This window comes from Methylomagnum ishizawai (assembly GCF_019670005.1).
Lineage (GTDB): Bacteria > Pseudomonadota > Gammaproteobacteria > Methylococcales > Methylococcaceae > Methylomagnum > Methylomagnum ishizawai.
In genome coordinates this window covers 55,936-286,621 of the sequence record NZ_AP019783.1, presented here as the reverse complement: position 1 = coordinate 286,621, position 230,686 = coordinate 55,936, and the positions used below count along the sequence as shown (strand labels likewise).

The 230,686-nt window shown below is 63.9% G+C and carries 176 protein-coding genes, 1 tRNA gene, 3 pseudogenes and 1 riboswitch (3 of these 181 only partly in view); of the genes and pseudogenes, 86 read left to right on the top strand and 94 right to left on the bottom strand.

Features of this window, described 5'->3' with window-relative positions:
* Position 1, bottom strand: partial view of a group III truncated hemoglobin gene (locus tag K5658_RS01170; protein ID WP_221065180.1) — a 1-nt sliver only. 410 nt of this gene lie to the left of the window's left edge; only 1 of the gene's 411 nt is visible here; only part of the start codon is in view: it crosses the left edge, with 1 base visible at position 1; its stop codon lies beyond the left edge, outside the window.
* On the bottom strand, positions 1-1,350 hold the 5' portion of the coding sequence (locus K5658_RS01165; protein WP_221065179.1) for a hypothetical protein. The gene continues 3 nt to the left of window position 1, outside the view; 1,350 of the gene's 1,353 nt are visible here — the first part of the coding sequence; it begins with the start codon at positions 1,348-1,350; the stop codon falls past the left edge of the window. The genes K5658_RS01170 and K5658_RS01165 overlap by 4 nt, the downstream gene beginning before the upstream one ends.
* Before the next feature lie 53 nt (positions 1,351-1,403).
* Positions 1,404-1,955: a molybdopterin-binding protein gene (locus K5658_RS01160; RefSeq protein ID WP_221065178.1), complete on the bottom strand. Its 552-nt coding sequence runs from the start codon at positions 1,953-1,955 to the stop codon at positions 1,404-1,406.
* A gap of 516 nt (positions 1,956-2,471) precedes the next feature.
* Here K5658_RS01160 and K5658_RS01155 point away from each other — a divergent pair.
* The 5 genes from K5658_RS01155 (at position 2,472) to K5658_RS01135 (ending at position 12,677) form a co-directional block, all read left to right on the top strand.
* Positions 2,472-4,016 carry a hypothetical protein gene (locus K5658_RS01155; RefSeq protein WP_221065177.1) on the top strand — a complete coding sequence of 515 codons (1,545 nt, stop codon included), beginning with the start codon at positions 2,472-2,474 and terminating at the stop codon, positions 4,014-4,016.
* Positions 4,017-4,038: 22 nt separating this feature from the next.
* Positions 4,039-5,439, top strand: coding sequence for a PKD domain-containing protein (locus K5658_RS01150; RefSeq protein ID WP_221065176.1), 1,401 nt, complete (start codon positions 4,039-4,041; stop codon positions 5,437-5,439).
* Positions 5,440-5,517: 78 nt separating this feature from the next.
* Complete coding sequence (locus K5658_RS01145; protein WP_221065175.1) at positions 5,518-7,518, top strand: hypothetical protein; 2,001 nt, start codon at positions 5,518-5,520, stop codon at positions 7,516-7,518.
* 156 nt (positions 7,519-7,674) lie between these two features.
* Positions 7,675-11,631: a beta strand repeat-containing protein gene (locus K5658_RS01140; protein ID WP_221065174.1), complete on the top strand. Its 3,957-nt coding sequence runs from the start codon at positions 7,675-7,677 to the stop codon at positions 11,629-11,631.
* A 128-nt stretch (positions 11,632-11,759) separates the two neighbouring features.
* A complete protein-coding gene (locus K5658_RS01135; RefSeq protein WP_221065173.1) occupies positions 11,760-12,677 on the top strand; it encodes a transporter in 918 nt (305 codons plus the stop codon).
* 68 nt (positions 12,678-12,745) lie between these two features.
* Here the strand turns inward: K5658_RS01135 and kefC are convergent, their stop codons facing one another.
* Complete coding sequence (gene kefC, locus K5658_RS01130) at positions 12,746-14,548, bottom strand: glutathione-regulated potassium-efflux system protein KefC (protein ID WP_221065172.1); 1,803 nt, start codon at positions 14,546-14,548, stop codon at positions 12,746-12,748.
* A gap of 364 nt (positions 14,549-14,912) precedes the next feature.
* A complete protein-coding gene (locus K5658_RS01125) occupies positions 14,913-15,731 on the bottom strand; it encodes an inositol monophosphatase family protein (RefSeq protein WP_221065171.1) in 819 nt (272 codons plus the stop codon).
* Between the two features lie 156 nt (positions 15,732-15,887).
* Here K5658_RS01125 and K5658_RS01120 point away from each other — a divergent pair, with 156 nt between their 5' ends.
* Together K5658_RS01120 and cysE are read left to right on the top strand one after the other, a co-directional pair.
* On the top strand, positions 15,888-16,637 hold the full coding sequence (locus K5658_RS01120) for an RNA methyltransferase (RefSeq protein WP_221065170.1): 750 nt from the start codon (positions 15,888-15,890) through the stop codon (positions 16,635-16,637).
* Positions 16,622-17,386, top strand: coding sequence for a serine O-acetyltransferase (gene cysE / locus K5658_RS01115; RefSeq protein WP_221065169.1), 765 nt, complete (start codon positions 16,622-16,624; stop codon positions 17,384-17,386). The genes K5658_RS01120 and cysE overlap by 16 nt, the downstream gene beginning before the upstream one ends.
* 7 nt (positions 17,387-17,393) lie before the next feature.
* Here the strand turns inward: cysE and K5658_RS01110 are convergent, their stop codons facing one another.
* The 13 genes from K5658_RS01110 to smc all read right to left on the bottom strand — a co-directional run bounded on the left by K5658_RS01110 (position 17,394) and on the right by smc (position 37,330).
* Positions 17,394-18,047: a hypothetical protein gene (locus K5658_RS01110; RefSeq protein ID WP_221065168.1), complete on the bottom strand. Its 654-nt coding sequence runs from the start codon at positions 18,045-18,047 to the stop codon at positions 17,394-17,396.
* 97 nt (positions 18,048-18,144) lie between these two features.
* Positions 18,145-20,127 (bottom strand): transglutaminase TgpA family protein, encoded by a 1,983-nt coding sequence (locus K5658_RS01105; RefSeq protein WP_221065167.1) that lies wholly within the window; start codon positions 20,125-20,127, stop codon positions 18,145-18,147.
* Positions 20,124-21,077, bottom strand: a complete 954-nt coding sequence (locus tag K5658_RS01100; protein WP_221065166.1) for a DUF58 domain-containing protein — start codon at positions 21,075-21,077, stop codon at positions 20,124-20,126. Before K5658_RS01100 ends, K5658_RS01105 begins: the two co-directional genes overlap by 4 nt.
* 69 nt (positions 21,078-21,146) lie before the next feature.
* Positions 21,147-22,061, bottom strand: coding sequence for an AAA family ATPase (locus K5658_RS01095; protein WP_221065165.1), 915 nt, complete (start codon positions 22,059-22,061; stop codon positions 21,147-21,149).
* Between the two features lie 255 nt (positions 22,062-22,316).
* The gene (locus K5658_RS01090; RefSeq protein WP_221065164.1) at positions 22,317-24,734 is read right to left on the bottom strand and encodes a DUF3772 domain-containing protein; all 2,418 of its coding nucleotides are present in this window, start codon (positions 24,732-24,734) and stop codon (positions 22,317-22,319) included.
* 352 nt (positions 24,735-25,086) lie between these two features.
* On the bottom strand, positions 25,087-25,857 hold the full coding sequence (locus tag K5658_RS01085) for a ribulose-phosphate 3-epimerase (RefSeq protein WP_221065163.1): 771 nt from the start codon (positions 25,855-25,857) through the stop codon (positions 25,087-25,089).
* Entirely contained in the window at positions 25,811-27,385 is a 1,575-nt protein-coding gene (locus tag K5658_RS01080; protein ID WP_221065162.1) for a radical SAM protein, read from the bottom strand. The genes K5658_RS01085 and K5658_RS01080 overlap by 47 nt, the downstream gene beginning before the upstream one ends.
* Positions 27,386-27,409: 24 nt before the next feature.
* Complete coding sequence (gene ubiD, locus K5658_RS01075) at positions 27,410-28,876, bottom strand: 4-hydroxy-3-polyprenylbenzoate decarboxylase (RefSeq protein WP_221065161.1); 1,467 nt, start codon at positions 28,874-28,876, stop codon at positions 27,410-27,412.
* 116 nt (positions 28,877-28,992) lie between these two features.
* Complete coding sequence (ligA, locus tag K5658_RS01070; protein ID WP_221065160.1) at positions 28,993-31,017, bottom strand: NAD-dependent DNA ligase LigA; 2,025 nt, start codon at positions 31,015-31,017, stop codon at positions 28,993-28,995.
* On the bottom strand, positions 31,014-31,823 hold the full coding sequence (locus K5658_RS01065) for a cell division protein ZipA (protein WP_221065159.1): 810 nt from the start codon (positions 31,821-31,823) through the stop codon (positions 31,014-31,016). Before K5658_RS01065 ends, ligA begins: the two co-directional genes overlap by 4 nt.
* A gap of 73 nt (positions 31,824-31,896) precedes the next feature.
* Positions 31,897-32,856 carry a hypothetical protein gene (locus tag K5658_RS01060; protein ID WP_221065158.1) on the bottom strand — a complete coding sequence of 320 codons (960 nt, stop codon included), beginning with the start codon at positions 32,854-32,856 and terminating at the stop codon, positions 31,897-31,899.
* Positions 32,853-33,824 (bottom strand): DNA-methyltransferase, encoded by a 972-nt coding sequence (locus K5658_RS01055; RefSeq protein WP_221065157.1) that lies wholly within the window; start codon positions 33,822-33,824, stop codon positions 32,853-32,855. The genes K5658_RS01060 and K5658_RS01055 overlap by 4 nt, the downstream gene beginning before the upstream one ends.
* Complete coding sequence (gene smc / locus K5658_RS01050) at positions 33,821-37,330, bottom strand: chromosome segregation protein SMC (RefSeq protein ID WP_221065156.1); 3,510 nt, start codon at positions 37,328-37,330, stop codon at positions 33,821-33,823. Before smc ends, K5658_RS01055 begins: the two co-directional genes overlap by 4 nt.
* A gap of 172 nt (positions 37,331-37,502) precedes the next feature.
* Here smc and queF point away from each other — a divergent pair, with 172 nt between their 5' ends.
* Entirely contained in the window at positions 37,503-37,892 is a 390-nt protein-coding gene (queF, locus tag K5658_RS01045) for a preQ(1) synthase (protein WP_221065154.1), read from the top strand.
* 156 nt (positions 37,893-38,048) lie between these two features.
* Here queF and K5658_RS01040 read toward each other — a convergent pair whose 3' ends face one another.
* The 4 genes from K5658_RS01040 to K5658_RS01025 are packed head-to-tail and all read right to left on the bottom strand — an operon-like array spanning position 38,049 to position 43,668.
* Complete coding sequence (locus K5658_RS01040; RefSeq protein ID WP_221065152.1) at positions 38,049-38,891, bottom strand: SWIM zinc finger family protein; 843 nt, start codon at positions 38,889-38,891, stop codon at positions 38,049-38,051.
* 3 nt (positions 38,892-38,894) lie between these two features.
* Positions 38,895-39,884 carry a dihydroxyacetone kinase subunit DhaK gene (gene dhaK, locus K5658_RS01035; protein ID WP_221065150.1) on the bottom strand — a complete coding sequence of 330 codons (990 nt, stop codon included), beginning with the start codon at positions 39,882-39,884 and terminating at the stop codon, positions 38,895-38,897.
* 32 nt (positions 39,885-39,916) lie between these two features.
* Positions 39,917-40,543, bottom strand: a complete 627-nt coding sequence (gene dhaL / locus K5658_RS01030) for a dihydroxyacetone kinase subunit DhaL (RefSeq protein ID WP_221065148.1) — start codon at positions 40,541-40,543, stop codon at positions 39,917-39,919.
* A gap of 53 nt (positions 40,544-40,596) precedes the next feature.
* On the bottom strand, positions 40,597-43,668 hold the full coding sequence (locus K5658_RS01025; RefSeq protein ID WP_221065146.1) for a DEAD/DEAH box helicase: 3,072 nt from the start codon (positions 43,666-43,668) through the stop codon (positions 40,597-40,599).
* 150 nt (positions 43,669-43,818) lie between these two features.
* Here K5658_RS01025 and K5658_RS01020 point away from each other — a divergent pair, with 150 nt between their 5' ends.
* From K5658_RS01020 to K5658_RS00990, 7 genes are all read left to right on the top strand, one after another.
* Entirely contained in the window at positions 43,819-44,067 is a 249-nt protein-coding gene (locus K5658_RS01020; protein ID WP_221065145.1) for a HypC/HybG/HupF family hydrogenase formation chaperone, read from the top strand.
* Positions 44,064-45,158 carry a hydrogenase formation protein HypD gene (gene hypD, locus K5658_RS01015; protein WP_221065143.1) on the top strand — a complete coding sequence of 365 codons (1,095 nt, stop codon included), beginning with the start codon at positions 44,064-44,066 and terminating at the stop codon, positions 45,156-45,158. The genes K5658_RS01020 and hypD overlap by 4 nt, the downstream gene beginning before the upstream one ends.
* Before the next feature lie 133 nt (positions 45,159-45,291).
* Positions 45,292-45,747, top strand: coding sequence for a hypothetical protein (locus K5658_RS01010; protein WP_221065142.1), 456 nt, complete (start codon positions 45,292-45,294; stop codon positions 45,745-45,747).
* Between the two features lie 16 nt (positions 45,748-45,763).
* The gene (gene hypE, locus K5658_RS01005) at positions 45,764-46,813 is read left to right on the top strand and encodes a hydrogenase expression/formation protein HypE (RefSeq protein WP_221065141.1); all 1,050 of its coding nucleotides are present in this window, start codon (positions 45,764-45,766) and stop codon (positions 46,811-46,813) included.
* 28 nt (positions 46,814-46,841) lie between these two features.
* Positions 46,842-47,048: a hypothetical protein gene (locus tag K5658_RS01000; RefSeq protein ID WP_221065140.1), complete on the top strand. Its 207-nt coding sequence runs from the start codon at positions 46,842-46,844 to the stop codon at positions 47,046-47,048.
* 180 nt (positions 47,049-47,228) lie between these two features.
* Complete coding sequence (locus K5658_RS00995; protein ID WP_221065139.1) at positions 47,229-48,572, top strand: adenosylmethionine--8-amino-7-oxononanoate transaminase; 1,344 nt, start codon at positions 47,229-47,231, stop codon at positions 48,570-48,572.
* Positions 48,573-48,574: 2 nt separating this feature from the next.
* Positions 48,575-49,354, top strand: coding sequence for a 16S rRNA (uracil(1498)-N(3))-methyltransferase (locus K5658_RS00990; protein WP_221065138.1), 780 nt, complete (start codon positions 48,575-48,577; stop codon positions 49,352-49,354).
* On the opposite strand, the gene K5658_RS00985 is transcribed toward K5658_RS00990, so the two are convergent.
* Positions 49,301-49,783: a YajQ family cyclic di-GMP-binding protein gene (locus K5658_RS00985; RefSeq protein WP_221065137.1), complete on the bottom strand. Its 483-nt coding sequence runs from the start codon at positions 49,781-49,783 to the stop codon at positions 49,301-49,303. The genes K5658_RS00990 and K5658_RS00985 overlap by 54 nt on opposite strands.
* A gap of 17 nt (positions 49,784-49,800) precedes the next feature.
* Positions 49,801-50,628, bottom strand: a complete 828-nt coding sequence (djlA, locus tag K5658_RS00980) for a co-chaperone DjlA (RefSeq protein ID WP_221065136.1) — start codon at positions 50,626-50,628, stop codon at positions 49,801-49,803.
* 78 nt (positions 50,629-50,706) lie between these two features.
* On the opposite strand from djlA, the gene K5658_RS00975 reads away from it, so the two are divergent.
* Entirely contained in the window at positions 50,707-51,600 is an 894-nt protein-coding gene (locus K5658_RS00975; protein WP_221065135.1) for a phosphoribosylaminoimidazolesuccinocarboxamide synthase, read from the top strand.
* 41 nt (positions 51,601-51,641) lie between these two features.
* Here K5658_RS00975 and K5658_RS00970 read toward each other — a convergent pair whose 3' ends face one another.
* A complete protein-coding gene (locus tag K5658_RS00970; protein WP_246628537.1) occupies positions 51,642-51,827 on the bottom strand; it encodes a hypothetical protein in 186 nt (61 codons plus the stop codon).
* Between the two features lie 338 nt (positions 51,828-52,165).
* Between K5658_RS00970 and K5658_RS00965 the strand changes: the two genes are divergently transcribed.
* The 6 genes from K5658_RS00965 to K5658_RS00940 are packed head-to-tail and all read left to right on the top strand — an operon-like array spanning position 52,166 to position 59,402.
* Positions 52,166-52,639, top strand: coding sequence for a GspH/FimT family protein (locus K5658_RS00965; RefSeq protein ID WP_221065133.1), 474 nt, complete (start codon positions 52,166-52,168; stop codon positions 52,637-52,639).
* Positions 52,630-53,130: a type IV pilus modification protein PilV gene (gene pilV, locus K5658_RS00960; protein ID WP_221065132.1), complete on the top strand. Its 501-nt coding sequence runs from the start codon at positions 52,630-52,632 to the stop codon at positions 53,128-53,130. The genes K5658_RS00965 and pilV overlap by 10 nt, the downstream gene beginning before the upstream one ends.
* A complete protein-coding gene (locus K5658_RS00955; protein WP_221065131.1) occupies positions 53,127-54,248 on the top strand; it encodes a PilW family protein in 1,122 nt (373 codons plus the stop codon). Before pilV ends, K5658_RS00955 begins: the two co-directional genes overlap by 4 nt.
* Positions 54,249-54,267: 19 nt before the next feature.
* Positions 54,268-54,828 (top strand): pilus assembly PilX family protein, encoded by a 561-nt coding sequence (locus K5658_RS00950; protein ID WP_221065130.1) that lies wholly within the window; start codon positions 54,268-54,270, stop codon positions 54,826-54,828.
* 10 nt (positions 54,829-54,838) lie between these two features.
* Positions 54,839-58,939 carry a pilus assembly protein gene (locus tag K5658_RS00945; protein ID WP_221065129.1) on the top strand — a complete coding sequence of 1,367 codons (4,101 nt, stop codon included), beginning with the start codon at positions 54,839-54,841 and terminating at the stop codon, positions 58,937-58,939.
* Positions 58,940-58,961: 22 nt separating this feature from the next.
* On the top strand, positions 58,962-59,402 hold the full coding sequence (locus tag K5658_RS00940; protein ID WP_221065128.1) for a type IV pilin protein: 441 nt from the start codon (positions 58,962-58,964) through the stop codon (positions 59,400-59,402).
* Here the strand turns inward: K5658_RS00940 and K5658_RS00935 are convergent.
* A complete protein-coding gene (locus K5658_RS00935) occupies positions 59,399-59,677 on the bottom strand; it encodes an Rdx family protein (protein ID WP_221065127.1) in 279 nt (92 codons plus the stop codon). The two genes, K5658_RS00940 and K5658_RS00935, sit on opposite strands and share 4 nt — an antisense overlap.
* A 67-nt stretch (positions 59,678-59,744) precedes the next feature.
* Here K5658_RS00935 and K5658_RS00930 point away from each other — a divergent pair, with 67 nt between their 5' ends.
* Positions 59,745-60,998, top strand: coding sequence for a multifunctional CCA addition/repair protein (locus tag K5658_RS00930; protein WP_221065126.1), 1,254 nt, complete (start codon positions 59,745-59,747; stop codon positions 60,996-60,998).
* Here K5658_RS00930 and K5658_RS00925 read toward each other — a convergent pair.
* The 4 genes and pseudogenes from K5658_RS00925 to K5658_RS23875 form a co-directional block, all read right to left on the bottom strand.
* Positions 60,967-62,409 carry a sensor histidine kinase gene (locus K5658_RS00925; protein WP_246628536.1) on the bottom strand — a complete coding sequence of 481 codons (1,443 nt, stop codon included), beginning with the start codon at positions 62,407-62,409 and terminating at the stop codon, positions 60,967-60,969. The two genes, K5658_RS00930 and K5658_RS00925, sit on opposite strands and share 32 nt — an antisense overlap.
* A gap of 218 nt (positions 62,410-62,627) precedes the next feature.
* Positions 62,628-64,300 (bottom strand): annotated as a pseudogene (locus tag K5658_RS00920) (SulP family inorganic anion transporter).
* A 198-nt stretch (positions 64,301-64,498) separates the two neighbouring features.
* A complete protein-coding gene (gene pbpC / locus K5658_RS00915; RefSeq protein WP_221065125.1) occupies positions 64,499-66,643 on the bottom strand; it encodes a penicillin-binding protein 1C in 2,145 nt (714 codons plus the stop codon).
* A gap of 64 nt (positions 66,644-66,707) precedes the next feature.
* On the bottom strand, positions 66,708-72,506 hold the full coding sequence (locus K5658_RS23875) for an alpha-2-macroglobulin family protein (protein ID WP_221065124.1): 5,799 nt from the start codon (positions 72,504-72,506) through the stop codon (positions 66,708-66,710).
* A gap of 240 nt (positions 72,507-72,746) precedes the next feature.
* On the opposite strand from K5658_RS23875, the gene K5658_RS00905 reads away from it, so the two are divergent.
* The gene (locus K5658_RS00905) at positions 72,747-73,187 is read left to right on the top strand and encodes a hypothetical protein (protein WP_221065123.1); all 441 of its coding nucleotides are present in this window, start codon (positions 72,747-72,749) and stop codon (positions 73,185-73,187) included.
* Positions 73,188-73,354: 167 nt separating this feature from the next.
* A complete protein-coding gene (locus K5658_RS00900; protein ID WP_221065122.1) occupies positions 73,355-78,763 on the top strand; it encodes an O-linked N-acetylglucosamine transferase family protein in 5,409 nt (1,802 codons plus the stop codon).
* Between the two features lie 45 nt (positions 78,764-78,808).
* Here the strand turns inward: K5658_RS00900 and K5658_RS00895 are convergent, their stop codons facing one another.
* Complete coding sequence (locus tag K5658_RS00895) at positions 78,809-81,022, bottom strand: primosomal protein N' (RefSeq protein ID WP_221065121.1); 2,214 nt, start codon at positions 81,020-81,022, stop codon at positions 78,809-78,811.
* A gap of 358 nt (positions 81,023-81,380) precedes the next feature.
* Here K5658_RS00895 and K5658_RS00890 point away from each other — a divergent pair, with 358 nt between their 5' ends.
* On the top strand, positions 81,381-81,971 hold the full coding sequence (locus K5658_RS00890) for an HNH endonuclease (RefSeq protein ID WP_221065120.1): 591 nt from the start codon (positions 81,381-81,383) through the stop codon (positions 81,969-81,971).
* A 132-nt stretch (positions 81,972-82,103) separates the two neighbouring features.
* Here the strand turns inward: K5658_RS00890 and K5658_RS00885 are convergent, their stop codons facing one another.
* From K5658_RS00885 to K5658_RS00850, 8 genes are all read right to left on the bottom strand, one after another.
* Positions 82,104-82,424 (bottom strand): DUF5132 domain-containing protein, encoded by a 321-nt coding sequence (locus K5658_RS00885; protein WP_221065119.1) that lies wholly within the window; start codon positions 82,422-82,424, stop codon positions 82,104-82,106.
* 269 nt (positions 82,425-82,693) lie between these two features.
* Complete coding sequence (locus tag K5658_RS00880) at positions 82,694-83,410, bottom strand: RDD family protein (protein WP_221065118.1); 717 nt, start codon at positions 83,408-83,410, stop codon at positions 82,694-82,696.
* Between the two features lie 3 nt (positions 83,411-83,413).
* Positions 83,414-84,241 carry a BPSS1780 family membrane protein gene (locus K5658_RS00875; protein ID WP_221065117.1) on the bottom strand — a complete coding sequence of 276 codons (828 nt, stop codon included), beginning with the start codon at positions 84,239-84,241 and terminating at the stop codon, positions 83,414-83,416.
* Between the two features lie 49 nt (positions 84,242-84,290).
* Positions 84,291-85,601, bottom strand: a complete 1,311-nt coding sequence (locus tag K5658_RS00870) for a DUF58 domain-containing protein (RefSeq protein WP_221065116.1) — start codon at positions 85,599-85,601, stop codon at positions 84,291-84,293.
* 1 nt (position 85,602) lies between these two features.
* Positions 85,603-86,580: an AAA family ATPase gene (locus tag K5658_RS00865; RefSeq protein ID WP_221065115.1), complete on the bottom strand. Its 978-nt coding sequence runs from the start codon at positions 86,578-86,580 to the stop codon at positions 85,603-85,605.
* Between the two features lie 126 nt (positions 86,581-86,706).
* Positions 86,707-90,432, bottom strand: a complete 3,726-nt coding sequence (locus K5658_RS00860; RefSeq protein WP_221065114.1) for a PKD domain-containing protein — start codon at positions 90,430-90,432, stop codon at positions 86,707-86,709.
* 220 nt (positions 90,433-90,652) lie between these two features.
* Positions 90,653-93,739 carry a Cache 3/Cache 2 fusion domain-containing protein gene (locus K5658_RS00855; protein WP_221065113.1) on the bottom strand — a complete coding sequence of 1,029 codons (3,087 nt, stop codon included), beginning with the start codon at positions 93,737-93,739 and terminating at the stop codon, positions 90,653-90,655.
* Positions 93,740-93,914: 175 nt separating this feature from the next.
* Positions 93,915-94,682: a flagellar regulator YcgR PilZN domain-containing protein gene (locus K5658_RS00850; protein ID WP_221065112.1), complete on the bottom strand. Its 768-nt coding sequence runs from the start codon at positions 94,680-94,682 to the stop codon at positions 93,915-93,917.
* Positions 94,683-94,788: 106 nt separating this feature from the next.
* Between K5658_RS00850 and K5658_RS00845 the strand changes: the two genes are divergently transcribed.
* The 8 genes from K5658_RS00845 (at position 94,789) to thrC (ending at position 105,041) form a co-directional block, all read left to right on the top strand.
* Positions 94,789-95,313, top strand: coding sequence for an O-acetyl-ADP-ribose deacetylase (locus tag K5658_RS00845; protein WP_221065111.1), 525 nt, complete (start codon positions 94,789-94,791; stop codon positions 95,311-95,313).
* 48 nt (positions 95,314-95,361) lie between these two features.
* Positions 95,362-96,138: a bifunctional hydroxymethylpyrimidine kinase/phosphomethylpyrimidine kinase gene (thiD, locus tag K5658_RS00840; RefSeq protein WP_221065110.1), complete on the top strand. Its 777-nt coding sequence runs from the start codon at positions 95,362-95,364 to the stop codon at positions 96,136-96,138.
* 172 nt (positions 96,139-96,310) lie between these two features.
* Positions 96,311-97,348, top strand: a complete 1,038-nt coding sequence (locus K5658_RS00835) for a toll/interleukin-1 receptor domain-containing protein (RefSeq protein ID WP_221065109.1) — start codon at positions 96,311-96,313, stop codon at positions 97,346-97,348.
* Positions 97,341-101,195, top strand: a complete 3,855-nt coding sequence (locus K5658_RS00830; RefSeq protein ID WP_221065108.1) for a WD40 repeat domain-containing protein — start codon at positions 97,341-97,343, stop codon at positions 101,193-101,195. Before K5658_RS00835 ends, K5658_RS00830 begins: the two co-directional genes overlap by 8 nt.
* Before the next feature lie 104 nt (positions 101,196-101,299).
* Entirely contained in the window at positions 101,300-102,100 is an 801-nt protein-coding gene (gene lgt / locus K5658_RS00825) for a prolipoprotein diacylglyceryl transferase (RefSeq protein WP_221065107.1), read from the top strand.
* Complete coding sequence (locus tag K5658_RS00820; RefSeq protein ID WP_221065106.1) at positions 102,097-102,891, top strand: thymidylate synthase; 795 nt, start codon at positions 102,097-102,099, stop codon at positions 102,889-102,891. The genes lgt and K5658_RS00820 overlap by 4 nt, the downstream gene beginning before the upstream one ends.
* 138 nt (positions 102,892-103,029) lie before the next feature.
* Positions 103,030-103,845, top strand: coding sequence for a hypothetical protein (locus K5658_RS00815; RefSeq protein WP_221065105.1), 816 nt, complete (start codon positions 103,030-103,032; stop codon positions 103,843-103,845).
* 104 nt (positions 103,846-103,949) lie between these two features.
* Positions 103,950-105,041, top strand: coding sequence for a threonine synthase (gene thrC, locus K5658_RS00810; RefSeq protein ID WP_221065104.1), 1,092 nt, complete (start codon positions 103,950-103,952; stop codon positions 105,039-105,041).
* A gap of 183 nt (positions 105,042-105,224) precedes the next feature.
* Here the strand turns inward: thrC and K5658_RS00805 are convergent, their stop codons facing one another.
* A complete protein-coding gene (locus K5658_RS00805; RefSeq protein ID WP_221065103.1) occupies positions 105,225-105,518 on the bottom strand; it encodes a transposase in 294 nt (97 codons plus the stop codon).
* Between the two features lie 144 nt (positions 105,519-105,662).
* Between K5658_RS00805 and K5658_RS00800 the strand changes: the two genes are divergently transcribed.
* A complete protein-coding gene (locus tag K5658_RS00800; protein ID WP_221065102.1) occupies positions 105,663-106,058 on the top strand; it encodes a hypothetical protein in 396 nt (131 codons plus the stop codon).
* Positions 106,059-106,232: 174 nt separating this feature from the next.
* Here the strand turns inward: K5658_RS00800 and K5658_RS00795 are convergent, their stop codons facing one another.
* From K5658_RS00795 to metK (K5658_RS00765), 7 genes are all read right to left on the bottom strand, one after another.
* Complete coding sequence (locus K5658_RS00795) at positions 106,233-106,784, bottom strand: flavodoxin domain-containing protein (protein WP_221065101.1); 552 nt, start codon at positions 106,782-106,784, stop codon at positions 106,233-106,235.
* Positions 106,785-106,849: 65 nt separating this feature from the next.
* Complete coding sequence (locus tag K5658_RS00790) at positions 106,850-107,323, bottom strand: LysM peptidoglycan-binding domain-containing protein (protein WP_221065100.1); 474 nt, start codon at positions 107,321-107,323, stop codon at positions 106,850-106,852.
* A gap of 87 nt (positions 107,324-107,410) precedes the next feature.
* The gene (gene metF, locus K5658_RS00785) at positions 107,411-108,268 is read right to left on the bottom strand and encodes a methylenetetrahydrofolate reductase [NAD(P)H] (RefSeq protein WP_221065099.1); all 858 of its coding nucleotides are present in this window, start codon (positions 108,266-108,268) and stop codon (positions 107,411-107,413) included.
* Positions 108,269-108,312: 44 nt separating this feature from the next.
* Complete coding sequence (locus tag K5658_RS00780; RefSeq protein WP_221065097.1) at positions 108,313-109,356, bottom strand: glycosyltransferase 61 family protein; 1,044 nt, start codon at positions 109,354-109,356, stop codon at positions 108,313-108,315.
* Between the two features lie 85 nt (positions 109,357-109,441).
* The gene (ahcY, locus tag K5658_RS00775) at positions 109,442-110,866 is read right to left on the bottom strand and encodes an adenosylhomocysteinase (protein WP_221065096.1); all 1,425 of its coding nucleotides are present in this window, start codon (positions 110,864-110,866) and stop codon (positions 109,442-109,444) included.
* An 86-nt stretch (positions 110,867-110,952) separates the two neighbouring features.
* A riboswitch (S-adenosyl-L-homocysteine riboswitch) is annotated at positions 110,953-111,029 on the bottom strand.
* A gap of 13 nt (positions 111,030-111,042) precedes the next feature.
* On the bottom strand, positions 111,043-111,516 hold the full coding sequence (locus K5658_RS00770) for a Uma2 family endonuclease (protein ID WP_221065094.1): 474 nt from the start codon (positions 111,514-111,516) through the stop codon (positions 111,043-111,045).
* A 55-nt stretch (positions 111,517-111,571) separates the two neighbouring features.
* Positions 111,572-112,753, bottom strand: coding sequence for a methionine adenosyltransferase (metK, locus tag K5658_RS00765; RefSeq protein ID WP_221065093.1), 1,182 nt, complete (start codon positions 112,751-112,753; stop codon positions 111,572-111,574).
* Positions 112,754-113,031: 278 nt separating this feature from the next.
* On the opposite strand from metK (K5658_RS00765), the gene K5658_RS00760 reads away from it, so the two are divergent.
* On the top strand, positions 113,032-113,769 hold the full coding sequence (locus tag K5658_RS00760; protein ID WP_221065092.1) for a tetratricopeptide repeat protein: 738 nt from the start codon (positions 113,032-113,034) through the stop codon (positions 113,767-113,769).
* 40 nt (positions 113,770-113,809) lie between these two features.
* Here the strand turns inward: K5658_RS00760 and hypB are convergent, their stop codons facing one another.
* The 4 genes from hypB to hflK are packed head-to-tail and all read right to left on the bottom strand — an operon-like array spanning position 113,810 to position 117,098.
* Positions 113,810-114,721, bottom strand: a complete 912-nt coding sequence (hypB, locus tag K5658_RS00755) for a hydrogenase nickel incorporation protein HypB (RefSeq protein ID WP_221065091.1) — start codon at positions 114,719-114,721, stop codon at positions 113,810-113,812.
* 3 nt (positions 114,722-114,724) lie between these two features.
* Positions 114,725-115,066 carry a hydrogenase maturation nickel metallochaperone HypA gene (gene hypA, locus K5658_RS00750; protein WP_221065090.1) on the bottom strand — a complete coding sequence of 114 codons (342 nt, stop codon included), beginning with the start codon at positions 115,064-115,066 and terminating at the stop codon, positions 114,725-114,727.
* A 59-nt stretch (positions 115,067-115,125) separates the two neighbouring features.
* Positions 115,126-116,103 carry a protease modulator HflC gene (gene hflC / locus K5658_RS00745; protein WP_221065089.1) on the bottom strand — a complete coding sequence of 326 codons (978 nt, stop codon included), beginning with the start codon at positions 116,101-116,103 and terminating at the stop codon, positions 115,126-115,128.
* Positions 116,100-117,098 (bottom strand): FtsH protease activity modulator HflK, encoded by a 999-nt coding sequence (gene hflK, locus K5658_RS00740; protein ID WP_221065088.1) that lies wholly within the window; start codon positions 117,096-117,098, stop codon positions 116,100-116,102. Before hflK ends, hflC begins: the two co-directional genes overlap by 4 nt.
* A gap of 141 nt (positions 117,099-117,239) precedes the next feature.
* On the opposite strand from hflK, the gene K5658_RS00735 reads away from it, so the two are divergent.
* The 3 genes from K5658_RS00735 (at position 117,240) to K5658_RS23870 (ending at position 118,912) form a co-directional block, all read left to right on the top strand.
* Positions 117,240-118,133: an endonuclease/exonuclease/phosphatase family protein gene (locus K5658_RS00735; protein ID WP_221065087.1), complete on the top strand. Its 894-nt coding sequence runs from the start codon at positions 117,240-117,242 to the stop codon at positions 118,131-118,133.
* Position 118,134: 1 nt separating this feature from the next.
* On the top strand, positions 118,135-118,689 hold the full coding sequence (locus K5658_RS00730) for a hypothetical protein (protein WP_221065086.1): 555 nt from the start codon (positions 118,135-118,137) through the stop codon (positions 118,687-118,689).
* An 88-nt stretch (positions 118,690-118,777) separates the two neighbouring features.
* Positions 118,778-118,912: a hypothetical protein gene (locus tag K5658_RS23870; protein WP_281425920.1), complete on the top strand. Its 135-nt coding sequence runs from the start codon at positions 118,778-118,780 to the stop codon at positions 118,910-118,912.
* A gap of 38 nt (positions 118,913-118,950) precedes the next feature.
* On the opposite strand, the gene K5658_RS00725 is transcribed toward K5658_RS23870, so the two are convergent.
* The 6 genes from K5658_RS00725 to K5658_RS00700 all read right to left on the bottom strand — a co-directional run bounded on the left by K5658_RS00725 (position 118,951) and on the right by K5658_RS00700 (position 126,472).
* A complete protein-coding gene (locus tag K5658_RS00725; RefSeq protein ID WP_221065085.1) occupies positions 118,951-120,147 on the bottom strand; it encodes a DUF4350 domain-containing protein in 1,197 nt (398 codons plus the stop codon).
* Positions 120,144-121,664: a DUF4129 domain-containing protein gene (locus K5658_RS23865; protein ID WP_221065084.1), complete on the bottom strand. Its 1,521-nt coding sequence runs from the start codon at positions 121,662-121,664 to the stop codon at positions 120,144-120,146. Before K5658_RS23865 ends, K5658_RS00725 begins: the two co-directional genes overlap by 4 nt.
* Positions 121,654-122,631, bottom strand: a complete 978-nt coding sequence (locus tag K5658_RS00715; RefSeq protein WP_221065083.1) for a stage II sporulation protein M — start codon at positions 122,629-122,631, stop codon at positions 121,654-121,656. The genes K5658_RS23865 and K5658_RS00715 overlap by 11 nt, the downstream gene beginning before the upstream one ends.
* Positions 122,632-122,742: 111 nt before the next feature.
* Entirely contained in the window at positions 122,743-124,101 is a 1,359-nt protein-coding gene (gene chrA / locus K5658_RS00710) for a chromate efflux transporter (protein WP_221065082.1), read from the bottom strand.
* A complete protein-coding gene (locus K5658_RS00705; RefSeq protein WP_221065081.1) occupies positions 124,098-125,051 on the bottom strand; it encodes a chromate resistance protein ChrB domain-containing protein in 954 nt (317 codons plus the stop codon). Before K5658_RS00705 ends, chrA begins: the two co-directional genes overlap by 4 nt.
* A 233-nt stretch (positions 125,052-125,284) precedes the next feature.
* The gene (locus K5658_RS00700; RefSeq protein ID WP_221065080.1) at positions 125,285-126,472 is read right to left on the bottom strand and encodes a tetratricopeptide repeat protein; all 1,188 of its coding nucleotides are present in this window, start codon (positions 126,470-126,472) and stop codon (positions 125,285-125,287) included.
* Positions 126,473-126,676: 204 nt separating this feature from the next.
* Between K5658_RS00700 and K5658_RS00695 the strand changes: the two genes are divergently transcribed.
* Positions 126,677-127,582, top strand: coding sequence for an ROK family protein (locus K5658_RS00695; RefSeq protein WP_221065079.1), 906 nt, complete (start codon positions 126,677-126,679; stop codon positions 127,580-127,582).
* A 27-nt stretch (positions 127,583-127,609) separates the two neighbouring features.
* Here K5658_RS00695 and K5658_RS00690 read toward each other — a convergent pair whose 3' ends face one another.
* Complete coding sequence (locus tag K5658_RS00690) at positions 127,610-128,497, bottom strand: pirin family protein (RefSeq protein ID WP_221065078.1); 888 nt, start codon at positions 128,495-128,497, stop codon at positions 127,610-127,612.
* Between the two features lie 33 nt (positions 128,498-128,530).
* Positions 128,531-129,601 carry an alkene reductase gene (locus K5658_RS00685; RefSeq protein ID WP_221065077.1) on the bottom strand — a complete coding sequence of 357 codons (1,071 nt, stop codon included), beginning with the start codon at positions 129,599-129,601 and terminating at the stop codon, positions 128,531-128,533.
* Positions 129,602-129,767: 166 nt separating this feature from the next.
* Between K5658_RS00685 and K5658_RS00680 the strand changes: the two genes are divergently transcribed.
* The 8 genes from K5658_RS00680 to metK (K5658_RS00645) all read left to right on the top strand — a co-directional run bounded on the left by K5658_RS00680 (position 129,768) and on the right by metK (K5658_RS00645) (position 143,090).
* The gene (locus K5658_RS00680) at positions 129,768-130,676 is read left to right on the top strand and encodes a LysR family transcriptional regulator (protein ID WP_221065076.1); all 909 of its coding nucleotides are present in this window, start codon (positions 129,768-129,770) and stop codon (positions 130,674-130,676) included.
* 244 nt (positions 130,677-130,920) lie between these two features.
* Positions 130,921-131,805 carry an HDOD domain-containing protein gene (locus K5658_RS00675; RefSeq protein ID WP_221065075.1) on the top strand — a complete coding sequence of 295 codons (885 nt, stop codon included), beginning with the start codon at positions 130,921-130,923 and terminating at the stop codon, positions 131,803-131,805.
* A gap of 30 nt (positions 131,806-131,835) precedes the next feature.
* Positions 131,836-132,639: a TIGR01458 family HAD-type hydrolase gene (locus K5658_RS00670; RefSeq protein WP_221065074.1), complete on the top strand. Its 804-nt coding sequence runs from the start codon at positions 131,836-131,838 to the stop codon at positions 132,637-132,639.
* Between the two features lie 234 nt (positions 132,640-132,873).
* Positions 132,874-133,905: a uroporphyrinogen decarboxylase family protein gene (locus K5658_RS00665; RefSeq protein WP_221065073.1), complete on the top strand. Its 1,032-nt coding sequence runs from the start codon at positions 132,874-132,876 to the stop codon at positions 133,903-133,905.
* A complete protein-coding gene (locus K5658_RS00660) occupies positions 133,902-137,201 on the top strand; it encodes an AMP-binding protein (RefSeq protein ID WP_221065072.1) in 3,300 nt (1,099 codons plus the stop codon). Before K5658_RS00665 ends, K5658_RS00660 begins: the two co-directional genes overlap by 4 nt.
* 123 nt (positions 137,202-137,324) lie before the next feature.
* Complete coding sequence (guaD, locus tag K5658_RS00655; RefSeq protein WP_221065071.1) at positions 137,325-138,620, top strand: guanine deaminase; 1,296 nt, start codon at positions 137,325-137,327, stop codon at positions 138,618-138,620.
* Between the two features lie 90 nt (positions 138,621-138,710).
* A complete protein-coding gene (locus K5658_RS00650) occupies positions 138,711-141,881 on the top strand; it encodes a cation-translocating P-type ATPase (RefSeq protein ID WP_221065070.1) in 3,171 nt (1,056 codons plus the stop codon).
* Between the two features lie 21 nt (positions 141,882-141,902).
* Complete coding sequence (gene metK / locus K5658_RS00645; RefSeq protein WP_221065069.1) at positions 141,903-143,090, top strand: methionine adenosyltransferase; 1,188 nt, start codon at positions 141,903-141,905, stop codon at positions 143,088-143,090.
* 157 nt (positions 143,091-143,247) lie between these two features.
* On the opposite strand, the gene K5658_RS00640 is transcribed toward metK (K5658_RS00645), so the two are convergent.
* Both K5658_RS00640 and K5658_RS00635 read right to left on the bottom strand, forming a co-directional pair.
* A complete protein-coding gene (locus K5658_RS00640) occupies positions 143,248-143,547 on the bottom strand; it encodes a helix-turn-helix domain-containing protein (RefSeq protein WP_221065068.1) in 300 nt (99 codons plus the stop codon).
* On the bottom strand, positions 143,525-143,863 hold the full coding sequence (locus tag K5658_RS00635) for a type II toxin-antitoxin system RelE/ParE family toxin (RefSeq protein ID WP_246628535.1): 339 nt from the start codon (positions 143,861-143,863) through the stop codon (positions 143,525-143,527). Before K5658_RS00635 ends, K5658_RS00640 begins: the two co-directional genes overlap by 23 nt.
* Before the next feature lie 379 nt (positions 143,864-144,242).
* On the opposite strand from K5658_RS00635, the pseudogene K5658_RS24100 reads away from it, so the two are divergent.
* The 3 genes and pseudogenes from K5658_RS24100 to K5658_RS00620 form a co-directional block, all read left to right on the top strand.
* Positions 144,243-145,007 (top strand): annotated as a pseudogene (locus K5658_RS24100) (Kelch repeat-containing protein); the annotation flags it as partial.
* A gap of 41 nt (positions 145,008-145,048) precedes the next feature.
* Positions 145,049-145,636: pseudogene (locus K5658_RS24095) on the top strand (CARDB domain-containing protein); the annotation flags it as partial.
* Positions 145,637-145,732: 96 nt separating this feature from the next.
* Positions 145,733-146,068 (top strand): CARDB domain-containing protein, encoded by a 336-nt coding sequence (locus K5658_RS00620; RefSeq protein WP_221065065.1) that lies wholly within the window; start codon positions 145,733-145,735, stop codon positions 146,066-146,068.
* A gap of 69 nt (positions 146,069-146,137) precedes the next feature.
* On the opposite strand, the gene K5658_RS00615 is transcribed toward K5658_RS00620, so the two are convergent.
* Positions 146,138-146,713, bottom strand: a complete 576-nt coding sequence (locus tag K5658_RS00615; protein ID WP_221065064.1) for an HD domain-containing protein — start codon at positions 146,711-146,713, stop codon at positions 146,138-146,140.
* Between the two features lie 264 nt (positions 146,714-146,977).
* Here K5658_RS00615 and K5658_RS00610 point away from each other — a divergent pair, with 264 nt between their 5' ends.
* Both K5658_RS00610 and K5658_RS00605 read left to right on the top strand, forming a co-directional pair.
* Positions 146,978-147,844, top strand: a complete 867-nt coding sequence (locus K5658_RS00610) for an aldo/keto reductase (RefSeq protein WP_221065063.1) — start codon at positions 146,978-146,980, stop codon at positions 147,842-147,844.
* Positions 147,845-147,927: 83 nt separating this feature from the next.
* Entirely contained in the window at positions 147,928-149,088 is a 1,161-nt protein-coding gene (locus tag K5658_RS00605; RefSeq protein ID WP_221065062.1) for an alkaline phosphatase family protein, read from the top strand.
* 29 nt (positions 149,089-149,117) lie between these two features.
* Here K5658_RS00605 and K5658_RS00600 read toward each other — a convergent pair whose 3' ends face one another.
* The gene (locus K5658_RS00600; RefSeq protein ID WP_221065061.1) at positions 149,118-149,960 is read right to left on the bottom strand and encodes an MlaA family lipoprotein; all 843 of its coding nucleotides are present in this window, start codon (positions 149,958-149,960) and stop codon (positions 149,118-149,120) included.
* A gap of 153 nt (positions 149,961-150,113) precedes the next feature.
* On the opposite strand from K5658_RS00600, the gene rnt reads away from it, so the two are divergent.
* On the top strand, positions 150,114-150,779 hold the full coding sequence (gene rnt, locus K5658_RS00595) for a ribonuclease T (RefSeq protein WP_221065060.1): 666 nt from the start codon (positions 150,114-150,116) through the stop codon (positions 150,777-150,779).
* Here the strand turns inward: rnt and grxD are convergent.
* Positions 150,771-151,106 carry a Grx4 family monothiol glutaredoxin gene (gene grxD / locus K5658_RS00590; protein ID WP_221065059.1) on the bottom strand — a complete coding sequence of 112 codons (336 nt, stop codon included), beginning with the start codon at positions 151,104-151,106 and terminating at the stop codon, positions 150,771-150,773. The two genes, rnt and grxD, sit on opposite strands and share 9 nt — an antisense overlap.
* Positions 151,107-151,326: 220 nt before the next feature.
* Here grxD and K5658_RS00585 point away from each other — a divergent pair, with 220 nt between their 5' ends.
* The 3 genes from K5658_RS00585 (at position 151,327) to K5658_RS00575 (ending at position 154,535) form a co-directional block, all read left to right on the top strand.
* Positions 151,327-152,343: an isocitrate/isopropylmalate dehydrogenase family protein gene (locus K5658_RS00585; RefSeq protein ID WP_221065058.1), complete on the top strand. Its 1,017-nt coding sequence runs from the start codon at positions 151,327-151,329 to the stop codon at positions 152,341-152,343.
* A 52-nt stretch (positions 152,344-152,395) separates the two neighbouring features.
* A tRNA-Glu gene (locus tag K5658_RS00580) sits at positions 152,396-152,471 on the top strand.
* 135 nt (positions 152,472-152,606) lie between these two features.
* Complete coding sequence (locus tag K5658_RS00575; RefSeq protein ID WP_221065057.1) at positions 152,607-154,535, top strand: ATP-binding protein; 1,929 nt, start codon at positions 152,607-152,609, stop codon at positions 154,533-154,535.
* Between the two features lie 73 nt (positions 154,536-154,608).
* On the opposite strand, the gene K5658_RS00570 is transcribed toward K5658_RS00575, so the two are convergent.
* Genes K5658_RS00570 through K5658_RS00555 form a run of 4 tightly spaced genes read right to left on the bottom strand, consistent with a single transcriptional unit; the run spans position 154,609 to position 161,981 of the window.
* On the bottom strand, positions 154,609-157,689 hold the full coding sequence (locus tag K5658_RS00570; RefSeq protein ID WP_221065056.1) for a DEAD/DEAH box helicase: 3,081 nt from the start codon (positions 157,687-157,689) through the stop codon (positions 154,609-154,611).
* 5 nt (positions 157,690-157,694) lie between these two features.
* Entirely contained in the window at positions 157,695-158,033 is a 339-nt protein-coding gene (locus tag K5658_RS00565) for a helix-turn-helix domain-containing protein (RefSeq protein ID WP_221065055.1), read from the bottom strand.
* A gap of 4 nt (positions 158,034-158,037) precedes the next feature.
* Positions 158,038-160,161 (bottom strand): pentapeptide repeat-containing protein, encoded by a 2,124-nt coding sequence (locus tag K5658_RS00560; RefSeq protein WP_221065054.1) that lies wholly within the window; start codon positions 160,159-160,161, stop codon positions 158,038-158,040.
* 23 nt (positions 160,162-160,184) lie between these two features.
* On the bottom strand, positions 160,185-161,981 hold the full coding sequence (locus tag K5658_RS00555) for a DNA methyltransferase (protein WP_221065053.1): 1,797 nt from the start codon (positions 161,979-161,981) through the stop codon (positions 160,185-160,187).
* A gap of 23 nt (positions 161,982-162,004) precedes the next feature.
* Here K5658_RS00555 and K5658_RS00550 point away from each other — a divergent pair, with 23 nt between their 5' ends.
* Positions 162,005-163,333 (top strand): transposase, encoded by a 1,329-nt coding sequence (locus K5658_RS00550; protein WP_221065052.1) that lies wholly within the window; start codon positions 162,005-162,007, stop codon positions 163,331-163,333.
* On the opposite strand, the gene K5658_RS00545 is transcribed toward K5658_RS00550, so the two are convergent.
* The 19 genes from K5658_RS00545 to K5658_RS00455 form a co-directional block, all read right to left on the bottom strand.
* Positions 163,317-164,765, bottom strand: a complete 1,449-nt coding sequence (locus K5658_RS00545) for a DNA methyltransferase (protein ID WP_221065051.1) — start codon at positions 164,763-164,765, stop codon at positions 163,317-163,319. The genes K5658_RS00550 and K5658_RS00545 overlap by 17 nt on opposite strands.
* Before the next feature lie 706 nt (positions 164,766-165,471).
* Complete coding sequence (locus tag K5658_RS00540; protein WP_221065050.1) at positions 165,472-167,397, bottom strand: cell wall-binding protein; 1,926 nt, start codon at positions 167,395-167,397, stop codon at positions 165,472-165,474.
* On the bottom strand, positions 167,387-168,409 hold the full coding sequence (locus K5658_RS00535; protein WP_221065049.1) for a toprim domain-containing protein: 1,023 nt from the start codon (positions 168,407-168,409) through the stop codon (positions 167,387-167,389). Before K5658_RS00535 ends, K5658_RS00540 begins: the two co-directional genes overlap by 11 nt.
* A 10-nt stretch (positions 168,410-168,419) precedes the next feature.
* Positions 168,420-168,680 (bottom strand): helix-turn-helix transcriptional regulator, encoded by a 261-nt coding sequence (locus K5658_RS00530; RefSeq protein WP_221065048.1) that lies wholly within the window; start codon positions 168,678-168,680, stop codon positions 168,420-168,422.
* Positions 168,681-168,903: 223 nt separating this feature from the next.
* Positions 168,904-170,151, bottom strand: a complete 1,248-nt coding sequence (locus K5658_RS00525) for a tyrosine-type recombinase/integrase (protein WP_221065047.1) — start codon at positions 170,149-170,151, stop codon at positions 168,904-168,906.
* 278 nt (positions 170,152-170,429) lie between these two features.
* Positions 170,430-171,608 carry a sigma-54 interaction domain-containing protein gene (locus tag K5658_RS00520; protein ID WP_221065046.1) on the bottom strand — a complete coding sequence of 393 codons (1,179 nt, stop codon included), beginning with the start codon at positions 171,606-171,608 and terminating at the stop codon, positions 170,430-170,432.
* A gap of 191 nt (positions 171,609-171,799) precedes the next feature.
* Entirely contained in the window at positions 171,800-172,942 is a 1,143-nt protein-coding gene (gene ssuD / locus K5658_RS00515; RefSeq protein WP_221065045.1) for an FMNH2-dependent alkanesulfonate monooxygenase, read from the bottom strand.
* Between the two features lie 33 nt (positions 172,943-172,975).
* Positions 172,976-174,235 (bottom strand): bifunctional 3,4-dihydroxy-2-butanone-4-phosphate synthase/GTP cyclohydrolase II, encoded by a 1,260-nt coding sequence (locus tag K5658_RS00510; RefSeq protein WP_221065044.1) that lies wholly within the window; start codon positions 174,233-174,235, stop codon positions 172,976-172,978.
* Between the two features lie 12 nt (positions 174,236-174,247).
* Positions 174,248-175,438 carry an acyl-CoA dehydrogenase family protein gene (locus K5658_RS00505; protein ID WP_221065043.1) on the bottom strand — a complete coding sequence of 397 codons (1,191 nt, stop codon included), beginning with the start codon at positions 175,436-175,438 and terminating at the stop codon, positions 174,248-174,250.
* The gene (gene sfnG / locus K5658_RS00500) at positions 175,438-176,556 is read right to left on the bottom strand and encodes a dimethylsulfone monooxygenase SfnG (RefSeq protein ID WP_221065042.1); all 1,119 of its coding nucleotides are present in this window, start codon (positions 176,554-176,556) and stop codon (positions 175,438-175,440) included. The genes K5658_RS00505 and sfnG overlap by 1 nt, the downstream gene beginning before the upstream one ends.
* A 270-nt stretch (positions 176,557-176,826) precedes the next feature.
* The gene (locus K5658_RS00495) at positions 176,827-178,287 is read right to left on the bottom strand and encodes an OprO/OprP family phosphate-selective porin (protein WP_221065041.1); all 1,461 of its coding nucleotides are present in this window, start codon (positions 178,285-178,287) and stop codon (positions 176,827-176,829) included.
* A gap of 558 nt (positions 178,288-178,845) precedes the next feature.
* The gene (locus K5658_RS00490; protein WP_221065040.1) at positions 178,846-179,667 is read right to left on the bottom strand and encodes an ABC transporter ATP-binding protein; all 822 of its coding nucleotides are present in this window, start codon (positions 179,665-179,667) and stop codon (positions 178,846-178,848) included.
* Positions 179,668-179,719: 52 nt separating this feature from the next.
* On the bottom strand, positions 179,720-181,054 hold the full coding sequence (locus tag K5658_RS00485) for an ABC transporter substrate-binding protein (RefSeq protein WP_221065039.1): 1,335 nt from the start codon (positions 181,052-181,054) through the stop codon (positions 179,720-179,722).
* 41 nt (positions 181,055-181,095) lie between these two features.
* A complete protein-coding gene (locus tag K5658_RS00480) occupies positions 181,096-182,163 on the bottom strand; it encodes a branched-chain amino acid ABC transporter permease (RefSeq protein ID WP_221065038.1) in 1,068 nt (355 codons plus the stop codon).
* A 2-nt stretch (positions 182,164-182,165) separates the two neighbouring features.
* Positions 182,166-183,047: a branched-chain amino acid ABC transporter permease gene (locus K5658_RS00475; protein WP_221065037.1), complete on the bottom strand. Its 882-nt coding sequence runs from the start codon at positions 183,045-183,047 to the stop codon at positions 182,166-182,168.
* An 18-nt stretch (positions 183,048-183,065) separates the two neighbouring features.
* Entirely contained in the window at positions 183,066-183,959 is an 894-nt protein-coding gene (locus tag K5658_RS00470; RefSeq protein WP_221066873.1) for an ABC transporter ATP-binding protein, read from the bottom strand.
* Between the two features lie 24 nt (positions 183,960-183,983).
* Positions 183,984-185,357, bottom strand: a complete 1,374-nt coding sequence (locus K5658_RS00465) for an OmpP1/FadL family transporter (protein WP_221065036.1) — start codon at positions 185,355-185,357, stop codon at positions 183,984-183,986.
* Between the two features lie 357 nt (positions 185,358-185,714).
* Complete coding sequence (locus tag K5658_RS00460) at positions 185,715-186,899, bottom strand: acyl-CoA dehydrogenase family protein (protein ID WP_221065035.1); 1,185 nt, start codon at positions 186,897-186,899, stop codon at positions 185,715-185,717.
* Positions 186,900-186,908: 9 nt separating this feature from the next.
* On the bottom strand, positions 186,909-187,475 hold the full coding sequence (locus tag K5658_RS00455; protein WP_221065034.1) for an NAD(P)H-dependent oxidoreductase: 567 nt from the start codon (positions 187,473-187,475) through the stop codon (positions 186,909-186,911).
* Between the two features lie 477 nt (positions 187,476-187,952).
* On the opposite strand from K5658_RS00455, the gene K5658_RS00450 reads away from it, so the two are divergent.
* From K5658_RS00450 to K5658_RS00385, 14 genes are all read left to right on the top strand, one after another.
* Positions 187,953-188,528: a PEP-CTERM sorting domain-containing protein gene (locus K5658_RS00450; RefSeq protein ID WP_221065033.1), complete on the top strand. Its 576-nt coding sequence runs from the start codon at positions 187,953-187,955 to the stop codon at positions 188,526-188,528.
* Between the two features lie 125 nt (positions 188,529-188,653).
* Positions 188,654-190,174 carry an undecaprenyl-phosphate glucose phosphotransferase gene (locus K5658_RS00445; protein ID WP_221065032.1) on the top strand — a complete coding sequence of 507 codons (1,521 nt, stop codon included), beginning with the start codon at positions 188,654-188,656 and terminating at the stop codon, positions 190,172-190,174.
* 94 nt (positions 190,175-190,268) lie between these two features.
* Positions 190,269-191,186: an EpsD family peptidyl-prolyl cis-trans isomerase gene (locus K5658_RS00440; RefSeq protein WP_221065031.1), complete on the top strand. Its 918-nt coding sequence runs from the start codon at positions 190,269-190,271 to the stop codon at positions 191,184-191,186.
* A complete protein-coding gene (gene epsE / locus K5658_RS00435) occupies positions 191,183-192,007 on the top strand; it encodes a polysaccharide export protein EpsE (protein ID WP_221065030.1) in 825 nt (274 codons plus the stop codon). Before K5658_RS00440 ends, epsE begins: the two co-directional genes overlap by 4 nt.
* A gap of 9 nt (positions 192,008-192,016) precedes the next feature.
* Entirely contained in the window at positions 192,017-193,444 is a 1,428-nt protein-coding gene (gene epsF / locus K5658_RS00430) for a chain length determinant protein EpsF (RefSeq protein ID WP_221065029.1), read from the top strand.
* Complete coding sequence (gene epsG, locus K5658_RS00425; protein ID WP_221065028.1) at positions 193,441-194,364, top strand: chain length determinant protein tyrosine kinase EpsG; 924 nt, start codon at positions 193,441-193,443, stop codon at positions 194,362-194,364. The genes epsF and epsG overlap by 4 nt, the downstream gene beginning before the upstream one ends.
* A 58-nt stretch (positions 194,365-194,422) precedes the next feature.
* Entirely contained in the window at positions 194,423-195,835 is a 1,413-nt protein-coding gene (locus K5658_RS00420) for a cellulase family glycosylhydrolase (protein ID WP_221065027.1), read from the top strand.
* Positions 195,836-195,885: 50 nt separating this feature from the next.
* Complete coding sequence (locus tag K5658_RS00415) at positions 195,886-197,331, top strand: hypothetical protein (RefSeq protein WP_221065026.1); 1,446 nt, start codon at positions 195,886-195,888, stop codon at positions 197,329-197,331.
* 228 nt (positions 197,332-197,559) lie between these two features.
* Entirely contained in the window at positions 197,560-198,675 is a 1,116-nt protein-coding gene (locus K5658_RS00410; RefSeq protein WP_221065025.1) for a glycosyltransferase family 4 protein, read from the top strand.
* Positions 198,663-199,916, top strand: coding sequence for a glycosyltransferase family 4 protein (locus K5658_RS23355; RefSeq protein WP_246628533.1), 1,254 nt, complete (start codon positions 198,663-198,665; stop codon positions 199,914-199,916). The genes K5658_RS00410 and K5658_RS23355 overlap by 13 nt, the downstream gene beginning before the upstream one ends.
* Positions 199,917-199,998: 82 nt before the next feature.
* Positions 199,999-201,369, top strand: coding sequence for a lipopolysaccharide biosynthesis protein (locus tag K5658_RS00400; protein ID WP_221065024.1), 1,371 nt, complete (start codon positions 199,999-200,001; stop codon positions 201,367-201,369).
* A 115-nt stretch (positions 201,370-201,484) separates the two neighbouring features.
* Positions 201,485-202,177 (top strand): glycosyltransferase family 2 protein, encoded by a 693-nt coding sequence (locus K5658_RS00395; protein ID WP_221065023.1) that lies wholly within the window; start codon positions 201,485-201,487, stop codon positions 202,175-202,177.
* Positions 202,178-202,652: 475 nt separating this feature from the next.
* On the top strand, positions 202,653-203,795 hold the full coding sequence (locus K5658_RS00390) for an acyltransferase family protein (RefSeq protein WP_221065022.1): 1,143 nt from the start codon (positions 202,653-202,655) through the stop codon (positions 203,793-203,795).
* Between the two features lie 89 nt (positions 203,796-203,884).
* Complete coding sequence (locus K5658_RS00385) at positions 203,885-204,778, top strand: sulfotransferase (protein ID WP_221065021.1); 894 nt, start codon at positions 203,885-203,887, stop codon at positions 204,776-204,778.
* Positions 204,779-204,837: 59 nt separating this feature from the next.
* Here the strand turns inward: K5658_RS00385 and epsL are convergent, their stop codons facing one another.
* Positions 204,838-206,028 (bottom strand): XrtB/PEP-CTERM-associated polysaccharide biosynthesis outer membrane protein EpsL, encoded by a 1,191-nt coding sequence (gene epsL / locus K5658_RS00380; RefSeq protein ID WP_221065020.1) that lies wholly within the window; start codon positions 206,026-206,028, stop codon positions 204,838-204,840.
* Positions 206,029-206,373: 345 nt separating this feature from the next.
* Here epsL and K5658_RS00375 point away from each other — a divergent pair, with 345 nt between their 5' ends.
* From K5658_RS00375 to K5658_RS00360, 4 genes are all read left to right on the top strand, one after another.
* Complete coding sequence (locus tag K5658_RS00375; RefSeq protein ID WP_221065019.1) at positions 206,374-206,940, top strand: D-sedoheptulose 7-phosphate isomerase; 567 nt, start codon at positions 206,374-206,376, stop codon at positions 206,938-206,940.
* Positions 206,937-208,433, top strand: a complete 1,497-nt coding sequence (gene rfaE1 / locus K5658_RS00370; protein ID WP_221065018.1) for a D-glycero-beta-D-manno-heptose-7-phosphate kinase — start codon at positions 206,937-206,939, stop codon at positions 208,431-208,433. The genes K5658_RS00375 and rfaE1 overlap by 4 nt, the downstream gene beginning before the upstream one ends.
* A gap of 6 nt (positions 208,434-208,439) precedes the next feature.
* On the top strand, positions 208,440-209,633 hold the full coding sequence (locus tag K5658_RS00365) for a glycosyltransferase family 9 protein (RefSeq protein WP_221065017.1): 1,194 nt from the start codon (positions 208,440-208,442) through the stop codon (positions 209,631-209,633).
* Positions 209,634-210,159: 526 nt separating this feature from the next.
* On the top strand, positions 210,160-213,210 hold the full coding sequence (locus K5658_RS00360) for a putative Ig domain-containing protein (RefSeq protein WP_221065016.1): 3,051 nt from the start codon (positions 210,160-210,162) through the stop codon (positions 213,208-213,210).
* A gap of 244 nt (positions 213,211-213,454) precedes the next feature.
* On the opposite strand, the gene K5658_RS00355 is transcribed toward K5658_RS00360, so the two are convergent.
* The 3 genes from K5658_RS00355 to K5658_RS00345 form a co-directional block, all read right to left on the bottom strand.
* Positions 213,455-213,751: a hypothetical protein gene (locus K5658_RS00355; protein WP_221065015.1), complete on the bottom strand. Its 297-nt coding sequence runs from the start codon at positions 213,749-213,751 to the stop codon at positions 213,455-213,457.
* A 377-nt stretch (positions 213,752-214,128) separates the two neighbouring features.
* On the bottom strand, positions 214,129-215,109 hold the full coding sequence (locus K5658_RS00350) for a malate dehydrogenase (protein ID WP_221065014.1): 981 nt from the start codon (positions 215,107-215,109) through the stop codon (positions 214,129-214,131).
* 72 nt (positions 215,110-215,181) lie between these two features.
* Positions 215,182-215,388: a heavy-metal-associated domain-containing protein gene (locus K5658_RS00345; RefSeq protein ID WP_221065013.1), complete on the bottom strand. Its 207-nt coding sequence runs from the start codon at positions 215,386-215,388 to the stop codon at positions 215,182-215,184.
* A gap of 144 nt (positions 215,389-215,532) precedes the next feature.
* Here K5658_RS00345 and K5658_RS00340 point away from each other — a divergent pair, with 144 nt between their 5' ends.
* From K5658_RS00340 to K5658_RS00315, 6 genes are all read left to right on the top strand, one after another.
* Positions 215,533-216,153, top strand: coding sequence for an alpha-ketoglutarate-dependent dioxygenase AlkB family protein (locus K5658_RS00340; protein WP_246628532.1), 621 nt, complete (start codon positions 215,533-215,535; stop codon positions 216,151-216,153).
* A gap of 3 nt (positions 216,154-216,156) precedes the next feature.
* Positions 216,157-216,339, top strand: coding sequence for a hypothetical protein (locus tag K5658_RS00335; protein ID WP_221065012.1), 183 nt, complete (start codon positions 216,157-216,159; stop codon positions 216,337-216,339).
* A gap of 43 nt (positions 216,340-216,382) precedes the next feature.
* Positions 216,383-219,136 (top strand): sensor histidine kinase, encoded by a 2,754-nt coding sequence (locus K5658_RS00330; RefSeq protein ID WP_221065011.1) that lies wholly within the window; start codon positions 216,383-216,385, stop codon positions 219,134-219,136.
* A gap of 9 nt (positions 219,137-219,145) precedes the next feature.
* Complete coding sequence (locus K5658_RS00325) at positions 219,146-219,841, top strand: response regulator (protein WP_221065010.1); 696 nt, start codon at positions 219,146-219,148, stop codon at positions 219,839-219,841.
* Positions 219,842-219,860: 19 nt separating this feature from the next.
* Positions 219,861-220,637, top strand: coding sequence for a hypothetical protein (locus K5658_RS00320; RefSeq protein WP_221065009.1), 777 nt, complete (start codon positions 219,861-219,863; stop codon positions 220,635-220,637).
* 88 nt (positions 220,638-220,725) lie between these two features.
* A complete protein-coding gene (locus K5658_RS00315) occupies positions 220,726-220,968 on the top strand; it encodes a YdgH/BhsA/McbA family protein (RefSeq protein ID WP_221065008.1) in 243 nt (80 codons plus the stop codon).
* A 122-nt stretch (positions 220,969-221,090) separates the two neighbouring features.
* Here the strand turns inward: K5658_RS00315 and K5658_RS00310 are convergent, their stop codons facing one another.
* From K5658_RS00310 to K5658_RS00300, 3 genes are all read right to left on the bottom strand, one after another.
* Positions 221,091-221,633 (bottom strand): LEA/WHy family protein, encoded by a 543-nt coding sequence (locus tag K5658_RS00310; protein WP_221065007.1) that lies wholly within the window; start codon positions 221,631-221,633, stop codon positions 221,091-221,093.
* A 103-nt stretch (positions 221,634-221,736) separates the two neighbouring features.
* Positions 221,737-222,831, bottom strand: a complete 1,095-nt coding sequence (locus tag K5658_RS00305) for a sterol desaturase family protein (protein WP_221066870.1) — start codon at positions 222,829-222,831, stop codon at positions 221,737-221,739.
* A 299-nt stretch (positions 222,832-223,130) separates the two neighbouring features.
* Positions 223,131-224,591 (bottom strand): DegQ family serine endoprotease, encoded by a 1,461-nt coding sequence (locus tag K5658_RS00300; RefSeq protein WP_221065006.1) that lies wholly within the window; start codon positions 224,589-224,591, stop codon positions 223,131-223,133.
* Positions 224,592-224,812: 221 nt separating this feature from the next.
* On the opposite strand from K5658_RS00300, the gene K5658_RS00295 reads away from it, so the two are divergent.
* The 4 genes from K5658_RS00295 to rsmG form a co-directional block, all read left to right on the top strand.
* A complete protein-coding gene (locus K5658_RS00295; protein ID WP_221065005.1) occupies positions 224,813-228,283 on the top strand; it encodes a DUF748 domain-containing protein in 3,471 nt (1,156 codons plus the stop codon).
* 61 nt (positions 228,284-228,344) lie between these two features.
* The gene (locus K5658_RS23860) at positions 228,345-228,467 is read left to right on the top strand and encodes a hypothetical protein (protein ID WP_281425919.1); all 123 of its coding nucleotides are present in this window, start codon (positions 228,345-228,347) and stop codon (positions 228,465-228,467) included.
* A gap of 96 nt (positions 228,468-228,563) precedes the next feature.
* Positions 228,564-230,438, top strand: a complete 1,875-nt coding sequence (mnmG, locus tag K5658_RS00290) for a tRNA uridine-5-carboxymethylaminomethyl(34) synthesis enzyme MnmG (protein ID WP_221065004.1) — start codon at positions 228,564-228,566, stop codon at positions 230,436-230,438.
* Between the two features lie 2 nt (positions 230,439-230,440).
* Positions 230,441-230,686, top strand: partial view of a 16S rRNA (guanine(527)-N(7))-methyltransferase RsmG gene (gene rsmG / locus K5658_RS00285; RefSeq protein WP_221065003.1) — the beginning only. 378 nt of this gene lie beyond the right edge of the window; only the first 246 of its 624 coding nucleotides appear in the window; its start codon is at positions 230,441-230,443; its stop codon lies off the right edge, out of view.

Here is a 230,686-nt window from a genome sequence, read left to right as displayed (position 1 = left end):
TAACGACCTCAGGAACAAAATCAAATCCAGCCTTTCCCGGTTGTCGAGCCCGAGATGGAAACGGCCATCGTAGAAGTCCAGCACATTCCCCAAGGCCAGGGCCATGCCGTTGTGGAAATAAGGCGCCCTGGCGGCGAGCCCGCGCAGTCCCGGCACTTTGAACCGACCTATGTCCGACCACAGGCCGGTGATCATGGCCCGGCCCGGATCGGTGGTCGCGAGGGTCGCGCCGGTGGTTTTGTTCCGTAACGTATATAACGGCAGATCGCCGCTACGGTTGGCGGCGTCGGCAACGCCGGTATCCATGTAATGGACGCCGGAATCGCCGCCGACGTTGGGGACGTTATGACAGGTGCTACACGTCCCGACCAGGGTGGCGGGACTGCCGAAATCGGGCGAACCGTTCAACCCCGCCACCCCGGAGATGACGAAGCCGCGGGTATTGAACAGCTTTTGGCCGCGGGCGATGGCGGCGCGGATATCGGTGGGGTCCGTGTCGATCAGCTTGTTCCAAGGGTTGAACAGGGTGAATACGGTGGGATCGAAGGCCGCGCCGGTGCGGGGATCGCCGCCAAAGGCGTTGATGCCGGGATAGAAGCGCTGCTTCGACAGCGGGATGGGTCCGCCTTTGAGGGGGGCCGGGGTCAGCGCCCCGGCCTGGAGGTCTTCGACTTGGGCGGTGAACAGCCGGGTCTCGAAAGCGACGATGGCGCGGCGTTGCGCCTCGGGGAGCGGGGAGCCTTGGGCGTGGCCGGTGGTGGCCGTGTTGGCTTGGTTGCGCAGGTCGAAGGCGATGGGTTTCCCATCCACCGTTTCCCGCCCGTCCCACATGACGGCGTTCAGGAACTTGAGGTTGGTGGCGGGTAGCGGGCGGCGGTAGAGGGAAAGTTCGGTCGAGACCGGGGTGAGGTAGCCGTAGGGATCGCTGACGGCGGCGAGTTGGAACTCGGCCTGGGCCGGGAGCGCCAGGCCGAAGCGGATCAAGCCCTTGCTGAGCAGGAGGCTGTAGGCGCCCAGGCGGTCCTTGAGGGTTTTGACCTTGGCGTCGGGGCGGTTGGCCCCATCGTGGGTCCTGAAGATGGGGTCGGTGCCCTGGCTGGCGTCGAAGCGTTGCTTGAGGGCAGCGGGGGTGACGCTCCAACCGTTTTCCGGCTTATGGCAACTATCGCAGGACCGGCCATTGCTCCCCAGCGCTTGGAAGAAGGGATTGCCGGCCTCGATCACGCCCAAGGCGCTGTGGGTGCTGGCCGCGCCGGTGGCGTTGGGCAGGGGCGTGTCGTTGTCCAGGGCCAGGGCGGTATGCGAAGCCGAGGCCAGCACCAAGGCGGGGAGGAGACGGGTTGCGGTCATGGCGGATTCCGGGCGGGGCGGGGGCGTCCACCCAGGACGCCCCCGGTGTGGGATCAAGGGGCCGAGCGCGCTGTGAGCGATTCGAGGTGGAACACCTGCCTGCCGCCGAATTTATCGCCGGGGATGACCAGTTTCATCGCGCCTTCGGTATCGTCCAGGGGGGTTTGGGTGCCCGTGGCGTCCACCGTGGCATAGGCCACCATGGCTTGCTGGCCGCCGTAGCCGGGGTCGATTTCGGCATAGGACAGGATCGCCTGATAGCAATCGGTGGCGGTGGCGGCCAGGTATTTCCTGAGCTTGTCGTTCTTGCGGTTGGCATCGACCACCAAGCCCGCTGCCTGGATCAGATCGTACAGGGGCACCCCGACGAAGGTCTTGGTCACCATCCCCGACGCGCCGGAAAAATAGCTCACCGTCACTTTCGAGGGCGGGTAGGCGGCGAGGCTGGCCGGGGTGAAGGTTTTCGGCGTGGCGATGGCGGGACCGGCCAGCCTGAGCGTGGTGGACGGCCCGCCCAGGCAGCTGGAGGCGGCCTCGGCGGTCGCGGCCACGCCGAGCATGAGTGACACGGCCAAGGCCGGTGGGGAGAAAGTGCGGAATAGCATGGGTTGCTCCTGGATCGTTAGTGGGAACCGGCCATCGCGGGAACGCTTGTCCGTTGTTCCGTCCATCCCCTGGCTCCGCCGTGCGCCATCCCGGAGGGTGGCGCGGGTTACGCGATGTGGTATTAGTTATATCGATTCCCGCCGGACTGGGCAAGGCGTTATGAGATTGTAAAAACAGCGCTAGGCCCAGCCCGTCCCGCGCCTGGGCGGGAGCGCCGTCGCGTACATCGGATTATTTATCATATAAATCAAATATTTATTTGGTATTTTGGCAGACCTGTGAAATGCGGCATTTCCACCCTTGCGGCGGCAAATCCCGACGGACGGCGGGCCTTCGTTATTTACTGATGGATATTGATTGCTTTAGGATTGGGTCGCGCTATGTAGCCGTTCACATAGTCGCAATGCGTCTGGGGGCCGGGATCCGCCGCGTGGGCGGTACCCGGCCCCCGGTGCGGAACCGCTTTCCTACAAGTTGCCAAATCCTTCGACGCCACCGAATCCAGGAGCCTTCACATGCCGACCCCCGCTTTCCCGAAAACCCTATTCGCCACGCTGCTCGCCGCGTTCGCGGGCGCGGCGTCCGCGCTGACCCCCGGCGACGGCGATCCCGATATCGTCCTCTACGTCCCCGGTTCCCAGGCCAACGACAAGTTCTTCGCGCCCGCCCTCTGCTCGTCCAACATCCACACCTATTTCCAGAACTACACCAGCGACCCGAGCAAGGCCACCAACAACGATTACTGGGCGATTTATTGCAGCACCGATGGCAGCAAGGTCAGCGGCATCGTCGGCACCAAGAAGTTGTGGATTTCCCGGCGGCGCTTGGGCGCGTCCTATGTGGGCCTGGACGCCCTGGTCAAAGGCACCAAGCTGACCTATCTGGAGAAGCCTTCCACCGCCGCTTGCACCGCCTTTAGCGGCAGCTTCACCAGCGGCGGCACCACCTTCAATTACGATTATTCCTGCACCACGGTGACGCCCAATATCACCGCCACCGGCAGCGTGTCCGATGTCACCCCGGACGCCTTCCGCGGCGGCGACAACGTCCCCACCGGCCAGGCCGAGATCGTCGCCAGCGGCATCCCCAACCGCAACGCCATCGCCGGCCACATCATCGGCGCCCCGGTCACGCTGTTACTACGCAACGCCCTGCAATACGCCCAGGTGCTGAGCGGTGCCTTGCCGAGCCAGTGCGCCGTGCCGGGCAGCACCACCAGCGCCAATATGGACGAAACCGCCGCCTGTATGCCCAGCCTGGGCAAGCAGCAGCTCGCCAGCCTGTTCAGCGGCGCGGTGTCGGATTGGAATAGCTTCTCTGTGAATGTCTCGGGCACGGCCATATCCTTGGAACAGGTGGCGGCGCGTTGGGCCTCCAACGGCGGCAGCGCCAGCTATCTCAAGGCACCGGACGACACCACGGTGCATATCTGTCGCCGCGAGAACGGGGCCGGGCAGCAGGTCGCCCTGCTCGCCACCATTTTGCAAAACCCCTGCCTCGGCAATTCCGCGCCGCGCCTGGTGCAGCCGGGCAGCTTCACCGACGTCCAGCTCGCCACCAGCCTCGGGGCCGAGGATAGCTGCCTGACCGACTTCAACAACGGCACCACCAATTTCCTCCCGACCGCCAAGGGCAACCGCTGGGCCATCGGCATCCAGACCACCGAGCGCAATGTTTCGCGCTCCGCCAATTACCGCTTCATCAAAATCGACGGGGCGGCCCCCACCGTGGAACAGGTGGCGCTGGGCAAATATCCGCTGTGGTCGGAATACGGCATCCAATGGATGAACAACGTCACCGCCGACCAGGGCAATTTGCTGAGGGCGCTGGTCAAGTACGGCCAGAGGCCGGACAACGTGAACGCCCGCAACCAAGCCGATATCCACAGCTTCGGCACGGCGGGCTATGTGGCCCTCAGCGCCAACGGCTACGCGCCCGACCCGGTGTTCAACGCCGCCAACCCGGTGACCCCGTATACCCATAAACGCGCCGGCGGCGGCATCGACGCCTGCACGGTGCCCGTGGTCAATCCCGACTACGGCACGGCCGAGCTGCGTTGATCCTTGAAGGGGATGCGAAACGATGAAAACAACACGATTCAACCTGCTGGGCGGGGCGGGCCTGTGCCTGCTGCTGTCCACTCCCGGCGCGGAAGCCGCCATCGCCGACGGCGCGGCCCATGCCATTCCCACCGATACCCATTCCGGTTCCAGTGGCGAGCTGTTCCTGAACGTCTGGGACCCGGTCGCCGCGAAGTCCTATAGCCTCGATCTCGGCGTCACCGCCGAGGATTTCCTGCTCGACGCTTCCGGGCGGGTCTGGCACTTGGACCCGCGCTTCAAGGCCTTGGCCGCCGCCGGCAATCCCCTGCGCTTCAACATCGCGGCCAACAACACCTATGGCGGCATCGCCGCGCCCGGCGTCGGCGCGGCACCTTCGGGCTGGGGTTTCGCGATCACGGCGCTGAACGATCCGGTGTCGCTGGGCCTGCTGATGGGGCTGAACGATAAGAGCGCCAGCCTCGCCATCAGCCAAATCTCGGCGGCGATCCAGACCCGCGTGGACCACCTCAACCTCAACGCCGCCGCCGCCAACGGCCTGGTGCCGGGCGATTTCACCACCATGGCCGACTTCGCGGCCAACCTGAGCGAAACCACCGACAGCACCAACGATGCCTATGGCGCGTATTTCGATTACCTATGGGGCATCGATATCGCGGGGAATTTCGGATTCTCGACCGCCGCCACGGTGCGCGACGCCGACGGGGCCAAGGACCAGAAACTGCGGTTCTTCTTCCTGGGCCTCAAATCGCCCGGCGTCAACAAGCTGAAAACCACCGATCTGGGCGGCGGCACGGCCTTCTTCAGCCTGAATCCCGCCAACGCCACCCTGCTGTGGTCCCACGGGGGCCGTGGCGACAACCTGACCCCGGTGGCGGTGCCGGGACCGGCGATGAGGGTGGAACCGGGCGCGACGGTGGTCCTGGACGGCAGCGCCAGCTACGACCCCGATTACAGCGGCGACCTGGGCTATGCCTGGACCCAGGCGTCCGGCCCGGCGGTGATGCTGGGTCCGGGCGCGGGTCCGGCCAAGGCGGTGTTCGTGGCCGGACAGGCGGGCGATATCTATCTGTTCCAACTGGCCGTGACCGACGCCGGCGGCAGGATCGGCAAGGCCTACAAGCGGGTCGTCGTACCCAACCACAGGCCGGTGGCCGTGATCGACGGGCCGGCCACGGTGGCTCCCGGCGGCACGGTCAACTTGGACGGGGGGGCCAGCTACGACCCGGACGCGGGCGATGGCATCGTGGCCTACCAGTGGGTACAGAACGCGGGACCGGCCACCGGCCTGGGCGGTAGCGCCCTGCCCGCCCTGAGCTTCACGGCGGGGGCCAAGGGGTCGGTCTACCAGTTCTCGCTGGTGGTGACCGACAACCACGGGCTCGCCAGCGTGCAAAAGAAAATCCGTATCAAGGCGCAGTAATGCGGGTCCGCCGGAAACCGTCCGCGGGATGGTTCCCGGCGTTGTTTTTCCCGAGTCCCTTCAGGCACGACCATGGATTTGAAATCGAACCCCTTTTTACGCGCCCTGGCCGGCTTGGTCCTGGCCTTGGGCGCGGGCGAGGCCTTGGCCGCCATCGCCAACGGCGCCTTGCACACCACCCCCGGCGACGCCAGTTCCAATAGCAGCGGCGAATTGTTCCTCAACGTGTGGGATGCCACCGCCGCCAAGTCCTATAGCCTGGACCTCGGCACCACGGTGGAAGCCTTCCTCGGCGACCCGTCGGCCATCAAGTCCTGGCCGCTGGACCAGCGCTTCAAGGATTTCGCCGCCGCCGGCAACCCCCTCGTCTACAACATCGCCGCCAACAACACCTATGGCACCGTCTCGGCGGGGGCGGTCGGCGCGGTGCCCTCCAGCTATGGCGTCCTCGCCTCGGTGCTGAACGACCCCACCGCCATCGCCAAGGCGGAAAGCCTGACCGGCACGGCGGGCGTCAACGTCTCCCAGTTGTCCTCGGTCATCCAGGCCAGGGCGAACACCCTCAACCTCAGCGCGGCGGCGCAGAATGGACTGAATCCGGGCGATATCTCGGCCATGACCGATTTCCAGTCCAACCTGAGCGAAGTCACCGATATGAGCGACCCGGGCGCGGGCGACCCCTACAGCGCCTATTTCGACACGCGGTGGGGCATCGATTTGTCGGGCCAGTTCGGTTTTTCCGACGCGGCCAGCGTGCGCGGGGGCGCCGACCAGAACCTCCGGCTGTATTTCTTCGGCCTAAAGGGTCCGGGCATCAACAAGATGCAGGCCACCGACCTCGGCCAGGGTTCCCTGGTCGCGACCCTGGATATCGCCAATGCCACCCTGTCCTTCGGCGCGGGCGGTTCGGGCGGCGGCGGCACCGGCCAGGGCTGCGAACAACTGAGCTGGGCCGGGGTCATCGCCGACGGCGGGACCGTCACCGCCTATTCCACCGAGCAGAGCGCCGATTGCGCCGCCGCCGCCAAGGTGCTGACCTGCGACAACGGCAGCCTGCCGGACAGCGATGTCTACCAATATTCGAGCTGCGCCAACACCTATTGCACCCTGCCTTGGGACGCGACGCAGAAGATCGCCGACGGTGCCAGCGTCACCGCCTACCAAACCAGCCTCAGCCCCAACTGCGCCTCGGTATCCGAATCCCGTGTTTGTAGCACGGGCAAGTTGAGCGGTAGCTATACCTTCCAGACCTGCCAAGCACCGACGGCTTGCGTCCTGCCCTGGGGCGGCACGGTGGCCCACGGCCAATCGGTCACGGCCTACCGGGTCAAGGTCGATAGCGATTGCGCGGAGAACGCCGAAGTCCGTACCTGCAACAACGGCAAACTCAGCGGCAGCGCCGCCTATCCAGCGTGCAGCGCGCCGACCCCCCACACCGATTGCAGCCTACCCTGGGGCGGCACCCTGGCCGATGGGCAAAGCGTGACGGCCTATTCATCCGCGACCAACGCCGATTGCGCGGCGGTCGCCGAAACCCGCGCCTGCGCCAATGGGGTATTGAGCGGCAGCGCCACCTATCCCACGTGCGGCGCGCCGACCACCAAAGCCGATTGCGGGCTGCCCTGGGGCGGCACCCTGGCCGACGGGCAGAGCGTGACGGCCTATTCATCCGCGACCAGCGCCGACTGCGCGGCGGTCGCCGAAACCCGCGCCTGCGCCAATGGGACGTTGAGCGGCAGCTACCCCTATGCCGCTTGTTCCACACCCACCGGACCCTATATCCAGCTGTCGTTCCCGAACGGCGGCGATGTCTTGACCGTGGGTAAAAAGCAAACCATCGCCTGGCAATTCGGCCTGACAGGCGCGAACCGGAATGTCAATGTGCAGTTCTCCAAGAACGGCGGCGGCAAATGGAAGTCGTTGAAGACCGGAGTGAAGCTGGGCCGTGGCTCCGTGGTGTGGAAGCCGCTCAAGGCACAGGCCACCGAAACCGGCCTGATCCGCGTCTGCGCCCCCAAGACCAAAAAGGCGGCGGCGGTCTGCGGGATGTCCTCGGGTCCGTTCGCGGTCCGGCGTTGAGAGGGCTACCCCACCATCGCGATCCCCGCGCTCCCCACTCCTGATGGCCTTGCTGGCGGTGCCCGCTGACCGCCAGCTTTTTTTCAGGGTGGCCCTGGGGAACCGGTCCGACGGGGGAAACGAGAAGGGCGAATATGAAATATCCAGAGGGAATCCATGGCGACCTATCACTTCAGCAGCTTGAGCAATAACCAAACCTTGGCGTTCAAACCAGCGGTGGATACGCTGGTGTTCGATATCGCCGGGCTGGACGCGGCCACCGGCACGCTCGCCCCATCCGGCGCGAACCTGCTCGTCACCTACGCGGGCAAGACCCTCGTCCTGGCCAATACCACGCTGGACCAGGTGTCCAGCGCCCGCTTCAGCTTCGCCAACGGCAGCAAGCTGCTGATCGGCGACAATAGTTCCGGCACGGCGGGCGATAGCCTGTCGAACGCCTTAGTCGGCACGGCTTTCGGCGATTACCTGGACGGACGGGGCGGGGCCGATTCCATGACCGGCGGCGACGGCAACGACACCTATGTCGTGGATAGCACCGGCGATGTCGTGGTCGAGACCAACACCAGCGCCACCCAGATCGACACCGTCCTGTCCTATCTCGCGGCCTATACCCTGCCCGCCAATGTCGAGAACCTGCGCCTCGTGGGCGCGGGCGGCGTCAACGGCACCGGCAACGGTCTCAACAACCTGCTCTATGCCAGCTCGGGCAACAACGCGCTGAACGGCGGGGCGGGCACCGACACCGCGTCCTACCTCTACGCCGCCGCCGCCGTCAAAGTGGACCTGGGCAAGACCGGCGGCCAAGCCACCGGCGGTTCCGGCACCGACACCCTCGCCAATATCGAAAATCTCACTGGCGGGGCCTTCAACGATAGCCTCTATGGCAACTCGGGCGGCAATGTGCTGGACGGAGGGGCGGGAGCGGACCGCCTTTATGGCGGGCCGGGCAACGATACCTATGTGGTGGACCATACCGGCGATATGGTGCAGGACTATATCCCCGGCCTGGGTGCGGGCGGCATCGACACCGTGCAGTCCTATCTCGCCGACTACACCCTGCCTTATTTCGGCGGCGGGGATTATGGCATCGAAATCCTGCGGTTGATGGGCACCGGCAATCTCAACGGCACCGGCAATGGCGGGGACAACACGCTCTACGCCAACGCGGGCAACAATAGCCTCAACGGGGCGGGGGGCATCGATACCCTGTCCTATGTATTTTCATCCGCCGCCGTCACGGTCAGCCTGGCCCAGACCACGGCCCAGGCCACCGGCGGTTCCGGCACCGATACGATCCGCCATTTCGAGAACCTCACCGGCAGCGCCTTCAACGACAAGCTGACCGGCAACGCGGGCGACAACGGGCTGGATGGCGGCTCGGGCGCGGATACCCTGAGCGGCGGCGACGGCAACGACACCTATGTCGTGGACAACAGCGGCGATGTCGTGGTCGAGACCAACGCCAGCGCCGACCAGACCGACAGCGTGCGTTCCAGTTTGACAGCCTACACCCTGCCCGCCAATGTCGAGAACCTGCAACTGCTGGGCGGCGGCAACCTCAACGGCACCGGCAATGCGCTCGGCAACGTGATCTACGCCAATGCGGGCAACAACCGCCTAGACGGCGGCGCGGGCAGCGATACCGCGTCCTATGCCAACGCCGGGGCCGGGGTCGTGGTCAGCCTCGCGGTCGCGACGGCCCAGGCCACCGGTGGTTCCGGCAGCGATACCCTGCTCAATTTCGAGAATCTGGCCGGCAGCGCCTATGCCGACACCCTGACCGGCAACGGCGCGGCCAATGTGTTGACCGGCGGCGGCGGCGCGGACCGCCTGGGCGGCGGCGATGGCAACGACCGCTTGGTCGTGTCCGATCTCGGTTTCGCCCTGGCCGATGGCGGCGCGGGCACGGATACCCTGGTCCTGGCCGGGACCGGGCTTTACCTGGACCTCGCGGCCCAGGGCGGCAAGCTGGCGGGATTGGAAAGCATCGATCTCGGCGGCGGCGCGAACACCCTGGTCCTCACGCCCGCCACGGTGAAAAGCCTGTCCACCACCAGCGAAACCCTGGTGATCGACGGCTCGGCCCAGAGCCTCGTCAGCGGTGGCGGCGGCTGGGTCCAGGGCGCGAACGCCACGGCCAACGGCCATAGCTATCGCACCTATACCCAGGCCGGGGCCACCGTGTGGGTCGGCACCGACATCGGCACCAACAACCTCAACATCGGCACCCCGCCGCGCCTGGACCTCGGCGGTCTCAACGGCAACAACGGTTTCCGGCTGGATGGCGCGGCCTTCGATTATGCGGGAACCGCGGTGGGCGCGGCGGGCGATATCAACGGCGATGGCTATGGCGATCTGGCCGTGACCACGGCCTATAGCGGGATGAGCTATCTGGTGTTCGGCAAGGCGGGCGGCTTCGCGGCCAGCACCGATTTGTCCACGCTCAACGGCGGCAATGGCTTCGCGCTGTATGGCGGCGAATTCGCCATCGCCGGGGCGGGCGATATCAACGGCGATGGCTATGCCGATGTGGTGGTGGGCGATTACTCCGGCGGCACGCCCACCGGCTATGTGGTGTTCGGCAGCGGCAGCGGCTTTTCGTCCTTGCTGGATTTGTCCACGCTGACCGGGACCAACGGCTTCCGTTTCAGCGACAGCGCCGCCGTGGACCCTTCCGCCGTGGTGGTCGGAGCGGCGGGCGATGTCAACGGCGATGGCTACGCCGATATCATCGTCGGCGAAAAGAACGCCTCGCCCCTGGGCCGCGATTACGCCGGGTCCAGTTTCGTGGTGTTCGGCAAGGCTTCGGGTTTCAGCGCCGGGTTGGACCTCTCCACCCTCAACGGTGCCACCGGCTTCCGCATCGATGGCGTGGCGGGGCAGCATTCCGGCGTGGCGGTGGCCGCGGCGGGCGATATCAACGGCGATGGCTACGCCGATTTATTGGTCGATACCGTCCGGCCCTATGGCTCGGCCCAAGCCAAGCAAAGCTACGTGGTGTTCGGCAAGGCCACCGGCTTCGGGTCCAGCCTGGATTTATCCACGCTCAATGGCGGCAATGGCTTCCGGTTGGACGCGGGCGACGGCTATACCGGCGCGGTGGCGGCGGCGGGCGATGTCAACGGCGATGGGTTCGGCGATGTGATCGTGGGTTCGGGCGATAGCGCCGCCGTGGTGTTCGGCAAGTCCGCAGGGTTCGGGTCCAATCTGGATTTGTCCACGCTCGACGGGAGCAATGGGTTCCAGTTCACCGGCCTGGGGAGCTATGGCGCCCTCGCCACCGTGGCCGCCGCGGGCGATGTGAACGGCGATGGCTACGACGATGTGTTGATCGGGGCCAAGCGATACGACCCGGCCAGCCAAGGCTATCAAGCCGAAAGCTATGTCATCTATGGCAAGGCCACGGGCTTCCCGGCCAGCTTGGATGCCGCCACCCTCAACGGGGCCAACGGCTTCCGCCTGGACGGCGCGGACCGGGTCGGCCCGGCGGGCGATATCAACGGCGATGGCTTCTCCGATCTTATCATCGGCGATCCCACGGCCAGTCCCAATGGCAACAGCCAGGCCGGTTCCAGCTATGTGCTGTTCGGCGGCAATTTCACCAACGCGGTCGCCAAACTAGGCGGCACCGGCAACGACAGCCTGACTGGCACCAGCGCCGCCGAGCGCCTCGTCGGCGGGCAGGGCAACGACACCCTGGCCGGGGGTGGCGGGTCGGATATCTTCTATGGCGGGCAGGGCGACGACCTCATCAAAGTGTCCGACCTCGGCTTCCGCCAGGTCGATGGCGGCGGCGGCAGCGATACCCTGGCCCTGGGCGGCGCGGGCCAGAACCTCAATCTGGCGGGTTTCCGCAACCGGATCGACGGGATCGAGAAGATCGACCTCACCGGCGGCGGCGACAACACCCTGACCCTGCTCAAACGCGACCTCGTCAACCTTTCGAATACCAGCAACACCCTGCAAGTGAACGGCAATGCCGGGGATCATTACCACTTCTCGGATGCCGGCTGGACGCAGAAGGCCGACGTGACCCTGGTCGGTGTGACCTACCATGTGTTCGACAATGGGGCGGCGCACCTCCTGCTCAACGCGGCCTTGACGGCGGTGTAAGGCGTTGGGGCGGACTGGGCCGGGTGGGCCTATACTCATGTCCACCCGGCTTGGCTCGAGGCGGGCCGTAATGCCCTCGATGCTTCCAAGCACATCGGGAATCCACCGCCACCCCAACCCCTCCCCCGATGATCGAACGAAACCGTTCCTCCTCCGCCAGCATCCCGGCTTGGCTCGCCGCCATCCTCCTGGCCGCGCCGCCGGGCCACGTCATCGCCGAGGAAAAAAAACCCCTGGATATCCGCGACCCCGGCGCGGACCTCGCCAACTTCCCCAATAGCGCGTTCACCCTGCCACGGGGCGGGTTTTATCTGGAAATGGCCCCGGCCTTCTTCAGCGCGGAAAGCAGCCGCCTCTCGGCCCAATACAACTGGGAATATATGCTGCGCTACGGATTGTTCGACGCCGTGGAACTGCGGCTGTATTCGCAAGGCTTTTCGGTGCAGGGAAGCCCCAATTCCGCCACGGGCTTCAGCCCCCTGACCCTGGATACCAAAATCCATCTCTGGGACGAAATCGAGGCTTATTTCCTGCCGGCGGCGGGACTCGAAGTCATGGTGCAAACCACCTGGCTGGGTTCGTCGGCCTTCGATGCCGGGACCGAGCCTTCGTTCAGCTTCAACTTCGACCAAGGGCTGCCCTGGGATGTGGACCTCGAATACAACCTGGGCGCGGCCCGTTTCCAAGACCCGGACGATCCGACCGATCAGGTTTGGGATTTCACGCTGTCTTGGGCTCTGCAACGGGATGTGGTCGAGGATGTCGCGGTGTTCGTGAACGGCTACCATAATTCCTCCAACCTTCCCAGGACTGGCCGGCTGGCCGAGAAATATGTGCGGGTCTGCCCTAATTCCGGGCCGTGCCGTACCGAGGAACTGGTCCAGCAATATGCCGACGACGCCGAGGATTATGTACAGCATATGATCGGCGGCGGCACGCTCTGGACCGTGGACGACCATATCGCCGTGTTCGGCAATATCGGCGTGGGTTTGACTTCATCGACGCCGCCGGTGACGGCTTATTTTGGGTTCGCTTGGACGCCGTGAATGGAAGGCTAGGCCAAGCGGATAGCCACGGCATCCCCATTTCCGCAATCCAACTTGCGTACGCCACCTCACTTCCAATAATCCCGCGCCACCTGCAACTGATAAGCCTCGCGGTCGGCGTTCATGGCTTCCTCCAATTGCTGGCGGGCTTCGCGCACCACCGAAATCAATTCCTCCTCGTCGCCGCGGGCCTCGTAGCGCTTGACCAGCGACCGCAGATCGTGGGCGCGGAATTTCAGCGCGGCCTGCTTGGCCGCATACGGGCCATAGCCCAACCGCACCAGGGCGTGTTCCCCCAACAGCAAGGCCGACTCGAAAATCTCGCGCTGGAAATGCACCCCGCGCTCCATCAACTCGAAGGCGTGCTGCACATTCCGCACCCGCGCCAGGAGGGTGAGGTGCGGGAATTCCTCGCGCACGGCGTCGATCAGCTGCAGCGAATGCTCCACATCGTCGATGGCGACCACCATCAGCTTGGCCTTCTCCGCCCCCGCCGCCCGCAATAAATCGATCCGGGTGGCGTCGCCATAGAACACCTTATTGCCGAATTTGCGGATGGTGTCGATATGCACCGGATCGTGGTCCAACACCGTCACGCCGATCCGGTTGGCGGTCAGCAAGCGCCCCACGATCTGCCCGAAGCGGCCAAATCCAGCGATGATGACGGGATTGCCCTCGTCCTCCGGCGCGTCGTAGTCCGGCTTGCCGCGCCCGGCGAGATAGGGTTCGAGCCAACGGTCGTGCAGGCTGAGGAAAACCGGCGTCGTCATCATCGACAACGCCACCACCGCCGCCAGCAAACCGGCGATATCCGCCGGGATGATGCCTTCGGCCAGGGCCGTGTTGTTCAGTACGAAGGCGAATTCGCCGCCCTGCGACAAGACGATGGCGAAGAACAGCCGCTGGGCCTTGGGAATCCCGAACAGCCGCGCCAGCCCCGCCAACACGCCCAGTTTCACCAACACGAAGCACAAGGTCAGCAGCACCAAGGTTTGCCAATGCTCCCGGATCGCGGTCCAATCCACCGACATGCCGATGGCGATGAAGAACAAGCCCAGCAGCAGCCCCTTGAACGGCTCCAGATCGGCTTCCAGGGCGTGGCGGTATTCCGATTCCGCCAACAACACCCCGGCCAGGAAAGTGCCCAGGGCCATCGACATCCCTACGCCCTTCATCAGCAAGGCGATGGCGATGACCAGCAGCAAGGCCAGGGCGGTGAAAATCTCGCGCTGCTGGGTCACCGCCACGAAGCGCAGCAGGGGCAGCAGCAGGAAGCGCCCGCCGACCACGATCCCCAGGATCACCCCCAGCGCCTTGGCCGCGCCCGGCCAATCGAAACCGCCGCCCGCGGTGCCGTCGCCCAGGAGCGGAATCAGGGCCAGCATCGGGATCACCGCCAAATCCTGGAACAACAGGGTCGCGAAACCCAGCCGTCCCGCCGGGGTGGCGAGGGCGTTGCGCTCGGCCAGGATTTGCAGGGCGATGGCCGTGGAGGACAGCGCCATGCCCATGGCGGCGATCAAGGCCGCCGGTCCCCCCAGGTCGAACACCAGGGCGAATCCCGCCAGCAGCCCCGTGGTCGTCAACACCTGCAAGCCGCCCAGGCCGAGGATGGGGCCGCGCAGTTCCCATAGCCGTTTGGGCGCGAGTTCCAGCCCCACCAGGAACAGCATGATGACCACGCCGAATTCGGCGAAATGCAGCACTTCCTCGCCGCGGCCGATCAAGCCCAGCCCGGAAGGCCCGATGATAAGCCCGGCCAACAGATAGCCCAGCACCGAACCCAGGCCCAGCCGCTTGGCGATGGGCACACAGACCACCGCCCCGCCCAGATAGATCAGCAAATGTTGGAGGAAAAGGGGATCGTGCATGGCGACCTCGCGCTAATGCTTTATTACACATCGTCAGTCGGATTATCGGGTTCCAAGCTCCGCTTGGCGCGGCATTGGCAGCAGGGCTTCCGCGCATTCCTTCCCAAGCCCCGCTTGGGAAGGAGCGTATCCCAGATTCTACGGGCGGCAAAGCGCGGGCGGGTCACCCGGTTTGGACGTGATTTTCTAAAGTTGCGGTTTGGGGATTGGCGGGCGGCTTGGGTACGGTTCGTCCGTACCCGCAATGCGGGCGTTTGCTAATTCGTTAGCAAATTGAGCATAACCGTTTTGGAAACCGCCCGGACCCATGCGCCAGCGGCGGGAAGACGGTCGGGACCGGGCCGCGACCGTCGTGGGGAGGGATTCAGTCCTGGGCGGACCGGTGGCGCAAGCCGTCGGTGAGGTGCGGGGCGATCAGGCCGCGCATGACCTGATGCAATTTGGGATTGGCGGCGAGGACGCCACCGGTCTCGAAATGTTTATCGCCGCCTTCGAGGTCGGTGACGATGCCGCCGGCCTCCTGGATCAACAACACGCCCGCCGCCATGTCCCAGGGCTTCAGGCCGATTTCCCAAAAGCCATCCAAGCGGCCCGCCGCCACATAGGCCAGGTCCAAGGCCGCCGAACCGGCGCGGCGGATGCCGGCGGCATCCTTCAGCAAATCTTTGAGCATCCCCAGATAGGCGTCGAGATAGCTCTGGTCCTTGAACGGGATGCCGGTGCCGAGCAAAGCGCCGACCATGCCGACCTGCTTGGTGACACGGATGCGGCGGTTGTTCAGGGTCGCGCCCGCGCCCCGGGCGGCGGTGAACAGTTCCTGCTTGATGGGGTCGTAGACCACGCCCTTGTCGATCCGGCCCTTGTGCAACAGCCCGATGGACACCGCGAACTGGGGGAAGCCATGCAGGAAATTGGTGGTGCCGTCCAGGGGGTCGATGACCCAGACATGGTCGGCGTGGGCCGGGCCTTGCACGCCGCCCTCCTCGCCCATGAAACCATGGCCGGGATAGGCCCGCTGCAAGATGTTGATGATCTCGCGTTCCGCCTGGCGGTCCACGTCGCTGACGAAGTCGTTGCGCCCCTTGGGGGTGATGTTGAGGAGGTCCACCCGGTCCATGGCGCGGACGATGATATCGCCCGCCGCCCTGGCGGCGCGGATCGCGATGGTGAGCATGGGGTCCATGGTCGGATCGTTACCACTAAGCTGTCGATTGATGGGGAAAAACCCGCGGCCCCGAAGCGGCCCGCTGGCCGGGCCCGATAGTCCGCGAGGGCACAAGGTTATCAGAGTTCTGATAATATGCTGGCCCTTTTTCGCTTTGGACTTCCGCAACTTAGGATGAAACGCCTAGCGCATGTCAGGATCGTGCTGGTCGGCACCACCCATCCCGGCAATATCGGTGCCGCGGCCCGCGCCATGAAGAACATGGGGCTTTCCGACCTGGCCCTGGTGGCCCCCAAGGTCTTCCCCAGCGGCGAAGCCACCGCCCGCGCTTCCGGGGCCGACGATATCCTGGCCGGGGCCAAGGTCTGTTCCAACCTGGAGGAAGCCATCGCCGACCGCGAATTGGTGATCGGGGCCAGCGCCCGGCTCCGCGCCATCCCCTGGCCGCAACTCGATCCCAGGGAATGCGCCGGGAGGGTGGCGGGATCGCCCGTCAAGACCGCCCTCCTGTTCGGGCGCGAGCATTCCGGGCTGGACAACGAGGAACTGGAGCGCTGCCATTATCTGCTGCATATCCCCTGCGATCCCGCGTTCAGCTCCCTGAACGTGGCCGCGGCCCTGCAAGTGGTGGCCTATGAGTTGTTCCTGGCCTCGGCGGCGGAACCCAAGCCATTGCAAGCCCCCATGTCCCCGCTGGCGACGGCGGAACAGATGGAATCCTTCTACCAACACCTCGACACGGCTTTGCACGAGGTGCGCTTCCTCCACGAGAAGAAATCCTCGCCCTCGCTGATGCGGCGGCTGCGGCGCATCTTCAACCGGGTGCGCCTGGAACAAAAAGAAATCCATATCCTGCGCGGCATCCTCACCGCCGTGCAATTGCAACTGAAACGGCAAGGATCATCCACATGTGGGAAAAACTGAAGGCCGAGTACGGCTGCATCTTCGAGCGCGACCCGGCGGCCCAGTCCTATTTCGAAATCTTCACGATCTATCCCGGCATCCACGCGGTCCTGGTCCATCGGCTCAGCCACCGGCTGTGGAACCACGGCCTGAAATGGCCGGCCCGGTTCCTCTCGACCCTGGCCCGCTGGTGGAGCGGGGTCGAAATCCATCCCGGCGCCCAAATCGGGCGGCGTTTCTTCATCGACCATGGCATGGGCGTGGTGATCGGCGAAACCGCCACCATCGGCGACGATTGCACGCTCTACCACGGCGTGACCCTGGGCGGGACGTCCTGGCGCAAGGGCAAGCGCCATCCGACCCTGGGCAATGGCGTGGTGGTGGGGGCGGGGGCGAAGATCTTGGGGCCGATCACGGTGGGCGACGGCGCCCGCATCGGTTCCAATTCGGTGGTGTTGAAGAGCGTCCCGGCGGGGGCGACCGTGGTGGGGATTCCGGGCCACATGGTCAGTCCCGACCGCAAGGCCCAGGAAGAGCGCCGCCAGAACATCGCCAGCAAGCTGGGCTTCGACGCCTACGGCATGACCCCCGACATGCCCGACCCGGTCGCCCACGCCGTCAACCACATGCTCGACCATATCCAAGCCCTGGACGGCCAGATCGAAGCCCTCAAGCGGATGCTGAAACAACAAGGCTTGGAAGTCTCGGAGCCGCCGCTGCCCGAACTCGAACCCTGCGGTTTGCGGCAAGGCGGCGAAAAAGCGGAATAGGACGGGGCTATTTCCAGATCCTCAGGCGGAAATAACCCGGCTTGGCGTTGTCGCTCAATTGGATTTGCGAGGAGAACGAGCGGATTTCGCCGCGCTCCATGACTTCCAGGGTGGGCGTGACCCCATCGTTCTGCACCCCCAGCCGCGACATGCCCACCTGGATGCCCTGCGGATCGAAGAACAGGATATCCACCTGCGGGTGGATCAGGTTCAAACTGCCGTTGTGCATCACCATCTTGTACTCGTACACCCGGTCGTTGCCCTTGCCGGAGACCGTGAACACGACGTTCTTCACATAGTCCTGATCCATGGTCAACACCTTGTCGAATTCCAGGCGGGTCAGTTCCGGCAGGCCGCCCTTGCCCAGGGTTTCGATATCGGCCCTGAGCTTTTGCGCCTGCGGCCTCAGGATGTCCAATTCCTGCTGCTGTTTCCTTTCGGACAGGGTGAGTTCCAGGGTATCGGCCTCGGCGATGCTCATGCGGATATACGACACCAATAGATACAGGCTTTGCAGGGCCAGGAACACCGCGAGCACGAAGATCAGCTTGGTTTTGCGCGAGCCTTTCCGGGACTTGAGGCGGAAATTGTCGTTGGGGTCGTAGGGACGGGAACCGGAATTCCGGTAGCCCCGGCTTCTGGAAGAAGAGGAGTAATACACCGCTGGGTCTCCTGAGGGATGGGCCGCTGGACCTGGATCGGGCAGCGCGCCCGCGAGGGTCGGGCAAGTATAGCGCGGCCCCGCCGCCGCGCCGGTCCTAAACCCGAAATTCCCGCACCAGCCGCCGCAACCGCGCCAAATCCTCCGCCCGCGCCGTTTTCCCGTAGCGCAGTCCCAAGAATATCCCGGTGATCTGGCCGATGGTCGCGGAAACCTCGGGCCGCTCGGCCATGGCCCGCCGCGAAAAATCCAGCGGTCCTTCGCCCATGCGCTTGACCACGCCGCGCCGGGCCAATTTCCCCAGGAAGCGCCGATAGGCCAACACGGCGGGATCGGGCGGAAGTTTCCGGCGCGGCCAGAACAGCAAGGCCGCCGCGGCTCCGCACAGACCCAACAACCCCCCCATCCATAGCGCCAGCTTGCCCCAATCCACGATCCCAAGGCTGTCCCAGAACCGCCGCTGCTGCTCGGGATCGTAGGCCAGCACCCATTGGTTCCAGGCATGGTCGACACTGGCCCAGAGCATCCGGCCTTGCCGGACCCAATCGCGGAAACCCTGGGCGTGTCCGGCCAGCGCCTCGCCCACCGGGTTGAACATGACATCGCCTTCCGGGCTGGCCGCGTCCAGGTCGATGCCTTGTTCGATGCGTTCGGGCGCGACGGCGGCGGTGGGATCGATCCGGGTCCATCCCCGTTCCGGCAGCCAGACCTCGGCCCAGGCGTGGGCGTCGGCCTGCCGCACTTCCAGGAACCGGCCCACGGGGTTCCACGCCCCGCCCTGATACCCCGTCACCACCCGCGCCGGAATGCCCGCCACCCGCATCAGGTAGACGAAGCTGGTGGCGTAATGCTCGCAAAAGCCGCGGCGGGTCTCGAACAGGAAGCGCTCGATGGGATGGTCTTCCAGCGCGGGCGGATTCAAGGTGTAGAAGAAGGGTTCCTCGCGGAAATAGCGCAAAGCCCGCTGCGCCAGATCGCCGGGCCGGGCCGATTCGCCGCGCCAAGCCTCGACCAAGGTTTGGACGCGCCCGTCCGGTGGGCCGGGAAGTTGTAAGCCCTGGGCGCGTTCGAGGGGGCTTAACGGGCCGGTGCGGAAATCGGGTTGCGAAACCAACTCGAACCGGCGGCGGTCGTGGACCGGGTCTTTGGTCAATAGCAGGTAGTCCGCCGTCTGCGCCACATCGGACGGGAATCCGCCCGGCAACTCCAGGGCGAACAACCAACGGCGCTGATGCGGTTCCAGGGTGATGGCGTAGCGGTAGGACGGTCCGGAAAACCTGGGTTCCTGGTCGCGGTGCAACGGCTTGTCCACGGCCACATCCCAACGGATGCCGTTGGTATGCCAGAACACCGGACCGCGCCAATAGCGCAGGGCGTTGGGCGGCGGCGCGCTTTGGAAATCGACCCGGAACGCCGGTTCGGCGGAACGGCCCAGGTGGCTAATACTGCCGGGTTCGAGATTGTCGCTGAGGCCGGTCTTGGCGTGGCGCTCGTCGTCGGGCAGTTTCCACAAGGGACCGGGAAGCCGCGGGGAGAACATGAACAACACCAGCATGATCGGCACGGCTTGCGCCACCAGGGCGGAGGAACGCTTGAACGCTTCGACGGGGGCCAGGGCCGGGCCACCGCCCGCCCCGATCAAGACCCCCACCGACAGCCCCACCGCCACCAAGGTATACAGCGCCATGGGGATGGTCTGCGAGAACAGGTATTGGGTCATCGCCACGAAAAAGCCGAGGAAGATGACCAGATATACCTCGCGCCGGGTTTTCATCTCCATCAGCTTCAGCCCCAGGCCGACCAGGAACAGGGCCGAGCCACCTTCCCGCCCATAGAAGCGGTGGTAATGGACGTAGACCAAGGCCATCGCGCATAGCATCAACAAGCCCAGGGTCCATTTGCCGGGGCGCAGGCCGGGCCGCTCCACCGTGGCATAGCGCCAAGCCGCCAACAGGGCGAAGAAGCCGAACACCGTGGGATGCAGGTTGTTGACGTGGGGCAAGGCGACGAACACCAAGCTGAACAGCAGCAGTTTCTCGAAGGCGGCGGTCAGGGTATCGCGGAGCGGGATGGCGGTCATGGCTGGAACAGGGCGAGGGTTTCGAGGCAAAGGCGGCTGTGGGCGGCCCCGCAATCGGCGGCGATGCGGGTACCGGGCAGGCTGAGGGAATAGCGCAACCCGGCGGCTTCGGCATCGACGATCCAGCGGCACAAGCGGCTTAACCGGCTTTCGGTGTCGCCGCCGGGGGTTTCCTCGAACACCAGGGCCAAATCCTCGGCCTCGCCGCCCGCGTAGCGCTTGACTTGTGGATCGTGGCCCTTGGCGACGCCTTTCCAATGGATGTGCCGCAAGGGATCGCCCGCTTGATAGGCTTGGAAACCGTGGAAATCGTCGGCGCTGTGCGGTTGCCGGTTGAAGCGGCCATAGCCGCCCGAGACCGGGAAATCCATGGGCGTGGGCGCGGGCCGGGGATAGACCAGGACGCGCTCCTGGAAATTCAGCAGCGACCACGCATGGAACAGGCCCAACGGGAATTCGCTATAGACCCTGACCGTGCCCGGTTCCAGCCAGCCGCGCCGGGTGGCCGGGAGGCCCAGGGTGGGGTTGGCGGTGGTTTCGGCGGGGATGTCGATCCGTACCGGCTCCGCGCCCTTGCAGCGGCACCACACCGCGTAGCGCGGCAGATAACCGGAATTGACCACCGCGAGTTCCAAACGGGCCTGTTCGCCCGCGAACACCGGTTGACCGGGTTTGGGCCGGATCGACAGCCCGGCGAGGTTGCGATAGCCGTGCAACATCCCCAGCAGGGCGATGGCGACCAGGAGGAAGGTGAGGATGAAGCCCAGGTTGCTGCTGTAGTTGATCGAGGTCAGCCACAGGATGAACAAGAGCAAGGCCAGCCCCAGCCCGCGCTTGTTCGGCACGATGAAGATCAAGCGATGGGTCAGCACGATGGGGCCGGGCACCGCCTTATCGCCCCGGAAAAAGCGTTGCAGGTCGAAGCGTTGCTTGAGGGTGGGGGAAGGCATGGGTTGGAACTCGGTGTGCAGTGCGGGGCATGGGGCCCGAGGCCGCGGGCCCTCAAGCCCCAGGAGTCTTCAGATGACCGCGACTTGATCCAGCATCGGGCCGACCACGGCCTCGGCGGTCACGGCCCCGCTGCCCACGGGTTTCAGCCGATGGCCGCAGACCGGGGCCAGCACCGCCTGCACGTCTTCCGGTAATACCAACTCGCGGCCTTCGGTATAGGCCCAGGCCCGCGCCGCGCCCAGCAAGGCCAGCCCCGCCCGCGGCGACAGGCCGATTTCGTAGAGCCCCGATTCGCGGCTGAACCGCACCAAGGCTTGCACATAGCCCAGCAAGGCATCGGCGGCATGGATGGCCCGGATTGCCTCCTGCAGGCCACGCAATTCATCGGCGGGCAGGCAGACCGGCAGTTTTCCCAGGAGGCTATGGCGCTCCTCGCCCTTGTAGAGCGCCAGTTCCGAACGGCCGTCGGGATAGCCCAGGGTGATGCGCATCAGGAAGCGGTCGAGTTGCGATTCAGGCAGGGGGAAAGTGCCGATTTGATGGATGGGATTCTGGGTGGCGATGACGAAGAAGGGTTCGGGCAGGGGCCGGGTTTCGCCTTCGACCGTGACCTGGTGTTCTTCCATGGCTTCGAGCAGGGCGCTCTGGGCCTTGGGGGTGGAGCGGTTGATTTCGTCGGCCAGGATCATCTGGTGGAAGATCGGGCCGGGTTGGAACCGGAAGCTGTGGTTCTTGGCGTCGAAGATCGAAGCGCCCAGCACATCGGCGGGCAACAAATCGCTGGTGAACTGGATGCGCTGGTAATCCAATCCCAGCAGGTTGGCGAGGGTATGGGCCAGAGTGGTTTTGCCGACGCCCGGCACGTCTTCGATGAGGAGGTGGCCACGGGCCAGGAGGCAACACACCGCCAGCCGGATTTGGCGGGGTTTGCCGAGGATCACGGTATTGGCGGTCTTGAAGAGGGCGTCGAGGGAGTTGTGCATGGGGTGTTCGGATTGGGCTGGGCTGGGAGGTGGATGGGAAGTATAGGGTTTTATCGGATCGGGATGGCCGGAGTCGGTCGGGCTTCATCGTGTCGGGCAGGTCAACCGATAACCGGATGGATGGGGATCGAAACCCGCGCCCAAGCCCTCCGGTGAAACGCCCACCTATCCGGTCCAGGATGCCAATGGGGCTGTGGGGCGCCAAGGTGCCGGGAGCGCGATTTGACCGGGGTGGCGGGCGCATCTCATCCAGGTTTAGGTGGACGTTTGCGCCATGGGCGGTTTAGGGGTTTCCTGGCCGCGATGGTCGGAGCGGAGGTAGCGCCGTAGTTGTTCCTCGTCCAGGCTGAGCTTGATATCGCGTTGCGGGAATGGAATCTCGATCCCTTCCCGTTGGAAGGCTTCGTGGACGGCGAAGCACAGGTCGCTGGTCACTTGTTTGACCTTGTCCACGTCGTGCAGCACGGCGACCAGTTCCAGGTTGAGGGCGCTGTCCCCGAAGCTTTGGAAGAACACGGAGGGCGGCGGATTGTCGCGGATATCGGGATGCCCGAGGGCGATGTCCAGCAGCACCCGGCGGGCTTTGTGCGGATCGGCGTGGTAGGCGAGGCCGATGGGCAACAGTACCCGGCCGGTTTTGTCGGCATAGGTGCGGTTCATCACCGTGCCGGAAATCAGGCTGGAATTGGGGATGAACACCGAAGCCCGGTCGAAGGTGGAAATCTCGGTGGCCCGGACGCTGATTTTCTTGACATAGCCCTGGTATTCGCCGACCACCACCCAATCGCCGGCCTTGATGGGACGCTCCACCAGCAGGATCAAACCGGAAACGAAATTGTTGACGATGTTCTGCAATCCGAAACCGATGCCCACCGACAAGGCCCCGGCGATCATGGCGAGGTTGGATAAATCCAGCCCTAGGATCGACACCGCGATCATCAAGGCCAGGGCGAAACCGGCGTAGCCCAGGCCGGAGCGGATCGAGTTGCGGACGCCGGGATCGAGCCGGGTCTTGGGGAAAATCCTTTGGTCCAGTGCCTTTTGCAGCATCCGCGTCGCGAGCAGCAACCCCGTGAAGGACAACAGCGCCACCAGGATTTCGCCCAGCGACAGGTTGAGGTTCCCCAGTTTGAAACCCATGAAGGCGTTCCCGAGCCAAGCGGCGATATCCTTGCCCGGCACGCCCCAGAGCAAGGGCAGGGCCAGGGCCGCCAGCAGCAGGATCGAACAGCGCATGAGTCCCACCACCCAGAACGCCAGCATCTCCGCGCCCTCCTCGCCCAGGGCCAGGGCGGCGCGCAGGCGTTGGCCCTGGGGCGAGGCCGGGTTCAAGGCGTGTTCCACGGCTTCCTGGGCGATCCGGTTCAAGAGCGCGACCGTGGCGTAGAGTCCCAGGGTCAGCACCCATTGCGTCGCCAGCAGGCGCGACAAAGCCACATAGCCCAGCATGGCCGAGGCCGGTATCGCCGCGATCAGCAGCATCAAGCCGTAGCGGACCCGGTTCCATCCGGGCCGGGCCGGGTCCTCGGGCCAGATTCCCCGTCCGAGCAACTTGAGCAACGCCAGCGAAATCAAGGCACCGAACACGGATTTCTGTGTGGAGACCAATTCGACCGAAACATCGTACTGGTTGGCCAGTTCGCCCAAGACGCGGTCCAGCGCGAACAGGATCGCCAGCCCGGTGACGGTCCGGTTCAAAGTCCGGGCGCCTGGGTCGTGGATCGGCACCAGCCGCCAATCCGGTTGGTCCGGTGCCAGGGCCGAGCGGGCGAAGCCCGTCACGAAGAACAGCGCGGTCAGGGAAAGCAGGCCCACCCTTAGCACATCGGCCATGGCTTCCCCCGGCCAATCGGTGTAGAGCAGTCCGAGGTAGACGGCCAGCGCCGCCGCCGTGGGCAAGAGGGTCCGCACGAGGCCGGTGAATAGGGCGGTCCATAGGCGCTGCATATAGGTCGGCTCATCCTCGACCACGATGTAGCCGAATTTGCGGATCAGTCCGGCCCGCAGCGGGAACGCCAGTAATGCGGCCAAGGCCATCCCCAGGGCCAGGGGCCGTCCGATGGCTAGGATTGCCGCTGGCGTGGCTTTGTCCACCAGGCCGCGGTAGAGCGAGGCCAGGGCGGAACCCAGTTCGGGCAGGGCTTTGCCCCAGATGGCGGGGCTCAAGGGCGACGGGCTCCGGGTCAGGATGCGCCCGGTGAAACGGGTGCGCTGGGTGGCTTTGACCCCGGCGAGCAGGCGTCCGGCCCGGATGGAGGCCAGGTCGGCTTCCTTCACCACGCCTTCCAAGCTGGCGATCCCGGCATTGAGTTCCTTGCGCCGGGCCACGACGTTGGCGGCTTCCGGGGCCGCGCCTGCCGCCGGTGCCGGTCCCAGGGCTTCCAGGTCGCCCCGTAGGGTTTGGATATCGGGTTCGACTGTGTGGACGGCTTCCCTGGCCTGCGCGATCAGGTCGAGCAGGCGGTCGCGCCAATCGGCCAGCTTGCCGTCCGGGATATTGGGTTCCGCGGTCGCTTTTTCGGCCTCGTCGAGGCTTTTTTGCCATTCCTGCGCCCGGAAGCCCGGATTCGGGACGTCGGCGGTTTGGGCCAGCCCGGCGGCGGAGAGGGTTAAGGAGAGCAGGATCGGTAAACCATGAATCGGGTGGATGCGGGGGATAGGATGCTTCGGCATGAGGATTCGCAGGGTTGGGCGCGGCGCGGGATGGGGTTTCGTCCGCCCACCGGGAAGCTTCCCCGAATTCCCGGACGCCGGCGCGTAATAGGAACTAAAAAGAAAACCTTGTTATTATTGCCTTCCCGGTTTTTTGTGGATAAGTAGATTTTTTTATTTTAAATCAATAAGTTAGAGCGTTTTTTCCTGTGGAAAACTTGTGTATAAGCTGTGGATGGATTGTGGATAACCTGGGCTTTTCGGGGGTCTCGACGGGATAGGAAATTTTTTCCACAGCTTATCCACAGAGTTCAAGGGGAGTTATACAGTAGTTATCCAAAGACTTATCCACAGGGTGGGGCCGTGTCCAAAGTTATCCACAGGCCGGTCCGGGACGGTTGGAAAAGCCCGCGGTGGCGGCTTGCCGCATCCTGTGGATGTTTTCGGCCAGGGTGCCGCCGGGATGGAAGGCGCTGCGGGTGCCGGCCACCAAATCGGTGGCGCCGGCGGCGATGAGTCCTGGAATATTGTCGAAACCCACCCGGCCATCGACCTCGATGGGGATATCGAGTCCGAAGCCCCGGAGGTGGCGGCGGCAATCGGCCACCCGGCGCAGGGCGTAGGGCACCTGGGTTTCGTCCTTGTGCCCAGCGAAGCCGGGATTGATGAGCATCAGCAGGACGAAGTCCAGCCGGTCCACGCAATAATCCAGCACCGACAGCGGGGTGGTCGGCATCAGCGCCAGCCCGGCCTCGACGCCGCGCTCGCGGACGAGGCATAGCAGCCGGTCCACATGGAAGGCCGATTCGTAATGGAAAGCGATCCGTTCCGCCCCGATATCCAGCATTTCCCGGATGAAGAATTCGTTGTTCTCCACCATCAGGTGGACATCGAAGGGCAACCGGGTTTTGCGGCGGGCCTGCCGCACCAAATCCAATCCCAAGGGCATACTCGGGCTGAAATGGCCGTCGATCAGGTCGATGTGGAGGTAATCGGTGCCCGCTTCCTCCATATGCCGTAATTCGCGCTCGACATTGAGCAGGTCGCAGCAGATGAGGGAGGCGGAGATCGCGGGCGTGGCGGATATTCCGGGCCGGTCAAGGCCCGTCGCTGGCGGCGTGTTTTCCGGGGCTGGGGTAATCATGGGGTTTCCGTAGCTGGCTTTCCAATTGTTTGATCCGGTTTTCCAGATGGTCGATATGCTTCTGACCGGCTTCGTGCAATAACCCATTCTTATCCCAAAGCTCGACGATCAAGGCCTCCAGTTCCTTGACGCGGCTGTCGCGTTCGTCCAATAGGCGGCGCACCGCCTGCAACCCTTTATGGTCGGGGTTTTTGATCCAGGCTTGGGCCGGGGAAACGGGTTTTTTAATATCCTTGGGGCGGGTCCGGGCGACCAGGGCCGAGGTCAGTTGCAGCAAGCGCCGCCAGGATTCGGCATCGGGCCGGAAACCGGAATCCCCCTCCCGCCATTCGCACCAGAGTTTGGAACAACCGCCCTCCAGGTATTTCCCGTGCAAGAGATGGCTGCGTTTGACGATGGCGGCCGGGCTGTTCCAAATTTGCATCAAGGGGGTTTGATAAAGATTGCCGACGGGGTCGGAGAGAAAACACAGGGAAACATCGCCATTTTCGGTGATGAACATCGTGGACCAGGGATTCCGGCAGGTTTCGGTGCCGGTATGGCCGGTTTTCCCGGTATGGTGGAGGCCGGGGAACGGCCCGAATTCCGGGTGTATCTCGGGGGGAATCAAATGGGCGTAGCGGTTGCCGGGGCCGGAAGCGTCGGTTTCCGAATCGTCCTGGTCGGGCGTGAGGGTGCAGCCTTGTTCGTCCAGGAAGTCCGCCGGGAGTTTATGCGCGGCGAACAGCGAATTCAAACCGCTCCAGGCGATCCTATGGAAATAGCGGGCTTGATATTCCAATACATCGCGCAGGATCGCATGTAGCTCCGCGACCTCGCCCGCGTCGCACAGGACTTCGTCCACGATATCCGGTTCGCGCTCCTGGTTCCTGGCATCGACCAGCATGGTTTGGAAAGAGACCCGTTTAATCCCCAGGTCGATCATGAGGTCGAGGAATTGGGGGATTTCCCGGAAGTTGCTCCGCATGATGACGAAGAAGGAATCCAATACCGGATAGGGGCTGTTATGGCTTTGTTTTAACCGTTGCACCCGTTCGATATTGGCGACGACCTGGTCGAATTTCGCGCCCCGGCGCACACGCTCGAAGGTGGCGGCGGTACCGGCGTCCAGGGAAACGGTCATGGATTGCAAAGGCATGGCCACGATGCGCCGCGCCCATTTTTCATCGATCAAGGTGGCGTTGGTGCTGATACTCACGATGGGGCGTTGCACCAGGGCACCGATATCGTCCAATAAATCCTCGAAGCCGCGCAGGGCGAATACTTCGCCGCCCTGGATGCGCAGGGTGGAAAGATAGGGGTAGAACGCGGTCAGTTCCCGCCGCAGGTCGGCCCCGAGCTGGGCATCGCGGAATAGGTTATCGCGGTTTTTCCATTGGTAGCAATGGCGGCAATCGATATTGCAGCCATTGCCCATGACCACGGTCAGATAACTGGGCAGCGAATGCAGATGCAGCCTGCCCATATGGTATTCGGCTTTGTTCAGGTATTTATTATCCAGATAGGAAGTGATTTCATTGCTGATCATCGCGCCTCCCGTGGCCGCCGTGGTTTACAAGATATTCAACTCCGCCCAGATCGCATCCACCCGCCTTTTCACCGCCTCGGTCATCTGGATCGTCGTGCCCCATTCCCGCTGGGTTTCCCCCGGCCATTTGTTGGTGGCGTCGAAACCGGCCTTGGAACCCAGCCCGGATACCGGCGAGGCGAAATCCAGATAATCGATGGGCGTGTTTTCGATCAAGGTGATATCCCGCGCCGGGTCCATACGGGTGGTGATGGCCCAGACCACATCTTGCCAGTTACGGGCGTCCACGTCATCGTCCACTACGATGACGAATTTGGTATACATGAATTGCCTGAGGAAGCCCCACACCCCGAACATCACCCGCTTGGCGTGCCCCGGATATTGCTTTTTCATGCTGACCACCGCCAGACGATAGGAACAGCCCTCGGGCGGCAGGTAGAAATCGACGATTTCCGGATACTGTTTTTGCAGGATGGGCACGAATACCTCGTTCAGCGCCACGCCGAGGACGGCGGGTTCGTCGGGCGGGCGGCCGGTGTAGGTGCTGTGGTAGATGGCGTCGCTGCGCTGGGTGATGCGCTCGATGGTGAACACCGGGAATTCGTCCACCTCGTTGTAATAGCCGGTGTGGTCGCCGAACGGGCCTTCCGGGGCGGTTTCGCCCGGATAAAGGAAGCCTTCCAGCACGATTTCGGCGCTGGCGGGCACTTGCAGGTCGGAGGTCAGGCATTGGGCGACCTCGGTCTTGGAGCCGCGCAGGAGCCCCGCGAAGGCGTATTCCGACAGGCTGTCGGGCACCGGCGTCACCGCGCCCAGGATGGTGGCGGGATCGGCCCCCAAGGCCACGGCGACCGGGAAGGGTTCGCCCGGACGGGCCGCTTGCCAGTCGCGGAAGTCCAATGCGCCGCCGCGATGCGCCAGCCAGCGCATGATGGTTTTATTAGGCGAGATAACCTGTTGGCGGTAGATGCCAAGGTTCTGGCGTTCCTTGTGCGGTCCCTTGGTGACGACCAAGGCCCAGGTGATGAGCGGCCCGGCATCGCCCGGCCAGCAGGTTTGGATGGGATAGCGTCCGAGGTCGATGTCGGAACCGCCCAGCACGATTTCCTGGCAAGGCGGGTGTTTCACCAGCTTGGCCGGCATGTTCAATACCTGCTTGAACAGCGGCAGCTTGTCGAACATGTCGCGGAAACCCTTGGGCGGGTCGGGTTCCTTGAGGAAGGCCAGCAGCCTGCCGACCTCGCGCAGGGCGTCCACCGATTCCTGGCCCATCCCCAGGGCCACCCGGCGCGGTGTCCCGAACAGGTTGCCGAGCAGGCGGTGTTGGCTGCCCTTGGGTTGCTCGAACAAGAGCGCGGGGCCGCCCGCTTTCAAGGTGCGGTCGCAGATTTCGGTGATTTCGAGGTAGGGGTCGGCTTCCAGGCGGATGCGCTTGAGTTCGCCTTGGGCTTCCAGGGCTAGGATGAAGTCGCGGAGGTCGTGGTATTTCATGGCGTCGATGATGGCTGGACGGGATGGGGCATTCTAACGCGCCGTCGCGGCGCTGGGGTCCGGGCATGAAAAAGGCCGCTGAGGGCGGCCTGTGGAAGGTATTTCCGGTGGCGGGTTCAGGCCGCGCCATCCAACAAAGCCAGGAACCCCGCCTCGTCCAAGACCTCGACGCCCAATTCCCGCGCCTTGGCCAGCTTCGAGCCGGGATCGGCCCCGGCGATGACGGCGCGGGTATTTTTGGAGACGCTCCCCGCGACCTTGCCGCCCAGGGCTTGCAGCCTGGCCTTGGCTTCCTCGCGGGATAGGGATTCCAGCGTGCCGGTGACGACGAAGGTTTGGCCCTTGAGCGGCAATTCGGCGGCGGGCGGCAACTCGGGCATCGGTTCCCAGTCTATTCCCGCCGCCAGCAGCGCCGCGACCACTTCCAGGTTATGGGGTTGGCGGAAGAAGGTGTGGATATGGTGGGCGACCGACGGACCCACGTCGGGCACGGTTTGCAGGGTTTCCTCGTCGGCGGCTTGGATGGCGGGGAGTTCGCGGAAATGCGCGGCCAAGGTCTGGGCGGTGACTTCGCCCACCTCGCGTATTCCCAAGGCGTAGAGGAAGCGCGGCAAGCTGGTGTGTTTGCTCTTGTCGAGCGCGGCGACCAGGTTTTCCGCCGATTTGCGGCCCATGCGCTCCAAACCGGCCAGTTCATCGACCTGGAGCCGGTAGAGGTCGGCCACGGTTTTGATGAGACCCTTGTCGAGGATTTGGTCCACCAGCTTGTCGCCCAGGCCGTCGATATCCATGGCCCGGCGCGAGGCGAAATGCTTGATGGCTTCCTTGTGCTGGGCCGGGCAATACAAGCCGCCGCTACAGCGGGCGATGGCCTCGCCTTCGGCGGTTTCCACCTCCGAGCCACATACGGGGCAGTGCGTGGGCAACTCGAACAGCGGGACTTCGGTGTCCCGTAATTCCGGGAGGCTTTTCACCACTTCCGGGATGACATCGCCCGCCCGCCGCACCACCACGGTATCGCCGACCCGGATATCCTTGCGCCGGACTTCGTCGATATTGTGCAAAGTGGCGTTGGTGACGGTGACGCCGCCGACGAACACCGGCTCCAACCGCGCCACCGGGGTCAAGGCACCGGTGCGTCCGACTTGCACCTCGATGGCGGTGACGCGGGTGGTGGCTTCCTCCGCCGGGAATTTATGGGCGATGGCCCAGCGCGGGGCGCGGGCCACGAAACCCAGGGTTTCGCGCTGGTCCAGCCGGTCGATCTTGTAGACCACGCCGTCGATGTCGTAATCCAGCCCGGCCCGCCGCGCCCGCAGATCGCGGTAATAATCGAGGCAGGCCGCGCTGCCCTGGACCACATGCGATTCGGGGTTGACCGGCAAACCCCAGGACTTGAACCGCGCCATCAGTTCGCTTTGGGTGGCGGGCAGTTCGGCGGTGGGATAAGCGCCGTAGCCATAGCAGAAGAAAGCCAGGGGCCGGGCGGCGGTGATCTTGGGGTCGAGCTGGCGCAGGCTCCCGGCGGCGGCGTTGCGCGGGTTGGCGAAGGTTTTTTCGCCCAGCCGCCGCGCCCGTTCGTTCAGTGCCTCGAAACCGGCCTTGGGCATGAACACCTCGCCCCGCGCCTCGAACCGCGCCGGCCAGCCCGCGCCCGCCAAGCGCAGCGGCACCGCGCGGATGGTGCGGACATTGTGGGTGATGTCCTCGCCGGTCTGGCCGTCGCCACGGGTCGCGGCCCGCGCCAGGAGGCCGTTTTCATAGATGAGGCTGACGGCCAGCCCGTCCAGCTTGGGTTCGACCAGATAATCCAGCGCCACCCCGTGCAAGGGCTTTTGCGCCCGCCGCTCGAAATCGGCCACATCCCCGTCGGTGAAGGCGTTGTCCAGCGACAGCATCGGGACTTCGTGGCGGACTTCCGCGAACGCCTTGAGCGGGGCCGAACCCACCCGTTGCGTGGGCGAATCGGGGGTCCGCAGTTCGGGATGGTCGTGTTCCAGCGCGATGAGTTCGCGCATCAAGGCGTCGAATTCGGCGTCTGGAATCACCGGCGCGTCGAACTTGTGATAGCGCTCGTTGTGGAATTCGATCTGTCCGCGCAATTCGGCGGCGCGGTGCCGGGCGGATTCGGGGGTGTTCATGAGTCTTCGCAGGCGTCTTCCAGCAGGCCGCGCATATGGGCGATTTTGTCCTGGGTCAGGGGCTGGCGTTTTTCATCCCACTCGGCCCCGCCCAGCCGGTTCGCCAGCTTGTGGCTGGTGCGGACCAAGTCGTCGAACACCGCGATAGGGTTGGATACCCGGTCGGGCTGGAAGAACAGCACCACGCCGGGGCATTCGAAGGCTTCCATGTTGTCCATCGGGAAGGTGCCGGGTTCGACCAGGCTGGCGACGCTGAACAGGGTTTCCCGGAACTTGCGGTCGTAGCGGTGGAAGATGCCCATGCTGCCGTGGATCAAATCCAGGTCGAGCAGCGCGTCGCGGAGGTCGTCGCCCTGGAAATAGCGCCGCCCGCCGCTCGCCACCACGCTGACCTGGATCAAGACCGGGATCGGGGCGCTGCCGGTGGTTTTCTTGGGTTCCGGTGGGGTTTTCGCGGCGGCTTCGGGTTTGGATTTGGCCGGTGGTGGCTCGGGGGCGGGCTTGGATTCCCCGAAGTCCAACAGATCGTTGTCGAGATCGTCGTCCAGGCCGTAGGCGGCGGGTTCCGGCGCGGCGGGTTTGCGGCCCTTATAGCCCAGGCTTTCGAATTCGTCGTCGTCGGGGTCTTGATAACGGGATTTGGGCGGCGGGGCTTCCTGGCCGGGGTCGTAGCCCAATTCATCGTATTCGCCGCGGCGTTGGAGGAAATCCAGCAGTTTCTGCCGGTGGCGGCCCCAGATATAGATGCCGGCGATCACCAGGAGGCCGATCACCAAGAGGACGATGCGAATAGTATCTCTGTCCATTGGGTTTCCTCGGATGGGAGGTTGGTTATTTATGAAAAGGGTTCCACGATTTCAATCGGTTGGATTGGAACCGCTAATGATCGTCTTCTTGATTCGTATCGATAGCAACTTCATCGAGGTCCGCGCCATGCTTGTTTAAAAGATGGCGCAAATCGCTATAGAAGAAGTGGTCTATGGTCTTGATATGTTTGGAGAGCGTAGGGTCTTCCAACATGCTGGGTCGGATATCACAGTAATATACGCCATCCAGGGAGTTCAATTTGAAAGTATAAGCTTTGAAATGGCCGGGCAAGAATGTAGAGTTAATGCCGTACTTGTTCTCGTGTTTGCTGTTCTTGCGCTGCACATCGTTCAAGAAGATAGCGATGTGCGGGAGATTGGTTTCGGTAAGCTTGTTATATAGGAATTTATCGACAAATATTTTATCGATCCGGTCCTTGCTTGAAGTTTTGACCGATCCGATGATTTTCAATTCGCCCGCTTCGCTGATGAGCAGGTCATGTTGATAATTGGATTTGAATAATTCGGTTCCATCGAAGTCCTTGACTGGGACCCGCACCGTTCCAGAAACACACTCTATTCCCAAATCTAAAATCAATAGCCGTATCAGCCTTTCAAACAGGTCGCCGTTTAGTTTTCTGGCTTGATTCGATTTGCCAGCAGGTAATGCGTCGAGAGTTGCGCCTATGGATTGTTGGATTGTGTAAATAGTGTAAATTATATTATGCCGAAGCGCGGCTGACGGTGTTTCCCGGTTTTTTAGTTTCTCTATCGTATGGAAAAATTGCTCGGTAGCCGATGCGAAGGATTCGGCATCATACATCAACGAGGAATTTAATGGCCTTGTGATGTTGAAATGCCCATCCTGCTTATATTGGAAAAATTGGTAATGGCTTTCGTTCTGAGAAACAATGCGGGCTTGCAGGCCGGTTTCTATGAATTCCAGGTATCGAGTGCAAAATTCAATATAACCGGCTATAGATTGGAAGTGTTTTTTATTGGAGGCGTGTTCTACCAAATTAGAAAGATTCATCGAATAGATTCCCTTCTTTCCGCCGTTTTCCGGTCATGGGAAATCCATTCTTCCTTGCTCATCCGGCGGACGTTTTCCAAGCGTTCGATAGCCCATCGATTGTATTGGGCATCCAGATCACACCCCATCCAACGGCGTTGTAATTGCTCCGCGACCACGACCGTGGTTCCAGAACCGGAAAATGGATCGATGATTAAATCACCTTGGTTGGAGGAAGCCAGGACAAACTTACGCAATAATTCTTCCGGCTTTTGGGTGGGGTGCGGGGTTTTTTCGCCCATCCCGTTGCAAGTGGTGGGAATATCGATCACATCCTTGGGTTTGGCTCCTTTGGGGTGCGGCATCCAGTTTTCGCGGGGTTTGTTGCCGCCTTTGCCGTAGGCGCTGGTTTCGGCTTGTGGATGCGAGGGGTATTTCAGGGTGTGTGCCCCATAAGGTACCCGAACATCGTCGATATTCAGCGTGAATTGGTCTGATTTGCGGAAATGCAGGATGCTTTCATGGGAGCGTCCCCAGTCGTTGCCTAGGTTGGCTTTGTTTTTGTAGTGCCAAATCAACCAACGGCAATGCTTGAAGTATTTGGAAGCTGGGTGTTTTAAATCGGCGAGGATTTCGGAGAAGCCGCAGACATATAGAGCGCCGGTCGGTTTTAGTATCCGCGAGGCTTGGCCAATCCAGCGCATGGACCATTCGATATACTGCTCTTGGCTATCGAAACTGTCCCAGTCGGCCTTTTTGATATTGTAGGGCGGGTCGGCAAACACCAAGTCGATACTGGCCGTTTCCAACGAAGACAGCCACGCGATTGAATCCCCTTGGTAAAGTCGGCCATGGGGATGTTCATATTGCAATTGAAACCCTTGGAGTGACGATACCAGCGTGGTTTCCCGGCCTATTTGTTGTGCCTCGTCGAATCCGGTCAAGGAAAGTTGCTCCATTGCCGCTTTGCCATTGAAAAGCTTATTCACATCGCCGCCATTTCCACCGCCGCATCAATATCCACCGCGACGATCCGAGATACCCCAGGTTCCTTCATGGTCACGCCCGCCAAATGCTGGGCGATTTCCATGGTGGCCTTGTTGTGGGAGATGAACAGGAATTGTACCCGCTCCGACATTTCCTTGACCAACTGGCTGAACCGGCCCACGTTGGCGTCATCCAAGGGCGCGTCCACTTCGTCGAGCAGGCAGAACGGCGCGGGATTCAGCTCGAAAATGGCGAACACCAAGGCCGCCGCCGTCAACGCCTTTTCGCCGCCCGAGAGCAGGTGGATGGAACTATTGCGCTTGCCAGGGGGCCGCGCCATCACGCTGACCCCGGCTTCCAGCAATTCGCGCTCGGTCAGTTCCAAATATGCCTGTCCGCCGCCGAAGAGCTTGGGGAACATGCGCTGCAAACCGGCGTTGATCTGGTCGAAGGTGTCCTTGAAGCGGGCGCGGCATTCCTTGTCGATCTTGTCGATGGCTTCCTTGAGGGTGGCGAGCGATTGGCTCAAGTCCTGGTGCTGCTGGTCGAGGAATTTCATGCGCTCGTCCTGGGCTTGGTATTCCTCCATCGCGGTCAGGTTCACCGCGCCCAGGCGGGAGATTTCTTCCGCCAGTTCGGTGACGCGCTGTTGCCAAGCTTTTTCCTCGGCTTCGGGCGGGAGTCCGGCGATCACTTCGTCCGGGCGGGCGTCGAGTTCCTCGAATTGCTCGCGCACGGTCTGCCAGCGCACTTCGTTGGTGGAGAGTTCGAGCTTGGCCTGTTCCAGCTTTTCCTTGAGCGCCTCCAGGTCGCGCTCGTTCTGGAGGCGGGCTTCGTTGAGGCGGCGGATTTCGGCGCTGGTTTCTTGGTCGCGGCGGCGCAGTTCGTTGAGGTTGCGGTCGGCGGCGGTGCGGCGTTCGATGAGGCGGTCTCGCTCGATTTCCTCGGCTTCGACCGGGGTGGCGGTTTCGGCGAGGCGCTGGCTCAGGGTTTCCAGGCGTTCCAGGGCTTGGCCGTATAAGGATTGCGCCCGCTCCAAATGTTTGAGGGTGAGGTTTTCGTTGGAGGCGAGGCTCTCGCGGCGGCTGTGGAGGGCGTTGCGGCGCTCGCGTTCGGCGCGGAGGGCGGCGTCGGTTTCCTGCAACTGGCTTTCCAGGGCGGCGCGGCGGCTGGCTTGTTCGGTGGCTTTGGGGCCGAGTTCGGCCAGGCGGTCTTCGGCGTCGAGCAGGAGGCCGCGGGCTTCGGCGGTTTCTTCGCCGTTCTCGGCGCGTTGGGCTTCCAGGTCTTCGGTTTCCAATTCCAGTTGGCGCAGGCGCTTGCTGGCTTGTTCGCAGCGGGCTTCGGCGGCGCTGAGTTCGGCCTTGAGCTTCGCGTGTTCGGAGGCGAGGCGGCGTTCGTCGGTTTGCAGGCGTTCGCGTTCTTGCTCGGCGGCGCGGATCGAGGTTTCGGCCTGGGCCAGCGCGTGTTCCAGGGTGAGTGCCTGGGCTTGGCAGTCGTCGCGGCGGGCTTTGAGTTCGCGCAGATCGCGCTCGCGCTTGAGGACGCCGGCTTTGCCGTCGTCGCCTTTGGGCGCGGCCAGCCAGCCGGGGCCGAGCTTGACGCCGTCGGGCGTGACCACCGATTCATGTTCGGCCATGGCTTCGCTCAGGGCGCGGGCGCTGTCCAAATCGTCGGCGCAATACACCGAACCCAACAGCGGCCCGAGATTCCAGGGCGACCGCACCCGGTCCAGCAGGCGGGCGGCTTTCGGCGCGGGGGAGGTTTGGGGGGCGGCGCGGGTTTCGATCAAGCCCAAAGCCTCGTCGCCGATGGCGGCCAGATGCGGCAGATAGGGCGCGGCGGTGGCCACGCACAGGGCTTCGAGATGGGTGCCCAAGACGCTTTCGACGGCGGTTTCCCAGCCGGGGGCCACGTCCAGGTGTTCGGCGAGGCGTCCGGCTTGATCCAAGGCATGTTCGGCCAGCCAGTGTTTCAATCCGGCCCGGTCCTTGCCCATGGCGTGCTGTTGCAGGGTTTCCAGCGAACTGATACGGCCTTGCAGGGCGTGCAGCTCGGCGCGGCGGGCGTTCAGGTCTTCCTGGCATTGCTTGCTGCGGGCGCGGTCGGCTTGGATCGCGCTGTGCAAAGCGGGCAGGCGCGCTTGCAGTTCGGCGCGTTCGGCTTCGAGTTCGGCGGTTTCCTGGCGCAAATCCTCCAAACCTTCGGCCTGGAGCGTGTCTTCCAATTCTTCCCGCTCGTGGTCCAGGCGTTCGCGGCGGGTTTCCAACTGGCGCTGTTGCTGCTCTAGTTGCTTGAGGCGGGCGCGCTGGATTTCGGCTTGGCTGTGCGAGCGCCCGAGTTCGCCGCTGGATTGCTCGAAAGCCAAGCGGGCCGCTTGCAGGGCGTGTTCGGCCTCGGCACGGCGGCTGGCGGCGGCTTGTTCGGCGGCTTGCGTCTGTTCCAGGGATACAGCCACCGCCGCCAGTTCTTCCCGCAAAGCGGCGAGTTGGGCTTGATCCTGGTCGAGATCGCGCAGGGCCAGCGTTTTTTCCGCGCCGAGGCGCTCTTGTTCTTGCAGCAGGTTGTCACGGGTCTGCTTGGCGTGTTGCAGGGCGAGTTCCAGCCGGTTGATTTCGGAGCCGAGTTCGTAGAAGCGGGCTTGTTGCTCGCCGAGTTGGGTTTGCAGGGTGTCGTGCTGGGCGCGTTGCAATTCCAAGGTTTCGGCCAGGGCGTGGCCCGCGCCGTACAACTCGCGGAAGCGGGTTTCGTAACCGGCCAACGTGGCTTTGAGGCTCTGGCCCTGTTGGTCGTATTTGAGCCAGCGCAGGGCCAGGAGTTGTTGTTTGTGGCGGCGTTCCTCGTCGCGCAGGGCGAGGTATTTTTCGGCCTTCTTGGTCTGGCGCTTGAGGCTTTCCAGTTGCTTCGCCACTTCGTCGCGCACGTCCATGAGGCGGTCGAGGTTTTCCTGGGTGTGGCCCATGCGCAGTTCGGTTTCATGGCGGCGCTCCTTGTATTTGGAGATACCGGCGGCTTCCTCGATCAGGGAGCGCAGTTCGTCGGGCTTGGCTTCGATCAGGCGGGAGATGGTGCCTTGTTCGATGATGGCGTAGCTGCGCGAACCGAGGCCGGTGCCTAGGAATAGATCGGTGATGTCCTTGCGGCGGCAGCGCGAGCCATTGAGGAAGTAGACCGATTGGCCGTCGCGGGTGACTTGGCGCTTGATGGAAATTTGCGGGTATTTGGCGAATTCGCCGGGGGCTTTGCCTTCACCGTTGTCGAACACCAGTTCCACGAAGGCCATGCCCACCGGCTTGCGGCTGGAAGAGCCGTTGAAGATCACATCGGCCATGGTGTCGCCGCGCAGGTGCTTGGCCGAGCTTTCGCCCATGACCCAGCGCACGGCGTCGATGATGTTGGACTTGCCGCAGCCGTTGGGACCGACGATGCCGACCAGGTTGCCGGGCAGCGGGAGGGTGGTGGGATCGACGAAGGATTTGAAGCCCGCGAGTTTGATTTTTTCGAGGCGCATCGGCTATCGCGGGCCGGGCGGTGCCCGGAAGGGGGGGAGGGGTCGGGATAACAAGGGCGTGGGCGTGGTCGGATGGTTTGCGGAAAATGGCCCGGCTATTATAACCGGCTAATCCGCAAGGCGTTCTTCATCCTGGCGGGCTTGTTTCCCGCCTTTTTAGCCATTCAGAGCCATGTCCACACTACCCAGCAAAGCGCTAGAAACCTTCGACAATCCCCAACCGGGCCGCGATTACACCATCCGCATCGATGTCCCCGAATTCACCTGCCTGTGCCCCAAGACCGGCCAGCCGGATTTCGCCACCCTCCTGCTCGAATACGTGCCGGACCAGTTGTGCGTGGAACTGAAGTCCTTGAAGCTCTACGCCTGGTCGTTCCGCGACGAGGGCGCGTTCCACGAGGCCGTGACCAACCGCATCCTGGACGATCTGGTCGAAGCGACCCGGCCCCGCTTCATGCGCCTGACCGCGAAGTTCAACGTGCGGGGCGGGATTTATACGACGGTGGTAGCGGAACATCGCGATCCGGCTTGGGTCGCGCCTGTGGTGGTGGCGTTGCCGTAGGGGTTTTTATTTGGATGCAGGAGCGGACTTTCGCCTGGCTCTACCGCTACCGCCGCCTCAGCGAGGACTACGAGGTCCAGACCGCCGCTAGCGAGGCATTCATCCACATCGCGATGATCAGACGACTCGACCGATAAGGACTTTTAAAACACGCTCTTACATCCAATCCTTGGCCTTCTTGCGCACCTGTTCGTAGAAGCCGTCCATCGCCTCGACGAAGGACAATTCCTTATCCCAGAACGGCGGATAATCCCCGCCCTTGCGGATCAGGATGCCGGATAAAGCGGCGGGCGGCGGCGATTCCACCCCCTGCGGCAAGCGCTTGGCTCCGCGCCAGAAATCCCTGGGCGACACCGTGGCGGGCAGGGCCACCGGCTCCGGGCGGTGGAAGAAGGCGCGGGCGGGTTCGGGTTCCCCTAGGTTCTCGGTCAGCGCCGCCGCCAGGGCCGCGCCCAAAGGCGTGGCCTTGAGCCGCAGCGCCAAGTCGGCGCGGGACAGCCCGCGCAGTTCGAACAGCAGGAAAGGGTCGTGGTCCAGCTTGGCCGCCAGGAGGTGATACAGCGCGGCGACATGCTTGCAAGGCTTCTCGGCGTCCGGACAGGAACACGCGGCGGCGACATCCTTGCGGCCCTGGGGTAGGAGCGACAGCCCGAGTCCGGCCAGGGGCCGCTCGATCTCGTCCGGCATCTCGTTGAACAACAAACGGCAGACGAATCCGGCTTTGCCGCCGATCTGGCCGATGGCCTCGTTCCAGGCCGCGTCGGGGATGGGCGTGAACTCGACCAGGGTCCGATAGACCGGCTCTTCGTAGACGCCATAGTACGGACTGGCTTGTCCCTTCACTTTCGCCTCGACCCGGCTGCCACGGATGCCCCATTCGGCGATGCGCTGGGTGGCGGCATACTGCCGGCCCCGCGCCAAACGCCCGCTTTCGGTGAAGGTTTCCAAGCCTTCGAGGAAACGCCGACCCCACCACGTCTTGCCCTGCTTGGTCGTCATGGCTTAGCGGCCCCAACGCAAGGCCGGGGTGTGTACCGGCGCGTCCCAATGGGCGAGGATTTCGTCGTCCAGCAAGCACAGCGTGAGCGAAGCCCCGGCCATGTCCAGCGAGGTGACGTAATTGCCGACCAGGGAGCGTTCCACCGCGACGCCCCGTTCCGCCAGCCCACGCGCCGCCGCGTGGTAGAGCAAATACAGTTCCATCAAGGGCGTGCCGCCGAAGCCATTCACCAACAGCAAGGCCCGGCTGCCGGGTTCCGGTTTCAGGTCTTCGATGAGGGCGGCGAGCACATCGCCGACGATGGCATCCGCCGGGCGCAGCGCTTCGCGGCGGCGGCCCGGTTCGCCGTGGATGCCAACGCCCATTTCCAGTTCGTCCGGGCCGATGTCGAAGGTGGGCCGACCCGCCGCCGGCACGGTGCCGCTGGTCAAGGCCACGCCCATGGAGGCGGTGCGGCGGTTCACCTTCTCGCCCAAGGCTTGGCAGGCGGCCAGATCGGCCCCGGTTTCGGCGAGGCTCCCGACCACCTTCTCCACGATCAAGGTGCCGGCCACGCCGCGGCGTCCGCTGGTGTAGGTGGAATCCTCGACCGCCACATCGTCGCTGGTCAACACGGTGGCGTGGTCGAAGGGCAGCAGTTCCGCCGCCATCTCGAAATTCATCACATCGCCCGCGTAGTTCTTGACGATGAACAACACGCCCCGGCCCGCTTCGACCGCTTCGGCGGCGGCGAGCATCTGGTCCGGGGTCGGCGAGGTGAACACATGGCCGGGACAGGCCGCGTCCAGCATCCCATAACCCACGAAACCGCCGTGCAAAGGCTCGTGGCCGGAGCCGCCGCCCGAGATGATCGCGACCTTGTTTTGGGCTTTTTGCGCCCGGCACAGGTAATGCGGATCGAGTTGGAGCCGGACCAGATCGGCATGGGCCGCCGCGAAACCGGACAGGCTCTCGACCAAAACGTCGTCCACCGCGTTGATAAATTTCTTCATGGGCTGGGGTTCCTGATGGAGGGGATGGGATTTCAAGTCGAGGCCAAATCGCACACGGTGCAGATCATGACTTGGCTGGTCTTGGCCCCCGGATCGATATGGCCGATGGCGCGTTCGCCCAGGAAGGCGGCGCGGCCCTTGCTGGCGATCATATCGCGGGTGGATTCCATGCCTTGCACGGCCTCGCGCTTGAGTTCGGCGCACAGCGCGGCGGGCTCGGTGCCCGCCTCCGCCAAACGGGTGAAGCAGCGCGACACCGGGATCAGCACGTCCAGCATGGTCTTCTCGCCCAGATCGGCCTTGCCCCGGCTCTGGATGGCCGCGACCCCGGCGGCGAAAGCGGCGGCGATCTGCGGCCAGCCGTCCGCGCCCCGCTCTTGCATTGTTTTCGCCATCGCCAGGAAAAAGCTGGCGATCAACGGCCCCGAAGCCCCGCCGATGCTGGACAGCAGCTTCATGCCGATCTTCTGCAAGGCGGCGTCCGGCGCGAGCGCGGCCAGTTCGTCGCGCATCGCGACCACGACCGCCGCCCCGCGCTTCATATTGATGAAATGGTCGCCATCGCCGATGGCGCGGTCCAGCGCTTCGATATCGGCTTCGTGAGCCAGGAGGGCGGCTTGGATGGCCTCGGCGGCGCGGAGGATGGATTCGGTGTTCATGGGCTTACCCGTGCTGATGGACGATGTCGGATCGACGGTATTCTACCCGCCCGCTATTCCAACACCGCCATCCGGTTCAAGGCGATCAACTCGCGGAAGGTCTCGTTATCTAAGCGGCTGAGCCAGGATTCGTCGTTGCCGACGATGAGCGAGGCCACTTCCTTCTTTTCCTCGATCAGGCGGTCGATGCGCTCCTCCAAGGTGCCGAGCGTGATGAACTTGTGGACGAACACGTTCTTTTGCTGGCCGATACGGAAGGCGCGGTCGGTGGCCTGGTCCTCCACCGCCGGATTCCACCAGCGGTCGAAATGGAACACATGGTTGGCCTTGGTCAGGGTGATGCCCACCCCGCCCGCCCGCAGCGACAGCACGAACACGGCGGGGCCGGTGTCGGGATTCTGGAACTCGGCGATCATGCGCTCGCGCTTGGCGGCGGGCACCGCGCCGTGCAGGTAATAGATCGGGCAATCCAGCGCCTCGGCCAGATACTTTTCCAGGCGCTCGCCGATTTCGGCGAATTGGGTGAACACCAGGGCGCTTTCGCCTTCGCCGACCACATCGCCCAGCATATCCCGGAGCCGTTCCAGCTTGGGCGAGCGCAGCGGGCTGAACGGGCTGCCATCGCGCAGGAACTGGGTCGGATGGTTGCAGATTTGCTTGAGCCGGGTCAGGGTGGAGAGGATCAAGCCCTGGCGGTTGAAGCCCTCGGCCTCGTTCAAATGGCGTTCCACGTCGCGCACCACGGCTTCGTACAGCGAAGCCTGTTCCCGGCACAGGTTGCAGAACTGGCGGTTTTCCAGCTTGTCGGGCAGGTCGCGCATGATATCGGGATCGGTCTTGACCCGGCGCAGCACGAACGGCTCGATCAGCCGCTTGAGGGTTTCGGCGGAGCGCGGGTCGTTGTCGCGCTGGATCGGGAGTTCGTAGCGCTGGCGGAAATGCGATTGCCGCCCGAGATAGCCCGGATTGAGGAAATTGAAGATCGACCATAGGTCGAGCAGGCGGTTTTCGACCGGGGTGCCGGTCAGGGCCAAGCGATGCTCGGCGTTGAACTTCAGCACGGCCTTGGTCTGGGCCGAAAGCGGGTTTTTGATGTTCTGGGCCTCGTCCAGCACCACCCGCTTCCAGGCGATGGGGGCCAGCACTTTTTCGTCCTTGCGGGCCAGGGCGTAGGAGGTGATGACCACGTCGTGGTCCAGGCAGATGGCTTGGAACTTGGCCGCGTCGCGCAGCCGGACCGTGCCGTGGTGGATGAAGGCACGGAGTCCCGGCGTGAAGCGCTCGATCTCCCGTTTCCAGTTGCCGATGACCGAAGTCGGCGCGACCAGCAGGGTCGGCGCGACCTTAGCGCCGCCGACCCGCTCCTCGGCCAGCCGGGCCAAGACCTGGATGGTCTTGCCCAGGCCCATGTCGTCGGCGAGGCAGCCGTTCAGCCCCAGGCTTTCCAGGAAGGCGATCCAGGCCAGGCCGCGGCGCTGATAATCGCGCAGGGCCGCGCCGAAACCGGGCGGATCGGCCGCCGGCTGCAAGCGGCTGTGGTCCCTGAGCTTGTCCAGCATCTCGGCCAGGTTGTCGCGGGCCTCGATCTCGAAGAAATCCTCGTCCTCCGCCGCCTTCCGCATCAGGTCGGGGAGGCTCATGCCGTTGTCGCCCTGCTGGTGACGGCGCCAGAAGTCCAACATTTCGCGCATCTTGTCGCGGTCCAGGGCCAACCAACGGCCCCGGAACCGCACCAAGGGCGACTTGCTCTCGACCAAGCTTTGCCATTCCTGCTCGTCGAGGACTTCGTCGCCCAGGGCCAGGTCGTAGCGGTAGGCGATGAGGCTGCTCACGTCGAGCGCATCGCGCCGCCCGCTGCCGGTGGGATGCTTGCCCCCGGCGCGGAGCCGGACCTTGGCCCGGCGGCGGCCCTGCGGCGTCCACCACGCGGGCACCAGCACCATGAACCCGGCATCCTCCAACACCCACGCCCCTTCGTGCAGGAAGGCGAAGGCGTCTTCCAAGCCCAAGGCGATGCCCCAAGGCCGGGCCTCGTCCAAACCTTCCCACAGCGGCGGATAAATCCGCGCGGCCTGCCCCAAAGCCAGCAAGAGTTTTTTGTCCAGATCGCCGCCGCACAGAAGGCCGAACGCCCGCTGGGCTTTCTGGTCCATGCGCCAATATTCGGCCAAGGACACTTGCCGGGAAGGCTCCCGGCGCGGGGCGACCAAGAGTTCCAGCCGCCACGCCCCGCGCTCGCCGAAGGCTTCGTGCAATTGCAGCACCAGGGTGAAACCGGACTCCTCGCGCCGTGCCGCCAGTTTGCCGCGCCACGCCTGCCACTGGCGGTACAGCGTCACCGGCTCGCCGGCCTTCCACGGCACGGGTTCGCCCTCGGTCACACAGGCTTCGAGCAAAGTGCCGCGCAGGCCGCGCTCCAAGGCCGAACCTTCCGCCGCCTGGGCCACCAGGCGTTTCACCAAGACCTCGGCGCAATGCCGTAGCAGGCCGGTTTTCTCATACATCGCCCCGCCGACGATGGCGCAGGCGTCCGGCATCCTGTGGGCGGCTTCGTGGATCAGCCGTTCGTAGTCGTCGGAGACGATCTCCCAACCGGCGTACAACTCGCGCCCGCCCTCGGGCGACACCCGGTAGACCAGGGCCGGGATATAGCGGTCGCGCAGGATCACCGCCTTCAGCGACTGGGTGAAATAATGCCAGAACAGCAGGTCGCCGCCGGGCTTGGCCTCGGGACCATGGTAATAGGCCAGGAAGCGCAGTTCGCCCAGTTGGCGGATGGGGCGGGTCAGGCGGTAGGCGTCCAGCTCCCACAGTTCGAGCGCGGCGGGGGGCGGCTCCTCGTCGCCGCCATGCTCGAACTCGGGCGCGGGTATCGGCAGTCCCTCCGCCGTGGGCAGGGACAGGCCGCGGGCCAGGAAATGGAAGCGCCGTTCATAAGAGGAAATCGTCAACCCCAGGGGATTTTCCAGGAAGGCGATGAGTTCGGTCTTGGGCAGATGGCGGGGATGGCGGCGTCCACCCCGCGCCGCGCCCGCCCCACCCTGTTCCGCCCAGAGCCAAAAATCGCCCGCCTGGACGAAGCTTTCGCCGGATTCGGGAATCCATGCGCAATGCAATACCTTCATGTCGCGTGTTTATTAACGGAGCGCAAAACGGGCTATTTTAGCGGTTCGGGGCGGGCCGTGAACGGTTTTGCCGCGCTTGACAGCGATTCCCCGCGCCGCCATCGTGTTTCCCAACCCCGCGCCCACGCGCCCAACCCATGCGACCCCCTTATGTGCCTAGCCATCCCCGGACAAATCCTCAGCCTCCCCGCAACCCCCGAGCAACCGGGCCGCGTCAACTTCGGCGGCATCGTCAAGGAAACCAGCCTCGCCTTCGTGCCGGAGGCCCAGGTCGGCGATTACGTGATCGTCCATGCCGGCTTCGCCATTTCCCGGCTCGACGAGGCCGAGGCGGCGGAAGCCCTGGCCGAATTCGCCGCGCTCGCGGCCCTGCACGCGGACGAGGCCGAGCTTCCATGAAACATCTCGCCGAATACCGCAATCCCGACACCGCCAAGAAACTCACCGAACACATCGCCGCCCTGGTCACGCGGCCCTGGACGCTCATGGAAATCTGCGGCGGGCAAACCCATTCCATCATGAAATACGGCCTGGACCGGCTGTTGCCGGAACAAGTGGAACTGATCCACGGTCCCGGCTGCCCGGTCTGCGTCACCCCGCTGGAATGCATCGACAAGGCCATCGCCATCGCCCAGCGGCCCGAGGCCATCCTCTGTTCGTTCGGCGATATGCTCCGGGTGCCGGGTTCGGAGCGTGATTTATTGGCGGTGAAGGCGGCGGGCGGCGATGTGCGGACGGTCTATTCGCCCTTGGACGCCGTGAAGACCGCCCGCGACCATCCACGGCGGCAGGTGGTGTTCTTCGCGGTCGGTTTCGAGACCACCGCGCCCGCCGCCGCCATGGCGGCGTTCCAGGCCAAGCGGGAAGGGCTCGCCAATTTCTCGCTCCTGGTCAGCCATGTGCGGGTGCCGCCCGCGATGGAAGCCCTGCTCGGCGCGCCCAACAACCGGGTGCAGGGCTTCCTGGCGGCGGGCCATGTCTGCACGGTGATGGGCTATACCGAATACGAACCCCTGGCCCGGCGCTATAAGATTCCCATCGTGGTGACCGGCTTCGAGCCGGTGGACATCCTGAGCGGCATCCATCGCTGCCTCAAGCAATTGGAGGAAGGCCGCCACGAGGTCGAGAACGAATACCGCCGTTCGGTGCGGCGCGAAGGCAATCAGCCCGCCCAAGCCTTGTTGGCCCAGGTGTTCCGGGTGATCGACCGGCCTTGGCGGGGCTTGGGGGTGATTCCGGCCAGCGGTCTGGGCCTCAGCCCGGAATACGCCGATTTCGATGCCGAGAACCGCTTCGAGGTGGGCGGGGTGTCCGCGCCGGAACCCGCCGAATGCCGCAGCGGCCTGGTGCTGCAAGGGGCGCTGAAACCCGACCGCTGCCCGGCCTTCGGCACCCGCTGCACCCCGGAACATCCCTTGGGCGCGACCATGGTGTCTTCGGAAGGGGCGTGCGCGGCGTATTACCGCTACCGCCACGCCGCCCACGCCTAACCGCTTTTGGAGTGCGGGGCTTACCCTGCAGGACGGCTTAGCGCAGGGCAAGCCTCGCACTCCAAAGCCACCGTGGTCATCCATATCCGTTATGCTTACCGGCCCTTTCAACCCCATCCGGCGGAATCCACACATGAACCCTCCGCAGCCCTTTTTGTTCCGAGCCCTGAATTTCGCCTTGCCGCTGGCCCTGCTGGCGGGTTGCGCCTCCCAGCCGCACCAAACCCTGCCCACCGAATACCGCCGCGACGCCCAGAACTGCCGCGCCCAAAGCGCCAAGCACGTCGAAGTCCGCATGAACATGGCGGGGATCGCCACCCAGGAACTCGACGGCGGCATGGACGAGGACCAATACCTCGCCTGTATGCAGAAACTCGGCTGGAAGCAGGACGAAAGCACCGATCCCTTGCTCAAGGCCATCGCCAAATGCCAAGCCCAGTCCGAACGCCCCCTGCAAGCCACCCCGGAAACCGGCGGCACCAAACTCAGCGGCAGCCTGGATCGCAACGCTTTCCGCCAATGCCTCAAGCAACGCGGCTTCGAAGGCGATGTCACCATCGGACCCGTGACCCCCGCCAATCCCCAATAAGCCCCGGAACCCCACCATGAGCGACGATTTCCAACCCGCCTGCCCCATCCCCATCGGCCAATATGAACACATCGTCCTGGCCCATGGCGGCGGGGGACGGCTGATGCAGCAATTGCTGGAACGGTTGGTGCAACCGGCCTTCGCCAATCCCTACCTCGCCGCCCGCCACGATAGCGCGGTGTTCGAAGTGGGCGGGCAGCGTTTGGCCTTCACCACCGATTCCTATGTGGTCAAGCCGCTGTTCTTCCCCGGCGGCGATATCGGCAAGCTGGCGGTGTGCGGCACCTTGAACGACCTCGCCATGGCCGGGGCCAAGCCGCTGTTCCTGAGCGCGGCCCTCATTATCGAGGAAGGCCTGCCCATCGCCGATTTGCAGCGGGTGCTGGAGTCCATGGCGGCGACGGCCCGGGCGGCGGGCGTCATGATCGTGACCGGCGATACCAAGGTGGTGGACCGGGGCAAGGGCGACGGTCTGTTCGTCAACACCGCCGGGATCGGCTTGGTCGGTCCCGGCGTCGATATTTCGCCCGCCCAGGTCCGGCCCGGCGATGCGGTGCTGGTGAACGGCGATATCGGGCGCCACGGCATCGCCATCATGGCCCAACGCGAAGGGCTGGCCTTCGAGACCACGCTGGAAAGCGATTGCGCCGACCTGTCGGGACTGGTGGCGTCCTTGCTGGAAGCCGGGGTCGAAATCCATTGCCTGCGCGACCTGACCCGCGGTGGTCTCGCCAGCACCTTGATCGAAATCGCCCAAAGCGTGGGGCTGGGTATCGCGCTCGAGGAAACCGCCGTGCCGGTACGGGAAGACGTGGCCGGGGCCTGCGAGATGCTGGGCTTCGATCCTTTGTATGTCGCCAACGAAGGGCGGTTCGCGGCCTTCGTGCCGGCCGCCGCGGCGGAACGGGCCTTGGCCTTGCTCCGCGCCCATCCCTTGGGCGACAACGCCCAGATCATAGGCCGGGTGGTCGCGGCCCATGGCGGGGCGGTGCATCTGGAAACCGCCTTCGGGGTCGGGCGCATCCTGGATTTGTTGAGCGGGGAACAACTCCCCCGGATTTGTTGATAACGACGACAGGAGGATAACCGTGGATTTGAATTCGCTATTGGCCGGAAAACAGGCCCGCATCGTCGCGGGCGGGCTCGCCGCCGCCGTGGGCTACGTCATGATGTACCCCGATTTGCTCGGCATCCCTTTGGAAAACGTCACGCTCCTGCCGGGCGTGCCCTTCGATCTATTCGGCGGCATCGTGTTCGCGCTGGGGATCTTCCTGATCGCGAAGGCCATGCAGGCCGATTGAAACCCACCCGAGGACCACTCCATGGGCGGCATCGCGGCACAGGTTTATGGCGCAAACGCGGCGGGAACGGACCTTGACGCCCTGGGATCGATCCCAGGGCGTTGCCAAACCGAGCGCTTCAACCGGGAAGACGGCCATGACTGAACCGGTGCCCGCCGATAACCACCATTTCCCGCAGCCATGAACAACCCCCACTGGTCCGCCCGCGACCTCGCCGTCCTCTGGCACCCTTGCACCCAGATGAAGGACCACGAGGATTTCCCGCCCATCCCGATCCGGCGCGGGCAGGGCGCGTGGCTGGAGGATTTCGAGGGGCGGCGCTATCTCGACGCCATCAGTTCCTGGTGGGTCAACCTGTTCGGCCACGGCCATCCCCAGATCAACGCGGCGCTCAAGGACCAACTCGATACGTTGGAACACGTCCTCCTGGCCGGTTTCAGCCACGAACCCGCGATCCTCCTGGCCGAACGCCTGACCCGGCTCGCCGGGCTGGACCGCTGTTTCTATGCCGACAATGGTTCTTCCGCCGTGGAAGTGGCCTTGAAGATGAGCTTCCACTACTGGCGCAACAGCGGCAAACCCGGCAAAACCCGTTTCATCGCCTTGAGCAACAGCTATCACGGCGAAACCCTGGGCGCCTTGGCGGTGGGCGATGTGGGCTTGTACAAGGATACCTACGCCCCCCTGCTGATGACGCCCCACACGGTCCAAAGCCCCGATTGCTATCTGCGCGAACCCGGCCAATCCTGGGCCGAGCATAGCGCCCAGAGTTTCGCGGCGATGGAGGCCGCGCTGGCCGCGCACGGCCATGAAGTCTGCGCGGTGATCGTCGAACCCTTGGTGCAGTGCGCGGGCGGGATGCGGATGTACGATCCCATCTATCTCCGCTTGCTGCGGGAAGCCTGCGACCGCCACGGCGTCCACCTCATCGCCGACGAAATCGCCGTGGGCTTCGGGCGCACCGGGACGCTGTTCGCCTGCGAACAAGCCGCTATCCGGCCCGATTTCATGTGTCTTTCCAAAGGGCTGACCGGCGGCTATTTGCCCTTGTCCTGCGTGTTGACCACCGATGCCGTCTACGCCGCCTTCTACGACGAATACGCGAAGCTCCGGGCCTTCCTGCATTCCCACAGCTATACCGGCAACGCCCTGGCCTGCCGGGCGGCGCTGGCGACGCTGGACCTGTTCGAGCGCGGAAACACCCTGGCGCATAACCGCATCCTGGCCCGGCATATGGCCGAGGCCACGGCGGGCCTGGCCGACCACCCCCAGGTCGCCGAAGTGCGCCAGACCGGCATGATCCTCGCCATCGAATTGGTCCGGGACAAGGCCAGCCGCACGCCCTACGCTTGGCAAGAGCGGCGCGGCCTGCGGGTTTACCGCCATGCCCTGGAGCACGGCGCGTTGCTGCGGCCCTTGGGCAATGTCATCTATTTCATGCCGCCCTATGTCATCGCGCCGGAGGAAATCCGCTTCCTGGCCCAGGTGGCGGAGGCGGGCATCGCCATCGCCACCCAGGACTGAACATGCGCATTTCCCGGCTGTACCTGCCCGAGCCCCTGGCCGAAGGCGCGACCCTGCGCCTCGACGAAGACAGCGCCCATTACCTCAAGACCGTGCTGCGCCTGAAGCGCGGCTTCCATTTGACGGTGTTCAACGGCGACGGCCACGAATACGCCGCCACCGTGGCCGAAGCCCACAAGGACGGCGTCGCCCTCGCCATCGGCGCACGCCGCGAGCGCGACGCCGAATCGCCGCTCGCCACCCATCTCGGCCTGGGGATCGCCCGTGGCGAGCGCATGGACCTCGCCATCCAAAAGGCGGTGGAACTGGGCGTGACCCGCATCACCCCGCTGTATACCGAACATTGCGTGGTGCGGCTGGACGAAGCCCGCAAGACCCACCGCCATAGCCATTGGCAAAAAATCGCGCGCAGCGCCTGCGAGCAATGCGGGCGCAACCGCGTCCCCCAGGTGGACGAGCCGGTCGAGCTGGAGGATTGGATCGGCGGGCAGGCGGGACTCAAGCTGTTCTTCGACCCGGAGGGCACGGCCAGCCTCAAGGATTTGCCGCCGCCGGAAGGCGGGGTATGCCTGTTGTCCGGGCCGGAAGGCGGCTTCGCGGAGCGGGAACGGGCCTGGGCGCGGGAGGCCGGGTTCGTGCCGGTACGGCTGGGACCGCGCATCCTCAGGGCGGAAACCGCGGTATTGGCGGCCCTGGCGGCGGCGCAGGTGTTATGGGGGGATTGGGGGTCAGTCGCGGAAATTGGTGAATTGCAAGGGCATATCGACCTCGGCCTTGCGTAGCAGGGCGATGGCGTCCTGCAAATCGTCGCGCTGCTTGCCGGTCACCCGGAGTTGCTCGCCCTGGATCGCGGCCTGCACCTTGAGCTTGCTGTCCTTGACCAGCTTGACCAATTGCTTGGCCAGGGGGGCATCCAAGCCTTGCCGCAGGGTGACGACCTGGGTGGCCCGCTTGCCGCTGATCTTAGGCTCGTCGATCTTGAGGCAGGCGATATCCACCCCGCGCTTGGTCAGCTTGGGCCGGAGGATATCCAGCATCTGCTGGAGCTGGAAATCGTTCTCGGCGTGCAGGGTGGCGACCGCCTCCTTCAACTCGTAATGGGCACCCGTGCCCTTGAAATCGAAGCGGGTGCCGACCTCGCGGTTGGCCTGGTCCACCGCGTTGGCGACCTCGTGCAGATTGACCTCGGATACCACGTCGAAGGATGGCATGGGCGGATTCTCCTCTCTCAGAACTTGCGGGCCTTGGCGATGGTTTCGTAGGCCTTGCGGATTTGCTGGGTTTTTTCGTTGGCGCGGGCCACCTGGGATTCGGACTCGCCCTGCGCCACCCGCTTGTCGGGATGGTGGCGGCTCATCAGCCGCCGGTAGGCGCGTTTGATGGCGTCCTCGTTGTCGGCGGGGGAGACGCCCAAGGCCGTGTAGGCCTGGGCCAGGGAAAACTCGTGGCCTCCTGCCACCTCGCGCCGCCCCCATTGGTAGCCCCGGCCACCGGGGCGGGCGAAACGCCGCTCCGCTTCCATCCGCGCCCGCATCGTATGGAACTCGAAGCGGGAAAACCGCAGCCGGTCGCACAGGCGCAGCAACAGGCGTTCCTCCGGGCCGTTGAGGACGCCGTCGGCCAGGGCGGATTCCAGTTGGATCTCGACGAACATGCGCAGCAAGGCGTGGCGCTGTTGGCATTCGGCCTGGAATTGGTCCAGCACGCCGTCGAGCGCGAACTCGGGCCGCTTGCCCTCGCCATACAGGCGGATGGCGGCGCGGCGGGTCTCCTCCGGCAGTTCCAGACGGTTCATCATGGCGCGGGCGAAGTCGATCTCGGCCTCGTTCACCCGTCCGTCGGCCTTGGCGATATGCCCCATGACCGAGAAGGTCGCGGTGAGGAACGCCACCTGCAAGCGTTGGCGCTCGCCCGGTTTGGCGTCGGACTCCAACAAGATGGCTTCCGCCGTCTTGCGGTCGAGTTGATGCCCGAGCGCCGCACCGAAGATCGCGCCCAGAGGCCCCCCCATGAACAAGCCGAAGGTTCCGCCGACGACTTTGCCAAACCATGTCATATTCGCGGATTATTGGGTGTGCTTGCGGAAATGCCGTGAAACTTACATGATTGGCCGTTTTTCATAAAGCCCAACCCGATGAACGCCACCGACACCCTTTACCACAGCGAGGCCACCGGGCTCGCCCTGCGCGGCCGCGGCAAGGTCCGCGATATTTTCGATATCGACGCCGACCATATGCTGATCGTCACCACCGACCGCATCTCGGCCTTCGATTGCATCCTGCCCGATCCCATCCCCGGCAAGGGCCGGGTGCTGACGGCGGTTTCCAATTTCTGGTTCGGGAAGCTGGGGCATATCGTGCCGAACCATCTGTCCGGGCTGGCGCTGGCCGATATCCTGCCCGACCCGGCGGTGCGCGCCCCCTTGGAAGGCCGCTCGGTGGTGGTGAAGAAACTGCGGCCCCTGCCGGTGGAGGCGGTGGTGCGCGGCTACCTCATCGGCTCCGGCTGGAAGGACTACCAAGCCACCGGCGCGGTGTGCGGGATCGCCCTGCCCGAAGGACTGCGCCAAGCCGAGCGGCTGCCGAACCCCATCTTCACGCCCTCGACCAAGGCCGAATTCGGCCAGCACGACCAGAACATCGACTTCGCCCAAACCGAAGCCCTGCTCGGCCCCGAGCTCGCGGCCCGGGTACGCGACACCAGCCTCAAGCTGTACACCGAAGCCGCCGCCTACGCCCTGGAGCGCGGCATCATCATCGCCGACACCAAGTTCGAGTTCGGGCTGGACGCGGCGGGCAAACTCTACCTGATCGACGAGGCGCTGACCCCGGATTCCTCCAGGTTCTGGCCGGTCGATCAATATCAGGTCGGCATCAGCCCGCCCAGCTTCGACAAGCAATTCGTGCGCGACTACCTGGAAAGCCTGGTTTGGGACAAGAATCCGCCCGCCCCCCACCTGCCGCCCGAGATCATCGCCAAGACCGCCGAGAAATACCGCGAAGCCCAGGCGCGGCTGACCCAACCCTAAGCCACCCCCGCAAGCCGTCCGCGCCCCGCGGACGGCGGCGCTTATCCGGGGCCGTCCCTGCCCGCGAGCCGGTCCAGCGCCCAATAAAACCCCTGGGTCAAGACCACGCCCAAACCGAAACCGCCGATGAAAAACTCGGAGGCGTGGTGTCCCATCTCGGTGGCGAGGAACCGCCCCAGTAAAAAGCCGACCCCCAGCGCGGAACCGATCCGCAGCCGCTTAACCATCTCGCTCGTATCCATATCCAGCCTATTCGTGGGAAGACCCCGGATTATGGACGATCCAGCCCCGCCCTAGCCAATCCCGATCCACACCGCCATCGCCCTTGGACCGCCCAACCTAGGCAGCAGGCACCGCAACGCCTTTCATCCATATGGATAAGCCGATTGTCGGTTTGCGCTAAACTTGATAGCCAAAACTGATATATTCCGGCCTCGTCCTTAGTCAAAGTGACGAGGCCAATATGTTAAAAGCAAAGATAGCGGGCTTTACCCTGATCGAACTTGTGGCGACTGTCTCGATAGCGGCTCTCGTGTTGATCTTGGGCCTTCCGAGTTTCCAAGACATGATCCGCGCCAACCGTATGGCCGCCCATTCCAACCGTTTCCTGGGCGCGTTGAACCTGGCGCGTAGCGAGGCGATCAAGCGCGGCCAGATGGTGTTCCTATGCAAGGCGGACACGGAGGCGGCACAACCCGCCTGCGATTCCGCTCCTTGCTCCGGCGGCGGCTGCTGGGAAAAAGGCTGGCTCGTCCTGGCCGACGCCAACGTCCCGCCGAACAACCTGCCCGACGACGCGGACACCCTGATCCGGGTATTCGAGCCCCTGCCGAAGACGCTGACCTTGCGGGTGGGCTCCCACGACGCGGATTGGGTCGCGTTCAATTCCGTCGGGACGGGCAAGGGCAGCGGCGCGGGCGGGCAGGTGGACGACACCTTCAACCTCTGCCAAGGCGACAACGCGGCGCAAGGCCGGGCCATCGTCCTCAACAGCCTGGGCCGCGCCAGGGTGCGGACGGGAGCCACGGCATGTCCTTGAACGCCGCCCGCGCCTGCCAAGGCTTCACCCTGCTCGAAGTCCTGATCGCCGCCCTGGTCCTGGGCGTCGGCCTGCTGGGACTGGCCGGGCTGCAAACCCTGGGACTGCGCGGCAGCCTCAGCGCGGTCCAGCGCTCCGTCGCCACCCAACTCGCCGCCGAAATCATCGACCGCATCCGCGCCAACCCCGGCGCCCTCGGCAATGGCAACTACGACAACCAGGCCGGCACCAACGCCATCGACTGCCTTTGGAACGCCTGCTCGGACGCGCAAACCGCGGATTACGACCTGAGCCAATGGGCCGCCGAGGTGAAAAAGCGCCTGCCCGATGGCAGCGGCGTGGTCTGCACCGACGGCAGCCCCGACGACGGCACGCCGGTATCGACGGGCTGCGGCGGCGGGGGCACCTACACCGTGAAAATCTGGTGGGACGACGACCGCACCGGGGACGCGGAACAATACCAACGCTTCTCGACCAGCTTCTCGCCATGAGCGACCCGCCCCGGCCCGGCGCGGGCTTCTCCCTGGTCGAGATCATGGTGGCCCTGGCGACGGGGCTGCTGCTGATGGCGGGCATCGGCCAGGTCTATCTCGCGACCAAACAAACCTACACCGTCCAGGAACAACTCTCCCGGCTCCAGGAAAACGCCCGCTACGCCCTGGACCGGATGGGGCGGGATATCCGCATGGCCGGCTCCCTGGGCTGCACCTCCCAATCCCCGGCCACCGTGACCAATACCCTCAACGCCAACGGCAACCCTTTCTACGACTTCGGCACCCGGCTCGCCGGCTACGAGGCCAAGGGTTCCTTTCCGGGGGAACGCCTGGCCATCCCGGGCAACCCCCAGACTTCGGGGGCGACCGCCCAATGGAACCCGAGGCTGCCCGCCGCGCTCCCCACCAGCATGGTCCTCGGCAACGATATCCTGCTGGTGCGCGGGCGGGCCGATAGCGGGGTTCCCGATGCGTTGCAAAGCGCGACCCCGGATACGGTGACGGTCGCGCCCTCGGGCGATCCCGGCCAACCCGGCCTCCAGCCCGACGATTTCGTGATGGTGGCCGATTGCTCTTCCGCCTATGTGTTCCAGAACACCGGGGCCGGCAATCTCCTCGGCCACGCGGCGGGTGGCAATCCCGGCAATGCCACCACCACCTGGAGCGCCATCAAAACGGCGAACCTCGCCTCGCTCCAGAACCCCCACGGCTCGCTGCCCGCCGAGGTCTACCGGGTGGCCTCGACGCTGTATTACCTGTCGCGGGCCGACAACGACCCCGGCACCTCGCTCTACCGCAAGCCCAGGAACAGCGGCACCAACACCCCCGGCGAAGCCGTGGTCGAGGGCGTGGAAAACATGCAACTGGTCTACGGCGTACAAAATGGCAATGGCACGCTCCAATATTCCCCCGCCTCCAGCATCGCCGATTGGAACCGGGTCGTCAGCGTGCGGATCGCCCTGCTGCTGCGGAGCGTGGAGGACAACGTCCGCAAAGACCCGGACGCCGAACTCTACGACCTCAACGGCACCTGGATCGACCCCGCCGACGACCGCCGGCTGCGGCAGGTCTTCACCGCGACCATCGCCCTGCGCAATGGCATCCGCGTCCAATAAGCCCCCCGGAATCCACAGCATGCGCCGGATCGCCTCCCAGGCCGGCGGAGCCCTCATCGTGGGATTGGTGACGCTGCTGGTCATGACCGTGATCGGCGCGGCGGCGGTGCAAACCACGGCGCTGGAGGAAAAAATGGCCGGCAACGCCCGCAGCCGGGATTTGGCCTTCCAGGCCGCCGAGTCCGCGCTACGGCAGGGCGAGCGATGGTTGCGGAACCAAGCCCTGGCGTATCCCGGCGGCGAAGTGCCCTGCACCGGCACCCCCGCCGACGGCTTGGATGGTTCGGGCTGCTATGCCAGCGATATCCAAGCGATCCCGGTCTGGAAGCTGATCGACAACGCCGACGCCTGGAACGACCCGGCCCGGACGACGCCCTACATGGGTTCCCTGGCCCAAATCGCCCAGCCGCCCAGCTACATCGTGGAAAAACTGCAATTCGTGGACGACCCCGGCAACGCCGGACTCACCGCCGGGAGTCCGCCGGTACAGAACCATTATTACCGCATCACCGCGCATGGCGGTGGCGGCACCCCGGACGCCGTCGCCATCGTGCAATCCACCTATAAAACCAGCCACTAGGGGTATCGCCATGCACAGCGGATTCGACGGCCCACCCATCCCATTCCGGCGCGGTGCGCTCGGGGCGGCGGTATTGGCGTTGTCCTGCGGCATGCCGACGGCGCGGGGGGAGGGTTCGATTGCCGACGTGCCGCTGTTCCTCGGCAATGCCGAAATGCCCAACGTCATCATGGGAGTGGACGATTCGTCCAGCATGACCGCCGAAGTGGTGATGCCCTATGGCGTGAACGACTCCTATTATTTCGCCACCAACACCTATGTGCAGGCTTCGCTGTTTCCCGATGCCTATAACAACCCCTTCGGCTTGGCCACGCAGGGGGGCGGTTCCAACCTATATACCACGGGCGTCGTGCCGCCGCTTCCCGAATATGCCGACGCCCGCTCCCCGGCGTTCAATAGCCAGTATTTCGACCCCGGCACCGATTACCAGCCCTGGGCCGATTACGATCTGGTTTTCAACCCCTCCGATCCCGCCGCGGCGCGTTGGGACCCGGTCAAATCGAACAGGCCGACCGAAAATATCGTACCCAACTATAACAATAACGCCGCCTGTCCGCCCCCGACGCCTGATTTCCCCAATACCTTCCCGCTCGACAGCCCCATAAAATGCGCCGGCTGGGGTTATACCTTCTATGCCGGCACGGGCAGCACCCCCTTCCGCGGCAAGGGCTATTACCTTGTAAACGGCGCGAAAACCTGGGATGCCCCGACCCTGCCCGCGGATACCCCTTATTTCAAATGGAGCACCCCGAATGGTTCGGTCAACAGCGGCACCTGGGTGACCAACCCGGATTCGCTCAGAAACCCCTTTAAGCTAAACGATCCCTCCAACTCGCTCCCGCCGCTGAACAAACTCGGGGTGCAATATTATCCGGCGACCTTCTACCTGCCGGATACCCTCGATATCCGTGCCGCCTATCCCAAGTATTTCAGCTCATACGTCCACGACCTCGAACACGACGCCATCGTCAAAGGGCTGGATTCCGCCAGCCCCCCGGCCTTGCAGGCGTTATATTGGGATTTGGACAATGGCGGCGGCATCGATTATCTGGACAAGGATACCTGGAACCTCGGCGGGCAAAGCCGGACCCGGCTGAAGCGCTATGAAATCCGCTGCGATAGCGCCCATTTCTCCGACCTGAACCAATGCGCGTCAGCCTTGCGGAATTTCGCCAATTGGTTCACCTATTACCGGAGCCGGCAATTGGCGACCCGGGGGGCCATCGGCTTCGCCCTGGAACATATCAAGGGCATGAACCTGGGTATCTTCAGGATCAACGCCGTGATCGAAGCCCCTCCCGGTGTGAGCAATATAAAAACCCCGCTACCCAGCCTGGCGCTGAAGAATCTGAGCAATGTCGGCGACCGCAATGCCTTGCTGACCAATAATGACAACGGGGTTTACTATTATAATTTCACGGGGGCCACGCCCAACCGGCAGGCGGTGAAATACATGGGGATGCAGTTCGAGCAGGCGGACACCATCCAATACTCCTGCCAAAAAAACTCGGGTATCCTGTTCACGGACGGTGCCTACGACTATAAAGCCAATGTCACGATAGGCGTCGGCAATGTCGATAACAGCCTCTTCAAAAGCGGCGACGGGAAAAATATATTCTCGGGGATAGACCCCTATAAGGATGGGGCGTCGGATACCCTCGCCGATATCGCCATGAAATATTATGTCGGACTTGATTCCGCCACTCCAGGCCTCTCCCCAGGCCAGGTGCCCATCCCCAGCGCCTGCGCCAAGCCGGGGCACGATCCCGGCCTGGATTGCAACAACAACCCCCACATGAATTTCTACGGGGTCAGCCTGGGCGTTCCGGGCAAGCTGTTCAAGCCGGACAATCCCAAGCTCGACCCCTACGCCCTCACCGCTGCGGACTGGCCATCGACCACCAGCGCGTTCACCATCGCCGACAAGGAGGACGACTTCTGGCACGCCACCCTCAATGGCCGGGGCCGGTTGTTCAGCGCCAAAAACCCCGTGGACCTCCGCGACAAACTGGGCGAGATCATCAACACCATCGCGCAAAACTCGGGCTCCGCCTCCTCGGTCGCCACCACCTCGGTCTATCTGAGCGCCGATACCCTGGTGTTCATGGCCGGTTTCGACAGCGGCGATTGGAGCGGGGAGGTCTACGCCTTCAAATTCGCCGACGGGCGGCTCTCGGACCCGCCGGTTTGGCAAGCCTCCGCGAAGCTGACCAGCGCCTCCTATCCCTACCGCCAGCAACACATCTTCTCCTACAATCCCCAGGGCACCGCCTGCGGTGGCGGGGCGGTCGGCAAGGCCATCCCCTTCGACTGGGAATTCTTGAATTGCGACCAACAGGCCCAGCTCGACAGCGGGTACGATCCCGACCAGACCCTCCCCCCGGACAAGCTCGGCCCGGCGCGGGTGGAATACCTCAAGGGCGATACCTCCAAGGAAATGCGCCACGGCGGCCCCTTTCGCGACCGCACCGACGCCAAGGGCAGCACGGAGCGCCTGCTCGGCGACTTCGTGAATTCCAACCCGGCCTTCGCCGGTGGCCAGGATTTCGGCTACGACCTGCTGCCCGGCACCGAAGGCACCGCCTACGCCGATTATCTCGCCAACGACAAGGCCAGCCGCCCGCCCATGCTCTATATCGGCGGCAACGACGGGATGCTCCACGCCTTCAACGCCACCGGCGGCGCGGCGGGCGGCGAGGAGGTGTTCGGCTATGTGCCCAGCACCGCCTATGCCAACCTGAACCGGCTGAGTTCCCCGGCCTATATCCAGGATTCCAGCCACCACAAATTCTTCGTGGACGGCTCGCCCTGGGTGGGCGACGCCTATTTGGGCGGGCGCTGGAAAACCCTCCTGCTGGGCACGACCGGCGCGGGCGGGCGCGGCGTCTTCGCGTTGGATATCGGCCATCCGGGTGGGTTCGGCACCGCCGACGTGCTGTGGGAATTCGCCACCACCGACAACACCCGTCTGCCCGACCTGGGCTATAGCCTGCCCCAGGCCGTCCTGCTCCGCACCAACGACGAGGAACATCCCTGGGTGGCCCTGGTGGCGAACGGCTATTACAGCCAGAACGGCCACGCGGTGCTGTTCGTCCTCGACCTGGCCAGCGGCAGTCTCCTCAAGCGCTTCGATACCCTGGCGGGCGGCAACGCCTGGATCGACAAAAACGGCCTGTCCTCGCCCATCGCCATCGACATGAACCAGGACCGCAAGGCGGATTATGTCTACGCCGGGGATTTGACCGGCAACCTCTGGAAGCTCGATTTCACCGATCCCAAGCTCGAGAACTGGGATTTCGCCCATCATGCGGGCGGCAGGCCCGCGCCCTTGTTCGTCGCCTGCGTCAATAACGGCACGCCCTGCGCCGACGCCGACCGGCAACCCATCACCGGCAAGCCCCAGGTCGGGCTGGCCCAGGGCCAATTGCCCGGCTTCATGGTGTACTTCGGCACGGGACGCTATTTCCTCCAGGGCGACAATGACCCCACCGCCCCCATCGGCCAGCAGCCGCAAACGCTCTATGGCGTCTGGGACGGCAATTCAAGCACCGGCACGGTCCCGCCGGTGGCGAAGGCCAAGCTGGCCCGGCAAACCATCCTCGGCGAAGCCCGCCTGGGGCTATACAAGGCGCGTTTCACCTCGTCCAACCCGGTCGATTACGCCACCCAGCAAGGCTGGTATCTGGACCTGATCGGCCCCGGCGGCGAGGTCCGGGGCGAGCGCTCCGTGAGCGACCCGGTGCTGCACGACGGCAAGATCACCTACACCACCCTCGCGCCGACCCAACAGCACTGCGCCGCCGGCGGCAGCGGTTGGATCATGGAACTGGACGCCTTCACCGGGGGCGCGCCCGCCGTCGATGCGCCGCTGTTCGACGTGAACAAGGACGGCCACATCGACGGCAAGGATATCGGGAACGGCGGGGCACCCACGGGACTGGCCTTCGACGCCCTCCCCAGTTCCACCCGCATCGTCCGCGATGGCGGCCATATCCACCGCATCACCAACACCTCGGCGGGCGTCGACGACGAAGGCCGGGCCAGCGCGGAAGTCCAAAAGGGCAATAGCGCCGACAACCCAGGCCGCCAATCCTGGCGGCAAATCCGCTGAACCCCCCACAGGACACCCCGCCATGAACCAACCTCCACATCCTTCCGGCTTCACCCTGGTCGAGGCCATCGTCGTCCTCGCCATCGTCGGCATCCTGGCCGCCATCGCCTATCCGAGCTACACGGAGCAGGTGCGGAGCGGACGGCGGGCCGACGCGGAAGGTGCCTTATATGGCCTGCAACAAGCCCTGGAGCGGCTGTTCACCACCCACAGCAGCTACGCCACCGCCGCGCTGGGTTTGGCTCCCGGCTCGATCTTTTCCGACCAAGTCCCGGCGGACGGCCCGCCGAACTATCAACTACAGATCGCCGACCTCACCGCCACCGGCTACACCTTGAAGGCCGTGCCCGTGGGCGTCCAGGCCCACGACCGTTGCGGCACCCTGACGCTCAGCTCGGCCAATGTGCGGGGCATCGCCAACGCGCTGCCGGGGCTGGCCGTCGCCGACTGCTGGCGCAATTAGCGGTCGGAATGGCCCAACGAACGGTCGGGGGCGATCTCGTCGCGGACCCGCTGCTTCAACTCCTTGGCCTCGGGGAAGCGTCCCTCCTGCTTGCGCGACCACAGCGTCCTTTCCCCGCAGCGCACCTCGAACACCCCGCCCGTGCCGGGGATCAAGGCCACGCCGCCCAATTCCTCCTCGAAGGTGGTCAATAACTCCTGCGCCAGCCACGCCGCCCGCAACAACCAGCGGCACTGGGTGCAATATTCGATCTCGACCCGCGGTTTCCCGGACATGCTTCGCTCCTCCCGTTGCTGTTTACAATAAGCCCCCATGCTAACAGGAACCCCAGGGGGAAAAACCATGCGAACCTATCTGGTCGGCGGCGCGGTGCGGGACATATTGCTCGGCCTTGAGGTCAAGGAACGCGATTGGGTGGTGGTGGGCGAGACCCCGGACAGCCTGGTGGCCCAGGGTTTCCGTCCGGTGGGCAAGGATTTCCCGGTATTCCTGCACCCGGAAACCCGCGAGGAATACGCCCTGGCCCGCACCGAGCGCAAAACCGCCCCCGGCTACCACGGCTTCGCGGTCCACGCCGCGCCTGGGGTCACGCTGGAACAAGACCTGTTGCGGCGCGACCTCACCATCAACGCCATCGCCATGGACACCGAGGGCCGCGTGATCGACCCCTATGGCGGGACGCGGGATTTGGAAGCCCGCTTATTGCGCCATGTCTCGCCCGCCTTCGGCGAAGACCCGGTGCGCATCCTCCGGGCGGCGCGTTTCGCCGCCCGTTTCGCGCCGCTGGGATTCCGGGTGGCGGACGAGACCCTGGACTTGATGCGGCGCATGGTCGAAGCGGGGGAGGTGGACGCCCTGGTCCCGGAGCGGGTGTGGGCGGAATGGCTCAAGGCGCTGAACGAACCCAGGCCGGGCGGGTTCTTCGAGGTGTTGCGGGCGTGCGGGGCGTTGGCGCGGCTGTTCCCGGAAATCGACCGCTTGTTCGGCGTGCCGCAACCGCCACAGCACCACCCGGAAATCGACACCGGCATCCACACCCTCCTGGTGCTGGCGGCGGCGGCGGAACTCTCGCCCGATCCGGTGGTGCGGTTCGCGGCCCTGACCCACGATCTCGGCAAGGGTTTGACCCCACCGGAACACTGGCCCCGGCACCGGGGCCACGAGCAAGCCGGACTGCCCGCGCTGGACGGCCTGTGCCACCGGCTCAAGGTGCCCAACGCCTTCCGCAAGCTGGCGGAAAAAACCATGCGCTACCACGGCCATTGCCACCGGGCCTTGGAATTGCGCCCCGGCACGGTGGTCGATCTATTGCAGCGGCTGGAAGCCTTCCATCGCGGCGACGCCCTGGAAGCTTTCCTGCTGGCCTGCGAAGCCGACGCCAAGGGCCGTACCGGCTTCGAGCAACGGCCCTATCCGCAGGCCGCTTGGTTGAGGGCGGCGCGGAACGCGGCGGCGGCGGTGCCGGTGGCCCCGTTGCTGGACAAAGGCTATCAGGGCGTGGCACTGGGCGAGCAACTCAGGCGGGAGCGCATCCGGGCGGTGGCCCAAGCGCGCCGCGAAGCCTTCAACCACAGCGATACGGCAGCAGCAACTTGACGCGGGCACCATGGGGCCGGATGTTGGCGAGGCTGAGCTGGCCCCCGAGGTCGCGGGCGAAGCGCTGCACCATGGCCAAACCCAGCCCGGTCCCGCCCGGCCTGCCGGTGGCGAAGGGCCGGATGCCGCTTTCCAGCATTTCCCGGCCGAAGCCCGGCCCGTCGTCGGTGACGCTCAACACCACCCGTTCCTCCTCGGCCTGGACCTCGATCAGGATACGGCCCTCGCCGTTCCGCAACACCTCCGCCGAATTCAGCACCAAGTTCAACAGGCTCTGCCGCAAACGGCATTCGGGTAGACGGCAGATCAGCCGCTCCGGCCCCTCGAAATCCAGCCTTACCCCCGGCGGCACCTGATAACGCACCAGCGACACCAGTTCGCCCACCATCGTCGATAGATTGAATTCGCAGACCGGGGCCGGGGTGTGCTTGCTCTGGTCCAGCAATTCATTGAGCAAACGGCCCATCCGCTTCAATTCCTCCATGACCAGGGAAGCCCGCTCGGTCTGTTCGGGATCGGCCAGTTCGTTGCGGAGGTTGGCGATGCTCATCTGGATACCGGCCAGGGGATTGCGGAGTTCGTGGGCGATCCCCGCCGCCAATTCGCCCACCGCCGCCAGGCGCTCGGTCCGCGCCAAACTCGCCTGTTGCTCCAACAGGGCGCGGGTGGCGGAACGCACCTCGGCCTCCAACGACTCGGCGTAATGGCGCTTGGCCTCCTCCAACTCGGCCAGATGGCGCACCATCTCGTTGTAGCTTTGGAACACCGGCAGCAACAAGGGATCGATGGCCTGGGTGCCTATCGGCGTGAAATCCTCGCGGGCCAAGCGCAGCAACAATTCCTTGAGGTCGTGCAACGGGGCCAGGATGCGGTGGCTGATGAACAAGCCCACGAACAACAACAAAGCCGCCACCACGGCGAAGGCCAACTCGACCTCGGTGCGGGTTTCCTTGCCGATATCCTCCAACAAGCGCTCGCGCTCCAAGGTCTCCGCGTCCATCATCGCGCCGGTGATATTCAGCGCCTGCAACAGCCGGGCTTCCTGCTGCTCCGTGGTCGCGCCCTCGTTCGCCAAGTCGGACACCATCGCGCTCAGTTCGGCCAATTGGGTCGGCGTGGCGGGGGCGACGTGATAATCCTCCCGCGCCAAATCCCCGATCTCGGCGGACAGGCGGGACAATTGCGCGGCGTCCAGGCGCTTGGTGTGGTGGATGAAATAATCGGTGAGCGCGGCCTGCAAGTCGGACGTGACCTGCTGGATGCGATGGGCATAGCTGACATAGGCCCGCATGGTCTCGAAGCGTTCGAGGTTGCGCCAGATCATCCCCCCGAGCAGGGCGAACACCAAGAGGACCAGGAGCAGCACGGCCCAGCCGCGCCATTGGGCGTATTTATAGGAAAAAGATCTCACGAGCGGGGTCCGGGTGTGGAATCGACCCCCTCGATTATAAGCCGTGGCGGGCGGATGCCGGACCACGGGTTCGGCGGGGCGGGGCGGACGGGGTCCGCCCCTTGCGGAAACGGACCCGTTCGGAATCGGGCTTGGACGTAGCGCCGCCCGCACCCCATGGGGAGGAAAGCCAAAACCGCGCATCGCCAAGCCCCAAGCCTGGACGACGCCCAGGACCGTTACCGGGGCGTGCTGAGTTCGCCTTCGCGGTCGTCGGTCTTGCGCTTGCGGGCCGCGAGCGGATGGTCGGAATAAGGCTCGTGGTTTTCCAGGCCATGGATTTCGCAACGCCCGCCCCGACCGATATAGTCGTGACGGTAGTGGTCGATGAATTCCATCACCGTATGATCGACCAGATAAGCCTCGGACAGGTCGAAAACCACCGTCCGCCCTTCGGGCAACTCGGCGACTTCGCTCTTGAGTCCGATGAAGTTGGAAAAGATCGCCGAACCTTCGACCCGGACATGGTAGATACCGGGATGGGTTTGCTCCACCGCATAGGATATCTTCAACAATTGGCGGATATCGACGCCGCGCAAAATATGGATGAGCAGCTTGGCGAAGATGCCGATGAACACGCCGACCAAAAGATCGGTCGCCAGCACGCCGAGGATGGTGGCGCAGAAGATCGCCAATTGCTCCTTGCCAAGGTCCAGGGTCTTGGCGAATTCCTTGGGGGAAGCCAGGCGGAAGCCGGTATAGACCAGGAGCGAGGCCAGCGAGGCCAGGGGAATCTCATGGATCAGCCGGGGAAAGAACACCACGAACGAAGCCAGGAACAGGCCATGGAAGAAATTGGCCCAGCCGGTTTTGGCCCCGTTGTTGACATTGGCCGAAGAACGGACGATCTCGGCGATCATCGGCAAACCCCCGATGGCGCTCGCCAGCAGATTACCCACGCCGCCGCGGTCAGGTCGCGGTTCAAATTGGAATAGCGCTTGTAGGGGTCGAGTTTATCGACAGCGGTGGCGCTCAACAGGGATTCGAGACTCCCGACCAAGCAGATCGACAACACCGCGGCCCAGAATTCCGGGGTCGCGATCTTGCCGAAGTCGGGGAAATAAAAACCCTCGGCGACATTTTCCGGGATCGTCACCAGGAATTTGGGACCGATGGTGTATTCATGGTGCGGAAGGAATTGGGCGTCGGTCAGGAAGCCATAGACATGCTCGTGGTCCAGGTCGAAATAGCGCTCCAAGGCCATGCCCACCGCCACCACGACCAGCGGGGCCGGAATCATCTTGAGATAACGGTTCTTCACCAAGGACCACGCGATGAGGATGGCCAGCCCGGTGAAGCCGATGCAGGCGATTTCCGGGTTCATCTCCACGAAGCTGTGCGGCACCTCGGCGATGGTTTCCAGGATTTCCTTGGCCTCGGGCTTGACGCCCAGCATGGTGTGGATTTGCTTGGCCATGATGATGATGCCGATGGCGGCCAACATGCCATGTACCACCGAGGCCGGGAAATAGGCATTGAGCTTGCCGGCCTTCAGCAAACCCATCAGGATTTGAAACACGCTGGCGACCACGATGGCGGCCAGGGTATAGCGATAACCCGCCATGGCATCGCCTTGGCCCAGCGATTGCACCGCCGAGAGGATGACCACGATCAAGCCGGCGGCGGGACCGTTGATGGTGACATAGGAGCCGCTGAGGCGGGAAACCACCACGCCGCCGATCACGGCGGTGATGATGCCGGCCATCGGCGGGAACCCCGAGGCCATGGCGATGCCCAGGCACAAGGGCAGGGCGATGAGGAAGACCAGGAAACCGGACACCATATCGGAGCGCCAGTTTTCGACCAGGCCGGGAAAGCCGGTTTTGGGCAGGGAGCGGGATGGAGCGTTCATGACGAAGCGATGAGGTTGGATGAAGTCGAAGCCAGGATGCGACGACCATGCCAGTCCCATACGGCCACCCAGCCGCTTGATATTACGAAGGTAATTTCCGGGCCAAATCACCCAGGGGTCCGGCGGGATGCACCGATGGTTCAAATCAACCCAAGACTCGGGGCTTATCAACCTTGGGCCTACCCAAGCCCACACCCATCAAGGACGCGGCCCCCGCACCTGGAACCTGACCGTATCCAACACCGCGCCATCCCCGCGCTTGAGTTCCAAGCCGTGGTTGCCCGGCACGGGCGACCACGCCCAGGGCGAGCGGGCCGGGCCGAGATCGGCCCCATCCAGCACGAAGCGGGCCGCCGCGCCTCCTTTCGCCTTGAACCAAACCCGCTGATGGCGCGGCGGAATATCGGGATCGAGGGCGATGACGACGCCACGGGGCGGCGACTCGATGCGCGGCGCATGGGTGCCGGCCACCACGAGGCGCAGCGTCTCCGCCTCGGTGCCCGCCAGGAACCATTCCCGGCGCGGCGGCTCGATAGCGGGTTCATAGCGGATATCCCGCGCGGCCAGCCCGGCGGGCGCTGCCGGGGGCGGGCTAGGCTCCGCCGCGTGCAGACCGTTCATGATCGCCAACCAAGCCGGGGCCGCCCCGGTCACGCCCGAGACCCCGCGCATGGGGTCGCCCTCGAAATTCCCCACCCACACGCCCACCGTATAGCGGCGGCTGAAGCCGATGCACCAATTGTCCCGCATGTTCTTGCTGGTGCCGGTTTTCACGGCGGTCCAGTAACGGGTGGAAAGAGGGCTATCCAGGCCGAAGGTCAAGGACCGGCCCGCGCTGTCGCTCAATATGTCGGCGACGATGAAAGCGGCCCCCGCGTCCAACACCCGGCGCGGCTCCGGCCCCGAAGCCTCGGGCAATAACCGCAACGGACGCCACAATCCTCCGTTGGCGAGGCTGCGGTAGGCATTGACCTGTTCCGGCAAATTCACCTCCGCCGAGCCCAGGGCCAAGGAAAATCCATAATACTCGCCGTCCTCGGTCAAGCCGGCATAACCCAAATCCCACAGGAGATCGCGGAAGCGCTCCACCCCGACCAGGCCCAGGGCGCGCACCGCCGGCACATTCAGGGAAGACGCCAAGGCGGTACGCACGCTGACCGGGCCTTTGAAATCGCGGTCGTAATCTTGCGGGATATAGAGTCCGGTGGTGGTTTCCAGGTTGACCGGCGAATCCTCCAGCACCGAAGCCGCCGTGAGGTAGCCTTGTGCCACGGCCAACCCGTACAGGAAAGGCTTGAGCGTGGAACCGGCTTGGCGGCGGGCGGCGGCACCATCCACACCGGGCGAGCGCGAATCGCCCCCCGCCGAACCTACATAGGCCAGGATTTCACCGCTGGCGTTATCGGCCACCACGGCGGCGGCGTCGCGGACATTCTGGCCGTCCAGGCCCGCCAATTGTTGCCTGAGCGCCTCCAAAACCCACCGTTGCCAGCGGGCCTCCAAGGTAGTCCGCAACCGTTCCCCGGGTTTTTTCAGGAAGCGCCGCGCCAAATGGGGTGCCAGGTTCGGCTCGGGCAGGATGCCGGGCTTATGCTTGAGCAGGCCATCCACCAGGGTCTCCAGTTCGGAATGTTCCACGTGGAACATTCCGGCCTGGGCGATAGCGCGGGCACGGGCTTGGAGCCGGGCCGGATCGGCTTGGGGCGCGGGCAGGAACGCGGCCAGCAACACCGATTCGGCTTCGCCCAACCCCGAAGGCCGTTTGCCGAACAGTCCCTGGGCGGTGGCGGCGATACCTTGCAACTCGCCCCGGAATCCAACCCGATTGAAATAGGCTTCCAGGATTTGCGCCTTGCTCCAGCGCCGCTCCAAGGCCAGGGCCAGGGCCATCTGCCGGAGCTTCTGGCCGATGCCGCGTCCGTCGCGCCGGTTCAAACCGGCATCCAGGAAAGCCGCGACCTGCATGGTCAGCGTGCTGGCCCCGCGCTTGCGCCCGTGGAACACCCGGTCCGCCACGGCCCCCGCGACCGCCACAACATCCACGCCCGGGTGCCGGTAGAACCGCCGGTCCTCGGCGGCCACGACGGCCTTGGGCAGGGCAGGGGAGATATCGGCTAAGGGCGTCCAATCCAAGCGCCGCGCCGAAGGATCGAGCCGCAGGCTGTGGATCACCTCGCCATGGCGGTCCAGCAGATAGGCTTCGGAAGGCACCCAAAGCGCCCGGACCTCATCGAAGCCGGGCGCTTGGATCGTCCAGCTTGCCAGCCATACGCCGACGGGGAGCCCCGCGATCAGCAAGATCGAACCAAGGAAAAAAACCAACGGTTTGCGGATGATGTTCATAGGTCGGGAGCGAGCGGGGGAGGGCGCTGCCAACCGCCCTCCGCGCTGGATCGAAAGGAAAGATTTAGGGCGCGGGCCGCACCTCGGCCGCCGCGTTCGGATATTCCCCGAACATCTCCGGCGCGTACATGGCCTCGATGCGGGTGGCGGGCAGCTCGAAACGGCCCGGATTATTGAAACGCACCGTATATTCCACCGTCCATTGCCCCTTGGGCACGAAGCGGTAGTAGGCGCGGAAGCCATCGAAACGGCGTTCCTCGTAGGCGGGCCAGGTCCAGCCATCGTCGCGTTTTTCGCCCTGGGTCAACAGCTGGGAATCCCGGCCCAATCCGGTGCCCAGCACGGTGGAACCCGCCGGCACCGGATCGTCCACCACCACCCAGGCCATGTCTGACTGGGCTTCCAACGCCAGGGTCACGCGGGCGGTATCGCCACGGGTCCAGACACCGGGATGCCTTTGCTCCACCGGGACCACCGTGCGTTGCAGCTTGAACCCGCTGGACAAGGGCGCGTCCAGGGGCAGGGCGGCCCTGGATTGCACCATCACCCAAGGCTTGCCCGTGCCTTCCTGGCGGATGCCCAAGGCGGCTTGTTCCTGCGGCCAGGGGAAATTCAGGCTGCCGCGGCGGCTTTCCGCGTTCCAAGCGAACCCCCGCGCCGTGCCCGCCAGCGTGGCCTGGGTTTCCCCGGTCACGGGCACGGATTCGAAGGCCGCGCTGAATTTCTCCAAGGCCAGCACGCCCCAGGCGTTGGCCGTGGTGAGGTTCCAGCGGCCCTTTTGCTGGCGGCCGACCGCGCCCCGCACCAAGCGCGGCAAATCCGCCCGCCATCCGGGTTCATCCAACACTTCCAGCACCATCCGCACGGCGTTGACATCGCCGGACAGCATCAGCCACCACAGGGCGTCGTCGCGCTCGGTCGAAAAGCCCAGGGTCGTGCCTTGGAAATTCAGCCGGGAACGCAGGATTTGCTCCGCTTCCGCCTTGCGCCGCCCACGGTCGGGCAGGGTTTCCAGGCGGTTCAAGAGGTCGAACCAATCCAGCACCGCCGAGGTCGGCCACAGGTTGGGCTCGATGGCGATGGAATCCAGCGATTCCCGCCGCGCCAGGCCATAACGCGCCAAAGCCGCCACCGCCGCCAGCTTGCGGATGGACAGGTCCGCCGTGGGCAGGGCGGAATCCCGCACCACGCGGCCCGCGACAAAGTTTTGCAGCGCCCCGGTCATCCGCTCCTTGGCGGCTTCCGGCAGTTCCCACCCGGCGGCGTGGGCGATGGCGAGGACGTAGGCGGTCAGGGTATCGCTGCCTTCCAGGCTATCGCTGGGGAAATATTTCAGCAGGCCATCGCGGTCCAGATAGGCGGGCAGGGCGTCCATGACTGTGTGCCAGCGGGCCGGATCGCGCAGGGCGACGGCCACGGAAATCCTTTGTTCCAGGCAGATATAGGGATAGCGGGCCATATAGGCGGCGACCCCGCCGGTGGCATCGCCCAGACGGGCCTGCACCTCCACCCGTACCCCGCCGCGTCCGGGCACCGCGCCCGCCGGCTTCTCCACCGCCATGGTGAGGGGATGGTCGAGTTGTTCCAAGGTGGCCTGATAGACCCGCACCGGATGCACCGGTACCACCTCCTGGCCCACCCGCAGCCGGTCCCCGCTAGCGCCGGAGGGTTCGCGGGCGGCGATCTCCCACAGCAAGCGGCCCGCATCGACCGGCACCGTCAACTCGAAGGCCAATTCCTGGGCCGCGCCGGGCGCGAGTTCCAGCGTGCGGGGCGGGAATTCCGGCAGGGCGGTTCCGGCGGCGTTGGCGACCCGCGCCTCGACCGCGAGGGCGATGGGACGCTGGGAGGCATTGCGGACCGTGACCACGCCGGAGAAGCGGTCGCCCTCGCGGACCATGGGCGGCAGGCCGGAATGCAGGATCACATCCTGGTGGGTACGCAACACCCCGGAGCCGGTCCCGAACCGATCCAGGCCGGCGTTGGCGACCGCCACCACCCGGAACGAACTGAGCGAGTCGTTCAGGGGAATCTCCACCTCGGCCTCGCCGTTCCCGTCCAGGGGCAAACGGCCTTTCCACAGCAATAGCGTATCGAACAATTCCCGCGCCGCCTGCCGCCCGCCACCGCCGCCATGGGGCACGGCTTTGCGGCCATAATGGCGCTTGCCCACCACCTGCATCTGCGCGGTGGAGGTGTAGACCTCGATGGGCCTCGGGTCCATCATCTTTTCCAGCAATTGCCAGGAAGGATTGGGCTTGAGTTCCAGCAAAGCCTCGTCCACCGCCGCCAGGGCCACCTCGGTGCCGGGCGGCGGGGTGCCGCCATCGGCGCGTTTGACCTTCACCTTGACCTTGGCGGTATCGCGCACCTTGTAGACCGGCGCGTCGGGTTCGACCTTCACGTCCAGCCGGTAGGGATTCCAACCCACCCGGATTTCGGCCTGGCCCAGGCGGTAGGCGGGTTTGCCCAAATCGGCCAGCGCCGTGGGGGCGCCGCCTTCGACCGGCCAGGGCCAATGGAACTTCCGCGCCATATCCGCCAGCCAGGATTGCCCATCGCCCACCCGGCCCCGCACCGCCAACACGGAGACGTAAACATTCGGCGCGTGATGATCCAGGACCGGCACTTCGATCACCGGCGTCCGGCCTGATAAATGGGTCACGAAGGTCTCGGCCACGCCTTCGCGTTCCACGCTGACCAAGGCCGTGGCTTCGCGGAACGGCATCCGCACCTGGAAACGGGCGGTCGTGCCGGGCTGGTATTCCTTTTGTTCGGGCAGCACATCCATGCGGTCGGCGGCACCGCCCTGGAACCACCCGTCATCCTCCCCGGCCACCCAGGCGCTGGCCACGGCGAGCGCCGGGTTGCCCTGGCCGTCCTGGGTCTTGGCTTGCAGCAGGATTTCGCCGCTGGCGTCCGGGGCCAAGGTGCAGAGCAACAAGCCCTGGGCATCGGTCCTGCCTTCGCAGCCGCCAGCGATGCGCTTGACCTCGGAGCGGTTGTCGTAGGCATAGAAGCCGCCGATCAGCCGCTTGCGGTAGGAATAATAAGTCCGCTGATAGAGTTCCACGGCGATTTTCTGCCCCGCGACCGGCTGGCCCGCCAAATCCAAGGCCACGGCCCGGAGCCGGACCTGGTCGCGGCTGGAGGCCCAACCCTCGGTTCGCACGCCAACCACGACCTGGGCCGACCATAGCGGAATCCGCTGGGTCACGGCTTCGAGTTCGCCGTTGGCGTCCTGGTATTCCAGTTCGGCGACCAAGTCCTGGGGCTGGGTGGCGACCGGCAGATCGGTCAGGGTGGCGCGGCGGGCACCTTGGGCATCGAGGGTCAGCGCCAAGGTCTGGGCGGGTTTGCGGGCGGTGGCGGGCTCGTCGGCATCGTAGTCGCTTTCCTCGAACAAACCTTCCCGTACGGCCTCGCCGCCGAAGCTGTAATCCGGGTAATCGGCGAATCTCAGCGCCTTGGGTTCCACCAAGCTCCGCAGCTTCACCGGCGTATTGCCCGCGCCGCCGCCGCTCAGATAGGCAACGAACACATCCAACGGGACCGAGCGGGCATTGACCAGCGGAGCGGCGGGCGGCTGGATCGCCGCCTTCATGGTCGGCAGGCGGAATTGTTCCACGTGGAACATTCCAGCGGTGAAGCGCTTGTCCTCGGCGACCAGGGTCAGGCTGTATTCGCCCAGCTTGGCATCCTTGGGAATAGCCCAGGTGCTTTCGGCCACCCCGGTCGCGTCGAACCGCACCGGCATCTCGAACTTCTGGTCACTGCCAGCATGATAGATTTCCAGCCGGGTCGGGACGGCAGCCTCGGGCAAGGCGGCGAAACCCTGCAAAGTATGCCGCCGCAGGAAATGCTTCATGGATACGGTTTCCCCGGCCCGGAACAAGGCCCGGTCCAGCACCGTATGCGCCAATGCCTGCCCGTCATAGCCGCCGGTAGGGAGATTGAAGTCGGTGGGCGCGATGCCCTGGTTCCACGCCGACACCGTGAAACCGAGATCGCCCGGCACCCTGGCGCTGACGAACAAGGGATGCGCGTCCCAACCCTCGTCGCAGTAGGCCACATCGCTGGGCGCGCCCAAGGTTTCCGGTGCCGCGATCCGGGCGATGCCGTCCGGGCCGGTCCGGCCTTGCCAGAGGCTCTGGCCGTTGCAGTAATCGCTGATCCGCACCTCGGCCCCCGCCACCGGATCGGCTTTATCCAGATGCGTCACCCACACCACCGAGCCTTCCCGGCCCCATAGGAAATGCACCGCCAGATTGCTCACCAAGGCGGCGGTGGCGACATAGCGCGGGCGGCTATCGCCCAGCAAGGCGGCCCCCAGTTTGGGGCTGGCGAGTTCCACCACATAGAAGCCGGATTTTTCCAAAGGGATGCCGACCACCTCGAATTCCTTCCCGCCCAGGGGCTTGGGCAGGGTGATGGCTTGGGCTTGGTCCTGGGCGGCGAACACCGATTCCGCGCCGGTTTCTTCCCGCCAAATGGGCTTGCCATCGGGTCCGGTGCGCTCCAACCACTGCCCCCGCACCCGGCCCGCCGCGCCGACCCGGCGGATCCAACGGGCGATTTCGGCATCGTCCTGGTCGAAGCGCTTGACCTGGCCGGGAATGCCGTCCGGGGCCACCGTCAAATTCCGGCCCGCCACCGTGGGTTCCAGATTGCGCAAAGTGACCGGCAACACGCCGCCCGCCTCGCGCTCGATGATGCCGAAATCGCCGGAGAACTTGGCGAGCGGCGGATATTCGTCGGTGGCGGTGGGCAGGGGGAAGCGGGCGGCGTTTTCCAGGGGACGGCCCGCGTCGTCCTGGAAACCCTCCGGCAATTCCACCCGCAGCTTGGCTTTTTCCGGGAACGGCCCTTTGAACACCGCCTCGTCGGCGGTCGGGGTCTTGGCCGCGTCGATAGGCTCTGGCGGATAGGTTTTGCCCGTGCCATCGACGATGCGGGTCCGGGCCAAATCTTCCGCCTTGACCTGGGCGCTGAACGACAAGCGGATCGGCAACATGGGCAGGCAATCGGCCTGGGCGTTCACCCGTTGGCACTGCAAGCGGGCGCTGAAAGCGGGGCGGGTTTTGAACGCCAGGACTTGGTCTTCGGCGGTCGCGACCCCGCTGGCGGAACGGATGCCTTGGCCCCACACCAGCTTCACCCCGGCTTCCGGCGGCAGGGCGCGGCGGCATTGCAACACCACCAATTGCGACTCGGCTTTTTCCAGCAGGGTTTTGTCCTCGACCCTGAGCAGGCTTTCCGCGCCGTTCTTCCACAGCACCTCGTAATAGGCGTAGCCCAGACGGCGGCGCTGGGCCAGGATGGCTTCCCGCGCCGCCCCGGCCAGGAGATCGACCTCGACCTGCTCGGACAGGCCCGCGATTTCACAGCGCACATGCTCGCGGAGGGAGGCGGGATCGGCCTCGCCGTCCAGGCCCAGGATGAACACCTGATGCTCGTCGATGGCCTCGTCGCCTTGTTCCGGCAAGGAGGCGCGGATGGCGGGTCCGCCGGTGTCGAAGCCGAAATCCCGTTCCCCGGCCAGGGCCGCGCCCGCCAGGGTGCGCAGGCCGGGCTTGAGGGTGAACCGGCATGCCACCCCGGCGGGCAAATCGCGCTCGAAGTCGTACACCCAGTTGCGGGCATCGGCCCAGCGGCCCGCGCCCGGTGCGGGGCAATCGACCGTGAACGGGGCCGGTCGCCGTGGATCGCCCAGGGCCACCATGGGTTCGGCAAAACGCACCGCCACCTGCCGCACGTCCTTCACCGTGCCACGGGGGGAAAAGACCTCGACACGCGGCAGGTCGGCTTCACCCGCCCATACCGGGACGACCACGCAAAACCACAACCAGATAGCACGCAACATGGGGCGATCCCTCCCGGAAATCGACGTGGAAATAGTGGAAAATAGTATGGAACCCCGAATCCAACCCGACAATCCATCCCGCCCAGCCCCTTGCGACCCGACCCGCCCCGGCGGTGAATAATCACCTTCCCCGAGGGCAGCAGTTCACTGAGCGGCACCGCTCCGACGAGTAAAGTCGGATTCCAGCGCGCTCCGCGCAACTTCCCGAGCCTTTCCCCGATTCGCCAAGAGAACAAGCCTATGAAACCGGACGCCCTTCCCCTCGAATCCGCGCCATCGGGCCGGATTCCCCCCACCCCAGCCCATAGCGTGAACATCGAAACCCCCGGCTACCACGGCTCCGCCTCGGTCAACCCGCCGCCGGGCTGGGCCGGCCCCGCGACTTGGGCCAACCCCGAAACCACCCGGCAATGGGTACTCGACAACGTGGTCCAAGTCATGGGCGCGGTGCTCGCCTCCGACCTGCGCGATCCCCTGGCCTTGGACGCTTTGCCCGATCTGCCCAGGGCGTTCGAGGAATTGGAATTCAAGTCGGCGCTCAATCCCGCACAGCCCATGCGCATCGTGGTCCGGGTGCAATCGCGCTACCAAGCCCTGTGCCGGGGCGTGTTCGTGGCCTATCAAAACACCGCCTTCATCGCGGCGGGCAAACTGCTATTAGGCCAGCAAAACCCGCAGTGACCCCAAGCCTCCGCCCCTTCCCCAGAACCCGCCCGCCACCAGGACAAGGACCGTCCATCCCCGCGTTTCGATCCACCATCCCCGTCCCGCCGATGTTCGGCCCGCGCCGCCCGCGTCCATCCCTATAATTAAGCGCCGAACCACAGCCACCCCGAGCGTGACACCGCATGACCCCTCCCTCCCGGACCGCCGTGCCAGGGAATCCAGTCCCCAGCCCCAGCTATGCCGAAGCCGCCCGCCTTTATTCCGCGGGACGCTGGACCGAAGCCGAGGCGATGGCGCTGGCCCTGCTCGCCGACAACCCCGAACATTGGGACGCCCGCCATCTCGCCGCCCTCGTCGCCGCCCAGACCGGGCGCGAAGCCGAAGCGGAAGCCGGATTCCGGGCGATCATCCAAGCCTTCCCGCAATTCGCCGAAGCCCAGAGCAACCTGGCCGGACTCTTGGTCAACCTGGGCCGGAACGCCGAGGCCGAAGCCCTCTACCGGCGAACCCTGGACCTCGACCCCGGCCATGCCAACGCCTGGATCAACCTGGGCAACCTGCTCCTGAAAACGGGCCGGGAGGCGGAAGCCGAAGCCAGCTTCCGGCTCGCCCTGGAGCGCAACCCCGGCTTGGCGGCGGCCCATCTGGGGCTGGGCGTGTTGATGCAACACCGCCATCGCCTGGACGAGGCCGAAACCCTGATCCGCCGCGCCTTGGATTTGCAGCCCGATTTCCCCGAGGCCCATCACAACCTGGGCCGCTTGCTGACCGAACTGGCCCGGCCCCAGGAAGCCGCAGCCGCCTACCGCCGGGTTTTGGAGCTCAAACCGGGCCACGCCGAGGCCCATAACGGCCTGGGCGTGTTGATGAAACAGATGGGCCGGTTCAAGGAAGCCGAGGCCGAATACCGCGAAGCCCGGCGGCTCGCCCCCCATAATCCGGCGGTGCTCTATAACCTGGCGAGCCTGCTGTCGGGACGGAACGATGCCTTCGTCGAAACGGTGGAATGCTTCGACGAACTCTTGCGCATCGCCCCGGATCACCGCTACGCCCAGGGCATGGCCGCGCATAGCCGGGCCAAGCTCTGCGATTGGACCGACCACGCCGCCATGATGGAACGCTTGGCGCGGGGCATCGCGGCGGGCCTGCCCTGCGCCACGCCGTTCTCGCTGATGAACGCCCTCGACGACCCCGAGGCCCAACGGCGCTGCGCCGCGCTGTACGCGCCACCGCCTTTCCCCGGTGCCGAACGCCCCCTGCCGCGCCACCGCCATCCGAAAATCCGCCTCGCCTACATTTCCCCGGATTTCCAGAACCATCCCGTCGCCCACCTCGTCGTCGATTTGATCGAAAGCCACGACCGCGCCCGTTTCGAGGTGGTCGGCGTGTCGCTGGGGCCGAAGGTCCAAGACGCCTTCCGGCAAAGGCTGGAACGGGGCTTCGATGTGTTCATCGACGGCCACGGCGTCTCCGACGCGGACCTGACCCGGCGTCTCCGGGACTTGGAAATCGATATCGCGGTGGATTTGGCCGGCCACACCCGCAACGCCCGGCCCGGTTTGTTCGCCCGCCGCGCCGCGCCGATCCAGGTCAACTACCTGGGTTATCCCGGCACCCTGGGCGTGGACTACATGGATTACCTCTTGGCCGACGCCTTCGTCGTCCCGGAGGCGGAGGAAAGTGGGTATGCCGAACGCATCGTCCGGCTCCCCGACACCTTCCAATGCGCCGCCTACCGCCAGCCCGCCGCGACGACCCCGACCCGCGCCGAACTCGGCCTGCCGGAAACCGGCTTCGTGTTCTGTAGTTTCAACAACACCTATAAAATCCACCCGCTGCAATTCGACCTATGGATGCGGGTGTTGCGGCGGGTCGAGGGCGGCGTCCTCTGGTTGCTCAAACCGCATCCCCAGGTCGAGGACAACCTCCGGCGCGAAGCCCAGGCCCGTGGCGTCGCCCCCGGACGGCTGGTGTTCGGCGGACGCCTGCCGCCGCCGGACTATCTGGCCCGTTACCGCCGCGCCGATCTGTTCCTGGACACGCTGCCCTATAACGCCGGCACCACCGCCAGCGACGCCCTGTGGATGGGCCTGCCGGTGCTGACCCAGGCCGGGCGCTCCTTCGCCGCCCGCATGGGCGGGAGCCTGTTGCGGGCGGCGGGCCTGCCCGAATTGATCGTCCACAACGCGGCGGACTACGAAGCCCTGGCCGTGCGCCTCGCCACCGAGCCGGACGCCCTGGCCGCGCTCAAGGCCAAGCTGGAACGGAACCTCCGGCACCAGCCCTTGTTCGACGTGCCGCGTTCCACCAGGACCCTCGAAGCCGCCTACACGGCGATGTGGGAAAACTGGCAGCGCGGGGCCGCGCCCGCCCATCTCGCCATCGAACTCCCACCCACATCCGACGAATCCCCCAAGCCCGACGAATCCACCATGGCCAAGCACAAGCCCAAACCCACCCAGGCCGCCCAGATTTATCAAGAAGCGGCCCGCCTCTACCACGCCAACCAATTGGAAGCGGCCCGGACCCGGCTCGAGCAATACCTCGCCCTGCGTCCCGACGACCCGGAAGCGCTCAATTTCCTGGCCGTGCTCGCCGCCCGCACCCAAGACTACGCGACGGCGGAACGGCTCCTGCTCAAGCTGGTCGCCGCCCAGCCCACGTACCGGGAAGCCCGCCGCAATCTCGCGGTCATCTACCGCGACATGGGCCGCATCGCCGATGCCGAAACCGCCTACCGCCAATTGCTGGAAATCGACCCCGGCGATGTCGGTCCCTACCTCTCGCTGGCCCAGCTACTCCGGCACAGGGGTCGCCAACCGGAGGCGCTGGACCTCTACCAACGCGCCCTGGCCTTGAACCCCACCCAGCCCGGACAGTTGAACACCATCGGCAACGCCCTGAGCGAAGGCGGACGCCTGGAAGCGGCGGAAGCCGCCTACCGCCAATCCCTGGCGCTCAAGCCCGACAACCCCGAGGCGCTCAACAACCTGGCCGTCACCCTCCGCAAAGCCTTGCGCCCGGACGAGGCCGAAGCCCTTTATCGCCAAGCCCTGGCATTCAAACCGGATTACCCGGAAGCCTGGAACAACCTGGGCAATTTGCTCAAGCAAGGGGGGAAACCGGCGGACGCCGAAGCCGCCTACCGGGAGGCGATCCGGCTCAAGCCGGACTATGCCGAGGCCCATAACGCCCTGGGCACCGTCCTCCGCGAAACCAAGCGCAGGGCGGAAGCCGAGGCCATGCAGCGCCGGGCCATCGCGCTCAAACCGGACGCCGCCACGTTCTACAACGAGCTCGGGAATTTGCTGAACGACGGCAACCGCTACGCCGAGGCCGAGGCCGCCTATCTCAAGGCTTTGGAATTGAAACCGGACTATGCCGAGGTTTATGGCAACCTGGGCGTGCTGTACAAGGTCAGCGTGCGGCTGGAAGAATCGGAAGCCGCCTTCCGCAAGGCGCTGGCGCTCAGGCCGGAATACCCGGACGCCTACAGCAACCTGGGCAACCTGCTCCGCTACATGGGACGCCAGCAAGAAGCCGAGGCCGCCTACCGCCAAGCCCTGGTCCTGGACCCCAACCGCGCCGATATCCACGACAACCTGGGTTCCCTGTATTTCGACAACCGGCTGTGGAACGAAGCCCTGGCCTGTTTCGAGCGCACCCTGGCCTTGAAGCCGGATTACCCGGATTCCGCCGGGATGGCGGTCCTCTGCCGCGACCTCGTCTGCGATTGGCGTGGCCAAGCCGAACTCCACCAGCGGCTCAGGCGGAGCGTGTACGCCGGCTACCGCGGCAGCCCGCCCTGGACCCTGCTCAATGTCGGCGGCGATCCGCTGGAACAACGCCTGGGCGCCGAAATCCATGTCCGCGACAAATACCCCGAACAACCCGCGCCGCAACTGCCGCGCCACCGCCACGACCGCATCCGCATCGCCTATATCTCGCCCGATTGGCGCGACCATCCCGTGGCCCACCTGACCGCCGACCTGCTGGAAGGGCACGACCGGACCCGCTTCGAGATCACCGCCGTCGCCCTGGGCCAACCGGCGGCGGACGCATGGCGGACGCGGGTGGAACGGGCGGCGGACCGCTTCATCGATGCCCATGGCTATTCCGACCCGGCGCTGGCCCAGTGGCTCCGCGACCTGGAAATCGATATCGCCGTCGATCTGGCCGGACACACCCGCAACGCCCGCACCGGCATCTTCGCCTGCCGCGCCGCGCCGATCCAAGTCAATTACCTCGGCCATCCCGGCACCCTGGGCGCGGGCTATATCGATTACCTCCTGGCCGACGACTTCGTGGTGCCGCCGGGCGACGAGGGCTTCTATGTCGAGCGGGTGGCGCGGCTGCCCGAATGCTTCCAAAGCGCCGCCCGGCGTCCGCTCGACACCCCCACGCCCTCCCGCGCCGAACTCGGCCTGCCCGAACACGGCTTCGTGTTCTGCTGTTTCAACAACACCTACAAAATCCATCCGCCGGTGTTCGATATCTGGATGCGCTTGTTGCGGCAGGTGCCGGACAGCGTGCTATGGCTTTACCAAGCCAATGCCGAAGTGGAAAGCAACCTGCGGCGCGAGGCCGGGGCGCGGGGCGTGGACCCGGCGCGGCTGGTGTTCGGGGGCCGGATGCCCAGGCCGGAATATCTGGCGCGGTTCCGGCAGGCCGATTTGTTCCTCGACACCCTGCCGTACAACGCCGGCACCACCGCCGCCGACGCGCTGTGGATGGGCTTGCCGGTGCTGACCCTGCCGGGCCGCGCCTTCGCCAGCCGCATGGCCGGTAGCCTGTTGCGGGCGGCGGGGCTGCCGGAACTCATCGCCGCCACCCCGGAAGCCTACGAAGCCCTGGCCCTGCGCCTCGCTACCCAGCCGGAGGCGCTGGCCGCGCTCAAAGCCAAGCTCGAACGCCACCGCGCCACGGAGCCCTTGTTCGATCTGGAGCGCTCGCGGCTGCACCTGGAAGCGGCCTATGTCCGCATGTGGGAAATCTGGCAGGCGGGTGGGGTGGCCGAATCCTTCGCCATCCCGCCCTTGCCGAGGGAAGTCCGGCCCGTTCGGAAGCTGCTGTATATCGGCGGCGATTCCCGGCCCGGCGCATTCCCCGCCCCGGACTGGGACGCCACCCGGTTGGACCACGCCGACCCGGCGGCGCTGGCCCAGGTGGCGACGGCCTCGCTCGACGCCATCGTCGCGCCGCACCAGCTACAGCGGCTGTATCCGCAAGAAGTGCCGACGGTGCTGGGGGAATTCCGCCGGATGCTGGCGGCGGGGGCTTATGTGTGGGTGGAGGTGCCGGATTTGGGGGCCATCGCGCACTGGATCGCCGGAGATAAATTGGAGGCGGAGATGCCCGCCGCCGCCGCGTCCCCGCTGGACCTGATCTATGGCGACCGCGCCGCCCCCCACCATACCGGCTTCACCGCCGGGACATTGGAGCGGGCGCTGCGGGCCGCCGGGTTCGCCGAAGTCGCCGTGGAACAGGCGGGGACATGGGGATTGCGGGCCATCGCCTGCGTGGAACGGCCCGACCCCGGACGGCTGGCGGCGCTACGATCCGGCTTGGGCATGGAGCCAGGCGGGACTTGACCGCCCCGCGCGCCCCGCGCCGGTGCCCACGAGGGCGGCTCCCGCTCAATACACATCCACCGGATCGATATCCATCGACCACTGCACCCGGCATCCGGCCAACAATTCCGGGATGGCATCCAACAGCGCCTCCACCGCGCCGTGCAATTCCCCGCGCCGGGGCGATTGCAACAGCAATTGGGCGCGGTGCCGTCCCGCCCGCCGGGCCAGGGGCGCGGGCACCGGCCCCAGCACCTGCAAGGACGGCGCTTGCATCCGTCCCGCGAATTCCGCCAACCCCGCCAGGAACCGCGCTGGCCTGTCCGCCTCGGCCGATTCCGCCCGCCATAGCGCCTGATAGCCGAACGGCGGCAATCCGGCAGCGGCCCGCTCCGCCGCGCAGACCTCGGCGAAACCGGCGTAGTCCTCGCGGATCAAACTGCACAGCAGGGGATGGCCGGGCTGGCGGGTTTGCAGCAGCACCGAACCCGGCCTATCTTCGCGCCCGGCCCGGCCCGCCACCTGCATGATCAATTGCGCCGTGCGCTCGCCCGCCCGGTAATCGGTGCTGTGCAGTCCCCCGTCCACATCGACGATGCCCACCAAAGTGACCTTGGGGAAATGATGGCCTTTGGCGAGCATCTGGGTGCCGACCAGGATATCGACCCGGCCCGCGTGGATATCGTCCAGCAGTTGATGCAAAGACCCCTTGCGCCGGGTGCTATCGCGGTCGATGCGGGCCACGCGGGCCTCGGGGAAACGCTCTTCCAGGGCGGCTTCGATGCGCTCGGTGCCCAGGCCCAAGGGCCGCAATTCGCTGTCGCCACATTGGGCGCAGGCGCGGACCAAGGCTTGTTCGTGGCCGCAATGATGGCAGCGCAAGCGGTCCTCCCCGAAGTGGATGACCAAGTTGGCGTCGCAGCAGCCGCATTGCGCGACCCAGCCGCAGGCATGGCAGATCAAGGTCGGCGCGAAACCGCGCCGGTTGACGAACAGCAAGACCTGTTCCCGCCTGCCCAGGGTTTGGCCGATCTCGGACAAAAGCTGGGAAGACAAGCCTTCCACCAGGCGCTGGCCGCGGATATCCAACAAGCGGAACAGCGGCGGGGCCGCGCCCCCGGCCCGCTCCGGTAGGTGCAAACGCTGGTAGCGCCCTTGCCGGACATTATGGAGACTCTCCAAGGAGGGCGTGGCGGAACCCAACACCACCGGGATTTTCAGCAGATGGGCACGCATCACCGCCACATCCCGCGCCGAGAAGCGGAAGCCGTCGTGCTGCTTGAACGAAGCGTCGTGTTCCTCGTCCAATACGATCAAACCCGGCGCGCGCATGGGCATGAACACGGCGGAGCGGGTGCCGAGCAGGATCGCGGCTTCGCCGCGCTGCATCGCCAACCAGGCCCGGCGGCGCTCGCCGGCGGCCAGCCCGGAATGATAGACCGCCAAGGGGTCCGGGAACCGGGCACGGAAGCGGGCTTCCAATTGCGGTGTCAGGCTGATTTCGGGCACCAGCACCATGACCTGTCCGCCCCGCGCCAACACTTCGCCCGCCAGCCGCAAATACACCTCGGTCTTGCCGCTGCCGGTGACGCCATCCAACAGGAAGGCCCGGAAGCCGCCCAGGGCTTCCAGCACCCGCGCCACGGCGGCGGCTTGGCCGGGATTGAGCGCCAAGGGCGGGGCGGGGGAATGGACGGTGCCGGTCCCGGCGGCGGCAACCTGGGCCGCTTGTTCCCGCCACAACGCCAAACCCTTGCCGACCAAGGCGGTGGCGGCGTGCTTGCCACCGTCCAGCCCGGCCAGGATCGCGGGCGGCAAACCAGCGGGATGCTCCCGCAGCAGGCGCAGCAATTCGGCTTGGCGGGGCGAGCGCTTGACCAAGGCTTCGGCCCCGGCACCGCCGGGACCCGCCGGGCAGAGGACGCGGACCGTTTCCGGCGCGGCGGATTGGCCCTCCCGCAGCAAGGGCGCGAAGGCCAGGGCCAGCGCTTCGCCGATGGGATAGTGGTAATAGCGGCTGGCCCAGGCCAACAGGGCGAGGTCGTCCGCCGAGAGCAGGGGTTCCGGGTCCAGCACGGCCAGGACGGGCTTGAGCCTGGCGGGATCGAGTTCGGAAGCATCGGCGATTTCCAGCAGCACGCCGATCCGCCGCCGGGGTCCGAACGGCACCTGGACCCTGACGCCGGGCCGCAAAGCAGCGGGGTCCACCCCGGCGGGCGGCAGGTAGTCGAACAGGCTCCGCAGCGGGGCCTGGACCGCGATCCTCAGCACCTTGGGCATGTCAAATCCAGGACATAAAAGCCGCCTAGCATAGGGCGGGAGCCTTTGGAACCCGGTCCGGGCCTGTTCGCAAAGCTGTGGATAACTTTGTGGATTATCGGCGCGGAACCGCTTCGACCCGATGGGATTTTTGGATGCGGAACGCCCCGCGGCGCTTCGCCCCCATAAAAATCCTCCTTTAAAAGCAAGCACCTATGCATAGATAAAAATCCGGGGCCGGGCCGGTTCCCGCAAAGTTTTCCCTCCCCGGCCAAATTGAATACACTGTGCATAAGTCTTTGCTTTAGCGATCTTTCGAAGTGAACCCTAACCACCCATCCCGAATGAAAACCCGCCAGCGCTCGACTATGGAGGAAACATGGAGATTTATCATCTACAGGTGTTGCGAACCGACGCCTCCGGCATGCCCCTGGAATGGATAGGCTACCAGGAGGCGGCGAAACTCTATCACCTGGGGCAGGTCGCCTATAGCTGCGGCACGCATCTCTACACCCTACACGGCGGCATCAACGCCAAGACCGGCAGGCGCAGCATCATCGAGGTCAACTCGATCATCGCCACCTACCATCAGCACGGCAGCGGCTACGGCGCCGACCCCAACTACGTCCCCCCGCTCAGCAATCCCGCCCTGTTCCGCCGCGACAACAACCTCTGCCTGTATTGCGGCCAGCATTTCGGCCAGGGCGATCTTTCCCGCGACCACATCACCCCCATCAGCCAAGGCGGCGCGGACATCTGGAACAATGTCGTCACCGCCTGCAAGCGCTGCAACAACCACAAGGCCGGCCGGACCCCCGAACAGGCCGGGATGCAGCTCCTGGCGATCCCCTTCGTGCCCACCCACGCCGAATACATCTACCTACAGGGTCGCCGGGTGCTGAGCGACCAGATGGAGTTCCTCAAGGCGCATTTCCCCCGCAAAAGCCCCCTGCACCAACGCCTGCGCTGACTCGGCGCCGGCCTGAACCTAAGGACTGGGTGGATGAGGGATCGACGGGAAGGTCGGTAGGGAAGGGGTTTGTCCGGCGGGTGCGCGACCGGCCCGGTGGGCCGCGCCGCGACGACGGGCGATGGGGGCCGCTCAGCCCTGGGCCTCTTCGGCGGTTGCCGCGGCCACCTCCATGGCGTCTTCGATATCCCCGGCTTCTTCGACCACGGCTTCCTCGGCGAAACGCTGCTCGGCCAATTCGGCCCGTACCTCGGCGACCAAGTCCTCCAGGGATTCGCTGGCTTCCGCCATCCATTCGCGGCCCTTCTCGAACAGGAGGATGCCGCCCTTCATCGCGCCACGGGTGACGGGCCGCAAGGCCGGCGTCAGCAGCAGCCCCGCGGCGGCCACGCCCAGGCCAATCGCCACGCCCTTGGTGATATCGCTTTTCAGTATGTCGGTGAGTTTTGCCATGATGCCTCCATGAACTCTTCGTGGAACCGCCCGCGCCCGGCATTCCATGGGAAATACCGTCCGGGCGGGGAACAACCGGAATCCGCGCCGCACGCTCCCGCCATGGAAAAACCGGACGGATGGCGGCGCGGATTCCAGGGAAAAAGGCGGAGAGTCGGGGGGTATTATGCCAGCCCCGCTGGGATGGGGGGGAAGTTTGCCCGGTGGCGGCCCGAAGGCCAAGCGCTAAGGTTTACCCGGCCAGTTTACAGCATCATGACAGCCGGGATTCAATCCCGGCCCTGGACGGCGCGGCCCTGCAAGAAATCGGCGAGGCGGAACAAACGCGCCCGCCCCGCCTCCGGGGACAGCCCGGCGGTCAGGGGCGCGGCCAAGGCGGCCAGTTCCAAGGCGCGTTCCGGGGTCAGGGTTGCGGCCCGGCGGCGGTATTCCAACAGCGCCCGCCGTTCCCCGGCCCCCAGGGGGAAGGGCGGCGGTTCCACGCCCTCCACCGGGGCCGGGCCGCCCGGATCGGGTTTTTTCATGCCCCGATACACCACCACCGTCCCGGCCAGGATATCGCCCAGGCGCTTGCCATCGCCATTCAGGCCCATGGCCACCAAGCCCACCGCATAGCCCACCGGGGCGGCGTCCACGAAACGCAGGGCGTTGCGCAGGAAAGCGGCGTCCCAACCGACCGGGGTGGCATCGTCGCGCAGCACGGCCAGCCCGCACAGGCGCTTGCCCGGCGTGGCCCCGGCATTGAAGACCTCGAACAACACCGGATACCCCCAAGCCAACCCGAAATAGACCAACAGCAGCAAGCCCATGCCCATCGAACCCAGCCGTCCCAGCAAGGTGGCCGCGGCCACGAACACGAGGAAGCGGATTACGGCATCGATGCAGAACGCCCGCGCCCGCGCCGCCGGTCCCGCCAGGCGCAGGACCAATTCGCAGCCTTCGGGGGTCGCGACCACGCGGACGGTATCGGGCGGCGGGGTGTCCATCGCTCACTCGGTGAAGATGTTGCGGTAGGCCACATAGGTCGAGGCGATCAACACCGGCCACAGCGCCAGCCAGCCCAGGCCCAGGGTCAGGACGGCCAGGACCGTTAAGATCGCGCCACCCAAGCCGTAGGCCAGGAACGGCATGAGGTTCCGCAGGCAGCCCTGGAAGCTGAGGACCAAGGCCCGCCCCGGCGGCACATCGTGCAAGATGGCCAGGGCCGGGGCGAACCAGAGCGCCATCATCACCGGCATCATCAGGGCCGATACCATCAGCAGGGCCAGCAACAAGCGGACCGGATCGGGCATCATCGCCACCGCTTCGCCATGGACCAGGATATTGAACCCCGTCGGCATCCCCAGGGCGGCGATGAACGAGCCGAACAGGATCGCGGCGCTGGCGGCGCTCCCGGCCAGTCCGATCAAGGCCAAGCCGAGGAAGCGGCGGAACAGGCCCGCGAACAGGTGTTCGACCCCGAGGCCGTCCCGCTCCAGGGTCAGCGCATGGCAGCCATACATCAGGCCGCCCGTGAACAGCGTATTGACCAGCCCCACCGCGAGGTTCGCCACCAGGCTCTGGCCCAGCAGGATCAAGCCGATGATGACCATCCACAGGATCACGATGCCGATCCAGGTGGCGGGCGCCCTCGCGAACAATTCCCAACCGCCGGCCAGCCAGCCCAACCCCCGCGTGAATTCGAGGGCGCGGGGCGTCTCCAGCAATTCGCCCAGCCCTTCGAGGCCGGGATCGTCCACCCTGGCCTGGGGCGCTTCGTAGGGATTCTGGGTCTCATCGGCCTCGGGGATGGGTTCTGGCGTACTCGGCGTACTCATGGTGGGCTCCGGGTTTGAACAAGATATGGCGAAACAGCGATATTACTCCTCATAGCAGACCGCCACGCTTCATCTCCCAATAGCGGTTGACCAGGGCCGTGGGCAATCCGGGCGGGGCCACCTCCAACACCTGGGCACCCTGGGCCTTCAACATCGCCCATTGCCGCCGCCGGGCGCGGCGGTAATCCACGGCGGCGGCATAGCCCAGGGCGGCGTCGAAATCCGCGATGGGCCGGGCCAAGGCCGCGTCCAGGGCGGTTTCCCGTAAATTGGCGACCAGGACCCCATGCCGCCTGCCCAATAGGCGCAAGGCCAGGACCAGGCTGGATTCGTCCTCGTCGCGCAGATTGGTGAGCAGGACGATCAGCGCCCGCCGTTCCAAGCGCCCGGCCAAGGACTGGGCCGCCATCAGGTAATCCGGGGTGCGCGGCGTGGGTTGCAGGTCGTAGGTGGCGTCCAGCAAGTGTTGGACGGTGTCCAGCGACTTGCGCGGGGCCAGGAACCGCGGCTGGGCATGGGCGAAGGTGGCGAGGCCCACCCCGTCGCCCTGGCGCAGGGCCACATAGGCCAGCAAGAGCAAGGCGTTCAGGGTATGGTCGAAATGGGACAGCGCATCGTCCCGCGCCCGCATGCGCTGGCCGCAATCCAACAGGAACATCAAACGCTGGTCGCGCTCGTCCTGGTATTCGCGGACGATGGGCTTGCGGTGCTTGGCCGTGGCTTTCCAATCGATGCTACGCAGGGCATCGTCGCGGCGGTACTCGCGCAATTGCTGGAAATCCGAACCCTCGCCACGCCGCCGCCGCCGCAATACGCCCAATTGCGACAGCCGGTTGTCGGTCGCCAGCAAGCTATATTCGGCGATCCGGGCGAAATCGGGATAGACCCGCACCGTCTGGGTTTCCCCGGTCCGGTGCCGGGTCAGCCACAAGCGCCAGGGCGACAACAGCCGCAACTCGACCGTATCGAAACGATGCTCGCCGCGCTCGGTGGGCGTGAGCCGGTAATGGACCTGGGTCCATTCTCCGCCACGCACCCGGAACGCCACGGGCCGGGCCGCGGCGGCGAATGCCACGGGCGGACGGTCGAACACCCAGCCCGCGCCGTCCCCGCCGGCCAGGCGTAAGCCGATGGTTTGCGCCACGCCCAAAGGCCAGACGGCCCGGACCTCGCGCCGCGCCGTCAAGGGATTGCCGCGGCGCAACGCCAAGCCGGCATCGGCCAAGGCCACGCCCAGCAGGACCGCCCCGCCCCATCCCCAAACCGGCAGCAGCCCAGGCCGCACCACCACCAGCACCGCGACGCCGAACCAACAGGCCAGGGCGACGAGCAAGGGCCGGTGCGGCAATAATCCCGCCATCTCACAACCGCGGCGCGGGCACATATTCCAACAAGGCCCGCAGCAAATCGTCGGCGGTCAGCCCCTCGATATCCGCTTCCGGCGCGGACATCACCCGATGGCGCAGCGCGGGCAGGGCCACGGCCTTGATATCGTCCGGGGTGGCATAGCCGCGCCCGGCCAGCACCGCCCGCGCCCGGCCCGCCCGCACCAGGGCGATGCCACCCCGCGGCCCGGCCCCCAGCGCCAAGCGCGGATCGTCGCGGGTGGCGCGGACGATGGCGACGGCATAGGCCAGCACCCGCTCGTCCACCACCACCCGCGCCGCCACCCGTTGCAGGCCCAGCACCTGCTCGGGCGTCAACACCGTGGCGACCGCGTCCACATCCAGATCGCCGCCGGTGCGGCCTTCGGTGACTTGGCGGGTGAGGCGCAATTCATCTTCCAGGCTGGGGTAGTCGATGCGGATTTTGAGCAGGAAGCGGTCCAATTGCGCTTCGGGCAGGGGATAGGTGCCTTCCTGCTCGATGGGATTCTGGGTCGCCAGCACCATGAAAGGCCGGGGCAAGGGCAGGGCCGCACCGTCCAGGGTGACTTGGTTTTCCTGCATGACCTCCAGCAAGGCGGCCTGGGTCTTGGCCGGGGCGCGGTTGATCTCGTCGGCCAGCAACCAATGGGCGAACACCGGACCCTGGCGGGTGATGAACTGGCCGCTCGCCATATCGAAGAAGGTATGGCCCACCACGTCCGAAGGCATCAGGTCGGGCGTGAACTGGATGCGCCCGAACCGCCCGGCGCAAGCCCGCGCCAACGCCTTGACCAGCAGGGTTTTGCCCAAGCCGGGGACGCCCTCCAACAGCACATGCGCCCCCGAAACCAAGCCGATCAGGACTTCGTCGATCAGGCCGGCTTGGCCGACCAGGGCTTGGGCCAGTTCGGCGCGGAGGGTTTGGAGCAGGGCGGCGGCGGCTTGGGATTCGGCGGATGGAGGAATATTCATAGGATGGCAGGGATTGGGTGGGCTATATGGATGCGCCGGGGCGGGGTTCCCAGGGTGGAACCCGCCGTCCCCGCCCGCCAATGCGCGCGGCGGGCACGGTTTCCGGCCATGCCCGCGGATTATCCCTCAGCGCGATACCGTGAAGGGACCGTCGGTCTCGTCGCAATGCGGGCCGTTGAGTGGCAACTTGGCCGGGGCGCACAACCGCAGCCGCACCGCCGCGCCCGCCTGGGCCTTGGCGACCTTCCAGGTATAGCGGCCCGTGTTCTTGGGCGTGGCGAGCTTGGTCCATTTCACCCCGTTCTTGGACAAGGACAGCGTGAGCTTGATCGAACCCGCGATGCCATTCGATTGCCACGTCACCGCCTGCTTTTGCTTGGCCTTCAAACCCGCGCCGGGCTGGGGGCTGAGCAGGCGCAGGGGCGGCGGCGGGGAGACCGTCACCGTGACGGCATCGGTGGCGCTCTGGGCGGCACCATCATCGACCACCAAGCCGAAGCTATAGGTGCCGGGTTCATTCGGTACGAAGCTGGGGTGGGCGGTCTCGGACCCGTTCAGGACAATGCCCGTGGGCACCAGCCAATGATAAGCCAAGGGACCGGGCGCGTGGTCGGGATCGGCGCTGGCGCTGCCGTCCAGGGTGACGGTGGCTCCGGTCTCGGCGCCGATATCGGGACCGGCGTTCGCCACCGGGGTTTGGTTGGTGACGGTGACGATCACTTTGTCGAGGTTTTGCAGGTTGCCATCGGTGACGATCAGGCCGAACTCATAGCTGCCGGGCTGGGTGGGCGTGAAACTCGGGTGGGCGGTATCGGCCCCGGTCAGCGCCACACCCGAACCTTGCGGTGCCTGCCATTGGTACTGCAGCGGACCCGGCACGTTGTCGGGGTCGCGGCTCTGGCCACCGTCCAGGATCACGGTCGAACCCAAGGGCACGGATTGGTCCGGCCCGGCGTTGGCGACCGGGGCGGCGTTGGTCACGTTGATCTTCACCATGTCGAAATTCTTCTGGTTGCCATCGTCGACGGTGAGGCTGAACTCGAACCTGCCGACTTGATCGGCTTTGAAGCTCGGATGCGGGGTATCGGCCCCGGTCAGGGCGATATTCGAGCCGGGCGGGGCTTCCCACAGGTATTTGAGCGGATTCGGCGCGTTATCGGGATCGCGGCTCTGGCTGCCGTCCAAGGTCACGGTCGAACCCAGCAGGACGCTCCGGTCCGGTCCGGCGTTCGCCACCGGGGCGGCGTTGGTCACGGTGATGGTGACGGTGTCGGAGCTTTTATAAGCCGCGACGCCATCGCTCACGGTCAGGCGGAAACCATAAGTGCCCAATTGCGTGGGTTTGAAGCTGGGATGGGCGGTGTTGGCCCCGCCGAGGACCACGCCGTTGGGCGCTTCCCAGGCGTAGCTGAGCGGGCTGGGACCGTTGTCGGGATCGCGGCTCTGGCTACCGTCCAGGGTCACGGTCGAACCCAGGACGACGCTGCGGTCCGGGCCGGCGTTGGCGGTCGGGGCTTGGTCGGACTCCCGGACCGTCACGTTCACCGTGTCCACCGCGCTATCCAAGGCACCGTCGTTGACCTTGAGATGGAAGGCATAGCTACCCGCCACTTGGGTGGCGAAGCTGGGCTGGGCCACGGGGTCCAGTTTGACCGCAATCGGTCCCGCGTCTTGCTGCCAGAGGTAGACCAGGGATTTCGGACCGTTATCGGGGTCGTGGCTGGCACCGCCGTCCAGCGTGACCGGCTTGCCCACCACGCCTTGCTGATCCGGCCCGGCGTCGGCGATGGGGGCTTGGTTGGGCGGGATCACTTTGATGGCGACCGTGGCGGCGGCGCTGGTCGCCTGGGTGTCGTCCACCTTGAGCGCGAACACATAGGTACCGGTGGCGGCCGGGGTGAAACTGGGATGGGCGGTGTTGGCGGCGGCCAAGGGCGCGTTGGGACCGGATTGCTGGATCCATTGATAACGCAGGGCGGCGGGACTGTGGTCGGGATCGAGGCTACGGCTGCCGTCCAAAGTAACCAGGGTGTTGACGGTGGCGGTCTGGGCGGGACCGGCGTCCGCCACCGGGGTTTGGTTGGCACCGCTGGAAAATACCCGCACCGCCTTGACCGGCCCCCATTCCAAGGGCTGGCCGCTCAAGGTGCCGCGCCCCGCCAGGACCAGGGCACCGGGGGCCGCGCCGGTGAACGAGAAACCGGGCCCGGCCTCGGCGCTGGCGATGGCGACCGGGTCCAGCGCTTCCATATCTTCGAACGCCACCGCGTCGATATACCAACCCACGGCATCGCCGCTGGATGGCGTGGTGAAGGCACCGGCTCCCGGCGCGGCCAGGTCGTAGCGGAAGCGGATACGGAGCGGGCGTCCGGCGAGGCTATCCAGGTCGATGCTGCGCGGGCTGAAACCATTCTCGACCGGGACGCTGCCATCCTGCTGCCCGGCCTGGATGTAGAGATCGTGCCAAGCCTGCCCGCCGTCCAGCGAATATTGCACTTTCGCCACCTCGAACGCGCTGGCCCGGCCTAGGCGGCTTTGGAAATTCAGCCGGGCCGCGGCACCGGGCAGGAACAGCTTCTTCAGGGTCAGGGTTTGGGCCTCGGGACGGAAATGGCGCAGGACGTAGGCATGGCTGCCGTCGGCGGCGAATTCGTCGGTGACGAAGTTGTAGCCGAGGGTGGTGTGGGTCTCGACATCCGGGTCGGTTCCCGACTCGGCGCTTTGCACCGTGGCGTAGGGGCTGGGCGGGGCTTGCAGCCATTCATAGCCATCGGCCCCCGGCACGGTGCCCAAAATGTCGTAGACGGCGGCCTGCCCCGCGACCGGATGGTCCGGGCCGCTGATATCGGGCAACACGGTGTCGGTGTCGTAGCGGGCGGGGTCGAACAGGGTCACGCTATAGGTGAAGGGCGGTAACTCCGCGCCGGCGAGCTTCACTTTTTCCACTTTGACATCGAAGCGGATATCGCCGGCCGGGGCGGGCGTGGGGTCGCCGATGGCCGGATCGTTGGGTTTGAACACCAAGGTGTTTTCGCCGCTGCCCTCGGCCACTTTCTCCAAGGTCACGGGTACCCCGACGCCGTCGCGGGTGACGCTGACCTTGGCCGCGTCGAATTTGGCATCCGCCAAGGAGAACGACCAGCGCGGGAACATCAGGGGATAAGGCAAGAATCCGGGCGGGGGCCAGGACACGAAATCTTGACGGGTGGCGGGTCTGGGATCGCCGAAATGGCCGTCCTGCACCCAGACGGCGTTGGCGGATTCATGGGCCGAGGTGCCATCCCCGGCCACATCGCCCACGCCCATTTTCTGGGTCTGGGGATAGAGCAACCAACGGCGGTGGCCCACGGCGGCGTTGTTGCCGCCCTGGTCCTGCATCTGCCCGAACACGGCGGCGGGCCCGGCATGGCCCAGGCTCAGGTTGGATTTGCCCGCCGCCGCGTCGCCCTTGTCGGTCAGGCAAGGCCAGTGGGGATCGTCCTGTTTCGGCGTGTGGCTGAGGGTGTTCTTGGCGCTCATCATCAAGGCCGCGGCCTGAGCCTGGACGCTGAAGGCGTCGTCGAGGACGATGCCGGCCGGCACCCCGGCCAGGGCGCGGAACAGATTGATGCGCAACAGGCTGGCGGCTTGGAAATCCGCGCCGATGGTGCCCGGCTTGCAACCGGCTATCGAACCGCCGGTCCAGCCCATCGCCACATCCTCGGAGGCGAAGAACAGGGCGTTGAAGAAATTCCGGGTGGCTTCGCGGTGGTCGGTCTCGACCGCGAGTGGCGGGGTCGCCGCGCCGACGGCATTGGAGAGCAGGGCGAACGACCAAAGTACGGGCGCGATACGGGAGCGTATGGGTTGCATGGGACACCGGCAAAATGGGAAGGGCAACGGGCGAGGTCCGCGGCGGGTGGGTTGGCGGACTTGGCTATTGTATTGTCCAGATGAAGCACAAGCCACCTCGCTTGGGACGATGGCGCTGGAATTGTTTCATTTGGACCGAGCCAGCGCCACAGCGATGGACTGGAAACGGACGGAACGTAGGCTGGGAAGGACCGGCGGGCCGCGGTTTCCGCGATCGCCCTCAGGACAGTTTGAAATGGCTGATGGCCCCGACCAAGCCCTGGGCCTGCTCCTCCAGGCTTTCCGAAGCGGCGGCGGCTTCCTCCACCAGGGCCGCGTTCCTCTGGGTGGTTTCCTCCATGTGCAAGATGGCCTGGGCCACCTGGGCGATCCCCGAGCTTTGCTCCGCGCTGGCCGTGCTGATGCCGCCGACCCAGTTCGCCACCTGCTGGAAGCCCGCCATGATCTCGTCCATATTCGACCCCGACTCCGCCACCCACCGCCCGCCTTCCTCGACCTTCTCCACCGAGGCTGCGATCAGTGCCTTGATTTCCTTGGCCGCGCTGGCCGAACGGTGGGCGAGGCTGCGGATTTCCCCGGCGACCACGGCGAAGCCCCGGCCCTGTTCCCCGGCCCGCGCCGCCTCGACCGCCGCGTTCAGGGCCAGGATATTGGTCTGGAAGGCGATGCCGTCGATGACGGCGATGATGTCGGTGATCTGCTTCGAGCTATCGCGGATGCGGTCCATGGTATCCACCACCCGCGTGACCAATTCCCCGCCGCGCCGGGCGATGGCGTTGCTGGATTCCGCCAGTTCGCTGGCCTTGTGGGCGTGTTCGGCGTTTTGCTGGACGGTGGCGCTGAGTTGTTCCATCGAACTGGCCGTCTGTTCCAGGCTGGCGGCTTGCTGCTCGGTGCGGCGCGATAGGTCGAGGTTGCCGGCCGCGATCTCCTTGGCGGCGCTGTCGATGGCCTCGGCGCTGTCCTTGATCTGGGCGACCACGCCGCGCAGTTGGGCGATGGTGGTGTTGATATCGTCGCTCAATTGCCCGAACACACCGCGATAACCCGCCTCTATGGTCCGGCTCAGGTCGCCGCGGGCGATACGGGACAGGATGTCCGAGGTTTCCGCCAGCGTCGTCTGGGTGCTATCGAGCAAGCGGTTGATGCCCTGCGCCAGGGCCAGGAAGAAGCCTTCCTTGCCATCCAGGGCGATGCGCCGCTCGAAATCGCCGAACCCGGCATGTTCGACGATGGCGGAAATCTCCCGCTCCGCCCGCAGCGGGTCGGTAATATCCTGCCATTCGCCCACCGAGCCCAAGCGCTCGCCGTCCCGGTCGAACACCGGGCCGGTGACAACCCGGAAGGTCCGGCCACCGATCTCCAGGATTTGCTCCTCGCCGGTCCGCAACGCGGCCAGCCGCGCCAAAGCCGCGGCCGGGTCGGGGTACAACACCCCGATGCTGCCGCCCACGAAGCGCTCGAGGTCGAAACCGGGATTCTGGGTCCGCAAGATGGGTTCGATCCGCCGCAAGACCGCCAGCAAGGCCGGATTGGCGTAGACCACCTCGCCATCCGGTTGGGCGATGCGCACCGGGGTGCTGACGCTGTCCAGGGCCATCTTGACGCGGGCCATTTCGTCCGCCCGCCGTTTGGCCTCGGACACCTCGAAACCCAGTTGGATTTGCATGGTTTCCAAGCCCTGTAGCACCTGGGCGATTTCGTCGCGGCCGCCCAACTCCAGGCGGGTGTCGTATTTCCCGGCGGACAGCGCCCGGAAAGCCGGCAACACCTCGGCCTGCAAGGGCCGGATGACCGAACGCCGCACCAAGCCGTAGAGGATGCCGATCAGCAACAGCATCATCGCCACTCCGCCCAGGATCACGTAATGGCCGATCTGGGTGGACAAGGCCTCGAATTCCCCGCTGAAGGTGCCGCCCGCCACCACCCATTGGGTTTCCGGTAGGCTGTCGAACACGACCACCTTCTCGTGCGGTACGGTGTCGCCCAGTTCCTGGTTCATCCAGGGATAGCGGATGGTGCCTTGCTTGCGCTCCAGGATTTCGCGGATGAATTCGCGGCCCGAGCTATCTTTCGAAGCGGCGATATTGGTGCCCTCCTTGCCGGGATGGACCAGGAGCTTGCCGTAATCGGGGCCGGGATTGCCGTCCAGCACGTAGTAATAGCCGGTCTGGCCGATCTTGATCGCGTTGATGCGCTTTTTGAGGTCGGCCAATTCCGCCGCCAAATCGATCCCGACGAAGCTCAGCCCCACCACCTTGCCGGAGCCGTCCCGCAGCGGGGTATAGCTGGTGTAGTACTCCTTGCCGAACAAGGTCGCCCGGCCGCTATAGGCCTGGCCTTGGCTGACGCTGGCATAGGCGGGATGCTGCTTGCCCATCAAGGTATCGACGGCACGCCCGCCGTCCTCGCGCCTGAGCGAAGTGGCGACCCGCACGAAATCGTCGCCCTTGGCGGCGAACAGGGTGGCGACCGTCCCGGTGGCCTGGCTGAAACGGTCCAGCGCCGCGTGATCGCCATTGAGGGCCGGTCCCTTGCCCAACGACAACAGCGGTTTGTCCGGCGTGCCGCCCAATGAAAAGCCCTCGGGGAACAGCGCGTCGAAGGCATGGTTGAGCAGGGTGGCCTTGTTGCGCATGGATTCCAGGCGCAGCTCGAAGATATCGCGGATCAGCCCGACGCTGGTCCTGAGTCCGGCTTCGCCGTTGCGGTCGAGGGTGCCGCCCACCTCGCCGTTGAGGATGGGCACGCCCAGCGCCATCACCAAGGCCATGGCGGCGAGGCATCCCAGGGTCAACTTGGCCGACACCGAAAGCCGCCCCCAGGCTTCCCGCCCGCGCCCGCGCCAGCCTGCGTCCACCACCCGGCCATGGACCACCCGGAACCGGCCCGCCGCCTGGCCCCGGAGCTTGCGATAGGCGGCTTCGGCGTCCCGGATGGCGGCCAAGGGGGCTTTGCGGCTCACGCCCATATAGCCGGCGATGGTCCCGCCTTCCCAGATCGGGGCGATATGGGCCTCGACCCAGTAGAAATCCCCCGTTTTGCAGCGGTTCTTCACATACCCGGTCCAGGGCCGCCCGGCCCGCAAATCCCGCCACAGGTCGGCGAACACCGCTCCCGGCATGTCCGGGTGGCGGACCACGCTATGGGGCAGGCCCAGGAGTTCGGCTTCCGTGAACCCGCTGATCTTCACGAAGGCGGGGTTGACATAGGCGATCCGCCCTTGGGTGTCGGTCTTGGCCACCAAGGCCACGCCGTCCGGCGGTATGACTTCTTGTGGCGGGTTGTGGCTGCTCTTTTGTTGCATGGCGTCGCTTCACCGATGTTGGCCCGGTTCCAAATCCGCTGGCCGGATCGTCCAGCCAGACGGTCTCCTAGGCTAAGCATAATAGTGAATGGACGTTTTTTTCGTTCAAACCGATATAAACGCTGAAATGGAAGCGGCACCGAGACAAGGCATCGCGGACCTTCCCAACCAGAACCTAAGCGCCCTTGAGGATGGCCGCGACCGCGTCCAGGAACTCGGCACCGGGGGAAACGAAGCCGCAATCGATGCGGATGGCCTTGTCGCCGATGCGCTTGACTTGGTTCACCCGCGCCTCGCAGGGGTATTGGCGGGTGCCGAGGCCGATGGAGCAGGCTTTGAGCTTATCGCCCTTGCGGACATAGGGCAGGGTTTGGTCCTCGGACGAGAGCAGGACGCCCATGCCCTGGGCGCTGAGGTCGTCGATCAGCGCCCGGTAGCTCTTGGCCGGCTCGAAGAAGCGCAGATAGGCGTGGATATTGCGCTGGCGGTCGATCCTGATCTGGCGCGGCTTTTGGTTCTTGGGGTAGTACACCCGGCCCGGCAGGTTGATGATGTAATAGGACTGTCCGCCTTCTTCCTGGATGGCGATGATTTCGGTGGGGAAGGTCAGGATGTTGTTGTAGATATCGGTGATCACCTTGAACCGGCCCGCCGCCCGTAGGCGCTGGTCGTCCTCGGGATCGTCCGGGGTGTGGAGGGCGGCGCGTTCGGTGCCGACCTTATAGAGATAGGTGGTCATCCTCTGCGCTTGGTCGTCCTCGGACTCGATGCCGCGGTCGTCCAATTGCAGGAAGAGCGCCGTCCTTTGGTGGGCCAAATCGTTGAGGAACGAGGCGATACGCACCGGATCGGTGATGAAATTGGGATTCCAGCTACCGCGCTCGGCCAGTTTTTTCTGGGCGGGCGGCTTGGATTCCAAAAGACCCCTGAGTTTGTCCAACATAAGGCTAGGCTCCGGGAAATGGGCGCTATGCCCAAAGGCTACCGCGGCGGTGCGTGCTGTCAAGTCGTGGCCCGCCCGGTCCCCATCGCGAATACGAGGAAAGATCATGAGCCAGCTCGCAATCATCCAGGCCGATATCACCCAACTCGCCGTCGATGCCATCGTCAACGCCGCCAACAGCAGCCTCCTGGGCGGGAGCGGGGTGGATGGGGCGATCCACCGGGCGGCGGGACCGGGCCTGTTGGAAGAATGCCGCCGCCTGAATGGCTGCCCGACCGGACAGGCCAAGCTCACCGGCGGCTATAAATTACCCGCCCGCCATGTCATCCACACCGTCGGTCCGGTCTGGCGGGGCGGCCAGCAAGGGGAACCGGAATCGCTGGCGTCCTGCTACCGCGAATCCATGCGGCTGGCGGCGCGGCATGGTTTGGCGAGCGTGGCGTTTCCCGCCATTTCCTGCGGGGCCTATGGCTATCCGGTGGAACAGGCGGCGCGGATCGCCATTTCCACCCTGCGCCAGAGCCTCGCCGAATATCCGGCCATCGAGAACGTATGGCTGGTGTGCTTCGGCGCGGCGGTGCTAGAGGCCTACCGCGCCGCCCTGGCCGCGGCCCCCGACGTTGCGGACTAGGGCGGTCTTGGGCACAATCGCCGCCCTTTCCTCATCCGGGTATTCCCAATGAATCATCCGCCCCCCCCGGTCGTCCTCAACCTGTCCGGCCACGATCCCACCGGCGGGGCCGGTATCCAGGCCGATATCGAAACCCAGTGCCGCCTAGGCTGCCATCCCTGCACCGTCATCACTGCCCTTACCGTCCAGGACACCCATAATGTGCTGCGGGTGCTGCCCCAAGCCCCGGAGGCTTTCCTGGAACAGGCCAAGCTGGTGCTGGCCGATCTGCCGGTCGCCGCCATCAAGATCGGGCTTTTGGGCAGCGTGGATATCGCCTGGGCGGTGGCGGAGGTGTTGGAACTGGCGGGGCCTGGAATCCCGGTGGTGCTGGACCCCATCCTGGCGGCGGGCGGCGGCCAGGATTTGGCCGGCGATGGCTTGATCGAGGCGGTAAGGACCCGTTTGCTGCCCCATTGCACATTGACGACCCCGAACACCCCGGAAGCCCAACGGCTGACCGGCCTGGACGAGGCCGGGGCGCAGGCCCGCGCCCTGTTGGATTTGGGCTGCCGGAACGTGCTGTTGACCGGCGGGCACGAGGACGGACCCGAGTTGGTGAACCGCTGGTATAGCGCCCAGGGTATCACCGGCTACCGCTGGCCGCGCCTGCCCGGCACTTATCATGGCTCGGGCTGCACCTTGGCGGCGGCCAGCGCGGCGGGCTTGGCGCTGGGCTTGACGATGGAAGCCGCCTTGCGCGAGGCCCAGGGCTTTACGTGGCAGGCCCTGAGCCGGGGATTCCGGCCCGGTGGCGGGCAGTGGTTGCCGTGGCGGGGGAAATGAAGGCTGGGTTGGATTAGGTGGCTCTCGCTTAGCTAATCCTTGGGTGATACATGTTTTATAAAACTAGGTGCGTCACAATGGCGGGCTGATATATATTTTCCACCTAACAAGCATAAGGCGCGACGCTGCTAAAAAAAGTCATGCCTAGCTTTATCTAGGGGAAGATAGCCACATGCCCGCACTGACCGCACAAATTTTCGTCAGCTACGCCCATGCCGACAACCAGTCCTTCGATGCCCAGGCCAGGGGCTGGATCGCCGAATTCGTCGACAAACTACAAAAGGCCATCGCCATGAGGCCCGGCGGTAGCGAGGTGACTTGCTGGATGGATTATCGTTTGGAACCGCAGCGCAGGGTGGACGCTACCTTGCTCAACCATATCCGCGAGAGCCGTTGCATCCTGGCCTTCATGTCGCCGCGCTATCTGGAGTCGGAATGGTGCCAGAAGGAAATGAACGCCTTTTTGGAATGGGCGGGTGCCCACGCCAATAACCGGGTATTCCTAGTAGAGTTACTCCCCACCGAACAGCAATGGCGGCAATTACATCCAAGGATCGAAAACATCACCGAAATACAATTTTGGACCAGCAGCCTGGGCCAACCCGATCCCATAATCCTGGGTTGGCCGGTACCCGACCCCAGAGGCGACCGGCCCTACTGGACCGGACTCAACCGGCTGGCGACCATCATTGCCCGGCAGATTCAGATGCTTCCTTCTCTCCCGCCGGATACTCCCGCGCCACCATCCACCGGGTTTGAGCTTCCTGCTCCGCCCGCGCCACCTAGCGGACCATTGAGCATCGTCATTAACGCGGAAAAGACCGACCTGGAACTCGGCAAGGCGGCGCAAAAACTACTCAAAGGCTTGAATGTCCATTCCACGATCGCCCTCGAGCGCCGACCCCGCGAACATTTCGAAAAATATCGCCGCTATCTGGCGACCCTGTTGAACAACAACCATGGCGTGCTGATCATCTACGGCTTGGCCCCGCTGTCTTGGGTACATTCCCAGCACCTCATAGCCCGCAATTTACTAGCGGCGCAGCGCACCGGCACATGGAGCGGCTTGCTGGATGGCCCACCGGAAGAAAAGTTGCACCATGGTCTAGGCGGCCCCGGCCTGATGGAATTGGATTGCCGCCAGGGTTTGAACGTCGAACCGCTCAAGCGCTTTGTCGATGCCCTGCGAAACGGAGGCGGCCATGTTTGAGTACCGCCGTGTCGAAGCGCCCTATCCAGGCCTGCGTCCCTTCGAGCCATACGAGGTCGAGATTTTCTTTGGCCGCGAAAATCAAACCGACCGGTTACTGGAAATCCTCGAACGCGAACGCTTCCTAGCCGTGGTCGGGCCTTCGGGTTGTGGCAAATCCAGCTTGGTGCGGGCGGGTTTGTTGCCTAGCTTGGCATCGGGAGTGCTGAGTACCGGCAGCGACTGGCGGCTGGCCTGGTTGCGGCCCGGTGCCCAGCCCTTGCTGGCCTTGGCCCAGGCGCTGCTTGGTCCCCATGCTTTGGGCCGGGAGTTGATGGGCGGGGCGGCTTCTTCGCCCCAAGATGCCAACGAAGTGAGCGCCGAAGCGGCTTTGATCGCCGCCGAATTGCGGCGTGGAGCTCCGGGTTGGCTGGATGTTTTGCGCGGGGCAGCGGCGCGGCGTCCGGTGGAAGCCGCGCCGTTCAACCTATTGGTACTGGTGGATCAGTTCGAGGAGGTGTTCACCTATGCCGGGACGGCAGGCAGCGTGGCAGGCGAGGCCCAGACGTTCGTGGATTTGCTGCTGGCGGCGCGGGCCGGGACGGAATTCCAGGTGTTCGTGGTGCTGACGATGCGGATGGATTTCCTGGGGGAATGCAGGCGCTTCCTGGAACTACCCGAGGCGATCAACCGGGCACAGTATTTGCCGCCCCGGCTCAGTCTTGGGGAGTTGGTGCAGGCTATCGTCAAACCGGCCCAGGGGTTCGGCGGTAACGTCCAAAAATCCTTGGTGGAAGAAATCGTCGATGACTTCTATAAGGAAACCGATGGCCTCAAGGAGGCCGACCAGTTACCGGTCTTGCAACACGCCTTGTCCCGGTTGTGGATAAAGGCCAAGGAGCTTGACCCAGACCGCCCCATTATCCAAGGCACCGCCGCGGAAATCGGAAGGGCGCTCGATGACCACGCCGAACGCATATTCGAAAGCTTTACCTTGGAGCGGCAACGGCTGTTGGCCGAAAGACTGTTCCGCGCCATCACCGAGTCCTGTGGGAACGGGTACGTCCGCCGCCCGCAAACCCTGGCCGAGATCGCCGCTTGGACCGGTGACACGGCACAAGACTTCGTGCCGGTAATCCAGCGCTACGCCGCGCCGGGGGTGAACTTCCTCCACTACGGCGCGGCGTTGACCGGGAATAGCATCATCGACCTGACCCACGAGGCTTTGATCCGGCAGTGGCGGCGGCTCGAGAACTGGTTGAGGGATGAATACCAACGTGGCGAGGAATATCGGAAATGGTCGCGGCGCGCCAAGGAAACCGGCGCTTGGGCGGATGGCTTATCAGGCGATACCGGCTCAGTGCCGCTCCAGGATTTATGGAAGGGCGGACTCAAAGAGCTCGAACCGGCCAAGGATATATGGCTCGAGTCCATCGAAGGGCTTGGTCCCGCCTGGGCGCGGCGCTACAGCGATTGCCAAGACGACAACCTCGAACGCGAATTCCGGTGGACCGGCCAATTCATCACGCAAAGCCACGAAGCCGCCCAGCAGGAATTCAGGGCGCGGGAGTTCACTGAACTGGAAGAAGAGTCGTCCGAGCAGAAAAGGAAAATCGAATCCCTCGAAGCCGAGAAGCAAAAACACGCAGCGACTATCGGGCAAATAGCGGCCAAAGAGCGCAGCGAATCTATCTGGAGAGGAAACAAAAAATTGGCATGGACGGTCGGAGTGATGGCGTCAATCATCCTGCCGGTCATCGTGGTTGTGCTGGCGCTAATCGCGGTATTCGCTTGGGATCGGACACAGCACGACAACTTCGACGCGCAAACCATCAGCGCGAGTTTGCTCGCCGGGTTGAGGGAATATGCCAATGCCCGCGGCTATCTGCAACAAAGCCATACCCTAGACGCGGATATCCCGGTGGAACGCCGCCACGCCCGCAACCTCTTGGCGGGCTATGTAGAGATGATGGATTGGCGGACCGAGCAGATTTACCAGTTCGAGGGTAGGACACTGACCGCGCTGGCGGTCAACCGGGATGGCAAAATGCTGGCCGTCGCAGGCAAGGAAGGCTTCCTGGCCCTGTTCAATACCGGCAGCGGGACATCACGGCCACTAATAGATGGCCAAGCCCCCACCGGGGAATTGCGCGCCATCGCTCTCGATGCGACAGGCCGCTGGCTATACGGCGGGGGTGGCGGGGACGACGATGGTTTTATCATCCGTGCGGCACTGTATGGGAAGGATAAAACCGTCGTTTGGAAGGTGCCGGGCGGGGTCCAGTCCTTGGCACTCAGCCCGGATGGCAAGCGGCTGGCCTCTGGCGGCACCGATGGCAAGATCGAGCTATGGTCCTTACCCAACGGCAAACCCATGGGCGGCTTGGCCTTGGAGCGTGGGAACCCGAAGATCAATAGCTTGGCCTTTTCGCCGGGTGGTGGGTTGCTAGCCGCCGCCTACGGCGACCAAACCGCCCGCCTCTGGGATTTGCATTCAAAGCAAATCCGCTCCATCTTGAGCAACGCCCATACCGATAAAGTGACCGCTGTCGCATTTAACTCCGATGGCGGTGATTTAGCGACCGGCGGTAGCGACGGGCAAGTCGCCCTCTGGGAAGTGGATAAGGATGGCGCAGCCAGGTTCGTCCGGTCCTTGCACGGCTTGCCGGGCGTCGCGGTAACCGGAGTCGAGTTTGGTGGCGATGGCAGCCAACTCGTGTCCGGTTACGAAGATGGAACACTCAGGCTGTGGGATGTCGAAAGCGGCGCTCTAAGGCGCTATGAAAGCCGCCTGGGCAACAACCAAGCGCTGGCCATCCACAGCCAAGATGTCTATGCCGTTGGTGGCGATACCCTGCGGCATTGGTCGCTGGCACCTTCCGAACCGCCCAGGCAATGGCTGCTCAAGACCCGTCCGAACATGGATACCCCCTACGCTGACAACGAGAAATACGACGCCCCGCAACCCACCGCCGTCGCCATCGCGCCGGGTGGCGACAAGCTAGCAATGGGGTCGAAGGAGGGTTCCCTGCAAATTTACCGGTTGCCGGATGGCCTGTTGTTGGCCGAGGAACTCCGCGCCCATGGCGAAAGCCCCATCGCCCGTCTCGAATTCAACGCCAAGGGCGATAGGCTCGCCTCCCTGTCCAAGGACAAAGCAATCCTGTGGAATATCCCGGTGGGCGGCGATGGGAAACTGCAAAAACAAAAAGAGATCAACGCCACCGCCGTCGCCTTTTCTCCCAACGGGCGGACCCTTGCCAAGGTGGACGCGGTAGGCGGCATCTGCTTGCTCGATCTGGACACCGATCGACAGCGGTGGTGTTCCCAATCCCAGGAGGCCAAGCCCGTCAGCCTTGCCTTCACCCCGGACGGCAAGCGTTTGTTGAGCCTGGGTGATGGCCGCTTGCTGCTTTGGAATATTGCCGATCCCGGCCAGTCTTCCCTACGGGAAATCGCCCAAACCCAAAAACGGCCAACTTGGGTCACCATCAACCCCGACGGTCGGCAAGTCGCCGTGGTAGGCGAGGATCAAAGCGTGGAGCTTTATGATCTCGACCGTCCCGAACAGCCGCCGATCCGGCTCGAAGGCCACAAAAAATGGGTCTCTCGCGCCATCTACAGCCCCGACGGCCACCAACTGGCCACTGTCGGCGACGACAAGACCGTCCGCCTTTGGAACCTGGACCGGCGGGAACCGCTGTTTATCTTGCGCGTGCCGGAAGCCCCGGAAAACTCCGGCCCATCCGATTTCGACTTCCATTGCACCATCGCCACCGGCGAGTGCTGGATAGCCGTGCCGCTCACCAGCACGCGCCGCGTGGCCCTATACCGCCTGCCTTATGAACGGATGCCGGATGGTGGCTAGCTCCCTGCGGGCGGGGCCGGGCGGACCGGCGCGGATCGAATGCCTCTGCTATAGTCTGCCCTCCCCAGGGGCCCGGCCCCGCCATCCTCGGAGGACTCCCCACCATGCTTCCCTATCCCCAAATCGACCCCGTCGCTATCAGCCTCGGCCCCCTCAAAATCCATTGGTACGGGCTGATGTACGTGATCGGCATCGGCACGGTCTGGTATTTGTGCAAGCGTAGGACCCAGCAACCCGGCTTCCCCTGGACCGCCCCGCAGGTCGAGGACCTGATCTTCTACGCCGCCCTGGGCTTGGTGATCGGCGGGCGCTTGGGCTACATCCTGTTCTATAACTTCCCGGCGTTCCTGGCCGACCCGGCCATGCTGTTCCGGGTGTGGGAGGGCGGCATGGCCTTCCACGGCGGTTTGCTGGGGGCGTTCGCCGGGATGTTCTTGTTCGCCCGGCGCAATGGCGCGGGTTTCTTCCAAGTTACCGATTTCATCGGGCCCTATGTGCCCATCGGCCTGTTCGCCGGGCGCATCGGCAATTTCATCAATGGCGAACTCTGGGGCGCGCCCACCGGCCTGCCCTGGGGCATGGTGTTTCCGGGCGCGGGGCCGGAGCCGCGCCATCCGTCCCAGTTGTACGAGGCGGGCTTGGAAGGCATCGCGCTGTTCCTCGCGCTGCGCTGGTTCGGCCACATGTCGCCGCCGACCCCGGCCATGAGCGGGATGTTCCTGCTGCTGTATGGGCTGTTCCGCTTCGCCGTGGAGTTCGTGCGGATACCCGATGCCCAGTTGGGTTATCTAGCCTTCGGCTGGTTGACCATGGGCCAAATCCTCAGCACCCCCATGATCGTGCTGGGTATCGCGCTGCTGGTTTGGGCCTACCGCAAACCGGCGCGGGAAGGGGCCACGGCATGAGGCAGTATCTCGATTTGCTGCGCCGCATCCTCGACCAGGGCGTGCCCCAGGCCGACCGCACCGGGGTCGGCACCTTGGCGGTGTTCGGCCATCAGATGCGCTTCGATCTGGCCGAGGGTTTCCCGCTGCTCACTACCAAAAAGCTGCACTTGCGCTCCATCATCCACGAATTGCTGTGGATGCTGCGTGGCGACACCAATGTCCGCGCCCTGCAAGAACACGGTGTGACTATTTGGGATGAATGGGCCGGGCCGGATGGCGACCTGGGGCCGGTCTATGGCAAGCAATGGCGCGATTGGGTCGCCGCCGATGGCCGCCATATCGACCAGATCGCGGCCTTGGTCGAGGAGATCAAGCGCCATCCGGCCTCGCGGCGGCAGTTGGTGACGGCCTGGAACCCCGGCGATCTGCCCGCGATGGCCTTGGCCCCTTGCCATTGCCTGTTCCAGACCCAGGTGGCGAACGGGCGGCTGCATCTCCAGCTTTATCAGCGTTCCTGCGATGCGTTCCTGGGCTTGCCGTTCAATATCGCCAGCTACGCCCTGTTGCTGACGATCCTGGCCCAGCAGACCGGGCTGGAACCCGGCGAATTCATCTGGACCGGCGGCGACACCCATCTTTATAGCAACCACTTGGAACAGGCCCGGCTCCAACTCGCCCGCGAACCCTATCCCTTGCCCAAACTCCGTATCCAGCGGCGGCCCGGGCGCTTCGATGGCTATGAATACGGAGATTTCGAGGTGCTGGATTACACATCCCATCCGCATATCCGGGCAGAAGTCGCGGTTTAGGCGGTGATCCAGTGGGGTGGGCAGGGGGTGAATTTTCACGGGCGCGGGCGGTAATCGCTAACTGAGGCCGTCGCGGGTTGCGGGCAAACTATCTCCACCAAGCCAAACAACCCTTTTTCATCCCCGTGGAGAATAACAATGAAAACCCAACTGTTCCGCGCCGCCGCCTTGATCGCCCAGGTCTTCGCCGCCAGCCTCGCCCAGGCCGACGCCAGCGCGCCCGCCCATGTGCAAAAAGCCGCGCTCTATGTCGGCCAGGTCGCGCCCAATAACAATGTCTACGGCAGCCCGGCCCAGCTTGCCTACGACAACGCCAACGTCCTGCACGCCACCACCCGCTGCGGTTCCTTCACCGCCCTCCTGTTCAAGAACACCTATGCCGCCGTCACCGATGCCGCGCTGATCGCCCTGACCGGCTCCAATTCGCCCTATGCCGACGAGTGGTACAACGCCATCAAGAATCAGGTTTCCGACCCGGCCTCCGGGCTGGCCTTGGTGAAGCGGGCCACGGTGGGCGACCTCCAGGCCGGGGACATCCTGTCCTCGATCTACACCACCAACGGCGATACCGGCCATGCCATGACGGTGGCCGAAGTGGTGAAATGGCAGGAAAACATCGCCCCGCCCCATCCGATTCCGGGCGTGGCGGCGGTCAACAAATACCGGGTGAAGGTCTACGATTCCACCAAGAGCGTGCATGGCGGCTACGCCAACAATCCCTACCCGGATTCGCGCTACCAAACCCAGACCACCAATAGCGGGGCGGTGGTCAACGACGATGGCATCGGCTATGGCAGCATCGTGATCTACGAGGACGTGGCCGATGGCCGGGCCGTGGCCTGGGCCTGGAATGTCAGCCCGACCACCGATTCCTTCTATTACGCGGTGGAGAAGCCGGAAGGCAGCACCTATGATTACCGCCCCATCCAGATGGGGGTGATGACCGGGCTGTGAGGCCACCGGGCCCACAGCTTGGCGGGGACCGCAAATCCCCGCGAGTACGGTAAGATGGCGGCTTTTTCCAGGGCCGCCGCGCCCCCCATCCTCCCCCGGACGCCATGACCACATCCAAACGCTACACCGGCCTGATCGAACACTACCGCGACCGCCTGCCGCTCGGCCCCGAAACCCGCCCCGTCAGCCTGTGCGAGGGCAATACCCCGCTGATCCAATTGGCGAACCTCCCCCGGCTGATCGGCAAGGAGGTCGAGATGTACGTGAAATTCGAGGGGTTGAACCCCACCGGCTCGTTCAAGGACCGCGGCATGACCATGGCCGTGACCCAGGCGGTGGCGGGCGGTAGCCGCGCCATCATCTGCGCCTCGACCGGCAACACCTCCGCCGCCGCCGCCGCCTACGCCGCGCGGGCGGGCATCGCCTGCTTCGTGCTGATCCCGGATGGCAAGATCGCCCTGGGCAAACTGGCCCAGGCCATGATCCACGGAGCCAAGGTGCTGCAAATCCAGGGCAATTTCGACGACGGCATGCGCTTGGTGAAGGAAATCGCCGACCACGCCCCCGTCACCATCGTCAACTCCATCAACCCGTTCCGCATCGAAGGCCAGAAGACCGCCGCCTTCGAGATCGTGGACGCCCTGGGCCGCGCCCCCGACTACCACTGCCTGCCGGTCGGCAACGCGGGCAATATCACCGCCTACTGGAAGGGCTACACCGAATACGCGCTGGGCACCGCTACCCACGCCCCCGTCACCGACCGCCGCCCGGTCATGTGCGGCTACCAAGCCGCCGGGGCCGCGCCCTTCGTGGCGGGCGCCTTCGTCGAACACCCGGAAACCGTCGCCACCGCCATCCGCATCGGCATCCCGCAATCCTGGGACGGTGCCTGGAACGCGCAAAAGGAATCCGGCGGCTGGTTCGCCCCGTTCACCGACGCGGAAATCCTGGCGACCCAAAAGCTGTTGTCGGAAAAGGAAGGCATCTTCTGCGAACCGGCCTCGGCCACCTCGGTGGCGGGCGCGTTGCACGATATCCGGTCGGGCAGGATTCCCGAAGGCAGCGTGGTGGTCTGTACCCTGACCGGCGCGGGCTTGAAAGACCCGGACACCGCCATCGGCCAATGCGATGTACAGCCAACCAAAATCCAGGCCACCCTGGACGCCGTGAAAGGGGCGATTCTGGAAACGCTGTAAACGGGAAGCGGTCGATCCGTTCAAGAACGATCAAGGCGGGATAGCTGGGAAACCGGCTATTCCGCTTTTTTTCGCTTGGGACGCGGAATCCTGATCGCAACGAGCGCCACCTTCCGCGCCTCCTCGGGCGGCGCTTCCGGCAAAATCTCCCGGCCTACCTGCAAAAACTCGAAAAGCAACGGGTCAAGCTGGGTTTGCCGCCCTAGTTTTTTTTCGATGCCGCGCGTTGATCTCGTCCAGGGCGGCCTCCCACACCCCGGCCTTGTTCCAACGGCTGAAGTGGTCGTAGACGGTCTGCCAGGGTGGGAAGTCCTTCGGCAGCATCCGCCATTTGATGCCGCCCTCCACCACGTACAGGATGGCGTCCACCACCCGCTTGCGCGGATGCTTGCTGGCGTTGCCGCGCCGGTCCTTCGGGCGGAAGTGGTGTTCGATCAACGACCATTCTTCGTCGCTGAGGTCGCTTGGATAGCTCATGTCGGGGAACCTTGGAAGTCAACGGGGGGTTTGACTCTACATGGATTCCTTTTTGCCAGACAGCTTCTAATGCGGTAAGGCGGCAATAGGCCGTTTTTGCTATAGTCGGGCCTTTGCAACCATTACAAAAAGCGAGGGATTTTTATGGAATCGCAAGCCGTGAAAGCGGGTTTGGCGTTCGCCGTGCTGATGATCGTGGGCTTCATCCTGGTCGGCACCACCCGCGAGACGCCGCAGGAGAAGATGCAGGGCGCGTTCCTGCAAACCTCGAATATGCTGGCCACCCTGGCCCTGAAGAAATGTGGCGAGGCGGTGAAGGCCGAAACCGGCAGCGAGCCTTACACGCCCTCCCAAACCGATGGCGACCATATGTCCCATGTCACCTTGATCTGGGAGAACATCGGTTCCGCCAAGCGGGCCGAATGCCGTTATGTCATGGACCAGGGCATCAGCTTGTTGCAGATCGACGACCGCAAGGTGATCGAGAATACCGCCGCCACCGGCACCGCCGCCCCGGCGCAGAAGTCCGCGCATCATTGAGTCCGTTCCGGTCCCGCCGCGGCGTTCAGACGCCACGTCCCCGCATCGGTCCGGGACTACAGAAATGGTTGGGTTACTGGCGTGCTGGGCCGCGCCCTCAAGCTGGACGCAGTGCGCGAATTCACCGCCATCGTGCGCCGCCCCGCGTCTGTGGGCGGAACGGCTGGACGCGCACTACAGGGCCGTAGCCCCGGATTCCGGGGCTACGGCCCGTGCCAGGAAATCTTCGGCGAATCCGTCCACCGCTTTCCAATCGGTATAGTCGTAATCCCGCGAGGCATCGGTGTCGCCCCCCGCCATCCTGACGAACAAGCGCACCAAGCCCCGCGTGAACGGCGTATAGCGGCTATAAGGCAAGGCCCCGCCGAAAATGGCGGTCAGCGGCGGACGCCAGCGGGTGCGGGAGAGATAGGCATCCAGGTATTTCCGGGCCACCAAGGGCCGGGCACCGGGTCCGCCGCCCGTGAGGCTGACCGAGAAAAAGGCGGCGGGCCGACCCGCCAGCGCCTTGCGGTGGCGGAAGCCCCAGAGGTGCGCGGCCAAGGAGTGGTGCCCGTAGTGGATGGACGCGCCGACGATCACGGCCTCGTAGGCGGCGGGGTCGATGGCGGCGGCACCGGCGCGGCAATCCACGCGGTGGCCCGCCCCGGCCAAGCGGGCCGCGATCCGCTCGGCGATGCGTCCGGTCTGGCCTTCGCGGGTGAAATAAACGATCAGTATACGCATGGTCGATATCCGGATTGTGAAGGAACCGGGCAGGTTTCCCGGCGGCCCGTCCGGTTCCCATGGGATCAGGGCTGGGGAATCCTGATTTTCTGCCCGACGAAAATCCTATCCGGGTCTTTGATGACTTCCCGGTTGGCGTCGAACAACTTCATATATTGGCTTCCGTCCCCGTAAAAGCGCCGGGCCAGGGCCGATAGGGTATCGCCCTGCTGGATCACATAATAGTCCACCGGGGTCGCCGCCCCGCCGCCCGCCGATTGGAGTTCGGCGGGCGGTGGGGTCGGGGCATCGACCACCTGGATTTCGCTGATGGCCTTCCCCACGCCCTTGACATTCCCGGCCATGAGGATGGCTTTTTCCACCGCGTCCCAACTGTGGCTGGTGCCGCGCAAGGTCACGAAACCCTTTTGATAAAGGACTTCCAGGTTGTCGATGCCGGGATTGTCGGCCTCGATATAGGCTTTGATTTTCCCGGCGGCTTCCTCGTCGGAATGGAACAAGGCATTCCCAATATCGCGGACAAAATCGAATAAACTCATCGCCGTTACCTCCTTTGTAAGCGGTCGCACTGAAGGGTCCGCGCCGGACTCCATGAAGTCGGCGCGAGGGTTTACGGTAACACCCGGCTAGGCCGACTCCAACCCCAAGTTCTTCCAAATCCCCAACACCGCCTCGGCTTGGTTCAGGGTATAGAAGTGCAGCCCCGGCGCGCCCTGCTCCAACAAACGGCGGCACAAATCGCTCACCACCTCCAGGCCGAAGGCGCGGATGGCGGCGCGGTCGTCGCCCAGGGCTTCCAGGCGCTTCCTGACCCAGCGTGGAATATCGGCTCCGCACATCTCGGAGAAGCGCGCGATCTGGGTGTAATTGGTGATCGGCATGATGCCGGGGGTGATGGGCAGGTCCAGCCCCAGCTTTTCGCAATCGTCGATGAAGCGGAAATAGGCTTCGGGATTGAAAAAATATTGGGTGATGGCGCTGTCCGCCCCGGCCTCCACCTTGCGCTTGAAGTTTTTAAGATCGGCTTCGATGCCCTGGGCCTGCGGATGCATTTCCGGGTAGGCCGCGACCTCGATATGGAAATGGTCGCCGGTTTCCTGGCGGATGAAGGCCACCAACTCGTTGGCATAGCGGAACTCCCCCGCCGACATCATCCCCGAGGGCATATCGCCGCGCAGGGCCACGATATGGCGGATGCCCTGGTTTTGATAGGCGTTAAGCACCTCGCGCATATTGTCGCGGGTCGAGGCCACGCAGGAAATATGCGGGGCGGCTTCCAGGCCATAGGTGGTTTGCAGGCCCACCACGGTTTCGAAGGTTTTTTCGCGGGTCGAGCCCGCCGCGCCGAAAGTGACCGAGCAGAACTTGGGCCGGAGCGGGGCGAGCTTGGCGAGGGCGTTATTCAGGCTGGTTTCCGCCTCGGGGGTTTTGGGCGGGAAGAATTCCAGGCTGTAGGCTTGGGGATAGTGTTGTTGGGAGCGCATGGTATGGGGTGGCCTCGCTATTGGGGGGCATGGGGGGATAAGGATCAAAGCCGGGTCGCGACCTGGTTCAAATATAGGGATTCCCTGGCCGAGAATTCCTCGGGATCGAAACCGGATAAACCGGCGAAACCGTGGTCCCGGAGGGCATCCAATAAACCCTCGATATGATCGACCCTGGACAGGGCGTTGGCGGGTTCTTGCCGGGTATCCTGCACGATGCCGATCACGGATATCCCGTCGAATACCTGGAGTTTATCGCATCGCGGCCCTAAAACCCGTTCCGCCAGGATACTCTTGGGCCGCCGGTTGATGACGAAAACCCCGGCTTGTAAACGGGGCAATAATTCGAGGCCATGGATGGCGCTGCCTTCGGTGAAGATGATTTGCTTGGCGTTGGCGTAATATTGCCATTGCCGGGCCAACGGGTAGTTTTCCGGCCTCAGGATGAAATAACCCTCTTCGCCTAAAAGCTGTTCGAGATAATCCTCCCCGCAAATACAGCCCTTTTTGATGAGATGCGCCCGGCCCACGCAGATTTTTTCGGGGATATCGTCGGCTACCAGCGCTTGCGGGTCGAGCCGGGCCAGGAAGTCCAAATATTCCTTGGCGGGACTCCGCCACAGCGCGGCGGCTTGTTGCGGAACGATCAGGTTTTGGAAGCGGGTGGGCTGGTTGACTAGCTTCACCTGTTCCGGGGCTATCCCGAACCGGGCCAAAGCCTCGCCCACGAAGCCTGGATAATCCCGCAATTGGTCGGATTGGCCGGGCTTGACGCCGTAGACGATGCCATCGACCTCGGGCCGGAACCGATGGAAAGCCCATAGCCTATGGCAGCATTCCGCCATGAAATGCCCGAAATGCCTAATCAATGGTCCGGCGTAGACATAGGACCCCGGAATCGCCGGCAGGGAATCCGGGGCGTCGATAAGGGTATCGACCTCGTCCATGATTTTTTTATTGCGATAATGCCGCACATAGGCCAGGGCATCCTCCGGGAAAACCGGACCGCCTTTGAAGGGCGTGGGTTTCCCGCCCAACAGCCGGGAAAAGGGCTGGACGATAATATCCTTGAATTGGCAGTATTCCATCGTTTTCCCAGGCGGCGGGTTCGCGGAGCTTTGGATTCCATCCTTGGAGGGCGCGGGAAGGATTCCCGCGCCGGTCAAGGCAGGATCAATAACGGTAATGCTCGGCCTTGTACGGGCCTTCCACCGGCACGCCGATATAGGCCGCCTGCTCCGGGGTCAGCTCGGTCAGTTGCGCGTTGAGCTTCTTGAGCTGCAAGCGGGCGACCTTTTCGTCGAGGTGCTTCGGGAGGGTATAGACGCCGATGGGATATTTGCCGGAGTCGCGCTCGGTCCACAGCTCGATCTGGGCGATGGTCTGGTTGGCGAAGCTGGAGGACATCACATAGCTGGGATGGCCGGTCGCGCAGCCCAGGTTCACCAAGCGGCCCTTGGCCAGCAGGATGATGCGCTTGCCATCGGGGAAGATGACATGGTCCACCTGCGGCTTGATTTCTTCCCACTGGTATTTTTCGATGGCGGCGACTTCGATCTCGTTGTCGAAATGGCCGATGTTGCAGACGATGGCCTGGTCCTTCATCTTCACCATGTGGTCATGGGTGATGACGTGGTAGTTGCCGGTGCAGGTGACGAAGATATCGGCCTTGTCGGCGGCGTAGTCCATGGTCACGACGCGGTAGCCTTCCATCGCCGCTTGCAGGGCGCAGATCGGGTCGATTTCCGTGACCCACACCTGGGCGGACAGGGCGCGGAGGGCTTGCGCGGAACCCTTGCCCACGTCGCCATAGCCGCAGACCAAGGCGACCTTGCCCGCCACCATCACGTCGGTGGCGCGCTTGATGCCGTCCACCAGGGATTCGCGGCAGCCGTACAGGTTGTCGAACTTGGACTTGGTGACGGAATCGTTGACGTTGATGCCGGGGAATTTCAGGTCGCCCTTGGCGTGCATCTGATAGAGACGGTGGACGCCGGTGGTGGTTTCCTCGGTCACGCCCTTCACGGCGGCCAAACGCACGGAATACCAGGTCGGATCGGTCGCCAGCTTGGCCTTGATCGCGGCGAACAGCACCCGCTCTTCCTCGGAACCCGGATTCGCCAGCACGGAAGCGTCGGCCTCGGCCTTCGCGCCCAGGTGCAGCAGCAGGGTGGCGTCGCCGCCGTCGTCCAGGATCATATTGGAATAGCCGCCGTCGGCCCATTCGAAGATACGGTGGGTGTAATCCCAATAGTCTTCCAGCGATTCGCCCTTGACCGCGAACACCGGGATGCCCTGCGCGGCGATGGCGGCGGCGGCGTGGTCCTGGGTCGAGAAGATGTTGCAGGAGGCCCAGCGCACTTCCGCGCCCAGGGCGGTGAGGGTCTCGATCAGTACCGCCGTCTGGATGGTCATGTGCAGGGAGCCGGTGATGCGCGCGCCCTTGAGGGGTTGGGCGGCGGCGAATTCATCGCGGATCGCCATGAGTCCCGGCATTTCGGTCTCGGCGATCTTGATTTCCTTGCGGCCCCAATCGGCCAGGGCGAGGTCGGCGACGACGTAGTCGGTGAAGGTTTCGGATTGGACAGCAGCGTTCATGGTGTCTTGCTTCTCCAGAGAGGTTGCAATCCACCTTGCGCCTGCGGTTACGTAGCGTAGCTCGATACACCGCGGGGCGAGGTGGGTGTAATCGAGCGCCGTTGGGTTCGTGCCATCGCCCCGAGCCTGGCGGCTTCTGGCCGTCGCAGCGCTCCTCGGGGAGACGTAATCTTAGTTCAATGTTTAAGTTCGGGACGCGGGTCCACGGGATATTCCGAGCGTTCCCGTTCGCCTTCGGGGCCGAAGAACCGGACTTCGCCGGTCTCGAACACGATCCAGACCTCGCGCGCGCCCTGGCCGAGATAGAGCGCGATTTTAACCCGCATTTCCTCCCAGGCGTTGGAAGGCGAGCGCACTTCGACGCAAATCTCCGGGGCTTCCGGGTAGGGCGTTGGGTAGCCATGGCGGGCCAGGAATTCCGGCGAACACCATGCCACATCGGCGACTTTGACGCCTTCCGGCGTGTCCACCGAGCATTCCACCATGAATTCGCCACCCAAATATCGTTCCAGGAAGGAACCCACCCAGGCTTGCAAACGCCCATGGCGGTTGCTGGCCGGACTCATAACGATATTCCCATAGCGGTCCAACTCGATCTTATACGGCAGGTCTTGCAGCGATTTATCGGCGAGGACTTCAGCCCAGTTCATAAGGTCGGCTCCATATTACCGCCCCGTCGTGAACGCGGGGCGGCATGGCTCGGGATTAGAGGCCGGCGGCTTCCCGCAAGAGGGCGGCCTTGTCGGTGCGTTCCCAGGTGAATTCCGGCTCCTCGCGGCCAAAGTGGCCGTAGGAGGCGGTTTTCCGGTAGATGGGCCGCAGCAGGTCGAGCATGTTGACGATGCCCTTCGGGCGCAGGTCGAAATGTTCAAGGACCAGTTCGGTGATGCGTTCGTCGGAGATTTTGCCGGTGCCGTAGGTTTCCACCATCACGCTGGTCGGCTTGGCGACGCCGATGGCGTAGGACACCTGGATTTGGCAACGGGAAGCCAGCCCGGCCGCGACGATGTTCTTGGCCACGTAGCGGCCCGCGTAGGCGGCGGAACGGTCCACCTTGGACGGGTCTTTGCCGGAGAACGCGCCGCCGCCGTGCGGGGCCGCGCCGCCGTAGGTGTCGACGATGATCTTGCGCCCGGTCAGGCCGCAGTCGCCCTGGGGACCGCCGACCACGAAGCGGCCGGTGGGGTTGACCAGATAGTTGATATTGCCCTTGAGCATGTCTTCGGGCAGCACCGGCTTGATGATGTCCTCGATCACGGCCTCGATGGCTTCCTTCTTCATGCGGTCGCCGTCGGACATTTCCGGGGCGTGCTGGGTGGACAGCACGATGGTGTCGATGGTGTCGGGCTTGCCGTCCACATAGCGCACGGTGACTTGGCTCTTGGCGTCGGGACGCAGCCAGGGCAAGACGCCGCTATGGCGCAGATAGGCTTGGCGTTCCACCAAACGGTGGGCGAGGTAGATCGGCAGCGGCATCAGGGTCGGCGTTTCGTCGCAGGCGTAGCCGAACATCAAGCCCTGGTCGCCCGCGCCCTGGCCTAGATCGTCGTCGTAGGCCTTGTTGACGCCCTGGGCGATATCGGGGGATTGCTTGTCGTAGGCCACCAATACGGCGCAGCCCTTGTAGTCGATGCCGTAGTCGGTGTTGTCGTAGCCGATGTCTTTCAGCACGTCGCGGGCGACCTTGATGTAATCGACATTGGCGCCGGTGGTGATTTCGCCCGCCAGGACCACGAGGCCGGTGTTGCACAGGGTTTCGGCGGCGACGCGGGAATGTTTGTCCTGGTCCAGGATGGCGTCGAGGATGGCGTCGGAGATTTGGTCGGAGACCTTGTCCGGGTGGCCTTCGGAAACGGATTCGGAGGTGAAGAAGTAGTTATTGCTCACGGTGCGTCCTGTCGTAAAAAGCGGTGATGGTCGTGGATTGCGGGAGGAACGGACGATTATAAATTACGTGTGTCCCTCAACCAACTCGTGGAAAATACTTAAAAACCCTGTCCACCGTGACAGCCGCCCGGACCGCCCGGGCCGAGGTGACAGGGATAAGCCGGACGGCCTTTTTGTCTACATCGGCGTCGCGGGTATCCGTCCGGCCCGGTCGCGGGGGAATTCCCCAACGGCGGCGCATCGCAATAACCCCCATCGTTAAAACCCCAAGAATCCCCATGGAAATCACCGGAATCCTGATGTTAGCGATCCAGATCGGTTTCGCCGTCCACGCCATGAAGCGCGGCTATCCCTTGTTCTGGGTTTTTTTGATCGTGTTCGTGCCCTTGATCGGTTGTTTGCTCTATATCGTGATGGTGCTGATCCCCGAAGCCAGCCAGAGCCGCGCCGCCCAGCAAGGCGGCAAGGTGCTACGCAAAGCCCTGGACCCCGGCAAGGAATTGCGCCAACTCCAGGAAGCCCTGGAACGCTCCGACACCGTGGGCAACCGTGTGGCCCTGGCCCAGGAATACCTGAAGCGCGGCCAGTTCGATGCCGCCGTTCCCTTGTACGAAGCCGCGTTGACCGGCCTGTACCGGGACGATCCCGAGTTGCTGCTGGGTCTGGGCCGGGCCTTATGCGGGGCCGGGCGCTTCGGGCGGGCGCGGGAAATCCTGGAGCAATTACGGGAAGCCAATCCCGGCTACGACAACGCCGAGGCGCGGCTGCTGTATGCCAGGGTGTTGGAGGAAGTCGGCGCCACGGAACCCGCCCTGGAGGAGTACGCCGCCCTATTGGCGAAAGCCCCGTCGGCGGAGATCAAATGCCGCTATGGCAAGCTACTGAAACAAACGGGCCGGGCCGACGAAGCCCGCGCCCTGTTCGAGGAAGTGGTCAAGGATGCCAAGGGCGGCAGCCAACACAGCTACCGGCTGAACCGGGAATGGGTGGAACTGGCGCGGCGGGAACTGGGCTGATCGGGACGGGGCGGCGCGGGAACCGCCGCCCCGGTTTCCATCACAACTGGGCGCGCAAAGCCGACAAGGCGCTTTCCAGCTGGGCGGCTCGGGTTTCGAGCAAGGCCCGCCGCTGTTCCTTGATCCAACCGTACCAGTGTTCCATGCCTTCGCCCGTGGTCGCGGATACCCTGAGGATCGGCGCTTCCCGGTTCACCTGCCGCACATAGTCCAGACAGCGCTCCACGTCGAACTTCACATAGGGCAACAGGTCGATCTTGTTCAGGACGATCAGCGCCGCCCGGTGGAACATGTCCGGGTATTTGATCGGCTTGTCCTCGCCTTCCGTCACCGACAGCATCACCACCTTGCCCGCCTCGCCCAGGTCGAACAGCGCGGGGCACACCAGATTGCCCACGTTCTCGATGAACAGCAGGCTGTGGTCGGCGGGGGCCAGTTCGTCCAGGGCGTGCCCGACCTGATGGGCGTCGAGATGGCAGCCCTTGCCGGTGTTGATCTGCAAGGCTTTCACCCCGGTGGCACGGATGCGCTCGGCGTCGTTGGTGGTTTGCTGGTCGCCTTCGATCACCGCCAGGGCCAGGTCTCCGCGCAAATCCGTGAGGGTGCGTTCCAGCAGGGTGGTTTTGCCGGAACCGGGACCGGACACCAGGTTCAAGGCCAGGATGCCGTGTTGCTCGAACCAAGCCCGGTTTTTGCGGGCATAGCCATCGTTCTTGCCCAGCACGTCGCGCTCGATGCGGACGATGCGGTCCTGGCTGAAGCCGGCCAGGGTCACGCCCGCCGGGCCTTGGCCGTAATGATGATGGCCTGCCCCGGCGTGGTGATGGTCGTGGGGATGGGCGTGATCATGGCTATGGGAATGTCCATGATCGTGCGCATGGCCGTGTTCATGCGGATGGGAAGGGTCGTGGGCGGGTTGATCCGGCTCGCCGCAGCCGCAGACGGTACACATGGTCTAGATAACCTCCAGTTCTTTCAGCTTGAATTGGGTGCCCCCGGTCACTTGCAGGCGGTGGCCCGCGCAATGCGGGCAGCCGTCCGGCAAAGCCTGGAGGACGACGCCGCGTCCGCAATCGAAGCACCACGCCTCGCCCGGCGGGGTCAGGATTTCCAGTTCCGCCCCCTCGGCGCAGGTCGCGAGCGCCGCCGCTTCGAAACCGAAGCGCAGGGCGGTTTCCTCCACCCCGGCCAACGCGCCGATTTCCAGCCAGGCTTTGCGGACGCGGCTGAAACCGCCGCGCCGGGCTTCGTCTTCCATCAGTTCGATCAGGCTTTGGGCCAGGGAGAGTTCGTGCATGGCGGGACTCGCGGGGGAATAAGCCCACAGTTTACACGGGGATGGCCGGGACGGGGCGCTCAGGGTTTGCCCTTGACCACCCCCCGCTTGAGCCAGCCGAACAATTCGCTGTCGGTGGACAGCACCAGGGTCGAACCGCCGCCGATCACCTTGCGGTAGGTCTCCATGCTCTTGAGGAACTGGTAGAACTCCGCCGCCTCCGGCCTTTGGGTATAGGCGCGGGCGTAGATTTCGGTGGCCTTGCCGTCGGCCTCGCCGCGGATTTCCTGCACCCGCTTGTAGGCGGTGGATTCGATTTCGTTGATATCGCGTTCCTTGCGGCCCGAGATGCGGGCGGCCTCGCCCTCGCCTTCCGAGCGGAAACGCTGGGCGATTTGTAGGCGCTCGCTGATCATGCGCTGGTAAATCCGCTCCAACACTTGCGGATTGTAATTGATGCGCTTGAGCCGGATATCCAGCAGTTCGATGCCGAATTCCGCCAGTTTGGGCGCGGCGGCGTCGAAGATGCCTTTCTCGATTTGCAAGCGCCCGACATGGATGGGCCGCAAGGCTCCGATGCCGCCGATCTCGGCCAGCGCCGCCGCCACGCTTTCATCCTGGCGCGGCTGGCGGTCCTTGTCGATGCGGACCACCTCGATCAATTCGTGCTTGGCGATGGCGGTGCGGGTTTCGCTGCCGAGGATATCCTCCAAGCGCGATTGGGCGCTGCGCTCGTCGCGGAGCCGCAGGAAATAGCGCATGGGATCGGTGATGCGCCATCGGGCGAAAGTGCCGACCTGCACATAGGTCTTGTCCTTGGTGGACATTTCCACCATCGGCCCGTCCCAAGCCAGATAGCGCTTGTCGATGCGGGTCACTTGCTGCACCAGCGGCAGTTTGAAATGCAGGCCGGGTTCGGTGATGGGGTCGCGCACCGGCCTCCCGAACTGGGTGAGGATCGCCTGCTCGGTTTGTTCCACCGTGAAGACCGAGAGATAGCCCAGCAGCAGGACCAGCGCCACGGCGGCATAAACCAGGACTTGTTTCAGGGGCGTCATGGCCGTGGCTCCGGGACGATGGATGAGTTCGCGGGCAACAAGGGCAGGATTTCGCGCACGCTGTCGTCCACGATGATTTGCTGGTGGGCGCGGGGCAAGACTTCGCCCAGGGTTTCCAAGTAGATGCGGGCGCGGGTGACTTCGGGGGCTTTGACGTATTGTTCCAACACCGCCCCGAAGGCGGCGGCGTCGCCCTCGGCCTCGTTGATGCGCTTGAAGCGGTAGCCCTCGGCGGCGCGGATTTTCTGGTCGGCCTCGCCCCTGGCGCGGGGCACGGCCTTGTTGTAATCGCCGTTGGCGAGATTGATGGCGTTCTCGCGGTCTTGTTGCGCCCGGTTGACCTCGTTGAACGAAGGCTGCACCGGCTTGGGTGGATCGACGTTCTTGAGCTGGACTTGGTTGACCGACAGTCCCAGGTGATAGCGCTTCGCCAATTCGCTCATGCGGAGCAGGGCGGTTTCCTCGATCTCCTGGCGGCCGATGGTGATGATTTCATCGACGGTGCGGTCGCCGATGATTTCGCGCATCACCGACTCCGATAGGTCCCGGAGGGTCTGCCCCGGTTCGCGCACCTCGAACAGATAGGTTTCGGGTTCGGTGATGCGGTATTGCACCACCCATTCGACCAGGGCCGAATTGAGATCGCCCGTCACCATGGATTTTTCCTGTTCGGGGGATTGGCCGGCCTGGTCGGGATTGGTGCGGCCCAGGCTGACGAAGCCGAATTCCATCTTGAGTTGGCGCTGGGTCGGCACCTTGTACACTTCGTCGATGCCGAACGGCAGCTTGAAATGCAGGCCCGGCGGCACCTTGTCGATGTATTTGCCGAAGCGCAGCAGGACGCCCTCGGATTCGGCGGGCACGGTGTAATAAGCGCTCCAAAGGCCGGTCAGGATCGCGAGGGCGGCGAGGATGGGTCCGAGCGGGAGGGTGGGAAGTTGGGGGAACGAAGAGGGAGGCGGGGGGCTTTGGCCCCAAGGGTTGGGGGTACTCATACGGGGTTTCCTCCGGCGTGGGAGAGGGGATCGGTCGATGCGCCCGGCAGTTTAACGCGGATCGTGCCGGAATAGGTTACGTTTGGTCGTCGGCATGTTAGCGTATACCCTCTATCCAATTCTCGAACAACCGAACCTCTTATGAGACTCCGTTTTGTATGGTGGAACACCAGTTTGTCACCCATGGGGAAAGATCGGGCGTCTGCCACGGAAAAAGAATGGGCGTGTGGAATGGTGGATCATATGTTGAACCGGGTGGGCGTTGATTTTCTGGCGTTGGGGGAAGTGGCTGACCATGATATTGCGATGTTCCGCGATCAATGTAGGCTGGAAAATCATCGCATTTATCACAGCCTGGAACCTGCTGGGCGGTCGTGCTTCGATACTTGCCTGATTTATCGATGGGAGCGATTGGAACTATTGGGAGAAGTCCAACAATTGCTATTCCTGAAAGGTAGCCGGACATTGAAAATGGCACAGCGTGCCGATTTCCTGGCTCCCAATGGCGGTGGCTTGTTGCGCCTCTTTATTTCGCACTGGCCCAGTCGCTTATGGTGCCACGAAAACTCCGTGGATCGCCATTTGTTGGGAATGCGGCTACGCGATCAAATCGATGGTTTGAATCCCGCAAAGGACGGAGCGGTTATTTTGCTCGGTGATTATAATGACGAACCTTTTGACGATTCGCTAGCAGGCCAACTGATGGCGACCCGCGACCGGGCATTTGTGGTTAAAAAGCCGCATCTGCTGTACAACCCTTTTTGGCGGCATTTGGTGCGTGCAGAACCCTATCCGTCCAAAGCCGAAGACGAAACGGGTGGCGGGACCTACTTCCACGCCAACGGGGAAACCACACGCTGGCGTACCTTCGACCAGATCATTTTCTCATCGGTATTTTTGGGGCGTGGTCGATGGCATTTGAACGAAGCATTGACTGGGATATTGAGGATACCGGAACATGGGGCGAAAATGGTCGATCATCAATCCATTTTCGACCATTTTCCTGTGATTGGTGTTATTGAAAAGGTGGATTGATATGGCTAATTTTATCGAAGCTTATCGGGCGGGCTTGAATATTGTCGAACGCACCAAAAATAATAAACGCGAAATTGATGGGGTATTTGAAGAGCTAAATTCACAGTTATTTAGAGTATCTGATGGAAAAATACAGATTTCTATTAAGCCACTTCATGAAACAATTTCTTTTAAAGAGCTTGAAAATTATTCGGCGCTATATTTATCTAACGCATCTAATGCGCTGGGGATCAACGACAAGCTTGCAGGTTGGAGGCTCAGGGCAGTTAAGGGTTATGTTGCGATATGTGCCAAAAATCAAAAAACACCGGGAAGCGATACGGAGCTTGCGGAATGGAAACAATCCCGTGCTGGTTATCCTTGCGAAATAATCCTAGGATCACAAACCTATGTCTGCGAAGACAAGGAAGCCTTGGAGAACGCGCTGGCTGAAATGCTACGAGACCCTATCGTAGGGGAAAAATTATTCAAATTGGCGAATCTTCCAGTGCTAGAAACCGATCCCACCCTGGAAAGTGGGATCGTGGCTAGCCAAGACACGCAGCCGCCTGCGTAGGTCTACCGATAGCCCCCAGGTTAAGCCTCGATTAAGTTGGTGCTTGCTACTGTGCGGTCCTGGATAATCCAACGAAGCGAGGTGCGGAATGGGCGATTTGAGAATCTTGCTGAGGCGCATGAGCCAGCGGCAAACCCTGCCGCAGGCGGGAGACCTGGAAAGCGCGGCGACCACGACCCTGGCGTTGATGGTGGGCCTGGTGGTGCTGGCGTCGGTCTTGTGAAACCCTGTGGGGGTTCCCGCCGGACTGGGAACCCGCCCTCACAGCCTTTGTATCAAGCGTTGCGCCGTCTGGGTCAGGCGGGTGTAATCCTCGGGAGCCTCCGCCGCCGTGGGGTTTAAAAACTCGGCGACCCGCTCGGGCGGAACCCCGCCGATGCGGGCCAAAGCTTCGATCCGTCCGGCCTCGGGCAAGGCCGCGAGATGCGGATGCCGCCTGAGGGTGAGTTCCTTCACCTCCTGCCGCAGTACCTCCACCCAATGCCCCCAACCCCCTTCCCGCCACACCGCCCGGCCCACGGCGGCGAGATGTCCGCCCAAACCCCGCCGTTCCGGTTCCGCCGCCGGCACCACGCCTCCGAACCGCGGCACGATGGCCCACAGCCAAGCCGTGATCCACAAGCCCCCGCTCACCAATGCCATCCAGGCCGAGTCCGCCAGCCATTCCCACAGCGTCGGCACTTTCAGCCTTGCCGCCAGCCGCACCGGACCCGCCGGGGCGTACTGCCGCAGCAAGGTCCACAGCAATTCGGCATGGTCGTAGTCGCCGATCCGCCAGTTGTTGAAGAAGCTTAAATCCGACAGCACCGTGATCTGGCCTTGCCCATGGGCATAGTGCAGCAGCACGGCACCCGATTTCCCCGGCACGGGTTCCGCCGTCCAGAGCGGCGCGGACTCGCCGGGCCAGAGGCCGGGTTCCCCGGCCCAATCCCCGATATCGAGAGCCAAGGGCCGTTCGCTGCCGGGCCAGCGGACCACCAGGGTATCCGGCGTGGACGCTTCGGGTGCGGGCGGGGCGGGACATTGCCCGGCTTCGCCTTCGGCGGCGGGTTCGTCGGGTTCGGGCGGACGCCGCCAAACCACGCCCAGGCGCTTGAGGATGGGATCGTCGACCGAGGGCGCTTCCGCCGCCACGATCAAATAGCCGCCCCGCGCCACCCAATCCAACACTTGGTCGGCCCGCCGGGGATTGAGGTGGATACGCCGCGCCCGGTCCAGCAGCAGCGCCCCGCCCGGCGGCAAGGCATCCAGGCTCAAGGCATTGCCCACCCTTTGCAAGGGACGGCCCATGCGTTCCAGGTAGCGCTCCAAGGCCAGATAGGGATCGCGTAGCGCCGCCTTGCCCGGACCTTCCCAGCGGGTGGTCGGCACGCGCTCGTAATGTTCGACCACCCACACCGTGCCCAGGATGGCCAAGGCGGACAAGCCGAACACCGCCCAGAGCCAAGCCCGGCTCATACCGCGCCCCGCCCGGCGAAATGGCGCGGCCAGTCGGCGCACAAGGCCTGGAGCTGTGCGGGCGGCGGCGTGGCGTGGGCGTAGGCGGCGAGGCTCCAGGCTGCCAGCAATCCGGCGAAATAGGCTTCGGCCCCGGGGTCGATCCGGCCCCGCACCCGTGTCCGGCAGTCGTCCTCGGTATCGCCGGGCAGGAAATCCACCCCATGCCCATGGATCAGCGCCACCAAAGCGCCCCGGTAGAGCAAGGACAGGGCCGGGAGGACCGACCCGGCATCGAGCAAGCGTCCGGCGGCCAGGGCGATATCCTCGGGCAAGGACTCCGGGCGCACATCCAGTCCGAACAGCGTGGACGGCACCCTCCGCGTGTTGGGCGCACGGCCCGGCCACATCCCCCGGTAACGGTACAGCAGCACGCCGAACCCACCCGCCAACACCGCCGCCGCGACATAGCCGGACAGGCGGATGCCCTCGGCGATCCATTCCACGATTTGGTGGAGCCAGGCAAGGTCGGGGGCATCCCGCCGGGACGATGCGCCATCGTCCTCATCGCGCCGATGCCATTCCCAATCCTCGACCTTATGGCCGAACACCGGGTCCGCCAGCACGGCTTGGATGGCTTGCTTGGCGGGGCTGGGCGGAACTTCCGGTCCGCTGGCGGCGGTGGGCTCCGCCGCGTGGCCGTCCAGGGGGTATTGCGCCAATAGCAACCCCGCCAAGCCCAGGCTTGCCAACCCCGCCGCCCGGCCCAGTCCTTGGCCGCGCCGTTCCGCCGCCACGCGCCGGGCCAGTTGGCGGAAACCCAGTTCGATATCCCAGCCTTCCAGGTCGTTGCGGCGGTTGAGATAGAGCGCGAACCCGGCGGCGACATAGAACGGCTCGACCAGGCTTTCCCCGAACACCCAGGCCAGATGCGACAGCAGCGATTCCCACAGGCCGCTGTCGCCATGGAACAGGGCTTGCCAATCGAACACCGCCGGGGCTTCGCTGGGCCAGAGCAATTCCAGCAGCAGGATGATGGAGATTTGCAGGCAGGCCGAGAAATTCGAGCAGAGGAAGGTCAGCCAGAACGCGCAGCCACGGGCTTTGTAACCCAAGACCTTGCGCCGCGATTTGGCGGCCTTGCCGCGCTGGCGTTCCAGTTGGTGGACCGGCAGATGGAAGGAACGCGCCATGTCCCCGCGTCCCCAGGTCAATGCCCCCACCAGTCCGGTCCGCCGGCACAGGTCCGGCAAGCTCCGCCAGACCGCGCCCAAACCGGGCGGCTGGCCGAACGCCGCCTCGGCGTAGACCTTGAGCAAGACCCGGTCGAACAGCGGCTTGCACCACCACGCGACCATGGCGGCGACCAGCGGCCAGCGCCACAGCGCCAGGAACAACAGCAGGTTGAACGGGATGAACGTGGCGAACCACGCCCGGTAGACCGGGCCGCGCCAGCGCCGCAACCAGGGCAGGCCCAAATCCGCCGCTTCCCAGGGCGTGCGGTGGCGGAGTTCCAATTCGAGGCGCTCAAGCTCCATGGCGTTCCCGGCCCAGCAGGACGAAATAAGCCAGCAACACCAGCCAGAACCCGACGCCGACGCCGTATTTCACCACCACCGGCACCGTTGGCAGCGGCGACCAGAAGGCTTCGATGAACGCCGCCCCGAAAGTGAGTCCCGCCGCGCCATACAACAAATGCACGGCGGGCCGGGCGGCCTGCTTGAGCGCCTCGGTCCGGCTCCAACGGCCCGGCGCGATCAAGGCGGCACCGAGCTTCAAACCCGCCATTCCCGACAACACCACGCCGGTCAGTTCCGGGGCGCTATGTCCGGCCACGAAGCCCCAGAAGGTGGGGATGAAGCCCAATTGGGTGAGATGCCCGGCCACGGCCCCGATCACCAGCCCGTTATAGACCAGGAAGAACACGCTCCCCAGCCCGAACACGATCCCCGCCGCGAAGCATTGGATGTCGATCTGCACATTGTTGGCGAGGTAATGGCCCAGCATCATCACATCGTCGGTGGCGTCGCGGGGCCGGCCGGGAACCAGGGTGGTGGGCGAATACATCTCCTCGATCCGGCCCACGGTTTCCGGCGACAGCAGGAAATACACGCCGTCCGGGTAGGTTTGCAGGGCGATGAGGGCGGCGAACAGCGGCAGGAAAAACAGGAGGGCGGAGAGCGCGGCCAGCCTGGCCTCGCGCCGCACCAACCGCGGCAATTCGCGGAGGACGAAACGGGTGGCATGGCGTTCCTGGGGACGGTGGGCACCGTAGATGCGTTGGTGCGCCGCCAGCACCCGGCTTTGCAGTTCGTCGAGCAAGGGTTCGGAATAGCGGCGGTCGCGGGCCAGCGACAAATCCTGGCACAGCGCCCGGAATTTCCGGGGCAGGGCCGCGACCGGCAAGGCTGCCTGGGCCTGGACGCCGCCGCGCCGGGCTTCGAGCCAACGGTCCCAGGTCTCCCAGTCGGCGCGTCTATCGGCGATAAATTGGCATTCCTTCACGCGGGCGGCCCGTTGTGGACGAGAGGCCGCCAGTTTATCAGCCCATGGGGCGCGTGGCCCGGATTCCGCCGGGTGTTTTGGGATGGGCGCATCCCGGCGAATGAAAACGCGCTAGGCCAGCCAGGTCTGGGCGAAAGTGAACAACAAACCCGCCCCGCCACAGGCCAGGATCACCGGGATCACCGCGACCTTGAAGCGCAGCAAAGCCAGCAGGGCGCCTCCGCCGATCGCCGCCGACATCGCATCGAAGTCCCCGCCGAAGCCTTGCGGCCAAAAGACATGGTAGGCGAAGAACAAGGCGAGGTTCAGGATGACGCCCACCACCGAGGCGGTGATGGCGGTGAGCGGTGCGGTGTATTTCAAATTGCCGTGGGTGGATTCGACCAGGGGACCGCCGGCCAGGATGAACAGGAAACTGGGCAGGAAGGTGAAATAGGTCACGACCAGCGCCGCCATCACCCCCGCCAGCCCCGGATGCTCCGGCCCAAGCCAAGCCTGTCCCCAGCCCGCCACGAAGCCGACGAAAGTCACCACCATGATCAGCGGTCCCGGTGTGGTTTCCCCCAGCGCCAGCCCGTCGATCATCTGGGCCGGGGTCAGCCAGTGGTAATGCTCCACCGCGCCCTGGAACACATAGGGCAGCACCGCGTAAGCCCCGCCGAAGGTCAGGAGCGCCGCCTTGGTGAAAAACCAGCCCAGTTGGGTGGGCGTGCCCTGCCACCCGAATTGTCCGCATAACAACCCGATCCCTCCCGTCCAGAGCAGCAGCGCCGCGCCCACCGTCCACGCCAGCCGCCTCCAGGAAAACCGGGCGTGTTCCGGCGGCGGCATATCGTCGTCGATCAAGGCCGGGCCGTAACCCTGCTTGGCCGCGCCATGCCCGCCCCCCAAGGCGAACCGCCCCGGCGCGAGTTTGCCGCCCACCGCCCCCGCCAGCGCCGCCGCCGCCACGATCAGGGGAAACGGCGCGTCCAGGGCGAAAATCGCGAGGAAGGCCAGGGCCGCGATGGCCCACAGTGCGGCGTTCTTGAGCGCCCGCGTGCCGATACGGTAGGCCGCGCATAACACGATGGCGGTGACGGCGGGTTTGATGCCGTACAAGGCGCCGGCCACGGCGGGCACCTGCCCGAATTCCAGGTAAATCCAGCCCAGGACCATCAGGATGAGGGTGGCCGGCAATACGAACAGCCCGCCCGCCGCGATACCGCCCCAGGTGCCGTGCATCAGCCAGCCGATATAGGTCGCCAATTGCTGGGCTTCCGGCCCCGGCAGCAACATGCAGTAGTTCAGGGCGTGCAGATAGCGCCGCTCGGAAATCCAGCGCCGCCGTTCCACCAAGTCCTGGTGCATGATGGCGATTTGCCCGGCGGGTCCGCCGAAGCTGATGAAGCCCAGCTTCAGCCAATAGCGGAGGGCTTGGCCGAAGCCGACGGGGGCGGGGCGCGTCCGCGCCGGGTGGGGATCGGTCATGGGTCGGTTCCTGAATAGGCTTGGTAGAGCGCGTCGAACAGCGTTTCCGCCGCGGCGAGCAAGGCGTCGTCGTCGCCGGCCCAGCGCCGGCCCAGGCCCCGGATCAGCAAGGACAGCCCGGCGGCTTCCGGCACCGGGATGCCGCCCACGTCCAGGTAATGCACCAGCCCGGCCAGATGCCGCAAAGCCGGGTCCGGGTCCAGGCCGAAGCTGGCCAGCAGCACCTCGAAGCTGACCTTGGCACCGACATGGGTGAAGGCCGCGCCGTCGAAATCGAAGCCCAGGGCGTCGGCGGGGCAATCGCCGGGTTCGGCCAGCCACAGGAAACGCGCCGCCGGATCGATATGGCGGCGGATCAGCCAAGCGCTGGCGAGGCGGTCGATCCAGGGGCGGCGGCGGGTCGCCCAGGTTCTGCCTTGGTAATCCTCGCGGCGCAGTGTTTGTATCTGGCCGGGCAGGCCGCGGGGTTCGTCCGGGTGGAGCCGCCGGTCCAGGGCCAGTTCCAGCGCCTCCAGCCGGATGGCGGCTTGGTCCCGCGCCGGTCCCGGAAAGAAATCCACCGCCGCCAGCGCCTCGAATTCCTTGCGCAGCCGTTGGACCTGCCGCCGTAAACCCGCGAGGTCGCCCGGTTCGGCCACCGGCATGGCGTGGTGGATGGCCCCGCTCAATTGGGCGTAGTCCTCCGTGCGGTCGAACAGCGCCTCGAAGCCGTCCTGCCCCGCGCCATCCGCCGGGTCCAGCGCCAGCAGGTAGGCATTGCCGCCGCCCGCTTTGACCTCCTCGGCCTGGGCCGCCAGCAGGTCGCGGAAGCCGGGCCGGTTCGGCAGCAGGTAGACACCGTCGCGCAGGATGCCGCAGCCCAGGGCTTTGAGTGCCCGCCAGACGCGCATCCGGCCCGCCGCGTGTTGGGTTGGCAGGCTGGTGATGAGGAGGAGCCAGGATGGATTCATGTGCGTATGCTACTTATTTGTTGAGTCTTTTACAAAGAAGGCTCGGCGGTGGGGAGAGCGTGCCCGGCGGATGGCTGGGCGCGTTTGCGGCACATCGCCGCCCTGGGTTCGGGAGCCCAGGGCGGCGGAATCTCCCGTATGGCAATACCGGAAACATGCCAATGGCTTGGGCGCAAGGCGGCCATGGGTGGGGTCGGGGCGGTGGGAATGCCCGCCCGGCGGGGGATATCGGATTATCGCAGGAGATTGTCGAATAGATGCTTCAGCTCGCCGGAAGCGAGCGTTCCGGCGCGCTCTTCCGGGCCGGCCTGGGCGATGCGCAACAGGTGCTTGCCTGTTTCCGGTCCCGCTGGGTTGGCGAACAAGGCGAGATGGGTCCGCGCCGATTCGACGCGGTCCAGGGCCAGCGCGGCGGCGCCGGCCAGGAGGTTGCAGTCGGTCCAACTGGGGTGCGCCGGGGCCACGAGGCTGATATGGTCGTAGGCGGTCTGGTAGTCGCCATCCCGGAACGCGCTCAAGGCCCGGTAGAACAAAGCCTCCGCATGGTCCGGCTGTTGGGCCAGGAAGGCGTCCAGCAGGGCATTGGCCGGGGCGCGTTGGTCCAGGGCGATCTGCGCCCGCGCCAGTTCGACCGTATGGGCCGCCTTGCCCCCGGACCACTGCCGTTCCAAGTCCACCAGGCGCTCGAACCACGCCTTCGAGCGGCCATAGTCCCGGTCGCGATAGGCCGCGTCCCCGGCCAGGCCCAGGAATTCCATATCGTCCGGGAAGCGTTCGAGGGCCAGGGCCAGGGTCTGCGCGGCCTCGGCCCAGCGTTGTTGGTCCAATTCGGCGCGTCCCAGGCGTCTTTGGCTTTCGCGCTCGGACGGGGTGGCGGCGGCGAGTTCGCGGAACACGGCCAGCGCCTGCGCGGGGTCGTCTTGCTGGGCGGTCCGCATGATCAAGCGCCAGCGCTCCACTTCGGGATCGTCCGGTGGCAGTGTCTTGACGAGCTTTTGCGCGGCGTCGTAGTTGTCCACGCCGAGCTGGGCGCGGATCAGCCGCCGCAGCGCGTTGGCTTTCACGCCCATGTCCGCGCCCAGGCGCACGCTCCGGTCCAGGTAGGGCAGCGCTTCCGCCGTGAGTCCCGCTTTTTGATAGATCATGCCGAGGCGGCTGTCGATTTCGGCCTCGGTGCCGGGGTGGGTGGCGCGGGCCGCTTTGAGCAGGGCGACGGCCTTGGGGGCTTGTTCGGGCCGCCACAGGGCGTCGGCCTGGTTGAGGATGGACGCGACCGGGGTGGCCTCCTCTTGGCCGCTGTTGAGCAGCACGGTGGCGACCACGATGGCCGTCAGCACCAGGAAGAAGCCCAATATCCAAATCAGCCCGGTGGTCCCGGGCGGGTGGGCGGTTCTAACGCGGCGATGGGAACGGGATGGCATGGGGGCTTCGGGGGTGGCATGGGGGGTGGGAACCTGGGAAGGGCCGGAGCGCCGCGCGGGCGGCTTATTTTATCCCGCGGCCAAGGCTTGGGCGGAATGGCTTGTATCCCTGTGTATCCCAAAATTTGCAGTGGGACACGGCGGTGCCGAAGCGGGTATCCTCGGCGCTCCCTCCTACACATCCCGACTTCCCTGGAAGAGCCTATGTCCAAGCATTCCCTACGTTTCGGTATCGACCTTGGCGGCACCAAGATCGAACTCATCGCCCTGGCCCCGGACGGCGCGGAACTTTGGCGTCGCCGCAAGCCCACGCCCCAGGGCGATTATCAAGGCACGTTGCGGGCCATCGCCGACCTGGTGGCGGAGGCCGAGCGGGCGCTGTCCGCCGAGGGCACGGTGGGTATCGGCACGCCGGGGGCATTGTCCCGCGCCAGCGGGCGGCTCAAGAATTCCAATTCGGCCTGCCTGAACGGCCAACCCATCGTCGAGGATTTGGAACGGCTGTTGGGGAAGCCCGTGCGGATCGCCAACGACGCCGATTGCTTCGCCCTGTCGGAGGCCACCGACGGCGCGGCGGCGGGGGCGGAAGTGGTGTTCGGGGTGATCCTGGGGACCGGCGTGGGCGGCGGGATCGTTGTGCGGGGCCGGCCCTTGAACGGTCCCAACGCCATCGCCGGGGAATGGGGGCACAACCCCTTGCCCTGGCCCACGGCGGAGGAGTTGCCGGGACCGGCCTGTTATTGCGGGCGGCGGGGCTGTATCGAGACCTTCCTGTCGGGACCGGGCTTGGCCCGCGATTACGAACGGCACGCGGGCGCGGCCCTGGCCGGGCCGGAGATCGTGGCGCGGGCGGCGGCGGGCGATGTGGCTTGCGAAGCCGCCCTGCTGCGCTACGAGGAGCGGCTGGCGCGGGCCTTGGCCCATGTCATCAACCTCCTGGACCCGGACGCGGTGGTCTTGGGCGGGGGCTTGTCGAATTGCGCCCGGCTCTATGCCAACGTGCCCAAGCTGTGGGGGCGCCATGTGTTCTCGGACCGGGTCGATACCCGCTTGGTCGCGCCGCGCCACGGCGATTCCAGCGGGGTGCGCGGCGCGGCGTGGTTGTGGTGAGGTGGCTGGCGGCGGGGGCCTCCTGGCTCAAGCCGCGGTTCCGAGCCGCCCCGAGCGGAAATCGCGCAGGGCTTGCTCGATCTCGGCCTGGGTGTTCATCACGAAAGGACCGTACTGGACGATGGGTTCGCCCAGGGGTTGCCCGGCGACCAGCAATACCCGGCTGTCCCGCGCCGCCTCGATGACGACGCCATCGGCGGTCGCGCTATTGGCGAAGATCGCCAACTGTCCCGCCGGGACCGCGCCGCCCCCGACCGCGACCTCGCCCCGGTAGGTGTAGAGGAAGGCGTTGGCGGCGGCGGGCAGGCTTTGGGCGTGGCGGCTGCCGGCGGGCAAATGCAGGTCGAGGATCAAAGGCTCCGTGACCTCGCGCCGCACCGCGCCCGCCACGCCCTGGCTTTCCCCGGCGATGACCCGCACGGTCACGCCATCGGCGGTGGTGAACTGGGGAATCGCGGCGTTGGGGAAATCCCGGTACCAGGGTTCGGCCAGCTTGTCCCGCGCCGGGAGGTTGAGCCAAAGCTGGAAGCCTTCCATCGCGCCCTGTTCCTGCTCGGGCATCTCGGAATGGATCACGCCCCGGCCCGCCGTCATCCACTGCACCCCGCCGTTTTCCAGCAAGCCTTCGTGGCCCGCGCTGTCGCGGTGGCGCATACGCCCGGCGATCATGTAGGTGATGGTCTCGAAGCCCCGGTGCGGATGGTCGGGGAAACCGGCGATGTAATCCTCGGGCCGGTCGGTGCCGAAGGCGTCCAGCATCAGGAAGGGGTCGAGCCGCCGGTGCAGGGCGCGGTCCACCACGCGGACCAGTTTCACGCCCGCGCCGTCGGAAGTGGCTTGGCCGGCGATGCGCTGTTCGATCTGGCGGGAGCGTTGGACCGTATCGGCGGTGATGGGATGGTGGGTGGTAGCCATGGTGTCCTCCATTGCGTTGCGTGGCTGTGGGTTTCAGGCGGCGAGGGTCGGGTAATCGGTATAGCCCTGCCCGCCCGGCGTGTAGAAGGTGGAACGGTCCGGCTCGGCCAGCGCCGCCCCCGACCGGAAGCGCTCCGGCAAATCGGGGTTGGCGATGAACAGGCTCCCGAACACGGCGGCATCGGCCTTGCCTTCGTTCAAAAGGGCCGTGGCCGTGGCCTGGGTCAGGCCGCCGCCCACCAGATAGGGGCCGGGGAACAGGGGCCGCAACAGGCCGTGATAATCCACCGGCGTGCCGAACAGGGCGACATGCAGATAGGCCAGGCCCAGGCCCGCCAGTTGTTCGACCAGGTGGGTGTAGGTTTCTCGCGGCGTGTCGTCGGCGATATCGTTGAAATTCATCTCGGGCGAGAGCTTGATGCCCACCCGCCCGGCCCCGGCCACGCCGGCCATGGCTTCCAGGAGTTCCAACACGAACCGCGCCCGCCGCCCGATATCGCCGCCGTAGGCGTCGTCGCGCCGGTTGGTTTTCGAGGACAGGAATTGCTCGGGCAGATAGCCCGAGGCGGCGTGCAATTCCACCCCGTCGAACCCGGCCCGCAGGGCGTTCCGGGTGGCGCTCTGGTATTCCTCGATCAGGCCGGGGATTTCCGCCAAGTCCAGGGCGCGGGGCGTGACATGGGGTTGCATCCCGGCATCGGTGTAGGACTGGCCTTCCGGGCGCACCGCCGAGGGCGCGACCGGCGTGGCCCCGTCCGGCAGGAAGCTGGGATCGGAGATGCGGCCCGCGTGCATGATCTGCATGAAGATCGTGCCGCCCGCCGCGTGGACCGTATCGGTCACCCGATGCCAAGCCTCGACCTGGGCTTCCGAGTGGATGCCGGGCGTGCGCACATAGCCCTTGCCCATGGGCGAAGGGAAGGTGCCTTCGGTGATGATGAGTCCCGCCGAGGCGCGTTGGCCGTAATACAGCGGGGCCAGCGCCCCCGGCACGCCGGCGTCGTCGGCGCGGCTGCGGGTCATCGGGGCCATGACGATGCGGTTGCGCAGGACGGTCGATCCCAGGGCGAGGCTATCGAAAAGCGGATTACTGGAAAGGCTCATGGTTCGGTCCTCGGGGTGGTTGGCGCTGGGTGGCGCCCGGTTATGGCGTGACTGTTCTATTTTTTTGAATGAGGCTGCGGTTTAATCCGCAGTTGGGAACAATGCTATAGACCCGGTTGCGCCATGGATAGCGAAATTTTCCGGCTGATTCATTCAGGATTTTTGCATGACCAAGCTCAGCCTCGACGCCCTCGAAGTGTTGGAAGCCATCGACCGGCGCGGCAGTTTCGCGCAGGCGGCGGAAGAATTGTTCCGGGTGCCCTCGGCCCTCACCTACACCGTCCGCAAGCTGGAAGAAGACCTGGGCGTCGAGGTGTTCGACCGACGCGGCCACCGCGCCAAGCTGACCGCCGCCGGACGCGAATTGCTGGAACAAGGCCGGCCTTTGCTGGTGGCGGCGGCGGCCTTGGAGGCGCGGGTGAAGCGGGTGGCGCAGGGCTGGGAACCGGAATTGCGCATCGCCCACGACGATATCCTGCCGACGGAAGGCTTGTTCCCCTTCGTCGAGCGCTTCTACCGGCTCGGTTCCGGCACCCGGCTACGGATCGCCACCGAGGTGCTGGGCGGCGGCTGGGACGCCTTGCTCTCGGACCGGGCCGACCTCGTCGTCGGCACCCCCTGCGAAGGTCCGGCGGGCGGCGGCTACGCGGTGAAAACCCTGGGCAGCCATGAATTCGTGTTCGCGGTGGCCCCGCACCATCCCTTGGCCGCGGCCCCGGAACCCTTGGCTTCGTGCGCTATCCAGGCCCACCGGGCGGTGGCGGTGGCCGATAGTTCGCGCAACCTGCCGCCGCGCAGCACGGGGCTCTTGTCGGGCCAGGATATCCTCACGGTGCCGACCCTCAGGGCCAAGCTCCTGGCCCAGGAGCTTGGCCTGGGCGTGGGCTATCTGCCGCTGGGCCTCGCGGCGGACGCCCTCGCCGCCGGGCGCTTGCTGGCGAAAGCCGTGGCCGCGCCCAAGCCCGCCGGTCCTTTTTGCATGGCCTGGAAAGCCGGGCCGCGCGGGCGGGCGCTGGCGTGGTGGGTGGAGGCGCTGTCGGCGGCGGAAGCCGGGGCGTGGTGGCAACCCGGATAAGCCCGCCCCGCGGGAAGATTTCCGAGCGTGGCGCTGGGAATTCGCCGATCCTGGCTTTCCAGCGCTAACGCCCGCCATAGAGGCGGCTACACTTTGCATGACCGTTCCATGGCGTGGCGCGAAACCGACGACCGCGTGGCGTTCCCGGCGCCGATGCCAAGAACGGCGGCTTCCGGGAAGCCCGCCGGGCCGGTCGGCCCGCCCTGGACGGCCCGGTGTTCGGAATGGATGGATGGCCCACCCCATGAGTAGTCAGCCCCGCACGGCGATGAGCGCCCTCACGCTCGCTAACGAAATCAAAACCCTGTTTTCCCTGCCCGAGGCGGTGTTCAAGCTCGGCCAGCTGTTGAATTCGCCCTATGTCACCAATGGCGAGATCGGCGAAGTCATCATCAGCGACCCGGCCTTGACGGCACGGGTGCTGCAACTGGCCAACAGCGGGCTGATGGATTCCCCGGCCAAGATCGAGACCGTGTCCGGGGCCATCGCCCTGATCGGCCGCGAAGCCCTGCGCAACCTCTTGGTCGCCACCACCGTGACCAACCGTTTCCAGGGCATCCCGCCCGAGCTGATCGACATGGAGCGGTTCTGGCTCAACAGCGTGGCCTGCGGGGTGATCGCCCGTTCCCTGGCCTTCCGCTGCCGGGTGTTCGATAGCGAACCCTTGTTCGTGGCCGGCCTGTTGCACAAGGTGGGGCGCTTGGCGTTCTATTCGGGGCGGGCCGATTTGTACCGCCAGGTCCTGGCCCAGCACGACAGCAGCGAGGAGGGGCTGAACCAAGCCGAGTTCAGTGTGTTCGGTTTCACCCATGCCGAACTCGGGGCCGAGCTGTTGCGGCTGTGGGGCTTGCCCGAGCGTTTGCAGGCCGCCGTGGCGTTTTATCTGGCGCCGAACATGGCCCCGTGCTATCGCAAGAGCGCCGCCCTGATCCATGTCGCCAGTGCCCTGGCCTCCAATATCGAGCCTTCGGTCTCGCCGGACGAGGCCATCTATGGCGATAGCGTGTGCTTCGAGAAGGGCGCTTGGAACCTGTTGGGGCTGCCTTTACACGTCATCCCCCCCATCCTCGACGAGGCCTGGATACAGGCCTTCGAAATCTTTGAGATACTGCGGCCCAATCCCGTGTGACCGCTTCCCAGATTCCCCGGAGCTTCCGCCATGGACCCCATATCCAGCGCCGCGCCGCGGCTTGTCGCTCCCAAAGGCTTGCTCATCGATCTGGACGGCGTGTTGTACGTCGGCCAGAACCCCATCGAGGGCGCGGCGGAAAGCCTCGCCCGCCTCCGCGCCGGAGGTCTCGCCCTCCGCTTCGCCACCAACACCAGCACGCTGTCCCTGGCTTCCCTGCACCGGAAGCTGCTGGGCCTGGGGCTGGACATCGACGCCGGCGAAATCATCAGCGCCCCGCAAGCGGCCCGGCTGTACCTGGAAAGCCTGGGCCGGCCCCGTTGCGCCCTGTTGCTGGCCGGGGACGTGAAAAGCGATTTCGCCGCCGTGGAGGAGGTGGATATTGAAAGCGCCGATTATTTGGTGCTGGGCGATATCGGCCCGGCCTGGGACCACGGGTTGTTGAACCGGCTGTTCAACCGTTTGATGCTGGGGGCCAAGCTGGTCGCCATCCACCGCAACCGGTTTTGGCAGACCGAGGCGGGGCTTTGCATGGATATCGGCGGCTTGGTGGCGGCGCTGGAATATTGCACCGGCCACCGCGCCCTGGTGATGGGCAAACCCGCGGCGGATTTCTTCCGGGTGGCGTTGCGGGAGATGGGCTTGGCGGCGGACGAGGTCGCCATGGTCGGCGACGATATCGATGTGGATGTGGGCGGCGGGCAGGCGGCGGGCTTGGCGGGGATTTTGGTGCGGACCGGCAAGTACCGGGAAGCCTATGTGCGGGCTTCGGCGGTGCGGCCCGATGTCGTCGTCGATTCGGTGCGGGAGTTGCCGGGGTTCTTGGGGCTATAAGCGCCATTGGTAGGTTGCTTGCGTGGTGGGTTGATCCACGCGCCTTGATCCGCCTGGGGGTCGCGCTGTTTTCGGTGCGATTGCCTTGCTCTTGCAGGATCGATAGCTGGAGCTATCTTAAAAACCCAGGGCGGGCCAATATCGGCCTGTCGGCGGACGAACGGCCGGAGAGGACGGATGGCAACGGGCATCCCCTTTCCGTATTTGATATGCGCTTGCCCCCTTTCCAGTTCCATGCCCAGAAAATTGGCCTATCGGGAGTTATTAATGGCGACCTTGGCGGGGGACGCCCTGCCGGTCACGCCGGTTTCGCTCTGGCTTCACCATCCCGGACTCGACCAGGATGGCGAAACCCTGGGACGCGCCAGCGTCGAATTCCAACGCGCTTTCGATCTCGATTTCAGCAAAATCACCCCGGCTTCCACCTATCAGGTCCGCGATTATGGATTGACCGATACCTGGGACGGCGACCATTTCGGGCGGCGCACGGTGGTGGGCCGGGTCGTCGCCCAGGCCGATGATTTATGGGCGCTGCCCGATTTGAATCCCCAGGCCGGTTTCGTGGGTGGATTGCTCCGCGCCGCCGTGGTGACCCGGCGGAGCCTGCCCCGCGCCATCCCGGTGCTGATGACGGTATTCAATCCGGTGTTCCAGCTTGGCCTGCTGGCGGGCGCGGAATTATTCGCGGCCTTGTTGCGGGATTTCCCGGCCCAGGTCCGGGCCGGCCTGGGCCAGATTACCGCCAATACCCTCCGCTTGATCGCGGCCTTGGTCGATACCGGCATCGATGGCATTTATTTCGCCACCCAACATGCCCAGCCGACAGGACTGTCCCTCGCCGACTACCGGGAATATGCGTTGCCCGGCGACCGGGCCTGTCTGGCCGCCGCCGCCGCGCTGCCCTGCAATGTGCTGCATGTGCATGGCGCGGCGGTTTATACCGATTTGCTCGGGGACTGGGCGGGCTTGCCCGTGGCCATCCTCCATTACGATACCCAAGCCGACAATCCGCCGCCGGCCTTCCTGACGCGGTGCTGGCCGGGCGGGATCAGCACCGGCCTGTCCCATACCCACGCCGTGTTCGCCGAAAGCGCGGCCCGGGTGGCGGCGGCGACCGGACGCTTGCTGGCCGAGTGCCGGGGGCCGCGATTCGTGCTGGGTGCGGGTTGTGCCTTGCCCTTGGTGGCGGGTACCGCGCAGATCGCCGCTATCGTGGATGCGGCGCGCTCGCCCAGCCCGGCCGTTTGGAGGGCGACGACGCCATGAACGGGGTTTTGCCACTGGATCACGGTGGGCCGACCGACCGGCCTTTCGAACCATTCGCGCCCGAAGCCATCGAGCAATCGGTGCCGACCCGTTTCGCCACCATCGCCCGCCGTTATGCCGACCGTCCGGCTTTGCTCGACCGGCAGCGCCGGTTCAGTTATGGCGAGGTGTGGGAATCCGTTGGACGCTTGGCCTTGAGGCTGGCCGGGGCCGGGCTGGTTCCGGGCGCGCCGGTCGGTATCCTGCTCGGCCATGACGCGCTGTTTCCCATCGCGATGTTGGGGGTGTTGCGGGCCGGCTGTGGCTATGTGCCGCTCGATGCCGGGTTTCCGGCGGAGCGCAACCGCCTGATCCTGGCCCAGGCGGGCATCGCCGCCCTGGTCACGGATCAAGCCCATTGGGCCCAGGCCGCCGGGTTGCTGGCACCGGAGTTGCCGCTGTTGGTCATGGACGATGCGGGGGTGGCCGCGCCGGATTGCGCCCTGCCGGAAGCCACCCCGGATAGCCTCGCCTATATCCTCTACACTTCCGGCACCACTGCCGCGCCCAAGGGCGTGTTCCAGAACCACCGCAACCTATTGCACGATGTCATGCAATACACCAACGCGGTCCACCTGGGCGCGGACGACCGGTTGACCCAGTGCTATTCGCCCAGTGTGAACGGTGCCATCCGCGATATTTATGGTGCCTTGCTCAATGGCGCGTCCTTGCACATCCTGCCGCCGGGGGAGGGCGTGGACCTGGCCGGGTTCGTCCGGAAGCGGCGCATCACGATCTACCATTCCGTGCCGGTGGTGTTCCGCCATCTGGTCCGCGACCTGGACCCCGGCCAGGGTTTCGACGAAGTCAGGATCGTCTATATCGCCGGCGACCGTCTGGATGGCGGCGACGTGGCCGCGTTCAAGCGGCATTTCCCCCTGGGGGGTTGGCTGTACACCGGCATCGGCGCCACCGAGGCCGCGACCCTCTACCGCCACCGCTTTATCGGCCATGCCACGCCCATCGAACCGGAGCGGGTGCCGGTCGGCCACGCCATCCCCGACCGTGAAATGCTGCTGCTGGGGCCGGAAGGCGATCCCGTCGCCACGGGTGAAATCGGCGAAATCCATGTGGAAAGCCGCCATATCGCCCTGGGTTATTGGAACGCCCCGGCATTGACCGCCGAACGCTTCGTCCCGCACCCGCGGGACCCCGGTGTCCGCCGCTACCGTACCGGCGACCTGGGACGGCTGCGGCCCGATGGTTTGTTGGAGTTCCTGGGCCGCGCCGACCACCAGTTGAAAATCCAGGGCCACCGGGTCGAACCCGCCGCTATCGAGGCCATTTTGAAAACCCATCCGGGTGTGGCCGAGGTGGCGGTCTTGGGCCGTCCCACGCCGGGTAGCGGGGAACCACGCTTGGTCGGCTATTGGACTGCTGCCACAGCCCCCGATGCCGGACCCGATGCCGCCACCCTGAAAGCCTTCCTGCGGGAACGCTTGCCGCCCTACATGGTGCCGGTCCGGCTGGCCCGGATCGAGGCGCTGCCCCTGCTGCCCAATTTCAAAATCGACCGCGCCGCCCTGGCCCAACTGGACCCGCCCGCCCCGCCGGAAACCGTCTTGCCGACCACCCCGCTGGGCTGGAGCCTCAAACGGCTGTGGGAAAACCTGCTGGGGTTGGACGCCATCGGCATGGACGACGATTTTTTCGAACTGGGCGGGAATTCGTTGCTGGCGTTCACCCTAGTCACCCGGATCACCCAGGCGTTGGGCCGGGAACTGCCGTTGGTGGCCTTGTTCGAGCATCCGACCCTGGCCCGGCTCGCCCGCCATCTGGAACAGTCCGCGCCCCGCGTGGCGGGAGGCTTGGAACCTTTACGGGCGGAAGGCCGGTTGCCGCCTTTGTTTTTCGCCTATGGTGTGCTCGGTCAGAGCCTCTATGCCCGTCCACTGCTGCCTTATCTCGACACCGACCGGCCAGTCTATGGCTTCAAGGCGCGGGGTTTCGGCGACGGCCTCGTTCCAGACGAAACCTTGGAAGCCATGGCCGCTTATTGTCTTGGGCAGATACGTGGCCTTCAGCCGACGGGACCGTACCATCTGGCGGGCTATTCGTTCGGCGGGCGGCTGGCGTTCGAGATCGCCCGCCAATTGCGCCTTCAGGGTCAAGACGTAGCTTTCCTCGGCATTATCGATGCCAATGCCCCGCCTCCTTTGCCCGGTCCCCCACCCGTTCATGGGCAAAATGATTCCACCGGTCGCAACCGGGTCGCCGCCAGGAACCGCGCCGCTTCCCAGCGCTATCCGGCCCATAGCTATCCGGGTACCGCAGTGTTGTTTTTAAGCCACGACTGGCCGGAGGAACGCTATGTCCTGCCCGATGCGGGCTGGGCGGGCTTGGTCCAGGGCGGCGTGCGGTACCATGTTCTCGCTTGCGCGCATCTCGATCTGGTACGAGAGCCTTGGGCAGCCCAGTTGGGTGGTTTGCTCGACCGTTGCCTGCGGGAAGGCGCGGACGGCGGGGAAACATGGGCGGGCGGCGATCCGCGTTGGCCGGAGCTGTGGCGGGAAGCTGCCGAACTCCGGCGGCGGGGCGATATCGCTGGCGAAATCGCCGCCTACCGACGGGTATTGGCGTTGGGACAGGCACCGTCGGCTTGGGTCTATCGCGACCTGTATCTGGCGTTGCGGGCGGTGGGCGATCCCGGAGCCGACCGGTTCGACAACGAGGCCCCCATTCACCTCGCACAGCACGCGCCCGCGCTGTACCTGCTTGGCAAAACGGCGATGCAAGAGGGCGATCTAGTCCTGGCCGGGCGCTGCCTGGAACAGGCTATCGCCCTCGATCCCGACCAGCCGCTGGTTCGCGGACAACTCGTCCGCTTGCGACTCCGGCAGGGCCGGGCGGCGGAGGCGGACGAGCATCTGAATGGGTTGGCCGGGTTCACCCTGGGACGCTCCACCCAATTGCACCGCTGGATTGCCAGGTTATTACTAGACTGCGGCCATCTGGAGGGCGCGGAACGCCATTTCCGCCACTTGGCCGGATTGGAGCCGCAAAACCCCCGACCCCAAGCCGTGCTGGGCTGGACCCTGATCCGGCGGGGCTGTTGGATCGAAGCGGAGGAATGCTATGGCCGGGCCATCGCGCTCGATGCCAACTTCCCTGAGGCACACAATGGGCTCGGTCATGCGCTACGCCCCCAAGGCCGGATCGACGAGGCCATTGCCGCCGTACGGCGGGCCGTAGAACTTGCGCCTGGGCAAAGCCAGTTCCAGACACATCTGGAGGTGTTGTTACGCCAGCGCGGTTGATCCTGGTGTCGGCGTACGCCATGGCCTGGGGCTGACGCTGGGGCAAGATCATTGGGGGAAAGGAAACCCACGGCATCCACCCGCTATAAAATGCCCCCTCCGTTTCCCATCGGAGGTTCCCCCATGAACGCCACCACCCTGCACACCGGCACGCTCGCCCACCTCCGCGGCGATCCTTTCGCCCAACCCGATGCCTTGGAAATCATCCCCGACGGCGCGTTGGCCGTGGACGCCCAGGGCCATATCGCCGCCTACGGTCCCCGCCCCGAATTGCTGGCCCGCTTCCCGGAGGCCCGCCGCATCGACCACGGCCCGGATTGGCTGATTCCCGGCCTGGTCGATGGCCATATCCATTTCCCGCAGTTCTACGCCACCGCCGCCCCCGGCGGGCAATTGCTGGATTGGCTGGAGCGCTCGGTGTTCCCGGCGGAAGCGGCCTTCCAGGATGTGGATTTCGCCACGGCGACCGCCGGGCGCTTCGTCGCCAAGCTGCTGGCCGCGGGCACCACCACCGCCTTGGTGTTCGGCTCGCAGTATTACCCGGCCAACGCCGCCTTGTTCGCGGCGGCGAAGCGTTCAGGCCTGCGCCTCATCGCCGGGATGACCCTGATGGACCGCAACGGTCCGCCGGTCCTGTTGCAAACCCTCGACCAAGCCGTGGACGGCATGGCCAAGCTGATGGCCCTGTGTGAAGGCGAACCGCGCCTCCACTACGCCATCACCCCGCGCTGGCCCATGGCTTGCACCGAAACCCTGCTCGGGATTTGCGGCGAACTCCTGCGCGACCAGCCCACCGCCTATCTCCAAGCCCATATCAACGAGAACCACGGCGAAATCGCGGCGGTGGCCTCCGGCTTCCCGGACAGCCGCGATTACCTGGATGTTTACGACCGCTACGGGTTGGTCGGGCCGCGCACGGTGCTGGCCCACAGCCTCCATTCCAGCGCGCGGGAACTGGACCGCATGGCCGGGGCGGGCTGCGCGGTCTGCCATTGCCCGACCAGTAATCTATATTTGGGCAGCGGCTTGTTTCCGCTCTTGCGCCATGTCGAACGCGGCATCCCGGTCATAATGGGCACCGATATCGGCGCGGGCACGGAATTCTCGCTTTGGCGGGAACTGGCCGAGACTTATAAGGTGCAGCAACTGCAAGGCTTGGGGCTGGACGCGGCGCGGCTGCTCTATCTCGGCACCCTGGGCGGGGCCAAGGCCCTGTGGCTGGACCATGCCACCGGCAATTTCGCGCCCGGCAAGGACGCCGATTTCTTCGCGCTGGCCGTTGGCGACGACGCCTATCTCGCGGCCCGGCTGGCGCGTTGCGACAGTTGGGAACAGCGCTTGTTCTGCCTGCTCCATCTCGCGGGTCCGGCCCAGGTCCGGGCCACCTACGTACAAGGACGGATTGTCACGGTTTTTTAACCTCGTAGGGTTAAAATCGTGCGGTTATCCGTCCGCTTTGGAAAACCCCGGCGGGCGGTCCCGCCCTTTCGAGCCTCCATAGAGCCGCCGATGAACGATTCCCTCAATCCCAGCCGTGTTCCCGCCCAGGCCGCAACCCCGGTCGATGCGGTGCTGGTCACTTTGGTCCACTACGGGGCGCATGGACGGATGCGCGTCAAGGTCAAAGGGCTTTATCGCTCCGAGGCGATGCGCCACGCCCTGGAAGGGCTGGTGGCGACCCATGCCATTTTTGTTTCCATCCAGGCCAATCCGGTCACGGGCAGCGCGGTGGTGCATTTCCAGCCCGGACTCGCCCTGGCCGGGTTGGTGGAAGAACTGGAAGCCTGCGTCCGTGCGCATTGGCGCGGCGGCGCGGTCCGGCCCGCCGCCGAGCGGGTGGCTCCGGCGGAACCCGTTGCCTCCGCCCAGCGTCCCGCCACCGGGCAGCGCCCAGGTTTCGGCCTGCGCTTGCCCCGCTGGCGGCGCGGTCCGGCCCGGCCGTCCCAAACCCAGCGCCCGGTGGATTTGGCCACGGTCGAAGCCCCGCCGCGCCAGACGTGGCACGCGGCGGAAGGCGATATCGTACTGGACGCACTGGAAACCCACCGCGAAGGCTTGCCCGAGGCCCACGCCCTGGTGCGCCTGGACCGCTACGGTCCCAACGTCCTCGGCGAACAGAAGCCGCGCTCGGCTTGGTCGATGATCTCGGGGCAATTGCTGAATCCGCCGGTGGCCTTGCTGGGCTTGTCGGCGGCGGTGTCGGTGGCGACCGGCGGCGTGGCCGATGCCCTGGTGATTTTGGGCGTGGTGTTGATCAACGCCGCCATCGGCTATTCCACCGAAAGCGCGGCGGAAAAAATCATCGGCAGCCTGGGCACCATGACCCCCACCCACGCCAAGGTGGTCCGCGCCGGTCAGCGCCGGGAGATCGTGGTCGAGAACGTGGTGCCCGGCGATATCCTGGTGCTGGAACCCGGCACCTACATCCCCGCCGACGCCCGCTTGCTGTCCAGCAACCGCCTGACCGTGGACGAATCGGCCCTGACCGGCGAAAGCCTGCCGGTGGGCAAGCATCACGGCTTGGTGGTGGCCGAGGATACGCCCCTGGCCGACCGCAAGAACATGGTGCATCGTGGCACCGTGGTCACGGGCGGCAGCGGTTTGGCGGTGGCGGTTTCGACCGGGCGGCATACCGAGATCGGCGTGATCCAATCCCTGGTCGGCGAGGTCAAGACCCCGGATACCCCCTTGCAACGCCAATTGGACCGGATGGGCACCCAACTCGCGGTGCTGTCGGGGGCGATTTGCGCCGGGATGTTCGGGATGGGCCTGGCGCGGGGCTTCGGCTTCCTGCAAATGCTGAAATCCTCGATTTCGCTGGCGGTGGCGGCGGTGCCGGAGGGCTTGCCCGCCGTGGCGACCACCACCCTGGCGCTCGGCATCCGCCAGATGCGCGAGAAAAAGGTGCTGGTGCGGCAATTGCCCGCCGTGGAAGGCTTGGGTTCGATCCAAACCCTCTGCCTCGACAAGACCGGCACCTTGACCGAGAACCGGATGCGGGCCGTGGGCGTGGAATTGTTCGAGCATTCGGTGACGTTCGGGACCGACGGCTTCCTCGCCAACGACGAGCCCATCGCGCCTTTGGAACGCAGCGACCTCAAGTTATTGCTGGACATGGTGACCCTGTGCAGCGAGGTCAAATTCATCGACCGGGGCGATAGCGTGGGTCTGGAGGGCTCGCCCACCGAATCGGCCTTGATCGAAATCGCCCTGGCGGCGGGGGCCGATGTGAAGGCCATCCGCGAGGCCCATCCGCTGGTCAAGACCCTGCACCGCGCCGAAGACCGGCCCTATATGGTCACGGTCCACACCGGCACCAACACCGGGGCCGAACACCTCATCGCTGTGAAAGGTAGCCCCGCCGATGTGTTGGAACTCTGCACCCATCGTTGCCTGCCCGATGGTTCCCAGGTCGAACTCGACGACGAGCAGCGCTCCACCATCCTGCATTGCAACGAACGGCTGGCCGGGGAGGCGTTGCGCGTCCTGGGCGTGGCCTACGGCCATTCCGCCGACACTTCGACCGCCGCCGTGACCCAAAACCTGGTCTGGCTCGGCCTCGGCAGCATGGAAGACACCATCCGCCCCGGCATGGCCGAACTGATGGCGCAATTCCACTCCGCCGGCATCGACACCGTGATGATTACCGGCGACCAAAGCACCACGGCTTTTTCCGTCGGCAAGCGCCTGGGACTCAGCGGCGACAAGCCGCTGGAAATCGTCGATTCGGCCAGCCTGGAAAAGCTGGAACCGGAGCTTTTGTCCGGCATCGTCAACGACACCACGGTGTTCGCCCGCGTCAGCCCAGCGCACAAGCTCAGGATCGTGCAATCCTTGCAGAAGGCTGGAAGGGTGGTGGCGATGACCGGCGACGGCATCAACGACGGCCCGGCCCTCAAGGCCGCCGATGTCGGCGTGGCCCTGGGCGAGCGCGGTACCGAGGTCGCCCGCTCGGTGGCCGACGTGGTGTTGGAGGACGACAACCTCCATACCATGATCACCGCTGTGGAGCAGGGCCGCACCATCTACGCCAATATCCGCAAAAGCCTCAGGTTCCTGCTGTCCAGCAACCTGGGCGAGATCGAGATGATGCTGATCGGCACCGCCATCGGCGCGGGCGAGGTGCTGAACCCGATCCAATTGCTGTGGATCAACCTCGTCACCGACATCCTGCCCGGCTTGGCCCTGGCGCTGGAACCGCCGGAACAGGACGTCCTCAAGCAACCGCCCCGCGACCCCGCCGAACCCATCATCCGCAAGGACGACGCCCTGCGCCTGGTGCGCGAGTCCTTGGCCCTGACCGGGGGCGCGATGAGCGTCTATGCCTACAGCCTGCTGCGCTATGGTGGCCTCACCGCCAACGCCGGCACCAATGCCTTCATGACCGTGACCCTGGCGCAATTGCTCCATGCCATCAGCTGCCGTTCGGAAAAGACCGGCGTGTTCCATCCGGGCGAACGGCCCAAGAACCGCTATCTGACCTATGCTGTCGGCGGGTCGATCCTGTTGCAGATCGCGGCGGCTTATATTCCGCCGCTACGCGCCCTGCTGCGGCTCGCGCCCATCGGTCCGGTCGATTGGCTCGCCATCGGGGCCGGGGCGACCTTGCCCTTCGTGGTCAACGAGGGTATCAAGCGGCTCCAGCACCCGCCGGAACCCGCGTCGGATTTTGGGAAATAACAACGAGATTGAGGTGCTGCGATGAGAAAGAGCTTCCTGTTCACTTCCGAATCGGTCGCCGAGGGCCATCCCGACCGGGTCTGCGACACCATCGCCGACGCCATCGTCGATAGGTTCTTGCAACAAGACCCCTATTCCCATGTCGTCACCGAATGCGCCCTGTCCAAGGGCTTGGTGTTCGTGGCGGCGCGGTTCGCCTCCAAGGCCACGGTGGATATCCCGGAATTGGCGCGGCAGGTGGTGGGCGAGGTCGGCTACCGCAAGGAGGGCTTCAACGCCTCGGAATGCACCGTGGTCACCAGCCTCACCGCGCAACCCCTGGAACAGCGCTACGCCTGGGACGAGCGGCAATTGAGCGACAAGGAACTCGACCGCATCGAGGTCCGCAACCAAACCACCCAGTTCGGTTTCGCCTGCAACCAGACCCCGGAGTTCATGCCCTTGCCCATCGCCATGGCCAACCGGCTGGCGCGGCAACTGCGCACGGCGCGGGAATCCAAAGCCATCCCCTATCTCTCGCCGGATTGCACCACCCAGGTCGGCGTGGAATTCGTGGAGGGCGTGCCCCAGCGCATCCACAGCATCACCCTGATCGTGGGCCAGCAAGGCAAGGTCCAGGTCGAACCGGCCAATCTCAGGAACGATTTGCTCAAGCATGTGGTGGGGCCGGTGTTCGCGGGCATCGCGGTCAAGCCGGACGAGGCCACCGATGTGTTCGTCAACCCCCGCGGCGGTTTCGCCAAGAGCGGCCCGGTGGCCCATTCCGGCATGACCGGGCGCAAGACCGCCAGCGACACCTACGGCGGCTATGCCCGCCACGCGGGTTCGGCGCTGTCGGGCAAGGACCCCTGCCGCATGGATCGGGTGGGGGCTTACGCCGCCCGCTACGCGGCCAAGAACGTGGTGGCGGCGGGTTTGGCGGAGGAATGCGAGGTGCAACTGAGCTATACCATCGGCCAGGCCCGGCCCGTGAGCATCGAGGTCCGCACCTTCGGCACCGGCACCGTGGCCGAGGATTTGATCGAAAGCCGCCTGGCCGAGTGTATCGATTTCCGGCTCGGGGCCATCATCCGCGATTTCGACCTGCGCCATTTGCCCTCGAAGCACAAGGGCGGTTTTTACGCCCGCTTGCCGGTGAATGGGCATTTCGGGGCTTCGTTCACCGAACTGCCGTGGGAGAAGCTGGACAAGGCGCAGCAATTGCGCTGATTGGAGATTGATCCGCGTGGCCCGGATTCCGTTTCGGCGTATCCGGGCTATTTGTTTCCGAAGCATCCCGCCGAGCTTCCGCTCATCGACCCCCAAAGTCCACCGCCCGGATCGGACAGGGTGGAACCCGGGAACCTAGGCTTGCCCGCCAGTAGGGTTACCGACAAGAACTCCGCAAGGCTGCAACTGCCGCTTGTGGATTGGCGGAAACGATCTTCAACAAGGCCCGCGCCGGTCCTGTGGGGCAGACGCACTTGCGTTCCCAGTTCCGCAGGGTACGGGGCGTGACGCCGATCAAGTAGGCGAATTCGGGCAGGGAGAGCCGGGTAGCCGCGCGGATGGCTCCGACATCGGGTTCGGGGTATTCAAACACCTGTCCGGTTTGGGTTTCGCCCCGGTGGTGGGCACCCATCCACTGGATACCGGCTAGCAGTTCATCGAATAGTTTTTCGTCCATCGTCGAGTTCCCGGTGAATGGCTTCGGCCAAGCGTTTGGCTTGGGTCGGGGTTAGATTGTCTTGTACGTTCTTGGGGTAGGCAAGCAGCAGGTAGAGGCGGCTGGTGCGGGTCCACCAATAGTAGATGATCCGTGCGCCACCCTGTTTGCCGCGTCCCGCGAGGGACCAGCGGATTTTCCGCAAGCCGCCGGTACCGGGGATGAGGTCGCCGCGTTCCGGGTTTTCCACCAAGGCGTTTTGCAGGGCGCGATAGTCTTCGTCGTCCATCAGCTCGCCGATGGTTTTGGTGAAGCCGGGATATTCGATGATGACCATGGCGCGATGGGGGACGTTGGATGGGTGGGGGCAAGCGGTGGGTCGCACCATATATGATGGCATGCGGCCATTGATCCGGGCCACAGTTCCGTAGCCCGGATGGAGCGCAACGGAATCCGGGAGTCGCGTCGCGCCTCCAAACGCCCGGATTTCGCCATGTTTCATCTGAACCGACTGTTGTCAAATCCATCCGCACAAAAAAGTTGTTCTGTTTTCCGGTAAATGGCCGGAAAACCGGAAAACAGTTGTAATTTTCCCGGCACAATAGTTTGAATTTCTGTTAGATTTATTGTGCGTCGGCGTGGCGGAAACTGGACAGGCTAGCGGCTCTGGGCCATGTCACGCTTCTTTTCTTCCTCTTTCCGATTGGAGCGACATCATGCGCAGAGACAAAGTGGGTTTGCGTTGCGCCGTCTGGCTGTTCGCGGCTTGGGCGGTGGTTTTCTTGGGGGCGGCGCGGGCTGCGGGTTGGTCGTGGACTGGGGCCATGCCTAAGGCACGGTATTTTCACACTGACACTTTGCTATCCAACGGCAAAGTCCTAGTCGCAGGAGGGTATGATATCGGAGGTTCCCTTACCAGCGCGGCGCTGTACGATCCGTCCACCGGAACTTGGGCCACTACTGGCTTCATGTCCGATGCGCGGGTTTACCATACCGCCACTCTGCTGTCTAACGGCAAAGTCCTGGTCGTGGGAGGCTCTAATAACGGTGCCAAAATTTTTCTTAATAATGCAACGCTGTACGATCCAACTACCGGAACTTGGTCCATTACTGGCTCCATGCCTGATGCCCGGGTAGGTCATACCGCTACCCTGCTGCCCAACGGTAAAGTTCTGGTTGTCGGCGGATTTAACTATTTAGTTACTCTTACTAGCGCGGTGCTGTACGATCCGTCTACTGGAACCTGGACTGCCACCAACCCCATGCCCGACCCGCGAGAAGGCCATACAGCCACCCTGCTACCCAACGGCAAAGTCCTGGTCGCAGGGGGCTTTAACGGTACAGCCGATATTTCTAAAGCGGCGCTGTACGATCCGTCCACCGGAACTTGGGCCACTACTGGCTCCATGCCCGGTGCGCGGGACACCCATACCGCGACCTTGCTCTCCAATGGCGAGGTACTGATCGTAGGGGGGCAACATTATTCCAATAACACTTTTCAAAGCCTCTCGCTACCGCAGCGCTGTACGATCCGTCTACTGGAACCTGGACTGCCACCAAACCCATACCCGATCCGCGAGTTAGCCATACAGCCACCCTGCTACCCAGCGGCAAAGTCCTGGTCGCAGGGGGCTCTAACGGTGCGGCCTATATTTCTAAAGCGGCGCTGTACGATCCGTCTACTGGAACCTGGACTGCCACCACTTCGACTCTCACGACACTTTGTTGTCATACCGCCACGCTGCTCTCTAACGGCAAAGTTCTCGCAGCAGGCGGGTACAATGCTGGAAGCGCTTTAGCCGCCACCGAACTCTACACTCCCGATATCGTTGATCCCAACGGCCCCAACTTCGCCGTCACCGCCATCGCCCTCAACCCCACTTCGCCCCTCCTCAACACCGCCTACACCGCCACGGTCACGGTCAAGAACCAAGGCAACACCGCCGCCGACGGTGGCACCCTGCTGGCCTGGGCCAACCAAGCCAAAGCCCAAGTTTGCGGCGCGACCGCCGACCAATCCGCCCCCATCGGCACCCTGGCTGCGGGTGCCAGCAAAACCCTGACCTTCCGTGGATTCCAAGCCACCCAGGCGGGCACGTTCACCTTCCGCGCCTTCGCCGACGGCCTGTGCGCCACCCCCGAAATCGACGAGACCAACAACCAGCGCACCCTGGCCTATCGCGTCCACGGCGACCTGCCCGATTTCGTGGTCAGCGCCATCACGCTCAACCCGGCCAATCCCAAGGCCAATCAAGCCTTCACCGCCAGCGTGACCGTCACCAACCAAGGCACGGCGGCGGGCGACGCGGGCTATCTCGACGCCTGGGCCAACCGACCCAAAGCCCAAGCCTGCGGCGCGGAAGGCGACGCCTGGGCCGGTATCGGCTCCTTGGCGGCGGGCGCGTCCAAAACCGTCAAGCTCAGCCTGATCGCGGGCACCGCCGGGGCCAAGACCTTCCGGGCCTTCGCCAATAGCTGGTGCGAAACCGGGGAAGCCAACGAAACCAACAACCAGACGACCCAAACCTATACCGTGCAATAACCCCAACCCACACCAAACAGAAAAGGCCGCGTCAGCGGCCTTTTCCTGATCTTCGGAAGCTGCGGATGCTTAGGCGTCCCGGTCCCGTGGCCGCTTGGCATACTCCGCGTCGAAGGCCGCTTCCAAGGCCGGGTTGATCCCGCGCAACCCATCCACCACCGCCTTGGCCCAATCGAAATAATCCTGCTTGCGCGACAGCCGCCAGCCCGCCGGGGGACGGTGGCTGAGGTCGCGCAGGTTGGCGATCTTGTCGGCGATCTTGACCAGCTTGGCCCGCTCCGACGCCTTGGGCGCGTGCTGGACCTGTAGCCGCTTGCGTTCCGCCGCCGGCAGGCTGGTGTCGTCCGACACCTCCAGCACCACGCTGGTCACTTCCCTCCCGAATTCGGCTTCCAGTTCTTCCCAAGTGGTCGCGGTATCCTCGATGGTGTCGTGCAGCAGGGCCGCGAACAGCACCACCGCGTCCCCGACCCCGCCCTCGTTGGCGAGGATGTTGGCGACGGTGAGCGGGTGGTTGATATAGGGCGAGGCTTCGGCGTCCTTGCGGCGCTGGTTTTTATGGCGCTCGGCGGCGAACAGGGCCACGCGGAGCAGGTCGGCGGCGCTGGTGGGTAGGGGGGATTCGGCAGGGGGATGGGGGTCCATGGCGCGGGTTCCGGTCGGCTGGATGGGAGTGTTTTGCTGGGTAATTTAACATCCAGGGCGGTCCGGCGGGGCGCTTTTTAGGCGGGCCGCGGCGGTCGGGGGCCGGGCTTGGGATGGGGGCCGGGCCGGTTTTGGGCGCGGCGCGGTCTTGGCGAGGTTTGCGATTCCCAAGGCCGGGATTCTTGATCTGGCTCAAACAATGCTATGATCCGGCACTTCAAGAAATTCACCGTTTATCGATTCTGGCATTCGGAGGGAAAAGCCATGTACAGGGAAATCAATGGAACCGGTTGGCGCATACCCCCCATCGGCCTGGGCGCGATGCCCTTGTCGATCCAGGGCAGGCCGGACCCCGGCCAGGCTTTCGAGGTGATCCGCACCTTCCTGGACGCGGGCGGCGGCTTGATCGATACCGCCAACGTGTATTGCCTGGACGATGCCGATATCGGCCATAACGAGCGCTTGATCGCCCAGGCGCTGGATTACTTCGGGCGGCGCGGACTCGCCTTGGTCGCCACCAAGGGCGGACTCAGGCGGCCCCAGGGCGATTGGGTGGTGGACGGGGATCCCGCCTTCCTGCGCCGCTCCTGCGAGCAAAGCCTGCAAGCCCTGGGCGTGGAGCGCATCGCGCTCTACCAACTGCACGCGGTCGATACCCGGCTCGGCTTGCTGCCCTCCCTGGAAGCCCTGGTCCGGCTCAAGGAAGAAGGCAAGATCGAGCATATCGGCCTGTCCAATGTCGACCGCGCCCTGCTGGAACAGGCGTTGGCGCATACGCCCATCGCCTCGGTGCAGAACCGCTGCAATCCCTTCGAGCAGCACGATTTCGCCTCGGGCTTGGTGGATTTCTGCCGGGAACGCCAGATCGCCTATCTGCCGCACAGCCCGGTGGGCGGCCATCGCGGCCATCAGCGCCTGGGGCAAAACGCCTTGTTCGGCCAGCTCGCCGGGAAGTACGGGGCCAGCCCTTATCAAATCGCCCTGGCCTGGTTCCTGGCCAAGGGCGAACACATCCTGCCGATCCCCGGCGCGAGCCGGCCCGCCAGCATCGCCGACAGCCTGCGCGCCCCGTCCCTCCGCCTGGACGCCGCAGACGTGTCCGCCATCGACCGGCTGCGGGAGGCGGCTTGAGGAACGCGCGCCCCGGGATTGCTTCCCGGAGCCGATCCGATCACACGCCCGGAAGGCGTATACGATAACAACGGGAAAACACCATGGTATTGCCGGACTACGCGGGCGGAAGCATCGTCAACCTGATGGCGAGCCTGATCCAGGGCTTGGGTGGGGCGGGCACGGGCTACGTGCCCTTGTCGATCCTGGGGCCCCAGGAAGTCGCCGACTACCGGCAGGTCGTGCTGCTGGTAGTCGATGGCCTGGGCTGCGATTTCCTGGCCCGCCGCGCCCGGCGCAACCGGCTCGGCGGGCTGGTGCGCGGCACCTTGACCTCGGTGTTCCCTTCCACCACCGCCGCCGCCATCACCACGTTCCTGACCGGGGTCGCCCCGCAACAACATGGGCTGACCGGCTGGCATATGTATTTCCGCGAACTGGGCGCGGTCATCGCGGTGCTGCCCGGCACGCCGCGCTATGGCGGCGTGGCGCTGTCCCAGGCGGGCGTGGACGCCAACAAGCTGTTCGACCACTTGCCCGTCTTCGACCGGGTGCCGGTGCCGGGCTATGTGGCCGCGCCGCGCCGGATCATCCATTCCGATTTCAACCTGGCGCACCGGGGCAAGGCCGATCTGCGGCCCTACGACGGGCAGGAGGATTTCTTCCTGACCCTGGCCCATACCCTGCGCAAAGCCCCGGACCGCAAGTTCGTCTACGCCTATTGGCCGGAGCTGGACCGGATTTCCCACGAGGCGGGCACGCTCAGCGCCGAGGCCGATTGGCATTTCGCCGGGTTCGAGGAGGGTTTCCTCAGGTTCCTGGACTATATCAAGGGCACCGGCACCCTGGTCCTGGTCACGGCGGACCATGGTTTCATCGATGTTCCCGAGGACCGGCGCGTCCGCCTCGACGACCATCCCGCCCTGGCCGCTTGCCTGGCGCTGCCCTTGTGCGGGGAACAGCGGGTGGCGTATTGCTATGTGAAGCCGGAGCGCTGCGGCGATTTCGAGGGCTATGTCCGCACCGAACTGGGCCATTGCGCGGACTTACTGCCTAGCGCCGAATTGATCGGGCGGGGTTATTTCGGGCTGGGGACGCCGCATCCCGCCCTCCGGGACCGGATCGGCGATTACACGCTGGTGATGAAGGAGGACTACGTCATCAAGGATTGGCTGCCGGGCGAACACCGCCACGAGCATATCGGGATGCACGGCGGCGTCAGCGCGGCGGAGATGCGGGTGCCTTTGATCGTGGCGGCGGCGTAGGGGCGGGCTGCGAGCCCGCCCCGGCGGGGTCATTTCCCGGCGGTTTCGGCGGGTTGCTGTTCCGTCGGCATGGGGGCGGCCACCGAGGGCGGTGGGGTGGAGCCGCCCGAATCCAGTCCTTCCAGCTCCAAATCCATTTCCTTTTCCAAATCCTCGTCCATCGGCGGATTGCCGTCGTAGATCAGGTATTTGCGCTGTTGGAAATAGGCGTTGCGCATGAATTCGTAGCGGTCCACCGAGGCTTCGTCCATGATCTTGGTGGCGCTCAGCAAATCCGCCCGCATGTCCGTGGTCTTGAGGACGCCCGATCCCCAGGGGATACCCACCGGGTTGATCCAGTTGATCGGGTTCGACATGGTGTCCCCGGCCACGCCGACCACGCCGCGCGGGGTGCTGGGACCGATGAAGGGCAGCACCAGGTACGGTCCCGAGGGGATGCCCCAGGCGCCCAGGGTCTGGTCCAGGTCCTCGTTGTGCTTGGGCATCGAGAGGTGTTTGGCGACATCGACGAAGCCGCCCAGCCCCAAGGTGGTGTTGACCACCAGGCGCCCGACATCCTGGCCGGTTTGCAGTAGCTTGAATTGCAACAGATCGTTGCCGATGACCGCCACATCGTCCACATTGCTGAAGAAGTTGGTGACGCCTTGATCGACTATCGAAGGGGTGATGTATTGGTAGCCACGGGCCACCGGCTTCATCATGTAGTCGTCGAGCTTGTCGTTGAAGCTTTGGACTTCCCGGTTCCAGCCCTCCCAAGGGTCGCGGGGATCGCTCTGGGGGGAGGTTCCGGTGCTGGCGCAACCGGCGAGGCTGGCGGCTAGCGCGAACCCGAGGCTACGCCGGGCGCGGCTTGGATGGCGACTTATTTTCATTGTTTGGTAAGCCCTTGCTCGGAAATCTGGCGGAAGTTTACCGGCTTGGCCGCTGGGCGGGAACTTCGGCGCGGCGTTAAACTTTAAACCCGGGTGGACGCACAAATATAATAAGCTTGCCCAGCCGAGTCGAGGAAAAATCGCACTTTTCTAATGCACAATCCAGCGCATCCCGTTTTCGCCCGCCGTTTCCGCGGCTTCCTGCCGGTAGTCGTCGATATCGAGACTTCCGGTTTCAATCCCACCAAAAACGCCGTCCTGGAAATCGCGGCGGTTATCATGGAGATGGACGGCCAGGGCCGCCTGCATCTTGCGGAGACCCATGCCAGCCATGTCAAGCCGTTCCCAGGCGCGAAGTTGGAACCCTCGGCGCTGAGCTTCAACAAGATCGATCCCTTCCATCCGTTCCGCTTCGCGTTGGACGAGAAGGAGGCGCTGGACAAGCTGTTCCACCCGATCCGGGCGGCGGTGAAGCGGAACGCCTGCACCCGCGCCATCCTGGTCGGGCACAACCCGGCATTCGACCTCGGGTTCTTGAACGCCGCCGTGGAACGCGCCGGGATCAAGCGCAATCCCTTCCATCCCTTCAGCACCTTCGACACGGCGACCCTGAGCGGCCTGGTCTACGGCCAGACCGTGCTGGCCAAGGCGGCGCAGGCGGCGGGCCTGGAATGGGACGGCGAACAGGCCCATTCCGCCATCTACGACGCCGAGCAGACCGCCCGGCTGTTCTGCGGCATCGTCAACCGCTGGGCGGACTTGGTGGAGGCCGAAGGCCGGCTCCATGGGCCTGGGTCCGAACCCGAACCCTCAGCTTGAGGCTTCCGGGCTGGCGGTGCCGGCCGCGGCCAGATGCTGCTGCAATTCCCCTTTCTGGAACATGTCCAGCATGATGTCGCTGCCGCCGATCAATTCGCCCTTGATATAAAGCTGGGGGAAGGTCGGCCAATTCGAGTAGGCTTTCAGCCCTTCCCGGATTTCCGGGTCTTCGAAGATGTTGACGAAGGCGTAGTCGGTGCCGCATTGCTCCAGGATTTGCACGGCCCGGCCCGAGAAACCGCATTGTGGGAAGCTGGGCGTGCCTTTCATGTACAGGATGACGGGGTTTTCGGCGAGTTGGGCTTTGATGCGGTCGTTGATGTCCATGCTTGGCTCCGTGGATCGAGTGATTTCCGGGCCAATCTATCAGATATCGGCGGCGGGCGGAAAGCGCACCACCCCGGTGCGGAGCCACCGCCGATGGGGCATGCCACCCCGCCCTTTCCGGCGGCGATCCGTTGCCTGCGCCGTGCTTTAAGTCCGCCGGGTTCCTGGTGGATAATCCCGGCTAAATGCCCAACCATCCCGCAACCGTAGGAGTCCCTTCATGCATTCCATCACCCTCATCCCCGGCGACGGCATCGGCCCCTCTATCGTCGACGCGGCGGTCAAGGTCATCGAAGCCACCGGCGTCCAAATCGCCTGGGATCGGCAACTGGCCGGCATGGCGGCGGTCGAGAAGCACGCCAACCCGCTGCCCGACGCCACCCTGGAGTCGATCCGCAACAACCGCCTGTGCTTCAAGGGACCGCTCACGACCCCGGTGGGTGGGGGATATCGCAGCGTCAACGTGACCCTACGCCAAGCCTTCAACCTATACGCCAACGTCCGCCCGGTGATTTCCTTCGAGGGCACCGACACGATGTACGACAACGTCAACCTGGTGACGATCCGCGAGAACACCGAAGGGCTGTACGCCGGGATCGAGCATTTCATCAAGGTGGACGAGGAGAAGATCGCCGCCGAGAGCATCGCGGTCATCACCAAGGTCGGTTCCGAGCGCATCATCCGCTATGCCTTCGACTACGCCCGCAAGGCCCAGCGCAAGAAAGTCACCCTGGTCCACAAGGCCAACATCCTCAAATGCACTTCCGGCCTGTTCCTGGAGATCGGCCGGGAAATCGCCAAGGAATATCCGGATATCGAGTTCGACGACAAGATCGTCGATGCCACCTGTATGCATATGGTGATGAAGCCGCAGAGCTTCGACGTGATCGTCACCACCAACCTGTTCGGCGATATCCTGTCGGATTTGGCGGCGGGCTTGATCGGCGGGCTGGGGCTGACCGCCGGGGCCAATATCGGCACCGACGCGGCGCTGTTCGAGGCGGTGCATGGCAGCGCCCCCGACATCGCCGACAAGGGCATCGCCAACCCGACCGCGATGATCCTGGCCGGGGCCATGATGATGGAGCATATCGGCGAACTGGCCGCGGCCCGTAAGATCGAGCAGGCGGTGCGCGAGGTGATCCGCGCCGGGAAATACGTCACCCCCGACCTCAATCCCGAATCCACCTGCGGCACCGCCCAGATGGCCGAGGCCATCTGTGCCAAAATCGGCTAAATCGGCCTTGCCCTCGGGGGCGCATGGCGCTATCCTTTGCGCCCTCGTTCCGGTCCCCATCGTCTAGAGGCCCAGGACACCGCCCTCTCACGGCGGCGACGGGGGTTCGAATCCCCCTGGGGACGCCATATAAATCAAGAAGTTGCTGCAAGTTGGAACAGCAAAACCCTAAACTTAGGGAGAATTTAGGGAAAATCCGGTCCCAACAACAAGGCAAAAATCTTGAAGTTCAATGAAAAAGCCCGGCAAGACCGGGCTTTTTTATGCCCATCAGTTCCATTGAGAACATGCCGGGAGCCGAACATAATTCGCTGGCAAACAGGAGAAAAGGCATCATGCGTTCGGCGGAAGACCTGTTACAAGAATTGACCTTGCTTGATGAATCGCACCGTATAGAGGCAAAGCGCGGTTCCCAGGTAGATCGTTCGATCATGGAAACGGTCTGCGCATTGTCCAATGAGCCGGGCATGGGCGGCGGCTACCTGTTGTTGGGTGTTGTGCGTGACCCATATGATTTGTTCAGCAATGCATATGCGGTGGAAGGCATCACTGAGCCCGACAAAATCCAAAGCGACCTTGTCACCCAATGCGCGAACAACTTCAACCGTCCGGTGCGCCCCCGTGTTGCGGTGCAGGAGTTGAACGGCAAAGCCATCGTGGTTGTGTATGTGCCAGAAGCGGCAGCCACCGACAAGCCGATCTACTTGAAGAACCTTGGCTTGCCGAGAGGTGCCTATCGCCGTGTGGGTTCCACGGATCAAGAAGGAACCGACGACGACTTGATCGCCCTGTACTCCGGCCATCAGGTGGATACCTACGATGCGGCCCTGATACCCGACACCGACCTCAGCGACATCGATCCAACCGCGTTGAACGACTATCGCCAACAGCGCCGAGCCATCAACCCGGATGCGGAGGAACTGGCTTGGACGGATGAGGATTTACTACGTGCGCTCGGATGCGCGAAGCGAGATAACGGAGAACTCAAGCCTACTGTCGCAGGTATCTTGCTGTTCGGGACGACGATGGCCTTGCGGCGTTGTTTTCCCCTGATGCGTATCGACTATATCCGCGTGCCGGGGAAGCGTTGGGTTGAGAATCCCGATCATCGCTTCGATACCCAGGAAATCCGCACTCCGCTGTTCACCGCCATCCGCCGCGCCACCAACACGGTACGCGACGAATTGTTGCAGTCGTTCTCCTTGCCGGAAGGCGCTTTGGCGCGGGAGGATGAACCTACGCTGCCCTTGCGGGTGGTGCGCGAAGCGGTGGTGAATGCGGTGATGCATCGGAGCTACCGGATTCAAGGCGCGATCCAGATTATCCGCTATGCCAATCGGTTGGAAATCCGCAACCCTGGTCACTCGCTCAAGGCCGAGGAGCAACTGGGGGAACCTGGTTCCGAAACCCGTAACCCCAAGATCGCGGCGGTCCTGCACGAGGTGAACATCGCCGAAACCAAGGGCAGTGGTATCCGCGCCATGTGCGAACTGATGCTGGCGCAAGGGCTTTTACCGCCGACCTTTGAATCCTCCCGCCGCCCCGATCAATTTGTCGCGACCTTCTTATTCCATCACTTCCTGGGAACCGATGATCTTGCTTGGCTACGCCAACTCACGGGCGAGTTTTTGAGCGATGAAGAAGCCCGCGCTTTGGTCTTCGTCCGCGAAGCGGGTGCCATCGATAACGCGGCTTACCGGGCGATCAATCGTACTGACACGCTCAACGCTTCCAGCCATCTGCGTCGGTTGCGTGATTTAGGCTTGTTGGATATGAAGGGCAGTGGTAGTCGGTCTTATTACGTACCGGGCTCCAAGTTCGGCCCGTTGCTCCAAGAACCCGAACCGCCGACAAATAGTCACCAGCCTCCCCCGGATAGTCACCAGCTACCCGAGAATAGTCACCAGCTACCCGAGAATAGTCACCAGCTTCTAAGCGCCATCCCGGAATCCATTCGGCATCGGCTGCCACCGCCAGGAAGTAAGCCGCGCCGCCCGGTTCTCCGTGAATTGATTGTGGAACTATGCCGCTGGCGGGCACTGAGCGCCGAGGAAATCGCGGCCATCTTGGGAGGGCGGGAGCAAAAGCCGCTGGTCAGGGATTATCTGACGCCCATGGTCGAGGAGGGCGTTTTGAGTTACCGCATTCCCGAAATGCCGAATCATCCGGGACAGCGGTATATCGTGCCTTAAAAAATCCAGGGCTTTCGTCCTCCCCTATCCAAAGCGGGGCGGGATAGTTCCGTTGAAAACGCTCCTTCACACGTCACGGCACCACGCCGCGAAAATTCAGATTTCCTCCTCCGCCGATCAACCGCGCAATCTGCTCCCCCAATTGCTGCGGCTCCCAGCAGACCAGGAATTCCCATCTTCCCAACTCGCCCCAATGGTTGACCGCCGCCGTCCAGCGCCGGGCGGCTTGATGCTTGGCGTCGGTTTCCGGGTGGGGTTGGCCCTTCACTTCCAGGGAAAGGGTGATGCCGTTGACCAGCAGCACCAGATAATCTGGTTCGTACACACGGGGCAAGCCGAAGAATTCATAAGGGATGTTGAACTCCAAATGGTCGTTGCGGGCATAGGCCAGCACCAAGCCTTCCTGGGCCAGTTGTTCCAGCCGGAACATGGCCGCTTGTTCCCAAGTGTCGGTGTCGCAGGCCACATAGTTCAGGTGGCTGTGAGTGGTCGCCTGGATGGGCTTGACGGTCTTGAAGTGGACCCTGCTGGTACTGCCGATGGGCTGATAACGGTTGAGGCGGGGTAGTAGCGGGGTTTCACCGTGGCCTTCGTCCGGCTCGATGGCCGCGACCAGCAAGCCGACGATGCGCTGGGCGTAGTTTTGCAGGCCGATTTCGCACGGGTGGCAACCGTTCAGGTCCACGCGGGCGTCGATGTAGTTCTGGACGATGCGCACCACTTGGGGAAACAGCACGCTGCGGCCTTGCCGTTGCGGTGTTTCGCGGCCCGGATGGCTGGTTTCGGTCAGGGCACGGACGATTTCCCGAGCGATTTCAAAGGCTATGGTCTGCGGATGGGTGGATTGGTAATACGCCTGCCGGTCCACCTGCTCGAAGCCGAAGCCGCCGTATGCGCTGGGATGGCCGATTTTGTAGCCCACTTGGGGCCGCACGAAGGCAGCGGTCGGCGTGCTGGAGGGGTCAAGCCGGGTGCGCTCGACTTGGCTCAGGTCGCAGCGCACTCGATGGTGCTTGAGGTCCACCACATAGCCCTCGACCACCGGGAAGCGGATTTCCAGGTGTTTCCGTTCGGGCAGCGCTTTCACCTCGTGCTTCGGTCGGTCCTCCGGCGGCGGGCCGTTTTTCGGTTTGCGGCCCTTGAACGGAATCAGGGAGAACGGCACGCCGAACACGTCCACATATTCCTCAGTCAGCAGGCCGGTGTTGGGATCGGGCGTGTAGTCCATGCGCCGCAATCCCCGCCCCACCACTTGCTCGCACAGCAGTTGGCTACCGAAGGCCCGCAAGCCGAGGATGTGGGTCACGTTATTGGCGTCCCAGCCCTCGCTGAGCATGTTGACGCTGACCACGCAGCGGATGCGCTCGCCCGGTTCGCCGGGTCGGCCCACGCTGGACACGATCTTGCGCAGTTCTTCCGCCGCCTCCTTGCGGGTGGCCTTGGGGTCTTCGCTTTCGGCCTGGGCCAACAGGTCCGAGTCGATCCGCAGGGTGACTTCCGCGCCGGGCTGGTTCCACAGTTCCGAGAAGCCTTGCAGGCCGGGGTTATAGCGCTTCTGCGGCTTGGGCTTCTTCTTGCGCTTGGGCGCTTCGTCGTCGTCCGCCTCGTGGTCGGATTCGTCCAGCACGACGGTTTCCTCGCCGGAAATCATCCGGTGGAAATGCTCGGCGATGTCGGTGTTGTCGCACACCACGATCATGACCGGCGGGGCGCGGTCTTGGCCGGGCGTGGAGGCGTTGAGTTGCTCGAAGCGTTGCTTCCATTCCCCGGCCAGGGTGAGCAGCGCGTCTTCGGCCTTGCGGTAGACCACATCCGGTTTGGGCTTGCCGCCGCTGAGCTTTTCGCCGCGTTTCAGGCCGTCGGTGATGGTCTGCCAGAGCTTGAAATATTTGGGGTCGGGCCGTCCGGTGTTGTCCTGGGTGGGGAGCCTGGGAATCTTGGTGATGCCGCTTTCGATGGCGTCCACCAGGCTGAAATCGCTGACGATCCAGGGGAAGGGCGAGCCTTCCGGGTAGCCGCTGCCGTGGATGTAGAACGGGGTGGCCGAGAGGTCCACGCAAAAGGCGATGCCGCAGGCGGCGTTGATCTTGTCGAGTCCCGCCACCCATACCGTGGCTGCCTCGCGGTCGGCTTTTTCCTGGGCCGAGAGTTCGGCGTCGGGCGGCACCGGGGCCGGGCGGTAGGCGTGGTGGCCTTCGTCGTTCAGCACCAGGAGGGGTTCGTCGTCCCACAGGTCTTGCAGCCGGTCTTGGGCGAACGCTGCCGGGGTTTCCGGTCCCAGTTGGGTGATGGGCACGCCGCCGACTTTCTGCACTTCCGCCTTGGGCAGGAAGTCGTGCCAGTTGGTGACGCGCACCTTGCCCTTGGCGAGTTCCGGGCGGAGCGGGGTGGGCACGAGGTCGAAGCGGTCGTAATAGTTGGCCAGGTCGCCGGGCCGCAGCACGGCCAGCCGTTCTTTGATGGTGAGATTGGGGCAGACGATCAGCGCCCGGCGGGGGAAGCGCGGGTCGCCGGATTGGGTGCCCCGGTTGCAGAAGGCCCAGGCGATGAGCATCGCCATGACCACGGTCTTGCCGCTACCGGTCGCCATTTTGGCGGCGTAGCGGGGAATGGGCTGGGCGGCGGGTTCGTTGGGGAAATCGGCGAGTTTGGGGTGTTGCGCGACCTTGGCCCGCCATTCGTCGGGGCGGGGGTTGCGGCCTGCGGTGAGGGCGCGGTATTCGTCCAGGGTGAGATTGGGATTGAAGCCGGGTTTGCGGTCCAGGGCGAGGATTTCCCGGAGGTAGATGATGGTTTCCACCGCTTCCAACTGGCAGAAGAACAGCCGCCGTGTCCGGTCTTCCCGCCACCAGTGCCGCAGGAGTTGCTTGGTGGTTCGCGAAGCGTTGACCCAGCCGGATTTGCGCCAGCGCCGCACGTCGTCGCGGAGGACGTTGACCAGGGGCAGGTCGTCGCTTTCTTCCTGGGCGAACAGCGTGCCTTGGGCGGTGCCGGTGCGTTCGGATTTGTACCAGTAGCTGGCAGGGCGGCGGAGGGGTTCCTTGAAGGGTTGGCCGGTGAGGGGGTCGTAGCGCCAGTGTTGGTCCGGCTCGGTGTAGGGCGAGCAGAGTATGGGGTTTTCGACGGGTTGGATGGGGTGGGCGGGGTCGGTCATGGGGCTTATTCCACCAAGCGGATTTCCAGGCGCTTGCCGCAAGCCTTGGCGTATTTCCTCAAGGTGGCAAGGGATGGCGAGTGTCTGTCGTTGCCGAATGAGGCTTCCAGGCGGGATACCGCGCTCTTGGTGGTGCCCATGCGGCGGGCGATGTCTTCTTGGGTCAGTCCGGCGGCTTTGCGGGCGTTCAGCATGACATCCAGGGCGGCGTATTCCTCTTCGAGCGCCGCGTAGGCTTCCCGGAAGGCCGGGTCTTCCAAGTCTTTTGCCAATTCGGTGGCGGGATCGAAGGGCACGGGTTGGTAGGTGCCGATTTCTTCGGGGGTGGGTTTAGCGCGGGGCATGTTTTCAGTTTTCCAATCCAAACAATTTAGCCACTGCGCCCATAAGGCTACCGATGCCGCCCGCCAAGGTTCCAACCATTTTCAACGCTTCCAGAGGGGCGATAGCGGCGGTTTTGGCTTCGGCTGGCGGCTTTGCGGCGGCTTGGCGCAAGGTTTCCACTTGCTGCAAAGCGTTTGCTTTCATTGCTTCGGGTAGCGCGTCCGATTGGCCGATTAGGCCCCGTAGTTGTTCGAGCAAGGAGGAGATTTCTGTCGCCGGAAGACCGGCGTGGGTCTCGTTGTGCTGCTCAACGTGGTCTCCTCCCTGGTTAATACTGGAATTAGTGATGTTAGAACCCGAAATGGTACTACTACGGTTATTCACGGCTGTGGCCTTTATGTTGATAATGGTTTCATTCGGTCGTTTCAGTAAGGGAACAAACGTCCCGATCAAAGCTTTAATTTCATCTTTGCCCTCTCTTACTAAATCGCGCTCACTCTGAGCGCGTTCCAAGTCTTTTTGCAGGAGAGCGTACTTATGTTGTTGTTCTAAAAGCTGAGTTTCATATTCGCGTCGAATTTCCTTGCGCAATAATTCCTCTTGTTCTGGCGGAACTTCAACGCTGACTTTGAGAGCATCGCCCTTTCGCTCAACTTTCTGAATTTGCGCCGCATCTTTGCCAAATCGGGTGCGGATTTCGGCGAGGCTGCATAGCAAAGCGTCCATCTGCGCGGGGCCTTCGATAATGATATCGACAGTGTGAGCGATTTCCTGGTAGAGCTTTTCAAATTCGCCGGGGCGGAACTCACCGCTTTCTGGCTGGCGGTTCTCCCCGATTTCGTCAAGGTAGACATACTCGCACTCAATACCTTCAAAGCAGGTGTGCTTATCGATATTCCAATGGCCGATGTATGCGCCGGTGAGTTTAGTGCGGGACAGGTCCGCGCCTAGCAGCACAGCGCGAGTAAGCTTGGCATTGCGGAGATCAGCGTTGGCAAAGCTTGCCCCAGAGAGGTTGGCCCCGGTGAAATCGGCTTTGGCTAGGTTCATACCGGAGAAATCGAGGCCGTGCAGGTCTAAACCGACGAAGTGTTTATCACTGCCATTCCCGCTAATTAGTGTGTCGCGGACGATTTTAGGCCCGAGAACGGTACCGTAAGTGTTGGCAAGATTGAGGGAATGTGCTTCACGCCAACAAGCATGGTCAAGAGTCGCACCAATCAGACAAGTATTTTGTAAAATGGCATCGAAAAACAATGCGTGATTTAGTTTGGCTCCACGAAAGTTGCTACCACCTAAACTTGCACAAAATAAAGCCCAATTTCTTAGCAGCCATGTTTGCGGAACCTCTTTATTTATTAACTTATAAATAAAAGATGATGATAAGAATTTTCCAGTTAATATTGCCAATAAAATCAAAAAACCAGTCATCTCAGAAATTGAAGGCATAAATGCTTGCTTTACAGTAAGCATAAAAACCAATAAAGCACAAATAATTATTGCAACAAAAAACCAATTGCTTGCAATATAAAAATCAGATAAAGCATCCGCAAATACGGATGTCATGTAAGCCCCAAACACCAGTGGAAAATAAGTACAAACAATAATAGCGGGGAGAAAAATTTTATAGCTAGGGCCATCAAAAATAAGCCATCCTACCACAGAGATAGCCACACAAATAAACCAGTTAATCAAGAATACTTTATATATGGAAGTATTATTTTTTTCAAACAAATTTAATGATATTTTTTCAAGAAAAATTGCAAAAATAATTGCAAAAAACATATGAGTTGCAATATCATAATTTCCTTTATTTTCTAATGAAATAGGTACCTTTATATATATAAAATTCAAAGAAGCAAGAGAAAAAGATATATAAAAAATTGTATGAAGAAAAATAGAAATAATCTGGACAATAAGCTTTATTGGTAAAACCATGAATATTGTTACCAACGTTTTCCCCATCCGCGCCCTACTAAAATCCACCCCCGTCAAATCCGCCCCCCGAAAATCCACCCCCCTTAAATCACAATTCCGAAATATAGCCCCCCGCAAATCCTGATTCCGAAACGACCGCCCCGCCAGTTTCTGCCCGCTAAAATCCAGTGGTGCAGCCTTTTCCGATGAGTTGTTATTTTTCTTGCTCATAAGGTTTTTATCGCATTCTGAATTTACCTTATCTCCACCACCCGCAACCCCTCATTCCCCCTCGGATCAATCACCTTCACCGCCACCCGCCAAACCCGCCCCGGACGATGCTCCGCCGGACGCGCAAACGGCAAGCTGACCAACCCACTCAGCGCTGCGAATTTCTCCTCCTCGATCACGCCCTTCTCGCCCAGCGCCTTCGCCAGCTTGGCCCATTTGCCCTTGTCCGGGAAAAACGCCTGACACACGCAGAAGGTCCGCCCGTCGTAGTCGCTGTCCAGGAACCACGCGGCGATGCGGTCCTTGTCGGTGGGGTAAAGCTGGTTGCTCACCGGGTCGTACACGTCCATGCCCTCGACTTCCACCACGTACTCGCCGTCCTTGCGCGGGGTCGGTCCCTTCACACGCGGGGCGCTGAACACGGTGAAAATCTGGTTGCCGGGCTGGGTCTTGAGCAATTCGCCCATCGCCACGTCGGGGCGGATCAGGGCCATGTGCAGGCGCAGGGTGGGATGGCTGGCTTCTTCGATGACGGCCTGGGCGGCGGCGTCGAAGCCGAAGGCGGCGAACACCACTTCGTCGTAGCCCCGGCGGTTGGAAGCGCGAATGGTGTCTTCCACCTGGAAGGCGGTCAGGTTGCCGACTTCCGGGCCGATGCTGACCGCCACGCGGCGCTCGCCCTCATCGCTGGTCCATTCGCCCTCGGCGTGGATCAGCGAGGCGTCGGTGATGGCGTCCAACCGTGTGAAGCGCATGTTCTTGTTGCCGGGGAAGTCCACGCCGCTAGCGGCCAGGAGTCGCCGCACCTTGTCCAGATGCGCTTCGGCGTTGACCACCGCCGCGCCGTCGCCGGTCCCGTCCGGGTCGGCGGCGTCGAAGGTGTCCAGGGTTTCGGGCGCTCCGGCGATGGGCGAATCGGGTCCGTCTTCCAGGGCGATGACGCCTTCCATGGTGAACGGCCCGCTGACCCGCACCACGCCCTTTTGCTCGTCGGGCTTGTCCACCAGCTCTTCCATCTCGGCGTTGGCGGCGATGCAGGCGTTCACCTCGTCCATCTTGGCCCGCCACGCGGCGCGGTAGTCGGTGAGGGCTTGCGCCAGGGCGTCCGGCCAATCAGGGTCGGTATCGAAAGGCACTTCCCAGTCCCGCCAGCGGTTTTCCGGCGGGATGCGGTCGCGCAGTTTCGCGGCTTTCTTGAAGGTGATTTCGGTGGGCAAGGTGCCGGGCAGCAGCCAGCGGCGCAGGTCGGCGTCGGTGATTTTCTTGATGCCTTCGTCGCGCACCTTGGCTTCCAGCTTGGCGACGAGTTTGCCGCGCATGGTGGCGTTGCCCCACGCGGCGAGGGCCGAATTCAGCGCGGCCAGTTGGTCGGCCAGGAGGGGTTCGTGCTTGGCGAAGATGGGATCGAGGGAGGCGTTGCGGGCGATGCTTTTGAGAGTGATGTGGGGGACGGTTTTGCAGTGGAAGGTGCGGGCTTCGTCGCCGTCGTGCTTGAGCCAAGTACCTTTGGGATTCCGCGCCAAGTCGTCGGGGGTGAGCGGGCGGAGTTTGAAATAGGGGAAGCGGGCGGTGAGCAGGCGTTGCTTGGCGAGGGCGAGGGCCACGCGGCTGGTGTCGATGGTGATCCAGCGTCGGCCCCCATGTTCGGCGACGTAAGCGGTGGTGCCGCTGCCGCAGGTGGGGTCCAGCACCAAGTCGCCGGGGTCGGTGGTCATTAATAGGCAGCGTTCGACAATTTTTAGGGCTGTCTGAACGATATATATCTTTTCCCCCAGCCCTTTCAAACTGAAATAACCGATAGTATTATCGGCGCTCAACATACCAACACCAATAGTCGAGATCAATGCTAGAGCTATTCCGCCAGAAAATGCCCCTGTCCTGCCTGCTGCACGGCCTACTGGAACGCTGCTTTGCGGCGGAGAGGCTGGACAGGATTTTCCTGGAGAACGCGAAGGAGCAATACACGCGGGAAATCCTATTTTCGACGGTGTGCGACCTCATGCTGAGCGTGGTCCTCAAGGTCCATCCCTCGATCAACGCGGCCTACCAGAAACACCCGGAACCCCTGGGGGTAACGGTATCCGCGCTCTACGAGAAACTCAAGGGCGTTGAATTATCCGTGTCCCAAGCCCTGCTGCGCGATACCTCGGAAGACCTGTCGGATATTCTCGATGCCCTGGGTTTCACCCCCGAACCCTGGTTGCCGGGTTATCCGGTCCGCCTCCTCGACGGCAACTGTCTGGCGGCGAGCGAGAAACGCCTCGCCGTCCACCGCGAGGTCGGCGGTGCCGCGTTGCCGGGCAAGTCGCTGGTGGTGTTCGACCCGGAGCGCCGCCTGATGCGGGACGTGTTCCCTTGCGAGGACGGACATGCCCAGGAGCGCCGCCTGCTCGACGCCGTGGCCGGTATCCCCAAGGCCGGCGAACTGTGGATCGCCGACCGCAACTTCTGCACCGTGGGATTCCTCGACCGGCTCCAGGGCCGGAACGCCCACGCCTTGATGCGCTTGCACCTGAACCTGCCGCTGACCGAGGAAACCCTGTTTTCCCAGGCCGGGGAACAGGGCGGCGGGCGGCTTTTGGAAAAGCGGGTCGGCGTGGCCGGGCGGCCCTATCGCCTCGTCCGCGTCGAACTCGAACAACCCACCCGCGACGGCGATGCCTTCGTCGATATCCTGACCGACCTCCCGGCGGACATACCCGCCGCCACCGTCGCCGACCTCTACCGCAGGCGCTGGACCCTGGAAACCGCGTTCCAACACGTCGAAAAACATTTCAAGTCCGAGATCGAAACCCTGGCCTATCCCAAGGCCGCCCTGTTCGGATTCGCCCTGGCCCTGGTCGCCTATAACCTCTTCTCGGTCATGATCTCGGCGCTGGACTGCGCCCATGGAAAACCCGTGTCCAAGGATATCTCCGGGTATTATCTCTCCCACGAGATCGCCGCCACTTTCCTCGCGCTCATCCAACTCAGCGGGGTCGGCGACTGGCTGTTCGTCTCCGAACAAACCCCGGCGGAATTCGCCGCGTGGCTGCGCGAAACCGCCCGGAACATCCCGTTGCGTACCCTCACAAAGCATCCGCGCGGCCCGAAAAAGCCCATCGACAAACCGCCCTACGACCCGAAACAGCCACATGTCTCGACATATCAATTACTTAGGAAGAAGAAGTAGTCACTTTGAAAGGGCTGATCTTTTCCCCGCCAAGTTGGTTTTGACCGACAGTATCGGACCAAATGCCAGCAAGCGGAGTCACTGGGAAATCTGACAACTTGCGTTTATATGAAAGGGTAGTTCGATCACCTCCGATTAGCCTTTCTGCAATCAGTAACCTCGACATTCCTTCTTCGTTTGTTTTCCATCGCGCCTTTGGCCCCGGCGTGAAATCAAAACCGTCAACGCGAACTGTAAACCAAGACGCTGCGCCTTCCCCTTTTTCGCGCCCCATGCTCTGACTTGTAATATTGTCGCCCGCGAATATTTCGGCTCCTTTCGGAAATAGTGACGGGTCTTCTAATTCTTCATCTTGGATAGATCGCCTTTCGCCATTTGGTAATTCAACTTTTGAATAACCAGTAGCCCCTTCATCACCCGGTTTTTTCTCTTGGAACAATGGAATAAATTTTGTTTGCTCCTTATTCTTTCCATACCAAAGCAAATAATCACACGAGCTTGGAATGAAATCGGCTGTGCTTCCGGTTGTTTTTTTAACCGTGATTTGACTGATAAAGTTTCCTAACCCGAATACTTCATCCAACAAACACCGGGCACGATGCAGATTTTCCTCTCCAATCTGCACGAAGATACTCCCCGAATCCGTCAGCAATTCCTTCGCCATCGCCAGCCGGTCCCGCAAATACGCCAGATAGGAATGAATCCCCAGCGTCCAAGTATCCCGATACGCCCGCACCATTTCCGGCTCGCGGGTCAAATCCTGCTCCCGGTCCTTCACATCCCGCTGACCCAACTGCGGCTGGAAATTGGAACTGAATTTGATCCCATACGGCGGATCGAAATAAATCATCTGCACCTTGCCCGCCAAATCCTCCCGCCGCGCCAAGGACGCCATCACCTGTAGCGAATCCCCCAGAATCATCCGGTTCGCCCAGTCGATCTCATGCCGGTAAAACTGCACCGCCTCCGAATAACTCTGCTGCGGATCGGCGAACAAATCCCGCTGCACATCCTCCCGCGCCAACACCCGCAAAATGGCCTGGGTCGAAACCCGCTCGTGCATGTGCAGCGCCACCGGCTCCACCTCGAACCACGGCTTCTCCCGCTTGCCCGACCATTCCAGCCACGGCTCATGCCGCCGCAACGCCTCCGCCAACAGCCGCGCCTCCTCCTCGATCAGCGGGCGCTGGCGGGCGGTTTGCAGCAACTCCGGGAGCTTGTCCGCCGCGTTCGGCTCCTTCGCCGACCGCAACACTGGCGGTAAATGCGGGTTGTACTCATGGCGGATTTTGGGCACTTCCTGGATGCGCCCGTGCGCCTCCAAACCGGCGGCGGGAATATTCTTGCGCTTGGCCCGGTGGTGCAGCGAACGGATGGAATCGGCGACGGGTTCCGCCGGAATCGGTGGGTTTGAATTGGTTTTTTTGGTCATGGCGGTTTCCCAAAGGCGTGTTTCCAAGCTTCCAAGGCCGCATGGTATTGATGAGGCAGCAGGGTCGCTTTGAATTAAGGATGAATGCCGAGGGTTGAGTGCCCTCCGCCTGAATCATTCATCTCATGCAAGAGACTGTATACGCAATGATGCGAGATGCCAATACTCAAAGAATGAAGCCCGCCCGTCCCGAGATAGGGATATGGCAGAGCGAAAGCTTGATTTAATGGAATGCCCTAACAAAGTTAGGTATGGGGAAAAGTAGCCGTGAGCGCTTTGGAAGGTGGGATGGCGTGAGCAATAAGCCCCTCACCCTAACACAGATTTTACCACATTCTTTTTTATAATCAATAGGTTAGATGGTTGATACCGACTCTTATGATAGTCCAGTGAACGGAAAAACCTTCCCATATTCCAGCAATCACTGACGGCTTCATGGTGGTGTATCCGCTTGGCACGGGGAACATGGGGAACATCCCCCACAATCCACGGCTGGCGCGGCTTCCAGCCGTTCCCCGTGGTGGACTGTTCCTCCTGGGATGGGGGACACGGCGCATACCGCCACCTTTTGCCCTGGCCCCTGCCTGTTCCCCAGTCATGGGGAACTGTTCCCCATTGAGCAAGGCCATGGGGAACGGCCTAAGGCTCCATCAGGACAGGCTATTTTCAAGTCTGTTCCCCCTGTTCCCCGTAGAATCCAGAATATTCATTCCTCCATGCTTTCAAACACAGTCGCGGCCAGTTCATAAACCGGGGTCTGGACTCCGGCGATCCGCCGCTTAACCGTAAGTTTGCGAAACCTACCTTTCTCATGGGTGCAGGCCATCAAGAGTTTGGCCTCATGGACCCGTTTCCACAGGGTGATTTTGCCGATTTCAAACAGCCCGCCTTGCTCCCGCGCATAAACCTGCGCGATGGCGAAGGCCGCATCGCCATCGAGCCATAGGGTTTTGCCATCGGTCCAACCGATGCACGATCCTTGTGGTTTGGTTTCCTTGGTTGTGCCTTCCAACGGCCCGGCAGGCACGGCCCGCCACCCCCAAGCATGGGGCTGGACCTCCGGCGGGCCTTGGTGATGCCGGTCGGAAACATGGCAGCGCCCGGCACTCAAGGCGGAGCGCAGCAAGGTAAAAAACCGCCGCACTTCGTTCTCCTCGGCCTGGTTGTCGCCTTGTCGCGCCATCAAATCCCGCAAGGCTCCCTCGGCCCGCGCTTCAAAATCGCTGGCTTCCGCCGAGGCCAGAACCCCGCTCTCCGTGGCGAACTCGATAAAGAGGGACAGCCCCAGCTTCAAGCTGGCGTAATCACTGGCGGTTCGCGCATGGGCGCTTGCGAACCCCGTACTGATGGCTTGGTCACGGAAATGCCGGATCAACTCCGGCAACCGGACTTTCAGTTCTTGCATTTGGGGGGCCAGCCAGCGCAGATAAGCCGCCATGGCTTGCCTGAACAAACCTCCGCGAGCCGCGCGTTGCAACTGGCTCAGGCGCTCCCGGTCAATATCACCCTTAGCCAGTTCAGTTATCGTCAGCCGCGCCCGCAACGATTGCCCTCGGGGCAGGTCTTCGCCGGTTGCCAGCACCATCCCACGCGCGTAATAGGCCGCCCGTTCCTTACGGTTCGCCGTCAAGGTGCCACGCCCGGCCTGATTGCCAACCCCCCGGAAAATCCGGTCGGCTTTGGCGTGGAGCTTATTGACCTCGTTCGCGCCACCGATGGGCTTGAAGTCGTCCACCAAAAACAAGGCATCCTTGGCCGAATAGCTCTTGTATTCGATGTTGCCCTCGGAATCGGTGAAATTGGCCGTCAGGTGACGCCCATCGAATTCCCCGAAATGCGCCAAAGACAGCGCCGCCGCCTCGCTCTTGAAGTTGCCGGTGGTGCCGAATAACCATCCCCCGTGGTCGATGGGAGCGGCCTCGGCGGTCGGTGCCCGATAGGTCGCGCCCAACAGATAAGCGCCCAAATCCGGGCGGTTCGGCGCGAGGTCCAACAGCCCTAAACTGGCACGAACCGCCGGGGCCAAATCCACCCCTTCGGGCGGGGGAGGCAGGCGATAAAGCCGCATGTGGCCTTGGCCGGGAAATACTTCCACGCCCTCCCGATTACCGTCGGCACCGATGGCCCCGGCCCCGTGCAGGTAACGCCATCCCCCGTCCAGCAAACGCCAGCCGGTATGGGTATAAACCGTCCTCTGCTTGATGTCGGCTGATAACTCTTGCAGGGCTTCCCGTAACTGGTCCTTGACCGCGCTACCGGCGTGTACGATGGCACCCGCGCCCCACCGCGCCGTGACCCAACCCAGCCCGGCGAAACTGGAAGCGGAAACCTCGATTCGGGGCAAGTTACGTCCATTCCATAGCTGGCCTTCGATAGAAAACAAAGTCTCGGCGGTTTCCCCGTCGTCGTGCAAGACTTCCTCGACAATCCGAGCTTGGAAATTGCAGAGCGGCTTGCGTAGGTCGCCATCCAGCTTGCAAATGCGCCCTTCATGCACCAAATACCGGGCGCGACTCTCTGATGTCGCTTTACTGGGCTGCGTATCCGCCGTCTTTTTCACCCTTTTCGTGGGCTTGGAAGCATTGTCGATGACCAGCTTGATCGTTCCTTGGTTATCCTTTTCATCGGCCATGGCCGACCTCCTTGAGCGAAACCGCCCAGTCGTTAAAATCCGCACCAACGGTGGGCGGCACCGCAAGAAAACCGTCCACCCGCTCCGCCGCCTCCCGGCCCTTCTCCAATCCGGCTTGGTCATGGTCCGCACAGACCACGATTCTGGTCTCAGGCAGGATTCCCCGGACAATTTCGGCGACGACGGGCAAGTTGCCCGCATCGAAGCACACCACGGTCCTATAACCTGTGGCCTCGAAGACCGAACACCCCGTCCCGAACCCCTCGACCAGGCAAATGGTCGCGGTCCGTGGCCCAAGCCAATGGAACAAACCTTTCTTACGCGATCCCGGCAAAAAATCCTTGTCGCGGCCAAGTTCCGGGCAGTGTTCGGGAAAAATCGCTTGGACGCTCCATAGCTGGCCGTGCTGGTTCCTCATCGGCACCAACAAAACCCGCTCGACCCGTATCCACTCGAATCGGCCCGGCTCCCGCTCGATCCGTCGTTGCCAAACCGGCAAGAACCGGACGCCATGGGCATCGATATGTTTGCGAATCAAATAGGGATGATGAGGTAAGGCGGGCACCGCGCTACGCCATAGCGCCCGCGCCTTGATAGCTGCTTTGAGGTGGACCGCCCTGATTTCGGCGTCCCGCCGGAGCCGCCGCGCCTCCGCTTCCCGACGAAGGTGTTCCCGCTCAGCCAGGGACAAAGCTGCACCGCCCTCAGGAAACCAGACACCGGAAAAATTACGCTTCAGGTCGGTGTAGAAAACGTTTTGAGGCGGGTCCAGGTGAACGGAATACCTGAATGGCCTGCCTCCATGACGGTCCAGATCGGTTTTCAGCCCATGGAAGTATCCATCGGGCTGCAATTGACCAATCAAGGCAAGCCCATATCTCGATGCGATGAAGTTGCGGAACTCCTCAAGCCGGTAGGCAATGCTCATGGAGTTATGCGCCCGCGATCCACCTCCACAAAAAAACCCGGTTGCGCTCATTCGCACGTCCGGGGTTGGGGTTGGAATAGCCATGGCACTCTCCTTACTCCAAGCTGCTCGGGTCTGGTTCGATTTCCAGACTGTGCCGCCAAGCCGCCGCCGATTCGGCTGAAATGAGCGTCCGCTTGCCAATTTTCATCACGCGCGGTCCTTTGCCTTCCGCCCACAGCTTGTAAAGCATCGCCCGAGAAAATCCATGGGCTTTGCAAAACTCGGGGATGGAATAAACCAAAGGGTGAGGCATGGCATGAGGCTCGGAGGGAGCGCCGATCTTTTGTAAATCCTTTGAGGATCGTGGCTTCATTGATTGACCTCGCTTTTCTTTAGGGCAAAAAAAAGCCGCGCTTTAGCGCAGCTTGTGTGTTACTTCCCCCACTCTAGCAAATTTTTACCATATCCCTTCACTTTCCACAAGCGTCCGCACCCGTCAAAGCCTTGCCACGCTTGGCTTTCAGGGGGTCAAAAAATCTGCGGAATTTCCCGGAAATGAGAGGCCGAACCGAAGGGATTCCGGGCTTGTTTCGGATTCATGCCGTGGCAAACGGCACTACATTTTCCAGGTCAGCGCCAAAGCTCGGAAGGTTGGCCCGTATGGTTTGCGCGACGTAGGAATCCCGTAAATGCGCATAGTGCCGCTCGGTCATTCGGGTATCCGCATGGCCCAGGGCGGCAGCGATGACTTGCAAAGGCACGCCCCGCATTGCCAGCAGCGAACCATAGGTGTTCCGCAGATCATGGAACGATACCGCTGGCTCGATTTTGGCGTTGGCGCAGGCTTCGGCCATCCGTCGGGCCTGATGGTCCTTGCCCCAAGGTCCGCCATCCGCGCGGGTGAAAATGAACTCGCCGCGCAGCTTTCCCGCCGCCCAGCGGGCAAAGCAAGTCCGCCCCTCGTCGGTCAACGGAACATGCCGGGACTTGCCGCTCTTGGCCTCCCTCACCAGCACAGCGCCCGCGTCCACGACGAAATCCTCGACCCGCAATCGGGTAAGTTCCCCATATCGGCAACCGGTCAACAAAGCTCCCCGGACCAGCTCGCGAAAGTCTGGACCGCAAGCGTTTAGCAACCGGGAGCATTCCAATTCCGAGAGATACCGTTGCTTCGGTATATCCACCGCCCGGAAAGGTTTTACACGCTCCCATGCATCCTTCGATTCAACCTTGCCATTTTTCCAGGCGTGATTCAGAGCAGCCTTGAGTACCGTCATAATGCGGTTCGCCGAAGCCTTGCGCTTACGCAGAGCTTCGGCATCGTCGGGATCGACCGGGAGCAATTTACCGCGCCGCCTAATCGGCTGTTCGACCAATTGCTTTTGCCATAAGATGAGCTTTTCGGTGCTTAGATCGCACAGATTCATATCGCCGAAGGCTGGGAGGATATGTGCATCCACGGTCGGGCGGGTTTGGGCAGCGCTCTTGCCATGGACCGACAGCCAAGCCATGTAGTCCACCATTGCCTGGGCAATGGTGTATCGATCCTGCCGCCTCACCTCGATCTTAGATTCGGCGAATTCGATGGCCTTCCTATGGGCCTGCTTATAGTTGAGGACATCCACATCGTTGGCGTCCTGGTGGTCATCGGCAGCGCCCAGCGTGCGCTTGATCTTCTGCCCATCCTCCGTTTTCCGAACCATCCACACTCCGCCACGCGAGCCTTTGCGGTAACCCAGGAACAGCCCCGGTGTGATTTGCCGCCAATAAGGTTCGTGCTGAATCTTGAGCCGTGCCCGCGCATCGCGGGTTTCCAGCCGCGCATCCCGAGATAACCGCCCCATGTGTGCCTCCATCCGCTTAGGGAATTTAGGGAAAATTTAGGGAAAAAACCTGGAAGATTTACGGAAGACAATTATAGACACGGATAGATTTAAATTCATTATTACAATGATTTACATGGACACTGACGGACCCTTGGAGATTTAGTCTTCACCCTCTCACGGCGGCGACGGGGGTTCGAATCCCCCTGGGGACGCCAGCCTAAAACAGAAAAGCCCGGCTTGATGCCGGGCTTTTTTGTGCCCGCCGTTGATCTTGGGGCTCCAACCCACAGGCCCGCTCAGAATCCCCACCAATCCGCGGCGGCATCCGCGACGGGCCGGTCCGGCGGGGCCGTCGCCGCCAGCGGTCGATGGGCCGGGAACAAGCCGCTTGGCGCCGCCAGGGGTTCCGGTTTTTCCACCCGCCCACCCAGGCCGCCCGCCAGCGACAGGAGGCCGTGCTGGATCAGCTTGGCCCGCGCCACATGGCGGCTGATGCCCAGCAACCGCGCCGTCGCCAGTTGGTTGCGCTGGCATTGCCGGTAGGCGGCGGCGAACAGGATTTTTTCCACCCGCCCGTATAAATCCGGCTCGCCCTGGGCGCACAAGGCCTCCAGCAGCCGCTCCAAATCCTCGAAACCCGGCTCGCGTTCCTCCTGCGGCAGGGCGCGGACCCGCATCGGCGACAGGTTCAAATCCCCTGGGACGATGGTGCGGTCGCGGGCAACCAGGAGGGCGTGGTGCAGGGCGTTTTCCAGCTCGCGGATATTGCCCGGCCAGCCATGGCCGAGGATGGCTTGTTCGGCGGCGGGGGACAGGGCGGTTTCCGGGCAGCCCAGCCGGTGCCCGTAGAACCTCAGGAAATGATGGGCCAACGGCAGGATATCGCCGGGCCGCTGGCGTAGCGGCGGCAGGTGGAGCGCCGCCACATTGAGCCGGTAATACAGGTCTTCGCGGAAACGCCCGGCCAGCACGGCTTCTTCCAGCTTGACATTGGTGGCGGCGACCAGGCGCACGTCGATGGGGATGGGCTTGTGCGAACCCACCCGCACCACTTCCCGTTCTTGCAGCACCCGCAACAGCTTCACCTGCATGGGCTGGGGCAGGTCGCCGATCTCGTCCAGGAACAAGGTGCCGCCCGCCGCCGCCTCGAACCAACCTTGCTTGGTGGAAACCGCCCCGGTGAACGCGCCTTTCTCGTGGCCGAACAGCTCGCTTTCGATGAGGTTCTCGGACAGGGCGGCGCAATTGACCGCCAGGAACGGCCCTTGTTTGCGGGGGCTGAGCTGGTGGATATGGCGGGCGACCAGCTCCTTGCCGGTGCCGGTCTCGCCGATGATGAGGGCGTTCAGCTCGCTGGGGCCGACCAATTCGATCCGGGCCAGGAGTTCCCGTGATTTGGGGTCTTCGAACACCAGCGCCGAGGCCCGGACCGAGAGCGACAGTTCGCTGGGGTTGGGGAAAGCGAGTAAGTGCATGTTTTTGAACCGTGTGTTTGCGTCGGAAGGAAACGGGAAAAACACACTAACACGCGACCGTGCTGGCAATAAGGAATAAAAATAACGATCAATATGCGGCTTGGATATAAAAACCCCGGACGCGGTGTGCCATCCCGCGCCCGTTCCGCCCGGCCCGGCTGGCGGCGGGTTCCCAAGCGCGCCCTGGGAATTCAGCCGGTCCGGGCCCGGAGTTGGACCTTGCCGGTATCGCCCACCGGACTGAGGTGGAACACCGGCTCGGCCTGGGCCTGCGGCGCGGGCGGCGTCACCGGCAACAGCGGGAACAGCGATTCGGCGACCCGGTAGGCTTCTTCCAGATGCGGATAGCCGGACAGCACGAAGGTTTCGATGCCGAGATCGGCGTATTCCTTGAGCCGCGCCGCCACGGTTTCGGGATCGCCGACCAAGGCCGTGCCCGCCCCGCCGCGCACCAGCCCCACCCCCGCCCATAAATTGGGCGCGACTTCGAGCTGGTCGCGGGAACCGCCGTGCAGCTTGGTCATGCGCCGTTGGCCTTCGGAATCGGAGCGCTCGTAGGCGCGGCGGGCGGTGGCGATGGCCTCGTCATCGACATGGCGGATCAAGGCCCGCGCCGCCGCCCAAGCCTGTTCGGTGGTGTCCCGCACGATGATATGCACCCTGAGCCCGAAGCGCACCGAGCGCCCGGCCAGCCCGGCCCTGATCCCGACATCCTCGATTTTGCGGGCCACTTCCGCCGGGGGTTCGCCCCAGCTCAGGTAATGATCGATCTGTTCCGCCGCCAGCCGGTGTCCGGCGGCGGAGGAGCCGCCGATATACAGCGGTGGATGTGGCTTCTGCACCGGCGGGAACGGCAGCTTGGCTCCCTCGACCCGGATATATTGGCCTTGGAAATCCACGGTCTCGCCCGCCAACAAGGCTTTCCACACGGTCAGGAATTCGTGGGTGAGGGCGTAGCGCTGGTCATGGCCGAGGAACAGGCCATCCCCGGCCAATTCGACCGGATCGCCGCCCGCCACCACGTTGATGAGCACCCGTCCGCCCGACAGCCGGTCCAGGGTCGAGGCCATGCGGGCCGCCACCGTGGGCGAGGTCAGGCCGGGCCGCACCGCGACCAGGAACCGCAGCCGCTCGGTGGCGGGAATCAGCGAGGACGCCACCACCCAGGAATCCTCGCAGGTGATGCCGGTGGGGATCAGCACCCCGCCATAGCCCAGGCTGTCGGCGGCCTGGGCGATCTGGCGCAGATAGGCGAAATCGACCGCGCGGGCACCCTGCGGCGTGTTGAGGTAACGGCCATCGCCGTTGGTGGGAAGGAACCAGAAGATGTTCATGGGCGTTGCTCGTGGCTGTTGGGAGGCATGGATTCATTCGCCCGCCGCCGTGGGCCGCTGGTGTTCGGTGTGGGTTTCCCAGGGCAGCGCGTCCAGGTTGAGCAAATGGCCCATCTTTTCCGACTTGGTCCTGAGATAGACGATGTTCTCGCGGTTGGGCGCGGGCTCCAGCGGCACGCGCCCGACGATCTTGAGCCGGTAGCCCGCCAGTTCGGTGAACTTGGCCGGGTTGTTGCTCATCAGGCGCAGGGTGGTGATGCCGAGGTCGGTGAGGATTTGCGCCCCCACGTCGTAGCTCCTGGAATCCACCGGCAAGCCCAGGTCCAGATTGGCCTCCACCGTATCCCGGCCCCGGTCCTGCAAGCCATAGGCGCGGAGCTTATGCCCGAGGCCGATGCCGCGCCCCTCGTGGCCGCGCAGATAGACCAGGACGCCGCTGCCCGCCTGCTCGATCTTCTGCAAAGCCAGCTTGAGCTGGTTGCCGCAATCGCAGCGCAGGGAATCCAGCACATCGCCGGTCAGGCACTCGGAATGCACCCGCACCAGCACGTTGTCCCGGCCTGACACCTGTCCCTTCACCAAGGCCAGATGCTCCGAACCATCCAGCACCGAGCGGTAGACATGGGCCGTGAACACGCCCGCCGCCGTGGGCAAACGCGCTTCGGCGATATGTTCGACCAGGCGCTCGTTGCGGCGGCGATAGGCGATCAAATCGGCGATGCGGATGTAGGGCAGGCCATGGCGCTGGGCGAAGTCCCGCAACTCGGGACCGCGCATCATGCCGCCCTCGTCGTTGACCAATTCGCACAGGACCCCGGCGGGAGATAGCCCCGCCAAGCGGGCCAGATCGCCCGCCGCCTCGGTGTGGCCGGGCCGTTCCAGGACGCCGTGGCGCTTGGCCTTGAGCGGGAACACATGGCCGGGCCGGGCGAAATCGGCGGCCCCGGCCTTGGGGTCGGCCAAGGCGCGGATCGTGGCGCTGCGGTCGGCGGCGGAAATCCCGGTGCTGGTGCCCTTGTTCAAATCCACCGACACGGTGAAGGCCGTGCCGTGTGGATCGTCGTTGCGCGGGGCCATGGGGGGCAGGTTCAGGGCGTCCACCCGTTCTTCCGGCAGGGACACGCAGACCACGCCGCTGGAATGGCGCACCAGGAAAGCCATGCGTTCCGGGGTGATCTTCTCGGCGGCGATGATCAAATCGCCTTCGTTCTCGCGGGCGGCGTCGTCGGCGACGACCACGAAGCCACCGGCGCGGATCGCTTCGATGGCGGTTTCGATGCTGTCGTAATGCATGGGGTGGATTCCTCAGGAATAGAAACTCGGGGTCGGCGCTTGCCCGTTCAAGGCCCATTCGCCCAGGTCCAGCAGCTTGTAATCCACCGGATCGTGCAGGGAATGGGTCCGCAGGTTGCGCCAGAAGCGGTCCAGCCCGGCCTGGGCGCTGGTGGCCCTGGCCCCTGTCACCTCGAACAAGCGCTGGGTCACATCGAGGCCGGCCCGCGTCGCCAACACCTTGGCGGTGGCGCAGGCCACGGCGGCTTCGGCCCGTTCGGCGGCGGTGAGGGCGTTTTCCTGGCGCCAAGCCGCGTCCAACAGCCGCGCCGCGTAGTCGGTCGCCAGGGCGGTGGCGTTCAGTTCCACCCAGAATTCCCCGTATTTCTGCAAGACATAGGGGTCCTTGGTGGCGCTGGGCGCGCTCGACAGGAACCAAGGCCGGGATTGGCTCTGGGTGTAGGCGCGGGCTTCGGCCAACGCGCCCTCGCCGATGCCGAGATAGATATTGGTCAGCACCAACTGGGCGATCAGGGGCCGCAGGCTGGCGAACACGCTGCCCAGGGGACCGGGGCTACGGAGGATTTCGCGGTCGTAGACCCGCACCTCGTGGAAGTCCACGCTGCCGCTGTCGGTTTGGCGCTGGCCCATGTTGTCCCAATCGGCATGGATATGGATGCCGGGCCGGTCGCTGGGCACCGCCGCGATCACCAGCTTCCCGGCCTCGGTGAGCGCCGAGACGATCAGATGGTCGGAATCCATCGCCCCCGAGCAAAAGCTTTTGCTGCCGTGGATCAGCCAATCCGGGCCGTCGGGCAGGATGCGGGCGCGGGTGTCCAGGGGATTCAGGGTATTGCCCCAGAACCAGCCGTTGCGGGCGGTCTCGCGGTAGTAATGCGGCCATTGCTCGCCGAACAGCCGCACGGTCGCCAACAGCAAATGCTGGAAGCCGAACAAATGCCCCATGGCGCTATCGGCCCTGGAAATGATCCGCACGATGCGCAAGGTGTCGTGCCAGTCGAAGCCGTGCCCGCCATATTCGGCGGGGATGATGAGATTCAACAGGCCGCTGTCGCGCAGCCGGTCCCGTTCGGCCTTGGCGGTGCCGCCGGCCTTGTCGCGGGCCACGGCGGTGGCGGCGAATTCCGCCGCCAGCCGCTCCGCCCGCTCGAACCAGGCCGCGGCGGACGCCGGGCCGGAATGGTGAGCGCCGGGGGCCGTCATCACGCCGCCGCCTTGTGCGGTTGGCGGGCTTCGAGTTCGCGGACCAGGGGCAGGACCCGTTTGCCGAAATACTCGACTTCCTCCTGGAAGTGCAGGAAACCGCCCAACACCAAGTCCACACCCACCGCCTTCAAGGCGACGATGCGCTCGGCGACTTGCTCGGGCGTGCCGATCAGGTTGGTTTTGAAGCCGTCGTTGTACTGCACCAAGTCCTCGAACGTGGACTTGGCCCAATTGCCCTCGCCCTCGGGCGAAGCCTTGCCCGCCTGTTTCACCTCGTGGCCGAAGGCTTTCACCGCTTCCGGGTTGGCCTTCTCGATGATCTCGTCCAGCACGGCGCGGGCCTCGGCCTCGGTGTCGCGGGCGATGATGAAGGCGTTGACGCCGATCCTGACCGAATGGCCCGCCTGCGCCGCCTTGGCCTGGATGTCGTCCACCTGGGCCTTGATGTTGTCCAGCGTGCCGCCGTTGGTGAAATACCAATCCGACACGCGGGCCGCCATATCGCGGGCCGCCCTGGAACTGCCGCCCTGGAAGATCAGGGGATGCGGCTGCTGCAAGGGTTTCGGCTTCAGCGAGTAATTGTGGAAGCGGTAGAAATCGCCCAGGAAAGTGAAACTGTCATCGGTCCAGATACCCTTGATGGCGCGGATGAATTCCTCGGAACGGCGATAACGCTCGTCGTGTTCCAGCCAGGGCTCGCCGATGGCGGTGAATTCGCCGCGGAACCAACCGCTGACGATATTGACCGCGATGCGCCCGCCGGTCAGATGGTCGATGGTGGCGATCTGCTTGGCCAGCAAGGCCGGATGCCAGGGGCCGGGCAGGATGGCGGCGATGACCCGGAGTTTCTCGGTCGCGGCCAACAGCGCATGGGTGAAAGCCACCGATTCATGCTGATATTCCGCGCCATAACCGGCGGTGAAACGGATTTGGCTCAGGGCGAACTCGAAACCCGCCGCCTCGGCGATCTGGGCCAGTTTGCGGTTGTAATCGATATCCCAGCTGGTGCGCTGCTCGATATTGCTGATCACCAAGCCGCCGCTGACATTGGGCACCCAATAGGCGAATTTGAGGGCTTCGGAACCGGGACGGTGGAGAGGGGCGGAATGACTCATGGGATTAACTCCTTGGGTTTAGTGGTTGGGCGGTTATGATTTGAAACAAGAAACTTAATTAAGAAAAACAACGGCGGTCCAAAGCTGGCTTTGGAAACCACATACAGCCAAGGCAAGCCTTGGACTCCAAAACAATCGCGCGGACAGGTTCAGGCATTTCCCATACCAGGGCCGGATAGCGCCGGGACAGCCTTGTGGCGCGGAAAAACCCAAGGCTCCTGCCCGTCAATCAACAGCGATTCAGCACGGCGTTGCCAGGGCAACAACCGCTTAGAAATAAACCTGTCCTTGCAAGCGGAAGCGGTTATCTTCAAGCGAATGATGGCTCCAATCTTCGCCGGTGATATAGCTGTAATCGCTTTGTAGCTTGAAATTATGATCGTAGAAATAATAATTCAGGCCCACCGAACCGATGGTTTGATTCTTATAGCTACTGCCATCCGGGAAATCGAATAGGACTTGATTGGCGGTACCCGCGATTTCCAGCCGCTTGGGCAAGAGGAAATACCCGGCTTGCCAATACCAGCCATAGTTATCGCTGGTGCCGGGCCCGGTGTTTTTGGGACGGTGGTCTTCCCGCCAGAAGAACGCGGCTTCGGTATTGAACAACTGGTAGCGATAGCCGATATCGAGGGTGCCGTTATAGGTATCCATCCCGGCGATGGTGTTTTGCAGGCTGGAATTGGTATCGACCGGATTGAAGCCGAAAGCGGCCCCTAGCGAAAGCTGCGGCCTTTCCACCACATCGGGGATGGTTTCCTGCACATAGGTATAGGGATCGAGTACGTCATAGACCACGCGGGCAATACCGGCCAGCTTGAGATTGGTATTTTCCTGGGTGGTCGAATCCAAGGCCCGGACGCTATTGCCCGCCGTCAAGCTCACGGTCCATTTATCCGCGTGCCACATCACCTCGGCACCGGGGGTTCTTTGCAAGCTGAAGGCATATTCCGGGGCCTGCAAATCCATGAACAGGTATTTGCCAATATCGGTATAGAATTGGCGGGAGTATTGCGGCAGGATACGGCCCGCTTTGATGCCCCAATCGCCTAGCTGATATTTACCCCACCAGTCGATGGTATCGACCCGGTTGTCGTTGGCGAGGGTGCTGGTTTGGTAGAAGAAGAAATAAGACAGGTTGGGATCGAACACCGTACCGGAGAAAAACAACCTGCCCAGCGCCAAATCGAAGGTTTGGCTATCGCTGCCGGTATATTTGCTGGGCAGGTTCAAGGTATAGCGTGCCTGCGCCAAGCCGTTGATGGTGATCGAATAGCGGTTATCCGAAGTCCTCAGGGTGAACCCGCCATCGTAGAAACCTTTGAGGAAACGTTCCTTGGGCACTTTGGCCGTCGCCGGGTCTTCCACATCCGGTTGTTCCTGGATATTGCGGGCCTTGGCGGTGGCGGTATCGGACGCGACTTTTTTGCCATTGCCATTGGCTGTGCCATTCGCATAGCCATTGTTCCCCAGCCCATTGCCCTGGGTTTCCGTCTTGGTGGCGTCTTTCTTTTCCAATGCCTGGAGGCGGGCGTTGGTTTCGGCGAGTTGGCGCTGATATTCCTGCATTTGTTCCAGTAATTGCTTGATCCTGGCGCTTTCGCTCTGGGCCGTTGCCAGCGCCGGAGATAATGCGAAGCCCAGGGTTAAGGCACAACCCAAGCCTTGTTTGAGTTTATATGCGGATTGAGGTTTGCCCGGTCTAGGTCGGGTGGAATTAACTGGATTCATAGGGGTCTCCGTAGCAGGGATGGATAAACCTTGAACGGTGTTATCTGTAAGTCCCGTTCTTATCGTTGATGCCATGATTGCACGGGGCGTGCCATACCTTGTTTTTGCCGATTTTGGCTTGTTTTAAAGGGATAGGGCCGGATATTGGGGAGGGTTCATCCTCTTGGCCCAATATGGATTGCCTTTTCGGCGGCAATCCTGTGATCGGCTGCCGCTGTGGCGGCAATCGGCGAGCGCAAATCGGCGCAAGCGATGGGGCTAAATACGCGTGCCGGAACCACGCTGCATCCGGGCTGCTAGGGTATTTTGATTTGGGGTCTACGCTCGGGATAGGGTGGGTATGTACTCATGCCCACCATTTGCGGATCATCGCGGTGGGCACGGAATACATGCCCACCTACTCATTTATAACCGAGGGCAAGCACACCGGCCTGGATCGTGAAAATCCAAGCCAGCGCGTCGATGATGAAGAGGGGGTATGTGGGAATGGTTTACGGCGGCGCGGAAATCAACCACCATAACTATTTGAAAATGGGCGGAGAACAGGGGAGGGGATAATCAGCCGGATATATCACCGGCCAGGCGCTGACCCGTGCCGGAGCCGCTTTTGAAACTACGCCGTTCCTCCCCGGCCATGCCGAGATAGAAATGCTTCACATCGTCCCGCCCGCGCAGTTCCTCGGCGCTGCCCGCTAAGGCCACCCGCCCATTTTCGAGGATATAGCCGTGGTGGGCGTGTTTCAGGGCCAGGGTGGCGTTTTGTTCGGCCAGCAGCACGGCGACGCCTTCGCGCCGGTTCAATTCGGTCACGATATGGAAGATTTCATCCACCACCTGCGGGGCCAGGCCCATCGAGGGTTCGTCCAAGAGCAGCAAGCGCGGATGGGCCATCAGCGCCCGGCCTATCGCCACCATTTGCTGTTCGCCGCCCGAGGTCAGCCCGGCCAGGCTTTTGCGCCGGACCTTGAGCCGGGGGAAATAGGCGTAGACCCGTTCCAGTTCGCTTTTGAGCGCGGCGCGTCCGGGCTTGCGGACGAAGGCCCCGGTCAGGAGGTTTTCCTCGACGCTCAGGCGGGCGAAGCAATGGCGGCCTTCCAACACCTGGACCAGCCCGGCCCGGACCAATTGGTCGGGTGGCCGGTCCAGGATGGAAACCCCTTGGAATTGGATATCGCCCGCGACGATCGCGCCGCGCTCGGCCCCGATCAGCTTGGAAATGGCCTTGAGGGTGGTGGTCTTGCCCGCGCCGTTCGCGCCCAGCAAGGCCACGATCCGGCCCGCCGCGACGCCGAGCGAGACGCCGCGCAAGGCCAGGATGGCGTGGTCGTAGACCACCTCGATGTTTTCGACGGAGAGGATGGGCGGGTCGGTCGATGTCATGGCGGTTCACCTGGGTAGGGGGGATGGGGCGGATGCGCTCCGCCCGGTGGGTTCAGGTTTCCTTGGCGCAATCGCGGGGGGCGATGCCTTTTTCCTTGGCGTACTTGGCGGAGGATTGCTCGATGATGGGCCTGAGCAAGGCGCGGTCGGCCTGGACCCAATCGCTGATGAGGTTCCATTGCTGGCCGTCCCATTGCTGGAAGCGCACCGCGCCGCCGCCTTCGTGGTCGGCGCAGCTCAGCTTGAGCGGCTGGGCCAGGCCGAGCGCGCCCAGCGCTTTCAAACGGGTGTCGTCCAGGTCGAGATGCTCGAAGCCCCAGCGGGTTTCCTCGCCGGTCAGGGGGCGCTTGCCGTATTTCTCCTGGGCGATGCGCACCGCTTCGACATTGAGGATGCCGTTCACCACGCCCAGGTTGTAATAGACGCTGCCGAAGCGCTTGGGGTCTTCCAGATCGCCCTGGCCCTTGTCCACCACGTATTTTTTGATGTCCTGCAACACCGGGAAATCGGTGCCGGACGGATGGGTGGTGATGGAGATGAAGCCCTTGCCCGCCGCGCCCGCCGGGGCCGCGTCCTCCTCGGAATTGCTCCAGATGTTGCCGATGATGTGGTCCACCGGGAAGCCGGTCTTGGCGGCGGTCTTGAGCGCCACCGGGTTCATCACGCCCCAGCCGCGCAGGATCACCCAACTGGGCTTGATGCGGCGGATGTTCAGCCATTGCGATTGCTGTTCGTTGCCGGGATGCGGCACTTCGATATGGTTGACCTGGAACCCGTATTTCTTCGCCAACAGGTCGAGGATGGGGATGGTTTCCTTGCCATAGGGCGAGCCGTGGTAGAGGGTCACGATCTTCTTGCCCTTGAGCTTGTCGAGGCCGCCTTCGCGCTGGCCGATGTAGTTGATGATGGCCGACACCTCGCTATAGGGATTGAGCTGCAAGGGGAAGATATAGGGGAACACCGAACCGTCGGTGGAATCGGTGCGGCCATGGTTGATGGTGATGAGGGGCAGCTTGTCGGCGGTGGAACGGTCCAGGGTGGCGTAGGCGATGCCCACCGACAGCGGATTGGTGGCGGCGGCGGGCGCGCCGTTGAGGCCGCCTTTGAGGCGTTCGTAGCATTCGACGCCGCGCTCGACCACGTATTCGGTTTCGCATTCCGACCAGGTCAGCTTGACGCCATTGACCCCGCCGTCGCGCAGGTTGACCAGCTTCATATAATCGATGAAGCCGCCGAAGAAGCCGGTGCCGCCCGCCGCGTAAGGCCCGACCCGGTAGCTTTGCAAGGGGAAATATTGCTCGTTGGGAGCGGCGGCGGCGGGCTGGATCGCGCCCAGCACCGCGCCCACGGCCAGGGACAACAGGAGTTTGCGGTTTATTTTGGACATAGGATGCCTCTATGGATGGAAAATAGTGGTTTGATGGGGGATCAGGACGCCGCGGGGTCAAGCCCGAGCCGGGCGCGGAAGCGCCACCACAGCCGGGCCAGCCCTTCCGGTTCGCGGATGAGGAAGAAGATGATGAGGCTGCCGAAGACGATCTTTTGGAGGTTTTCGAGATGCCCGGCATCGATGATCCCGGCGAACAAGCCGCCCGCCAGATGGTCGAGGAACACCGGGAACAGCACGAAGAACAGCGCTCCCAAATAAGCCCCCAACACGCTGCCCAACCCGCCGATGATGATGATGAACAACACCTGGAACGAGCGGTTCAGGTCGAAGCCATGCGGCTCCACCGTACCCAGATAGGCGAAGGCCCACAGCGCCCCGGCCACGCCCAGGTAGAACGAGCTGATGCCGAAGGCCAGGAGCTTGGTTTTCAGGATCGGGATGCCGATGACCGCCGCCGCGGTGTCCATATCGCGCACCGCCATCCAATTGCGGCCCGTTGCGCCGCGGACCAGGTTGAGCGCCAACCCGGTCATCGCGGCCACCACGCCCAGGGTGAGGACGTAGCGCCCGGCGGGCGAGTTGAAATCCTGGCCCAGGACCACCAGGGGCGGGGCCGAGATCACCCCGGAAGGGTTGTCGTTGGAAAACCAACTGAATTTGACCAGCACCCATTGCACGAAGAACTGGGCGGCCAAGGTCGAGACCAGCAGGTAAAAGCCCTTGATGCGGAGGCTGGGCAGGCCGAACAGCACGCCCACCAAGGCCGCGCTCAAGCCGCCCAGCCCGAAGCTCGCCAACAACGGCAAGCCCTCCACCCGCAAGGAAAAGTTGTAGCTGGCGAACGCGCCCACCGCCATGAACGCCGCCGAACCCAGCGAAAGCTGCCCGGCGTAGCCCGTCACGAGGTTCAGCCCCAAACCCGCCAGCGACAGCACCAGGAAGGGAATCAGGATGGCGCTGAACCAGTAGTCGTTGCCGATAAAGGGCACGACGCCAAAGCCCAAAACCAACAGCGCCACCCAGGCCATGGGGGCCTTGCGCCAGACCGGAAGCCGCCGGGATTTGCCGCCGGTGGCCCGCCAAGCTTCGGTTTCCGAAAACCACATGATCAAACCCTCTCCACGCTGGGCTCGCCGAACAGACCGGCGGGCCGCACCAACAGGAACAGCAGGGCCAGCACGTAGGGGAACCAGTTCTCGATACCGCCATCGACCAGCGGACCCACATAGACTTCGGCCAGCTTCTCGCTGGCCCCGATGATGAGGCCACCGACGATGGCCCCCGGAATCGACGAGAAGCCGCCGATGATGAGGACCGGCAGCGCCTTCAGCACGATCAGGGACAGCGAGAACTGCACCCCGACCCGCGCTCCCCACAACAGTCCCGCCACCAGCCCGACACAGCCCGCCGCCATCCACACCACCCGCCAGATCTGTTCCAGGTCGATGCCCACCGCCAGCGCGGCCAGGGGATCGTCGGCCACGGCGCGGAGCGATAAGCCGATACGGGTTTTGTTGAATAACAGGCTGAGGCTTATCACCAAGACCAAGGCGGTGGCGGCGGCGAACAGGTCGAACTGGCTGAGCAGGAGGCCGCCCAGTTCCAAGGGTTCGTCGGCGATGCCGAGTTCCAGGCCATGCACCTGCGCCCCCCAAAAAAGTTGGGCCAGCCCCTCGATGACGAAGCTGAGCCCCAAGGTCGCCATGAACAAGGTGATGGGGGGACGGTTGACGAGATGGCGCAAGACGCAGCGCTCGATGGCGACCGCCAGCAACAGCATCGCGCACAGCGCCAGCAGCAAGGCCAGCCAGAAATTGATGCCCTTTTCCAGGAGGCTGACGAAGGTCAGCGCCGCGAACAGCACCATCGAGCCCTGGGCGAAATTGAACACGCCCGAGGCCTTGTAGATCAGCACGAAGCCGATGGCGACCATCGAATACATGACGCCCGCCAACAACCCGCCCAGGGCCACTTCCAGAAAGAAATCCATGGGGTTCTCCGCTCCGGTTCAATGGGCGACGCCGAGATAGGCGTCGATCACCGCGGGATCGCCGCGCACTTCATCCGGGGTGCCGTCGCCGATCTTGCGGCCATAGTCCAGCACCACGACGTGGTCCGAAATGTCCATCACCACGCCCATGTCGTGTTCGATCAAGACCACGGTGGTGCCGAACTCGCGGTGCACGTCCAGGATGAAGCCGCACATGGCGTGCTTCTCCTCGGCGTTCATTCCGGCCATGGGCTCGTCCAGCAGCAGGAGCTTGGGTTCGGCGGCCAGGGCGCGGGCCAGTTCCACCCGCTTTTGCAGGCCATAGGGCAGGTTGCCGACCGGGCTGTGGGTATGCGCCTGGAGGTCCAGGAAGGCGATGACTTCCCCGGCCTTGCGCCGCAGTTCGGCTTCCTCGCGGCGGGCGCGGGGCAGGCGCAAGGCTTGTTCCAGGAAATTCGAGCGCACGTTGAGGTTGAGCCCGGTCATCACGTTGTCGAGGACGCTCATGCCCTTGAACAAGGCGATGTTCTGGAAGGTGCGGGCGATGCCCTGGGTGGCGGCGCGATGGGCGTTGACCCGGCGATAGGGCACGCCGTCCAGCACGATGCGGCCTTCCTGCGGCGTGTACACCCCGTTGATGATGTTCAGCAGCGAACTCTTGCCCGCGCCGTTGGGACCGATCAGGGCGCAGACCTCGCCGCGCTTCACCTCGAAACTGATATCGCTGACCGCCTTCACGCCCTTGAACGAAAGCGATACCTGCTCGACCCGCAGCAGCACCGGATGTGGCTGGGCGGCGGGCGGATACAGCACCGGCGCGGCCCGCTGCGCGGTCCTTCTGGCGGGGCGGGCCGGGGGCTGGGGCCGGGCGTTCAGGAACGGTGCCGCGGCCAGTGGTGGGTTGGAATGCATGGTGTCGACTCCCGTACTGAAGCATCAGAATTTGAAATTCGCGCCCCCGCCCAAGGCCCATTCGCTGGCATCGACCGAGTAATTGCCAAGGGCCAAGGTGGAACGGCTGGCGTTGCCCTGGAAAGCGTAGGCACCGAAGAAATCCAGGCGGAATTTGGGGGTGAAGGCGTAGCCCACGCCGGCGGTGACGGTGTTCTGCCACACCACCGGCACCAGGGTGGTCTGGACCACCCGGACCAGATCGTTCTGGTTGAGGACGCCGGGCACCGCCGTGTCCAGGGGCAGGGTGCCCAGCCCTTGGAAGCCCGCCAGCGTGCCGTTGGGGTTGTCCCTGAGGAGGGCGGTGGCATAGCTGTAGCCCAGCCGCAATTGCCATTGGTCGAGGGAATATTGCGCTCCCAATAGGGCCAGGAATTGGTCGTCCCAGACATCCTTATAAAGCGCGGCGTTGGACCAGTTCTTCCATAGCCCATCGACCTCGACCAGGAGTTCCGGGATGGGAGTGGCGGCGAAGCCCCATTGCACTTCCCAGGGCTGTTCCAGCTTGGCCGCTTGATAAGCCTGGCTACCGCCCACCGTGGTCGATAGCACGTTGTGGAAGTTGTATTCGAGCGGGGTCTTGAACGAGGCACCGAACGTGACCGTGGGGTTGATGCGGTAGCTCAGGCCCGCCGAACCACGGGCGCTGATGTTATGCACGCTGGACGTGGTGCCGCCGAAATCGCCCGACAGCCCCGCGAGGCCCGAAGTATTGCCGGAGGTGCCCAACTGGCCGAAGCCCACCCCCACGGTCAGGGCCGCGCCCAAGGACAACTCGGGGGTGATCTCCACCGCCCCGCCGACATTGGCGCTGAAGGAGAGGTATTCGACCAGCAAGGGCAGGGTGGCCGCCCCGCCCGGACCGCTGCCGCCCAGGCCCAAACCGGCCCCCGCGCTGATGGGATGGGTCCGGTAATCCGCGCCCAGGCCGGAATCGACTTCCACGCCGCCCGCCAAGACCACGCCATCCGCCACCTCGCCGCCGATGGCGAAATCCGGCGCGACATAGTTCCCGGCCTCGCTGGGCGATTCGTGGCTATAGCCCTGGCTGGTCTGGGTATTGGTGACCACCGGCTCCAGGATCGCCGCGCCCACGCCCGCGTTCATCCCCTTGAACTGGGTCAAGGTGGCGGGGTTGCCGAACAGGGCGGCGGACACTTCCTGGGGCCGGACGAAGGCCGCGCCCGCCATGCCCCCGGCGATGGCTTTCAAGCTGAGGTCGAGATCGGTGCCGGTGTTGAGCGCCTGGGCCAGCGGCGAGACCGCCGCGCCCGCCGCCAACACGGCCAGACCCCAGCCGGGTGGGGGGGCCGGACGCCGGGGGCGAGGAGGTTTTCCATAGGGTGGATGAGTCGTCATGGGGGAACCATCGGGAGTTTTTGGAATTCGGGCCGCGCTTCCGGGGCGGCGACGGGCCGGGCTTCGCCGGAACGCGAAGCAGGCAGCGCAGTATCCGTGCCACGGCTAAATCGTTGAAATCGATTGATTTATAAGGTTTGAGGCGGACCGGGCCATGCCGCTGTGGCGGCAGTTGCCGGGAGGTTGCCGCCATGGCGGCAGGCCCGGTCCGCGCCGGGCGCGTGGGTTCCCAAACCCGGCTTGGGAAGGCCGCCGGGGAAGCCCCGTGCCCAGCCCAAAAAAAAGCCGGGACCGGCGGAAACACCGCCGATCCCGGCCCAGGGGGAATGATGGACGCCCCGGTCCCGCCGGGGCCGGTTATTCGCCGCCGGCCTCGAACAATTCCAGGGGCAGGCCGACCAGGGTCTTGCCGATCCATTCGCGGGCGATGTTGTTGGACGGACCCATGCCGATCCCGGCGCGGGCGTCGCGGAAGATGCGCTCGATGGGGCCTTTCTTATAGCCATAGCCGCCGCTCACATCCAAGGCGTTGCGGGCCGAGAGGTTGGCGACCTCCGCCGCGTGGACCTTGAACTCGGTCAGCGGCAACAGGATTTCGCCCTGCGCCCGGCCTTCCGCCTGGAGCCGGTCCAATTGCCGGGCCAGGTCGTGCTGCCAGGGCCGGAGGCTTTCCACCGCGACCTTGGATTCCCCGAGTTGCTGGCGCAGCACTTGGTAATCCGACAGCTTGCGGTTGAAATCCCGGTGGATATTGCCGGTGAGGTGGGTGGCGGCGCGTTCCAGCGCCGCCCGCGCCACCCCGTGCCAGACCGCGCCCAGGCCGATGAGATACACCGGGGACACGCCGTGGTAGACGATATCCTTGCCCTGGCCTTCCTCGCCCAGGCGGTCGCGGGCCTCGACCCGGACATCCTTGTAAGTGATGGGACCGCTATGGTTGCCGCGCACGCCCAGGGCTTCCCAGGTGCCGTGGGCGATGCCGTCCAGCTTGGAATCGACGATGAAGAAGCTGATATCGGTCGGTCCCTTGGCACCGGGGGAACGGGTCTGGAACACGTAGTAATCGGCCTGCCCCGCGCTGGTGGTGAAGGATTTCTCGGCGTTCAAGAGGTAATGGCCGTCGCCGTCCCGCGCCGCCTCGCTGAAGTTGAACCACCAATGGCCGCCCGAGGCTTTCTCGCTGGTGGAATAGGTGCCGATGAGTCCATCGCGGGCCGGCCTGAGCCAGCGTTGCTTCTGGTCGTGGTTGCCGAACAGGTTGATGGTCTGGGCCGCGCCGGTGTGCATCACATAGACCAGGCCGGTGGAGGCGCAGGCCCGGCCTATCTCCTCGGCGACGATGGAGAAAGCCACATGGTCCAGCCCCAGGCCGCCATATTCCTCCGGGATCAAAACCCCGTTCCAACCGGCCCGGCCCAAGGCTTCCAGGTTTTCCCTGGGAAAGATGCCGTGGGTGTCGATCTTGTCGGCGTTGGGGCGGACGACCTCGTCCACCAGGGCGCGGATTTCGCCGCGGATGCGCTCGTAATCGGGGGTGCTCATGGGGATTCCTCAGGCGGCTTGGGCGGGATGGAAGGATTGTTGGCGGAGTCGGACGGCGTCCACGGCTTGGCGGGCGGCGGTGTCGATGCGTTCCAGCACGGTGGGGTCGGCGAAGCGGCTGCCGTCGTAGAGCTGGTCGGAGGCATAGACGCCGGAAGGCACGGTCCAGGCCCCGAAGAAACCGAACAAGGGCCGCAGTTGATGCTCGACGATGAGGGCGTGCTTATCGCCGCCGCCGGTGGCCCCGAGGATGACCGGCACGCCGTTCAGCGCCTTGGGATCGATGAAATCGAACAAATGCTTGAACAGGCCGGTATAGGAGCCTTTGTAGACCGGGGTGACGGCGATCAACAGATCGGCGGCGACGATGGAACGCAGCACCGCGTGGCCCGCCTCGGGCAGTTCGGCGGGCGAACGCGCCGGGCCGAACACCGGGGCCAATTCGGCCAGGCTGTGGAGTTCCTTGTCCACCGGGGCCAGGCGCTGCACGGCCTCCAGGATTTGTCCGGCCAGGGCCAGGGTTTTGGAAGGGGAGCCTAGGTTGCCCGAGACGATCCCGACTTTGATTTTGCTCATGGGTGTGTTCCAGACGTGTGGGGTTGATAAATGGCTCAAGGCGCGTAGACCGGAGGGCAGCATCCATGCCAGATATAAGTCTTTGAAAATATTAGGTTACAGGCGGGGGCGGGAAGGGGGGATGCCGCCCTGGCGGCAAATGGGCATCGCGGCTGCCGCCGTGGCGGCAATGCCGGGAGGGGGCAACCGCGCGCGGCTGTTCCGTGGGAATACAGTATTTACCGGGGGTTTCTCGGAAAAGGGCCAATTCCCTATCCACGCCGCGAAACTAGGGAAAGCTACGTACACCCAGCCGGGCAAGATTTACGTATCCTAAACTAGCTGATAGTGCTTACACGACGATCTGGATGCACTATGAAAATGGAAAGGCCAAGGGATCGCGAGTCGATCCGGGAGGTTGCAGGCCGATATGAGATCGTCCGATTCCGATGACAAGGATTTCGTTTTTTTCAGTCCATCTATGGAAGGTATGCGGCGATGAAGAGGTTATATTTTATCGCTTTGAGTGGTACGTTGTGGATCGGCTTTTGGTCCGGCGTGGTGGAAGCGGCCATTTACTCGGTCACGGTCAAGGATGTCAATCGCAACATATTGCGGCCCGGTATTTTCATCAACGATTCATTTTCAATCGCCACCCCGTTGAGCAATGGGAGTTTCGTGGAATTCCAGGGCAATATCGTAGGTGTCGGCGGTTTCACTAAGGATATTGTTTTCTCGCTGTCCGATCCGGCTTTCGGGCGCGGTTTTTTGGCCAGCGTCCAGACCGTGGCCGGATTGGATTTGGACTTGGCGGGTGGCACCGCCCCCAAGCCGTTCAACCCGGTCAACCCGGTTTATACCTTCGCCGGGCTTACCAGCGGTATCACCTATACGCTGATCGCCAGTGGCAATGCCATCGACCCTTATTCCGGCATCGCGGGATCATTCCAGGTGTTGGCGGTCCCCGAACCCGAACAATGGGCCATGGTGGTGGTGGGCATCAGTTTGATCGCCTTCCAAATCCGCCGCAAGCATAAGGCTTTGGGGCAAGGACAGGGAACCATTTCCGGTTAGCTGGGGTTTGCGTATCGATACTCGTTCCCAAGCTCCACGGGGGAACCCAATATAAGGATTCGCATCGTCCATATTGTGGAGAATGGGATGCGTTGCGTGGCGGATATATAAGGATATTGAATCAGATGAGAAAATCAGGGACGCTCCTACGGAATACCCCTCCATTGCGCTGGCGCAAAGGGAATCAAGGCACATATACGGAAACCCAGGCCGGACTCGAATTCCTGCCCTCGGCCCGGCTGACCAAAGCCCCTTCCCATGGGGCCACCTCGCTGGATTTGCCCGGTGTGATCTTGATTAAATGGCTATTATGCCCCGTGGTGGTTAGCCTGGGTTTGGCGCTGGTCACGCTAGGCCATGGACACGCGCTGGACCAATCCTATGTGATTCTCGGCGTCCTGGGTTTCCTGGTATCGGCCCAAGTGTTCGACGAGATCAACCTATATCGCGACCGCCCCCGGTTTCCCTACTTCGAGGCGATCAATTATATCCTATGGAATTGGTGCGTGGTATTCGGAGTTTTGCTTTTGGTGGGCTATGCCACCAAAACCCTGGCGATGTTTTCCCATAGGATTATTTTCACCTGGTTCGTGATGGTGCCCATCGCGTTGCTGGGTTCGCAGCTTTTGGCGCGTAATGCACTGCGCTCGGTGGTGAACCGCACCAAGACCCGCAAAGCCGTGATTATCGCCGCCAACCCATTGGGTTTGGCGCTGCATAAGAAAGTCACCGAGGATGCTTATTTGGGTATCCGGGTCGTGGGCTTTTTCGACGACCGCCAAGCTTGGCGCCTGCCCGAAAATATGGAGGACCGGCTATTGGGCCGGGTGGCGGAAGCGGCCGATTATGTCCGCAAGCACGGGGTCGATTTGATCTATATCGCCTTGCCCATGTCCTTGCAGCCCCGGATACAGCATTTGCTGGAAGCCTTGCGCGATACCACGGCTTCGGTATTCTTCGTGCCCGATATCTTCATCTTCGATTTGATCCAGGCACGGTTTTCCCAAATCAATGGAATGCCTATCGTGGCGGTCTGCGATACGCCTTTCTATGGCCTGCGTGGCCTCATCAAACGGGCTTTCGATATTATCGGTTCCTTGGCGATTTTACTGGTGATCTCGCCGGTTTTTATCGTGGTTGCAATCGCGGTGAAACTGGATTCCAAAGGGCCGGTCTTATTCCGCCAGCGGCGCTATGGTTTGGATGGAGAGGAAGTGATTGTTTACAAATTCCGCTCGATGACCGTGACCGAGGATGGCGCATCGAATTATACCCAGGTCACGCAGAACGATAACCGGGTAACGGCGCTTGGGAAATTCATCCGCAAAACCTCGCTGGACGAATTGCCGCAATTCATCAATGTCTTGCAAGGCCGCATGAGTCTGGTCGGGCCGAGGCCGCACGCCATCGCGGTGAACGAGCAATACCGCAAGCAAATACTGGGCTATATGATCCGTCACAAGGTCAAGCCGGGAATTACCGGCTGGGCGCAGGTCAATGGGTTTCGCGGCGGCGACGATCTCGAACATATGCGCGGGCGTATCGAATGCGATTTGGAATACCTCAGGAACTGGTCTTTGGGCCTGGATTGTTGGATTATCCTAAAGACCATAAAGGTTTTATTCGGGGATAGGCACGCTTATTAAAGCGGGGTTTACAGGAGTCCAAGGCTTGCTTTGGATTCCGGCTGGGATTCGGGTGGTTTGGATGACAAGGATTCGATGGAACGGGACCCAAGGAATGGCTAAGGTATTGGCCAGGATCATCCTGGTATTTATTGGTCTTGCGCTCGCGGGCTGCGATGCTCCCGAGGCCAAGCATTCTTCCCAGGTCGTGGCGCGGGTGAACCATGAGGAAATCACCGTCCATCAACTGAATAGCTTCCTGGCCCATACCGGGATCAAAACCTGGAAAACCCCACGGGAAGCCAGCCGCGATGCCTTGGAAACCCTGATCGAGCAGGAATTATTGGTCCAACAGGCGGTGCGGGAAGATTTGGAACACGATCCTCAAATCATGCTCGCCGTCGAGGATGCCAAACGCCGGGTATTGGCCCTGGCTTATCTGGAGCGCAAGGTTTTACCCAAAACCCCGCCCACGCCCGAAGATATCCAGGCTTTTTATCATAAGCATCCCGAACTTTTTTCCCAGCGCAAATTATACCGCTTGCAGGCGTTCGCCATGCCCGCCGACCGGTTCGACGAGGGCTTGAAAAGGCTGCTGGACCCGGCGCAAACACCGCAGGAAACCGCCCATCTCCTGCAAGCCCGCAATATAGATTATCAAACCGAATGGCTGCAATGGAGCGCCGAACAAGCGCCCTTGGAATTATTGCCGCGCTTGGCCGTTATGGAGCCGGGCGATATCGCCGCCGTACAGCGGGGCAAAACCCTATTGCTGCTACAGTTGGAAGCGGCTTTATTAGCGCCGCTGGATGAGGCGAAAGCCAAGCCCGCCATCGAGGCTTATTTATCCAGCGCCCGTAATGGGGAGGCCAGCCGTATACATTTGAGCCGTTTGTGGCGGGCGGCGGAAATCCATTATCAAGGTGAATTCGCCGGGTATGAATCCGAGACAACGCAACAGCTTGGTGCCGGTCAAAATGATGTGACCTCGTCCGGCGGGCGGCATTTACAAAAGGGGATCGACGGGTTATGAGCAAGGCAATATCTATCGCTCCCACGCTCGGCGTGGGAGCGATCCTGCGGTGGTGGATGGTTTTCTGGCTATTGCTCTGTGGGTTTGGAACAGCCAGGGCCGAGGATTATCTATTGGGACCGGGCGATTTCGTGAAAATCACGGTATTCGATTATCCCGACCTCGCCGTCGAAACCCGCGTCAGCGCGTCGGGCGGGATTACCTTTCCCTTGGTGGGCGAGGTATTGGTCGGCGGCAAAAGCCCCAGGCAGGCGGAAACCCTCCTGACCCAGAAACTCACCGAGCAGGGTTTCATCAAGCAACCCCATGTGAATCTGGTGGTGACCGAATTCGCCAGCCAGCAGGTTTCCGTGATGGGTTCGGTGAGCAAGCCCGGCCAGTATGCCTTGGAACGGGCCAGTACCTTGTCGCAGGTTCTGGCGGCGGCGGGCGGGGTGTCCGGCGAGGGCGGCGAGGTGGCGGTCTTGGTGCGGACCGCCGGGGGCGGCAACGAACACCGGGAAATCGATCTGCACGCCTTGTTCGCGGGCGATGTCTCCAAGGATATCGGGATGACGGGCGGCGATCTGGTGTACGTGCCCAAGGCCCAGACCTTTTATATCTACGGCGAGGTGCAGCATCCGGGCGTGTTCCGCTTGGAGCGCGGTATCAATATCGCCCAGGCCATTTCCATCGGCGGCGGGCTGACGGCGCGGGGCAGCGATGACGGGGTCGAGGTGAAGCGCCGCGGCGGCCAGGGCGAATTGTTGACGGAGACGGCGGAACTCGGGGATTTGGTGCGCCCGGACGATGTGATCTATGTCGGCGAAAGCTGGTTCTAGGAGCCGCCCATGACCTATACCCAAATGTTCCTGATCCTGGCGGCGCGGTGGCGGGCGGTGCTGGCGGTGTTCCTGGGCGTGGTGGGGCTGGTCGTCGGCGTGAGCTTGGCGCTGCCCAAGACCTATACCGCCCATGCCTCGGTGCTGGTCGATTTCAAGGGCGTGGACCCCATCACCGGGATGATCCTGCCGGGGCAATTGCTGACCGGCTATCTGGCGACCCAGGTCGATATCATCACCAGCCACGCCGTGGCGCTGCGGGTGGTCGATAGCCTCAAACTGACCGAGGTTCCCGAACTGGTCGAGAAATTCGACCAGGAAACCGAAGGCCGGGGCGAGGTGCGCGATTGGGTGGCGGACCGCTTGATCAAGGCGCTGGACGCGAGGCCGGGCCGCGATAGCAGCGTCATCGCCATCGAGTTTTCCAACACCGACCCCGAGTTCGCCGCCGGGGTCGCCAATGCCTTCGCCCGCGCCTATATCCAGACCAACCTGGATCTGCGGGTCGATCCGGCCCGCACCCAGGCCTCGTGGTTCGAGGACCAGATCAAGACCCTGCGCGGCCAGGTGGAAGCGGCCCGGCAACGGTTGTCGGAATACCAGCGCCGCACCGGCATCGTGGCTTCCGACGAAAAGCTCGACGTGGAAAACGCCCGGTTGGCCGAGTTGTCCAGCCAATGGGTGATCGCCCAGACCCAGACCTACGATATCCAGACCCGCCAGCGCCAGGTCGCCGAGGCCGAGGCCAAGGGCCGCTTGGAGGAATTGCCCGATATCCAGGGCAACGCCTTGATCCAGAACCTCAAGAATGCCCTGGCCCAATCCGAGGCCAAGCTGGCCGAGACCGCCGATCAACTCGGCCCCAAGCATCCGGTCCACCAAAGCGCCCGCGCCGAGCGCGACAGCCTCAAGCGCAAGATCGCCGCCGAGATCCAGAACGTGAAAGGCTCCCTGGCCCATGCGGCGGCCCAGGCCCAGCAGCGCGAAACCCAGATCGAACACGCCCTGGACCGCCAGAAAAACCGCGTCCTCGAATTGAAGGAAGGACGCGACCGCGCCATGGTGCTGACCCACGAGGTCGAGAACGCCGAACGTGCCTACGACAGCGCCCGCCAGCGCACCGAGCAAATCCGCCTGGAAAGCCAGCGCAGCCAAACCGAAATCGCCGTGCTGAATTCCGCCGTGCCGCCCTTGTGGCCGTCCAAGCCGCGCCTGGCGCTGAACCTCGCCATCGGCGTGGTCATGGGCGGCCTGTTCGGCGTGGCCTGCGCCCTGTTGCGCGAGGTCGGCGACCGCCGGGTGCGGGCGGAAGGCGATATCGAGCGGGGCTTGGGCGTGCCGGTCCTGGTCAGCATCGCCCCGCGGCGGGCGCGGCGTCCCGCCCTGGGTTTCCGCCATAAACCGGCTTTGCCCCCACGAGGAGGCCCATGCCCATGAAGGAACTACACAAGGAATCGCACGCGGAACCCGTCCGCGTCGAGCGCCTGGAGCGCCGGGCCGGCTTCCCTGCCGTGCCCGGCAGCAAGCCCATCGGCAAGTTGTTGGTCGAAACCGGCAAGATCGGTTTCCTGGATATCGACGCCATCGAGCGCCGCCAGCAGGAGCGGGGTTTGCGCTTCGGCGAGGCCGCCGTGAGCCTGGGGCTGATCCAGGACGTCGATGTGCAAACCGCCCTGGCCCGGCAGTTCGATTATGCCTATCTCGTGCCCGGCCAGCCCGAGGCCCAGGCGTTCAGTCCCGAATTGGCCCTGGCCTACGCGCCCTTCGGCGACCGCGCCGAGGCGTTCCGGCGCTTACGCAGCCAATTGAATTTGCGGCTGTTCGGATTGGAAGACGCCACCGCCTTGGCGGTGGCCGGCCTGGACCGGGGCGATGGTTGCAGCTATGTCGCCGCCAACCTCGCCGTGGCCTTCTCCCAACTGGGCGTGCGGACCTTGCTGGTGGACGCCAATCTGCGCGAGCCACGGCAGCACCGCATTTTCGGGCTGGCCCAGCGCCAAGGCTTGGCGGATGTGCTGGCCGGACGCCGCGGCACCGAGGTCATCGCCGAGATCGGGGTTTTCGGGAACCTCGCGGTCCTGCCCGCCGGGACCGTGCCGCCCAATCCGCAGGAATTGCTGGACCGGCCCGCCTTCGCGGCCTTGTTGCGCGAGTGCGGGCGGATTTATCCGGTGGTGATCGTGGATACCCCCGCCGCCAACCGCTATGCCGATACCCAGATCATCGCGGCCAATACCCGGCATGTGCTGCTGGTGGTGAGGAAGCACCAAACCCGGATGCGGGATTTGGAGGCGGTGAAAGCCCATCTCATCGATGCCAGGGTGGAATGGGTCGCGGCGGTGTTCAACGACATCTGAAACCCGGAACCCACTGGCCGGAAGGCGGTATGGGTGGGTAATCCTTGGAGGCCATCCCATGTCCAAGCAGGACCGGCGATTATTATGGATAACCCTGGGCCTCGTAGTATGGACGGGGTGGGCGAGCGCGTTGGCGGCGGATTGGGGCGCGGTATTGCCTCCGCCCGGCGGCGATTTCCAGCCCGCCGCCGCGCCCTTCCGCGAAACCCTATGCCTGGGGGTGAAATTCAGCCAGGGCGAACCGCTCGCGAACCTGCCGAACCTTTCCGAATTGGGTGTGCGTTGGGTTCGGGATCATGTGGGCTGGGCCACCATGGAACCCACCGCCGGACGGTTTTTGAGCCGCTTTCCCAATGATTTCCAACAACGCCTGGACTATTACCGGTCACATGGCATCGGCGTGGTTTTCATGCTCGCCTACGGCAATCAGAAAGCCTATCCCAATACCCCGGAAAATCCCACCAACTCGGTGAATGCCACGGGTTTTGCCCGTTATGCCGCCCAAGTGGCGCGCTTGATGAAAGCTTCCGGGGTGTCCTTCGTCCTGGAGGTCTGGAACGAACCCCATAACGACGCGGTGCTTCAGAAGTTCGGAGGCAATTGGCAAGGCAAAGCGCCTTCGCCTTGGGTGGATCAATATATCAAGATCGCCCAGGAATCGGTGCGTGCGGTCAAGGCTATAGATCCCTCCATCAAGATACTGAGCGATGATGATATGTGGGTCGTTCATTATTGGTTTCTCGAAGCCGGTCTACCCAAGGAAATCGCCGGTTTCGCGGTCCATCCCTATAATGCGCCAGCCAATCCAGAATATACCGCCGTCGCCTACGATACCGATTGGACCCGGCCTTTCAAGGTGGTCGATCAAGACCGCTCGTTCCGGTCGGCGGTGCGCCGTTTGCGCGACCAAGGCAAGACCAAACTGGGCTATATCCCGGAAATATGGATTACCGAATGGGGCTGGCCGCTGGAAGGAGCGAAAGGCAGCGTTCCCGAATCCACCTTGGTGGCCTATTTGCCCAGGGCTTATATCCTGGCGGCGGCGGCGGGTATCAAGGCGACCTGCTGGTTTTCTTCCTACGATGCGGTGGATGGTCCGATGGGTTTGACCCGCAATAATGGGCAGCACCGGCAAACCTATTTTGCCTATCAAACCATGGCCCGGCAGTTGGGCGATATGGTTTTACTCAGTCAACTCGCCGGTACCGACCATCCCGCCAGCGGGATTCAGGGATTCGTATTCACCGGGGCGCGGGGCCGGAAATTGGTGGTTTGGAGCGTGGAGGGAGCGACGCCTTATCTCAGTTTTCCCGCGAATGAGAAGACCATCGAGGCGGTCGATGTCTTGGGTAAGCCCGTGGCCCTCGATACCAGTGTGCAGGGCAGGCGTAGGGTTAAGTTAGGGGCCGCGCCGGTTTATGTTTCCGGCACTTGGCTGGATGCGCCCTTGGATATTAGTGTGAATTATTAAGCTTATCTGGAAGGGGCTTGTTGGTGTTCATAATCAGGAAGGTATGACTCATGGAAATCACGGTTTTCGCGCTACCCGTGATTCTCGCGGGGCTGCTCGCATCGGGCGGGGGAATCCTGTACGCGCTGATGATTTGCCTATTATTCGGCGGAACCGCGACCCTGTCATTCTCCATGCTCGGGGACGCGCCCATCTTGCCCGTCATTTTGCTCATGCCGTTCCTGGTGTGGAAAGCGATAGCCGACCGGGGAATCTCCTTATCGCCCAGGTTCCTGCTTTACCCGGAGCCTGGGTTTTGGTTGTTATTGCTGGTGTTATGGGAAGTGCTGAGCGCCATGAGCTTACCCCGCTTGTTCTCTGGCGAAACCCTGGTATTCAGCACCAATCGCGGTGTGATTGGCGGGGTGGCCTTGATGCCGCTCAAGCCGCTCTCGACCAATCTCACCCAATCCATCTATGCCTTGCTTGGGTTGGTGTGTTTCCTCTCGGTGCGCAGCTTGCTGGATTCCGAGCGGCGCATGGCGAAGATGCGCGATGCGGTATTATTGCTCACGGCTCTGAATATCCTGGCTGCGGTATTGCAATTGGCGGAGAATCACCTGGGGTTTCCCAGCGTGTTGAATCTATTCCGCAACGCGAGTTATGCCACATTTACCGGCGGCGAGGTCGGAGGCTTATTGCGTATTTATGGTACATTCCCGGAAACCTCGGTATTTTCATCGTTTACCCTGGCGTTATTCGCCTTCGCGGCCAGCCTGTGCCGCGATGGGGTGCGTGGGGTTTATAGCGGTACCGTGGCTTTGGTGTCCCTGGGTTTGTTGTTGATAACCACTTCTTCGACGGCTTATGCGGGCCTATTGATTTATGGAATCATCGCCACGGCAATGGCCTTGGCCCAGGCTTATTGGCATAGGCAGGCTTTGCGGGTAGGACCGACCACGCTCATGATGGTCGCGGTGGTTCTGGCCGGGTGTTTCATAATGCTGAGCCAGCCGGAAATTTTTAGCCGCATCTTCGAATTTTTCGATGTAACCCTGGTGAATAAATTGGATAGCAATTCGGGTCGGGAAAGGAGTTTGTGGAATCGACAAGGCTGGATCAATTTCATCGACACCTATGGGTTGGGAATAGGCTTCGGCAGTGCGCGGACTTCCAGTTTCCCCATGGCGTTGCTGTCGAATACCGGGGTGATAGGCGTGGGTTTGTTTACATTGTTTTGCTGGCGCTTGTTCACCGGGCCCACCATCGCGGAACCCACCACGGTCGCGGCGGTGTCCAGGGCGGCCCGGCATGGTTTGCTGGCGGTGCTGGTGGCGGGGACGATTTCCGGGACCATGGCCGATCCTGGGATGGTTTTCTATACCCTGTCCGCCGCAGCGGCGGCGGGCCTAGCCTATCGGCAGCCGCAGCGGGAATCCGCCACAGTGGAAGCCGGTTTCAAGCCACGGGAATATCCCGGTGTCAATCCCTTGCGTGGGCATTTGGGCAAAGGTTGAGCCGGTACGCGCTTTTCCATATGGCCGAACCCGGCAGTGGCGCATGATAATGGTATCGACTTGGCCAAGTGGCTATATGGGACGACGGTTAAGTCCGCTCCCTCGCGAATTTGGGCCGTTTTAACCTATTCATCTGGTACGAGCCGACAGGGATGTTATGGATATAAGGGATACGGGATATGGTCCAATCCGGGCTGGTTCCGTGCGGCCAAACCTTGGGGCCGGGTTATGAGCCAATGCGGGATCGCCTATTTATCGCCCCGGCAGACGGTGTTTATCAATGGCCGTTTCCTGGGACAGCGGGTGACGGGGATACAACGTTATGCCCGCGAAGTATTGGCCGAATTGGATTCGATCCTGGCCCATGGCGAGGGGAACGGCCTGCGTTGCCGTTTGCTCGCGCCCAAAGGGGTCGACCTGCCCGAGTTACGGGCGATTCCCGCCGAACAATTCGGCCATTTCCGGGGCCATTTGTGGGAGCAATTGGACTTGCCTTGGCGGGTCGGGCGCGGCTTTTTGTTCAGCTTCGGTGCGACCGGGCCGGTGTTGAAACGGCGGCAGTCCATCACCGTCCACGATACTTCGGTGCGGCGGATTCCCGAATCCTTCGGCTGGCGTTTCCGGCTCTGGCACGAGGTCTTGCTGCGTTCCATCACCCGGCGCTCGCCGCTCACCATCACCGTGTCCCGTTTCAGCGCGGGCGAAATCGCCCAGTGCTTCGGCGTGGCGCAGGACCGGCTCAGGATCGCCACCGAAGGCTGGCAGCATTTGAGCCGCATCGAGGAGGACGATGCCGTCCTCGACCACTACGGGCTGGGCATCGAACCCTACGCGCTGGCGGTCAGCAGCCCGACGCCCAACAAGAATTTCGCGACCATCGCCGAAGCCATCCGGCTCCTGGGCGACGCCGCCCCGCCCTGTGTCGCCGCCGGGATGGCGGACCCCGGTGTGTTCCGCGGCACGGCGGCCCATCCCGACGCGATCAAGCGGGTGGGCTATGTGTCCGACGCGGCTTTGAAGGCGCTGTACCGCGGGGCGGGTTGTTTCATCTTCCCTTCGTTCTACGAGGGTTTCGGGATTCCGCCGTTGGAAGCCATGGCGTGCGGCTGTCCGGTGCTGGCTTCGACCGCGCCGGCGGTGCGCGAGGTTTGCGGCGACGCCGCCTTGTATTTCGACCCCAATCGCCCCGACCAACTGGCCGGGCAAATCCGGGAAGTGTTCGCCGACACTGGGTTGCGCCAGCGCTTGTCCAGGGCCGGTTTGGCGCGGGCCAAGTGTTACTCCTGGAAGGAAAGCGCCCGGTTGAACTTGGCATTCATGCAGGAGGCGGTGTGCAAAACCTGAGCGGTGGCCCGCGGGGCCTGAAGCTGCAACTCCCACCTCCCGAAAGCCCGCCGCTACCGTATTCCGCCGCCGGATCGCTACGGGTCGCCGTGGTCCATGAATGGCTGGTGAGCCGGGCGGGTTCGGAAAAAGTGGTGGAGCAAATCCTCAAGGTCTATCCGCAGGCCGATTTGTTCGCCCTGGTGGATTTCCTGGAAGCGGACGAGCGGGCCTTCCTGGAAGGGCGCAAGGCCCGGACCAGCTTCATCCAGCGCCTGCCCAGGGCGCGGACCTGTTACCGTAATTATCTGCCCTTGATGCCGCTGGCGGTCGAGCAATTCGATTTGTCGGATTACGACCTGGTGATTTCCTCCAGCCATGCGGTGGCCAAGGGGGTGATTACCGGGCCGGACCAAATCCATATCAGCTATGTGCATACGCCGATCCGTTATGCTTGGGATTTGCAGCACCAATACCTGCGTGAATCCCGGCTGGAAACCGGCTTCAAATCCTGGGCCGTGCGGGCTTGCCTGCATTATCTACGGTTATGGGATACCCGTACCGCCTACGGGGTGGATACTTTCCTCGCCAATTCGGCCTATATCGCCCGTCGGATACGGAAGGTCTATGGCCGCGAAGCCACCGTGGTGTATCCGCCGGTGGATACCGAGGCTTTCCCGTTGCGCCTGGACAAGGAGGATTTCTATCTCGCCGCCGGGCGCTACGTGGCTTATAAACGGATGCCCTTGATCGCCGAAGCCTTCGCCGCCATGCCCGATAAGCGCCTGGTCATGATCGGCGAGGGCGCGGAACTGGACCGGGTGCGGTTCCTGGCGCGGCGGGCCGCCAATATCGAGGTGCTGGGTTATCAATCCGGCGCGGTGCTGGCCGACACCATGGGCCGGGCCAAGGCGCTGGTGTTCGCGGCGGAGGAGGATTTCGGCATCACCCCGGTGGAGGCCCAGGCTTGCGGTACGCCGGTCATCGCCTATGCCGCGGGTGGGGCGCTGGAAAGCGTGGTGGCCGATCCCGACCCCGGGCGGGGCACCGGCTGGTTTTTCCCGCGGCAGACGGCGGCGTCCCTGTGCCAAGCCGTGCGCGAATTCGAGTCCATGGGCGGCTTCAGGCCGGAAGTCTGCCGCGCCAATGCCGAGCGCTTTTCGCAGGAAAATTTCAGGCAAGCCCTGGCCGCAGCGGTGGGGCACGCCTTGGCGCGGCAGCCCGACCATCCCCTGCTGGCGCGGCTGGGATTATGCCCCTGAGTTTCCGGGCGGTGCCATGAAGCGCGGCAAGCGCGGTACCGCCAGGAATCGGCGCGGAAATCGGCGCCGCCACGCCGCCCGGTTGGAACCGACCAGATCCCCGCTCGCGGCACGACAGGAAAAACCCCTTTCCACCCGGCGTTCCCTGGGGTTTGTCTATATCGCCCATGTGTTCCGTTATATCTATGGGTTGATCCTGATTCCCTATTATGGCCGGGTTTTGGGGGCGGAGGAATATGGCAAGGTTTTGGCGGCTTCGGCCTTGTTCCAGGTGATTTGGCTGTGCGTCGAATATGGTTGCCCGGTCGCGGGGGTACGCGACCTCGCCGGAACCACCGACCGCCCCGGTATCGCGGCCCAGGTCGGGCGGCAAACCATGGCCCGCGCCATCATGGTCCCCCTGGCTATCGCCATCGGCGTGGGCGGGGCTTGGTTATCCCCGGTATTGCGGGTCGAACCGGAATTGGTGGCCTATGCCGTCGCCATCGGCATCAATTCGGGATTCAACCTGGGGTGGTATTTCCAAGGGGCTTTGCAATTCCGTACCCAAGCCTTGCTGGAAGTGTTCGGGTTCGCGTTGAGCTTGGGATTTATCTTGCTGATGGTGCGGGGCCGGGAAGAGGGGGCGCGGGTTTTGGAGGCGCTGTTATTATCCGGTTTGATCAGCAATGGAATCGCCTATACCTTGGTCGCCCGCCAAATCGATTTGCAATATCTCAGTTTAACAGGTGCCTTCCGGCTGATATGGGATTCTACAGCTTTATTCGCTTCCCGTGGCTTGAGGATCATGATGGCGAATGCCTCCACCTATCTCTTGAGCTTATTCGCGCCCGCCGCCCAGGTCGGCTATTACGGACCCGCCGAGCGTTTTTCCAGTGTGGGCTTGAGTTTCATGCAGCCGGTGGGCCAGGTTTTAATCGGTACCGTGACCCGCCACCTTAGCTGCGACGAGACCGAGCGGGAGGCTTATCGCTTGATGCGCAAGGGTATCCTGTTCATGCTCGGATTCGGAGGTTTGGCCTTGCTAGCCACCGTCGGCCTATCGGCTTGGATCATGCCCTTAATCCTGGGGCCGGGTTTCGAGCAAAGCATCCTTATTATGCAGATATTCGGGTTCATGTTTCCTTTCGCAGCTTTCAATCAAGCGGTTTCCAACTATGTCCTGATACCGTTGCGCAAAGATACCTATATCATCAAGTCCACCGCGGTATGTGCGGGATTGAGCATCGCCACGGTATTGGCGAGCACCTTGTTCGGCGAAGTGGGCGGCTCCACGATTGCGGGGGCGCGGGTGGTCGCCGAGGTGGTGAGTTCCTGTTTCCTGGCGATGGTTTTGGTGAAATTGGGCTTGGGCCGGAAGATATTCATGGAGAACCCGGATGAAATTAGTCGTGGGTATAGCGACCGCGGGCCGTCGCGAGCAACTGACACTAACCCTGCTTCAACTCGCTAGGCAAACCCGGCCACCGGATGCCTTGGTGGTTTGCCCGGCGGAACTATCGGATTACGATCCAGCCGTAGCCGAAATCCTGCCTTTTCCGGTGCGGAGCGTGGCCGCGCCACGGGGTTTGCCGGCCCAGCGCAACGCGATTATCGCCGCCTGTGTCGATGCCGACGTTATGGTGTTTTTCGATGATGATTATTATCCCAGCCCAGATTATCTCGCCGAGACTGAAAAGCTGTTTCAGGTCCAAAATATTGTGGTGGCGCGGGGATATTTATTGGCGGACGGTATCGGCGGGCCGGGTATTGAACCTGAGCAGGCTTTGCGCCTGATCGTGGATAGGAAGCCATTGCCACCCTGGGATTCCGCTATTAAGGCAACCTATGGTGGTTATGGCTGTAATATGGTTGTCAGGATGAACACGGCGCGGCGGCATGGAATAGCCTTCGACGAGAATCTGCCCTTATATGGTTGGCAGGAGGATATAGACTTCAGCCGCGCTTTGGCCGCTTATGGGCGGGTCGTGATATGCCTGCGGATGACCGGGGTTCACCTTGGTTCCAAGCGGGGCCGTACTTCCGGCCTGAAATTTGGATATTCCCAGGTCGCCAACCCGGTTTATCTATGCAAGAAGGGCACGATGTCACCAGGGTATGCGGGACGGTTGGTGTTGAAAAACCTATTGGCGAATGTCCTGAAATCCTTGAAGCCGGAACCTTGGGTGGATCGGCGCGGTAGGTTGAAAGGGAATATCCAGGCTCTGGGCGATTTGGCGCGGGGCCGGATCGATCCACGCCGAATCCTGTGCATGGAATAGCGACATTGGATTGGCATCTGGTGGGTTTAATTATCCTGGGAAAACCACCGGCTCCGCCCGGGGGACTCGCGAAGTTTGACGTTTCCGAAAATATGTCCTGCCCCTCCACGTTGTAGGACGGCGGTGCTTCCCTACCGCTTGTGGCCACGCTGCCAATCGGTAGCGGGTTTTGATTTCTTACCGATGGCGAAAAGGCTTCTTTGAGGGGCCAGCCATCGAAAGCCTCCGGCTTTACCATGGGATTATGATTTGTTCCGTGCTTTGTTGCTATGGATGATGAAATATTGCCTAGGCTCGCCGGTCCGTGAATTGCCGATCTCCGAGCGCATGCGGTATTTCTCGATGGTTTGACTGATGATCATAAGCGTGGCCTATATCTCGTTCCGCTGGTTTGAAACCCCGGTGGTGCGGTGGGGGCGGGCACGGTTATCCAATGTTTAATGGCCGGACTTTTGTTGAGGTGGATATGAAGGGCATGAAAAATCATATCTATGGCTTGGATCTCATCCGCTTCCTCGCGGCACTGATGGTTTCCGCATACCACTTGGGGTTTCGTGCTTGGGCTACGCCGAATGATTCGCTATATGGCCGACTCGGAATGGCCCCGGACTTACCTTCGGGATGGGAATATTCCTGGTTTGGTTGGATAGGTGTACAGGTATTTTTTGTATTATCGGGATTCGTAATTGCCTATACCGCCGAAGGGGCCACACCTTTCGAGTTTGTGAAGAGCCGGGTGGGCAGGTTGGTCCCGGCGATGTGGATAGGGGCTACCCTGAGCGCCATTATATTGATTTATTGGAATCAGACCGATAATTTAGGGTGGCTCTATGCCAAAAGTTTGGTGTTGTTCCCAATCGGCCCATGGTTGTGTGGAGTTTATTGGACTTTAGGGGTGGAGATCGCGTTCTATGGGTTGATATTTCTATTGTTGTGCGTGGATAAATTTAACCGCTTACAAGCGTTGACTATAAGTATCGGCCTGCTCAGCATGATGTTTTGGCTGCTCATAGAGAGCGGCATTATAAAAGATAGCCATCCCAGGATAAACCAGTTATTGCTGCTCACCCATGGCTGCTATTTCGCCTTGGGAACCATGTTCTGGTTGATGTATAGGCGCGGGGTAAACTGGGGACGGCTTATGGTGTGTTTGCTTTGTATTGTAACGGCTTTTCCGCAGATCGCGGCGACCAATGCCGTCGAAATACTATCCAGTTACGCCCATCCGGCTTCTGTGGTTACGCCCTATGCAATATGGCTTGGCATGGTGTTTTTGATGGGGCTATCGATTATGTATAGCGTACCCTTGGCTTCTTCGCTGGCCTTGGTTGCGCCTGGGATCAGGCAGCTTGGTCTGGCTACTTATCCTTTATATTTGGTTCATTATCATGTGGGAGGAGAGGCGATGATTTTGGCGCACCGGGCAGGGTGGGCACTGGATTTGAGTCTGGCGATAGGACTCATTACCGCTGTCGTGGTAAGCCTATTGATCGCGGTGCTCTTAGAACCAGGTTTGAGGCGTGGTTTGTTAAACGGGTTGGGCTTGGGCGCGTTGTATTTGAGAAATACTGCCGGGAACAATATATTTTTGTTTAGGGCTACGGAACGGCTTAAATAAACCGTGGCTTGGAATGGGGTGGGTATAAACTTGATGGAATATGGTTTGTAATGGGTTCAATGGCATTTAACCATAGACATGGAGATTATATGAGGATTGTATACATCGCCGGACCTTTGCGAGGGGGGTCAACTGTTTTGGAGCGCGTATTGAATTCCGCTCCAACGGTGGTGGCACTTGGCGAATTCGATCATCTTTGGCGTATACCGGCGCAAGAGATTAAATGCTCCTGTTGTGCGGGTGTTGGATTATATCGCTGTGAATACTGGTCGGAAATCCTTAAACATGCCCGGATTGGCGAAAAAGAGCTTCGTTATTTGTGGACTTTGGAGCATAAGCTTGTTCGCAGCCATTTTTTGCTGAAGATGGGGTTCTCGCTGGAAAATATCGACCAGCATCATGAAGTCAAGGATTTCCTGGCAATGCAATTTTCGATGTTTGATAGTATTGCCACGCTGACCGGGGCGAAAGTACTGGTGGATAGCTCTAAAAGCGGGCCTAGGGCTTGGCTGCTAGCGACCAGGAAGCCAGTTACGATTTTGCATTTGCATCGTAGCGCGGTCGATGTGATGTCTTCTTGGAGCCACTCAAAAATAGACCCGATATGGAGCACGGTCATGTTCAGGCGAGGGGTTATGAGGGTCGCAACGGATTGGGCTAAAGTCGAGCAGTTAATACGGTTGTTAGGTAAACAGCGCCCGGTGTTGCGTTTGGATTATCGTGATTTCGTGGCTTCGCCGCGAGCGGCTATCCAGCGCACGTTCATAGGATCTTTAAATGAGATAGTAGATACCATCCAATGGCACGATGGACGCACCATTTTACCAGGGGATAGTTATCACTCGATCAATGGGAATTCGGATCGATTCGCCAAGGGTCGAATCGTTGTCGAGCCACGGCGTGTCGCCATTAATCATCTCAAGTTCACGGAGCGCTTGGCGATTGCTACCTTGGGAGGATGCCTAAATAAAATATACCGATAATTCGGGAGGAATATTCCTAGGTCGTATCGGTTTTGAAAAAACTTATCAAGGAGTATTCCCTAAAACTTCAGGCTGAGGCTGGCGAAAACCATATTATCCTGGAAGCTTTGATTGGGATAGTTGGAAGTGCGTTGGGCGGCTTGATAAGTGAGGCTGGCTTCGGCGTTGCGGATGAATTGATAACTCGCCACCAGTTGCTCGGACCAGAAATTATCCTCGCGGGTTTTGCCGCCGAAAACGGTGCTGGGATTGCCTTGATAGGACCATGATTCCCAGGTCAGGCGAGCATGTAGCGAGATTTTCTCGGTGGCCGACCAACCCGGTGCGAAGCTCACACCGTCCACCACGATATAACTGGCGGTCAAATCCTGGAAACTGCGGAGTTGCCGGTAGGTGGTGAGTTCGAGTTGGGTCAGATGGGTGGGGGTCCAGAGGTAATCCAAGCGCCAGGTCGCCCCTTGGAAATCGCGTTGGGGAAAATCCGGCTGGGTACGGCGCAACCAGCCGATATTGCCCTGTAACTGGGATTTTCCACTGGGCTTCCAAAGGCTATCTAGGACGACTTCGTCGTCGGTATAGCTGTTGTCGATCAAGGTGAGAGCATCGACTTGCCGATGGGGCTGGAAGCCATCGCTATGCCGATAGCGCAAACCCAGATAGCTATCTTTGAAAACCGAGGATTGATAATAAATCCCACCGCTTCCGGTATTGGCGACGAGATCGAGGAATTGGCGTTGCTCGGCGCTGTGCTGGCTGTCCAGCCATAGGTATTGGCCATTGATGCGCCAGCTAGGGTTGAACCAATAATTGATATCGAACAGCGCGGTATAGTTCGAGATCATGTCCTTGCCGAAGAAGCCGGTATTGGTGAAACCACCGATGGCCCGTTGGTAGCCATAGCTCATCAAACCGTCCCAGTCGTTACCAAGTTGCCATTTCCATTTGCCGTTGGCGAAACCATTGACATTGTCCAGATAACCATGATTGGCGTAACTCTGATAACCCAGATTGCCATCGAAAATCAGGCTTTGCCGCTTCCAGGGGTACTCGATTTTAAGTCCTGCCGCGACCCGGTTGATGATATCCCAGCGCTTGCCCGTGTTGGCCGTCACGATGGGATTGGCGTTATCGGTCAGGCGGAACAGGTTATCGTCGTAGCTGAGGGTTTCTGTGAAATTCGGCTGGAAAATATCGGTGGGATCGGCGGCTCCCCAGGCCGGGCCGCCAGAAGATAGGGCGCATACCAGCATGATATACCGGGCCTGGGTGGCTATTCCAAGGCGGTTTATTCCGCCGGAAAATCCCTGGCTGTGGTTGATGCATCCTTGCGATGCCTTGGCTTTCCATCCCAAAGCTTACCCCCTTTTGACAGCCTAGCTAATCTACGGCTGGGTCGGGTGGCTGGGGTATCCGTAGCGATACCTATATGGTAGAACCCGGTTTTTCCTAGGATGATAGTCGCCTATCGATCCACGACGACGGGGTTCCACCCGGCCAATCCGGCCATGCGGGCGGAACCCGGCACCTTGGGCCGGGGAATGGCCCGGTCGTCGCCGGACCGCCCTTCCAAGCAGCGGCCTAGCGCCAGGGACCCCATGCACTGCAAATCCATCTTCGACCAAGCGCTCGCGGAACACCGGGCCATCCTCGACCGGCTGCCCGAGGGCTATCCCGCCATCGAACGGCTGGCCCGGCTCATGCGCGAGAGCATCGCCCGCGGCGGCAAACTGCTGTGGATGGGCAACGGCGGCAGCGCCGCCGATAGCCAGCACCTCGCTTCCGAGATCGTCGGGCGCTTCCGTCGCGAACGGCGCGGACTCGCCGCCATCGCGCTGACCACGGATTCTTCCGTGCTGACCGCGGTGGGCAACGACTTCGGCTTCGAGCGCGTGTTCGCCCGCCAGGTCGAGGCGCTGGGCCAGCCCGGCGATGTGCTGATCGGCATCTCGACCTCGGGCAATAGCGCCAATGTCGCCGCCGCCCTCCACGCCGGGCGCTGCATGGACCTGACCACGGTCGGGCTGCTGGGCTCGGGCGGCGGGCGGATCGCCGGGCTCTGCGACCACGCCCTGATCGTGCCCAGCGACGACACGGCCCGGGTCCAGGAAGCCCATATCCTCATCGGCCACATCCTTTGCGAATTACTGGAAGCCATCCCATGAACCCACAACGACGTTTGCTCGAAGCCGTGCGCGGTGGATTCCGCGCCGCCGGCACCTTGGATATCCCGCGCATCCTGGTGGTCGGCGATTTGATGCTGGACCGCTATCTCTGGGGCGAGGTCGAACGGATTTCCCCGGAGGCGCCGGTGCCAGTAGTGCGTTTGCGGCGCAGGACCGAGCGCTTCGGCGGCGCCGCCAATGTCGCCGCGAACCTCGCCGGGTTGGGAGCCGAAGCCTGGGTCGCGGGCTATCTGGGCGGGGACGAGGCCGGGCTGCGGCTGACGGAGATGTTGGCGGACACCGGCATCCATGGCGGCGGCCTGGTGCGTTCGGACTCGCGCCCCACCACCACCAAGACCCGCGTCATCGGCGGCCGCCAGCACATGCTGCGGCTGGACCAGGAAGCGACCGGACCCTATCCCGACGCGGAGCGCGGGCGCTTGCTCGGTGCCGTGCTTGACCTGCTGGAACACACGCCCATCGCCGTCCTGGTGCTGTCGGACTACGCCAAGGGGGCGCTGGACCCTGGGCTATGCCAAAGCCTGATCGGCGCGGCGCGGGCCAAGGGCATCTTTGTGCTGGTCGATCCCAAGGGGCTGGATTACCGCAAATACCACGGGGCCAACGCCATCACCCCCAACCTGCGCGAAGCCGCCCAGGCCGTGGGCGAACCGGTCCAGGACGTGGCGGCGGTGCTGGAGCGGGCCGGGCAATTGCGCCGCGAGCTGGGCCTGGATTTCATCGCCGTGACCCTGGGCGAGCAAGGCATCAGCCTGATCGGGGCGGAAGCCGCCCGGCACCTGCCCGCCCAGGCCCGCGAGGTGTTCGATGTGTCGGGCGCGGGCGATACCGTCATCGCCAGCCTGGCGGCGGGCATCGCCGCCGGTTTGAGTCCCTGGGACGCCTGCCGCCTCGCCAACCACGCCGCCGCCACTGTGGTCGCCAAGGTCGGCACCCTGCCGGTGGAGCGCGATGAATTGCTCCGCGCCATCGAACAGGCCGACGCCGACACCCAGGCCGACAAGGTCCGCGCCCTCCCGGACCTGTTGCGGCAGGTGGAACACTGGCGCTCGCAAGGGGAAACCCTGGTGTTCACCAATGGCTGTTTCGACCTGCTGCACGCCGGCCATGTGGGTTATCTGGAAGCCGCCAGGCGTTTGGGGCACCGGCTGGTCGTGGGGCTGAACACCGACCGTTCGGTGGCCGCGCTCAAGGGGCCGGACCGTCCGGTGATCCACGAGGCCGACCGGGCGCGGGTATTGGCGGCGCTGGCGGCGGTCGATGCCGTGGTGTTGTTCGACGAGGACACGCCGCTGGCCTTGATCCAGGCCTTGCGCCCCGATGTGCTGGCCAAGGGCGACGACTACGCCGAGGCGGAGGTGGTCGGGGCCGCCGAGGTCAAGGCCGCCGGGGGCCGGGTCGAATTGATCCCGGTGCTGGCGGGCCGCGCCACGTCCCGGATCATCGCCCGCTTGGTCGGCCAGGCCGCCTAGCCCGCCATGATCGATGCCGACACCCTCCGCCGCGTCCCCGGTCCAGGCCGCTATCTGTTCCGCAATCCCGTCCTGCGCGGCGTCATCGGCGGCCTCGACGCGGTTTTGGAAACCTTCCACCGGCCCTCGCCCGGACCCCTGGCGATCCGTCCCGGCAAAATCCTGGTCTGCAACCAGGCCCATATCGGCGACGCCATCCTCGCCACCAGCGTCCTGCCGGTGCTCAGGGCGGCGTTCCCGGAGGCCCGGATCGGCTTCCTGGTCCATCCCGGTTCCGCCGGGGTCCTGGCCGATCATCCCGATATCGCTTGGGCGCACTGTTTCTCCCATTGGCGGCTCGACCGCCAGGAATCCGCGCTGTGGCGCAAATTGGCGCGGGATGGCCGGTCCCGTTTCGCTGCGGTCCGGGATATCCGCGCCGTCGGCTACGATCTGGCGCTGGACCTTTATCCTTATTTCCCCAATAGCATCCCGCTGCTGTTCGCCGCCGGGATTCCGTTGCGGCTGGGCTGGACCAGCGGCGGTTGCGGCGGGCTGTTGACCCACGCGCTGGATTGGTCTTCCGGCCCGGACCATGTGGTGGATCATCACCGGCGCTTATTGGGCCAAATCGCCGCCTGCCGCGAGCATTTGCCCTTGGCGCGGCCCCGGCTCCATGCTTCGGAGACCCTCCGGCGGCAATGGCGGGCGCTGGCGGAGGCGCGGGGGATTCCGGCGGGGTTTGTCGCCTTCCATGTCGGCGCGGGCGGCGTCCATCGCCACTGGCCGGGCGGACACTGGCGGGAACTGGCCGCGCTGTGCCTGGAGCATGGCCTGTCCCTGGCGCTGCTGGGCCACGGTCCGCGCGAGCAGGCGGTTTGCCGGGAGGTCGCCGGGCTGTCCGGCGCGATCCACGATCTTTCCGGCCAATTGGGCTGGCGGCTCATGACCGAGGCCATCGGCCAGGCGCGGCTGTTGGTGGGCTTGGAATCGGCCTCCGGCCATATCGCCGCCGCCCGCGCCGTGCCTTCGGTGTCGATCTATTCCGGCACGGCCCAAACCTCGACCTGGCGGCCCTATCATCCGGCGGCCAAGACCCTGGTCCATCCCGTGCCTTGCTCGCCCTGCCATCTCAGCGGCGGCTGCCCCGGCATGGAATGCGTCCAAGGCACCACCCCCGCGGCCGTGTTCGCCGAAATCGTCCGCATCCTGGCCGCGTAGCCTACCCGTGGTGGGTATCCGACCATCGTTGCGGTATTCCCGCAAAGATTGTCGGTAAATTTCGTGGTCCACCCCGTTCCGGGCCTGGCACTGTCTCGCCCACCTCCCCACCCTGGAATCCACGCCCAGCCCCCCGCCACCTGCGGATCGGGCCGATCCGCCCCGCGCCGGGACGGGTCCATCCGGGGCTGGCCCGATAATCGCTATCGCCCCTGTCGGCGGTGTGCCTACCCCCACCTTGGCCCATGCATCCATGGGCCTAGCCCGGCCACACCGCCACCTTCCCGATTCTTCGCGCAGACTCCCAGGGTGAAAAATTAGAAATATGTGATGCATTTCTAATTCATTCTCCCGATTTATCTCCATAATAAAGTTACAAGACTAATATTTTAGTCTTTAATTTGATTCAATTAAATCATAAAGTCATGCAATAGTGACGGCGAGGCCGGTCCTCCCCGCACGGCGCGGGCCGGGGCGTGGACTGGGCGGCATCCGTCCGATTGGGGCTTTCAAATGGGAGATATCAATGAAGGAAAATCTGCTGCAAGCCGCCGTCGGCGCGGTCCTGGCGCTAGGCCCGGTGGCGGGTTCCGCCACCGCGTTCGGACCCTTGGCCAATTTCGATGTCATCAACGACACCGGCCAGACCGCCCATGGCTTCGAGATCGAGATCGAGGATTTGCATCCCAACGAGATCACCTCGATCTTCGGCGTCGCGCCGCGCTGGACCGGCATGAACCGCTACGGCGACCCGGCCATCGTCGAAATCCAGAAGCCCACGGCGGCCAAGGGCTATGCCACCCGCATCACCTTCCAGTCCAAATACAGCGGCGGCTGGGCCGTGGGCACGCCGTCCGGCACCCTGCCGGTCAAGCCCAGCGATAGTTGCTGGCCCTTGGGCGCGTCCGGCCAATACGGGCCGAACTATCCCTGCGACCATTTCGGCATCTCCACCTCGGTCGCCACCGGCCCGGTGAAATACAGTTGGCTGGTCGAATCCACCCCCGGTTCCGCATCCCTGGCGCCGGTCGATGTCGCGGTGCCGACCCCGGTCTGGACCGTGGTCCCGCAGCCGCCGGTGGTGATCCAACCGCCGCCCCCGGCCCCCAACCTGCCGCCGCCCCCGCCCATCGTGCAGCCGCAGCCGCCCAAGGTGAACGTGGTCATCGCCGCGCCCCGGCCCAATTATTACGAGTTCGGCGAGCCGCGCTGGGTCAAGGTCACGGCGACCGGCACGCTCCAGGATATCGGCATCGAGAACCTCATGGCCGAGGACCGGGTCATCAAGCAGGCCAAGACCCAGGTCCAGGTCGAGTGGCAGTTGTTGCAGGTCGATATCGGCAGCCCCGGCTCCGGCCAGATCGACCTGACCGGGGTGGCGCTCGATGCGGGCGCGACCGGCGTGGTCTACCGCTTCGAGTTCTACGCCTATACCGGCGCCCGCGACCCCGAGACCAACCAAGCCCTGCCCAAGACCTCCGACACCCCGAAACAGCCCGATCCCGCCGACCTCGGCAAATTCCTGGTGGCCCAGAACGCCGGGCTCAATTTCGACGGCCAGATTCCCCCGGCCCCGCCGATCCCGGTCGCGCCGACCCTGAACGCCACCATCGCCGGGGCGGTGGTGAATTCGCCGTATTCCCAGGTCATCGGCGCGACGCCCGGCGTTCCCGGCGATCCCCTGAGCTTCGCCGTGACCGGCCTGCCCCAGGGGCTGAGCCTCGTCGGCGACACCATCAGCGGCACGCCCACCGTGGTCGGCGATTTCCCCTTGAACATCACCGTCACCGACACCGTCAACCAGCTTTCGACCGCCGGCGCGACCTCGCTGAACGTGGCGGACGCGCCCATCGTGTTCGGCCTGAGCCTGTCGCAGGGCACGGTCGGCGCGGCCTATGCCGAAACCCTGGCCGCGGGCGGCGGCTATGGCGGCATCACCTACCTGGTGTTCAACAACAGCCTGCCGCCGGGCCTGTCCCTGTCCGGCAACCAGATCACCGGCACCCCGACCGCGGCGGGCAGCTACGACGTGACCTTGCTCGCCAAGGACAGCCTGGGCTTCATCGCCAACGCCAGCCAGACCGTCACCATCGTCGCCGCGGCGGTGCCGCCGCCGCCGGTGGCCTGCGCCGACAGCAACCTGGTCATCACCAACGTCGGCCCGGCCTCGGTGGACGTGGGCGGCGGGGTCGCCAACGGCGGGCAGAGCATCCTGTATCCGGCGGGCCAGGGCGCGGCCCAATACAAGGTCGGCGACCTCCTGAGCTTCTCCGGTACGCTGGACGGCCAGGGCTTCTGCGCGGCGGACACGCTGTCCTCGCTACCGGGCCTGAGCCTGCCCGCCCTGAGCTTCCTGCCCGCCATGGCCGGCAGCGCCTACACCACGGCCTCCATCGCCCCGGTCGGCGGCATCGCCCCGGTCACGGTGTTCGTGAGCGGATTGCCGCAAGGGCTGGGCTTCGATGGCTCGGTCATCTCCGGCACGCCGACCACGCCGGGCACCTATACGCTCACCATCACCGCCGCCGACGCCATCCACGAGCAGGTGGTCGCCACCCCGCGATTGGTGGTCGATGCCGCCGCCTGCTCGGCCACCAACGCGGTCATCACCAATATGGCGAACCGCGGCGCGTGGTTCGAGGTGAACGGCGGCATGAACGGCGGCGGCCAGACCGTGACCTATCCGGCCCAGAACGCCACGGTCGTCAATCCGCCCCTGACCCCGCTCACGGCCTGGACCCTCGGCAACCTGGTGAGCTTCCAGGGCACGCTGGACGGCATCGGCATGTGCCATCCCACCACCGCCACGCTCTCGCAGGGTTTGACCTTCGCCGTCCCGGTGCTGGCCAACGCGGCGGTGGGCAGCGCCTATGCGTCGGCCCCGCTCGCGCCGACCGGCGGCGTCCCGCCTTATAGCGTGGCGGTCGGCGGCTTGCCGCCTTCGCTGGGCGTGCAGGGTTCGGCCATCGTCGGCACGCCGGCGCTGGGCCAGCAGGGCACCTATCCCTTGACCATCACGGTCGGCGACGCCACCGGGCGGGTCCGCGCCGTCAGCGCCAGCCTGACGGTGGATCCGGCCCCGGCCCTGGTGTTGGGCGCGTCCAACCTTCCGGCGACGGGCACGGTGGGCTTGGCCTACACGGGGGCGGCGACCGCCGGCGGCGGCGTCGGCACCCTGGCCTGGACGGCCACCGGCCTCCCCACGGGCGTGAACATCGCGGCGGACGGCACCCTCTCCGGCACGCCGACCGCGGCGGGCACCTTCCAGCCGGTGCTGACCGTGACCGACGCCCTGGGCCAGACCGCCAGCCTGGGCGCGACCGTCACCATCGCGCCCGCCACCCAGCCTTCCTGCGCCCTCCCCAAGGGGGCCAAGCCAACCCAGGGCAAGAAGAAAGTGACCGCGGTCGGGACGGGCTACTACTACGCGGGGACGGTCAAGGTGGCCTATGGCGATTGCACCCGGCTCGAACTCAATGGCGGGGCCAAGGCGATCAAGGTCGGGGATGTCGCGGAATGGGAGGGGTATGTACGGGCGGACGGTAGCGTGTTCGCCCAAATCCTGACCATCAACTGAGCGGATGGGTCGACGCGGGCCGGCCTTTTGTGACCGATTTCAAAGACACCGGCCCGCCTGGACGGTAAAGTTCATCCCGTCCTGGTCGTTGGCTTCAGCGGCCAGGATGGGATCACCAATTTTCCTGTGGCTTGACACGCCGCCATTCCCTGGGGAGTGGCGGCGTTTTTTATTGCCCAGGCATCCGCCGGACACGGAAAAGCCGACCCTGGGGTCGGCTTTTCCAGTCCTGGCGATTGTCCGGTCAGCGGCAGGCGTAGGCCTTGGCCCTGGCTTCGCCATTGAAGGCACCCACCGGCCTGATGTCGCTCCACACGATATGGGTCGCGCCGATGGCCCCGGCCCGCTTCTCGGCGTCGGCCTTGGCGATGGGTTGCCAGCCGAAGTGCTTGCCGTAGCCCGAACTGCCCGCGACGGTGCTGAGGTATTGGCAACCCCGGACCTGGGCTTCGGACACTTCGTCCGGTCTGGCCAGGGCGGTGCCCGCCGTGGCGGCTAAAACGGCGATGGCCAGGGCGGCGCGGGAAAGGCTGGACGACATGGCGGCTTCCTCCTAAGAATTTCGACCTGTTCTTGTAAGTGTTATACCGTATTGGTGCGATATTGCACCAAATTGGGTTATAGCCTACACGGTTTCGTCTCGATATGGAATATTCGGTCGGCGGAATTTTCGCAAGGACAGGCGAACGGTCGCCACCAAAGCGCAGGGCTTGGCTTAAACGACTGATTCGAGATTATTTTTCGCCTTAATGTCAGGCCGGGAAGCCTGGGCTAGGCGTCTGCGCCAATCTGGCTGATGGGCAGGGATGCACCGGGATGGGGAGGACGTTTGCACCGAAATGGTGTGTTGGTGGGATGGGCGGGGACGTGGGGCGCGGTCTGAAGACCGCTCCCACAGGCGGGGATGGGACGGAAGGTTTAATCGAGCAGGTGCCGCACCATGTCCCGCTCGATCATGAGTTCGGTTTCGGTGGCTTTGATGCGCTCCTGGGTGAAGGCGTCGATCTCCAAGCCCTGGACGATGGCGTAATCCCCGTCCCGGACCCGCACCGGGAACGAACACATCACTCCCGGTTCGATGCCGTAGCTGCCGTCGCTGTGGACCGCCATGCTGGTCCAGTCGTCCGGCGGGGTGCCCAGGACCCAATCCCGCATATGGCCGATGGCGGCGTTGGCGGCGGAGGCGGCGCTGGATTTGCCGCGGGCCTGGATGACCTCCGCGCCGCGCTTCTGCACGGTGGGGATGAAATCGTTCTCGTACCAAGCGCGTTCGACCAGGTCCAGCGCCGGCTTGCCATCGACCAGGGCGTGGCAGAGGTCGGGATGCTGGGTGGTGGAGTGGTTGCCCCAGACGACGACCCGCCGGATATCGCGGGCGGTGCGGCCGCATTTCTGCGCCAATTGGCTCACCGCCCGGTTGTGGTCCAGCCGGGTCATGGCGGTGAATTGGCGCGGGGAAATGCCGGGGGCGTTGCGGAGGGCGATGAGGGCGTTGGTGTTGGCGGGATTGCCCACCACCAGCACCTTGACCGAGCGTTTCGCCGCCGCGTCGATGGCCTTGCCCTGCACCGAGAAGATATCGGCGTTCACCTGCAACAAATCCTGCCGCTCCATGCCGGGGCCGCGCGGCCTCGCGCCCACCAGGAAGGCCAGGTCGGCATCCTTGAACGCCACTTCCGGGTCGCTGGAAATGATCACGTCCTCCAGCAAGGGCGAGGCGTAGTCGACCAGTTCCATGTTCACCCCGCGCACGATGCCAAGGGCTTCGGGGATTTCCAACAGCCGCAGCACGATGGGCTGGTCATCGCCCAGGAGGTCGCCCGCGACCAGCCGGGACAGCAATACATAGCTGATTTGTCCGGCCGCTCCCGTGACGGTGATTTGCACAGGCGTTTTCATCTTGATTACCTTATGGCGGTGGGGGAAGATTCGGCGCGGTGGAGCAACGGGGTTGTTCCGCCGGTGGGGGGGTCAGGCGACGGCGAAACCCTTGCCCTGGATGGCCTGCTTGATGGTTTCGGGGTCGGTTTGCGCTTCGTCGTAATCGACTTCCACCGTGTTGGCCTTGAACGAGGGCGTGACCGCGGCGACCCCGGCCAGGGCCGATACCGCCGTCTTGACCGTACTCTCGCATCCGCCGCATTTCATGCCGGTTACCTGTAGGACTATCGTTGCCATGGCATTCACCCTCTTCGCGATATTGGCTGGTTGCAATCGGCCCCAGGGCCGGGTCCGCCGGGAACTTGGCCCTTGTGGGGGTCGCCGGATTATAAGTCGCATCCAAGCGCCGGGCCAAACCCCGGCACCCCGCCGCGCCGGCCCGTGGGCGCGCCCGGCTTGAGCGCGGCGGACGGCTTCGGCCCCAATCTCGCCCGCCAGGATGGCGAGCTTTATTACCTCGAACATTTCATCCCCGTGGCGGAGGCCGACCACTGGCTGGAGACCCTCCTGGCCGGATTGGCGTGGCGGACGGAGACCATCGCCGTCGCGGGCCGCGCCGTGCCGGTGCCGCGCCTCGTGTGCTGGTATGGCGATGCGGAAGCCCATTACCGCTATGCCGGCGTGGATCATGCCCCCGAACCCTGGACTCCCGGACTCGCGCTGCTCAGGCGGCGGGTCGAGGACTATTGCGCCCGGCGCTTCAACAGCGTGCTGGGCAACCTTTACCGCGATGGCGGGGACGCCATGGGCTGGCACGCCGACCGGGAACCGGAATTGGGACCCTGGCCTTTCATCGCTTCCCTGAGCTTCGGGGCCGAACGCCGCTTCGACCTGCGCCACAACCGGAGCCGCGAAATACTGAATTTACCCTTGGCCCATGGCGGCTTGCTCCTGATGGGTGGGATGTTGCAGCATCATTGGCGGCACCGCGTGCCGCGGTTGCCGGGCGTGCGCGCCCCGCGCATCAACCTCACTTTCCGGGCCATCCTGCCCCCGCCCTGAGCCATGGCCGATATCCTCCCCTTCCGCAAACCCAAGGCCGCCAAGAAACCCGATACCACCCTCTGCCGTAGCGGCTTCCATAAATGGAAGGTGGACAAGGACAAGGTGTTCGACGTGAAGCAGGGCAGGCTGGTCACGGCCTACCGCTGCGAGCGTTGCGGGGCGCTCAAGACCGAAGCCCGCTAACCTGGGCGTCCCGCCCGCCATCCACCCTGTGAGAACCTTCCTCATGAGTTCCGAACGCCCCGATCCCGATGCCTTGCTCGCCAAGGTCGAACGCGACGAAGCCAAGGCCCGCCGCGGCCGGCTGAAGATTTTCTTCGGGGCCGCCGCCGGGGTGGGGAAGACCTACGCCATGTTGCTGGCCGCCCGCGAACGCCGCGCCGAGGGTATCAACGTCCTGGCCGGTTTGGTGGAGACCCATGGCCGCAAGGAAACCGCCGCCCTCTTGAAAGGGCTGGCGGTGTTGCCGCACAAGGCCATCGAATACCGCGGCACCACCTTGCGCGAATTCGACCTCGACGCCGCCCTCAAGCGCAAACCGGCCTTGATCCTGGTCGATGAATTGGCCCACAGCAACGCCCCCGGCTCGCGCCATCCCAAGCGCTGGCAGGATATCGAGGAATTGCTGGACGCCGGGATCGATGTCTACACCACGCTGAACGTCCAGCACCTGGAAAGCCTCAACGACGACGTGGGCCAGATCGCCGGCATCCGGGTGTGGGAAACCGTGCCCGACACCGTGTTCGAGGCGGCGGACGAGGTGGAACTGGTGGATTTGCCGCCCGGCGAATTGCTGGAGCGGCTCAAGGAAGGCAAGGTCTACCTGCGCGAACAGGCCCAGCGCGCCACCGAGAATTTCTTCCGCAAGGGCAACCTGATGGCGCTTAGGGAACTGGCCCTGCGCCAGACCGCCAGCCGGGTCGATGCCCAGATGCGCGATTACCGCGAGGACCACGCCATCCGCGAGGTGTGGCAGGTCGGGGAGTTGATCCTGGTCTGCGTCGGCCATACGCCCCTGGCCGAGCGGCTGGTGCGGGCCGGCAAGCGTTTCGCCACCAGCCTCCGGGCCAACTGGATCGTGGCCTATGTCGAAACCCCGGAATTGCAACGCCTGCCCGCCGAGCGCCGCGATTTGGTGCTGCGGGTGTTGCGGATGGCCGAGCAGCTCGGCGCGGAGACCGTCACCCTCAGCGCTCCCGAGATGAGTACCGCCATCCTCAAATTCGCCAGGGAGCGCAATGTCACCAAGATCGTGATGGGCAAGCCCACCCGGCGCGGCTGGCGGCGCTGGCTGTTGGGTTCGGTGGTCGATATCATCATCGCCGAGGCCCATAACATCAACCTCTACCTGCTCGGCAGCCCCCGCCCCGGCAGCGGGCCGCAAGGCGACGAGGTCGAGGAGGAGCCGGTCCTGTTCCGCAAGCCGCCGCCGCCGGGGATGAACGACCCGGTCAACCGCCGCCGCCACACCAGCTACGCCGGCTATGGCTGGAGCGTGGCCGTCACCGCGCTCTGCACCGGGATCGCCGCCCTGATGCGCGGCGGTTTCGACCTCGCCAACCTGGTGATGATCTATCTGGTCGGGGTGATCGTGATCGCCACCCGCTACGGGCGCGGCCCCTCGGTGCTGGCCTCGGTGCTGAGCGTGCTGTCGGTGGATTTCCTGTTCGTGACGCCGTACTACAGCTTCAAGGTGTCGGACAGCCAATACCTCATCACCTTGCTCGCCATGCTGGTGGTGGCGGTGGTGACCAGCCATCTGATGTCCCATGTGCGCTATCAGGCCAAGGTGGCGGGGCACCGCGAGCGGCGGGCGACGGCCTTGTTCGCCATCAGCAAGGAACTGTCGGCCAGCCGTTCCGAGGAGGAGATCGTCGGCTGCGCGGTGCGCCATATTCATGGCGAATTCGGCGGCAAGAACATCATCCTGTTCGCCGACGAGGAAGGCCGCATCGTCTATCCCGAGGGCCGCAAGCAGGAGGAATCGCTGGAAGGCTGCGATTTGAGCGTGGCGCAGTGGGTCTACGACCACAACGAACTGGCCGGGCTGGGCACCAATACCCTGGCCGGGGCCAACGCCATCTATTTCCCGCTGGCGGCGGGCGACAAGGTGCTGGGGGTGTTGGTGGTGCAACCGGCCAACCTGCGGCGGGTGTTCCTGCCCGAGCAACGCAAGCTGTTGGAAACCTTCACCGGCCAGATCGTCCAAGCCATCGAGCGGGTGCGCCTGGCCGAGCAGGCCCGCGCCGCCGCCGTGCAGATGGAGGCCGAGAGCCTCAGGAACTCCCTGCTCAGTTCGATTTCCCACGACCTCAGGACGCCGCTCGCCACCATCGTCGGTTCGGCCAGCGCCCTGATCGAGAACGGCTCCGGCCTCAAGCCGGAGGACCGCCGCGAACTCAGCCGCACCATCCACGACGAAGCCCTGCGCATGTCGCGCCTGATCGATAACATCCTCGACATGGCGCGGCTGGACGCGGGCGCGGCCCGGCTCAACCGCCAATGGCACATGCTGGAGGAAATCATCGGCACCGTGTTGAACCGCCTGGGCAAGCGCTTGGAAGGCCGCGAGGTCGAGGTCAAGCTGCCGCCGCATATGCCCTTGGTGCATGTGGACGCGGTGATGATCGAGCAGGTCCTGACCAACCTCCTGGAAAACGTGGCGCGGTATACTCCGCCCGACAGCCCCATCGAAATCTCCGCCGAGAAATCGGACTTCACCCTCACGGTCGAAGTGGCCGACCGGGGACCGGGCATCCCACGCGGGCAGGAGGAACAATTGTTCGAGAAGTTCTATCAGGTGGACCGGGAAAGGGCGCAGAGCGGGGTGGGTCTGGGGTTGGCCATTTGCCGGGCCATCGTCGAATCCCATGGCGGCTATATCCGCGCCCGCAACCGGCCCCGCGGCGGGGCGGTGTTCTCCTTCACCCTGATGCAGGACCAAACCCCGCCGCCGCCCCTGCCCGAGGAGGAAACCTAGGCCACCGCCATGAGCAAAGCCAACCCCGCCATCGTCCTCATCGAGGACGACCCGCCGATCCGTAGGTTCCTGCGGACCGGCCTGTCCAGCCATGGTTTCCAGGTGTTCGAGGCGGACACCGGGAAACAAGGCTTGGTCGAGGCCGGGGTGCGCAAGCCCGATCTGGTCATCCTGGATTTGGGCCTGCCGGATATGGAGGGCATCGAGGTGGTGCGGGCCTTGCGGGGATGGAGTCCGCTGCCGATCATCGTGCTATCGGCCCGCAGCGCCGAGCAGGACAAGATCGACGCCCTGGACGCCGGGGCCGACGATTACCTGACCAAGCCGTTCGGGCTGGGGGAGTTGCTGGCCCGCATCCGGGTGGCGCTGCGCCATTTGAACACCGGGGCGGGCTATGCCAAGGACGGGGTGTTCACCACCGGCAAGCTCAAGGTCGATCTGGGCAAGCGCCTGGTCTACCGCGACGGCGAGGAAGTCCATCTCACCCCGATCCAATACCGCTTGCTCGGGGTCTTGGTCAAACACGCGGGCAAGGTCTTGACCCACCATCAAATCCTCAAGGAAGTCTGGGGTCCGAACGCCCTGGACAACGCCCATTACCTCCGCATCTACATGAGCCAACTCCGCCAGAAACTGGAGGCCGATCCGGCCAAGCCCGAATATTTCCTCACCGAATCGGGCGTGGGCTATCGGCTGAAAGTGTGAATCCCACCGGGTATTGCCTATGAATGCGCCATTCCAGGCCGGGACCGCGTTATTGCTGGCGGCGTTGGCCATGATGCCCCCAGGTGCCGCCGCCGAGGCCGGCCCGGTCCTGGCCCTGCCGCCCGCCGACCGCGCGGCGATAGAACACGCCCTGGGCCGGGGCGTCCTTGGCAAGCCGGTGCCCGCGCCGGTGATCGCCGATCCCGCCCATTACCTCGCCTTCGCGCCGGGGGTGTGGACCTATCAAATCCGCACGGGCGCGAAAGGCCATTCCACCGAACCTTACCGCTGGAGCCACGATGGGCGCGGAGAACAAGGCCCGCGCTGGCGCTACGACGCCGGCGGCGAGGAAACCGGCTTCGTCGAGTCCCGCGCCGATGGCGTGTACCTGACCGGGGTGCGGGAAATCCGCGACGCGGCCACGACCCGCTACGCCCCGCCCGAACCCCTGCTGCTCAAGGGTTTGGCCCCCGGACAAGAACGGCGGCAGCGCATGAAGGTCCGCGTCTACGAGGACGACGGCCCGGAGCCGGCACACGAGGGGGAACTGGATGTGGTCTACCGCTATCTGGGCGCGTACCGGCTGACGGTGCCCTTGGGCAGCTTCGACGCGGTGGTGATCAAATCGAGCTTCGCGGGCCGGGTCGGTCCCGCCGAACTCGACGATGTGCAATACCGTTTCTTCGCGCCGGGTGTCGGCCCCGTGGCCTTGATGGAAAAACGCGAGGTCTCGGCCTTCGTCCTCTACAACCTGCATCTGGATGTGGGCAAGGTCTTGGTGTCCAGGCCGAAATAGCCGCGCCTTGCCAAAGCCCCGCGCCGCCGTCTACCCTGCCCCTGGCCGCAGACAACGACAACCGACCCACACCCACAAAGGGGGATCCATGCACAAACTGATTTCGACCGGCGCTATCGCCGTCCTGTTGGGCGGCTGCGCCCTTCTGGGCAAGCACTATCCGCCGCCGCCGCCCGGCCTGACCGCCGAGGAAGCCGCCGACCGCCTAGAGGAATCCAAGCGCGAATACGACACCTGCATCCAGAACCGCGAGCCGGGCCGTCCCACCTGCGACCGGTTGGAAGACCTGTACGAACGCGACAAGGCCAACTACGAGGCGCTGTCGCATTGAGACCCTGGAGAGGCGGGGTTTGCGGGTTTCCAAACCCCGCTGGGGAACCCATTCCCGGCAAGCCCCGCTTGGCGCAAGGCCGGGAGCGGGGCTTGGAAATGGGCGTCGGAACACGCCGGTGCCTAGCGCAGCAATAATTTCCCCAAACCGCCCAAACCCTCCGCGCCCTTCAGCAGCGTGGCCTTGTCCACCGAACCCTGGAAATTGAAGGGCACCTTCCCCAAGGCGCCCAGCCAGTTCAGCAGGTTCAAATGGCCGCTGACATCGTATTGCACCCCGCCCTTGGATTGGACCTGCATGATTTGCTGTAGCACGCCCAGGGTGTTGGCCTTCACCTCCACATCCATGGTCGAAGCGCCCCGCTTGGCCAGGGTCAGCGGGCCGCGACTGATGCCGGTCGCCACCGGCTGGCCGTTCAGGGCCAGGTTCACATCGGCCCCGTCCAGGTTGACGCTCAGGTCGTTGGGGTTTTCCACCTTGAGTTTCACCAGGAAGCTCGGCTCGGTCAGGCTGATGTCCTTGAGCGCCAGCCCGGCCAACGAGACCTTGGGTTCCTTGAGCGTATTGAGTTGCTGGGTCAATCCCCCCAACCCCCCGCAGCCGGACAGCGCGAAGCCCAGGACGGAAGTGGCAAAAAAGGCGGCGGATTTGCGGGCGGTGGTCATAGGGGATATTCCGTGGAAAAGGTGTAGGAGGGCGCTAGTTTAGTGGCTGGCCGGGACGGGATGCCATGCCCGGCCAGCTTTCCGGCCCCGCGTGCTTGGGAGATCAGCGGTGGGCCAAGCGCCGCAGGATTTCCCGCTCGGCCTCCACCCAATCGCGGAACTCGTCGCCGGGCGCGAAGCCGCGCTTCTCGGCCCGGAAGTAGGCGGCTTCCGCGATCATGGCCCGCAAGGCCGCGGAATTCGGCAGCTTGGGCGCATGGGCGGGACTCAGGCCGAATTTCACCACATCGAGCAGGCTCCCGTTCAGCGGCTGGGGCTTGGCGAGCGGGAGCCGCCGCGGTGTGGTTCGCCAGGTGAAGCCGAATTTCAGCAATTGCCAAGCGTTCTGCCCGCCGACGCCGCGCAGGCCGATCGCGGTGGGCCGGGTGTCGGCCAGGGTGCCGAACCAGGCATCCCACAGCGAGAATACGAAGCCATAGTTATGGTCGTGTTCCTCGCGCCGGGTCGAATGATGCACCCGGTGCAGAGCGGGCACGATGGCGATATGCGCGAGCCAGCGCTCGCCCCGGAACGCCAGATTGCTGTGATGGAACATCACGAACACGGTGATGATGGCCTCGTTCGCCAGCACCAGGGCGGCATCCACGCCCGCCACCACGATGAACAGCGCCTTCACCAGGGTCGTCAGCAGCACTTCCACGATATGCAGGCGGAAAGCCGTGGTGACGTTCATGGCCGGGTCGCTGTGGTGGACTTTGTGGAACAGCCACAGCCAGTCGAACGTATGGTTGGCGCGGTGCCAGCCATACAAGGTCAGGTCCAACAACAGGAACGACAGCGCCGCCTTCCACCAGGAGTCGCGCAAGCCGCTCAACAAGCCCCAGCCCGCGTAATGCTCGGCGACCAGCCACAGCGAGGACACCGACAGCAGCGACAGCAAGGTATCGTTGAGGAAGAAGGTGCCGAGATTGGCGAGGTACGACTGCCGGTAGACCTGGGGCCGCCGCTCGGCGCGGGAAGACGGGGCTTCGAGGGCCAGCAGCGCGGCGAAGAATCCCAGCACCGCCAATGTTTGGTAATCCGCCGCGGTGAGTTCGGGCAGGGCGATATCCGGTAGATCGAAGCTCGGCAGCTCGAACTCGGGCAGTTTCAACTCCGGGAGATGGAGTTTCAGGCTCGAAGTGAATTTGCTGAACATATTGATCCTCCTGGGAGGTTCGTGGGAATCCGTGCCCGGCCTTGGGTGCCAGGCATGGAGTCTGCAATCATAGGGCTCGGGTTGACAATCACCAACAAGAATTGCTGATTGTTTCGATAATCCGCCGATATGGGCGTTGAGGGAATCGATTTCGAGGCGCGGCGGGAGGAAAGATTGCACGCTGGGATGAAATTCATCCGCTCGCGGGAGGAAAGAGGGCAGGGGTGGCCCGGACCGATCCGGTCGCTAGGGTCCACATAGGAATGACGCGGGCCGTCCCTGGCCCGCGCCTTAACCATTCAGCCCAAATCCAGCGGCACGAACAGGGTCGCCTCGCCGCGCTGGATCAATAGGGCCAGATGCTTGCCCGCCTTGGCGGCGAGTTCGCGCAATTGCCCGGCGTCGTTGATGGGCTGGCCGTTCACCGCCAGCACCACATCGCCCGGCGCGATGCCGGCCTTGGCGGCGGGGCCGGCCACCCGTTCCACCACCAAGCCGCCCTTGATATCGGCCTGCCGATGTTCCTCCGGACTCAAGGGCCGCACCGCCAGCCCCAAGCGGCCCTTGGCCTCGGCAGGTTCGGCGCTGGCCTGGGCGGGTTCTTGCAATTCGCCGACCTTGAGCGCCACTTCTTCGTGTTGGCCATCGCGCCAGAGGGTCAGCTTGGCCTCCGAACCCGGCTTGAGATCGGCCACCAAGGGCGGCAATTCCCTGGAATCGTGGATCGGCTGGTCGTTCAGGGCGACGATGATATCGCCGGCCTTGACCCCCGCCCGCGCCGCCGGGCCGTCCTCCGGCACCATATCGACCAGGGCGCCTTCCGGCCTGGACAGGCCGAAGGAATCGGCCAGGGCTTGGTTCATATCCTGCACCCCCACGCCCAGGCGGCCCCGGCTGACCTTGCCATGGTCGAGCAATTGCTGTTCGACCTTGAGCGCGACATCGATGGGGATGGCGAACGACAAGCCCTGATAACCCCCGGTGCGGCTATAAATCTGCGAGTTGATGCCGATCACCTCGCCCTGGGTGTTGAGCAGGGGCCCGCCGGAATTGCCGGGATTCACCGCCACGTCGGTCTGGATGAAAGGCACATAGCCTTCCTCCGGCAAGGAACGCGACTTGGCCGAGACGATCCCGGCGGTGACGCTGTTCTCGAAGCCGAAGGGCGAACCTATCGCCAGCACCCAATCGCCGACCCCGGTCCGGGCCGGACTGCCCAGTTTCACCGTGGGCAGATCCTGGGCTTCGATCTTCAGCACCGCCGTGTCGGTGGGTTTGTCGATGCCGACGACCTTGGCGGCGAATTCGCGTTTGTCCACCAGTTTCACCGTGACTTCCGACGCGCCCTCCACCACATGGGCATTGGTCAGGATCACGCCATCGGGCCGCACGATGAAGCCCGAACCCATGCCATGCATCGGCGTTTCGGCCTGGGGTGGCTGGAAGCGGCGGAAGAATTGCGAGAACGGGTCGTTGGGGTCGAGTTGCGGGATGTCGCGGGCGCTGACCTTGGTGGTGCCGCTGACGCTGATGTTCACCACCGCCGGGCTGTTCTGGCGGACGATGCTGCCGAAGTCGGGCAGGGTCACGGTCGGGGCGGCGGCGGGGGCCGGGACCGGCGCGGCGGCGGCCTGGGCGGGCGGGGCTGCGGGCACCGGGGCGGGCCGCGGGCTATCGCCGCCGAAACGGGCGTAGCCCGCCACCAGGACACCGGCGATGGCGGCGGCGATCAAACTATGGCGTAGGGTTTGGGTAGGCATATTCACCTCCGTTCGATGGATTGGGGCGCGATACGATTCGCGATGGGAACACGATAAGGCCGGAGGTCTTAAAACTGACTTAAAAGCAAGCCCGGCCATACGGTCGGAGTCCAGGGCTGGTTTTGCAATGTGGGTATGCAAAGCAAACTTTGGACTCCGGCTGCGTTGGGGGAGACTGGCGGTAAAATCGATGCTTCCTACCCAACCTGCCGGAGCGGCCCGTGTTCAAGCCGACCACGAAACAGCGCAAATTCATGCTTTGGAGCCTAGGACTGCTGGTGCCGCTGGGCGTGTATGCGCTGGCCGGGGTTTACCTGATGCCCTGGCTGGTCCGCGCCCAGGTCTTGCCCCGGCTGTCCGCCCGTCTGGGGGCCGGACTCAGCGCCCAAGCCGTCGCTTTCGATCCTTTCGCCTTGCGGCTGGTGCTGAAGGGCTTCGCGCTCAAGGATAAAACGGGCCTGGCCTTGATCGAACTGGGCCGCTTGGAGGCCGATCTGGCGGGCGTGGGTTCCTTGGGCCAACGCGCCGCCACGCTCGAATTGAAGCTGGACGCGCTCTCGGTCCATCTCCAGCGTGGAGCCGATGGCAAGTTCAACCTGCTGGCCCTGGTGCCGCCGCGTACCGACCCGCCCGGTTCCGGCGGAGGGTTCCCGTTCCTGCTGACCCGGTTCACCTTGGCACAAGGCCAGATCGAATACCGCGATATTTCCGGTCCCGCGCCCTTCGCCGTCAGCCTGGGCAATATCCGCCTCGACCTGGAAAACCTGGGTTCCGCCAGCCAGAATCCGGCCCGTTTCGAGTTCTCCGCCACGACTTCCCAGCGGGAAACCCTGAGCGTCGATGGCACCTTGGCGCTGGCACCGTTCGGCGCGGCAGGCAAGCTGGAAGCGCGGGATTTGGATTTGGCGGTTTGGGCGGGCGGGCTGGCCCCGGCCCTGCCGTGGCGGCTGACCTCGGGCAAGCTGGGTTTCCAGGCCGAGTTCAGCGTCGCCGCCGGGGATAAACCGAGCCTCGACCTCAACGCCGGGGAGGTCGTCGGCGCCAACCTCGCGGCCACCGCGAACGGCGCGAGTGGGGAAGCCGTCAAGCTCGGCGGCGTGAAGCTCGCGGGACTGCGCTACGCCGGGGCGGCGCAGCGCCTGGACCTCGATACGATCCAGGTCGAAAACGCCGATTCGACCTGGGCCAAGCTCGCCCATCTGGACGCCGGGAAACTGGCCTTCACCCTGGCCGACCGCAAGCTGACACTGGAATCGGCCCGGCTCGCCACCGCCAGCACCCCGCAAGGCATCCAACTCGGCCAACTCACCCTGGGCAAGCTGGCCTACGCCCTGCCGCAACAAACCCTGAGCCTGGATACCGTGGCGCTCCAAAACCTCGACACGCCCTGGGCCAGACTCGGCCAGTTCAACGCCGGGGGCTTGGCCTACGCCGGGGCCGAACAAAGCCTCAAGCTGAAATCCGCCGCCCTGAACGAAGCCATCGCCGACCAGGAATCGGCCAGCGACCAATGGCGGGCGGCGGGCCAGGATTCGGAGCGGAAAGCGGCGTCCAACGCGGTCGAGGGCAAGCCCAATCCCGTCGCCGATGGCCAAGCCGCCGCGCCCAAGCGCGAGATCCCGCTCCGTGCCCGCATCGGTGCCTTGAAAATCGGCGATGTGGCGGTATCGCTCAAACGCCGGGTGGTGGATATCGGCACGCTCGACACCGACCAGGGCGAAATCGGCCTGCGTCGTACCGCCACGGGCGAATTGAAGGTGCCGGGACTCCCGGACACCCCGGCACCCGTCCCGTCTTCCGGGGGCCGGGCCGGGTCGTCCCGGTCACCGGAGCCCTGGACCGTCCGGGTCGATGAATTCCGGCTCACCGGCTACAGCCTCGGCTTCCGCGACGAAACCCCCACCACCCCGGTCCGCATCCGCCTCGATCCGGCCAGTTTGCGTATGGACGGCTTTTCCACCGAGCCCGGCAAGCAATTCCAGTTCCTGTTGAATACCGGCCTGGGCGAACAAGGCAAGATCGAAGTGGACGGCCAGGCCCGGCTGTTCCCCTTGCAATCGGAAATGCGCTTCGGCGTGGACAAGCTGTGGCTGCGTTCGGTACAGCCCTATTGGGAGAAATTCGTCGGCTTCAATCTGGCGCGGGGCCGTTTGAACCTGTGGGGCGATTTGGTGGTGCGCCAGGAGCAAGACATCGCGGTGGATTATTCCGGGGCGTTCGATATCGTCGATTTCACCGCCGTGGACCGGCGCGAAAACCAGGATCTGCTGCGCTGGCATTCGCTCAAGTTCGATGGCGTGGTGGTCGGCACCGCCCAGCGCCGCGCCAGTATCCGCAGCATCACCGCCGACCAATCCTATTCCAAGGTGTTCATCGGCCCGGATGGCGTTTTGAACCTGACCCGCGACCTGATCGCCCCGCCCGCGGAAACGCCAGCCCAAGCCGCGCCGCCGCCCAGGCAAGCCGCTGCCCCTGCCGCACCCTGGTCCTATGTCATCGGCTCGGTGCGGGTGGTCGATGCCCATATGGATTTCAGCGACCTGACCTTGAATCCCAGTTTCGCCACCCAAATCCGCGACCTCAACGGCAATATCCGCGGCCTGTCCTCGCAGGAGAACGCCAAGGCCGAATGGCTGCTGGAAGGCCATATCAACCAGAGTTCCCCGGCCAAGCTCTACGGTCAGCTACAACCCGCCCATTTCAAGAACAACACCGATGTGACCCTGGAATTCCGTGGCGTGAATCTCACCACGCTCTCGCCCTATTCCGGCAAGTTCGCCGGCTACCGCATCGAGAAGGGCAAACTGGACATGGACCTACGCTATAAGCTCAAGGCGTCTAGGTTGGAGGTCTCCAACCGGATGGTGCTGGATCAACTCGTCCTGGGCGAGCGGGTCGAAAGTCCGACCGCGACCAGCCTGCCGGTGGATATGGCGGTGGCTTTGCTCAAGGACTCGGAGGGGAAGATCGATATCGACCTGCCCATCAGCGGCGATCTGAACAATCCGCAGTTCAGCCTGGGCAACCTGTACTCGACCGCCGTGCGGCAGATGCTGACCAAGCTGGTGGGTTCGCCCTTCAGCCTGCTGGGCAACCTGGTCGGCGGCGGCGACGAGAAGCTGAGTACCGTGCGGTTCCGGGCCGGGGATGCCGAGTTGTCGGCGGATGAAAAGGGCGAACTCGACAAGGTCGCGGCGGCGCTCAAGGAACGGCCCGCGCTCAAGCTCAACATCAAGGGCAGCGCCGATCCGGTGCAGGACCGCATGGCCCTGGCCGAGGCCGCGCTGTTGAAGCAATTACGCAGCGACCGGGCGGCGGAATTGCGGGCCTTGGGCCAGCGGGTGGCGCAGGCCGATGGATTGGACTTGTCGGACGAGGATTACCGGCGCTTGTTCAGCCGCTATTACCGGCAACGGCAAGCGCCCGTGCCCGCCGTGGTGGCACCGCCCAGCGGCAAGGAGCCCAGCTTGGAAGGCGCGACCTTCAACGCGGCCAAGCGGCGGGTGTTGGAACAATGGAATGTCAGCGAACTGGAATTGCGGCTGTTGGCCCAGGCCCGTGCCGAGGCCATCCGCGGTTATCTGGTGAACCAGGCGGGGCTGGTGGATCGGCGCATTTATCTCCTGGATGTGCGTTTGAATCCGCCGGAGGAGAGGGAGATCAAGGCTTGGTTGAGTGTGAGTGGGGCTTGATGGGAATCAGGCCGCGACCCGCCGGGCGATTTCGATATCATGATTCGATGGCGAGGAATTTTTGGCGGTATGTACCACCAGGGCACTGCTCCGTTCCGACGATGCGCTGCTGGCCGAGCGTACCGGGGTTCCCTTGGAAGAGATCGCGGCCATGCGCCTGGAAGCGGCGGGGTCTTCCCACTGATATCCGACAGCGGGGCTGGAACGCCGATTCCGCTTGCAATGGTGTAAGCTAGGTGGCTTCCATCCAGCACCACCCAGCGCCACGCGCTTTCCCACCATGTTCTTCTCCGAAACCTTCGATGTCATCGTGGTCGGCGGCGGTCACGCCGGGACCGAAGCGGCCCTGGCCTCGGCCCGCGCCGGCGCGAAAACCCTGCTCCTGACCCAGAGCATCGAAACCCTGGGCCAGATGAGTTGCAATCCCGCCATCGGCGGCATCGGCAAGGGCCATCTGGTGAAGGAAATCGACGCCCTCGGCGGCTTCATGGCCCAGGCGGCGGACCGGGCCGGCATCCATTTCCGGGTGTTGAACGCCAGCAAAGGCCCGGCGGTCCGCGCCACCCGCGCCCAGGCCGACCGCGCCTTGTACAAGGCCGTGGTGCGCCGCAAGCTGGAAACCCAGCCCAATCTCGCCCTGTTCCAGCAGCAAGTGGCCGACCTCATCGTCGAGGATGGCAAGGCCGCGGGCGTCGTGACCCAGATGGGCTTGAAGTTCCGGGCGCGGTGCGTGGTGCTGACGGTGGGGACGTTCCTGGCCGGGCGCATCCATGTCGGCCTCGAAAATTACGAAGGGGGCCGGGCGGGCGATCCGGCCTCGAACGCCTTGGCGCTGCGCCTCCGCGAATTGCCATTCCGGGTGGCGCGGCTCAAGACCGGCACGCCGCCGCGCATCGATGGCCGGACCCTCGATTATTCGGTGATGGAGGCACAGCCGGGCGATGTGCCGGTGCCGGTGTTTTCCTTCCTGGGTTCGCCGGAACAGCATCCCCGGCAGGTGTCTTGCTACATCACCCGCACCAATGGCCGCACCCACGACATCATCCGGGGTGGCCTTGACCGCTCGCCCATGTACACCGGCGTGATCGAAGGCGTGGGGCCGCGCTATTGCCCGTCCATCGAGGACAAGATCGTGCGTTTCGCCGACAAGGATTCGCACCAGATTTTCGTCGAGCCGGAAGGCTTGGATACCCATGAAATCTACCCGAACGGCATTTCCACCAGCTTACCTTTCGATGTGCAATATGCGCTGGTGCGCTCGATCCGGGGTTTCGAGAACGCCCATATCACCCGGCCCGGCTATGCCATCGAATACGATTTCTTCGATCCCCGCGATCTGAAAGCCTCGCTGGAAACCAAGCCCATGGACGGTCTGTTCTTCGCGGGCCAGATCAACGGCACCACCGGCTATGAGGAAGCCGCCGCCCAAGGCTTGATCGCCGGGCTGAACGCGGCGCTCAAAGCCCAGGATCGGGAAGCCTGGTCCCCCAGCCGCGACGAAGCTTACATGGGCGTGATGATCGACGACCTCATCACCCGCGGCACCGCCGAGCCTTACCGCATGTTCACCAGCCGGGCCGAATACCGGTTGCTGCTGCGCGAGGACAACGCCGATTTGCGCCTGACCCCCAAGGGCCGCGAACTGGGCGTGGTGGAGGACGAACATTGGCGGCGGTTCGAGGCCAAGCAAGCAGCGATTGCCAGGGTGCAAACCGAGCTGGCCGAACGGGAAATCCGCCCTAATTCGCCCGAGGCTTTGAGCCTGGAACCGATCCTGACCAGTCCCTTGACCCGCGAAGCCCGCTTGCTCGAATTGCTGCGCCGCCCGGAAGTCCGCGCCGAACATCTGCGCGATATCTGCCCGGTCCTGGCGGCGGTGGACGATCCACAGGCCTTGGAGCAAGTGGAAATCCAGGCCAAATATCAGGGCTACATCGACCGCCAGCAGGCCGAAATCGACCGCGCCCGCCGCTATGAACATTGGCGCTTGCCCGATCAGTTCGATTACGCCAACGTGGTTGGCCTCTCCGCCGAGGTACGCGACAAACTCAAACAGCAGCGCCCGGAAACCGTGGGGCAGGCGGCGCGGATTCCTGGGGTGACCCCGGCGGCGATTTCCTTGCTGTTGGTGCATATCAAGAAGCTGAGCGCCTGAGCATGGAAACCCTCGACCGCCGCCTCGCCGCGGGCATGGAAACCCTCGCCCTGCCCCACACCCCGGAGCAACGGGCCAGGATGCTGGCTTTCCTCGATCTGATGCGGAAATGGAACCGCACCTACAACCTCACCGCCATCCGCGACCTCAATACGGCGGTGGACCTGCATTTGCTGGACAGCCTGACCGCCGCGCCTTATCTCCATGGCGCAAGCGTCCTCGACGTGGGTACCGGCGCGGGTTTGCCC

Bases quoted from the DNA above. Each gene is read 5' to 3' on its own strand.
- K5658_RS00640 (WP_221065068.1), bottom strand. From the start codon at position 143,547: ATGGACGAAAAACTATTCGATGAACTGCTAGCCGGTATCCAGTGGATG.
- K5658_RS00880 (WP_221065118.1), bottom strand. From the start codon at position 83,410: ATGGACACCCCGCCGCCCGATACCGTCCGCGTGGTCGCGACCCCCGAA.
- epsE (WP_221065030.1), top strand. From the start codon at position 191,183: ATGAGCAAGGCAATATCTATCGCTCCCACGCTCGGCGTGGGAGCGATC.
- K5658_RS00865 (WP_221065115.1), bottom strand. From the start codon at position 86,580: ATGAATATTCCTCCATCCGCCGAATCCCAAGCCGCCGCCGCCCTGCTC.
- epsL (WP_221065020.1), bottom strand. From the start codon at position 206,028: ATGCTGGTATGCGCCCTATCTTCTGGCGGCCCGGCCTGGGGAGCCGCC.
- guaD (WP_221065071.1), top strand. From the start codon at position 137,325: ATGAACGCCACCACCCTGCACACCGGCACGCTCGCCCACCTCCGCGGC.
- epsG (WP_221065028.1), top strand. From the start codon at position 193,441: ATGAAGGAACTACACAAGGAATCGCACGCGGAACCCGTCCGCGTCGAG.
- K5658_RS01135 (WP_221065173.1), top strand. From the start codon at position 11,760: ATGATCGAACGAAACCGTTCCTCCTCCGCCAGCATCCCGGCTTGGCTC.
- K5658_RS00665 (WP_221065073.1), top strand. From the start codon at position 132,874: ATGCCCAGAAAATTGGCCTATCGGGAGTTATTAATGGCGACCTTGGCG.
- hypA (WP_221065090.1), bottom strand. From the start codon at position 115,066: ATGCACGAACTCTCCCTGGCCCAAAGCCTGATCGAACTGATGGAAGAC.
- K5658_RS00835 (WP_221065109.1), top strand. From the start codon at position 96,311: ATGCCCGCACTGACCGCACAAATTTTCGTCAGCTACGCCCATGCCGAC.
- K5658_RS00335 (WP_221065012.1), top strand. From the start codon at position 216,157: ATGGCCGATATCCTCCCCTTCCGCAAACCCAAGGCCGCCAAGAAACCC.
- K5658_RS00905 (WP_221065123.1), top strand. From the start codon at position 72,747: ATGAAACCGGACGCCCTTCCCCTCGAATCCGCGCCATCGGGCCGGATT.
- K5658_RS00460 (WP_221065035.1), bottom strand. From the start codon at position 186,899: ATGAGCACCCCCGATTACGAGCGCATCCGCGGCGAAATCCGCGCCCTG.
- K5658_RS00605 (WP_221065062.1), top strand. From the start codon at position 147,928: ATGGTATTGCCGGACTACGCGGGCGGAAGCATCGTCAACCTGATGGCG.
- K5658_RS00945 (WP_221065129.1), top strand. From the start codon at position 54,839: ATGCACAGCGGATTCGACGGCCCACCCATCCCATTCCGGCGCGGTGCG.
- rnt (WP_221065060.1), top strand. From the start codon at position 150,114: ATGCACAATCCAGCGCATCCCGTTTTCGCCCGCCGTTTCCGCGGCTTC.
- K5658_RS00695 (WP_221065079.1), top strand. From the start codon at position 126,677: ATGTCCAAGCATTCCCTACGTTTCGGTATCGACCTTGGCGGCACCAAG.
- K5658_RS01140 (WP_221065174.1), top strand. From the start codon at position 7,675: ATGGCGACCTATCACTTCAGCAGCTTGAGCAATAACCAAACCTTGGCG.
- K5658_RS00650 (WP_221065070.1), top strand. From the start codon at position 138,711: ATGAACGATTCCCTCAATCCCAGCCGTGTTCCCGCCCAGGCCGCAACC.
- K5658_RS00360 (WP_221065016.1), top strand. From the start codon at position 210,160: ATGAAGGAAAATCTGCTGCAAGCCGCCGTCGGCGCGGTCCTGGCGCTA.
- K5658_RS23870 (WP_281425920.1), top strand. From the start codon at position 118,778: ATGGGCGATTTGAGAATCTTGCTGAGGCGCATGAGCCAGCGGCAAACC.
- K5658_RS00535 (WP_221065049.1), bottom strand. From the start codon at position 168,409: ATGGCTATTCCAACCCCAACCCCGGACGTGCGAATGAGCGCAACCGGG.
- ubiD (WP_221065161.1), bottom strand. From the start codon at position 28,876: ATGAAATACCACGACCTCCGCGACTTCATCCTAGCCCTGGAAGCCCAA.
- K5658_RS00815 (WP_221065105.1), top strand. From the start codon at position 103,030: ATGAAAACCCAACTGTTCCGCGCCGCCGCCTTGATCGCCCAGGTCTTC.
- K5658_RS00315 (WP_221065008.1), top strand. From the start codon at position 220,726: ATGCACAAACTGATTTCGACCGGCGCTATCGCCGTCCTGTTGGGCGGC.
- K5658_RS00805 (WP_221065103.1), bottom strand. From the start codon at position 105,518: ATGAGCTATCCAAGCGACCTCAGCGACGAAGAATGGTCGTTGATCGAA.
- chrA (WP_221065082.1), bottom strand. From the start codon at position 124,101: ATGACCGATCCCCACCCGGCGCGGACGCGCCCCGCCCCCGTCGGCTTC.
- K5658_RS00760 (WP_221065092.1), top strand. From the start codon at position 113,032: ATGGAAATCACCGGAATCCTGATGTTAGCGATCCAGATCGGTTTCGCC.
- K5658_RS00555 (WP_221065053.1), bottom strand. From the start codon at position 161,981: ATGTTGAGCGCCGATAATACTATCGGTTATTTCAGTTTGAAAGGGCTG.
- K5658_RS00935 (WP_221065127.1), bottom strand. From the start codon at position 59,677: ATGTCCGGGAAACCGCGGGTCGAGATCGAATATTGCACCCAGTGCCGC.
- K5658_RS00930 (WP_221065126.1), top strand. From the start codon at position 59,745: ATGCGAACCTATCTGGTCGGCGGCGCGGTGCGGGACATATTGCTCGGC.
- K5658_RS01150 (WP_221065176.1), top strand. From the start codon at position 4,039: ATGAAAACAACACGATTCAACCTGCTGGGCGGGGCGGGCCTGTGCCTG.
- K5658_RS00565 (WP_221065055.1), bottom strand. From the start codon at position 158,033: ATGCCCCGCGCTAAACCCACCCCCGAAGAAATCGGCACCTACCAACCC.
- K5658_RS01085 (WP_221065163.1), bottom strand. From the start codon at position 25,857: ATGATTACCCCAGCCCCGGAAAACACGCCGCCAGCGACGGGCCTTGAC.
- K5658_RS00950 (WP_221065130.1), top strand. From the start codon at position 54,268: ATGCGCCGGATCGCCTCCCAGGCCGGCGGAGCCCTCATCGTGGGATTG.
- K5658_RS00995 (WP_221065139.1), top strand. From the start codon at position 47,229: ATGAACAACCCCCACTGGTCCGCCCGCGACCTCGCCGTCCTCTGGCAC.
- ssuD (WP_221065045.1), bottom strand. From the start codon at position 172,942: ATGAACATCTTCTGGTTCCTTCCCACCAACGGCGATGGCCGTTACCTC.
- K5658_RS00845 (WP_221065111.1), top strand. From the start codon at position 94,789: ATGAGCCAGCTCGCAATCATCCAGGCCGATATCACCCAACTCGCCGTC.
- K5658_RS01065 (WP_221065159.1), bottom strand. From the start codon at position 31,823: ATGGACAGAGATACTATTCGCATCGTCCTCTTGGTGATCGGCCTCCTG.
- K5658_RS00855 (WP_221065113.1), bottom strand. From the start codon at position 93,739: ATGCAACAAAAGAGCAGCCACAACCCGCCACAAGAAGTCATACCGCCG.
- K5658_RS00485 (WP_221065039.1), bottom strand. From the start codon at position 181,054: ATGTCCAAAATAAACCGCAAACTCCTGTTGTCCCTGGCCGTGGGCGCG.
- K5658_RS23875 (WP_221065124.1), bottom strand. From the start codon at position 72,506: ATGTTGCGTGCTATCTGGTTGTGGTTTTGCGTGGTCGTCCCGGTATGG.
- K5658_RS00955 (WP_221065131.1), top strand. From the start codon at position 53,127: ATGAGCGACCCGCCCCGGCCCGGCGCGGGCTTCTCCCTGGTCGAGATC.
- K5658_RS00965 (WP_221065133.1), top strand. From the start codon at position 52,166: ATGATCCGCGCCAACCGTATGGCCGCCCATTCCAACCGTTTCCTGGGC.
- K5658_RS00445 (WP_221065032.1), top strand. From the start codon at position 188,654: ATGAGAAAATCAGGGACGCTCCTACGGAATACCCCTCCATTGCGCTGG.
- K5658_RS01060 (WP_221065158.1), bottom strand. From the start codon at position 32,856: ATGAATCTTTCTAATTTGGTAGAACACGCCTCCAATAAAAAACACTTC.
- K5658_RS01120 (WP_221065170.1), top strand. From the start codon at position 15,888: ATGAAACGCCTAGCGCATGTCAGGATCGTGCTGGTCGGCACCACCCAT.
- K5658_RS00465 (WP_221065036.1), bottom strand. From the start codon at position 185,357: ATGACGACTCATCCACCCTATGGAAAACCTCCTCGCCCCCGGCGTCCG.
- hypD (WP_221065143.1), top strand. From the start codon at position 44,064: ATGAAACATCTCGCCGAATACCGCAATCCCGACACCGCCAAGAAACTC.
- hflK (WP_221065088.1), bottom strand. From the start codon at position 117,098: ATGAGTACCCCCAACCCTTGGGGCCAAAGCCCCCCGCCTCCCTCTTCG.
- K5658_RS00300 (WP_221065006.1), bottom strand. From the start codon at position 224,591: ATGCCTACCCAAACCCTACGCCATAGTTTGATCGCCGCCGCCATCGCC.
- K5658_RS00375 (WP_221065019.1), top strand. From the start codon at position 206,374: ATGCACTGCAAATCCATCTTCGACCAAGCGCTCGCGGAACACCGGGCC.
- K5658_RS00975 (WP_221065135.1), top strand. From the start codon at position 50,707: ATGAACGCCACCGACACCCTTTACCACAGCGAGGCCACCGGGCTCGCC.
- thrC (WP_221065104.1), top strand. From the start codon at position 103,950: ATGACCACATCCAAACGCTACACCGGCCTGATCGAACACTACCGCGAC.
- K5658_RS00895 (WP_221065121.1), bottom strand. From the start codon at position 81,022: ATGCCCAAGGTGCTGAGGATCGCGGTCCAGGCCCCGCTGCGGAGCCTG.
- K5658_RS00800 (WP_221065102.1), top strand. From the start codon at position 105,663: ATGGAATCGCAAGCCGTGAAAGCGGGTTTGGCGTTCGCCGTGCTGATG.
- ligA (WP_221065160.1), bottom strand. From the start codon at position 31,017: ATGAACACCCCCGAATCCGCCCGGCACCGCGCCGCCGAATTGCGCGGA.
- K5658_RS00675 (WP_221065075.1), top strand. From the start codon at position 130,921: ATGAGTAGTCAGCCCCGCACGGCGATGAGCGCCCTCACGCTCGCTAAC.
- K5658_RS00570 (WP_221065056.1), bottom strand. From the start codon at position 157,689: ATGACCGACCCCGCCCACCCCATCCAACCCGTCGAAAACCCCATACTC.
- mnmG (WP_221065004.1), top strand. From the start codon at position 228,564: ATGTTCTTCTCCGAAACCTTCGATGTCATCGTGGTCGGCGGCGGTCAC.
- djlA (WP_221065136.1), bottom strand. From the start codon at position 50,628: ATGACATGGTTTGGCAAAGTCGTCGGCGGAACCTTCGGCTTGTTCATG.
- sfnG (WP_221065042.1), bottom strand. From the start codon at position 176,556: ATGAGTCATTCCGCCCCTCTCCACCGTCCCGGTTCCGAAGCCCTCAAA.
- K5658_RS00970 (WP_246628537.1), bottom strand. From the start codon at position 51,827: ATGGTTAAGCGGCTGCGGATCGGTTCCGCGCTGGGGGTCGGCTTTTTA.
- K5658_RS00490 (WP_221065040.1), bottom strand. From the start codon at position 179,667: ATGACATCGACCGACCCGCCCATCCTCTCCGTCGAAAACATCGAGGTG.
- K5658_RS00990 (WP_221065138.1), top strand. From the start codon at position 48,575: ATGCGCATTTCCCGGCTGTACCTGCCCGAGCCCCTGGCCGAAGGCGCG.
- K5658_RS00415 (WP_221065026.1), top strand. From the start codon at position 195,886: ATGGAAATCACGGTTTTCGCGCTACCCGTGATTCTCGCGGGGCTGCTC.
- K5658_RS00940 (WP_221065128.1), top strand. From the start codon at position 58,962: ATGAACCAACCTCCACATCCTTCCGGCTTCACCCTGGTCGAGGCCATC.
- K5658_RS00700 (WP_221065080.1), bottom strand. From the start codon at position 126,472: ATGCCATCCCGTTCCCATCGCCGCGTTAGAACCGCCCACCCGCCCGGG.
- dhaL (WP_221065148.1), bottom strand. From the start codon at position 40,543: ATGAACACCGAATCCATCCTCCGCGCCGCCGAGGCCATCCAAGCCGCC.
- K5658_RS00660 (WP_221065072.1), top strand. From the start codon at position 133,902: ATGAACGGGGTTTTGCCACTGGATCACGGTGGGCCGACCGACCGGCCT.
- K5658_RS01040 (WP_221065152.1), bottom strand. From the start codon at position 38,891: ATGACGACCAAGCAGGGCAAGACGTGGTGGGGTCGGCGTTTCCTCGAA.
- K5658_RS00600 (WP_221065061.1), bottom strand. From the start codon at position 149,960: ATGAAAATAAGTCGCCATCCAAGCCGCGCCCGGCGTAGCCTCGGGTTC.
- K5658_RS00850 (WP_221065112.1), bottom strand. From the start codon at position 94,682: ATGTTGGACAAACTCAGGGGTCTTTTGGAATCCAAGCCGCCCGCCCAG.
- K5658_RS00345 (WP_221065013.1), bottom strand. From the start codon at position 215,388: ATGGCAACGATAGTCCTACAGGTAACCGGCATGAAATGCGGCGGATGC.
- metF (WP_221065099.1), bottom strand. From the start codon at position 108,268: ATGCGCTCCCAACAACACTATCCCCAAGCCTACAGCCTGGAATTCTTC.
- K5658_RS00365 (WP_221065017.1), top strand. From the start codon at position 208,440: ATGATCGATGCCGACACCCTCCGCCGCGTCCCCGGTCCAGGCCGCTAT.
- K5658_RS00320 (WP_221065009.1), top strand. From the start codon at position 219,861: ATGAATGCGCCATTCCAGGCCGGGACCGCGTTATTGCTGGCGGCGTTG.
- K5658_RS00520 (WP_221065046.1), bottom strand. From the start codon at position 171,608: ATGCACTTACTCGCTTTCCCCAACCCCAGCGAACTGTCGCTCTCGGTC.
- K5658_RS00985 (WP_221065137.1), bottom strand. From the start codon at position 49,783: ATGCCATCCTTCGACGTGGTATCCGAGGTCAATCTGCACGAGGTCGCC.
- K5658_RS00480 (WP_221065038.1), bottom strand. From the start codon at position 182,163: ATGTGGTTTTCGGAAACCGAAGCTTGGCGGGCCACCGGCGGCAAATCC.
- K5658_RS00440 (WP_221065031.1), top strand. From the start codon at position 190,269: ATGGCTAAGGTATTGGCCAGGATCATCCTGGTATTTATTGGTCTTGCG.
- K5658_RS01080 (WP_221065162.1), bottom strand. From the start codon at position 27,385: ATGATCAGCAATGAAATCACTTCCTATCTGGATAATAAATACCTGAAC.
- K5658_RS01105 (WP_221065167.1), bottom strand. From the start codon at position 20,127: ATGACCGCCATCCCGCTCCGCGATACCCTGACCGCCGCCTTCGAGAAA.
- K5658_RS00350 (WP_221065014.1), bottom strand. From the start codon at position 215,109: ATGAAAACGCCTGTGCAAATCACCGTCACGGGAGCGGCCGGACAAATC.
- K5658_RS00385 (WP_221065021.1), top strand. From the start codon at position 203,885: ATGAGGATTGTATACATCGCCGGACCTTTGCGAGGGGGGTCAACTGTT.
- K5658_RS00455 (WP_221065034.1), bottom strand. From the start codon at position 187,475: ATGAGCAAAATCAAAGTCGGGATCGTCTCGGGCAACCTAGGCTCCCCT.
- K5658_RS00550 (WP_221065052.1), top strand. From the start codon at position 162,005: ATGCTAGAGCTATTCCGCCAGAAAATGCCCCTGTCCTGCCTGCTGCAC.
- K5658_RS00545 (WP_221065051.1), bottom strand. From the start codon at position 164,765: ATGACCAAAAAAACCAATTCAAACCCACCGATTCCGGCGGAACCCGTC.
- K5658_RS00615 (WP_221065064.1), bottom strand. From the start codon at position 146,713: ATGGACCCCCATCCCCCTGCCGAATCCCCCCTACCCACCAGCGCCGCC.
- K5658_RS00585 (WP_221065058.1), top strand. From the start codon at position 151,327: ATGCATTCCATCACCCTCATCCCCGGCGACGGCATCGGCCCCTCTATC.
- K5658_RS01020 (WP_221065145.1), top strand. From the start codon at position 43,819: ATGTGCCTAGCCATCCCCGGACAAATCCTCAGCCTCCCCGCAACCCCC.
- K5658_RS00540 (WP_221065050.1), bottom strand. From the start codon at position 167,397: ATGGCCGATGAAAAGGATAACCAAGGAACGATCAAGCTGGTCATCGAC.
- K5658_RS00795 (WP_221065101.1), bottom strand. From the start codon at position 106,784: ATGCGTATACTGATCGTTTATTTCACCCGCGAAGGCCAGACCGGACGC.
- K5658_RS00470 (WP_221066873.1), bottom strand. From the start codon at position 183,959: ATGCATTCCAACCCACCACTGGCCGCGGCACCGTTCCTGAACGCCCGG.
- dhaK (WP_221065150.1), bottom strand. From the start codon at position 39,884: ATGAAGAAATTTATCAACGCGGTGGACGACGTTTTGGTCGAGAGCCTG.
- pilV (WP_221065132.1), top strand. From the start codon at position 52,630: ATGTCCTTGAACGCCGCCCGCGCCTGCCAAGGCTTCACCCTGCTCGAA.
- K5658_RS00575 (WP_221065057.1), top strand. From the start codon at position 152,607: ATGCCCATCAGTTCCATTGAGAACATGCCGGGAGCCGAACATAATTCG.
- pbpC (WP_221065125.1), bottom strand. From the start codon at position 66,643: ATGAACATCATCCGCAAACCGTTGGTTTTTTTCCTTGGTTCGATCTTG.
- K5658_RS00610 (WP_221065063.1), top strand. From the start codon at position 146,978: ATGTACAGGGAAATCAATGGAACCGGTTGGCGCATACCCCCCATCGGC.
- K5658_RS00635 (WP_246628535.1), bottom strand. From the start codon at position 143,863: ATGGTCATCATCGAATATCCCGGCTTCACCAAAACCATCGGCGAGCTG.
- K5658_RS00685 (WP_221065077.1), bottom strand. From the start codon at position 129,601: ATGAGCCTTTCCAGTAATCCGCTTTTCGATAGCCTCGCCCTGGGATCG.
- K5658_RS23865 (WP_221065084.1), bottom strand. From the start codon at position 121,664: ATGGAGCTTGAGCGCCTCGAATTGGAACTCCGCCACCGCACGCCCTGG.
- K5658_RS00900 (WP_221065122.1), top strand. From the start codon at position 73,355: ATGACCCCTCCCTCCCGGACCGCCGTGCCAGGGAATCCAGTCCCCAGC.
- thiD (WP_221065110.1), top strand. From the start codon at position 95,362: ATGAATCATCCGCCCCCCCCGGTCGTCCTCAACCTGTCCGGCCACGAT.
- K5658_RS01100 (WP_221065166.1), bottom strand. From the start codon at position 21,077: ATGCCTTCCCCCACCCTCAAGCAACGCTTCGACCTGCAACGCTTTTTC.
- K5658_RS01025 (WP_221065146.1), bottom strand. From the start codon at position 43,668: ATGAAGGTATTGCATTGCGCATGGATTCCCGAATCCGGCGAAAGCTTC.
- K5658_RS00355 (WP_221065015.1), bottom strand. From the start codon at position 213,751: ATGTCGTCCAGCCTTTCCCGCGCCGCCCTGGCCATCGCCGTTTTAGCC.
- hypE (WP_221065141.1), top strand. From the start codon at position 45,764: ATGAGCGACGATTTCCAACCCGCCTGCCCCATCCCCATCGGCCAATAT.
- ahcY (WP_221065096.1), bottom strand. From the start codon at position 110,866: ATGAACGCTGCTGTCCAATCCGAAACCTTCACCGACTACGTCGTCGCC.
- K5658_RS00475 (WP_221065037.1), bottom strand. From the start codon at position 183,047: ATGGATTTCTTTCTGGAAGTGGCCCTGGGCGGGTTGTTGGCGGGCGTC.
- K5658_RS00560 (WP_221065054.1), bottom strand. From the start codon at position 160,161: ATGAGCAAGAAAAATAACAACTCATCGGAAAAGGCTGCACCACTGGAT.
- K5658_RS01090 (WP_221065164.1), bottom strand. From the start codon at position 24,734: ATGCCGAAGCATCCTATCCCCCGCATCCACCCGATTCATGGTTTACCG.
- K5658_RS01010 (WP_221065142.1), top strand. From the start codon at position 45,292: ATGAACCCTCCGCAGCCCTTTTTGTTCCGAGCCCTGAATTTCGCCTTG.
- K5658_RS00530 (WP_221065048.1), bottom strand. From the start codon at position 168,680: ATGAAGCCACGATCCTCAAAGGATTTACAAAAGATCGGCGCTCCCTCC.
- K5658_RS00525 (WP_221065047.1), bottom strand. From the start codon at position 170,151: ATGGGGCGGTTATCTCGGGATGCGCGGCTGGAAACCCGCGATGCGCGG.
- K5658_RS00885 (WP_221065119.1), bottom strand. From the start codon at position 82,424: ATGGCAAAACTCACCGACATACTGAAAAGCGATATCACCAAGGGCGTG.
- K5658_RS00330 (WP_221065011.1), top strand. From the start codon at position 216,383: ATGAGTTCCGAACGCCCCGATCCCGATGCCTTGCTCGCCAAGGTCGAA.
- hflC (WP_221065089.1), bottom strand. From the start codon at position 116,103: ATGACGCCCCTGAAACAAGTCCTGGTTTATGCCGCCGTGGCGCTGGTC.
- K5658_RS00725 (WP_221065085.1), bottom strand. From the start codon at position 120,147: ATGAGCCGGGCTTGGCTCTGGGCGGTGTTCGGCTTGTCCGCCTTGGCC.
- K5658_RS00305 (WP_221066870.1), bottom strand. From the start codon at position 222,831: ATGTTCAGCAAATTCACTTCGAGCCTGAAACTCCATCTCCCGGAGTTG.
- K5658_RS01160 (WP_221065178.1), bottom strand. From the start codon at position 1,955: ATGCTATTCCGCACTTTCTCCCCACCGGCCTTGGCCGTGTCACTCATG.
- K5658_RS00820 (WP_221065106.1), top strand. From the start codon at position 102,097: ATGAGGCAGTATCTCGATTTGCTGCGCCGCATCCTCGACCAGGGCGTG.
- cysE (WP_221065169.1), top strand. From the start codon at position 16,622: ATGTGGGAAAAACTGAAGGCCGAGTACGGCTGCATCTTCGAGCGCGAC.
- K5658_RS00735 (WP_221065087.1), top strand. From the start codon at position 117,240: ATGAGACTCCGTTTTGTATGGTGGAACACCAGTTTGTCACCCATGGGG.
- K5658_RS00860 (WP_221065114.1), bottom strand. From the start codon at position 90,432: ATGCAACCCATACGCTCCCGTATCGCGCCCGTACTTTGGTCGTTCGCC.
- hypB (WP_221065091.1), bottom strand. From the start codon at position 114,721: ATGTGTACCGTCTGCGGCTGCGGCGAGCCGGATCAACCCGCCCACGAC.
- metK (WP_221065069.1), top strand. From the start codon at position 141,903: ATGAGAAAGAGCTTCCTGTTCACTTCCGAATCGGTCGCCGAGGGCCAT.
- smc (WP_221065156.1), bottom strand. From the start codon at position 37,330: ATGCGCCTCGAAAAAATCAAACTCGCGGGCTTCAAATCCTTCGTCGAT.
- K5658_RS01155 (WP_221065177.1), top strand. From the start codon at position 2,472: ATGCCGACCCCCGCTTTCCCGAAAACCCTATTCGCCACGCTGCTCGCC.
- K5658_RS00450 (WP_221065033.1), top strand. From the start codon at position 187,953: ATGAAGAGGTTATATTTTATCGCTTTGAGTGGTACGTTGTGGATCGGC.
- kefC (WP_221065172.1), bottom strand. From the start codon at position 14,548: ATGCACGATCCCCTTTTCCTCCAACATTTGCTGATCTATCTGGGCGGG.
- K5658_RS00505 (WP_221065043.1), bottom strand. From the start codon at position 175,438: ATGACGGCCCCCGGCGCTCACCATTCCGGCCCGGCGTCCGCCGCGGCC.
- K5658_RS00770 (WP_221065094.1), bottom strand. From the start codon at position 111,516: ATGAACTGGGCTGAAGTCCTCGCCGATAAATCGCTGCAAGACCTGCCG.
- K5658_RS00680 (WP_221065076.1), top strand. From the start codon at position 129,768: ATGACCAAGCTCAGCCTCGACGCCCTCGAAGTGTTGGAAGCCATCGAC.
- K5658_RS00325 (WP_221065010.1), top strand. From the start codon at position 219,146: ATGAGCAAAGCCAACCCCGCCATCGTCCTCATCGAGGACGACCCGCCG.
- K5658_RS00790 (WP_221065100.1), bottom strand. From the start codon at position 107,323: ATGAGTTTATTCGATTTTGTCCGCGATATTGGGAATGCCTTGTTCCAT.
- K5658_RS00670 (WP_221065074.1), top strand. From the start codon at position 131,836: ATGGACCCCATATCCAGCGCCGCGCCGCGGCTTGTCGCTCCCAAAGGC.
- K5658_RS00890 (WP_221065120.1), top strand. From the start codon at position 81,381: ATGGAGATTTATCATCTACAGGTGTTGCGAACCGACGCCTCCGGCATG.
- epsF (WP_221065029.1), top strand. From the start codon at position 192,017: ATGACCTATACCCAAATGTTCCTGATCCTGGCGGCGCGGTGGCGGGCG.
- K5658_RS00510 (WP_221065044.1), bottom strand. From the start codon at position 174,235: ATGCATTACGACAGCATCGAAACCGCCATCGAAGCGATCCGCGCCGGT.
- queF (WP_221065154.1), top strand. From the start codon at position 37,503: ATGTCCACACTACCCAGCAAAGCGCTAGAAACCTTCGACAATCCCCAA.
- K5658_RS00830 (WP_221065108.1), top strand. From the start codon at position 97,341: ATGTTTGAGTACCGCCGTGTCGAAGCGCCCTATCCAGGCCTGCGTCCC.
- K5658_RS01095 (WP_221065165.1), bottom strand. From the start codon at position 22,061: ATGCACAACTCCCTCGACGCCCTCTTCAAGACCGCCAATACCGTGATC.
- K5658_RS00420 (WP_221065027.1), top strand. From the start codon at position 194,423: ATGTCCAAGCAGGACCGGCGATTATTATGGATAACCCTGGGCCTCGTA.
- lgt (WP_221065107.1), top strand. From the start codon at position 101,300: ATGCTTCCCTATCCCCAAATCGACCCCGTCGCTATCAGCCTCGGCCCC.
- K5658_RS00730 (WP_221065086.1), top strand. From the start codon at position 118,135: ATGGCTAATTTTATCGAAGCTTATCGGGCGGGCTTGAATATTGTCGAA.
- K5658_RS00705 (WP_221065081.1), bottom strand. From the start codon at position 125,051: ATGAATCCATCCTGGCTCCTCCTCATCACCAGCCTGCCAACCCAACAC.
- K5658_RS01125 (WP_221065171.1), bottom strand. From the start codon at position 15,731: ATGGACCCCATGCTCACCATCGCGATCCGCGCCGCCAGGGCGGCGGGC.
- K5658_RS00410 (WP_221065025.1), top strand. From the start codon at position 197,560: ATGAGCCAATGCGGGATCGCCTATTTATCGCCCCGGCAGACGGTGTTT.
- grxD (WP_221065059.1), bottom strand. From the start codon at position 151,106: ATGGACATCAACGACCGCATCAAAGCCCAACTCGCCGAAAACCCCGTC.
- K5658_RS00390 (WP_221065022.1), top strand. From the start codon at position 202,653: ATGAAAAATCATATCTATGGCTTGGATCTCATCCGCTTCCTCGCGGCA.
- K5658_RS00875 (WP_221065117.1), bottom strand. From the start codon at position 84,241: ATGAGTACGCCGAGTACGCCAGAACCCATCCCCGAGGCCGATGAGACC.
- K5658_RS00495 (WP_221065041.1), bottom strand. From the start codon at position 178,287: ATGAATCCAGTTAATTCCACCCGACCTAGACCGGGCAAACCTCAATCC.
- K5658_RS00690 (WP_221065078.1), bottom strand. From the start codon at position 128,497: ATGGCTACCACCCACCATCCCATCACCGCCGATACGGTCCAACGCTCC.
- K5658_RS00780 (WP_221065097.1), bottom strand. From the start codon at position 109,356: ATGGAATACTGCCAATTCAAGGATATTATCGTCCAGCCCTTTTCCCGG.
- K5658_RS00870 (WP_221065116.1), bottom strand. From the start codon at position 85,601: ATGGCGGGATTATTGCCGCACCGGCCCTTGCTCGTCGCCCTGGCCTGT.
- K5658_RS00310 (WP_221065007.1), bottom strand. From the start codon at position 221,633: ATGACCACCGCCCGCAAATCCGCCGCCTTTTTTGCCACTTCCGTCCTG.
- rfaE1 (WP_221065018.1), top strand. From the start codon at position 206,937: ATGAACCCACAACGACGTTTGCTCGAAGCCGTGCGCGGTGGATTCCGC.